The sequence below is a fragment of the Endozoicomonas sp. GU-1 genome (genome assembly GCF_027366395.1).
GTDB lineage: Bacteria > Pseudomonadota > Gammaproteobacteria > Pseudomonadales > Endozoicomonadaceae > Endozoicomonas.
In genome coordinates this window covers 4323465-4554150 of record NZ_CP114771.1, presented here as the reverse complement: position 1 = coordinate 4554150, position 230686 = coordinate 4323465, and the positions used below count along the sequence as shown (strand labels likewise).

The 230686-nt window shown below is 49.6% G+C and carries 181 protein-coding genes, 5 tRNA genes, 3 rRNA genes and 9 pseudogenes (2 of these 198 only partly in view); 73 read left to right on the top strand and 125 right to left on the bottom strand.

What is annotated here, in order from left to right:
* A protein-coding gene (locus O3276_RS18820; RefSeq protein ID WP_269672688.1) for a LysR family transcriptional regulator crosses the window boundary here: on the bottom strand, positions 1-84 show its 5' end (the start). Its footprint begins 816 nt before the window's first position; the window shows 84 of its 900 coding nt (coding positions 1-84); the start codon lies at positions 82-84; the stop codon falls past the left edge of the window.
* A 92-nt stretch (positions 85-176) separates the two neighbouring features.
* On the opposite strand from O3276_RS18820, the gene O3276_RS25885 reads away from it, so the two are divergent.
* From O3276_RS25885 to O3276_RS18780, 9 genes are all read left to right on the top strand, one after another.
* Positions 177-824 (top strand): acyl-CoA dehydrogenase family protein, encoded by a 648-nt coding sequence (locus O3276_RS25885; protein WP_442876535.1) that lies wholly within the window; start codon positions 177-179, stop codon positions 822-824.
* Positions 825-829: 5 nt separating this feature from the next.
* Positions 830-1387 carry an acyl-CoA dehydrogenase family protein gene (locus O3276_RS25880; RefSeq protein ID WP_442876534.1) on the top strand — a complete coding sequence of 186 codons (558 nt, stop codon included), beginning with the start codon at positions 830-832 and terminating at the stop codon, positions 1385-1387.
* A 28-nt stretch (positions 1388-1415) separates the two neighbouring features.
* Entirely contained in the window at positions 1416-2237 is an 822-nt protein-coding gene (locus tag O3276_RS18810; RefSeq protein ID WP_269672687.1) for an SDR family oxidoreductase, read from the top strand.
* Entirely contained in the window at positions 2234-3310 is a 1077-nt protein-coding gene (locus O3276_RS18805) for a phosphotransferase family protein (RefSeq protein WP_269672686.1), read from the top strand. The genes O3276_RS18810 and O3276_RS18805 overlap by 4 nt, the downstream gene beginning before the upstream one ends.
* Before the next feature lie 18 nt (positions 3311-3328).
* A complete protein-coding gene (locus O3276_RS18800; RefSeq protein ID WP_269672685.1) occupies positions 3329-3784 on the top strand; it encodes a phosphoglycerate mutase family protein in 456 nt (151 codons plus the stop codon).
* On the top strand, positions 3721-4041 hold the full coding sequence (locus O3276_RS18795) for a histidine phosphatase family protein (RefSeq protein WP_269672684.1): 321 nt from the start codon (positions 3721-3723) through the stop codon (positions 4039-4041). Before O3276_RS18800 ends, O3276_RS18795 begins: the two co-directional genes overlap by 64 nt.
* Positions 4042-4061: 20 nt before the next feature.
* Positions 4062-4844: an SDR family oxidoreductase gene (locus tag O3276_RS18790; protein ID WP_269672683.1), complete on the top strand. Its 783-nt coding sequence runs from the start codon at positions 4062-4064 to the stop codon at positions 4842-4844.
* 137 nt (positions 4845-4981) lie between these two features.
* The gene (locus tag O3276_RS18785) at positions 4982-5452 is read left to right on the top strand and encodes a NanQ anomerase/TabA/YiaL family protein (RefSeq protein ID WP_269672682.1); all 471 of its coding nucleotides are present in this window, start codon (positions 4982-4984) and stop codon (positions 5450-5452) included.
* A 2-nt stretch (positions 5453-5454) separates the two neighbouring features.
* A complete protein-coding gene (locus O3276_RS18780; RefSeq protein ID WP_269672681.1) occupies positions 5455-5820 on the top strand; it encodes a hypothetical protein in 366 nt (121 codons plus the stop codon).
* 90 nt (positions 5821-5910) lie between these two features.
* Here O3276_RS18780 and O3276_RS18775 read toward each other — a convergent pair whose 3' ends face one another.
* The 4 genes from O3276_RS18775 to O3276_RS18760 form a co-directional block, all read right to left on the bottom strand.
* The gene (locus O3276_RS18775) at positions 5911-6558 is read right to left on the bottom strand and encodes a hypothetical protein (RefSeq protein WP_269672680.1); all 648 of its coding nucleotides are present in this window, start codon (positions 6556-6558) and stop codon (positions 5911-5913) included.
* A 224-nt stretch (positions 6559-6782) separates the two neighbouring features.
* Entirely contained in the window at positions 6783-7475 is a 693-nt protein-coding gene (locus O3276_RS18770; protein WP_269672679.1) for an SDR family oxidoreductase, read from the bottom strand.
* Positions 7476-7589: 114 nt separating this feature from the next.
* Entirely contained in the window at positions 7590-8291 is a 702-nt protein-coding gene (locus tag O3276_RS18765; protein ID WP_269672678.1) for an IclR family transcriptional regulator, read from the bottom strand.
* Positions 8292-8434: 143 nt separating this feature from the next.
* Positions 8435-9394 carry a sulfotransferase domain-containing protein gene (locus O3276_RS18760; RefSeq protein WP_269672677.1) on the bottom strand — a complete coding sequence of 320 codons (960 nt, stop codon included), beginning with the start codon at positions 9392-9394 and terminating at the stop codon, positions 8435-8437.
* Between the two features lie 303 nt (positions 9395-9697).
* Between O3276_RS18760 and tenA the strand changes: the two genes are divergently transcribed.
* The 3 genes and pseudogenes from tenA to O3276_RS18745 all read left to right on the top strand — a co-directional run bounded on the left by tenA (position 9698) and on the right by O3276_RS18745 (position 12260).
* Positions 9698-10393, top strand: a complete 696-nt coding sequence (gene tenA / locus O3276_RS18755) for a thiaminase II (protein ID WP_269672676.1) — start codon at positions 9698-9700, stop codon at positions 10391-10393.
* 68 nt (positions 10394-10461) lie between these two features.
* Positions 10462-10767, top strand: a complete 306-nt coding sequence (locus O3276_RS18750; RefSeq protein ID WP_269672675.1) for a hypothetical protein — start codon at positions 10462-10464, stop codon at positions 10765-10767.
* Between the two features lie 241 nt (positions 10768-11008).
* Positions 11009-12260 (top strand): annotated as a pseudogene (locus tag O3276_RS18745) (ISL3 family transposase).
* Positions 12261-12313: 53 nt separating this feature from the next.
* On the opposite strand, the gene rrf reads toward O3276_RS18745, so the two are convergent.
* The 6 genes from rrf to dacB form a co-directional block, all read right to left on the bottom strand.
* A 5S ribosomal RNA gene (gene rrf / locus O3276_RS18740) occupies positions 12314-12429 on the bottom strand.
* Between the two features lie 141 nt (positions 12430-12570).
* Positions 12571-16016: ribosomal RNA gene (locus O3276_RS18735) — 23S ribosomal RNA — on the bottom strand.
* Between the two features lie 294 nt (positions 16017-16310).
* A tRNA-Ala gene (locus tag O3276_RS18730) sits at positions 16311-16386 on the bottom strand.
* Between the two features lie 41 nt (positions 16387-16427).
* Positions 16428-16504 (bottom strand) — tRNA-Ile (locus O3276_RS18725).
* Between the two features lie 151 nt (positions 16505-16655).
* Positions 16656-18213: ribosomal RNA gene (locus tag O3276_RS18720) — 16S ribosomal RNA — on the bottom strand.
* Together the 16S, 23S and 5S rRNA genes with 2 tRNA genes alongside form the textbook arrangement of a ribosomal RNA operon.
* A 568-nt stretch (positions 18214-18781) precedes the next feature.
* The gene (gene dacB, locus O3276_RS18715; RefSeq protein ID WP_269672674.1) at positions 18782-20191 is read right to left on the bottom strand and encodes a D-alanyl-D-alanine carboxypeptidase/D-alanyl-D-alanine endopeptidase; all 1410 of its coding nucleotides are present in this window, start codon (positions 20189-20191) and stop codon (positions 18782-18784) included.
* Positions 20192-20476: 285 nt separating this feature from the next.
* Between dacB and O3276_RS18710 the strand changes: the two genes are divergently transcribed.
* Positions 20477-22810, top strand: coding sequence for a Lon protease family protein (locus O3276_RS18710; RefSeq protein ID WP_332328137.1), 2334 nt, complete (start codon positions 20477-20479; stop codon positions 22808-22810).
* A 222-nt stretch (positions 22811-23032) separates the two neighbouring features.
* Here the strand turns inward: O3276_RS18710 and O3276_RS18705 are convergent, their stop codons facing one another.
* Complete coding sequence (locus O3276_RS18705) at positions 23033-26641, bottom strand: hypothetical protein (protein WP_269672672.1); 3609 nt, start codon at positions 26639-26641, stop codon at positions 23033-23035.
* A 467-nt stretch (positions 26642-27108) separates the two neighbouring features.
* Between O3276_RS18705 and tcdA the strand changes: the two genes are divergently transcribed.
* Positions 27109-27909, top strand: coding sequence for a tRNA cyclic N6-threonylcarbamoyladenosine(37) synthase TcdA (gene tcdA, locus O3276_RS18700; protein WP_269672671.1), 801 nt, complete (start codon positions 27109-27111; stop codon positions 27907-27909).
* A 39-nt stretch (positions 27910-27948) separates the two neighbouring features.
* On the opposite strand, the gene O3276_RS18695 is transcribed toward tcdA, so the two are convergent.
* From O3276_RS18695 to O3276_RS18685, 3 genes are all read right to left on the bottom strand, one after another.
* Positions 27949-28332: a CesT family type III secretion system chaperone gene (locus tag O3276_RS18695; RefSeq protein ID WP_269672670.1), complete on the bottom strand. Its 384-nt coding sequence runs from the start codon at positions 28330-28332 to the stop codon at positions 27949-27951.
* Positions 28316-29371, bottom strand: a complete 1056-nt coding sequence (locus O3276_RS18690) for a YopT-type cysteine protease domain-containing protein (protein ID WP_269672669.1) — start codon at positions 29369-29371, stop codon at positions 28316-28318. Before O3276_RS18690 ends, O3276_RS18695 begins: the two co-directional genes overlap by 17 nt.
* 124 nt (positions 29372-29495) lie before the next feature.
* On the bottom strand, positions 29496-31238 hold the full coding sequence (locus tag O3276_RS18685; RefSeq protein WP_269672668.1) for a SufS family cysteine desulfurase: 1743 nt from the start codon (positions 31236-31238) through the stop codon (positions 29496-29498).
* Between the two features lie 342 nt (positions 31239-31580).
* Here O3276_RS18685 and ilvG point away from each other — a divergent pair, with 342 nt between their 5' ends.
* Positions 31581-33098, top strand: coding sequence for an acetolactate synthase 2 catalytic subunit (gene ilvG / locus O3276_RS18680; RefSeq protein WP_332328136.1), 1518 nt, complete (start codon positions 31581-31583; stop codon positions 33096-33098).
* Between the two features lie 135 nt (positions 33099-33233).
* On the top strand, positions 33234-33494 hold the full coding sequence (gene ilvM / locus O3276_RS18675) for an acetolactate synthase 2 small subunit (protein WP_269672667.1): 261 nt from the start codon (positions 33234-33236) through the stop codon (positions 33492-33494).
* Positions 33495-33541: 47 nt separating this feature from the next.
* On the opposite strand, the gene O3276_RS18670 is transcribed toward ilvM, so the two are convergent.
* A complete protein-coding gene (locus O3276_RS18670; protein ID WP_269672666.1) occupies positions 33542-34501 on the bottom strand; it encodes a LysR family transcriptional regulator in 960 nt (319 codons plus the stop codon).
* Between the two features lie 366 nt (positions 34502-34867).
* Between O3276_RS18670 and O3276_RS18665 the strand changes: the two genes are divergently transcribed.
* Complete coding sequence (locus O3276_RS18665; RefSeq protein WP_101746581.1) at positions 34868-35332, top strand: hypothetical protein; 465 nt, start codon at positions 34868-34870, stop codon at positions 35330-35332.
* A gap of 338 nt (positions 35333-35670) precedes the next feature.
* On the opposite strand, the gene O3276_RS18660 is transcribed toward O3276_RS18665, so the two are convergent.
* The 3 genes from O3276_RS18660 to O3276_RS18650 all read right to left on the bottom strand — a co-directional run bounded on the left by O3276_RS18660 (position 35671) and on the right by O3276_RS18650 (position 39453).
* Positions 35671-37311 carry a hypothetical protein gene (locus O3276_RS18660; RefSeq protein ID WP_269672665.1) on the bottom strand — a complete coding sequence of 547 codons (1641 nt, stop codon included), beginning with the start codon at positions 37309-37311 and terminating at the stop codon, positions 35671-35673.
* Positions 37312-37336: 25 nt separating this feature from the next.
* The gene (locus O3276_RS18655; RefSeq protein ID WP_269672664.1) at positions 37337-37696 is read right to left on the bottom strand and encodes a hypothetical protein; all 360 of its coding nucleotides are present in this window, start codon (positions 37694-37696) and stop codon (positions 37337-37339) included.
* Between the two features lie 428 nt (positions 37697-38124).
* A complete protein-coding gene (locus O3276_RS18650) occupies positions 38125-39453 on the bottom strand; it encodes a hypothetical protein (protein WP_269672663.1) in 1329 nt (442 codons plus the stop codon).
* Between the two features lie 183 nt (positions 39454-39636).
* Between O3276_RS18650 and O3276_RS18645 the strand changes: the two genes are divergently transcribed.
* The 3 genes from O3276_RS18645 (at position 39637) to pilB (ending at position 45329) form a co-directional block, all read left to right on the top strand.
* Positions 39637-40992, top strand: a complete 1356-nt coding sequence (locus O3276_RS18645; protein ID WP_269672662.1) for an ankyrin repeat domain-containing protein — start codon at positions 39637-39639, stop codon at positions 40990-40992.
* A 400-nt stretch (positions 40993-41392) separates the two neighbouring features.
* A complete protein-coding gene (locus O3276_RS18640; RefSeq protein WP_332328135.1) occupies positions 41393-43345 on the top strand; it encodes a DUF1302 domain-containing protein in 1953 nt (650 codons plus the stop codon).
* A 271-nt stretch (positions 43346-43616) separates the two neighbouring features.
* Positions 43617-45329: a type IV-A pilus assembly ATPase PilB gene (gene pilB / locus O3276_RS18635; protein WP_269676017.1), complete on the top strand. Its 1713-nt coding sequence runs from the start codon at positions 43617-43619 to the stop codon at positions 45327-45329.
* An 89-nt stretch (positions 45330-45418) separates the two neighbouring features.
* Here pilB and putA read toward each other — a convergent pair whose 3' ends face one another.
* Positions 45419-48598, bottom strand: a complete 3180-nt coding sequence (gene putA, locus O3276_RS18630; RefSeq protein WP_269676016.1) for a bifunctional proline dehydrogenase/L-glutamate gamma-semialdehyde dehydrogenase PutA — start codon at positions 48596-48598, stop codon at positions 45419-45421.
* A gap of 403 nt (positions 48599-49001) precedes the next feature.
* Here putA and O3276_RS18625 point away from each other — a divergent pair, with 403 nt between their 5' ends.
* Positions 49002-50324, top strand: a complete 1323-nt coding sequence (locus O3276_RS18625) for a hypothetical protein (RefSeq protein WP_269672660.1) — start codon at positions 49002-49004, stop codon at positions 50322-50324.
* A gap of 73 nt (positions 50325-50397) precedes the next feature.
* Here O3276_RS18625 and O3276_RS18620 read toward each other — a convergent pair whose 3' ends face one another.
* Positions 50398-51450 carry a PLP-dependent cysteine synthase family protein gene (locus O3276_RS18620; RefSeq protein ID WP_269672659.1) on the bottom strand — a complete coding sequence of 351 codons (1053 nt, stop codon included), beginning with the start codon at positions 51448-51450 and terminating at the stop codon, positions 50398-50400.
* 94 nt (positions 51451-51544) lie between these two features.
* Here O3276_RS18620 and O3276_RS18615 point away from each other — a divergent pair, with 94 nt between their 5' ends.
* The 3 genes from O3276_RS18615 (at position 51545) to O3276_RS18605 (ending at position 55961) form a co-directional block, all read left to right on the top strand.
* Entirely contained in the window at positions 51545-52684 is a 1140-nt protein-coding gene (locus O3276_RS18615) for a tRNA nucleotidyltransferase/poly(A) polymerase-related protein (RefSeq protein WP_269672658.1), read from the top strand.
* A 527-nt stretch (positions 52685-53211) separates the two neighbouring features.
* Complete coding sequence (locus O3276_RS18610; RefSeq protein WP_269672657.1) at positions 53212-53418, top strand: hypothetical protein; 207 nt, start codon at positions 53212-53214, stop codon at positions 53416-53418.
* 95 nt (positions 53419-53513) lie between these two features.
* Positions 53514-55961, top strand: coding sequence for a hypothetical protein (locus O3276_RS18605; protein ID WP_269672656.1), 2448 nt, complete (start codon positions 53514-53516; stop codon positions 55959-55961).
* Positions 55962-56052: 91 nt separating this feature from the next.
* Here O3276_RS18605 and O3276_RS18600 read toward each other — a convergent pair whose 3' ends face one another.
* The 3 genes from O3276_RS18600 to tsaD all read right to left on the bottom strand — a co-directional run bounded on the left by O3276_RS18600 (position 56053) and on the right by tsaD (position 58039).
* Complete coding sequence (locus O3276_RS18600) at positions 56053-56451, bottom strand: 2-amino-4-hydroxy-6-hydroxymethyldihydropteridine diphosphokinase (RefSeq protein ID WP_269672655.1); 399 nt, start codon at positions 56449-56451, stop codon at positions 56053-56055.
* A gap of 6 nt (positions 56452-56457) precedes the next feature.
* Positions 56458-56826 (bottom strand): dihydroneopterin aldolase, encoded by a 369-nt coding sequence (gene folB / locus O3276_RS18595; protein ID WP_101746591.1) that lies wholly within the window; start codon positions 56824-56826, stop codon positions 56458-56460.
* A 175-nt stretch (positions 56827-57001) separates the two neighbouring features.
* Positions 57002-58039 carry a tRNA (adenosine(37)-N6)-threonylcarbamoyltransferase complex transferase subunit TsaD gene (gene tsaD, locus O3276_RS18590; protein WP_269672654.1) on the bottom strand — a complete coding sequence of 346 codons (1038 nt, stop codon included), beginning with the start codon at positions 58037-58039 and terminating at the stop codon, positions 57002-57004.
* Between the two features lie 360 nt (positions 58040-58399).
* Between tsaD and rpsU the strand changes: the two genes are divergently transcribed.
* Together rpsU and O3276_RS18580 are read left to right on the top strand one after the other, a co-directional pair.
* A complete protein-coding gene (gene rpsU, locus O3276_RS18585; protein WP_020582360.1) occupies positions 58400-58615 on the top strand; it encodes a 30S ribosomal protein S21 in 216 nt (71 codons plus the stop codon).
* A gap of 104 nt (positions 58616-58719) precedes the next feature.
* Positions 58720-59169: a GatB/YqeY domain-containing protein gene (locus O3276_RS18580; RefSeq protein ID WP_269672653.1), complete on the top strand. Its 450-nt coding sequence runs from the start codon at positions 58720-58722 to the stop codon at positions 59167-59169.
* Positions 59170-59189: 20 nt separating this feature from the next.
* Here the strand turns inward: O3276_RS18580 and O3276_RS18575 are convergent, their stop codons facing one another.
* Positions 59190-59546 (bottom strand): hypothetical protein, encoded by a 357-nt coding sequence (locus tag O3276_RS18575; protein WP_269672652.1) that lies wholly within the window; start codon positions 59544-59546, stop codon positions 59190-59192.
* A 175-nt stretch (positions 59547-59721) separates the two neighbouring features.
* Here O3276_RS18575 and dnaG point away from each other — a divergent pair, with 175 nt between their 5' ends.
* The 3 genes from dnaG to rpoD all read left to right on the top strand — a co-directional run bounded on the left by dnaG (position 59722) and on the right by rpoD (position 63866).
* On the top strand, positions 59722-60495 hold the full coding sequence (dnaG, locus tag O3276_RS25540; protein WP_332328134.1) for a DNA primase: 774 nt from the start codon (positions 59722-59724) through the stop codon (positions 60493-60495).
* 11 nt (positions 60496-60506) lie between these two features.
* A complete protein-coding gene (locus tag O3276_RS25535) occupies positions 60507-61391 on the top strand; it encodes a toprim domain-containing protein (protein ID WP_332328133.1) in 885 nt (294 codons plus the stop codon).
* A gap of 645 nt (positions 61392-62036) precedes the next feature.
* The gene (gene rpoD / locus O3276_RS18565; protein ID WP_269672651.1) at positions 62037-63866 is read left to right on the top strand and encodes an RNA polymerase sigma factor RpoD; all 1830 of its coding nucleotides are present in this window, start codon (positions 62037-62039) and stop codon (positions 63864-63866) included.
* A gap of 85 nt (positions 63867-63951) precedes the next feature.
* Here the strand turns inward: rpoD and O3276_RS18560 are convergent, their stop codons facing one another.
* Both O3276_RS18560 and pnp read right to left on the bottom strand, forming a co-directional pair.
* A complete protein-coding gene (locus tag O3276_RS18560; RefSeq protein WP_269672650.1) occupies positions 63952-67098 on the bottom strand; it encodes a hypothetical protein in 3147 nt (1048 codons plus the stop codon).
* A 207-nt stretch (positions 67099-67305) separates the two neighbouring features.
* Complete coding sequence (pnp, locus tag O3276_RS18555) at positions 67306-69435, bottom strand: polyribonucleotide nucleotidyltransferase (protein WP_269672649.1); 2130 nt, start codon at positions 69433-69435, stop codon at positions 67306-67308.
* A 126-nt stretch (positions 69436-69561) separates the two neighbouring features.
* Between pnp and O3276_RS18550 the strand changes: the two genes are divergently transcribed.
* Positions 69562-69708, top strand: a complete 147-nt coding sequence (locus O3276_RS18550) for a hypothetical protein (RefSeq protein WP_269672648.1) — start codon at positions 69562-69564, stop codon at positions 69706-69708.
* 52 nt (positions 69709-69760) lie between these two features.
* On the opposite strand, the gene rpsO is transcribed toward O3276_RS18550, so the two are convergent.
* The 9 genes and pseudogenes from rpsO to O3276_RS18505 form a co-directional block, all read right to left on the bottom strand.
* Complete coding sequence (gene rpsO / locus O3276_RS18545; RefSeq protein WP_269672646.1) at positions 69761-70030, bottom strand: 30S ribosomal protein S15; 270 nt, start codon at positions 70028-70030, stop codon at positions 69761-69763.
* Positions 70031-70192: 162 nt separating this feature from the next.
* Positions 70193-71269 (bottom strand): tRNA pseudouridine(55) synthase TruB, encoded by a 1077-nt coding sequence (truB, locus tag O3276_RS18540; RefSeq protein ID WP_269672645.1) that lies wholly within the window; start codon positions 71267-71269, stop codon positions 70193-70195.
* 3 nt (positions 71270-71272) lie between these two features.
* Positions 71273-71671: a 30S ribosome-binding factor RbfA gene (gene rbfA, locus O3276_RS18535; protein ID WP_269672644.1), complete on the bottom strand. Its 399-nt coding sequence runs from the start codon at positions 71669-71671 to the stop codon at positions 71273-71275.
* A gap of 153 nt (positions 71672-71824) precedes the next feature.
* A pseudogene (infB, locus tag O3276_RS18530) lies at positions 71825-74403 on the bottom strand (translation initiation factor IF-2).
* A 26-nt stretch (positions 74404-74429) separates the two neighbouring features.
* Positions 74430-75923, bottom strand: coding sequence for a transcription termination factor NusA (gene nusA, locus O3276_RS18525; RefSeq protein WP_269672643.1), 1494 nt, complete (start codon positions 75921-75923; stop codon positions 74430-74432).
* Between the two features lie 253 nt (positions 75924-76176).
* Positions 76177-76635 (bottom strand): ribosome maturation factor RimP, encoded by a 459-nt coding sequence (gene rimP / locus O3276_RS18520; protein WP_101746603.1) that lies wholly within the window; start codon positions 76633-76635, stop codon positions 76177-76179.
* Between the two features lie 132 nt (positions 76636-76767).
* Positions 76768-76844 (bottom strand) — tRNA-Met (locus tag O3276_RS18515).
* 258 nt (positions 76845-77102) lie between these two features.
* A complete protein-coding gene (locus O3276_RS18510; protein ID WP_269672642.1) occupies positions 77103-78008 on the bottom strand; it encodes a CARD domain-containing protein in 906 nt (301 codons plus the stop codon).
* A 469-nt stretch (positions 78009-78477) separates the two neighbouring features.
* Positions 78478-79554: a hypothetical protein gene (locus O3276_RS18505; protein ID WP_269672641.1), complete on the bottom strand. Its 1077-nt coding sequence runs from the start codon at positions 79552-79554 to the stop codon at positions 78478-78480.
* Positions 79555-79660: 106 nt separating this feature from the next.
* Here O3276_RS18505 and O3276_RS18500 point away from each other — a divergent pair, with 106 nt between their 5' ends.
* Positions 79661-82576, top strand: a complete 2916-nt coding sequence (locus O3276_RS18500; RefSeq protein WP_269672640.1) for a UvrD-helicase domain-containing protein — start codon at positions 79661-79663, stop codon at positions 82574-82576.
* A 227-nt stretch (positions 82577-82803) separates the two neighbouring features.
* The gene (locus O3276_RS18495) at positions 82804-84057 is read left to right on the top strand and encodes a glycosyltransferase (protein WP_269672639.1); all 1254 of its coding nucleotides are present in this window, start codon (positions 82804-82806) and stop codon (positions 84055-84057) included.
* Positions 84058-84143: 86 nt separating this feature from the next.
* Here O3276_RS18495 and O3276_RS25875 read toward each other — a convergent pair.
* Positions 84144-84221, bottom strand: a pseudogene (locus O3276_RS25875) (SEC-C metal-binding domain-containing protein); the annotation flags it as partial.
* Between the two features lie 213 nt (positions 84222-84434).
* Positions 84435-85193: pseudogene (locus O3276_RS18490) on the bottom strand (DUF1186 domain-containing protein); the annotation flags it as partial.
* Between the two features lie 498 nt (positions 85194-85691).
* Here O3276_RS18490 and O3276_RS18485 point away from each other — a divergent pair.
* Positions 85692-86099 (top strand): DUF3024 domain-containing protein, encoded by a 408-nt coding sequence (locus O3276_RS18485; RefSeq protein WP_269672637.1) that lies wholly within the window; start codon positions 85692-85694, stop codon positions 86097-86099.
* Positions 86100-86518: 419 nt separating this feature from the next.
* Here O3276_RS18485 and O3276_RS18480 read toward each other — a convergent pair.
* The 7 genes and pseudogenes from O3276_RS18480 to rlmE form a co-directional block, all read right to left on the bottom strand.
* A tRNA-Leu gene (locus O3276_RS18480) sits at positions 86519-86605 on the bottom strand.
* Between the two features lie 71 nt (positions 86606-86676).
* On the bottom strand, positions 86677-87084 hold the full coding sequence (secG, locus tag O3276_RS18475; protein WP_269672636.1) for a preprotein translocase subunit SecG: 408 nt from the start codon (positions 87082-87084) through the stop codon (positions 86677-86679).
* A gap of 2 nt (positions 87085-87086) precedes the next feature.
* Positions 87087-87833 carry a triose-phosphate isomerase gene (tpiA, locus tag O3276_RS18470; RefSeq protein WP_269672635.1) on the bottom strand — a complete coding sequence of 249 codons (747 nt, stop codon included), beginning with the start codon at positions 87831-87833 and terminating at the stop codon, positions 87087-87089.
* Between the two features lie 136 nt (positions 87834-87969).
* Complete coding sequence (gene glmM, locus O3276_RS18465) at positions 87970-89307, bottom strand: phosphoglucosamine mutase (RefSeq protein WP_269672634.1); 1338 nt, start codon at positions 89305-89307, stop codon at positions 87970-87972.
* Positions 89308-89514: 207 nt separating this feature from the next.
* A pseudogene (gene folP / locus O3276_RS18460) lies at positions 89515-90296 on the bottom strand (dihydropteroate synthase).
* 232 nt (positions 90297-90528) lie between these two features.
* Positions 90529-92478 (bottom strand): ATP-dependent zinc metalloprotease FtsH, encoded by a 1950-nt coding sequence (ftsH, locus tag O3276_RS18455; RefSeq protein WP_269672633.1) that lies wholly within the window; start codon positions 92476-92478, stop codon positions 90529-90531.
* Between the two features lie 190 nt (positions 92479-92668).
* Complete coding sequence (gene rlmE, locus O3276_RS18450; protein ID WP_269672632.1) at positions 92669-93289, bottom strand: 23S rRNA (uridine(2552)-2'-O)-methyltransferase RlmE; 621 nt, start codon at positions 93287-93289, stop codon at positions 92669-92671.
* 380 nt (positions 93290-93669) lie between these two features.
* Between rlmE and O3276_RS18445 the strand changes: the two genes are divergently transcribed.
* Complete coding sequence (locus tag O3276_RS18445) at positions 93670-93927, top strand: hypothetical protein (protein WP_269672631.1); 258 nt, start codon at positions 93670-93672, stop codon at positions 93925-93927.
* A 222-nt stretch (positions 93928-94149) separates the two neighbouring features.
* A complete protein-coding gene (locus O3276_RS18440) occupies positions 94150-94461 on the top strand; it encodes a YhbY family RNA-binding protein (RefSeq protein WP_269672630.1) in 312 nt (103 codons plus the stop codon).
* Between the two features lie 50 nt (positions 94462-94511).
* On the opposite strand, the gene O3276_RS18435 is transcribed toward O3276_RS18440, so the two are convergent.
* The 33 genes and pseudogenes from O3276_RS18435 to O3276_RS18275 form a co-directional block, all read right to left on the bottom strand.
* Positions 94512-94766 (bottom strand): PH domain-containing protein, encoded by a 255-nt coding sequence (locus O3276_RS18435; protein WP_269672629.1) that lies wholly within the window; start codon positions 94764-94766, stop codon positions 94512-94514.
* On the bottom strand, positions 94754-94894 hold the full coding sequence (locus O3276_RS18430; protein WP_269672628.1) for a PH domain-containing protein: 141 nt from the start codon (positions 94892-94894) through the stop codon (positions 94754-94756). The genes O3276_RS18435 and O3276_RS18430 overlap by 13 nt, the downstream gene beginning before the upstream one ends.
* A gap of 64 nt (positions 94895-94958) precedes the next feature.
* Complete coding sequence (locus tag O3276_RS18425; protein ID WP_269672627.1) at positions 94959-98471, bottom strand: hypothetical protein; 3513 nt, start codon at positions 98469-98471, stop codon at positions 94959-94961.
* A gap of 537 nt (positions 98472-99008) precedes the next feature.
* Positions 99009-101867 carry a protein kinase domain-containing protein gene (locus O3276_RS18420; protein ID WP_269672626.1) on the bottom strand — a complete coding sequence of 953 codons (2859 nt, stop codon included), beginning with the start codon at positions 101865-101867 and terminating at the stop codon, positions 99009-99011.
* A 359-nt stretch (positions 101868-102226) separates the two neighbouring features.
* Positions 102227-102619, bottom strand: coding sequence for a 50S ribosomal protein L17 (gene rplQ, locus O3276_RS18415; RefSeq protein ID WP_101746623.1), 393 nt, complete (start codon positions 102617-102619; stop codon positions 102227-102229).
* Positions 102620-102687: 68 nt separating this feature from the next.
* A complete protein-coding gene (locus O3276_RS18410; protein WP_209276237.1) occupies positions 102688-103689 on the bottom strand; it encodes a DNA-directed RNA polymerase subunit alpha in 1002 nt (333 codons plus the stop codon).
* 31 nt (positions 103690-103720) lie between these two features.
* Entirely contained in the window at positions 103721-104341 is a 621-nt protein-coding gene (rpsD, locus tag O3276_RS18405) for a 30S ribosomal protein S4 (protein WP_101746625.1), read from the bottom strand.
* 15 nt (positions 104342-104356) lie between these two features.
* Positions 104357-104746: a 30S ribosomal protein S11 gene (gene rpsK / locus O3276_RS18400; RefSeq protein WP_020582394.1), complete on the bottom strand. Its 390-nt coding sequence runs from the start codon at positions 104744-104746 to the stop codon at positions 104357-104359.
* 103 nt (positions 104747-104849) lie between these two features.
* Entirely contained in the window at positions 104850-105206 is a 357-nt protein-coding gene (gene rpsM, locus O3276_RS18395) for a 30S ribosomal protein S13 (protein WP_269672625.1), read from the bottom strand.
* Positions 105207-105731: 525 nt separating this feature from the next.
* Positions 105732-105845: a 50S ribosomal protein L36 gene (gene rpmJ, locus O3276_RS18390; protein WP_081622108.1), complete on the bottom strand. Its 114-nt coding sequence runs from the start codon at positions 105843-105845 to the stop codon at positions 105732-105734.
* A gap of 45 nt (positions 105846-105890) precedes the next feature.
* A pseudogene (secY, locus tag O3276_RS18385) lies at positions 105891-107217 on the bottom strand (preprotein translocase subunit SecY).
* Entirely contained in the window at positions 107218-107652 is a 435-nt protein-coding gene (gene rplO / locus O3276_RS18380) for a 50S ribosomal protein L15 (protein ID WP_101746628.1), read from the bottom strand.
* A 1-nt stretch (position 107653) separates the two neighbouring features.
* Complete coding sequence (gene rpmD, locus O3276_RS18375) at positions 107654-107839, bottom strand: 50S ribosomal protein L30 (RefSeq protein ID WP_209276238.1); 186 nt, start codon at positions 107837-107839, stop codon at positions 107654-107656.
* A 3-nt stretch (positions 107840-107842) separates the two neighbouring features.
* On the bottom strand, positions 107843-108358 hold the full coding sequence (gene rpsE, locus O3276_RS18370; protein ID WP_101746630.1) for a 30S ribosomal protein S5: 516 nt from the start codon (positions 108356-108358) through the stop codon (positions 107843-107845).
* Between the two features lie 12 nt (positions 108359-108370).
* Positions 108371-108721, bottom strand: a complete 351-nt coding sequence (rplR, locus tag O3276_RS18365) for a 50S ribosomal protein L18 (RefSeq protein ID WP_101746631.1) — start codon at positions 108719-108721, stop codon at positions 108371-108373.
* Between the two features lie 14 nt (positions 108722-108735).
* Positions 108736-109269, bottom strand: a complete 534-nt coding sequence (rplF, locus tag O3276_RS18360) for a 50S ribosomal protein L6 (protein ID WP_269672624.1) — start codon at positions 109267-109269, stop codon at positions 108736-108738.
* A 12-nt stretch (positions 109270-109281) separates the two neighbouring features.
* Positions 109282-109674 carry a 30S ribosomal protein S8 gene (gene rpsH / locus O3276_RS18355; protein ID WP_269672623.1) on the bottom strand — a complete coding sequence of 131 codons (393 nt, stop codon included), beginning with the start codon at positions 109672-109674 and terminating at the stop codon, positions 109282-109284.
* 29 nt (positions 109675-109703) lie between these two features.
* The gene (gene rpsN / locus O3276_RS18350) at positions 109704-110009 is read right to left on the bottom strand and encodes a 30S ribosomal protein S14 (RefSeq protein ID WP_101746634.1); all 306 of its coding nucleotides are present in this window, start codon (positions 110007-110009) and stop codon (positions 109704-109706) included.
* Positions 110010-110025: 16 nt separating this feature from the next.
* Positions 110026-110565, bottom strand: a complete 540-nt coding sequence (gene rplE / locus O3276_RS18345) for a 50S ribosomal protein L5 (RefSeq protein WP_269672622.1) — start codon at positions 110563-110565, stop codon at positions 110026-110028.
* Between the two features lie 10 nt (positions 110566-110575).
* Positions 110576-110890 (bottom strand): 50S ribosomal protein L24, encoded by a 315-nt coding sequence (rplX, locus tag O3276_RS18340; RefSeq protein ID WP_101746636.1) that lies wholly within the window; start codon positions 110888-110890, stop codon positions 110576-110578.
* A 12-nt stretch (positions 110891-110902) separates the two neighbouring features.
* Positions 110903-111271: pseudogene (gene rplN, locus O3276_RS18335) on the bottom strand (50S ribosomal protein L14).
* A 127-nt stretch (positions 111272-111398) separates the two neighbouring features.
* Positions 111399-111662, bottom strand: coding sequence for a 30S ribosomal protein S17 (gene rpsQ, locus O3276_RS18330; RefSeq protein WP_269672621.1), 264 nt, complete (start codon positions 111660-111662; stop codon positions 111399-111401).
* Position 111663: 1 nt separating this feature from the next.
* Positions 111664-111855: a 50S ribosomal protein L29 gene (rpmC, locus tag O3276_RS18325; protein WP_020582408.1), complete on the bottom strand. Its 192-nt coding sequence runs from the start codon at positions 111853-111855 to the stop codon at positions 111664-111666.
* A complete protein-coding gene (rplP, locus tag O3276_RS18320) occupies positions 111855-112268 on the bottom strand; it encodes a 50S ribosomal protein L16 (protein ID WP_020582409.1) in 414 nt (137 codons plus the stop codon). Before rplP ends, rpmC begins: the two co-directional genes overlap by 1 nt.
* 11 nt (positions 112269-112279) lie before the next feature.
* Positions 112280-112987: a 30S ribosomal protein S3 gene (rpsC, locus tag O3276_RS18315; RefSeq protein ID WP_101746638.1), complete on the bottom strand. Its 708-nt coding sequence runs from the start codon at positions 112985-112987 to the stop codon at positions 112280-112282.
* A gap of 11 nt (positions 112988-112998) precedes the next feature.
* Positions 112999-113334, bottom strand: a complete 336-nt coding sequence (gene rplV / locus O3276_RS18310) for a 50S ribosomal protein L22 (protein ID WP_066014872.1) — start codon at positions 113332-113334, stop codon at positions 112999-113001.
* A gap of 12 nt (positions 113335-113346) precedes the next feature.
* Complete coding sequence (rpsS, locus tag O3276_RS18305; RefSeq protein ID WP_066014871.1) at positions 113347-113625, bottom strand: 30S ribosomal protein S19; 279 nt, start codon at positions 113623-113625, stop codon at positions 113347-113349.
* A 21-nt stretch (positions 113626-113646) separates the two neighbouring features.
* Positions 113647-114474: a 50S ribosomal protein L2 gene (gene rplB, locus O3276_RS18300; RefSeq protein WP_209276240.1), complete on the bottom strand. Its 828-nt coding sequence runs from the start codon at positions 114472-114474 to the stop codon at positions 113647-113649.
* An 11-nt stretch (positions 114475-114485) separates the two neighbouring features.
* Entirely contained in the window at positions 114486-114782 is a 297-nt protein-coding gene (rplW, locus tag O3276_RS18295) for a 50S ribosomal protein L23 (protein WP_066014869.1), read from the bottom strand.
* On the bottom strand, positions 114779-115381 hold the full coding sequence (gene rplD / locus O3276_RS18290; protein ID WP_269672620.1) for a 50S ribosomal protein L4: 603 nt from the start codon (positions 115379-115381) through the stop codon (positions 114779-114781). Before rplD ends, rplW begins: the two co-directional genes overlap by 4 nt.
* Before the next feature lie 12 nt (positions 115382-115393).
* Complete coding sequence (gene rplC, locus O3276_RS18285; protein WP_269672619.1) at positions 115394-116038, bottom strand: 50S ribosomal protein L3; 645 nt, start codon at positions 116036-116038, stop codon at positions 115394-115396.
* A 101-nt stretch (positions 116039-116139) separates the two neighbouring features.
* Positions 116140-116475, bottom strand: a complete 336-nt coding sequence (gene rpsJ / locus O3276_RS18280) for a 30S ribosomal protein S10 (protein WP_066014867.1) — start codon at positions 116473-116475, stop codon at positions 116140-116142.
* 264 nt (positions 116476-116739) lie between these two features.
* Positions 116740-117672: a hypothetical protein gene (locus tag O3276_RS18275; RefSeq protein WP_269672618.1), complete on the bottom strand. Its 933-nt coding sequence runs from the start codon at positions 117670-117672 to the stop codon at positions 116740-116742.
* 213 nt (positions 117673-117885) lie between these two features.
* Here O3276_RS18275 and mbhE point away from each other — a divergent pair, with 213 nt between their 5' ends.
* From mbhE to mnhG, 7 genes are read left to right on the top strand one after another with little or no spacing between them, the layout of a single operon-like run.
* Entirely contained in the window at positions 117886-120138 is a 2253-nt protein-coding gene (gene mbhE / locus O3276_RS18270) for a hydrogen gas-evolving membrane-bound hydrogenase subunit E (RefSeq protein WP_269672617.1), read from the top strand.
* Positions 120138-120530, top strand: coding sequence for an MnhB domain-containing protein (locus tag O3276_RS18265; protein ID WP_269672616.1), 393 nt, complete (start codon positions 120138-120140; stop codon positions 120528-120530). Before mbhE ends, O3276_RS18265 begins: the two co-directional genes overlap by 1 nt.
* Positions 120530-120883, top strand: a complete 354-nt coding sequence (locus tag O3276_RS18260) for a Na+/H+ antiporter subunit C (RefSeq protein ID WP_209201934.1) — start codon at positions 120530-120532, stop codon at positions 120881-120883. The genes O3276_RS18265 and O3276_RS18260 overlap by 1 nt, the downstream gene beginning before the upstream one ends.
* Positions 120880-122433, top strand: a complete 1554-nt coding sequence (locus tag O3276_RS18255) for a proton-conducting transporter transmembrane domain-containing protein (RefSeq protein WP_269672615.1) — start codon at positions 120880-120882, stop codon at positions 122431-122433. The genes O3276_RS18260 and O3276_RS18255 overlap by 4 nt, the downstream gene beginning before the upstream one ends.
* Positions 122430-122906 (top strand): Na+/H+ antiporter subunit E, encoded by a 477-nt coding sequence (locus O3276_RS18250; RefSeq protein ID WP_269672614.1) that lies wholly within the window; start codon positions 122430-122432, stop codon positions 122904-122906. Before O3276_RS18255 ends, O3276_RS18250 begins: the two co-directional genes overlap by 4 nt.
* Position 122907: 1 nt before the next feature.
* Complete coding sequence (locus O3276_RS18245; protein WP_269676015.1) at positions 122908-123216, top strand: cation:proton antiporter; 309 nt, start codon at positions 122908-122910, stop codon at positions 123214-123216.
* Positions 123213-123518, top strand: coding sequence for a monovalent cation/H(+) antiporter subunit G (mnhG, locus tag O3276_RS18240; RefSeq protein ID WP_101749109.1), 306 nt, complete (start codon positions 123213-123215; stop codon positions 123516-123518). The genes O3276_RS18245 and mnhG overlap by 4 nt, the downstream gene beginning before the upstream one ends.
* A 442-nt stretch (positions 123519-123960) precedes the next feature.
* On the opposite strand, the gene O3276_RS18235 is transcribed toward mnhG, so the two are convergent.
* Positions 123961-124392 carry a transposase gene (locus tag O3276_RS18235; RefSeq protein ID WP_269672613.1) on the bottom strand — a complete coding sequence of 144 codons (432 nt, stop codon included), beginning with the start codon at positions 124390-124392 and terminating at the stop codon, positions 123961-123963.
* Positions 124393-124450: 58 nt separating this feature from the next.
* On the opposite strand from O3276_RS18235, the gene O3276_RS18230 reads away from it, so the two are divergent.
* On the top strand, positions 124451-124726 hold the full coding sequence (locus O3276_RS18230) for a hypothetical protein (protein ID WP_269672612.1): 276 nt from the start codon (positions 124451-124453) through the stop codon (positions 124724-124726).
* Between the two features lie 2 nt (positions 124727-124728).
* On the opposite strand, the gene O3276_RS18225 is transcribed toward O3276_RS18230, so the two are convergent.
* The 4 genes from O3276_RS18225 to O3276_RS18210 all read right to left on the bottom strand — a co-directional run bounded on the left by O3276_RS18225 (position 124729) and on the right by O3276_RS18210 (position 130219).
* On the bottom strand, positions 124729-127506 hold the full coding sequence (locus O3276_RS18225) for an ankyrin repeat domain-containing protein (protein WP_269672611.1): 2778 nt from the start codon (positions 127504-127506) through the stop codon (positions 124729-124731).
* A 1032-nt stretch (positions 127507-128538) separates the two neighbouring features.
* The gene (locus O3276_RS18220; RefSeq protein ID WP_269672610.1) at positions 128539-129312 is read right to left on the bottom strand and encodes a transposase; all 774 of its coding nucleotides are present in this window, start codon (positions 129310-129312) and stop codon (positions 128539-128541) included.
* Positions 129293-129895 (bottom strand): hypothetical protein, encoded by a 603-nt coding sequence (locus O3276_RS18215; protein ID WP_269672609.1) that lies wholly within the window; start codon positions 129893-129895, stop codon positions 129293-129295. Before O3276_RS18215 ends, O3276_RS18220 begins: the two co-directional genes overlap by 20 nt.
* A gap of 102 nt (positions 129896-129997) precedes the next feature.
* Positions 129998-130219, bottom strand: coding sequence for a hypothetical protein (locus O3276_RS18210; protein ID WP_269672608.1), 222 nt, complete (start codon positions 130217-130219; stop codon positions 129998-130000).
* Between the two features lie 1169 nt (positions 130220-131388).
* On the opposite strand from O3276_RS18210, the gene O3276_RS18205 reads away from it, so the two are divergent.
* On the top strand, positions 131389-131997 hold the full coding sequence (locus O3276_RS18205) for an RING finger domain-containing protein (RefSeq protein WP_269672607.1): 609 nt from the start codon (positions 131389-131391) through the stop codon (positions 131995-131997).
* Positions 131998-132255: 258 nt separating this feature from the next.
* On the opposite strand, the gene O3276_RS18200 is transcribed toward O3276_RS18205, so the two are convergent.
* Positions 132256-132405 carry a hypothetical protein gene (locus O3276_RS18200; protein WP_269672606.1) on the bottom strand — a complete coding sequence of 50 codons (150 nt, stop codon included), beginning with the start codon at positions 132403-132405 and terminating at the stop codon, positions 132256-132258.
* A 249-nt stretch (positions 132406-132654) separates the two neighbouring features.
* On the opposite strand from O3276_RS18200, the gene O3276_RS18195 reads away from it, so the two are divergent.
* The 7 genes from O3276_RS18195 to O3276_RS18165 all read left to right on the top strand — a co-directional run bounded on the left by O3276_RS18195 (position 132655) and on the right by O3276_RS18165 (position 144242).
* Complete coding sequence (locus O3276_RS18195) at positions 132655-133050, top strand: hypothetical protein (protein ID WP_269672605.1); 396 nt, start codon at positions 132655-132657, stop codon at positions 133048-133050.
* A gap of 353 nt (positions 133051-133403) precedes the next feature.
* Positions 133404-134498 (top strand): P-loop NTPase family protein, encoded by a 1095-nt coding sequence (locus O3276_RS18190; RefSeq protein WP_269672604.1) that lies wholly within the window; start codon positions 133404-133406, stop codon positions 134496-134498.
* A complete protein-coding gene (locus tag O3276_RS18185) occupies positions 134498-136849 on the top strand; it encodes a glycosyltransferase family protein (protein ID WP_269672603.1) in 2352 nt (783 codons plus the stop codon). The genes O3276_RS18190 and O3276_RS18185 overlap by 1 nt, the downstream gene beginning before the upstream one ends.
* Positions 136846-137757, top strand: a complete 912-nt coding sequence (locus tag O3276_RS18180; RefSeq protein ID WP_269672602.1) for a phytanoyl-CoA dioxygenase family protein — start codon at positions 136846-136848, stop codon at positions 137755-137757. The genes O3276_RS18185 and O3276_RS18180 overlap by 4 nt, the downstream gene beginning before the upstream one ends.
* Before the next feature lie 208 nt (positions 137758-137965).
* Positions 137966-139879 (top strand): F-box/WD40 repeat-containing protein, encoded by a 1914-nt coding sequence (locus tag O3276_RS18175; RefSeq protein WP_269672601.1) that lies wholly within the window; start codon positions 137966-137968, stop codon positions 139877-139879.
* A 147-nt stretch (positions 139880-140026) separates the two neighbouring features.
* Positions 140027-141898: an F-box/WD repeat-containing protein gene (locus O3276_RS18170; protein WP_269672600.1), complete on the top strand. Its 1872-nt coding sequence runs from the start codon at positions 140027-140029 to the stop codon at positions 141896-141898.
* A 529-nt stretch (positions 141899-142427) separates the two neighbouring features.
* Complete coding sequence (locus O3276_RS18165; RefSeq protein WP_269672599.1) at positions 142428-144242, top strand: F-box/WD repeat-containing protein; 1815 nt, start codon at positions 142428-142430, stop codon at positions 144240-144242.
* A gap of 244 nt (positions 144243-144486) precedes the next feature.
* On the opposite strand, the gene O3276_RS18160 is transcribed toward O3276_RS18165, so the two are convergent.
* From O3276_RS18160 to O3276_RS18130, 7 genes and pseudogenes are all read right to left on the bottom strand, one after another.
* Positions 144487-145539, bottom strand: coding sequence for a MalM family protein (locus tag O3276_RS18160; RefSeq protein WP_269672598.1), 1053 nt, complete (start codon positions 145537-145539; stop codon positions 144487-144489).
* 143 nt (positions 145540-145682) lie between these two features.
* Positions 145683-147878 carry a 4-alpha-glucanotransferase gene (malQ, locus tag O3276_RS18155; RefSeq protein WP_269672597.1) on the bottom strand — a complete coding sequence of 732 codons (2196 nt, stop codon included), beginning with the start codon at positions 147876-147878 and terminating at the stop codon, positions 145683-145685.
* A 112-nt stretch (positions 147879-147990) separates the two neighbouring features.
* A complete protein-coding gene (locus O3276_RS18150) occupies positions 147991-149133 on the bottom strand; it encodes an ABC transporter ATP-binding protein (RefSeq protein WP_269672596.1) in 1143 nt (380 codons plus the stop codon).
* A 40-nt stretch (positions 149134-149173) separates the two neighbouring features.
* A complete protein-coding gene (gene malG, locus O3276_RS18145) occupies positions 149174-150064 on the bottom strand; it encodes a maltose ABC transporter permease MalG (RefSeq protein ID WP_269672595.1) in 891 nt (296 codons plus the stop codon).
* A gap of 2 nt (positions 150065-150066) precedes the next feature.
* Positions 150067-151599, bottom strand: a complete 1533-nt coding sequence (gene malF, locus O3276_RS18140) for a maltose ABC transporter permease MalF (protein WP_269672594.1) — start codon at positions 151597-151599, stop codon at positions 150067-150069.
* A 107-nt stretch (positions 151600-151706) separates the two neighbouring features.
* Positions 151707-152761 (bottom strand): annotated as a pseudogene (gene malE / locus O3276_RS18135) (maltose/maltodextrin ABC transporter substrate-binding protein MalE).
* 392 nt (positions 152762-153153) lie between these two features.
* Positions 153154-154134, bottom strand: coding sequence for a LacI family DNA-binding transcriptional regulator (locus tag O3276_RS18130; RefSeq protein WP_269672593.1), 981 nt, complete (start codon positions 154132-154134; stop codon positions 153154-153156).
* 310 nt (positions 154135-154444) lie between these two features.
* On the opposite strand from O3276_RS18130, the gene O3276_RS18125 reads away from it, so the two are divergent.
* The 5 genes from O3276_RS18125 to glgX all read left to right on the top strand — a co-directional run bounded on the left by O3276_RS18125 (position 154445) and on the right by glgX (position 163103).
* Positions 154445-154714, top strand: a complete 270-nt coding sequence (locus tag O3276_RS18125) for a carbohydrate porin (RefSeq protein WP_269672592.1) — start codon at positions 154445-154447, stop codon at positions 154712-154714.
* Between the two features lie 127 nt (positions 154715-154841).
* Positions 154842-156005 (top strand): maltoporin LamB, encoded by a 1164-nt coding sequence (gene lamB, locus O3276_RS18120; RefSeq protein ID WP_332328283.1) that lies wholly within the window; start codon positions 154842-154844, stop codon positions 156003-156005.
* 415 nt (positions 156006-156420) lie between these two features.
* Positions 156421-158631, top strand: coding sequence for a 1,4-alpha-glucan branching protein GlgB (gene glgB / locus O3276_RS18115; protein WP_269672591.1), 2211 nt, complete (start codon positions 156421-156423; stop codon positions 158629-158631).
* A gap of 732 nt (positions 158632-159363) precedes the next feature.
* Entirely contained in the window at positions 159364-160683 is a 1320-nt protein-coding gene (gene ltrA / locus O3276_RS18110) for a group II intron reverse transcriptase/maturase (protein ID WP_269672590.1), read from the top strand.
* A gap of 308 nt (positions 160684-160991) precedes the next feature.
* Positions 160992-163103: a glycogen debranching protein GlgX gene (gene glgX / locus O3276_RS18105; protein WP_269672589.1), complete on the top strand. Its 2112-nt coding sequence runs from the start codon at positions 160992-160994 to the stop codon at positions 163101-163103.
* 52 nt (positions 163104-163155) lie between these two features.
* Here the strand turns inward: glgX and O3276_RS18100 are convergent, their stop codons facing one another.
* Entirely contained in the window at positions 163156-165201 is a 2046-nt protein-coding gene (locus O3276_RS18100) for an alpha-amylase family glycosyl hydrolase (RefSeq protein ID WP_269672588.1), read from the bottom strand.
* 457 nt (positions 165202-165658) lie between these two features.
* Between O3276_RS18100 and O3276_RS18095 the strand changes: the two genes are divergently transcribed.
* On the top strand, positions 165659-168079 hold the full coding sequence (locus tag O3276_RS18095) for a glycogen/starch/alpha-glucan phosphorylase (protein ID WP_269672587.1): 2421 nt from the start codon (positions 165659-165661) through the stop codon (positions 168077-168079).
* A 105-nt stretch (positions 168080-168184) separates the two neighbouring features.
* On the opposite strand, the gene O3276_RS18090 is transcribed toward O3276_RS18095, so the two are convergent.
* Both O3276_RS18090 and O3276_RS18085 read right to left on the bottom strand, forming a co-directional pair.
* Complete coding sequence (locus tag O3276_RS18090; protein WP_269672586.1) at positions 168185-169006, bottom strand: serine protease; 822 nt, start codon at positions 169004-169006, stop codon at positions 168185-168187.
* A gap of 46 nt (positions 169007-169052) precedes the next feature.
* Positions 169053-169760 carry a SapC family protein gene (locus tag O3276_RS18085; protein WP_269672585.1) on the bottom strand — a complete coding sequence of 236 codons (708 nt, stop codon included), beginning with the start codon at positions 169758-169760 and terminating at the stop codon, positions 169053-169055.
* Between the two features lie 286 nt (positions 169761-170046).
* On the opposite strand from O3276_RS18085, the gene O3276_RS18080 reads away from it, so the two are divergent.
* The 4 genes from O3276_RS18080 to O3276_RS18065 all read left to right on the top strand — a co-directional run bounded on the left by O3276_RS18080 (position 170047) and on the right by O3276_RS18065 (position 175546).
* Positions 170047-170709, top strand: coding sequence for a class I SAM-dependent methyltransferase (locus O3276_RS18080; protein ID WP_269672584.1), 663 nt, complete (start codon positions 170047-170049; stop codon positions 170707-170709).
* Positions 170710-171452: 743 nt separating this feature from the next.
* A complete protein-coding gene (locus O3276_RS18075) occupies positions 171453-172664 on the top strand; it encodes a hypothetical protein (RefSeq protein WP_269672583.1) in 1212 nt (403 codons plus the stop codon).
* A gap of 368 nt (positions 172665-173032) precedes the next feature.
* On the top strand, positions 173033-173923 hold the full coding sequence (locus tag O3276_RS18070) for a nucleotide exchange factor GrpE (protein ID WP_269672582.1): 891 nt from the start codon (positions 173033-173035) through the stop codon (positions 173921-173923).
* A 513-nt stretch (positions 173924-174436) separates the two neighbouring features.
* Entirely contained in the window at positions 174437-175546 is a 1110-nt protein-coding gene (locus O3276_RS18065; protein WP_269672581.1) for a hypothetical protein, read from the top strand.
* Between the two features lie 145 nt (positions 175547-175691).
* On the opposite strand, the gene tuf is transcribed toward O3276_RS18065, so the two are convergent.
* From tuf to rpsL, 4 genes are all read right to left on the bottom strand, one after another.
* Positions 175692-176885 carry an elongation factor Tu gene (gene tuf, locus O3276_RS18060; RefSeq protein ID WP_101748084.1) on the bottom strand — a complete coding sequence of 398 codons (1194 nt, stop codon included), beginning with the start codon at positions 176883-176885 and terminating at the stop codon, positions 175692-175694.
* A 156-nt stretch (positions 176886-177041) separates the two neighbouring features.
* Complete coding sequence (fusA, locus tag O3276_RS18055; protein WP_101748083.1) at positions 177042-179144, bottom strand: elongation factor G; 2103 nt, start codon at positions 179142-179144, stop codon at positions 177042-177044.
* 18 nt (positions 179145-179162) lie between these two features.
* Complete coding sequence (rpsG, locus tag O3276_RS18050) at positions 179163-179633, bottom strand: 30S ribosomal protein S7 (protein WP_101748087.1); 471 nt, start codon at positions 179631-179633, stop codon at positions 179163-179165.
* Positions 179634-179782: 149 nt separating this feature from the next.
* On the bottom strand, positions 179783-180157 hold the full coding sequence (gene rpsL, locus O3276_RS18045; RefSeq protein ID WP_101748082.1) for a 30S ribosomal protein S12: 375 nt from the start codon (positions 180155-180157) through the stop codon (positions 179783-179785).
* A 490-nt stretch (positions 180158-180647) separates the two neighbouring features.
* Here rpsL and glpX point away from each other — a divergent pair, with 490 nt between their 5' ends.
* Positions 180648-181658, top strand: a complete 1011-nt coding sequence (gene glpX, locus O3276_RS18040; RefSeq protein ID WP_269672580.1) for a class II fructose-bisphosphatase — start codon at positions 180648-180650, stop codon at positions 181656-181658.
* Between the two features lie 256 nt (positions 181659-181914).
* Here the strand turns inward: glpX and O3276_RS18035 are convergent, their stop codons facing one another.
* Positions 181915-182292 (bottom strand): hypothetical protein, encoded by a 378-nt coding sequence (locus tag O3276_RS18035; protein ID WP_269672579.1) that lies wholly within the window; start codon positions 182290-182292, stop codon positions 181915-181917.
* A 140-nt stretch (positions 182293-182432) separates the two neighbouring features.
* On the opposite strand from O3276_RS18035, the gene O3276_RS18030 reads away from it, so the two are divergent.
* Positions 182433-182696 (top strand): YihD family protein, encoded by a 264-nt coding sequence (locus tag O3276_RS18030; protein WP_269672578.1) that lies wholly within the window; start codon positions 182433-182435, stop codon positions 182694-182696.
* 37 nt (positions 182697-182733) lie between these two features.
* Here the strand turns inward: O3276_RS18030 and O3276_RS18025 are convergent, their stop codons facing one another.
* Complete coding sequence (locus O3276_RS18025; protein WP_269672577.1) at positions 182734-183327, bottom strand: phosphatase domain-containing protein; 594 nt, start codon at positions 183325-183327, stop codon at positions 182734-182736.
* Positions 183328-183556: 229 nt separating this feature from the next.
* Between O3276_RS18025 and O3276_RS18020 the strand changes: the two genes are divergently transcribed.
* Positions 183557-183937 carry a hypothetical protein gene (locus O3276_RS18020; RefSeq protein ID WP_269672576.1) on the top strand — a complete coding sequence of 127 codons (381 nt, stop codon included), beginning with the start codon at positions 183557-183559 and terminating at the stop codon, positions 183935-183937.
* Here O3276_RS18020 and O3276_RS18015 read toward each other — a convergent pair whose 3' ends face one another.
* The 13 genes from O3276_RS18015 to O3276_RS17955 all read right to left on the bottom strand — a co-directional run bounded on the left by O3276_RS18015 (position 183938) and on the right by O3276_RS17955 (position 202811).
* A complete protein-coding gene (locus tag O3276_RS18015) occupies positions 183938-184696 on the bottom strand; it encodes a TlyA family RNA methyltransferase (protein ID WP_269672575.1) in 759 nt (252 codons plus the stop codon). It lies immediately after the preceding gene.
* A 355-nt stretch (positions 184697-185051) separates the two neighbouring features.
* On the bottom strand, positions 185052-186032 hold the full coding sequence (locus tag O3276_RS18010; RefSeq protein ID WP_269672574.1) for a hypothetical protein: 981 nt from the start codon (positions 186030-186032) through the stop codon (positions 185052-185054).
* 277 nt (positions 186033-186309) lie between these two features.
* Positions 186310-190521, bottom strand: a complete 4212-nt coding sequence (rpoC, locus tag O3276_RS18005) for a DNA-directed RNA polymerase subunit beta' (protein WP_269672573.1) — start codon at positions 190519-190521, stop codon at positions 186310-186312.
* A 70-nt stretch (positions 190522-190591) separates the two neighbouring features.
* The gene (gene rpoB, locus O3276_RS18000; RefSeq protein WP_269672572.1) at positions 190592-194668 is read right to left on the bottom strand and encodes a DNA-directed RNA polymerase subunit beta; all 4077 of its coding nucleotides are present in this window, start codon (positions 194666-194668) and stop codon (positions 190592-190594) included.
* An 801-nt stretch (positions 194669-195469) separates the two neighbouring features.
* Complete coding sequence (gene rplL, locus O3276_RS17995) at positions 195470-195844, bottom strand: 50S ribosomal protein L7/L12 (RefSeq protein WP_269676013.1); 375 nt, start codon at positions 195842-195844, stop codon at positions 195470-195472.
* Positions 195845-195937: 93 nt separating this feature from the next.
* Positions 195938-196468: a 50S ribosomal protein L10 gene (gene rplJ, locus O3276_RS17990; protein WP_101748379.1), complete on the bottom strand. Its 531-nt coding sequence runs from the start codon at positions 196466-196468 to the stop codon at positions 195938-195940.
* Positions 196469-196802: 334 nt separating this feature from the next.
* Entirely contained in the window at positions 196803-197498 is a 696-nt protein-coding gene (gene rplA / locus O3276_RS17985; protein ID WP_269672571.1) for a 50S ribosomal protein L1, read from the bottom strand.
* Positions 197498-197932 (bottom strand): 50S ribosomal protein L11, encoded by a 435-nt coding sequence (gene rplK, locus O3276_RS17980; RefSeq protein ID WP_020581778.1) that lies wholly within the window; start codon positions 197930-197932, stop codon positions 197498-197500. The genes rplA and rplK overlap by 1 nt, the downstream gene beginning before the upstream one ends.
* 285 nt (positions 197933-198217) lie before the next feature.
* Positions 198218-198751: a transcription termination/antitermination protein NusG gene (nusG, locus tag O3276_RS17975; RefSeq protein WP_101748382.1), complete on the bottom strand. Its 534-nt coding sequence runs from the start codon at positions 198749-198751 to the stop codon at positions 198218-198220.
* A gap of 12 nt (positions 198752-198763) precedes the next feature.
* Positions 198764-199132 (bottom strand): preprotein translocase subunit SecE, encoded by a 369-nt coding sequence (gene secE / locus O3276_RS17970; RefSeq protein ID WP_269672570.1) that lies wholly within the window; start codon positions 199130-199132, stop codon positions 198764-198766.
* A gap of 89 nt (positions 199133-199221) precedes the next feature.
* Positions 199222-199297 (bottom strand) — tRNA-Trp (locus O3276_RS17965).
* A 660-nt stretch (positions 199298-199957) separates the two neighbouring features.
* Entirely contained in the window at positions 199958-200980 is a 1023-nt protein-coding gene (gene ltrA, locus O3276_RS17960) for a group II intron reverse transcriptase/maturase (protein WP_442876606.1), read from the bottom strand.
* 856 nt (positions 200981-201836) lie between these two features.
* Complete coding sequence (locus O3276_RS17955) at positions 201837-202811, bottom strand: hypothetical protein (RefSeq protein ID WP_269672568.1); 975 nt, start codon at positions 202809-202811, stop codon at positions 201837-201839.
* Between the two features lie 96 nt (positions 202812-202907).
* Between O3276_RS17955 and O3276_RS17950 the strand changes: the two genes are divergently transcribed.
* Positions 202908-203444 carry a hypothetical protein gene (locus O3276_RS17950; protein ID WP_269672567.1) on the top strand — a complete coding sequence of 179 codons (537 nt, stop codon included), beginning with the start codon at positions 202908-202910 and terminating at the stop codon, positions 203442-203444.
* Here O3276_RS17950 and O3276_RS25870 read toward each other — a convergent pair.
* Together O3276_RS25870 and O3276_RS25865 are read right to left on the bottom strand one after the other, a co-directional pair.
* Positions 203409-204073, bottom strand: a pseudogene (locus O3276_RS25870) (transposase). The gene O3276_RS17950 and the pseudogene O3276_RS25870 sit on opposite strands and share 36 nt — an antisense overlap.
* Positions 203989-204660 carry a hypothetical protein gene (locus tag O3276_RS25865; RefSeq protein ID WP_442876533.1) on the bottom strand — a complete coding sequence of 224 codons (672 nt, stop codon included), beginning with the start codon at positions 204658-204660 and terminating at the stop codon, positions 203989-203991. Before O3276_RS25865 ends, O3276_RS25870 begins: the two are co-directional and overlap by 85 nt.
* Before the next feature lie 411 nt (positions 204661-205071).
* Between O3276_RS25865 and O3276_RS17940 the strand changes: the two genes are divergently transcribed.
* The 6 genes from O3276_RS17940 to O3276_RS17915 all read left to right on the top strand — a co-directional run bounded on the left by O3276_RS17940 (position 205072) and on the right by O3276_RS17915 (position 208546).
* On the top strand, positions 205072-205278 hold the full coding sequence (locus O3276_RS17940) for a type II toxin-antitoxin system VapB family antitoxin (protein WP_257263408.1): 207 nt from the start codon (positions 205072-205074) through the stop codon (positions 205276-205278).
* On the top strand, positions 205279-205683 hold the full coding sequence (gene vapC / locus O3276_RS17935; RefSeq protein WP_269672566.1) for a type II toxin-antitoxin system VapC family toxin: 405 nt from the start codon (positions 205279-205281) through the stop codon (positions 205681-205683).
* 486 nt (positions 205684-206169) lie between these two features.
* Positions 206170-206538, top strand: a complete 369-nt coding sequence (locus tag O3276_RS17930) for a hypothetical protein (protein WP_269672565.1) — start codon at positions 206170-206172, stop codon at positions 206536-206538.
* A gap of 489 nt (positions 206539-207027) precedes the next feature.
* Entirely contained in the window at positions 207028-207306 is a 279-nt protein-coding gene (locus O3276_RS17925; RefSeq protein WP_269672564.1) for a hypothetical protein, read from the top strand.
* The gene (locus O3276_RS17920) at positions 207303-207614 is read left to right on the top strand and encodes a CopG family antitoxin (RefSeq protein WP_269672563.1); all 312 of its coding nucleotides are present in this window, start codon (positions 207303-207305) and stop codon (positions 207612-207614) included. Before O3276_RS17925 ends, O3276_RS17920 begins: the two co-directional genes overlap by 4 nt.
* A 449-nt stretch (positions 207615-208063) precedes the next feature.
* Positions 208064-208546, top strand: coding sequence for a hypothetical protein (locus O3276_RS17915; RefSeq protein WP_269672562.1), 483 nt, complete (start codon positions 208064-208066; stop codon positions 208544-208546).
* Between the two features lie 37 nt (positions 208547-208583).
* On the opposite strand, the gene O3276_RS17910 is transcribed toward O3276_RS17915, so the two are convergent.
* The 3 genes from O3276_RS17910 to O3276_RS17900 form a co-directional block, all read right to left on the bottom strand.
* Positions 208584-210182 carry an IS66 family transposase gene (locus O3276_RS17910; RefSeq protein ID WP_269672561.1) on the bottom strand — a complete coding sequence of 533 codons (1599 nt, stop codon included), beginning with the start codon at positions 210180-210182 and terminating at the stop codon, positions 208584-208586.
* Positions 210183-210308: 126 nt separating this feature from the next.
* Complete coding sequence (locus tag O3276_RS17905; protein WP_269672560.1) at positions 210309-210605, bottom strand: hypothetical protein; 297 nt, start codon at positions 210603-210605, stop codon at positions 210309-210311.
* A 90-nt stretch (positions 210606-210695) separates the two neighbouring features.
* On the bottom strand, positions 210696-212585 hold the full coding sequence (locus O3276_RS17900; protein WP_269672559.1) for a serpin family protein: 1890 nt from the start codon (positions 212583-212585) through the stop codon (positions 210696-210698).
* A 368-nt stretch (positions 212586-212953) separates the two neighbouring features.
* Here O3276_RS17900 and O3276_RS17895 point away from each other — a divergent pair, with 368 nt between their 5' ends.
* Positions 212954-213526 (top strand): Uma2 family endonuclease, encoded by a 573-nt coding sequence (locus O3276_RS17895; RefSeq protein WP_269672558.1) that lies wholly within the window; start codon positions 212954-212956, stop codon positions 213524-213526.
* A gap of 154 nt (positions 213527-213680) precedes the next feature.
* Entirely contained in the window at positions 213681-214457 is a 777-nt protein-coding gene (locus tag O3276_RS17890) for an IS5 family transposase (RefSeq protein ID WP_269671653.1), read from the top strand.
* A 131-nt stretch (positions 214458-214588) separates the two neighbouring features.
* Here O3276_RS17890 and O3276_RS17885 read toward each other — a convergent pair whose 3' ends face one another.
* The 7 genes from O3276_RS17885 to O3276_RS17855 form a co-directional block, all read right to left on the bottom strand.
* Complete coding sequence (locus O3276_RS17885) at positions 214589-215383, bottom strand: CPBP family intramembrane glutamic endopeptidase (protein ID WP_269672557.1); 795 nt, start codon at positions 215381-215383, stop codon at positions 214589-214591.
* 224 nt (positions 215384-215607) lie between these two features.
* Positions 215608-215838: a type II toxin-antitoxin system Phd/YefM family antitoxin gene (locus O3276_RS17880; protein WP_269672556.1), complete on the bottom strand. Its 231-nt coding sequence runs from the start codon at positions 215836-215838 to the stop codon at positions 215608-215610.
* A 254-nt stretch (positions 215839-216092) separates the two neighbouring features.
* The gene (locus O3276_RS17875; protein ID WP_269672555.1) at positions 216093-224555 is read right to left on the bottom strand and encodes a calcium-binding protein; all 8463 of its coding nucleotides are present in this window, start codon (positions 224553-224555) and stop codon (positions 216093-216095) included.
* Positions 224494-225891 carry a hypothetical protein gene (locus O3276_RS17870; protein WP_269672554.1) on the bottom strand — a complete coding sequence of 466 codons (1398 nt, stop codon included), beginning with the start codon at positions 225889-225891 and terminating at the stop codon, positions 224494-224496. The genes O3276_RS17875 and O3276_RS17870 overlap by 62 nt, the downstream gene beginning before the upstream one ends.
* 19 nt (positions 225892-225910) lie before the next feature.
* Entirely contained in the window at positions 225911-226579 is a 669-nt protein-coding gene (locus O3276_RS17865; protein ID WP_269672553.1) for a hypothetical protein, read from the bottom strand.
* A 173-nt stretch (positions 226580-226752) separates the two neighbouring features.
* Entirely contained in the window at positions 226753-228513 is a 1761-nt protein-coding gene (locus tag O3276_RS17860) for a calcium-binding protein (RefSeq protein WP_269672552.1), read from the bottom strand.
* A protein-coding gene (locus tag O3276_RS17855) for a calcium-binding protein (protein WP_269672551.1) crosses the window boundary here: on the bottom strand, positions 228470-230686 show its 3' portion. The gene runs 162 nt beyond the window's last position; 2217 of the gene's 2379 nt are visible here — the last part of the coding sequence; the start codon falls outside the window, past its right edge — the gene reads right to left on this strand; its stop codon occupies positions 228470-228472. Before O3276_RS17855 ends, O3276_RS17860 begins: the two co-directional genes overlap by 44 nt.

The window sequence follows — 230686 nt, the reverse complement described above, 5'->3', positions numbered from 1 at the left end:
TCCTGCGGCACCGGTAATTGAGCCGGCAACGGCAATGGCTTCGAGCACTCTCAGAAGATTAAGGTCAAGTCTTGATATATGCATAATATTTATAGTTATTCATCAAAACTATTCATTTGATCGTGATTATCATCTACAGCAGCATAGAGGGCAATAACAATAACAGTGAGGCTTTCATGGATTTTTCCCACTCCGCCAAAGCGCAGGATTTTCTCAAGCGCACTCAGGCATTCATGAACGACAAAGTACTGCCAGCAGAAGAAGCGTATCATCAGGCGTTATCCACCTCCGCAGACCACTCTGAGTGGCAACAACCGGAAATCGTTGAAGAGTTAAAAAGACAGGCTCGCAGTGCAGGGCTCTGGAATATGTTTCTTCCCTGTGATGAATGGGGTGCAGGGCTTACCAATACGGAGTATGCACCTATTGCCGAGGCCACTGGCTGGAGCTTGATGTCACCAGAGGTCTTTAACTGTAATGCGCCGGATACCGGCAATGCTGAAGTGCTCTGGAAATACGGCAGTGAGGAGCAAAAAGAGCAATGGCTTAAACCGTTGCTGGCCGGGGAAATTCGTTCTGCGTTCTGTATGACCGAACCAGAGGTTGCATCAAGCGATGCAACCAATATGGGTGCCACCTGTGTCGTTGAGGGTGATGAGATAGTATTGAATGGTCGTAAGTGGTGGAGCAGCGGGATAGGCCACCCTAACTGCAAGTTCGTTATCTTTATGGGCATTTCCAACCCTGATGCCGATCGACATCACCGTCATGCTATGGTGCTGGTGCCTTTGGCTACGCCTGGTATCAAATCGAGCGCATGTTAAGTGTTATGGGTGACTACGATGCTCCGTTTGGTCATGGTGAAGTGTCGTTTACTGATGTACGGTTACCGCTGTCTGCCTTTATTGGTGGCCCGGGCCGGGGGTTTGAAATTGCCCAGGGACGTCTCGGGCCGGGTCGTATCCATCATTGCATGCGTTTGATTGGCTCTGCAGAAAAAGCACTCAAACTGTTGTGTGAGCGGGGCCTGAGCCGCAAGGCGTTTGGTAAGCCTTTGGTGAAGTTGAATGGCAATCCTGATGTGATTGCCAATGCCCGCATCGGTATTGAACAGGCCCGGTTGCTCACTCTGAAAGCGGCATGGCTCATGGATACAAAAGGCATTATGGGCGCAATGAGTGAAGTGTCCCAGATCAAGGTGGTGGCCCCCAACGTTGCCCAGCAGGTGGTTGATGCGGCTATTCAGATGCACGGCGGTGGTGGTCTTTCCGATGATTTCCCGTTAACCCGTATGCTGGCAATGGCAAGGGTGCTGCGTTTAGCGGATGGGCCAGATGAAGTGCATCGTGGGTTGATTGCCAAATTTGAACTGATGAAGTATCGATAACACGAAAAATAATAAACAGGATCAAGGCATGTCGTCTATAAAAACAATAATTGTGACCGGCGGTGCCAGCGGGCTTGGCCGTGCAACCTGTGAGCGCTTTGCCCGTGCAGGTTATTCGGTTTGTGTCGCTGATATCAATCAGGAGCCAGGCAATAAAACGGTCGAAGCCCTGAAAGCCCTGGGTGCCGATGCCTATTTCACCCGCTGTGATGTCACCAGTGACCAGGATGTAGAAGCCATGATTGCCAGCGCCATGCAGCGCTGGGGCAATATCGGTGTGCTGGTGAATAATGCCGGTGTGGCAGCCGGTGGTCGTATCGAAACGTCCTCCATGGAAGATTGGCAGTGGATCCTGGACATTAACCTGCTGGGTGTTGCCAGAGGTTGTAAAACCATTACGCCACTGTTTAAGCAGCAGCGCTGTGGCCATATTGTCAATATTGCTTCGCTGGCCGGTTTGGTGAATGCGCCGATGATGTCCAGCTATAACGCCACCAAAAGTGCAGTGGTAGGCCTGTCAGAAACCATCAGGATCGAGTTGGAACCTTTTGGTATTCATACGTCAGTGGTTTGCCCGGGATTTTTTCAGACCAACCTTGCCGAGTCTTTTCGATCCGGTGATGCTGAAATGAAAAAGGTGGTGGATAAGCTACTGGCCAGTTCCAACATCACCGCTGAAGATGTGGCCAATGATATCTTCAATGCGGTTCAGAATAAGACATTTTATGTCTTGCCCCATCGCGAGGGGCGCATACTGTGGCGCATCAAGCGTTACCTGCCATCGCTGTTCAAAGCACTGGTGAGCAAAGGATATAAGAAGAATTTAAAAAAACAGGGTGTGAAGCTATGACCACTGAAAGTGCAGGATTTGTTGATCAGCCGGGAACGGTTCGATCCGGAGAGGAGCTGGATAGGGTGGCACTGGATGCCTATCTGAATAGGATGTTTCCTGATATTGCCGGTGAGCTTAAGGTTGAGCAATACCCCGGCGGTGCTTCCAATCTGACTTACCTGATTTCCAAAGGCGAGAAAGAATGGATTCTCAGACGCCCGCCTTTTGGTGTAAAAGCGGCTTCTGCCCATGATATGAGTCGTGAATATCGTGTGATGTCTGCTTTGCAGGATCATTACCCGGTACCCAAAATGGTGGCCTTTTGTGAAGAACAGAGTGTTCTGGGGTGTGATTTCTATTTGATGGAGCGCCTGAATGGCATTATTCCACGCAATAATCTGCCAAAAGGGATGGCGCTATCGGAGCAGGAAGGTCGACAGTTGTGTATCAATGTTCTGCAAAAGTTCAGTGAATTGCACAACATCGATATTGAAAAAGCCGGTCTGAGCAGTCTGGGTAAAGGCTCCGGATACGTGCAACGTCAGGTCGACGGCTGGAGTGGCCGTTATCGTAAGGCGATCACCGACAATGTGCCCGACTTTGAACAAGTGATGAGCTGGCTCGACAGTAAGCAACCTGAAGATGCTGGCACCTGTCTGATTCACAATGACTTCCGGTTCGACAATGTGGTCTTGAACCCGGACAACCCAACTGAAGTTATTGGTGTGCTGGACTGGGAGATGTGCACACTGGGTGACCCATTGATGGATCTGGGTAATAGCCTTGCCTACTGGATCGAAGCGGATGATGAACCACAAATGCAAATGTTCCGCCGTCAGCCAACGAATATTGCGGGTATGCTGACGCGCAAAGAAGTGGTCGATTGGTACTGTGAGCAGAATAATATTGAACTGAAGACGTTTGATTTCTACGAAGTTTACGGCTTATTCCGGCTGGCAGTGATTATGCAGCAGATATACTACCGCTTTCACCATGGCCAGACCAGGGATCAACGTTTTGCCATGTTTCCTATGGCGATAGCGTATCTGGAGCAACGCTGCCTGCGGTTGATCAGCCAGTCATCACTCTAGCCCCGGATAAAAAGAGCAATGGCTACCATTTATTTAACTCGACACGGTCAGGCATCATTTGGGCAGCACGACTATGACTGTCTTTCCCCGCTGGGTGAACGTCAGGCTGTTATTACTGGCGAGTGGTTGGCACAAACACTGGGCAAGTCATTTCAATTGTCAGGCTCCGGCACCTTGCTGCGACAACAGCAGACGCTGGCTGGTATCCATAAAGGGATGTCGAAAAGCGGGTACCGTTCGTTGTGCGCGGATATCACCTTTCCCGGACTGGATGAGCTGGATTCCGCTGACTTGATGCTGGCGGCGAACCCCGATTTTACTGATCGGGCACAAATGGACCTGGCTTTTGCCCGGCGACTAATCCCAAGCAGGCTTTTTTTGACGCCTATCGTGCGGCACTGTTTCGCTGGATGTCTGGTGATTATGACAATGAATACCAGGAGTCCTGGCATACCTTTAAATCCCGGACGATAGAGGTACTTTATCAGTCGACCCGTCAGATGGCACAAAATGATTCCGCTGTGCTGGTCAGCTCAGGTGGCGTGATCTCCGTGATTATACTGCAACTGTTGAACTGCCCGGATACTGAGATGTTTCGTATTAACCGACAGATTCACAATACATCCATTACAGCTATCTCTGAGCGCAACGGTAAGCTGAGCCTGCATGGTTTCAACAATTATTCACACCTTGAAGTAAAAGGTGAAAAAGCGTTGCTCACCCGCATATAAAAACAATAAAGAGACTTCTTATGACAACCAACGAACCCCAAAAAGATCTGTTCAACCTGAAAGGAAAAATCGCCTTGGTGACTGGTGCCAGCCGGGGCATTGGTGAAGCTATTGCCAGACTGCTGGCAGAACAGGGTGCCCATGTGATTGTTTCCAGCCGCAAGTTGGATAGCAGTGAAGCCGTTTGTAGCAGTATTCGTGACAGCGGCGGCTCTGCCGAAGCTATCCCCTGTCATATCGGTGATATGGATCAGATCACCGCCCTGTTTGAGACGATCAAGGCAAAACATGGTCAGCTGGATATTCTGGTCAATAATGCAGCAGCCAACCCTTACTTCGGTCATATTCTTGATACTGATCTGGCGGCCTTTCAAAAGACAGTAGATGTTAATATTCGTGGCTACTTCTTTATGTGCGCAGAGGCCGGAAAAATCATGCGCAAAAATGACGGTGGTAATATTGTTAATGTTGCCTCTGTCAATGGTGTTGTGCCTGGGCATATGCAGGGTATCTACTCGGTTACCAAAGCAGCGGTTATCTCCATGACCAAAGCCTTTGCCAAAGAGTGTGCCGGGCTGAATATCCGGGTAAACGCCTTATTGCCGGGTTTGACCGAAACAAAGTTTGCCTCAGCACTGACGGGCAATCCGGCAATTCTGAAACAGGCATTGACGCATATTCCCATGAATCGCAGCGCCGCACCTGAAGAAATGGCGGGAACTGTTCTTTACCTGGTGTCTGACGCTTCCAGTTACACAACGGGTGCCTGCATAAATGTGGATGGCGGGTATTTAACCGTTTAAATCTTCTGTTTTCTCTCTGGCAGGATAAGTAGCTGGCTCAACTTCTAACAAAACCAGTTTGAGCTGCTTCTCTTTCCTGAGCAGGCACTTTATGATTAGCCTTTCTAACGCTGCCTGTGTAGTAAAAGAGGTATAAAGTGTTTAAAGGCAACCTGTCTGAGCTGAGTAACTATCAGCACCTGCCGACTAAGCTGTTGAATGTCATCGAGCATGTGAAACAGCGCACTTATGATTCTGTCAAAAATGGGCATTATCCTATCGAAGGCGATAAAGTCTTTTTCTTTGTCGTTGATGACAATACCCAACTACTCAGTGAACGACGCTCTGAATGCCATCGTAAATACGTTGACGTACAAATCCTGCTTGCCGGTGAAGAGCGTTACGGTTATAGCCTGCAACCATTCCAAAGTATTGCTGAAGACCTGCTCGACGCCAAAGATATCGCCTTTAGTGAAGATATTATTGAAGAGCAATTTGCCAACCTGAACGAACAGGATTTTATCATCTTCAATGTGGCTCAACCGCACCGTCCATTGGTCGCTATCAATGAGCCAATGCCAGTGCGCAAAGCAATTATTAAAGTGGCCAACGATTGGCTGGAGGCGTAACCGTGAATACACTAAGTTGGAATGACAGCAATATTCCCCACCAAATTACCCTGGAAAATAAAGGTCAACATACGTGTATCGAAATGCGTATTGTCAAAGACATTGAACCGGAAGTGATTCATTTAAGCGTTGACTGGCCACTGGAAATACTGGCTGAAGCCTGGCAGGGCGCGGCAATGCCAGTATCAGAAGCTTATGATGATGGCGATCTTTACTCACAGGTTCGAGTGCTATTTAACCTGGAAAATGGCTGCGTGATCTGGCTGGTAAACCATATCAAAATGCCTTCTGGCAAGAAAATGTCAGCCGATCGTCTGGCATGGGTTCCGGCGATGCATGGCAAAGACGGCAAACTGATTGCGATCTAATCAATCACACTGTAAGTGCGTAAAACCGGGCCAGGTGCCCGGTTTTGTGTTTTTGAACGACGGAAGTTAAACGATAAGAAAGCCATCGATTTATTCCCCGGCAAGTTGAGCAATTAAATATTGGATACACAGTGCAGGGCTGGTCAGCACTTTATGCTGCAATGCTTCAGGTAAACGCTTGACCGCTGGTGCCATCGAAGCTTGCGCCAATACAATAGAGTCGTCCTCACGGCAATGTTGCCCGATATAGTCAGCAATCGTCTGCTGATAACGCTCTGAACAACCATCAAGATAGTGTTGCCAGGCATCGTCAATCACCTGTACCTTAGCCAGTTGTTGAATGTCTGCCTGATACTCCGCCAGCAAATTCATGGTTGGCTCAATCGTTGTTTTTAGGGCAGCAAGCACAGTAATTCCATTGGTCTGGCTGGCCGCCAATGCCATAGGTCGATCGACGCGTATCACCTGTGCACTCCTGGTTTTTGCACTTTCCGCCAGGTGACCAATACTCGAACAGGTACAGATAATCCACTCCGCCCCCTGTTCTTCAAGATTCAGTATGTTCTGTTCGACCTGTTTTGCCAGGGTATCATCCAGGCCAACGCTGCTGGCGTACTGCAATAACTCTGGGGCATTACAGTGGATAACATCAGCGATCTCAGTTAACTGGCTCTCTCGAATACAGGCATCAAATAAGGTTTGATTGGCTGTTAAAGTATGTAAAAACGCAACTTTCACGTTTCAGGGGCTCCTTTAAAAACTGCGATAACCGGGCGGATGTATGAATAAAACTAACGCAAAAGACACGGAAAGTAGAGAGGTAACTGGCTTTTCCTGTCGAAGGTTCCTGATTAATAAAAAGGCCGACATTAACTGTCGGCCTTTTTAGGTCTCCCGTCGTGAAAGCTGTCAACTCAGCAGTGTTAGCTTAAACAGGAAATGGTGCCAGGTTGTGGAGCAGATCACCACTCGACGCTGGAACCATCGAATACACGAAAGCTGCCGGATTCTTCCAGGGTCAGGCTTTCAGTGACCTTGATAATACCGGCAACACTCTGCTCTGCGGGGAACGTGGCATCCTTACCGCCCATATCGGTTTGTACCCAGCCCGGATGAATGGCCAGGGTTTTCACCTGCTGGTTGCGCAGGTTTTGTGCCGCCGATACCAGAATCTGGTTCAAGGCTGCTTTTGATGCACGATAACTGTACATATTGCCGGAGCTATTATCCCCCAGACTGGCAACCCGGGTAGAAATACCGACAATGGTCTTATGTTCACTGGCCGCCACATTGTCCTGCAGCGCCTGAATAAGCAGTGCCGGAGCAACGGTGTTGATGGTGAGCACTTCCAGCCATTTCGCCTGGGTCATCTCACCCAGTGTCGCGCAGTCTGACCCCAGTACACCGGCGTTGAGGATAAGGTGATCGATAGCCTGACCATTCAGGCTGGTAGCCAGGGCATTGATATCTGACTCTTTGGTCACATCCAGCGGTAATACCTGGACAGTAGCGTGCGCAGTCGCCAGTTCATTCAGTGCACTTGCTGACTGTGGTGAACGACAAGTTGCCAATACCTGCCAGCCTTTCGACGCATACTGGCGGACAAACTCCAGACCCAGACCACGATTGGCACCGGTAATCAAAACAACAGACATAAGCAGTTCCTGAGATTCAATGAAACTGTTAAGTGTATGCGCTGATAAGGACAAAAAGGTGGAAGCTGCCAAGAAAGTGCACAAGATTCGACATTATCAAATCAAGTACCTCTACTATTTAGTGGTCAGAAACCGAAGGGCAAAATGCATCAGGCGAGCCCTGGTTAACTCCCCGGCACCGCCGCTGATCCCGGCAACGGCAACAAACTCCCCGTTCAGGTAGAGGGGGATGGCGAGACAGTTTAATCCGGCCTGCGCCTCTTCCAGATCCAGGGCATAGTGATGTTGTGCTACCCACTGGAGTTCCTTTTCCAGCGCCCCGGGGACTTGTCCCAGCAGGCGCAGACGACGCAGTAATTCATGGTCAAACGCGAGAAACACCTTGCCGATCGCCGATGTGGTCAAACCTTCACGTTTGCCACGAGGGCTGCGAATGGTCAGTGAATGGCCGCCTTCAACCGCATCAAGGTAGAGATATTCCTGGGCACCACTGGGCACGGCCAGATAGGCGGTGTTATCTGTGAGCTGTGCCATTTTCATCAGCAAGGCACTGAAATGCCGTCGAATGGCTTCGTCTTTTTGCTCCAGTGGTCTGGACAACTCACGAAATCTCAGCCCCAGGGAATAACCTTGTTTGCTGCGCAAGACATACCCCAGCTCGCTCATGGTCGCCAGCAGGCCATGAACCGTGGTCTTGTTCAGCTCAACCGCCTCACTGACCTGCTGCAGAGTTAATGGCCCGGGATGTTGGGACAGGGCCTCAAGAATGGCGAAACTTCGCTCAACCGATTGAATTCGTTTTGGCTCTTTGTACATCAGAGTTTCCTGATCCTTTTTCAGGCATTGTCCATCGGTGACGCGGAAGGATAAATATGGTCAGCAGTGAACGTCTTACGGGGGAATTATATACGACAAGGTGGGGCATAATCCGCCACCTGTTGTGGCTTTGAAAACAACCCTTACTTTTGTTGAAAACGCAGCAGTGAACCGCCTGCTTTTTGGTTGTGCTCGTTAATCTCATGGGCTGTCAGTCTTTTCCATGCTTTCGTCGTTAACATGTCTGGCGGTAAGGTCAGGTAGGGGCTTTCTTCATTACCGGCCTGTACCTTGGTAACATGGTGATTAGTAAAGTTCTCCCACTCTCTGACTACATGCTGATAAAGCCGGGTATCAAACTGATTGCGCCCGATTAAAATGGACTTAAGGTGTTCTGGCGGAGATTTTTCATCATAGAGCTTATTGCCCGTCACCTGAAAGCGGGCAGAAGCCACTTTTTCCTCACCATACAGACGAGCAACCACTGACGTCACTGAGTCGACAGCTTCTGTCGGTGCTACCAGTAGAAATTCGTCGTTTATTCTTTGGGTGGCTGCACGATAAGTGTCTTCTGTGCATTCACCATCCATATGATCTTTCCCGGCGATCAGCCGGGTTTGTAAATTATCAATCATGATAGAACCGGCATAAGTTTCAACATCCTCTTTGGCAAGGTAACCCCGTTGATAATCAAAATTAATGGAGGACACGGCTCTTGCTACCGGCTCCCGAACTAATGAGATATATCGTCCCTGTAAACCACCTTCCTCTATCAGGCCCGTGGGCATATGGCCACTGATAAATCGGGGTGAATGTTGTGCTTTAAGGTTTTCAAGCACTTCCGGAGAGGGATAACCGCCCATTCCACCGGGCTTGAAAAGATTGGGGAACACCTCTTGCCGCATAACGGAGCAGCGATGATTAAATACGCTGCCTGAATCAGCACTGATGGCTTTCATCAGACAGGCAATGTTGGTGCCCCCGGTTTTCGGCGTATGGATAAAAACAATATCCTCTTGTCCTGCATTTCTTATTTCATCGGAGACATGCACGGGTTTAAGCATGGTAATCGTTGATGAAGCGTAAGACATGTTGGTTTGCATTATTCATTCACCTCGTGTGGCAAGACGCTGCAGCACTGCAAAATTGGCGGTATGGCTCTGAAGAACCGGGAAAGTAAGCGGCTGAACAGCGGATTTCAGATCATCTGATTAGTTTGATCGTATTCACTGCAAAAATGTTCCTTAACTTTTTCATGCTGACACTCTGTTCCATCAGACTTTTACCTCAGTGCTGATTGATTGTGTGTTGCCAGTCAGAGTCACCGACACGGTTAAGGGTATAAATGTGCAACCGGGCAACGTTGAGCTATGATGCGGATCAATAATGATGCCCGGAGTCCAGCTATGAGCTCAGATACCTTGTTCCTTAACGATGAAAACACCCTCTACGGGCGCATGAAAACAGCCTGCCAGGAGGACTGGCATAACTACTGCCATCACCCGTTTGTCCTGGGGATGGCCGACGGATCGCTGCCAATTGCCTCTTTTCGCCACTATCTTCAGCAGGATTATCTGTTCCTGATTCACTTTGCCAGGGCTTACTCACTGGCGGTTTACAAATCGGATAACCTGGAAGATATGCGTTCTGCATCGGAGTCCGTAAGCGGTATCCTGGGCGAAATGACGCTGCATCTGGCCTATTGTCGGGAGTGGGGGCTGACAGAGAAGGATGTAGTCAGCCTGCCGGAAGCCCGGGCCAATATGGCATACACCCGTTATGTGCTGGAGCGGGGAATGGCCGGTGATATTCTTGATCTTTACACGGCGTTATCGCCCTGCGCGGTGGGTTATGCGGAAATCGGGTATCGTTTAAAGAATGATCCGGATACGCTTAAAGAGGGCAACCCTTACTGGGCCTGGATAGAAACTTACGGGGGGGAAGAATTTCTTGGCGGTGCCAGAAAGCAGGTCGAACAGCTGGAGCAGCTGGCCAGGTCCCGTTACAACGCCACCCGAATGGATGCTCTCTGTCAGACTTTCCGGGAAGCGACCCGCCTGGAAATCGGCTTCTGGCAGATGGGTATGGACTGCTCATTCTAACGTCCGTTGGCAGTTCGCCATTCTCTGCTATCCTGAGGTCTCGAACAACAACTCATAAAGGTAAGCTTGTGAATCTTGAATCGAGAGTTGAGAAACTGGAGATGGGGCAGGAAGCACTGGATCACACTTTTCGAGACTTGGTGAAAGTTGTCAGTGCAACCCATGAAGTGGTTGCCCTTGTTCTCAAAGAGCAGCAGGATACCCGCAGAGAACTGAATGAGTTCAAGGGAGAGGTCAATGCTCAGTTCCGACAGATTGATCAGCGCTTTGATCAACAGGACAAACGCTTTGATCAGCAAGATAGACGTTTCGACAAGATTGAAGAAATTCTGATACAGATTATTGGTCGTCTTCCCGATCAGCCTGCTATTTAAATCTGATCTTGTTTCCGGAGCTTTGAGGGTGTCGCTAAAGCCCTCACCACCAAGTCATCCAGCCACTACCGGGTGTGCTGGAAATCGCCGATGACGATATGCACCATTTCCGGCACACAAACAAAAAAGGCTCTTCAGGGATAACTGTGGGTAGAAATCAACAAATTTGAAAAAAAAAGCACCAGCGGCTGATTTCAGGTATGTTTTTATTTGCAGACAAAAACAAGAAGAAACGCCGCTGATGCTGATAAAAACTATCCTCAATAAAGTTCATAAACTCAAGTCATTTGTTTATCAGGATGTAAAACTCGGTCTCTATCAAGGCTCTGAAGTATTCAATGTCATCGTGGTCCCACGCAAGAACGGCCATGCTATTTGCTCAGGATGTCAGCAACCAGCTCCGGGCTATGACCGTCTTGCTGAACGTCGTTTCGAGTTTGTCCCTCTCTGGGGAATCAGGGTTTTTCTGCTCTACAAAATGCGTAGGGTTGAATGCAAGACATGTGGCGTAAAGGTTGAGCAGGTTCCATGGGCTGAAGGCAAGAAGGAACTCACCAAAGTTTACATGCAGTTTCTGGCAAACTGGGCTAGAAAGCTCTCCTGGAAGGAGGTCGCCCGTACTTTCAATACCTCGTGGGAGAAGGTCTTCCATGCTGTTGAGTATGTGGTTGAGTGGGGCAAGAAGCATCGTTCACTTGATAATATCAAGGCCATTGGTGTTGATGAGGTGGCGTATCAGATCGGCCATAAATACTTGACTGTTGTCTACCAATTGATCGCGACTGTACACGGCTACTATGGGTTGGTCAGGAGCGTACCGAAGCTACGATTCGCAGCTTCTTCGCTTTCCTGGGTACACAGCGTAGCCAGCGGTTGGAGTATGTCTGTTCTGATATGTGGCAACCCTACGTAAAAGCGATTGCGGTGTTTGCCAGCCAAGCATTACATATTCTGGATCGCTTTCATATCGTTGCCATGCTGAATAAGGCCATTGATGAAGTCAGGGCCACGGAACACAAACAGCTTCAGGCAGATGGTTATGAACCGGTGCTGAAAAAAACACGCTGGTGTCTGCTCAAGCGAAAAGAGAACCTGACCGAGAAAGAAGAGATCAAGCTGAACACAGTGCTTCAGACAACCTCAAAAGTGTCAGAGCCTATCTTCTCAGAGAAGAGTTCCAAGTGTTCTGGGACTACATTTCACCACACTGGGCAGGAAAATACCTGGACCGGTGGTGTACAAGAGTGATGCGATCAAAGATAGAACCGATGAAGAAAGTTGCTAAAACTGTTCGACGACACAAGCCACTTATCCTGAACTGGTTCAAGGCGAAAAAGGCGTATTCCAGCGGTATCGTTGAGGGTCTGAACACCAAGATAAAACTCACTACGAGAAAATCATACGGTTTCAGAACCTACAGATGTGCGGAAATTGCGTTATATCATGCGCTTGGCAAGTTACCTGAACCGGAAATGACCCACAGATTTTACTGACGAGGCACAAAAAAAAACCCAGTTGATTGTTCAACTGGGCTTTTCTGTTGGGTGCCTGGCGATGACCTACTCTCACATGGGGAGACCCCACACTACCATCGGCGATCGGTCATTTCACTGCTGAGTTCGGGATGGGATCAGGTGGTTCTAACCTTCTATGGTCGCCAGGCTAATTAGATACTAGAGACTACAAACCAGTCTCTAGATGGAATCCTTTAATTAAGCTGTTTTCTTGCTTCACACTCTATGCGTATGGCTTCTTGATACTTGTCTCTTGACACTTGTATCCAGCAAATCGCTTTGGCGTTATATGGTCAAGCCGCACGAGTCATTAGTATTGGTTAGCTCAATGCCTCACAGCACTTACACACCCAACCTATCAACGTCATAGTCTTTAACGGCTCTTTAGTGCCCTCAGGGGCAAGGGAAGTCTCATCTTGAAGGGGGCTTCCCGCTTAGATGCTTTCAGCGGTTATCCCGTCCGAACATAGCTACCGGGCAATGCGTCTGGCGACACAACCCGAACACCAGTGGTCCGTCCACTCCGGTCCTCTCGTACTAGGAGCAGCTCTTCTCAAACTTCCAACGTCCACGGCAGATAGGGACCGAACTGTCTCACGACGTTCTAAACCCAGCTCGCGTACCACTTTAAATGGCGAACAGCCATACCCTTGGGACCGGCTTCAGCCCCAGGATGTGATGAGCCGACATCGAGGTGCCAAACACCGCCGTCGATGTGAACTCTTGGGCGGTATCAGCCTGTTATCCCCGGAGTACCTTTTATCCGTTGAGCGATGGCCCTTCCATGCAGAACCACCGGATCACTAAGACCTACTTTCGTACCTGCTCGAGATGTACCTCTCGCAGTCAAGCGTGCTTGTGCCTTTACACTAACCGTACGATGTCCGACCGTACTTAGCACACCTTCGTGCTCCTCCGTTACTCTTTGGGAGGAGACCGCCCCAGTCAAACTACCCACCACACAATGTCCCCGATCCCGTTTCGGGACCCGGGTTAGAACCTCAATATTGCCAGGGTGGTATTTCAAGGATGGCTCCACGATGACTGGCGTCACCGCTTCAAAGCCTCCCACCTATCCTACACAAGCAACATCAAGATCCACTGTGAAGCTGTAGTAAAGGTTCACGGGGTCTTTCCGTCTAGCCGCGGATACGCTGCATCTTAACAGCGATTTCAATTTCACTGAGTCTCGGGTGGAGACAGCGTGGCCATCGTTACGCCATTCGTGCAGGTCGGAACTTACCCGACAAGGAATTTCGCTACCTTAGGACCGTTATAGTTACGGCCGCCGTTTACCGGGGCTTCGATCAAGAGCTTCTCTCACCACCACATTGCTCTTGCTGACTGCGTTAAATGATTCCGCTCGCTCAGTCATTTACTCTTTTGTAAACTCCTTCGCTCGCTCCATCATTTGCCTTGCAGCAAAAGCAATCTGGAGGTGAGATAACCCCATCAATTAACCTTCCGGCACCGGGCAGGCGTCACACCGTATACGTCCACTTTCGTGTTTGCACAGTGCTGTGTTTTTAATAAACAGTCGCAGCCACCTGGTATCTTCGACCAGCCTCAGCTTACGGAGCAAGTCCGATCACCAAAGCTGGCGCACCTTCTCCCGAAGTTACGGTGCCATTTTGCCTAGTTCCTTCACCCGAGTTCTCTCAAGCGCCTTGGTATTCTCTACCTGACCACCTGTGTCGGTTTGGGGTACGGTCCCTTATGACCTGAAGCTTAGAAGTTTTTCCTGGAAGCATGGCATCAATCACTTCAGTTCCGTAGAACCTCGTCATCAATTCTCGGCCTTGAGGATCCGGATTTGCCTGGATCCCCGGCCTACGATCTTAAACGCAGACAACCAACGCTGCGCTGACCTAGCCTTCTCCGTCACTCCATCGCAGTCAAAAGGGGTACAGGAATATTGACCTGTTTCCCATCGATTACGTCTTTCGACCTCACCTTAGGGGCCGACTCACCCTGCGCCGATTAGCGTTGCGCAGGAACCCTTGGTCTTCCGGCGGGGGAGCTTCTCACTCCCCTTGTCGTTACTCATGTCAGCATTCGCACTTCTGATACCTCCAGCACACCTCCCGATGCACCTTCAACGGCTTACAGAACGCTCCTCTACCGCCTAGAAACTAGTTTCTAGATACTAGTATCAAGAATTTGTGTTACGTTTGATGATGCCTCTAAGCATTTTTCCGACTTCCTGGTATCTGAAATCATAATGCCCATAGTTCGCTTGGCTGATGTATTCCAGATCTTTGGAAAACTCTAACCAAACCCGAACTTCATCACACGAACCCATGGCTATTCGCAAATAGCGCTTAACTTCAGCGGGACTTTCCTGCTTACCCATTCCTTCAACTATATTGGCTACAATGGATTTGCTGGCTCGTCTTAATTGGCTTGCTAATTCAAACTGCTCAATCCTTGGAAAACCAAGACTTAAACGATGAATTTCCAGCGCCAATTGATACGCTTTTTGATAAACACTTAGATTGCGATATGGCATATAACTAATCTTGATACATGTTTCTAGAAACTAGTCTCTAGACCCGTAGCTTCGGTGAACAGTTTGAGCCCCGTTAAATCTTCCGCGCGAGCCGACTCGACCAGTGAGCTATTACGCTTTCTTTAAAGGGTGGCTGCTTCTAAGCCAACCTCCTGGCTGTCTGGGCCTTCTCACATCGTTTCCCACTTAACTGTTACTTTGGGACCTTAGCTGACGGTCTGGGTTGTTTCCCTTTCCACGACGGACGTTAGCACCCGCCGTGTGTCTCCCGTGATTGCACTCATCGGTATTCGGAGTTTGCATGGGGTTGGTAAGTCGGGATGACCCCCTAGCCCAAACAGTGCTCTACCCCCGATGGTGAGACACGAGGCGCTACCTAAATAGCTTTCGAGGAGAACCAGCTATCTCCGGGCTTGATTAGCCTTTCACTCCTATCCACAGGTCATCCGCTAGCTTTTCAACGATAGTCGGTTCGGTCCTCCAGTTGATGTTACTCAACCTTCAACCTGCCCATGGATAGATCGCCCGGTTTCGGGTCTACTCCCAGCGACTGTTGTTCCTAAGAACACGCCCTATTAAGACTCGGTTTCCCTACGGCTCCCCTATGCGGTTAACCTTGCCACTGAAAGTAAGTCGCTGACCCATTATACAAAAGGTACGCAGTCACCCCTCTGCCCTTAAAAAAGAGTAAGTAGGCTCCCACTGCTTGTACGTACACGGATTCAGGTTCTATTTCACTCCCCTCAACGGGGTTCTTTTCGCCTTTCCCTCACGGTACTGGTTCACTATCGGTCAGTCAGGAGTATTTAGCCTTGGAGGATGGTCCCCCCATGTTCAGACAGGATTTCACGTGTCCCGTCCTACTCGATTTCACAATAAATGAGCTTTCGTGTACGGGGCTATCACCCACTATGGCCACACTTTCCAGAGTGTTCCACTAACTCATAAATTGCTTAAGGGCTGGTCCCCGTTCGCTCGCCGCTACTGGGGGAATCTCAATTGATTTCTTTTCCTCCGGGTACTTAGATGTTTCAGTTCCCCGGGTTCGCCTTCCAGACCCTATGTATTCAGGTAAGGAATAACGGCTTATGCCGTTGGGTTTCCCCATTCGGAAATTCCTGGATCACAGCTTGTTTATCAGCTCCCCAAGACTTATCGCAGATTACCACGTCCTTCATCGCCTCTGACTGCCAAGGCATCCACCGTGTACGCTTAGTCACTTGACCATATAACCCGAAACGATTTACTTTCGTAAATCATTAGAGGTCAGTCAATACAACTACCTTATAACGATCAAATGAATTTCTTTCGAAATTCATCGCCATACACATTAGCTATTACCTTTCGGTAATTAACTTGAGAGTGTCTCAGCAAGAATTTTCATTAAACAACCGAAGTTGTCTAAATCAATTCAGCTTAATTTGGATTCCACATTGTTAAAGAACATTCTTTCATTAAGAAAGAACAGCAAAATATGCTTAATGAATCAGTTTTCTGCTGTCTCTTGCAAGACAAGAAATTGGTGGAGCTATGCGGGATCGAACCGCAGACCTCCTGCGTGCAAAGCAGGCGCTCTCCCAGCTGAGCTATAGCCCCCTATTCTTTCCGTTGATCCAGGCTTTCATCTCTTGAAAGCTTGGTGGGTCTGGGCAGATTCGAACTGCCGACCTCACCCTTATCAGGGGTGCGCTCTAACCGACTGAGCTACAGACCCGGCATCTTAATCAAGATAACGGATTCATTAAACACACTTTTAAAGAACTTCACAGCCTCAGAACAGGACTGGCTTAACAATTAATAAAACCGCGCATGCAGTTTTATCATCAAACAATTCGTGTGAACGCTTATGGACGTCGGTCTTCGTTTAAGGAGGTGATCCAGCCCCAGGTTCCCCTAGGGCTACCTTGTTACGACTTCACCCCAGTCATGAATCACTCCGTGGTAATCGTCCTCCTTGCGGTTAGACTAACTACTTCTGGAGCAACCCACTCCCATGGTGTGACGGGCGGTGTGTACAAGGCCCGGGAACGTATTCACCGTGACATTCTGATTCACGATTACTAGCGATTCCGACTTCATGGAGTCGAGTTGCAGACTCCAATCCGGACTACGATGCACTTTCTCAGATTAGCTCCACCTCGCGGCTTGGCAACCGTCTGTATGCACCATTGTAGCACGTGTGTAGCCCTGGCCGTAAGGGCCATGATGACTTGACGTCGTCCCCCACCTTCCTCCGGTTTGTCACCGGCAGTCTCCCCAGAGTGCCCACCATGACGTGCTGGTAACTGAGGACAAGGGTTGCGCTCGTTGCGGGACTTAACCCAACATCTCACGACACGAGCTGACGACAGCCATGCAGCACCTGTCTCTGCGTTCCCGAAGGCACCAATCTATCTCTAGAAAGTTCGCAGGATGTCAAGGCCAGGTAAGGTTCTTCGCGTTGCTTCGAATTAAACCACATGCTCCACCGCTTGTGCGGGCCCCCGTCAATTCATTTGAGTTTTAACCTTGCGGCCGTACTCCCCAGGCGGTCTACTTATCGCGTTAGCTGCGTTACCCGTCGTACAAGACAACCGACAACTAGTAGACATCGTTTACGGCGTGGACTACCAGGGTATCTAATCCTGTTTGCTCCCCACGCTTTCGTACCTCAGCGTCAGTATCAGGCCAGAGTGTCGCCTTCGCCACTGGTGTTCCTTCCTATATCTACGCATTTCACCGCTACACAGGAAATTCCACACTCCTCTCCCGTACTCCAGCCACCCAGTTTTGGATGCAGTTCCCAGGTTGAGCCCGGGGCTTTCACATCCAACTTAGGTGGCCGCCTACGCACGCTTTACGCCCAGTAATTCCGATTAACGCTCGCACCCTCCGTATTACCGCGGCTGCTGGCACGGAGTTAGCCGGTGCTTCTTCTGTGGGTAACGTCACAGCTGAAGGGTATTAACCTTCAACCTTTCCTCCCCACTGAAAGTGCTTTACAACCCTAGGGCCTTCTTCACACACGCGGCATGGCTGCATCAGGCTTTCGCCCATTGTGCAATATTCCCCACTGCTGCCTCCCGTAGGAGTCTGGGCCGTGTCTCAGTCCCAGTGTGGCTGATCATCCTCTCAGACCAGCTACGGATCGTCGCCTTGGTAGGCCTTTACCCCACCAACAAGCTAATCCGACGCAGGCTCATCTGATAGCGAAAGGCTCGCTTCTTATAAAAGAAACGGGTCCCCTCCTTTCCCTCGTAAGGCGTATGCGGTATTAATCCGGATTTCTCCGGGCTATCCCCCACTACCAGGCAGATTCCTACGTGTTACGCACCCGTCCGCCGCTCGTCAGCGAAGTGCAAGCACTTCCTGCTACCGCTCGACTTGCATGTGTTAGGCCTGCCGCCAGCGTTCAATCTGAGCCATGATCAAACTCTTCAGTTTAAATTTTTCATGCGAAAAATTTATATGCTCAATAGAACTTACTGCAAATTAACGAGTATGTTCGCTTAAGCGTCGCATTTAACTATTAGCAAAAGGTATTAACCTTTTGTAACCGATACAATCGCACAAGCGCCCACACGAATTGTCTGATATCTTGTTAAAGAACTGATTAAATCGTGGTGATTTAATCGCTGATCCAGCAGTCAGTGCCGATCAGCAAGGCCGCCTATCTTACCGTGGCGGCTTTCGTTGTCAAGCATTCGTTTTTCAGAAGAAGAAAGAAGCTTTCCAACTCGCTAACGTTGCTCTCAAGCCCTGTCAGCGGAGGCGCATATTACCGCGCCAGTTTGATTTGTCAACCGGCTGTTTTTCATTTAATCTAAACAACCCATTTTCAAACCGCACTTCCCGGTCAGCGACGATGTTTCATTCTGCTGAACTCTGACAATCTTTTGGGAATGCCTTGGGAAGAGCCGCGTATTATAAAGAGAAAACGGACGAAGGCAATACTTCATCCGTTAATTTCCAGAACAATATACGACAACCCTCCAACAAGCTGATGCCTTCTTTATTGTTTGCCCGTCAGTCGCTCAAGAAATGCCCGGTGGAATAGCCTGATTTCATGATGAAAGGCTCTTACCTCTTCATTCGTCGCTGGCTGAACAGGTCTCAGCCCATTCAGCAGTACAGCGAATATCAAAGGTGCGTTATTTTCCGGAAAGGCATAACCCACCATACTGTTTACCCCACTCATATAACCAGTCTTTAGCCAGCGACGTTCATCATCCCGTGAGGCCAGCCAGGGTGCTTTCTCCCCCCAGCTTTTCCAACCGGTTTGCAACACTTCAGTAAAGTCATCAGCACTGAGCATGTTATATCGAGACAACCCTGAACCATCCACCAACCGCCCCCTGGTCAAGTCAACACCCTCTTCCCGTAACATAGCCAGAACCGCCTCTGTGCCTGAAGAGTAAGAGCCCTTTTCACCCTTTACCGACGACCCTATGGTTTTCAGCAGGCTATCAGCGTACAGGTTGTCTGACTTATCCAGCACTCGCTGTAAAAGATCAGGCACCGGCGCAGAACGATGGCTGGCCACAAGCCAGGTAAAATCCCCCTGTGGTTTCTCAACCACAACCCTGCCTTCAAGCCTGATGTTGCTTGCCTGCAAAAAAGACTCAACAAACCTTGCGGCAGCCCGCTCCGGATCACGCACTGAAAATGCCATGCGCATGGGTTTGGCATCAGGGGCAATACACCCTTCCAGGCGGTACTCATGGTTTGATGAAGGCCATACTTCCTGAACGCACCCGTCTGGCTCATGGGCCCGAGGTTTTCTAATCACTATGCGATTATCAACAGAGAGCTGCCAGTGTGGTTCATCGTAAACCATCTTTGACAACTGCCCCTCTGTTCCAGAAGGCACCAGCCAGCCAAAAAAACAGTTACGATCCAGTATCATGGCACTGACCGGCGCGGCATAGCAGATATTATGGTCATCCCAACTTGCACCACCGGCTCTTGGATAACCACTATATATAGAACCATCAAGCCAGATATTGCCGCGTATTACTTTTATACCTTTGTTAATCAGTTTTCCCAGTAGCTCAGAAAGGTCATGTCTGGTCAGTGACGGATCACCTGAAAAGGTTAACACCAGGTCTCCGTCATATTCCTTTCCCTCTGCCAGGGGTTTGTTACCCAGCAAGCGGGTTTGGTACCGATACTCTTCTCCCAACACCCGATAAGCCGAGATAGCCGTGATGGCTTTGACCGTGCTTGCTGGCAGCAAGTTAAAGCGACTGTTCCGGTCAAACAGTACCTTTCCGGTTTCAGCTTCGATAACTTTTATGGAATGAATATGCCCGGGCGGTAATGTGGCGATCAGTCGATCCAGGTCATCATTGATGGACGCAAAACCCTGGTTAATTCCAAAAGCTATAAAGGTAATAGACAGCCATTTTTTCCAGACGTTCATAAAAAAGCTCTGCTGCCTCTGACCGCAATAAAATCACCGTTTAATTTATAGATTCTCAGTTCAACACACTGGTCTCAAGGCCGACAAACCTTTTTAATGAGAGTACTATAGGGCTTGTTGACGTTTCGTTGTGAGCTCAGCGGGACGTGTAGTATGGCTCAAAAAAGTGTCATATATATAACAAAAGCTTCACTCCACTCTTATGGTGTAAGCAATTTGCGGGAAATGGCAAGACTTGTGAAAAAACTCAAACTAACAGCGAATCAGCTTATTGCTAAGCAACCAGTGAAGGATTTGGGTTTCAAGTCCACAGAAGAGCTGGAAAATTACGTCGGCATCCTGGGTCAGGAGCGAGCTACCAGTGCGATTCAGTTTGGTGTCGCCATGCACCGCTCGGGCTATAACATCTATGTCATGGGCGAGTCCGGAACAGGCCGGATGTCCTACCTCCGTAAATACCTTGAAACAGAAGCCAAGCGACAGAGCTCCTCGGATGACTGGGCCTATGTCAATAACTTTGATAACCCCCGTGAGCCGAAAGCCCTGAAGTTACCCGCCGGTCTGGGCAGTGACCTGCAGAAGGACTTTGAGAGTTTTATTGATAAGCTGCTGATGACCTTCCCGGCGGCGTTTGAAAACCCCACTTATCAGCAAAAGAAAAGCGCCATCGAGCGCAGCTTTAATAAGCGTTATGATCAGGCCATTGATCAAATTGAACAGGAAGCGCTGAAACGGGATATCGCCTTGTACCGGGATACCGGTGCCTTGAGCTTCACGCCAATGTCCAGCGGTAAGGCGATGGACGAAACCGAGTTCGCGCAATTGCCGGATAAAAAGCGGGAAAAGTTCAATAACGACATCAGTGAACTGGAAACCAAACTCAATGAGTCTCTGGTGGAACTGCCCCAGTGGAAACGGGAATCCAACGAAAAGCTGCAGGACCTGAATCAGGACACCATTGATCAGGCTCTGGCTCCCCTGATGAAGCCTATGCTGAAAAAATACAGCAAAGAGCAGAATGTTCTGGATTACCTGGAAGCCGTCAAACAGCACCTGCACAGAACGGTAATTGAATACCTGGCGGATGAACGGGCAATGGAGTCCAAAGAAGATGCCAGCAAACGATCAGCATTAGAAGAGCTCTACGCCCCCAACCTGGTGGTCGGCCATAAGAACGATGCCGCTGCGCCGGTTATTTATGAGTCTCACCCCAACTACAAGAACCTCTTTGGCCGCATCGAATACGCCAGTGAGATGGGAGCCCTGGTAACCAACTTCCGTCAGATCTGCCCCGGTTCTCTGCACCAGGCCAATGGCGGTTATCTATTGCTGGAAGCCAACAAGCTGCTGGAAGAACCTTTCGTCTGGGAAGCCCTGAAACGGGCGCTGAAAGAGCGGCAGTTGAAAATTGAATCCCCCTACTCCGAGATGGGGTTGATGAACACCATCACCCTCACCCCGGAAATTATTCCACTGCATGTGAAGGTGATTCTGGTTGGCTCCCGGGATATCTATTACATCCTTCAGCAGCTCGACCCGGATTTCCACGAAATGTTCCGGGTACTGGTGGACTTTGATGACCAGCTGCCACGCTCTCCTGAAACCATTCAGGCGTTTGCCCAGCTGCTGAAAAACCGGGCAGACGATGAAAACTATCCACCACTGTCAGCATCGGCGGTTGCCCGGATGATCGAACAAAGCTCCCGGATGACCGAAAACCAGTCTCAACTGTCGGCAAAAATCGGCGAACTCTTCGACTTGCTGGCCGAGGCTGATTTTATCCGACGCACCGGCAATGGCCGTAAAATCAACCACGAGCACATTGACCGGGCGCTGGATGCCAAGGCTGAGCGGACTGGCCGGGTCAGTAAGCAAATTCTGGATGATATGCTGGAAGGCAGCATTCTGATTGATACTGACGGTGAGCAGATTGGTAAGATCAATGGTTTAACTGTGCTCTCTGTGGGAGATGCCTGTTTTGGCTCTCCCGCCCGGATTACCGCCGCGGTTTATCCCGGCAGCCAGGGTATTGTGGATATTGAGCGGGAGGTCGCCCTGGGTCAGGCCATTCACTCGAAAGGGGTTATGATCCTGACCGGTTATCTTGGCAGCCGTTATGCGCAAAAATTCCCACTGGCGATTTCCGCCAGTCTGGCGATGGAACAATCCTACGGTTATATCGACGGCGACAGTGCATCCATGGCTGAGCTCTGCTGTCTGCTCTCAGCATTGACCAATACTCCGATCAAGCAATGCTATGCCGTCACCGGCTCCATGAACCAGCACGGTGAAGTTCAGGCCATTGGTGGTGTTAACGAGAAAATCGAAGGTTTCTTTGATCTCTGTAATGCCAGGGGTCTGACCGGTGAGCAGGGGGTCATTATCCCTCAGGCGAACGTTCGGAACCTGATGCTGCACAGCAAGGTAGTGGATGCGGTAAAAGCCAAGAAGTTTAATGTTTATGCCGTTTCTCATGTTGAAGAGGCACTTGAGCTGCTGACCGGCCATCGTCCGGGTGTTATGAACAGCAAAGGCAATTATCCAAAGGGCTCCATCAACCAGAAAGTACTGGAACGCCTGAAAGAAATCGCTGATCTGACCAAAGAAAACCAAAGTTAAGCGTACGAACTGATACACGCTCAAGCTAGGAGGCTGACCGAGAATAGACTGCCCTACTGCGGTGGCAGCAAATTGGTCTAAAAAGTCAGAAATTTTTAGCAAATAGAACCACTATTCGCTAAAAATTTCCGACTTTTTATCCTCAATTTTCTGCCATCCTCGCTACGGGCGCTATTCTCGGTCAGCCTCCTAGACAGTTGTCTGGCTTTTTTATTGCAAAATTCATTGCACCTCCCCGGGAGGCTGAAACATTGCCAGCACTAATTTGATCAAGTCCTTCCGCTCAATATCGTCATCACTTTCATTCTGAATTGTCGATAGCAAGTCCTTCACTATTTGCTCAAAATCATCACGGTAAGCGTGGTTATTCAGTTGCGTTTGCACAGTTGCAGTAAGTGTATGCAGGCGTTGATATGCTTCTTGAGGCGAGTCAGGCGGTAAGTCGGGTTTGCCTCCAGAAGAGTGCCGGGCAATAAACTCCCTGGCGTAACTCAGGGACATCAGAGCACAGGTAAGCAAGCCATAAATACGCTCATCAGGGTTTTTGGGATTATTAAAAAGCAGGGTTTCAGGTAATTCAAATACTGCTCCTTTTTGGAATTCCACGGTCAGCAGATCAAGGTAATTAACGAGGAATCCCAGCGTATCGTTCAGTGATCTGGTTTGTTCAGCAAACGACAAATCGCTGAACGTTCTCTCAACACCAGTAGCAGCTAATTGTGTTGCCTTTTCATCGGCCACCCCGGTATCAACACTGATGTGAAGCCCCATTAATTTGGCACCCAGATCACCGTAATTAAGATGAACATTGTAGACTTTTGGTTGCTTGGTCGCCTGACACCCCGGAGTTGCCCAAATGACCATGCTTTGGGGAATGACGGAATCACTGTCGGTGTTGAGTACCTGCAATTTTTCCAGGAATTTTCTGGCAGACTCGTCTGACGTGCATTGAATGTCAATATCAATAAATAATGAGCAGCGGTTCTGCAAAAAGCGTGCGTATGAACCGGTAATCAGGATGGGTGGATCAGCATAAAAACGATTCACTTCCGCAATAATCTCAAATGTTTTCAGCTTTAGCGCATGTAACCGGGGCAGCTGAATGTCGGGGAGCCCCGGTTCGCCGACATTTAACCATTGTTTTGACGAAGGTTGCAGAGCCCCACTGCCAGCAACTGCCGAGGCGGCGGAGCTGTGTTGACTGGCAGAGGTTGCGTATCGGTAAACACCATCACTGTCCCATCTTGCGGGAACGACAGCTTTCAGGTTGTGGAGTATATTTTCCATTAAATTGGCTTCACAGATGCTTTGTTCAAACCAGAAGCCTAAAGCATGGCGCAGAGCGGTTCCTGCTGGAAAACTCTGCAGGCACTCCAGCACTTGCCCCTTATGGATATACCGTCCATTAACAGGCTGTCTCGTGATATGGCAGTGTGACAGGAAGAAGAAATGCAGGCGTGAATTCTGAAATGAACTCCGCAGCAGAGTGAGGGATCGATATACCTGTCCTGCTGACACTCTCTGACGATCAATTGGCAGCTCATGGTACAAAGCCATGAATTGCAAAAGACTTTGCAGTCGATGTTGCTCATCGTCTTTGCTTGATACGTTGTTTAAGATTTGCCAGGCCGTTTGCAGTATCTTCCGGGCTTCATTGGTTTCATGGTATTGCTGAGGGTGTTTCAACCTTTGTATCAGGTACCTGACTTGCCTTGAAGAATTATCCCCGGGTACTTTATTAAAAGCTTCCAATACTTTCTGGTTATCCAGAAGGCTGCCATTCAATTCTCTTGCATTCAACGCCAGCTGGGCATAAAAAATAGCGCGTTCGAGCCACCAGCTACCGCATTCATAGTCCTTGATTACCGCTTGCGGTGTGACTTGCTGATCGTTCAGCAGCAGCCCCATCAGGCAACATTGTGACTTAAAACACGCTATGCCCAGTTTGCCCTCCGGACTGTCGGGAAAATCCTTAATCACCGCGTCCGGTGTCACCTGCTGATTATTCAACAGCAAGCCCCTCAGACAACATTTTTCCTTAAAGCGCGCTATCCCCAGCTTGCCTTCCGGACTCTCCGGAAAAGCATTAACCACCTCAGCCGGTGTGACCGGCTGACCATTCAGCCGCAGATTTCTCAGGCAACATTGTTCCATAAAACGCCCCAGCTCCAGTGTTGCTCTGGCGGCCTGATAATCCTTAACCACCTCATCCGCTGTCACCTGCTGGCCATTCAACAGCCGCCCCTTCAGGCAACATTCCGCTTTGAAGTGCGCTCTCCCCAGTTTGCCTTCCGGACTCTCCGGGAAACCCTTAACCACCTCAGCCGGTGTGACTTGCCGATCATTCACCACCAGCCCTCTCAGGCAGCACTCGGCTTTAAAGTGGGCCAGTTGCAGAGTTGCCCCGACCAACTGAAAACCCTTAACCACCGTATAGGGCGTGATCTGTTGGCCATTCAAGGCAAGGCCCTTCAGGCAACATTGCTCCTTGAAGCACACCAGCTCCAGTGTTGCCCTGATGGCCTGAAAATCTTTCACTACCTCATCCGTTGTGACGCGCCGCCCCTTCAACAGCAGCCCCCTCAGGCAACATTCCGCTTTGAAACGCACTATTCCCAGCCTGCCTTCCGGACTATTCGGGAAACCATTAACCACCGCCTCCGGTGTGACCGGCTGACCATTCAACGCCAGCCCCTTCAGGCAACATTTTTCCCGGAAGTGTGCTAGTCCCAGCCGACCATCCAGACTATCCGGAAAATCCCTGACCACCTCATCCGCTGTGACCTGCTGGCCATTCAATGGCCGCTTCTTCAGGCAGCATTCCTGTTTGAAACGTGCCATCTCCAATGCTGCCCTGGCTTCCTGATAATCCTTGACCACCTCATCCGCTGTGACCGGCTGACCGTTCAAAGACTGACCCAGCAGGCAACATTGCTCCTTCAAACGTATTAGCTCCAGGGTTGCCCCGGCGGCCTGATAACCCTTGGCCACCTCATCCGCCGTGACCAGCTGGCCATTCAACGTCAGGCTCTTCAGCCAACATTGATCCCTGAAGCGTGCCATCCCCAGCAGGCCTTCCGGAGTATCAGGGAAATCCACCTCATCCGGCGTGACCTGCCGATCATTCAACACCAGCCCCCTCAGGCAACATTTTTCCTTAAAGCGTGCTATCCCAAGTTTGCCTTCCGGACTATTCGGGAAACCCTGAACCACCTCATCCGTTGTGACCTCCCGGCCATTCAACGCCACGCCCCTCAGGCAACACTGTTCCTTAAAGTGCGCTAACTCCAGAAATACCCCGACCGCCTGAAAATCCTTAACTACCTCATCTGCAGTGACCTGCTGGCCATTCAACGCCAAGCCATTCAGGCAACAGTCCGCTTTGAAGCGGGCCAGCCCCAGTTTGCCTCTCGGATTATCCGGAAAGTCCTTAACCACCTCATCCGGCAGGATCCTCTGGCCATTCACTAACCCCCCTTTAAGACAACATTCCGCTTTGAAGCGCGCCAGCTCCAAGTTTGCCCCAGCGGCCTGATAATCCTGAATAACCTCGTCCGGTGTGACCTGCCGACCATGCAACGCCAGGCCTCTCAGGCAACATAACTCCTTAAAGCGCGCCAGCTCCAGTATTGCACTGACTGACTGAAGCCCATGAACCACGGCATTCGTTGTGACTTTCTGGCCCTTCAGCGGCAGCCCCCTCAGACAGCATTCCTCTTTGAAACGCACTATCGCTAATTTGTATTTATAGTGTCGATCCGGCTCTCGATTGAATTCTTGAATGACCTCATCCGGGGTCACTTTTCTGTTGTTTAGCAGTTGGTTCTGCAAGCAAAGTTTTTGCAGAAAGAACCCACTTCTGAGGGACGTTGTATCTTTTTCAAAGGCTGAAAGCACATCAGTCGAGGTGATTTGACGTCCATGTAATAATTCTTTTTTCCAAAAGGCATCCTCTATAGATTTGCTACTGCCCCGGATGCTGGCTTTGCTTCTACAGGGCCGATTGTATGAGACTCTTTTACCATTAAATTTGGTTCTACCACGGTCAGAAACCACGCGTGGCCCGGCATGCCGGTCAGCCCGGCGAGCGGACTCTGAACGGTGATGGGTTGCTGATGCTGCTTTCAGAATTAAGCCTCACGCACTTGGACAATAAATACCGCAGTTTGACCTCAAAATAATTATTAGGTTCCATTGATGGCAGGTCATTCAGAGTCAAAGCAAGGCAAAATTTGATTAAAACAATGCCACTTTGGGTTGTATAATCGGCGGCTAATGTTTTATCTCAGTCGTTTCCAATGCCAGCAGCCTCTTCCCCCAGCAACAGCTTCAATGACCGGTTCGGCGGTATTCGCCGCTTGTACGGCAACCGTGCTGTTGACCAGCTTCGTCAATCCCATGTCTGCGTCATCGGTATTGGTGGTGTTGGCTCCTGGGCAGCAGAAGCCCTGGCCAGAACGGCGGTGGGTAACATCACCCTGATCGATCTGGACGACATTTGTATAACCAACACCAATCGCCAATTGCATGCGCTTACGGACACCATTGGCCGCTCAAAAGTTGAGGTGATTGCCGAGCGCATTACCCAGATAAACCCCGAGTGTCAGTGTCAGACCATTGAAGACTTTATTACGGAAGATAATCTTCAGGAACTGATCACCAACGAGTTTGACTATGTGCTGGATGCCATCGACAGCTTCCGGGTTAAGGCGGCGCTGATCGCTCACTGCAAACGTCTCAAAATCAAAATCATCACCACTGGCGGTGCTGGCGGACAGATGGATCCTACCCAGATTCAGATCACCGATCTGACCAAAACCTGGCATGACCCTCTGGCAAGAAAAGTGCGCAACCAGCTTCGTGACCGTCATGGCTTCAGCAAGAATACCAAACGAAAGTTTGGCGTAGACTGTGTGTTTTCCACCGAGCAGGCGGTTTATCCACAGGCTGATGGTACCATCTGCCAGACCAAACCCACCGGTGAAGGCTCAATGAAAATGGACTGTGCCAGTGGTTTTGGCGCGGCCACCGCAGTGACTGCAACCTTTGGTTTTGCTGCGGCTGCGCGAATTATTGAGAAGTTGGCCAAGACTGATTAATCCCGGCTCTTCTGAAAGGAGTACGCAACTAATCAATGATCACTCTCCTATATCGAATGCCAACAGCTCGCTCAGCTGCCCCTCGGCATCCTGGATAAACCGCTCCAGCCAGGATTTCAGTTCCACCGGAGTCAGGCTATCCAGGCAGTGTTGTGACCAGAAAATGATCTTTTCTTCATACTGCCCGATAATATGGGCAGGCCACTCCTTTCCAAACAGGTTGGTCGCGGCCAGTATTTTACTCTCGTCGTTAACTTCCCCAAGCTCACAATACAGCAAAACCCACTTCTCCTCGTGGCAGGAAAGGTAAATATCAAGTTTGCCATCAACCTCCATGATGTAGAGCCCTTCCGGAGTGGGTTCCAGCTCCAGCCCAATAGCCAGCAGAACTTGTTTGACCAGATATTCAAATTGAGCGTTCACTGTCTTCTCCTGAGTGAGCGATATGGCTAACAGCAAAATTCTGATTCATTCTGAGAACAACTCCTCCATATCTTGATTTTGGCCAGAATTGTTCCACAAACCACTGTTTAAAAGCCTGGCCGCCGGAAAACCGGAACTCGCCAAAATTAGGGTCAAAGAAAGTCACACTGCCATTGTCTGGATCAATATGAGCCGCCAGTGCATGACCACATTTACGCCCACGAATACGAACAAGTTTCAAGCCAGACGACCGGTTCCCATGATCAAGGATGGTCTCAGCCAACTTTTGTGGAAAATTATCTGGGTAAACCAATATCTTCTGATCAGAAGTCAGGTATCGGGACCCGGGCCAGGGTCTGCTAATAGCAGAGTTACCGACAACCTCAAAACGGGTCATCCCGTTCATACGCAGCCATTGGTCTGTGTAGAAATTTTGGTCACTTGAACCCGCTTCTTGCAAAGCCCTTATTTTTTCAAAGACTTCCGGATTAATTTCCCCGTTTTTCGGATCATCATGGATTTCATCGAATAGAGAGGTACCCCGAGCGCGATGTTTTAACCAGTCCAAAGACAGGGCCCAGCAACAACCTGATCGCGTCGTTCTGTCCCATATCATATTTTCCAGCCATTTCCCCTTACCCTGAGAAAACACGGACGTCATTTCCCCGCCAGACTTTACGACCGATTTCCGTACCGGAGTAATGCTTCGCCAGATCAGGCAATGAAAGATCTTGCTGCCCAGATTCACAGCCTTCTTGCCAACCGCCTTGATTGGGTAAAATAAGCTAGTGGATGGTTTTCGGGACTGGGCAATAGAACAGAGTCTCGATTCAAGAGAGGGGGGCTCCAGAGGTCGTTGCTGAGCTTTAGCGGCAAATAATCTGGCGACCCTTTCCTTCATCTCACCATTGCCATCCGCAGGGCTGGCAGATAATGAATACTCACCCAGTTTACTGGCTCCAGAAGCCTGGTCACCCATGCTTCCGTTGTCACTGTCCGGGCTACGGGCATTTAAGGGAGAAGAGGGAATAGAATCCATCGATTTTATCCTTCTTTAATTTCAGCTAAATAATGAATCTGATGTCTTTTTCTATATAAATCAGTGGTATTATCGGTCGCCCCGGGTCAGGATTAAGTTCGGTCAAAAATGGACAGAGCCCAGCTTAACGATAGCGATAAGCAACCGCCTGAATCTCCCTGACAATTGCCTTAAGCCCATTGCCCCTGGATGGGCTTAAATGATTAAACAGATCCAACTCACGGAACCACAGGTCAATATCTTCCTGCCCAATCTCTGCCGACGTTTTCCCTGAGAATACCGCCAGAACAATCGCTATCAGCCCCCGGATCACTCTCGCATCGGAGTCAGCAATAAAGTAAAGCCGCATGGTTTCATCGTCATAGTGATGATGCAGCCAGACGCTGCTCTCGCAACCATGAAGTCGGGCATCATCATTTCTCCATTCCCCCGACAGCACAGGCAGCTCTTTGCCCAGCAGCATGATCTGGCGGTAACGTTCCTGCCAGCCTGAAAGCCCATTCAACCGTTCTGTTATCGTGGCAAGGTTCGGAGCCTGCTGACGAAAAATCTCTGGCAGGTCAGTTGTCTCACTGATCATTGTCTGGGTCTGATCACTGTTCATTTCAGGGTGAGCAATATACAACGGTGAATGGTGGAGCTTATCCATGGCATCCACAAAAGCCATGGCTTCATCAATGGTGTTATAGAGGGCAAAAGAAGCTCTGACCGTTCCATTGAGGTCCAGACCCTCCATCAGGGGCATGGCACAATGATGCCCGGTTCTGACAGCAATCCCCTGTTGGTCAAGCATCAGCCCGATGTCCTGATTATGGAGTTCACCGGAGACAAACGACACGACGGGCGCTTTCCACTCTGCCTGACCAATCAGACGGATACCGCTTATCTGGCTTAACCCCTCCTCCACCAGCTGACGCAGCTGATGTTCATGGGCCTGCATGGCGGCAACATCGATATCCGCTAAAAACTCCAGCGCTTTGCCTAAACCAATGGCGCCGGCAATATTGGGGGTTCCTGCCTCAAATTTGAACGGCAGGCGATTAAAGCGGGTGCCGGAAAAACTGACATGCTCAATCATCTCACCACCGCCCTGCCAGGGAGGCATGTTTTCCAACAGCTCCCTTCGCCCGTACAGCACACCGATTCCCGTTGGGCCGTAGACCTTATGGCCGGAAAACACATAAAAGTCGGCCCCCAGCGCCTGAACATCCACTTTCTGATGGGCAACAGCCTGAGAACCGTCCACCAGGACCAGGGCACCGGCCTGATGGGCAAGCTCGATAACCTCTTTAATGGGGGTGATCGTACCAATAGCATTGGAGGTATGGGTCATTGCCACCAGCCTGGTGTTATCCGACAGCAATTGCCGGAACTGTTGCATATCCAGATTGCCAGCATCATCCAGCTCAACCACCCTGATGGTGGCCCCGGTGACGTCAGTCAGCAGTTGCCAGGGAACGATATTGGCATGGTGCTCAAGGCGGCTCAGGATAATCTCATCGCCAGCCTTCAGCTGGCTTCGTCCCCAGCTGCTAGCCACCAGATTGATGGCTTCAGTCGCGCCCCGAGTCCAGATAATCTCTTCTGTAAAACGGGCATTGATAAAGTGGCGGGTGGTTTCTCTGGCAGCTTCAAACCCATGGGTCGTGCAGGCACTCAGGAAGTGCGCTGCCCGATGCACATTGGCATTCTGCTCCCGATAATAGCGGTCTAGCGACTCAATAACCGACACCGGCTTCTGTGTGGTTGCCGCATTGTCCAGGTAGACCAGCGGATGGCCATGCACGGTCTGTGACAACAGGGGAAACTGCTGCCGGAGGTTATCAACATCCAGCACAGTGGGTTGAGTGTCGGCCTGGCCTTTCATAGTGACCTCCATGGTGATCGTGCCTCTGGGTTTCTGGCACTGCAAATAATGCTGTGCTATATAACCTGTACGTTAAACATTTAAAACTGATAAAACCTATGATGCTTTCAGCCCTGAACCAAACAGTCATTCTTAACGTGGTGATTATTATCACCGCGGGTGGCTTTGTGGGCTGAATAAGCAGCTGTCACAAAACCCCCGCACCGAAAGGTCCGGGGTTTTTTTATACCTGATAAAGGAGAAAAGTCATGCTTAACCTGATCGTGCTATCTGTCATTATCGTGCCTGTCATTCTATTTGCAGCGATTACCCTCAACATCTGGCAGTCGGGGGATCATCGATATGAATGGTGCTGAAGCAATTGTCCAAACCCTGGTTCACCACGGTGTTGACACCGTTTTTGGTTACCCCGGCGGCACCATTATGCCGGTGTATGACGCCCTGCTTGACGCCCCTGTTGAGCACCTGCTCTGCCGCCATGAGCAGGGAGCCGGTTTCGCCGCTATTGGCTATGCCCGCTCAAGCCAGCGAACCGGTGTCTGTATTGCCACCTCAGGCCCTGGCGCAACCAACCTGATCACGGCGCTGGCAGATGCCATGATGGACTCTGTCCCCATTGTTGCCATTACCGGCCAGGTACCCACCAGTGCCATGGGTACCGATGCCTTTCAGGAGATGGATATGCTGGGGCTTTCCATGGCCTGCACCAAGCACAGTTTCCTGGTGACAGAGCCGGATCGGCTCTGCCAAACCCTTCACCAGGCATTCACCCTGGCCAATTCCGGACGACCGGGCCCTGTCCTGGTGGATATTCCCAAAGATATACAACAGGCTCCCGCCAGCTGGCAGCCACCGCTGGACCTGGTTGAGAACGGTTTCCACCCTGATCAGGCAGCCCATAACAGTGTTGATCAAGCGCTGCAACTTATGCTCTCAGCATCCCGCCCCATCGCCTATATCGGTGGTGGTGTGAATATGGCTGGTGCTACACCGGCGTTGCGCCATTTTCTGCAAATGACCGGCCTGCCCAGTGTCTGCACATTAAAAGGGCTTGGTACTGTACCGCCAGGCAACGAGGCCTATCTTGGCATGCTGGGGATGCATGGCAACCGGGCGGCGAACACGGCAGTACAACGGTGTGACTTATTGGTTGTTGTGGGTGCCCGTTTCGATGACCGGGTGACTGGCAAACTGGACACGTTTGCCCCTGATGCAAAAGTTATCCACATCGATATAGACCCGGCAGAAGTGCACAAACGCAGAGCGGCACATGTCGTCTTTCATCAGCCCATGCCCTGGGTACTGAAAGAACTGTCCATCGCTTTACCCGTCAACAATTGGCACGGCCACTGCCAGCAACTCAAAGAAGAGCATCAATGGCGATACGACAAACCCGGTGAAGCGATTTATGCGCCCCTGCTGCTCAACCAGCTATCCCGACAGCTGCCGAATAATGCCATTATCAGCTGTGATGTCGGGCAGCATCAAATGTGGGTTGCCCAGCACATGGCTTTTCACCACACCCTTAACCATTTGACCAGTGGCGGTCTGGGCACCATGGGCTTTGGTCTGCCTGCCGCCATCGGCGCTGCCATGGCACGGCCGGATGATACCGTTATTCTGGTATCCGGTGACGGCTCATTTATGATGAATGTGCAAGAGCTGAACACCCTAAAAAGAAGACAGCTGCCGATTAAAATAGTCCTGTTGGATAACCAGAAGCTGGGCATGGTTCGCCAGTGGCAGGCGCTGTTTTATCAGGGCCGTTACAGTGAAACTGATCTTTCCGATAACCCCGACTTTATTTCGCTGGCCAAGGCCTTTTGGTATTGGCGGCAGAACCATCACCCATCGGAATGAGGTAACGTCAGCCCTGGATGAGATGTTGCGTGTGAGTGGCCCATGGTTGCTCCATGTGCGCATTGATGCCATGGAAAACGTATGGCCCCTGGTGCCACCGGGTGCCGCTAACCATGAAATGTTGGAGCAACACTCATGAGCTTCCAGTTATATCTGCAATGCCATCAACAGCCTGATGTCGTGGAGCGGATACTCAGAGTTATCAGACACCGGGGCTTTACTCTGAACACCATGAGCATGACGCCTTCCCGCTGCGGTGGCAGAATTGAGTTATCCATGACTGTTTCCAGCTCGCGACCTGTGCATCTTCTGATTACCCAGGTTGAGAAACTCCACGATGTGCTGGCACTGAGATGCATTGATACAACGTCCAATACTGATGTCGGCAGCTATTGATACCCCCGGCCAGCCTGGCCGGATGAATCATGGCCTTACCGGCGAGTTCAGTGAGTCAGCACATCCACTTCACCATTGATAATGGCCTCCTGTCGTTCCATCTCTTTCAACTTGAGACGGAAGCGATTAATGATGAACTCCCTGAACCAGCGATGTGCCCGGTTATGCTCCCAGTACTCCGGCCACACCACGTAGTAGCTGACTCTGGGAGGTTTACCGGGCAGTGTTTTTATCGTCATATCCCGGGCATAAGTATTGTAACGAGCCGCTCTCTCCATTGTGAGCAGAATATGACAGGTGTCCCTTACCAGCTGCAAACCGATGGGCAGATTGGGTGTTTTCGCAACCACACGGATATTCTCACTGAGGCCTTCCAGATAGTCCCTGATGAAATGAGGACTTCCCATCCACGAAGAGTGGCGAATCACCGGGTACTGCTCAAGGTCTTCAATGGTTATCTCCTGATCAACGAGAGGATGATCCTCATGCACCATGGCACAGATACTATCCTCCATTAATAGCTCGTAACTGAAACCGGCAGGTGGCTTGCCAATATACCCAAGCACCAGATCGACCTGGCCGGCCTCCAGCTTTTTATCCAGCTGCGGGCTGAACTGTAACAGTTCAAAATTAAAATGCGGTGCCTGTTTCCAGAACTGGTGCAGGATTTGTGGCAGGATTTGCTCAAGAACAATATAAGTCCCGGCAATGGTAAAGTTTTTTTCGGTAATCCAGGGGTCAAACTGCTGGTTCTCAAATATGGTGCTGGCTTCCGTCACTACCCGGTTCACGTCGTCTTTCAACGCCAGCGCTTTTTCGGAGAGAAAAATACGGTTGCCCTGCCTGACCAGAATCGGATCATTCAGGGCTTCACGCAACTGAGCCAGGGTCCGGCTCATGGCGGACTGGGTAACATGCATCTGCTTCGCAGCCAGGGAAACACTTTGAGTATCGAGTAACGCCTTGAGGCCCGGCAAAAGGTTCAGGTTAAGTCTGTACAAGTTCATACTTTGGTAACAGGCACCCCAAAGATTGAAAGCACCATCTAAAACAAAAGAGCCGGATCAATCAGCTCAGAGAGAAAAAAACAGCTGACCTGTAAAAGCCCAGGCCAATTTGACCACGAGACTATAGTTATACCACTTTAACTTCATCAGTATTATTCCCTATACATTCATCGCTAATCAGGTACACTGGAAACAGGAATCAGTGTCAGAGGACATTCTCAATCAGGCAAATGGCCATGTCTGAATACACGTTTGAAGTACTGGTCTCATGGCTAATTGAGAACGCCCCCGACTCTGGTGAATCTGGCCTTGGCGCCTGACAAACTACGGGTCAGGCATCCGCTGAAACAGCTTTCAGGAGGGTCTATGAGCCAAAACAAGTACAAAAGTATTCAAGATCTGGTAGATAACTACATTGCCTCTGGCCTTTCTGCCAGAGAGTACGTTGAAGCCCGTGTAGATGCCGGAGATCTTAGTGCTGCCGAAGCCCTGAAACTGCTGTCTATTCTTCGAGAAGCACAGTCTATTACCTTTAAACTGGCCGAAGTCAGTGATGACGAGTTTTCCGGTCTGCACATGGTCCTTGTTCGCAAGGAAGAGGATGAGCTTGCGGATGACGCCTCTCCCCTGTTCAGTATTGAAATCGATGAAAGCCTGAACAGCAATCGTGATGATGTTATTAACCTGTTGCAAAAATTTGCCAAAGAGCTGGCCGTGCTGGCGACACGAGGAGAGCTTGAAGAAGCAGAAGCCATAGATACCATTGATGACAACCCTGAAGACTGGCTGGATCACCCCAATATTCTCCCCGCCAGTGAAACCCGTCACTGATAAGGAAGCGGTCTCACCCTGCCCTCTCAACACTTGAAAGAATAAGCCCGGCAAGTTCCGGGCTTATTTTTTGATGGATAAAAGTGAATAACTATTTCTGGTTATATAGCTTGTTCGTTAGTCATCAACAGATTCATTGATCAAACCATTGAATGACCTGTGGATAACTGACTGCATCGCACTATTTTCAAGCCTCACAAAACTCTGGTTATTTTTTGTACAGCACAGCCAAATTAATCAGCGATTTCCCTGAAAAACTCTGGAACCCGTTTGCTTAAAATAGCTATTGATCTCACAGTAAGGGGTCTTACAGGGTTACGTCCTAATCGCCTTAGCAATCAATCATCCCCGCCGAAACCGCCTCCACCAAAACTGCTGCCACCGTTATCACCTCCATCATAATCACTTCGACTGTGCCCACCTCCACTGTACCCACCTCCACTGTACTCATCTTCACTGTAGCCACCTCCACTGTACCCACCTCCACTGTACCCACCTCCACTGTACCCGCCTCCACTGTGCCCACCTCCACCGGAACTATTTAGGCTGAGACTACTCACACCGAGGCTACCTAAACTGAGCACACCTGAATAGAAATAGGCAACATCATCTGCAACGTCTCCAATGTCTGGGGAAGAAACGACTAATTCAGAGGTGAGATCAACGTTGCCTAATGATAAGTGTGCACTGATATCAAGAGACAGGTTGGCAATACTCCCAACATCAATATCACCTGAAAAGCCGGAAGCGGGTATGGATAAATTTTCTGCACACGTAGACGGAGGAAGATCTACACACAATTCACCAGAATCAGATCCATAAGCCGTATTGAATGTACGTTCCGGAGTGAGAAATAAAGCAACATACAGATACGGCATCCAAAAGCCGTCTACCAGAAAATATCTTTCGGTGGGTTTCATTTGAGTCAAGTCAGAGTAATAACTGCCAAGTTGCTGGTGGAGCAACGGCAATGAGAGACATAATTCTTCCTTTTTCCGTTTCGCATTTTCATGGATTTCGCATAATTTACTTGACACCTCAGAGTTTAACTGGGTCTCGAGATTACAAATAGCCGTGGTTTTTATATTCTTATATTTGTTTTCTAAAGTTTGATTAGCTTTGATTTTACTAATGATTTCAACTATGACGCTTGGTTTCTTAAACGTTTTTTTATGACCATGCCACGACCTGTGTATTTCCTTAAAATATGATTCAATCACTTCTTCGCCCGTTTTTCTCATTTCGTCTGTGGGCGCCACTATCATAGCCTCCATGGCAAGCCGAACAGCTTTATTTAAAGTTTCTTGAAAGTTTGTTATGTTAATATCATTACGACTGCCAATATGTCTGAAAAGATAGTTAGCTTCTTTAAATTCCTGGCGGGCCATTATAAGTTTTTCATCAAATTGCCTGGTTAGCCCTGGGGTTGTGGCAGAGTATTGATTCTGATACTCAGTTTTGTGTAATTCAACAACCCCCTGAATCTGTGACTGACAATTTTCTATAAAATCATTTGCTGATTTCTCAGCAGCTTTATCAAACTGCTGGAAGATTTTCTTTTCAATAAGATTCTTATGAAGTTTTTTGAGCTCAATATGGTATGGATACTTTGCTAAACCTTCCAGGCATAGCTTGCTATGATCTTTATCAAAAGCTGGGTTCAAGGCGAGCTGATAAAAATGATCGGCACTGACAACACAGGACATCACTTTTTCATATAAGCCATCAAAGAACTCCTTACGAATACCGGGGCTTAATTGACTGAATTGCTTAAATGCCTCCAGAGCATCATCAAAGTTGTTAATAGATGCATGCAATTTGCTGAATATTCTTTCGGCTACCTCATCCCGGCCCAGTCCAGCGATATTTACTCTGTAAAAAGCCGCCTTACTATCAACTAATGTTTGGGCCTCATTGCACAGTACAGAAAATGCCTTTTTGAGTATTGCTTTTTCATCATCTTTAACAAGGCTTTCCATTTTTTCATTAAGTAAAAATAGTGAATCAGAACATACCTTCTCTTTGGGTAAACGCTCTACTCTGTTTATCAAATGCTGGATAAGTGCTTTGTGACCTGAAGTTGACAGCATAATTTGTAAATTCACGGTGATAGGTATCAAGCTTGTCATTATTTTTTGTAAGACCTAATCTCAATCGATAAGATTTGCGAAGCAGGTATCGCAAGGGAAATTTGTTAACTACTTCTATTATTTTGGCGCGTCTATGCAGCTCGATACCTTGTGGTGCTGGTGTTAATTCCGATGAATCAATGTTCACAAGGGGGAGCGTAGGGCTGGTCGTTTGCTCTTCTTGCTGTTCTGGATAGCGTGTCGAAAGGCTATTTTCAAACGAAGCGGGTATCATAATAATATCCAACTTGAGAGGTCAGCCAGGCTTGCTCACTGAGTCAAGCAGCTTTACTCAATTATTGTTCATGTAGTAGAGCAGATGTTTCAAACATTTCTGATCGATTAGTCAGGTTGAACTGTGACTTTGCAAGAACGTTCCGTGATTTTTCGTTATTTTCACATTATTTGAAATCTTTGCAGCATTTCTGATGAAAGCTGTCCTTCCAATTGAATGGATCAATGGAAGGACAGCGGCCCCGGAGGTAGCAACGGTACTTAGGGTAGACATTAAGCGTCTACTCCCCTCTTCGGGTAGTTAAAGATGGAACCACGAAGGACACGAAGAGCACAAAGAAGAAATTTTCTTTTCCTTCGTGCTCTTTGTGTCCTTCGCTTTTCCATTCAAAAGCCATTGAAAATGGAGGGGTAAGCTTAATGTCCACCCTAAGAGCGTGTATTGGCAGAGAGAATAGCCTCCACATAAGAAGCGCCATTCTCAGAAAACCCACCCAGCAAATCGGTGATAACCGCTATCAACCGGTTATAGCCATCCTCTCCGGAAGTCTTTAACACCGTTGCCTGCAACGCAGACCTGGTATTCAGTTCAGAATATTCCACCATGGGATCATCAACGTAGTGTTCCGGCATGGTCTGTTCCAGCACCTCGTGAATATCATGAGCTTTCTCATAAGCCTGCCTGGAAATGACCGTAACAATGTGATCATCCTCATAAACTCTGGCAGTTGTTTGTCTCGTTAATGCCTGAATGGTCGGGTGTTGCCGGTTTTTCTCTGCATAAGCCTGACTCATCACCTGGCTTTGAAAGTCTTCAAGGACTGTGTGCCGGTTGGATGCCAGTTGGATCGCCTCTTTCTGCCCTTGTGGGAAACCCACAAGATTCATTAAGCCAACCCACAGGGTTGCCACGGTATTATTGCCCGGTACCGGCATCACATGATACGGGTTGGAAAAATCACTGAGATAGTGGAGCCCCCACCCCATAAAACGCCATCCCCAGTAATCATGCCCCTGACTGAAGGCAAACTCGGAAAGCTGCTTAAAGGACTGGATGCGATACTCCGGATACGTCTGCTTTAAAAAACCACCCAGGGCATAAAGCACCGATGACTCATGGTAAAAGCCCATGTGGAAAGGTGCCTGTGTACCATATTCCAGGTTTGGATTACCAAACGGCTGCTTACCAAACCCATAGATCTTGCCGTAGTCGGTATTGCTGTCGGTAAACAGGCCTATATCCAGCCCGTGATCCGGTTCGTCCGTGGCCGTTGTGACGATATCGATGGCTGAGGCCTTATCCCCCGGTTGCAGCTGAACCAACTGCACAGACACCAGATGATCAAAATTCTTCAAAGTGCTCACTGACTGCGGCTTAATGGGTGGAGACAATCGTTTTTCCCCGGGAAGAAGCTGTAAATACAGAGGCCATTTGGTATTTGGGTTAACACGAATGGCATGGGCAAAGCGGGTACGAATATCGTCTTTGTTGCCCGTCGCCCTGAAGGCCAGATCTTGCGGACGGGGCGCGTAGTGCCATAAATTTTCCTGCATCCACTGCTCCTGCTGGTCCAAAAACGCTGCCAGCGCCTCTTCATTAGCCAGCAGAAAGCTTTCCAGGCTTTCTACTGTCACCGGGGCAGCATCCCGAACCGGCGGCAGTGTCGCCAGCATCTGGTGAGTGACCAGAGTGTGGTTGGACCAGGAAAACGCCTGGGCAGAGATCAGCAAAGACAGCAGAAGACATAAGATACGCATAGGCAGGCTCGGTAAAGTAACGTTTTTATTAAATTTATTGCGCGTATACCATAACGAGAATGACGGGTTGATGGCAATCAGCTACCAACAACACAATACGAAAAAAGTACGGAACTTTAAAACAGTTTTAAGGCCTAATATCTTTGGTGATTGGATATATGGCATTATCTGATCAATCACTGAATGGCTGAACAACCCGCAGTTGCCCGTATGTATTTGACCAACCCCATCTTCCTCTCTGACTCTGTTGACAGGGTTTATGGGGTACATCTAAAACATCATGACCTCAAGCCATTAGCATCCGACGGCAGTGAATTCATTCCGGATAAAACAGGCCTTAAAACCACTCTCAACGGTGTATCCGTTCGGGCGATCTATCACCCCCCTCACCTGTATATGACTAAAACGGGTACTTTAAATTCAGTCATTTATGACGGTGCCAGTATCAATAATCCCTATGAATACCAATTAGCTAAAGATGCTAAAATAATCATTCCTTCAAGCGCTTTTCCCATGTTCAGAAGTGAAATGAAAGATGGGGATAGGCTGGCAATCAGCACCAAATCAATGAAGTACAAATATCAGATTGCTGAAGCCCATCATTCGCCAAAGAAAGAAGTAACAGGGATAGCCGTTCTTGGTTCAGAAGAGCCTGCTAACACGACCGAAATTGAATACCTTAAGTCTCTGGTTGAAAAACATGTTTTAAAGCCCAGAGACACAGCATTCATCCCTACCATGCTGCCCATCAGCACCAGGGAACTGATTTATTTTTTTGATAAAGCCTACCGCTGTAAGGATAAATTATTTGACAGTGATTCCGGGCAGCAAACATTACTGACCATTGTCTCAAAACGCCAGCAGTGGGATGTTTGCTTCAAGCTACTGGAACTGGGGGCCACTCCCGATGCTGGTCATCACGGTGATAGCATGACGCCACTTCACATGGCGGCAAAAGCGGGACAATCCGATCTGCTGGAAGCCCTGTTGCTTCATAACGCCAACCCCAACATGACTACCGGGCCCTGGTCCTACAAGGGCGAGTGCAAGAGGATGACGGCATTAAGGTTTACCCTGCTGTATAAAGGCAAAGATAAAGAAGAGAGCGCAAACGTCAGAAAATCAATGATTCAAACACTGCTGGAAAGCGGTGCCGACCCAATGACCATCGACACGACAGAGTTAGCTGAATTCATTGAACCGTTAGAATTAATGTTTGAGACCTTTCTGGTTGCCCCAACAAATTCAGTAAAACACACCAGACTCCGGCAAAAATACCAACAATATCTGGAAAAATTAGCAGCCGATGCTTCAGATATTCAAAAAAAACTGAGGTCCGATTGCACGTTTGCGCAGCGAAAATCAATGGAGAATCTATTGAGGTTACTGGATAAGCTGTCCAGCAGGGCAGACACAGTGCCAACACTTCAGAACGTATGCCGTGCCGTCATTCGTCCCGAACTGAATTTCCCAATCCGCAGAAGCATCAAGGAACTCGATCTTCCCGGAAAATTCGAAAAATTCATCTCTGACAGATAGTGAATTCTGATGAAAACCATGTACTCGTTGTCGCATCACAGGTGACCACCAGACAGCTCGCTCTGACAGGAAGAAAAACCCTGTAAAACAAGGGGAAAAAGATCAAGAAGGAAATGACCAGACCGGGTATAAATTTCTTGCATACCACTATGCTCTTTAGTACAAATAAACAGGCCGAAACACAGAACAATAAAAATAATACCAAGAGCACTTTCTAAACATCGTCGCATATAGCCAACTGCGGTGCAAAATATGGTCAGGTAGCCGGTGATAGTGGGGACTATTATCAGGTGTTCCAAGGCTGTAAAGGAATCCGGGTTACCAGCGCTACAGCGCCGTTAGAATGCTCCATTGGTGGAAAAAATAACTCTAATAATAAACGGCAAGGACACACCATCTCATGTTGACACCACAAAAACGACTGCAGCTTGCACCTGCAACCGCTGGTTTTGTCTTATCCGGTACACTGCTTTTCGCTGCTCCTGCCCAGGCTTATGAGTTTGAGGCAATGGATGGTGAGGTGCAGGGCACTCTCAATACCACAATTACTCTGGGTGCCAAGTACGATCTTGAAGGCTATGAAACACCAGATGGCTCTGAGAAAAATGAGAACGACGGTGATCGATCTTTTGATAAAGGCTTTGTTAGCAAGGCCCTCAAACTGACTTCTGAGCTGGACTTGAAAAAAGATAACTACGGTTTCTATGGTCGCGCTACGGCTTTTTACGACCATGTACTGATGAATGGCAGCAACAAGTGGGATTCCAATAACGCTAAGGATGTTGCAAAAGGCTTTGACAATGAAGCTGGAACGTTCAACGGCTGGTCCGATGAAGTAAAAGATAATCAGGGTCGGGGGGCTAAGTTACAAAGCGCTTATTTATACGGTGACTGGACATTTGAAGGTGGTCAGAAACTCAGTCTTAAACTGGGTGATCAGACCCATAACTGGGGAGAATCCATTTTCTACGCCGGTGGTTTGAGAGATCTGAACGCCTATGATGTTGCGCTCTCTTCCCTTCCCGGCTCTGATGGTGATCTGAACATTGCCCAGGGCATGCTGATGGCCGATCTCCAGTTCAATGATGAAATGAAACTGTCAGCCTTTGCCCAATATGATTGGGAGCGTTCAATTATGCTGGGGCGTGGTACTTACGGTTCCGGCTCAGATCTGTTTGTTCCGGGCTCTGACTTTGCCTACTATGAACTCTCGGACTTCGGGCTGAAAGGCCAGGATGCTGTATTGGAGCAAGCTGGTATCCTGCAAGCTGGCGACTACGGAAAGGTTGCCAATGTAGGTGGGGTAGAAGCGGCCAAGGATTCTGGCCAGTGGGGAGTGAAGTTTACCTTCTCGCCAGAGGCATTACCTGATACAGAATTTGCTTTATATTACGCAAACTACCATTCAAGCCTTCCGTTCTTTGAAGCTAGAGTTTCTCAAAGTGAAGCAGCACGTGGCATTGGGTTAGTTGGTGGCATTCTCGACCCAATGACAGGTGCATTTGATATTGCAAGTACTTCAGCTGGCGCAATAAGAGACCTTTTGTCTGACGCTAGCGGCGCAGCAACACCAAATAACCTTTCACCACTAGCCCAAGAACTTGCGGGTGGCATTGCAACTCTTAATATGCTTGCCAATGGAGTTGATGCCCAGGTAATTTACCCGGAAGACGTCAAACTCTGGGGTGCCAGCTTTAATACTAAAGTCTGGGGCTACACACAAATTGCCGGTGAAATTACCTATAGAGAAAACGCACCAATCTGGCTTGATCATCCAGACGATATCCTTGGTAGCGCTTCGGCAGCTCTTGGAAATATTTCTCAGGGTCAGGACTTTGAGGTTTCAGAGTCAACCGGAGCTACAGCTGGTACAGATCAGTGGTATCAGAACATTGACAGAGTTCCTATGTGGGATGCCTCCTTATCTGTCATCCAACCATTTGGTGCCGTTCTTGGCACAGATCTGATGTACGTTGTTGCTGAAGCGGCGTTTGAACAGGTAGCTGGCCTGAATGATGAATATTATGGCCGCATCCTGGGCAAGGGTGCTGAATCTGGAATTGATGAGGAAGAACGCCTCGACCGAAACAGCTGGGGCTACAACGTAATGGTTGGTGCCAACTGGAACGATGTCGCAATGCAGGGACTGAACCTTGAGTCCACTTTCCGCTTTACTCATGACGTTAATGGCAACTCACATTTTACTGGTCGCTTTGAAGAAGGTGAGAAAAGGATCAACATGGGCTTGACCGCCAAATACGACGATATGACGGCCAAAGTGACCTGGGGTGGCGATGCTGACAACGTTCTGCGTAAAGGCACCATTACCGGAACAGTTGGTTATACCTTCTAACGCCATTCCCACGGTACCGAGGGTGTTGCGAAACCCTCGGCACCTTGGGAGTGCCTACCCAAACTCGCATTCCATGCAAAATCCCCCATTAAAGCCCGACGATTCCCGGCAAAAACCCGGGCCAATAAAACCCCCCCGTACAAAACCACCCTTAACCATCCGCCATTTATGCTGATATATTACAAAGAGCCTGCTGATGCCCCGTTGCCAGTTCAGCGAAACATCATCAGGCCCTGACAATGAATTCAATATCCAGGGACAGAAACAGGTTATGGCAAACAAACCTCTGACCGGGCTGGCGGCCCGCCTGCTGGCCGATCAATTGATGGAAGAGGCCGACATTCACAACGCTGAAGCCGCTGCTGCCAAGGCCAACAAACCGCTCGCCCGATATCTGCTGGAAAAAAAGCTGGTCAACGGTAATGCCCTGACGCTCGCCACTGCCGAAGAGTTTGGCCTGCCAGTGATCGATCTCAGAGCCTTTGACAAAGAGCATTTTGTCAAAGACGTCGTCGAAGAAAAACTGATGCGGAAGCACAATGTGCTGCCGCTGATCAAGCGGGGCTCACACCTGTTTGCCGCCGTTTCTGATCCGTCCAACCTTCAGGGCCTGGATGAAATCCGCTTTAATACCGGCCTGACCATTCATACGGTCCTGTCAGAGCCCGAAATTCTGGAGAAGATGATTGATACTGCCCTGGATGATACCGGTGGCATGTTTGCCGACGACGATGGGATGGTCGGTCTTGAAGATCTTGAAGTCAGTGCGGTTGATGATTCAGGAGATGATGCCCTGGGAACCTCCGGGGGCGACGGCGAGGATGACACGCCGGTAGTGAAGTTCGTCAATAAAATGCTGCTGTCCGCCATCAAAGGCGGTGCGTCGGATCTGCACTTTGAGCCCTATGAAAGAACCTATCGGGTTCGTTTCAGAACCGACGGTGTGCTCCATGAAGTCAATCGCCCCCCGGTCAGCCTCGGGTCCAGGATTGCTTCACGACTGAAGATCATGTCGGCCATGGATATTTCCGAGCGCAGAAAGCCTCAGGATGGCCGGATAAAAATGAAGCTGTCGAAAAGCAAGGCCATCGACTTTCGGGTCAACACGCTGCCGACGCTCTGGGGTGAGAAAATCGTACTTCGTATCCTCGATCCTTCCAGCGCCAAAATGGGGATTGATGCTCTGGGCTACGAAGAAGAGCAGAAAGAGATGTATATGACCGCCCTGCACCAGCCACAGGGCATGATTCTGGTTACCGGACCCACCGGTTCGGGAAAAACGGTATCGCTCTATACCGGTTTGAATATTCTCAATACCAATGAGCGCAACATTTCCACCGCGGAGGACCCGGTGGAAATTAACCTGGAAGGTATTAACCAGGTTAACGTCAATCCCAAACAGGGTATGGACTTCAGCCAGGCGTTGCGGGCTTTCCTGCGTCAGGATCCGGATATCATCATGGTGGGTGAGATACGGGACCTGGAAACCGCCAACATTGCCATCAAGGCGGCCCAGACCGGCCATATGGTGATGTCCACCCTGCACACCAACAGCGCGGCAGAGACCCTGACCCGTTTGCAGAACATGGGGGTGCCATCATTTAACATCGCAACCTCGGTCAGCCTGATTATTGCCCAGCGTCTGGCACGAAGACTGTGCAGTCAGTGCAAGGTAAAAGTTGACATCCCGAAAGAAACACTGCTGGAAGAGGGCTTTACCGAAGCGCAGGCGGACTCCGCCGAGATTTTTGGCCCTAAAGGCTGTGACAACTGCAAGGGCGGCTATAAAGGTCGTGTGGGTATTTATGAGGTGGTGTCGATCACCCCCGGCATGCAGCAAATCATTATGGCCGAAGGTAACTCCCTGGAAATCTCGGAACAGGCCCAGAAAGAAGGCTTTAACAACCTTCGCCAATCGGGGCTATTAAAGGCGCTGCAAGGGGTTACCAGCCTTGAAGAGGTGAACCGGGTTACACAGGATTAACCAGGCAATGCTGGCTTCTCGCTGCTCCATGGCCCTTGAGGGAGGCATAAAAGCCTTTCGCAACTCCCTCAGAACCTGTGAATAAGTGCTTAAACAGACTCACTTCCCAAAGACAGCAGCGTAGCGTTTCCGCCAACAGCCGTGGTATTGATCGACAACGTCTGTTCGGTTGCAAACCGCTGCAGGTAGTTTGGCCCACCCGCTTTTGGACCGGTGCCAGACAGCCCCTGGCCGCCAAATGGCTGAACACCGACGACAGCGCCAGTCTGGTTCCTGTTGATATAGATATTACCCACCTTGACCCGCTGCTCAATAAACGTCGCCGTCACTTCGTTTCTACTGTGAATTCCCAGGGTAAGGCCATACCCGGTACTGTTGATCTGCTTAATCACCTCAGGTAACGCTTTCGCGTCGTAACGAATCACATGGAGAACAGGGCCGAAGTGCTCCTTCTCCAGCTGGCCAATATGGTCAATTTCAAAGGCAACCGGCGCAACAAAACTGCCCTTAGCGCAATCCGCTGGCAGTTGGCATTCAAACAGCAGTTTGGCTTCTTGTTTCATTCGTTGGATATGTGCCTGTAGTGACTGGCGAGCCTTTTCATCAATCACCGGGCCAATATCGGTAGAATGAAAACTCGGATTACCAATAGACAGCTCCTTCATTGCCCCCTGCAACAGAGCGATCACCCGATCCGCAATATCTTTCTGCACATAAAGTACCCTGAGCGCTGAACAGCGCTGCCCGGCACTGCCAAAGGCGGACAAAAGAACATCATTCACCACCTGCTCAGGCAGTGCGGTGGAATCGACGATCATGGCATTCTGACCACCGGTTTCAGCAATCAGCGGTATCATTGCGCCAGGGCGATTCGCCAGCGTCTGATTGATCAACCGGGCGGTTTCCGTGGAGCCGGTGAAAGCGACACCGGCAATCCGGGCATCAGCCACCAGTTGTCGGCCCACCGTGGCACCCTCGCCGGGCAATAATTGAATCACATCCCCGGGAATTCCCGCTGCCAGCATCAACTCAGCGGCCCTGCCCGCAATCAGGCCGGTCTGCTCAGCAGGTTTGGCAATCACCGTATTCCCGGCAGCAAGCGCTGCGGTAATCTGCCCGAGGAAAATAGCCAGGGGAAAGTTCCAGGGGCTGATACAGAGAAAAACCCCTCGCCCACAAAGCCGCAGCTCGTTAGATTCACCCGTGGGCCCCGGCATCATGATGGACGATGAAAACCGCTCCCGTGCCTGACCTGCGTAATAGCGGCAAAAATCCACCGCCTCCCGCACTTCATCAATGGCATCGTGCACGGTTTTGCCCGCTTCCTGATGGCACAGGGCCACCAGCTCCTCACGATTTTCCTCCAGTAAGTCTGCCAATTTCTCCAGACAGTCTGCCCGCTGTTCTGCGGGTGTGGCATTCCAGCGTTCAAAGGCTGCTTCAGCAATGCCAATGGCTGTATCCGTCTGGGCTTCATCACTCCATCCCAAGTGGCCTGCAATCTGAGAGCGGTCATAAGGGCACGTTATTTCAGAGGTCTCAGTTGACGGTACAAGCTGACCATCAATCCATGGCCCCTGAGTCCATTTATGCCCCATAAAGCTCTGTACTTTTTGCTGAAATGGCTGCCACTGACTGTCAATATCCACATTCACACCCAGTGAGTTTTTCCGTGACTGGCCGTAAATAGCCGGTGGCAACGGGATTTGATCGTTCTGCAAACAAACCCGGCCTGTCAACGTCTCCACCGGATGCTGAACCAGCGCAGCAACCGGGGTTTTCGCATCCACCAGGCGGTGAACAAAGGAGGAATTGGCACCATTCTCAAGTAAACGACGAACCAGATAAGGCAGCAGATCCTTATGACTGCCAACAGGCGCATAAATACGCACCGAACGACGATGGTCAGTCAGGATGAAATTATAGAGCGCATCCCCCATCCCGTGGAGGCGCTGGAACTCAAAATCAGCGGCACCTTCACGTTCTGCCATGGTAAGAATACTGGCAACCGTGTGGGCATTATGACTGGCAAACTGAGGATAGAGTGCCGCCCTGACAGGCTCGGATAACAGAAACCTGGCACACACCAGGTAGGCAACATCTGTCGCTTCCTTGCGGGTATAGACCGGATAACCGCTCAGCCCCTGTTGCTGGCAAAGCTTTACTTCACTGTCCCAGTAAGCTCCCTTTACCAGCCGAACCGGGATGCGGTCTCCCTGCTCATGGGCCAGGGCAGAAAGCCAGCACAACGATGGCAGTGCCCGTTTGCCGTAGGCCTGGATCACCAGACCGAGCCCACCCCAGCCACGGCAATCCGGGTGTCGGTAAACCCGCTCAAACACTTCCAGAAACAGCTCATGACGATCCTGTTCCTCAGCGTCCATATTGATCGCTACATTGCCCACCCTGGCTTCACGCACCAGATCCACCAGCGCAGGTACCAGCTCCCGGAAAACCCGCGCTTTATGGGCCACGTCATAGCGTGGATGAAGCGCAGAGAGCTTGATGGAAATGCCGGCACGGGGGGAGTTGTCGTGATCAGGCTCTGTAGCAACCGCCCTGATCGCCGCCAGGTATTCATCGTGATAACGCCGGGCATCTTCCATGGTCAGGGCAGACTCCCCCAACATATCAAAAGAGTAGGTGTACCCCTTTTCCCGTTGTTTCAGGCCATTCTTTAACGCTTCTGAAATATTACGCCCCAGGACAAAATGACGGCCCATAATCTTCATGGCCTGGTTAACCGCCTGGCGAATAACCGGCTCCCCCATCCGGTTCACCAGCTTGCCAATAACCCCACCGGCAGAACCATCCTCGCCGGCGTCAAGGTTGACCACCTTGCCAGTCAGCAGCAACCCCCAGGTGGAGGCATTGACCAGCAGAGAGTCACTTTGGCTCAGGTGTTTTTTCCAGTCAGCCACACTGAGCTTGTCGCGGATCAGGGCATCGGCAGTGCGATCATCGGGAATGCGCATCAGGGCTTCGGCCAGGCACATCAGCAAAATACCTTCCCGGGTATCCAGGCTGTACTGCAATAACAATGCATCAACCATATGAATGCCATTGTCACTGCTCCTGACCTGCTCAATCATTCTGGTGGCCTGACTGGCTGTCTCAGGGTAATCTCCGGACTGTTCCTCCAGGATCTGCACCAGTTCCTGTAACCAGGAAGCCTCATCCACGCAGTAATGAGGAGAGATCATCGACCAGAGTTCGGCTGGCTTTTGCCGGACAATAGCTTCGTTGAATGCATCTTTCGCCTGGAACATACCCTTCTCCATTGCCTTTCTCCAATTTGGGGCGTGCAGGATGAACAACCAGACTGCAGCCAATGATCCTGACCGGTTATTTAGAATATCTATCGCTCTTCCTGAGTACTTAAATAATATTTACCAGTTCTGCACGTCGATACCAGGTTAACTGCACTCGCATCAGAGACCACACTCCTTAAATGGTCACACGGAATCAATCATGGATGTATTCTCATTTTGTAGACTGATAAAACCCTACGCTAGTTCACCAAAAAGTGTATATCTTTATAAAAAAATAATTACTAATTGATATAGAACCAATAACACTTCCACTTGTCGAATATTGTCGCCATATCGGCAAAATGAGATCTGCATAATTTTTAACCCCCAACTTCTCCATCAATTTAACAAGGATTAAATAATGGCGACCCCATTATCACCATCGGTCACACAACAAATCTACACTCCACCGGCAGCGGGTGGGCTTCAGACCGGACAGCCATCCGGGCCGACTGGCAACTATGGTGGGCATAATGTCGGCACACATAATCCGGCACCTCAACTCCAAGGTTCCGGAACAGGCGCTCCAGCCCAGCCCTATCAGCAGCCCCCCTTCAGCTCTGTTGCACAGCACCCTGCTACCAGTTACATGACACCTCAACCTCCAGCGGGAGCGCCAACTGCCGCAGAAACAGCCCCTGCAACTCCGGAAGAGGCTAAAACTAACGGCGAGCAGAAAGCGGCTGAAGGTGAAAAGAAAGCTGCCGAAGGTGAAAAGAAAGCTGCCGAAGGTGAACAAAAATCAGCTGGCGGTAAAACCCTTCTTGAACGCTTGAATTTGGGTAATTTCTTAAACAATACGAGGAATGCAGGAGGGGCACCTGAATCAAAAACATCAGAGCAAGATGTTGAAAAAGGAAAAACTGCTGAAAAGGAAAAAACGGCTGACTCGGAAAAGAGTGCTGAGCAGAAAGCGCCGGAAAAGGCTCCTGACCAGGGAGCGAAACAATCTGCAGCACCGCCTGCGCCCGCGCCTGCACCCGCTGCCCATCAGCCAGTGAGCAGTCAATCACCCCATACAGGCCATCAACAAGACCCACACCGTTCGGCAATGCCGCCATATACCCCGGCTCCCACACACACACCTGCAACTCCCGGGAATGTGCAGACTCCAGCTTATGGGGCGCATCCTCAGGTACCCGGGTCAACTCAACATACTCAATTTGATAGCCGCTCCGTTCCTCCTGACAGCAAAGAGTCTGCTCCAACACCTCAACGTTCAGTTCTTGAGCAGAGAGTCGACAGCGATATTCAACATATGCGTAGCTTAGTGGGTGAAGTTGCTTCTCATTATGGCCAGCAGGGACCTACAAGGGATCAGCTGGACGACGATGCCCTCAGGGATCTTAGTTACCATCGCGAGCAAGCAGCTATGCACAGTAAGGAAGCAAATAAATGCGAAGCGTACCTTAAATCTTCTTCAAAACCGGAAATACAGAAACAGTTAACTGAAGAATTGCCCAGCCAACAAACGAATGAGGTCAGGACTAGTGAGCAATCCAGAACTCAACAAACGGGCCAACAATCCGGACTGCCTCCCTCACTTCAGGATGCCCTGGGCCAGGAGGTATTTAAAATGGCCAAACAAGGTGCTATTGAAGGTGCTCGTGAAGCCTTAAGAGCTCAAGCCAGGGGATTGGAGAATCAATACGGACCACTCGGGCAGCCAGGTACCGACGTTTAATCTTCTGACGTTTAACTCTCAACGGTCGCATCTGCGGCCGTTTTCTTTTGAAGGCAGCCTGGGAAGGTTGGTATTATTTGCCATACAAAAGGCACAAATCGTCTATCCATGGCTGTATATCCCCAAACTGGGCAGCAACCCAGTCAGGGTTATAACAGGTATCCAGATAACGATCACCCGGATCGCACAACAGGGTAACGATGGATCCTTCCTGACCATCGGACTCCATCTGTGCAGCAATTTGCAAGGCACCGTATAAATTAGTCCCGGTACTCGGGCCAGCCTTGCGACCCAGTATCCTTTCCAGCCAGTGAATGGTTGCAATAGCGGCCACATCAGGCACTCGACGCATGTCGTCAATCACACCAGGAATAAATGATGGTTCGACTCTCGGCCGCCCAATACCCTCTATACGAGAGCCCTGGTCAATCGTCAGGCTTGAGTCGCCACTGGCGTAGTAGTCCATGAACACAGAGTGATCGGGGTCCACAACACATAACCGGGTATTCAGCTTTTGGTATCGAATGTAGCGTCCAATGGTGGCCGATGTTCCTCCGGTTCCCGGGCTCATGACAATCCAGCTGGGCACCGGGTATTTTTCAGCCCGCATCTGTCGAAAAATGGAATCAGCAATATTGTTGTTACCCCGCCAGTCTGTTGCCCTCTCGGCATAAGTAAACTGGTCCATATAGTGTCCATTCAGCTCCCTGGCCAACCGGTGGGATTCGGCATAAATCTCACTGGAGCAATTGACCAGGTGGCACTGACCACCGTAAAACCTGATCTGTTGTATCTTGTGCATGGAGGTCGATCTGGGCATTACGGCGATAAATGGCAAGCCCAGCAGCCGGGCAAAGTAGGCTTCAGAAACGGCTGTACTTCCTGAAGAGGACTCAATAATGGTGGTATTCTCATCAACCCAACCATTACAGATGGCATAAAGAAATAAAGATCGGGCCAGACGGTGCTTGAGGCTGCCCGTCGGGTGCGTGCTTTCGTCTTTCAGATACACCTCGACACCGTTGATTCCCGGTAATTCCAGCCGTATCAGATGTGTATCTGCACTGCGCTGGAAATCCGCCTCAATTTTGCTGATGGCTTCATTAACCCATTGATGACCACTCATAACCTTCCCCCCAAATAAAATTTTAAAAAGAGAAAAAAACACACCATTTTGCTATAAACAATTATTACTTTTATATCTGGAATAGTCCTCGTTTATGCAAGTCTATCGGGTAGGTGGTGCGATCAGAGATCAATTACTGGGTTTGCCTGTCAAGGACAATGACTGGGTTGTCGTTGGTGCAACGCCCGGGCAGATGAAGGATCTGGGTTATCAGCCGGTTGGCCGGGATTTCCCGGTTTTCCTTCACCCGCAAACCAAAGAGGAATACGCACTGGCCCGAACGGAACGCAAAACCGGGCATGGTTATGCGGGTTTCAGCTTTCACACATCCGTTGATATATCCCTGGAGGAAGACTTACTGAGACGGGATTTGACCATTAATGCCATGGCAGAGGACCAGCACGGGAACATTATTGACCCATACGGAGGTCAGGAAGACCTGAAAAACCGTCGACTTCGCCACATATCGCCTGCTTTTCAGGAAGATCCTCTTAGAATCCTCAGGGTTGCCCGATTCGCCGCAAGACTTGCCCCCCTTGGCTTTCAGGTGGCAGAAGAGACGCTGGAATTAATGAGCAACATGGTGAATAACGGCGAAGCATCCCACCTGGTATACGAAAGAGTATGGCAAGAAACTTCCAGAGCCTTGATGGAACCCAGTCCTTCGGTCTACTTTCAAACGCTGGAAAGCTGCGGTGCTCTTCAGGCCGTATTGCCCGAGTTCCGATCCCTGATCCATAACCAGACCTTATTGCACCTCAACATGGCTGCCCGGGACAACAACACTGCACTGATCCGGTTTGGCTGCCTGTTCTCGCCTCTGCTGCCTCAGGCCGAAGCGGAAATAACCAATGGCATACTGACGGTTCAGGGTGTTTCATCCAGATTGCGATTACCTTCAGAATATGCCGATATGGCCCTTCTGGTCACAGAGCACGCCCAGAGCGTTACGTCGGTTATTGACCGCAACGATGCAGAGTCCCTGATGTCCCTGTTTGAAGCCACCGATGCCCTGCGCCGCCCTGAACGCTTTATCAGCCTGATGACGATTCTTTCCTACAGCTTCGCAATAGTTAAATTGAAAAAAAGCCAGATCATTGAACTATTGACTGGCTGTTTATCCATTAAAGCCAGAGATTTGATGACTGAAAACATCACAGGAAAAGCCCTCGGCGAAGCATTAAGACAGAAGCGGCTTCAGCAAATTCAATCAAAAATACTTCTTAACGAATGAAATCAGCGATTAAGGCCCCAACAATCTATGATACAGCGTTATGAGCTATTGATAGTAATTTCAATCTCTTAACGCATTCCAAAACACATTCTGGTTACTGACACTTCATTAATTAGTATTAAACTGGAACAAAACTCCAAATAAAGTGTCCAAATGTTCAGTCAATACTTTATTGATGTAATTAATCATACAAACTGAATAAGGACATAAACCATGGCAAACACAGGTCTAGTTGGAACATCACAGGTAACTACGGCTCACAACCCACCGGTACCGCCGCCTCCACCGGGCGTCAAACCGTCTCCGGTTATTAATGCCCAGCCTGTGGCAACATCCACAACAACCCGGGTAGACAAGCAAACCCAAACGTCGCAGCGGCAGCCACGAACTTTACAGCTGACTGACAGAATTAAACAAGGCATCGCTGCCATAGGTGGCACACCGGCAGGGTCTGCGCAGAAATCTGTCCAGACAGAGCCTGCTCCGGTGAAACCTGCCAAGACGACCCCGGTAGAAAAAAACCGCAGATGGCAAAGTCGCTGAAAACCCAGCGAAAACTGCTGAAAAAACTGCTGAAAAAACTGCTGAAAATCCAGCAAAAACTGCTGATAAGCCAGCGAAAACTGCTGAAAAAACCGCTGAAAAAACCGCTGAGAAAAAATCTGAGAAAACGTCTGAGATTAAAGATCAGCCAATTACTGTCATTCACAAGCCCAGCCTGGGTGAGCGTGTAATTGAGAAGTTGAAAGTCGTGGGCTCATACCTTGCCGCCCCATTTAAGCTCCTCTTTAACGCGGTTAAATTTGTTACCAAACCTCTGCAAGATTACGTGATTATCCCTGCTTACGAAGGGCTACTCTATGTATTCCATCCGGCCAAGTATAATGCCAGAAAGCTGGAGCAGAAAACCGCTGCACAGCAGGCTGAGGATGCTCTCAAGCAGGAAAAAAATCAGGCATTTGACAAGCTCTGCATGAGAGAGGCCAAGCAACGTCACAACACACTTCGCGAGGAAGCGCATTGCGCAAGGCTGGCCGAGCACTACGGTGTTACCGACAAGGAAGTTCAAGACAAGGTAAACTGTCAAAAAGCTCGCGCTGAAGCCAACCACTTGTTCAATAAGCAACTGGCGGATGAGAAGCTGAAGCTGCACAAAGAAAAAGTACTCCACGAAGATCCAAAAACCGGTGAAAAGTACTACTATACCCCGACCCGGACCCTGACGGTGGCTAATGAAAATAGTCGGGCAACCGTGACGGTTAAAGAGAAGACCCCGGGCGGTAAGGTTGTAGATCATTTACTGGATGCTGACCATGCATCAGTAGCCATGAGACTGGGTAACGACCCTGCGCTGGCCACCGCCATGTACAATTACAACAAAGAAATGGCAGCTTACGAACAGTTATTGGCAGCCTTCATCAAGGACGATGCAAAATACCAGAAAGCCAAACAGAAAGCGACGAAGAAAGGTAAAGCACTTGATCAAAAAGCGCCTGTTCACCCTGGCGAGTCTCCCAAACGTCCTGTATTTAAATGCACTGACGAGAACGTGATCGCAGCATTCAAGCTGGTCAGAGAACAATATCACGCCAAGCTTCACGCAGCAGTACAAACGCTTGAAAAAGACGTGGCAACAATGATGGCTGATTTTGATGCGGCCTACCCGAACAACGGGGATACCAAAAAGCTCATCAAAAAAGAGTCGAATCCTGAAGCCTATAAAGCGGAAGTGCAGGCATGGGTTAAACAGTTAGAATCCTCGCTTGGAGAAGTGCGCAAAGATCTGAAGAAGGCAGAAGCAGGCGGACACCAGTCTTCGGTTAAGTCATTAAATGAGCTCATCAGCAATCGGCAAAAGGATATCGATATCAACAAGCGCCACCTGGCAATCTATGCCAAAGAGTGCGAGAAGACCTCGATCCAACAAGAGCTTGAATACCTGAGCCAGATGTGCCCGAACCTTCAGGAACACCGTACACAAGACATTGATGACTGGAAAAACGGTGCACTTGTTCGTGACCCTCAAGATCCTGATTTCGATAAAAGGGTATCAGACAAACGCGACAGGCTGGACATTGGGCGTTTGAAAAACTGGGTTTACAAAGATGCCAAGGGTAACGTCCTGGATATCTTCACCAGAGATGCCGGCGGCAATGTCACTGGTGTCGACAAAACCATGTACGCCCAGGTGAACGATGTGATCATCCCCACGCCTGACAGGAAGCTGACCCTGGCTTACAACGGAAGAGTGTCTGCCCCGGATTACCAGAATCAGGAAGGCATGAAGTGGAGCAAGATGCGCCAGGCTCCATATCAAGGCTATGTTGCCCAGAGAGATGAAAATGGCCAAGTCCTGAAAGACAGTGATGGCAAGGTCAAATGGGAAGAGGCACCTGGCCGACTCAGCAACCACTGGGTGGTTAAGTACAGTGACGTTGATGGCAGGCATGAGGGCTACGATAAGTCCCAAACCATTGTCAAAAACAGCGCACTGGCCAGCCAACCGGAAGCTCCTGTTGTTGAACCCAAAGTTCCTGTTGTTGAACCCGAAGTTCCTGTTGTCATTAAACCCAAAGCTTCTTTTGAACCAACACCGGAACAAGCTGCCAGCCTGGCAGCCGCGATTGGAGAAAAACTCTTCGCTCTGACCGAGGAAAATGTGCATGCTCACAATGAGCTAATGGACGCAAAAAGCCGCAAACCAAGAGCTCCTACAGTCGATGATGATGTCTTCGAATTCTCTGCAAACAGTTCAGAGTCAGAGGCTGACGATGGCAAAAGCCGTGTTGTCATGGCCAGAGAATTTTTCAAGCATATGGAACGAGAACAGAAGATCAGCGAATTAAGGCTGTTCTGTGACCAGAGGCTTGAGCAATTGCAGCGAACAAAGCCAACAGTGAAGGAAACAGCGAAAACAGAGGAAACAGTGGAGCCTGTAAAGCAAGTTAATCCCCAGCGCCAAGGTGAGTTGCTGGAGGAGATTTGCAATGGCTCGCCAGAGGTAGAAAGATTTCTCGCCGACAGTGACTTCGTTGCAACCAAAATAGCTGAGCGTGATGGCCGCCGCCACGGCATTGGTAGTGAACCGCAGTTTGACAATGCTTCTGTACATAGTGACGACGATGATGCTGCTTCCGTATACAGTAACCAAAGGTCCTTGGTTGAGTCATTCATTTTTCCTCAAGCTCAAACACCTGAGGTGCGCATGATAGATCTCGATCAATTACATAGTTTGACCACAGAGGAGGCGATGAAAACTCAACAAGTTCGTAAATAAGCACAGGCTATTTGCCATGTTTTTTTCAGGCTAACCCCTGAATACTCTGGCCGTCTTTTCAAGACGGCCTTTTTTTATGGTAATCAGGTCGTTAACCAAATGACATCATATTCCTGTTTAACAGCTCCGTTACCAGGGGCCGAAACCAGGGTTCTTTAACCTGATTGATCAACTTGTCCATTGCAAGGGCACCAGAACAGTCCAACGCCAGCAAAAGGTCAATATCCGCAGCACAAAGGTGCTGTTCGCGATCCCTGCCCAGTTGCTCTTCAAGCCTCTTGCACCATTGCTGCAATGTCTCAGCACTCATGTCTGACTCAACGCAAACCACCCCGTTAATATAATCGGGAGCCTCAAGACCAACCGCTTTTGTGGTGACCAGCTCACTGACCCTGACCTCACCAAATCGCTGCTCCAGTGCAGCGATCATCTGACGACACTGATACTCAGCGTTAATATTGGAGCCAATACCCAGCACATAGACAGTCACTGCCAGCTATTCCTGTCCCATCATCTGTGTACGGGTTCGCTCACACCAGACAGTAGCAAGCGCATTGGTCAAAGCCTTCGGCTTGCGAATGGTGACAGCCACTTTATCCACCGGATAATGTTCCAGCACCTGAGTGATGATACCGCCAGCCAGTGCCTCAATCAGCTGATACCGGGAGGCCTCACAAAATGCCCTGACCTGTCGGGTAATAGCGTCGTAATCCAGCGCATCCTGCAGGTCGTCACTGGTGAACGCGCGGGTAAAATCAGTCGTCAGTTCCAGGTCCAGCACCAATGGCTGCGGTGCTTCATGCTCAAACTCATAAACACCGATGACCGCCCGGGTTTCAATGGCTTCTATTCGTACTTTATCCATAGGAGTCACACTCACGCTCTTTTAATCATGAAAACAGTGGTGCAGAAAACGAAATCTAAAGAGGTTGTCGCTAAAAAAGGAAATAAACATCAAACCACAAAGACACAGAGGCACAAAGGTGAAGATGGGCGCGACCTGCTCGACAGGTAACATCAGAACCAAAACTTTGTGCCTCCTAGCCAACCGGCTCCAGCTCTTCCATAGGCCAGCGGGGCACAGGCACTACTTCAGGCCCATCGCTCTGACCAGCAAGCAGCCGCTGACAGCCAGCATAAGCGATCATGGCACCATTATCCGTACAGAACTGTGGGCGGGCATAACGCAGTACCGCACCTTCTTTTTCCACCATGGATTCCAGGGCAGCCCGCAGTGACTGATTGGCACTGACGCCTCCGGCAATAATCAGCTGCTGCATACCGGTCTGCTGCAGGGCACGGCGACATTTGATGGTCAGGGTTGCCACCACCGCCTGTTCAAAGGCACGGGCAATATCCGCACGATCCTGATCCGTAGGCTCTTTGGCTATCGCTTCTTTACGGCATTTTGCCACGGTATTAAGGGTATAGGTTTTCAAGCCACTGAAGCTGAAATCCAGTCCCGGGCGATCGGTCATGGGCCGTGGGAAACGAAAACGCCCTTCCTGCCCCTGTTCTGCCAGCCGGGCAATGGCAGGACCGCCGGGGTAATCCAGACCCAGCATCGCGGCCACTTTATCAAAAGCTTCTCCGGCGGCATCGTCAACCGACTCGCCCAGCAGGGTGTAACGACCAATACCAGCCACCTGCACCAGCTGAGTGTGGCCACCGGATACCAGCAGCGCCACAAATGGAAACGCTACGGGTGTTTCTTCCAGCATGGGTGCCAGCAAATGACCTTCCATATGGTGAACCCCCACCGATGGAATGCCCCAGGCCCAGGCCAGTGCCTTGCCAATACAGGCTCCCACCATCAGGGCCCCCACCAGCCCGGGGCCACGGGTGTAGGCGATGGCGTCGATCTGATCTTTACTGATGCCTGCCTGCTCAAGCACCTGGTTAATCAGGGGCAATACTCTCTGGATATGGTCTCTGGAAGCCAGTTCAGGTACCACACCACCGTAATCGATGTGCATATCAATCTGACTGAACAGGGCATCGCTCAGCAGACCTTTCCCGCTGTCATAGAGGGCAATGCCGGTCTCATCGCAGGAAGTTTCTATCCCAAGAACAATCATTCAACCAACCTGTGAAACAATGTGTGCAAAAAAGAGTCAGTGAAATTCCCGAATCCGGGTATTTCATAAAGGGGAAGAATCATACGTTAAGTTGGCGTTTTTTGCATTTTTGCTGAATAAGCTTTAAAATTCGCGCCCTTGAAAAACTGCGACTAATCTGTCTTGTTAATGTGAGTATTAACGTCCTGCTTTGGGTAAAGACTCGTCTTTTCAAAGCACGATACTGGTAATCACAGAGGTGATTTATCGCATTCGCGCAGCATTGGCTGTAATCCAGCCGTGAATTTTTTAGCCTTCAGTCGCACTGACCGGGGCGGATTCATGGTCAACATTTGTTATTAAAAGGAAGGTGATCTCTGCATGCCTGCTGTTAAAGTTAAAGAGAATGAACCGTTTGACGTAGCCCTGCGCCGTTTCAAGCGCTCTTGTGAAAAAGCTGGTATCCTGGCTGAAGTTCGTCGTCGTGAGCACTACGAGAAGCCAACTACCGTTCGCAAGCGCAAGGCCGCTGCTGCTGTTAAGCGTCATCTTAAAAAACTGCAGCGCGAGCAGCGTCGTCGTGAGCGTCTGTATTGATCAACTGACTCTAACGTCGGTTGCTTCAATCCGGTGATTTACGCGTTGACTACCATTAAGCTTTGAACCCACCAACCTTAACGTCAGGTAAAAAGGAACGTGTCATGAGTGATTGCATTGTCAGGGATCAACTGACAGAAGCCATGAAGGATGCCATGCGCAATCGCGACAAACCACGACTGGGTACTATCCGTTTGGCTCTGGCCGAACTGAAGCGAATTGAAGTCGATGAAAAGTCACTAGACGATCAACGTGCCCTGGCAGTACTGGACAAAATGGTAAAGCAGCGTCGCGATGCCATTGTACAGTTCGAGTCTGCCGGGCGCACGGATCTTGCTGATCAGGAAAAGCTGGAACTTGAGGTTCTTGCTGACTTTCTCCCTACCCCACTATCAGAAACTGAAATCATCGAATTGGTCGACCTCGCCATCAACAGCACAGGTGCCTCCTGCATGGCCGACATGGGCAAAGTGATGAGTATTGTTAAACCACAGGCGCAGGGTCGGGCGGACATGTCATCCATCAGCAAAATTATTAAGTCGCGCCTGAGTTAGTATTATTCTCTGGTAGATAGCTATACCTGATAACACCCACTAATGCTGTTAATTTGTGATTGCAAAACAGGCAGCATCTGTTTTGATCCCAATTTCATCCCAACCTCCAATAAGTAGCCAGCAGCTTTAACGGGTAATGATGGGTTCTTTTGCATTACTTTAGCCGTCTTACTAACCGCGGCCCTTGTAATACACCTCATCGCCAGGTTAACGTGTCCGCTATTTACACCTTGCTGGTAAATGTGCTGAGGATCGGAAGTAGCCACTTTACGACACCGAAAGTCTGCTTGAGTAGAAGAACTATCGGGTTGACTACCATTGTACGACAAAGAAGACAAAGAAGACAAAGAAAGAGTACCAGATAATTTCGCCAACATAACGACCTCCTTATCAACTAACTTCCCTATATACCCTTAAACACTAATGCAGTTGGAATATGCCAGCCATTAGACAAAAGTTTTAACCATATCTTATAAATACCGACATTCGCCCCAGTAAATGATAGAATGAGACTTCGAATCAAATTCTTTCCTTGTTTACGAACACTCCACCATGGCCGGACGGATTCCCCAGTATTTTATTGATGACCTCCTTACCCGCATTGATATCGTCGATGTGATCGATCACCGGGTTAAGCTGAAAAAAACCGGTCGCAACTACTCGGCCTGCTGTCCTTTCCATAAAGAAAAGACCCCATCCTTCACGGTGAGCCCTGACAAGCAGTTCTACTACTGCTTTGGCTGCGGAGCCAGTGGCAACGCCGTTGGCTTTGTTATGGACCACGACCACCTGGACTTTCCTGAAGCGGTTGACACACTGGCAGGACAGCTGGGCCTGGAAGTCCCCAGGGAAGAAAACCCGCACCGGCAACGGGGCCCGGACCACAGCGAACTCTACAATTTGCTGGATCGCGCAGTGGACTTCTATAGCCGCCAGCTGAAACAGCATGAGCAATCCCCAAGGGCATCCCACTACCTGAAAAACCGGGGGCTTGATCCACAAATCTGCCAGCACTTTGCCATCGGCTTTGCACCGCCGGGCTGGGACAACCTGAAAAAAGAGCTGGCCACCTCACCAGAAAAAGAGCAACAGCTGATCACCACCGGCATGCTGGTCAAAAATGAAGACCGCAATACGGTGTATGATCGCTTCCGGGAGCGCATCATTTTCCCTATCCGGGATAGCCGGGGTCGCTACATTGCGTTTGGCGGCCGTGTTCTGGGCGATGAAAAACCCAAGTACCTTAACTCGCCGAATCCCCTGTTTTCCACAAAGGCAAAGAGCTTTACGGGCTGTTTGAAGCCCGGCAGGCCAACCGCAAGCTGAGCCGCATCCTGGTGGTTGAAGGGTATATGGATGTGGTGGCACTGGCCCAACAGGGAATCACCAACGCGGTGGCAACCCTTGGCACAGCCACTACCCCTGACCATATGCAGCGACTGTTCAAAGTGGTGCCTGAAGTCATTTTCTGCTTCGATGGCGATGATGCCGGCCGACGGGCGGCATGGCGTGCACTGGAATCGACACTGTCCAACATGCAGGATGGTCGTCAGGCCCGTTTCCTGTTTCTGCCACAGGGCGAAGATCCGGATAGCATGGTTCGCAAGGAAGGCTCCGAAAGCTTTATTGAGCGGATCAAGAGCCAGGCCATCAGCCTGGATAACTTACTGTTCCGGGAACTGGAGTCAGAGCTGGATCTGACCACTATGGACGGTCGTGCCCGTTTGGCCAAACTGGCTCAACCTTATCTTGATAAACTGCCGGAAGGCTTGTTTCGTCAGTTGCTGGTGAAAAAGCTCTCAGACCGGACAGGACTGGATACACACTACCTGGAAGCTCACTTTCAGGAAAGTGCCCGCACCAGAGAGTTATCCACAAGCCGACCAGAGCCGGAAACCCGCAACATCGGCCAGGAAGCACAGGTTCATCATGGTCATTATGAGCCAGCGCCTTTCTACGATGCAGACTACGAAGAAAGACAGTACGCACCAGAAGAGCACCCAAGCTATAACACACCTGAGATTTCACGCAGGCCTTCAACCCGCCATCTGACCAACTCAGCCAGACTGGTGACCTGCGGTTATGCCATAAGACAGTTATTATGCAATCCGGAGTTTGCCCGGGAAGTTTCCGAGCCATTTGACCACCTGAAACTGGAAAACGACAGTGACAGTCAATTACTGATCGACCTGTTAACCATCCTGAAAAAGAGCCGTCACTGAAAGCCAGCACGCTTATTGCCCAATGGTACGGCACAGAAAAAGGACAGCGCCTGCAAGCCCTGGCCGCCCTGGATCACGGCACCACCGCGCACCGGGATGAGTTTCTGGAAACCCTGGCCAGCATTCGCAGGAAAGCAGGATTAAACCATCAGAAGAACCTGTACAAATCACTTATTCAGAGTTTCCAGAACAAAAAGCCGGGACAAATTAACGAAGAACTTCGCCAGCAGTTCCGTCAACATCAGGCAGCGTTCAGAGAGCAGATGACCCAGCAGCAGGCAACCGACAAAACAGTCGGCAACCACCACGAAAAAAATGGGGAAAGTTAATCTTTTTTTTGGTAGGGTCAGACAATTGCAACCGATTCCTCGAATCCATGCATAAAAAAATAACTGCACAACAAAAAATATTAGGTATACTTGAATTTCACTGTGTCCCGTGGAACTGCATTATTGGCCACATTTCTAATTCAAACCCGGTCTGAAAACACCAAGGAAAGGTAACCCGCGTCATGGAATGCATTCCGGTACCTCGTCCAACCAAGTCGGGCCGCTGCCCTGTGGTACTATACCCAGTTTATGAGCTATAATTGCCTGCTTACGTTTTTTTGTCCGGTTCGTCAATATCCGCTGTTAAAGGGTTGATATGTCAGCAAATTCGCAACAACAATCCAGATTAAAAGAGCTTATCGCCCGTGGTAAGGAACAGGGGTACCTGACTTACGCGGAGGTTAATGACCATCTTCCGGAAGATATTTCCGATCCTGATCAGGTGGAAGATATTATCCGCATGATCAATGACATGGGTATCAGCGTCTACGAGACCGCTCCCGACGCCGATACCCTGCTCATGGCTGAAGCCGACACCGATGAAGCTGCCGCCGAAGAAGCAGCCGCAGCGCTTGCCGCCGTCGAACAGGAAGCAGGAAGAACCACTGATCCTGTCCGCATGTACATGCGGGAAATGGGTACCGTAGAGCTGTTAACCCGTGAGGGCGAAATCCAGATTGCCAAGCGCATCGAGGAAGGCTGGCGTGAAGTCATGTCGGCACTGGCTCAATTCCCCGGTTCTGCCCAGATTGTCCTCGATGAGTATGACCGCCTTACCGAAGAAGAAGGCCGCCTCACTGACGTTATCAGTGGCTATATAGATCCCGACGATGATACTGAGATCACCAGTACCGATGATAACGATATCGAAATCGACGATTCACTCGATGACGATGACGACGATGGTGATGATGAAGACAGCGAAGAAGAGGGCGATAGCGGGCTCGACCCGGAAGAGGCCAGAGAGCGCTTCACCCTTCTGAGAGATGCCCTGGAAAAAGCCACCAAGGCTATTGCCACTCATGGCCGTGATAACAGCCAGGCGGCACTTGAAGAACTGGCCGAAGCTTTCATGCCGCTGAAGCTGGTTCCACGCATCTTCGACATGCTGGTGTTCCGAATCCGCAATGCCGTGGAGCGCATCCGTGATAACGAACGCGCGGTCATGCAGCTGTGTGTTCGCAAATCCAAAATGCCCCGCAAGATCTTCCTTAAGGCATTTCCGGGCAACGAAACCAACCTTGGCTGGATCGATGAACTGGCCGCTGGCAGCGGCGGTTACATAGATGCTTTGCAGAACTATCGCGAAGAGATTGTTCGCGCCCAGAAAAAGCTGGCCAATATCGAGAAAGAGTTTGATCTTTCCCTGGTCCAGATAAAAGACATCAACCGTAAAATGTCCCTTGGCGAAGCCCGTGCCCGCCGCGCCAAAAAAGAGATGGTTGAGGCCAACCTTCGCCTGGTTATTTCTATTGCCAAGAAATACACCAACCGAGGCCTGCAGTTCCTTGACCTGATTCAGGAAGGCAACATCGGTCTGATGAAGGCGGTGGACAAGTTCGAATATCGCCGTGGTTACAAGTTTTCGACCTATGCCACCTGGTGGATTCGTCAGGCGATTACCCGATCGATCGCAGATCAGGCTCGCACCATCCGTATTCCGGTTCACATGATTGAAACCATCAACAAGCTGAACCGGATCTCACGACAGATGTTGCAGGAGATGGGCCGGGAACCCACACCGGACGAACTGGCTGTGCGCATGGATATGCCAGAAGACAAGATTCGTAAGGTACTGAAGATCTCCAAAGAGCCTATCTCCATGGAGACACCCATTGGTGATGATGAAGATTCGCACCTGGGTGACTTTATCGAAGATGCCACCATGCAGTCGCCTATCGACCGGGCAACCGGTGAAGGCCTGAAGGAATCTACCCGCATGGTTCTGGCTGGCCTCACCGCTCGTGAAGCCAAGGTACTGAGAATGCGCTTCGGTATCGATATGAATACCGACCACACGCTGGAAGAAGTGGGCAAGCAGTTCGACGTTACCCGTGAGCGTATTCGTCAGATTGAAGCAAAGGCCCTCAGAAAACTGCGTCATCCAACGCGCTCGGATCACCTCCGCAGCTTCCTTGATGAGTAATCATCAACCATAAAAAAAAGCACCACACGGTGCTTTTTTTTATGGCTTGCACCACAAATGCTCAATGAGTGGAATCTACCCACTCTTATGCAGGCTTCAGCAGCGCAAGCAGTTCCTCGACAGCCTCCCTACTCTTAACCTCACACTCATTCACAGGCCGGGTTGTTGATAACCAGTCGTTAACTCTGTGTTCAAAATCATGACGGCAAACATGGTGAGTCAATTTCATTTGCAGATGCTCAGTCAGCACATGAAGACGTTGATATTCTTCCTGAAGCTGGCTAGGTCGGCAGCCAGGTTTTCCTTCAGAGTGCAGGGCAATAAACTGTTTGGCTTTATTCAGGATAAGCAGACAGCTTATCAGCAAACCATAAATACGCTCCCCGGTGTTTTGGGGGTTGTGAAACAGAATGGTTTGAGGCAGGTCGAATGCTGCGCCTTTGTGCAATTGCTCTGTCAGCTGATCAAGGTTATCCGTGAGATATTGCAGCGTATCGTTCAGCAATCTGGTTTCTTCGGCAAACAACAAACACCATACCGGCTTCTCAACGCCAGGAACGAGAACGGGCAATCGTGATGCCTTTCCATCGGTTACTCTGGCGTCAACATAAACCTGAAAACCCATTGCCTTTACCCCCAGATCACCGTCTTTAAGCTCAATACTGTAGGCCTTTGGCAATTTCATCGCCTGACATTCCGGAATAGACCAGATGATGACACTTTGAGGGATGTCTGACTCACTGTCGGTATTCAGTGCCTGCAGCTTGTCAAAAAGGGTTCTGACAGATGCTTCTTGCGTGCAGATAATGTCAATCTCATCAAATGATGAGTGGAGGTTCTGTAAAAAGCGTGCGTATGAACCGGTAACCAGAATGGGAGGGTCGGTATAAGAATTATTGATTTCCTGAATAATCTCCAGCGTTTTCAGCGTTATTGAATTGAAATAAGTATCCCGAAAAGGAAGTGGGCCTCCTTTGTCAAGATGGGCTGAACACCCGTTTTCATCTGTGGAAAAACAGTCAAACCAGGCGTTGTCAGTAAACTGTTCAGGTGATCCGGGGTGCTTTCTACTGACTGCAACAGAAGCCTCAGCTTGACTGACACAAGCTGAACACTCTTGATGACTATCACTACCAAGGACAACAGCATTTTCTCGCTTAAACAGCATATTATCCATTACATTGGCTTCACAGCTGTATTGTTCAAACCAGAAGCCCAGAGCGTGGCGCATCTTGCTTCCTGCAGAAAAACGTTGAAGACACTCCAACACCTGATTCTTATGGACGTATCGTCCATTAACCGACTGCCTTGTGATACAGCAATGCGCCAGGAAGAAGAAATGGATACGAGAACTCTGAAACGAGTTTCTCAGTCCTTTGATGGATTGCAATACCTGCTCTGCTGACACTCTCTGATGATCAATTGACAGCCCATAGTGCATAGCCATGAATTGCAATTGACATTGCAGTCGTTGTTGCTCGTCGTCTTTATGGGATGCGTTGCTTAAGATTTGCCAGGCCTCTTGAAGCATCTCCTGAGCTGCATTGTTTTCATCATAATGCCTGGGTTGTTGCAACTTTTGAATCAGATACCCGGCTTGCTTTACAGCATGATCGCCGGGCACTTCATTAAATACTTCTAACACTTGCCGGTTATCCAGACAGGCACCGTTCAACTCTCTTGCCGTTAATGCCAGCTGTACATAAAAATAAGCCCTTTCCATTAACCAGCCACCGCCTTCATAATCCTTAACCACTGCATCCGCTTCAACCGGCCGACCATTCAACGCCACTCCCCTGAGGCAACATTCCTGTTTGAAGCGCGCCATCCCCAGCCTGCCTTTCGAATTGTCCGGGAAATCCTTAATCACCGTATCCGGTGTAACCGGCTGGCCATTCAACGACAGCCCTCTCAGACAACATTCCTGTTTGAAGCGCGGCAGCTCCAGTGCTGCCTTGGCCTCCTCAAAACCCTTAACTACCTCATCGGGTGTGACCTGCTGCCCCATTAACGGCACGCCGTTCAAGCAACATCGCTCTTTGAAGCGGGTCAAATCCAATGCTGCCCTGGCTGCCTGATAACCCTTAACGACCGCCTCAGGTTTGACCTGCTGGCCTTCCAACAGCAGGCCCTTCAGGCAACATACCTCTTTGAAGCGCGCCTGTTCCAATGTTGCACTGGCAGCCTGATAACCCTTAAACACCACATCCGGTGAGATCCGCTTGCCATTCAATCGCAGGCCTCTCAGGCAACACTCCGATTTAAAGCGGGCCAGCTCCAGTGTTGCCTTGATTGCCTGATAATCCTTAACCACTGCCTCTGATGTGACCGGCCGGCCATTCAATGGCAACCCCCTCAGGCAACATTCCACTTTAAAGCGTCCTATCCCCAGCTTGCCTTGCGGGCTACACGGGAAAGCCTTAATCACTGCATCCGGTGTGACTTGCTGGCCATTCAACGGTAGCCCCCTAAAGCAACATGCCGCCTTAAAGCGCGCCAACTCAAGTGATGCACTGACTGCCTGATAAGCCTCAATCACCGCATCGGGAGTGACTTGCTGGCCATTCAGTGACAGGCCCCTCAGGCAACATTCCGCTTTGAAGCGCGCCAGTGCCATTTTGCCTTCGGGACTACCCGGAAAATCCTTAACCACTGCATCCGGTCTGACCTGGTGACCATTCAATAGCAAACCCCTCAGGCAACAGAGTTGCTTGAAACGGGCCAGTTCCAGTGATGCTTTGGCTGCCTGATAATCTTTTACCACCACATCTGGCGTGACCTGCTGACCATGCAACAGCCGCCCCCTTATACAACATTGCGATTTGAAGCGCGCTATCGCTAATTTGTACTTATTTTGATTTGGCTTTCGGTTGAATTCCTGAATGACCTGATCCGGGAATACTTTTTGATTGTTATAAAGAATGTTCTTTAAGCAAAGCCTCTCAAGGAATAAAGCACTCCTGAGAGACGTTGTATCATTTTTATAAGCCGTGAGCACATCAGCCGGGGTGATGTGACGTCCTTGCAATAGTTTTTTTTGCCAAAAGGCATCCTCAATATCTTTGGCATCATTCAGCGCTGAGGCTGTATCTTTATGAGTCTGATAGACTCTTTTACCGTTAAATCTGTTTCTGGAGCTGTCAGGAGTACCGCTTGAACTGACTTGCCGGTCAACTCTAGCAGGCTTTCGATGGGAGTTGGTTGATGATGCCTTCAGAATAAAGCCCTGCACGCCTGGACTATAAATACCGAAGTTTGACCTCAAGAGGATTATTAGGTTCCACTGCCATGTGGGTTAAACACAGTCAGCTAGTAAAAAAAGCGACTCTCATTTTTCTTGCGGGTCACAGAATAACGCCATCAGGGAGTAGCAGAAAATTTTGATGTGCAACCAGATATTGAGAGACTGGCACTGAGGCCAGCCTCTTTGAAGCGGTGATTATTCAGCCGCTGCCGCCTGCTGTTCTTTAATACGAGCAACTTCTTTCATGCTCAGCTTAATACGACCACGGCTGTCCAGATCCATCACAACCACTTCAAGCTTCTGTCCCATCTTGACGTAGTCAGCAACGTTCTCAACCCGATGATCAGCAATTTGGGAAATATGCACCAGACCATCCTGACCTGGCAGGATATTAACAAAAGCACCAAACTCAACAATGCGAGTGACCGTACCGTGGTAAATCTTGCCGATTTCCGCTTCAGCAGTGACGCCGTAAACACGGTCATAAGCTGCCTGACAGGCTTCCCGGGTCTCACCATAAATTTTAACGGTGCCGTCGTCAGCAATATCAACCGATGCACCGGTATCTTCACAGATAGAACGGATAGTGGCACCACCCTTACCAATAACATCACGAATCTTGTCCTGATCAATCTTCAGGGTCATGGTCATTGGTGCGTTTGGCGACAGTTCACTGCGGGAACGGGCGATGACTTTATTCATCTCGGCCAGGATATGCAGACGCGCATGCAGAGCCTGGTCAAGGGCGATATCCATGATCTCTTCAGTGATACCGGCAATCTTGATGTCCATCTGCAGCGCCGTAACACCGTGGGCCGTTCCGGCCACTTTAAAGTCCATATCACCCAGGTGATCTTCATCCCCCAGAATATCGGTCAGGACTGCAAACTGCTCACCTTCCTTAACCAGACCCATGGCGATACCGGCAACCGGTGCCTTCAGAGGCACACCGGCATCCATCAGCGCCAGGGAAGAGCCACAGACGGAAGCCATGGAGCTGGAACCATTGGATTCGGTAATTTCAGACACCACACGGATGGTATAAGGGAACTCTTCTTCACCGGGCAGTACTGCCTGAATACCACGACGGGCAAGACGACCATGGCCGATTTCACGGCGTCCCGGAGGACCCATACGACCAGCCTCGCCTACAGAGTAGGGAGGGAAGTTGTAATGCAGCATGAACGGGTCACGGCTTTCACCTTCCAGGGCATCGACAAACTGTGCATCACGGGCAGTACCCAGCGTTGTGGTGACGATAGCCTGAGTTTCACCACGGGTGAACAGGGCAGAACCGTGGGTCTTTTTCAGAACGCCAACTTCTACCGAGATCGGGCGAACGGTTTTGGTATCACGACCATCGATACGCGGCTGACCGTTAATAATGTTGCCACGGACGACGGACTTCTCCAGTTTGCTGAAGTAGGTCTGAACATCATCCGCACTGAACTTGCCTTCGTCTTCGCCAACCAGCTCAGCTTCAGCTTCAGCGCGCAGTTCCGCCAGCTTGTTGCTGCGCTCCTGCTTGATGGTGATGCCATAGGCCTCACGAATTTTCTGCTCAAAGCCAGCAGCAACGGCTTCTTTCACTGCCGTTTTTTCTGGCTCTGGCTGCCAGTCCCAGGTTGGCTTACCAGCTTCTGCCGCAAACTCTTTAATGGCAGCAATAACCGCCTGGTACTCCTGCTGGGCAAACAGAACCGCACCCAGCATTTCATCTTCTGTCAGTTCCTGCGCTTCGGACTCAACCATCAGCACAGCGTCGCTGGTACCGGCAACCACCATGTCCAGCTCAGACTTTTTCATCTGCTCGAAAGATGGGTTGAGAAGGTAACCATCGTCTTCAGTGAAACCGACACGGGCAGCACCCACAGGACCGGCAAAGGGAATACCGGAAATCGCCAGGGCCGCAGACGTGGCAATCATGCCCAGAATGTCAGGATCGTTCTTCTTATCCACCGACATTACCGTGATGATCACCTGAACTTCGTTCATGAAACCTTTCGGGAACAGCGGACGGATGGGACGGTCAATCAGACGGGAGGTCAGCGTCTCTTTTTCGCTGGCCTTACCTTCACGCTTCAGGAAGCCGCCGGGAATTTTACCCGCCGCGTACACCTTTTCCTGATAGTGAACGGACAACGGGAAAAAGTCCTGACCATCACGGGCACTTTTAGCGCCCACTACCGTTGCCAGAACCTGCAGCTCACCCATGGTTGCCAGCACGGCACCGGTGGCCTGACGGGCAACCCGTCCAGTTTCCAGGGTCACGGTGTGTTCACCGAACTGGAAAGTCTTTGTCAATGCTTTTGGAGCAATACTCACGTTATTTTCCTTTATTACCAAACGATATCACCCCACCTGCATCCACACTGTCATAGAGATGGATGCAATTCAGAGACCTCTGCATCGAAGTCTCTGAATTGCACCCCATGCAGACAGAGTGCAGGCATGGGTAATTCTTGTCCAAGACTACCAGAGAAAACAGAGCCCGGCAGTCGCAACCCGCAGAGAGATAATGCCCGGGCTGACAACATTCTCAACCCGCAAATAACAAAACACCGCCAGCCACAGATAGTGCAGCTCGCGGTGCCTTGACTGTGGGAGGTGATATCAAGACACCACCACCCAATATGACTGTATCAAACGATTAGCGACGCAGACCCAGAAGCTGGATCAGGCTGCGGTAACGTTCAACATCCTTACGCTTCAGGTAATCCAGCAGGTTACGACGCTGGTTTACCATGCGAATCAGACCACGACGAGAGTGATGATCCTTGTGATTCGCCTTGAAGTGTCCCTGCAGACCTTCGATGTTAGCGGTCAGCAGAGCCACCTGAACTTCAGGAGAACCGGTGTCGCCTTCAGCGCGAGCGAATTTTTTCAGGATTTCAGCTTTCTGTTCAGCAGTCAAAGCCATTGTTCAATCTCCAGATAATATGCAATACAGATAACCGGCGTGACCGTGCATATTTACAGCCAGCCATTTAAACAAGCGACGAATTCTATCACTATGTTGTGAACGCGTCCAAAAAAACTATATAAGCAGTTGGGCAAATGGAATCGCGTATTTCCGGCTGAATCAGCCTTTGACCAGACGCTTGGGGGCGACCAGGCCATCATCGGTAATTTCGCCAATACCCAGGAACACCACGCCTTCAACACCTTCAGCAACGCCATAGATGCGGACATTGCCGGATGTCGGTGCCTGAGGCACCTGGACCGGATTCCCCTGGGAAACATAATAACTGCTGGTTGCACCCAGTTTGACCTGCGGCCAGTCACTGACAGCGCTGTCCTGAGGCAGCAACAGGTCATCAATAACACGATCACCGGCCTTATTGCGGATTTTCGACAACTCCCTCAGGCGCTCTGACTGCGCTTGTTCCAGCTTGTCACGACCCAGCTCTTCCGCCAGTCCGGACAGCTCGGCAAACTCCATACGCTGGTCGACATCCAGGGCCGACTCACGGGCTTCATCCCGCATGGCCGCCAACTCATCCAGGGAGTGCGCCTGATGCTCAGTGTAAGGGCCTGCCTTGAGGCGCTTCAGCTCAGCAACATGACCAAGGCAGCCCAGGGCCTCACCAATATCTTCAATCAACGTGCGGATATAGGTTCCCTTGGTACAATCCACCTCGAAAACACACTCTTCCCCATCAAAGTCCAGCAGCTCCAGACGATGAATGGTAATGGTGCGCGAAGGGCGCTCAATTTCAATCCCTTCCCGGGCGTATTCGTACAATGGCCTGCCATTGTGCTTGAGCGCAGAGAACATGCTGGGCACCTGCTCAACATCACCCCGGAACTGTTGCAGAATGGCCTCTACATCAGAACGGGTAACCGTCACCGGACGCGCTTCGACAATCTCACCCTCACGATCACCCGTGGTGGTTCTCACCCCCATTTTCATGGTGGTGCGGTAGGATTTATCAGAATCCAGCAAATACTGGGAAAACTTGGTGGCCTCCCCCAGACAGATGGGTAAAACGCCCGTCGCCAGCGGATCAAGGCTGCCGGTATGGCCCGCCTTGGCGGCATTAAACAACCGCTTCACCCGCTGGAGCACCTCGTTGGAAGAAGCGCCATAGACTTTATCAACCACAATAATGCCGTCCACCGGACGGCCACGATTAGCGCGTCGACCTCTTCTGGCCATGACTTACTCCTCGGTACCTTCTTCTGAGCCTTTATCCGCTTTAGCGTCTTTGGCAACTGCCTGATCGATCAGCGAGGACAGGTAAGCCCCGCGCCGCAGACTGTTGTCATAGTAAAAGCGGAGTCGCGGGGTAAACCTCAGCTTGATGGCCCTGGCCAGCTGAGAACGCAGAAAACCCGCCGCCTGACTCAATATCTCCAGGGATTGATCAATTGTTTCCTGGTCATCCACCCCAAGAAACGAGACATAAACATCTGCAAAGGCGAGATCCCGGCTCACTTCGACCACACTGACCGTGACCATGCCAAGACGAGGATCTTTCATTTCCAGCTGAATCAGCTGAGCCAGTTCTTTCTGAATCTGGTCGGCTACTCGCTGGGTACGACTGTACTCTTTAGCCATTGAATACTCACTCCGTAAACCACAATACCCAAAAGGCACAAAAGGCACAGAGACACAAAGCAATCCTTCCCTTTGTGACTTTGTGCCTTTGTGGTTAAAAAAGCCTGCAGAGGAAACCGCAGGCTCTGGCGTCTATTTCACACGCATAACGAATTAAAGCGTACGCTGTACTTCAATCGTCTTGTAAACCTCGATCTTGTCACCAGGCTTAACGTCGTTGTAGCTCTTAACGGCGATACCACACTCCATACCGTTACGAACTTCGTTGACATCATCCTTGTAACGACGCAGAGACTCCAGCTCACCTTCGTAGATCACCACGTTATCACGCAGTACGCGGATACGGTCGTTGCGGTACACGGTACCTTCAATAACCATACAGCCAGCCACGGCACCAAACTTCGGTGAACGGAATACTTCACGAACTTCGGCGGTACCCACGATCTGTTCACGGGTATCGGAGCCCAGCATACCGGTCAGCGCTTTCTTAACGTCATCAATGATGTCGTAGATAACACTGTAGTAACGCAGATCCAGCTCTTCGCTCTCTACCACTTTACGGGCAGAAGCATCGGCACGAACGTTAAAGCCAACGATAACGGCGTTGGAAGCCAGGGCCAGGTTGGCGTCAGTTTCGGTAATACCACCAACACCACCAGAGATAACCCTTACTTCAACCTCATCGTTACCCTGCTCTTCCAGAGAAGCGGTCAGCGCCTCCAGGGAGCCTCGTACGTCTGCCTTGAGGACGATGTTGAGCGTCTTCTTATCTTCAGTACCCATTCTGGAGAACATATTCTCCAGTTTGGAAGCCTGCTGACGAGCCAGCTTGACTTCACGGAACTTGCCTTGACGGAACAGGGCGATTTCACGGGCTTTACGCTCATCGCGAACCACCAGCATTTCATCACCGGCATCCGGCGTGCCATCCAGACCCAGAATCTCTACCGGGATAGAAGGACCTGCTTCTTTGATAGGCTGGCCGTTCTCATCCAGCATTGCACGTACACGACCGTACTGCTGACCCACCAGGATATTATCACCCTGATTCAGCTTACCGCCCTGAACCAGAACGGTGGCCACAGGACCACGACCTTTATCCAGTCGGGACTCAACAACAACGCCACGGGCAGGACCTTCATCCGGAGCAGTCAGCTCAAGCACTTCGGCCTGAAGAATAACCGCTTCCAGCAGATCTTCAACACCTTCACCGGTCAGGGCAGATACTGGCATAAACTGCGTATCACCACCCCACTCCTCAGGAATAACGTCACGGGCAGACAGCTCGTTTTCACCCGATCCGGATCTGCTTCCGGCTTATCCATCTTGTTCACGGCAACCACGATAGGTACGCCAGCCGCTTTCGCGTGTTGCACCGCTTCTTCGGTCTGCGGCATGACACCGTCGTCTGCTGCAACAACCAGGATAACGATATCCGTCGCCTTGGCACCACGGGCACGCATAGCGGTAAAGGCCGCGTGTCCGGGCGTATCCAGGAAGGACACCATGCCACGATCCGTTTCTACGTGGTAGGCACCAATGTGCTGGGTAATACCACCGGCTTCGCCAGCCTGAACGCGACTCTTACGAATGTAGTCCAGCAGCGAGGTCTTACCGTGGTCAACGTGACCCATAACGGTCACTACCGGCGCACGGGGCCTGGCTTCGTAAGCAACATCTTCCAGCTGATCATCCACCAGGGTGTCTTCGATGGCGTCTGCCTTGGTCAGCTTGTATTTGTGGCCCATTTCTTCAACCACGATACTGGCAGTATCCTGATCGATAACCTGGTTGATGGTTACCATGGAGCCCATTTTGAACATGGCCTTGATAACGTCCGCCGCTTTGATGGCCATCTTGCTGGCCAGCTCTGCAACCGTGATGGTTTCCGGGATGGAAACTTCACGAACCACCGGCGCTGTTGGCTTGGTAAAGCCGTGAGCTGCCATGGACTCAGGTGCCATGGTACGAGCAAACTTGCGACTGCCACCACGGCGATCATCACGCTCGTTGCGACCACCTTTACCACGGCGCGGCAGATCGTCATTGTCATTACGACGATCTTTGCCCTTGCTGCCACGCTTGTTGCGGGACTTGCGGTCATCTGCCGGCGGCGGTGCATCACCGAAAGAAGGTGCAGCCGAAGGTGCCGGAGCGCCACCGGTGCGCTGACCACGATCACCACCCGGACGCGGGCCACGGTCGCCACCAGAACGCTCACTACCCTGACGAGCACCGCGCTCACCGGAACGGGAGCCACGGTCATCGCTGCGCGCGCTGCGCTCATCTTTCTGGCCACGATCATCTCGGCGTGGGCCGCGATCATCTTTACGCTGACCACGGTCATCCCGACGCTGGCCACGCTCTTCCTGCTTTTCAGGACGGGCCGCCGCTTCATCAGCTTTTGGTGTTTCTTCAGCGGCTTCGCGTTTGACGTAAGTGCGCTTTTTACGCACTTCTACGTTAACCACTTTGTTTTTGCCTGAACTGCCACCAGACACTTTCATGCGGCTGACCGTCTTACGCTTCAGCGTAATCCTGGTCGGTTCAGAACCGGTACCGGCATCACCATGAGTTCGCTTCAGGTGGGCCAGCAGCTGCTGTTTTTCTGCATCGGACACAGACTCTTTGGCGCTGCTTTTGGTGAGACCAGCGTCTTTCATCTGCTGCAACAACCGCTCCACTGGAGCGCCGACCACTGCTGCGAGTTGCTCTACGGTTACATCTGCCATTCACACTTCTCCTCTCAGTGGCCCGCTCAGTTACCCGCTTCTTCAAACCACGGTTTCCGCGCCGTCATGATCAGCTCACCAGCCCGATCTTCATCCATTCCGTCAATATCCAGAAGGTCATCGATCGATTGTTCAGCCAGGTCTTCCATCGTAACGACACCGCGACTGGCCAGCTCATAGGCCAGTTGCTGCTCCATACCTTCCATATTCAGAAGGTCATCAGCAGGCTGGGTACCATCGAGCTTTTCTTCCTGGGCAATGGCCTGAGTCAATAACTGATCCTTGGCCCTTGAGCGCAACTGTTCAACGATATCTTCATCAAAGCCTTCAATGGCCAACATCTCCTCAAGAGGGACGTATGCAATCTCTTCCATGGAGGTAAAACCTTCTGCCACCAGCAGTCCAGCCAGATCATCATCGACATCCAGCTTTTCCCTGAAGGTCTGAACCACACGACCGGCTTCCTGCTGCTGTTTGGCGGCAGCATCCTCTTCGGTCATGACGTTCAGGATCCAGCCCGTCAGCTCACTGGCAAGGCGGACATTCTGGCCACCACGGCCAATAGCCTGAGCCAGATTATCTTCACTGACCGCAATATCCATCGTGCCCTTGTCTTCATCGACAACGATTGAAGCCACTTCGGCCGGCTGCATGGCATTGATCACGTACTGCACCGGGTTGTCATCGTAAAGCACGATATCAACACGCTCATTGCCCAGTTCACCGGAGACCGCCTGAACACGGGCACCACGCATACCAACACAGGCACCGACCGGATCAATCCGGCCATCATTGGTTTTCACGGCAATCTTGGCCCGTGAACCCGGATCTCTGGCAGCACCTTTGATCTCAATTACTTCTTCTGAAATTTCAGGCACTTCAATACGGAACAGCTCAATCAGCATCGCTGGCGCTGTTCTTGACAGCATCAACTGCGGACCACGCCCCTCAGTGGACACTTCATGGAGCAGGGCCCGAACATGGGCGCTCATTCTGAAGTTCTCACGGGGCAATACCTGATCTTTCTTTAAAACCGCCTCAGCGTTATTGCCAAGATCAACAATAATGCTGTCGCGGGTTGTCTTCTTGACGGTACCGGAAATCAGAGTGCCCATTTTGTCACGGTACTGCTCAACCATCTGCAGGCGCTCGGCTTCACGCACCTTCTGGACAATCACCTGCTTGGCTGTCTGAGCGGCAATACGGCCAAAGCCTACCGACTCAACCGGTTCTTCCCAGATACCACCAATTTCAAGAGACTCGTCGTGCTCCTTGCCTTCATCCAGAGTCAGATGCATGCCGGGAAACTCAAAATCCTCGTCAGCGACCACAGTCCAGCGACGGAATGTATCGTATTCCCCATTAGCCCGGTTGATCGCCACCCGGATATCCACTTCGGTTTCGTACCGTTTTTTGGTCGCTGTCGCCAGAGCGGTTTCCAACGCCTCAAAGATGACCTCGGGCGGTACTCCCTTCTCATTGGATACGGACTCTACGACCAACAGAATCTCTTTACTCATGCTCTGCCTCGCCTATGCTGAACCAGTCCATGCCTATGGAGCCTGCCGGACTCACTTCTGACCTGCGGCGAAAAGCCTGATCTGGTCACGATCCATGCTGCTTTTCGTCAAATAGCCCTGCTATTCTCCTCAAATCAGCATGAAAAATGTCTCAAATCAGGCTTTTCTCGCTCTGGTCAGCCAAGTCCGACAGGCTCCTGCCAACACATCCCTGGCTGCTAAACCGGGATATCCGCCCGGCCTGAAGGATAATTCAGTCGAACTGTGGTATCACCTGCGCCTTATCGATGCTTTCGATTGGCAACAGAAGCTCATGGCCATCGGCCTCTATAACGACATCCTGATCTTCAATTCCCTTGATGATGCCCCGATACTTTCTGCGCCCTTCAAAAGGCACCCTCAGGCGTATACTGACCGTATGGCCAGTCATCATCTCGTACTGCTCAAGCCGGAACAGCGGCCTGTCCAATCCCGGAGAAGATACTTCCAGGGTATATTCGTCCGCAATTGGGTCTTCTACATCCATAACGGCACTCACCTGACGGCTGACCTTTTCGCAATCTTCCAGGGTGATGCCATCTTCTGCGTCGATATAGACCCGAAGCAGCGAATTCCGCCCACGGGAAACAAACTCAATACCCCAGAGACGGTAATCAAGCGACTCCACGATCGGCTCGATAAGTGTCTCCAGCTGCGACTGCTTACCTGCCACGACTGAATACCTGCCAAAAAAACAAAAAAAGGGCTATAAAGCCCCATATATTCGCACAATGACCAGAACGGCCATCACACATCAATTACTCGCTACCTAACAAAAAACCCCGCAAAGGGGGTTTTCAGGATTTGGTAGCGGGGGCTGGATTCGAACCAACGACCTTCGGGTTATGAGCCCGACGAGCTACCAGGCTGCTCCACCCCGCATCAAATTGTTCATCAGTATACTTCGGCAAGAGCCAGCTGACAACCTCTCCCCAAGATCAAATACACTGACCCTGAAGCAAAGAATCAGCACTGAATTTGACTCACTAATCGTTACAAAAGCTGGCTACAAAACAGTAATGGTAAAACTCTACACCACAAAAAACCGCTCTATTATCTCCCTTTTCCCAGAGCTGTCAACTTGCCGAAGCACTCCCTGCCATGGATGGAGAATTTTACCGATTCATCAGATGACGCTGATCATGGGTAAAACCGTAGCGGTGCCTGCAATGATGGTTGTTGTGGTACTGAACTTTCCTGAACAGGAAAACTGTCTTTCACATTGGAAAATTTGTTGTTTGTATCATCTTTTGGACCTTTACCGCTTTTCTTCAATAACCCTTGATCATCATGTTCACAGCCTTGTTTTGTTTCACCTCTGTATCTGTAGGCACACTCCCGTCCTGCTGCGGCTGCATACTCTGCATTACGCCTGTCCACAGACGCTAATAGTTGATTACCAGGTGAAGTATTGGATTTAAGACTGCCGGGATGGGTGTCCAGATATTCCTTATTGAGACAATCCTGCAAGAATGGCTGGTGTTGACCGAGAGCTGTACACATTGTTTCCAGAATTTTCTCCTTAGTCAAACCAAAACGGCCAGGGTTTTGGTATTTTTTTTGTATCATCAGAACTAATTTCTCGGCTTTAGGCTTGTACGAACCTCTTGCTCTTAATTCACTCATTTCATCGTCCGTAATAACACCCTCCTGCAATAAGTAGTTCCGGTATTTGCCTGGCAAAAGATTATCTATGAGACGCACTAATTTACCTTTTTGATACCAGTGATCTTCAATTGACGGTTTATCCCGCTCCGAGGTAACTTTTCCTGCCGAAGCAAGGCTGGTTTGAGAAACAAAATCAAAAGTGCCGGAGCCTGAAAAATGAGCAGGGCCAGGTATATTGGAGATAAATGACTCACTATCAGTCTCCCGGGGTAGCACAGCAGGGCCAACCGCTCCTAGCTGGAGAGAAGCCACCTGCCTGCACATCCGGGAGAATGTCCCAGAGGCGTTGTTTTCATCAGGACTATCGGGGCGCTGAGGTCTTGCCGGGTTATTCAAATCGTTCAAATTACAACCGGCATACACATTTACTGAATCCATCGTTTTAACTACTACACATATAAACAACTACTTTAACCGGGTGATTGCCAGCAAAAGGAGGAGGTTGGACAGATCAAAGATATTCCTGCGAATAACCTGTCCACAGGAGCCATCTTCGAATTAGCGAATAAAGCATTAGTCAACAATTGCTACATAAAGTTCCCGACGGGAAACACATAGCATGACCAAATGGTCAGAAACCAATAGCGACAATCCAAAACAGCTTGCTCAAAACGCTCTTCAGAAGGCGGAGTTGGTATTAAGTAGCTAACCATATGAAATCACATATTTCTGACTCCTTGTTCAGGCACTCCCGGCAACCGCTCCTGCGTTGCTCTAGCTCCTGCATCCATGCAGTCGTGCTTCGTTACAACTCCGGTCACATAGCTACGGCTATGCTCCCTCCGTTGTGCCTCGCATAGCACCTGCCCAAGTAGCCAGAAATATGTGATTCCATATGGCCAGCTACTTACTTTATCAGTACACACAAAACCAATAGGGCCATTGCCATCATCCCCAGGGCAACGATTAATCCGGACAAAAGTTCCGAAGCCGAAGGGCTGGCGAAAGAGACGGAGCCATGAAGACCTGTAAAGGCTTCCAGTACCGAAATAAGAAGAAAGAATAAAAACAAAGCGGTTAACAGCTTGATGCTCCAAAGTCCGATCCGGAACTTTCTGAACATAACAACACCGGAATCACTGCCTTTGCCACAAAAGCAAGTGCCATTGAAAAAGCAGGGATGCTTCCCCGGGCTCTCGCACTGCCTTCCCGGCCCCTCTGGCAAGCATCGGCCAGAGCATCCCTCAGGGCAGTCCATTACCTGACCATATACATGGTCACCACAGGACAGGTCACAGTATGGTCGGTGTAGCGGATCATATTGGGAGTGTGCCCCATGCCGGGCTGGGTGATTGGCGTTTTTGGCGCAGTTGGCATAGTAGTCAAGACACAACTGAAAAAAGACCAGATCACTGTCCGGAAAAATGGCTTTACCGCCAACAATCTTACCGTGACCAACTTGCCAGGCTGTCTCTTTCCTGACGGTTTTTTTGGTAGCTTTCCAAGACCGCCTTTTTCTCGCCGCTGCCGGAAATCTTTGCATGATCCTGCCAGTCTGCCCAAAAACAACCAGACCACCCATCGTTTGAGGATAATGGCTGTTAAATGGCGGTCGATGAGCCGGGTAACTGTTCGGCCAGTAGCGCCTGCGAAGCTTATGAGGACGGAATAAAAAAGGATGGAATAAAAAAGGGCGAATAACACTCGGCAGAGGATATATACGACGAGACCTTAATGACCGGTGAACAATCTCATTCTGCCCGGGCAGCTCCCTATTGTTATCCTGCTCACCCTGCCTGGCAGGAAGCGCCAGAGACCGGCCACGCCCTTTATAACGCGCAATTGCAAACCCGGTAAAGCCACCCCGTTTGCCAATAACGGAAAACCCGAAAGAATGGCCCTGCCCTGAACGGTCAATTCCGTCAACCGCATAAAACCCCGACAGGATTTCTGATTTACCACCAACACCAATCGAATTAGACATCGCTGAACATTTGCTGGCCAACGGCCACCCATTCATAATACTGGCATCTACTCATCAGAGCATTCGGAGCTCGCAAAAGCACATCAGGTTTTCTACCCTATTGCCCATGAATATACTTTTATACAACGATCTCAATGCAGATCAGATACCCGGCTTTGCCAAAGTTCGCAAAGCTCTTGAGAACAATAATTTCCAGCAGGCGGATGTGCGCAAGATCGGGGATAACCTTTACCGCGCACGGCTGAACCGTAACGACCGGCTGTTATTCTCCCTGCACCGGTACAACGGCGAGCCCTATTGCCTGATTCTGGAGTATATCCGCAATCACGCCTATGAAAAGTCCCGATTCCTGGAACGGGGCGTAACCATTGATGAGGAAAAAATTCCGCCGATTGTTGCTGCGGAAACTGAGTCCTCACCAGAACTGACTTATCTCAATACCGACCACGACCGCTTTAACCTGCTGGACAAGATAATCTCCTTCGACGGCGAACAGCAGTCCGTTTATCAGCTACCGCCACCCCTGGTAATTATTGGCAGTGCCGGTAGCGGCAAAACCGCCCTGACCCTGGAGAAAATGAAGCAAGCGACGGGCGACGTACTATACGTCAGTCACTCCCCCTTCTTGGTACAAAGCGCCCGTAATCTTTACTACGCTCACCAGTACGATAATGAAGAACAGAATGTGGAATTTCTCTCCTTTCGGGAGTTCCTGGAAAGCATTCGGGTACCCGCCGGTCGGGAAGTAACGCTGAAAGACTTTGAAGGCTGGTTCCAGCGCCATAAGGGCAACAGCAAACAGAAAGACCCTCATAAACTCTTTGAGGAGTTCCGGGGCGTGCTGACCGGCCCTTCTACCGAATCACCCTGGCTCTCCCGTGATGAGTACCTGAAGCTGGGGGTGAAACAATCCATCTTCAGTGAAGAAGAGCGTTCGGGCGTTTACGACCTGTTCGATAAATACCGGCAGTTCCTGAAAAAGGAACAGTTATACGACACTAACATTATCAGCCACCGCTACCTGGCCAGCGCCGAACCCCAATACGACTTTATCGTGGTGGACGAGGTGCAGGACATTACCAACATTCAGCTCTACCTGATACTGAAGACCCTCAGGTATCCGGGCCACTTTATCCTCTGTGGTGACTCCAACCAGATTGTCCACCCGAACTTTTTCTCCTGGTCCAAGGTCAAGACCCTGTTTTTCGAGCAGCAGGGTCTGACCGGTGAGGGTGAGATAATCCGGATACTCCAATCCAATTACCGCAATGCGCCGGTGATCACCCATATTGCCAACCGGATTCTGAAACTGAAGCACGCCCGCTTTGGCTCCATCGACAAAGAGAGCAACTACCTGGTCGACAGCATTGGCGAACACCGGGGACAGTTGCAGCTGCTGGCCAACAGCCAAAAGGTCAAACAGGACCTGGACAGCAAAACCGCCCGCTCCACCCGCTTTGCCGTGCTGGTGATGCACCCGGACCAGAAAGCCGCCGCCCGCCAGTGGTTTAATACGCCGCTGGTCTTCTCCATCCAGGAGGCCAAGGGGCTGGAATACGACAATATCATTCTTTACAACTTTATCAGCGATGAAGAAAAGAGCTTCCGGGATATTGCTGCGGGTGTAGACCCCGCCGCGCTGGAAAAAGAGACACTGGAATACGCCAGGGCGAAAAACAAACAGGACAAATCCCTGGAGGTCTACAAGTTCTATATCAACGCCCTCTACGTTGCCATTACACGGGCGGTGAGCAACCTCTACATTATCGAGGCCAACCAGAAGCATCCGTTAATGCGGCTACTGGACCTGGAACGATTTACCGGTGACCTGCAGATGGATAAGCAGGACTCCAGCCTGGATGAGTGGCAGAAAGAGGCCCGCAAGCTGGAACTGCAGGGCAAGCAGGAACAGGCCGATGAGATCCGCAGCCGGATACTGCAGCAAAAGCCGGTACCCTGGCCGGTACTCGATCGCACCGCCTTCACGGAACTGCAGAAAGAAGCCACAAGCGGCAATAACAAGAAAAAGCAGCTGCTGGCTCTGGAATACGCCCTGATCCACTGGCATCAACCCATGCTCAACCAGTTGCTCACCAGCGGCTTTAAACCCGCCACACAGACGGAAGAAAAAGCGGTCAAACAACTGCACCAGAAGCACTACATGACCTACGACCTGAATAATCCCGGCAGTGTATTGCGCGACACGGAGAAATACGGCATCGACCACCGCACCATCTTCAACCTGACCCCGTTGATGGTCGCCGCCCGCCTTGGCAATGCTGGCCTGGTCAGGGAACTGATGGAACGCGGTGCCAACCCGGATCTGTCTGGCAGCCATGGTCTCAACGCCCTGCAGATGGCACTGGAACAGGCACTGATGGATGAGCGCTATGCCCGCCATAAACTGGCACCGGTCTACAGCAACCTGGAACCGGACAGCCTGTCCATCCAGACCCAAGGCCGCTTGATCAAGCTGGACAAGCGCCTGATGGGACTGTTTGTACTGAACCTGATGTTTGCCATGTTTTATCGCAAACTAGGGGAACTGGCAGGCAGAGGCGAGGGTTTCTCAGCCAAAGACATTACCGAATGGGTGCAAACCCTGCCGGACGAGGTCTTACCGGAACGCCGGAAAAAGCAGAGCTACATCAGCAGTATTCTCTCCGGCAATGAGGTCGATCGGGATGCACCCTATAACCGCAAGTTATTCAAGCGCATCCGTCGAGGCCATTACATTATCAACCCCGGCATGAAACTTCGCCAAGGCGAGGAATGGGTCGCTGTGCACGACCTGTTAAACCCGGAAGACCTGGGTTTCAGACCAGGCTGGATGAACCTGAGCAAAGAGGATCAGCTGATCTTTAAACATCGTTTTGAACAATTCGACCACAACCGCAGGCAAAATCTGACGGCCTATTGTGAGTACATTGGAAAACTGCAAGAACAGGCAGAGAAAGAACTGGAAGAACGCCGGGTGAAGTCCCGGCTGGACATCCAAAGTGAGGAAGTTACCACCGGATAGGTGTTTTAAGTAGCTAACCATATGAAATCATATGGCCAGCTACTTATCGCCTGTGATCTGCTGTACGTTACCCGCACAACCAGAACAGGTTTTGCGGGTAGTGCTCTTTTCTCATTCGAACTTATGGAACTTTTTCTTGACCACACACTCTAAGCTGGTTACTAGTTAGAATTTAACAACTTTAATTCTTTGTGATCAAAGGATTTAATTAGTTAAACGGAGTTTTTATGAATGTTTCTTCCACTCAAGCTTTACCTACAAAAAATTTTATCAAAGAGTTAATACAAAAAGATTCCGAAATAAAGAGCACATACCAGAAATTTACAAGTCAGATGCATGGAGAATTAATACCAAGAAACCACTTTTTTGAATGGGTTGGTAAGAAAACTATCCCTGAGAGGCAGGTACAAATAGTTCACCATTTCAAGAGCCTTGGAAAGTTCAATGATTTTCATGTTTGCGTTCTGACTGATAAACCAATGAAATTTATTGCTGCTGAATCAAAATGTGATGGTATATCCGGGACGGTGGAAATCATCACTGTCGACAAACTGAATGAAGACTTTTATAAAGCATTAAAAGATTCTAATGAACCTGACTGCGATAAGCTCCATAAAGACTTTGTTAACATTACGCAACTACACAACGTAGGACTCGAAAATCAAGCATTACGAAGTGATTATTATCGGCTAGCGCTCCTCTATACATACGGTGGCATTCATAGTGATACAAATATACCTTTAAAGGAACTTGACTCATCGGCAAGTGCATTACAATACCCACTCATTCCACTTAGGGGAAAGAATGGTCTAATAATACGCACTACTGATATTCCAGTTGTTGGATTTAGCGGGACAGTTCCCCTATGGGATAACTCCCTCATCGCCTCCCAAAAAAACAATCAGATTGTTCTTTCCATGATTAAACATATGCTTAATCTAGAGAATAAGCTGAAAGATATACTAATAGAAAGCTCAAATAAAAGTGAGTTTAAAAAGACCCTGTCTTTACACGATGCAATGCGATTATGGCAATGCAAGGAAGAATATTATATCAAAGCATCTATTGAACTTACTAAAAATGCATACAGAATTGCATCTCCTGATATAACTGAAGAAGTTTTAAACTCTCTGGCATCTCAAGTAAAAGATGATTTAGTTCCAGCTTTGAAATCCACAGAACATGCAGTAGCTAAACAACAGGGACTTTTAACTGCCAGGCATTGTATTGTCTCAAGAATGTTAGGGGGCGGTACTGACGCACTAACTCCTATAATGAGAAAAAAGTTAACTAGAGGAAAGTTAATTAGAGAACAATTAAAAGAATTAGAAGACTTCGCTAAATCTTTAAGCTTTCCACTACCAGACGATCAGCCATCTTACGCAAATATTAAGCCATTACAAGATGGGCGTAACCACAAGGGACTTTGCAGCTGGTATGGTCAATCAAACCCTCATTATGTCGATGATAGCAACATGTAAATGGCGGATTCAGTTCAAAAGCATTGAATACCACTGGTATTACACTCCCACGGTCCATCCCGTGGGAAACGACCTTTTCTCACCCATCAGCCGCAACACTTCTTATACTTGCGCCCGCTACCGCAGGGGCAGGGATCATTTCTTCCCACCTTCGGGTGTTGTCTGACCAGCGGCTGTGCAGGCTTTCCGGGAGAGGAAGGTGGAAAGGGCCGTTGCTGACCTGGCAACCGCTGTGCCCCCGCACGCGTGCGAACCGGTGGTTTTCTGGCTGGCCAGGGCCGCATCACACGCTGAACGCCTTCTGGCTCCGCGTTGCTTCCGACAGGTGCTCTTTCAGCGGGCTTCTCCTGCGGCCGCGTGTTGTTAAAGCTGGCCCAACCTTGCAACTCAGCCACACAATCATCAATCAGGGCAGAGCTTTCATAGGATGGAAAGCTAACCTCGCCGGAATGCTCCTGTAACATCTTACTTAACCGCTCCCTGCCCATAAATGAATCGGTCAGCAGTCCCCGGTCAAACACGTCCAAAACAGAAGTTTCCAGCTCGGCGGCTCCGACAATGATGCAGTTAGAGAGTAGCCCGTCCCAGACCGGACTCCGCTCCTGCTCAAGCCCACCACTAAACAGCTGCTGAAAGTAGCTGACCAGTACCTCTCGGGGCAGAAAACCATGGAAAACCAGAATCGTCAGGCAGGTCAAACAGGAAGATCGAACGCAAGGATGGACCGCTGTGTTTTCAATTAACTGCTTCAGTGGCTCCACGTTACATCCGTTATTGGTGTCACTTTCGCTGATGACTTCACCAGCGATCACCGATGCCAGTATTCGCGCCAGGCTCTCACTGACTACATAACCAAGCAGTCGATTGACCGTCCGGGGTTTGGCAGACACTATCCGAAGCATCACCGGCAATGCCTTTGATGCCCGGAATTGAGCCAGCAGGTAAAAGGCAAAAAAGACCAGATCCACACGCTGGCTTTCGGGTATCTCATCCCCCTGCCCGGCAACGCCTTCCAGATAGTCAAGCAGACGCGGAATCAATTCCGTCCGCTGCTCACTGGCCGCCAGCAGGGTTTCCCTGGGCAGCTCACCCATCACATGGTTTGATAACCGGTTGATAACATCGTCAATATTCACGGGCACTCATCCTGTCTCTTGTCGCTATTTTTGTATAAGGATAGCGTTTAAACAGGCTGCGAGGGTTTGTCCCGGAAGAACTTACATATTTCCACTGTTCCTAATACCTATCGCAGGATATTACCGAGTGGATTGCCGGGGTTGACCTTTTTCATCAATTGATTGCCATATCTGAGCAGGAAGCTTTGCCAGTGTACCTTTCAGGTGCTAATGAAGAAGTAATCTCTGCGTGGTTGTGTGCTGGCTTATAAATTCAAGGGCATACGCTTTGACTGTGGCAGTATTGAAGGTTTTATCGAAGCGACCATATTGCTACGATAAGCTTTATGCCCTTCAAAGAACGCTGCCCGCTTCCCGAAAAAAGCAGCTTTTCTTTTCAGGAAGCGGGCAGCGCTCTTGAAAAGAGAACAGGGATATCCTGGCCAATGGCGTAGGAATTTTGGGCTACCTTGGATTGTATGCAATGTATCAGAGCAGTATCTGGCAGCAGAGAGATTTATGAGCAGTTATATGTGGATGCCCGCAACCAAAAGGGCACCCAACCCCAAAGTATCACCCGAGACCAAAGCAGCCCTGAAAGCCAGGGCCGACCAATGGGTAGAGGAATACCTGAAACCGGCAAATGTCCAGCCTCCGCCGGAGAACCCGAGCTTCAACTATCTGGTGGATATCTTTACCAAATGGCATGGCAGTTTTTTCTATTTCTGCGCCACTTACCACTGCCCATCTCCCGATGCCATCAGCCCGTCCTTTGAACGGAAGTTTGCCAGAATGTCCTACAGCGGTAATAACACCTATACGCTGTCTTATATGCGGCACACCGATAAGTGGCACGAAGTCTTTTATGATCAGGATATAGAGCAGTGCTTTGAGCTGATTGCCCATGAGCCCTGTTTTTTGCCCTAGCACATGGTTTCAATGAGTTTGACGTGTACAACCTCCGTTCACCCTGAGCGGAGTCGAAGGGTGCCTGGCACGATCTATTAGAGTCCAAAGTTTCCGCCCTTCGACAGCCTCAGCACGAACGTTGTGGGTATCAACTCATAGCTGAACCAGATGATGAAGGACTGGTATCCGGACACAAACCCTGGAAGCCAAGAAGGTTTACATCCGTAAAACACAGGAAGTCAAAGGAACGAGATGAAGAAAACGAAGATACAAAAAAAGGCCATCTCAGGCCTTTTTTTATGCGACTATTGCCAAGCAATAGTCATAAACCAAAGTACTATTAAGAGGCTATCTTTTTAGCCGCTTTTTTTTGGGAATTTTTTTGGGAAACGACTATGTCAGTCTATTCCTAAATCCCCGTAATCCCTTGATTCTATTGGTGCCGAAGACGAGACTCGAACTCGTACGCCCATACAGGCACTGCCCCCTCAAGACAGCGTGTCTACCAATTCCACCACTTCGGCCTAAGCTGTCGCTCTCGGCGACAGCAAAATTATTTCTGAAAACTCTTTATAAATCAATAAGATTTTAAATCTTACTGAGGGTTTTCAGAGTTGCTGGAGCCGCTGCTCTCAACGGGCTGAGACTCTAACACAGGCGCATCGCTTCCGATAGTGTTTTCTAATGAATCAACCGAAAAAGGCGCATCATTGACCGGCACACTCTGTTCAATCTGAACAGACGGTAAACCAGCATCAGCAACACTATCAGCTTTCTGCCTGGCCATCATCGCCAGACCGATACTGGTGACGAAAAAGATCGTTGCCAGAATAGCGGTTGTACGGCTCAGAAAGTTTGCTGAGCCCTGGCTTCCAAACACCGTTTGCGAAGCCCCCGAGCCAAAACTGGCTCCTGTTTCTGCACCTTTGCCCTGCTGCAGCATGATCATAGCGATCACGCCAACAGCTACCAGCACGTGCACAAGAAGAATAATGGTTTCCATTACTATCCCGCAGCGTGACAAATCACCTTGAAATCAGCAGCTACCAGCGAAGCACCACCGATCAGACCACCATCAACATCAGGCTGGCTCATCAGTTCTGCCGCGTTGTCAGCCTTCATGCTGCCACCATACAGAACACGGGTTCTGTCCGCCATGGACGGATCGTTTTCTGCCAGCAGCGCACGAATTTCAGCATGAACTTCCTGCGCCTGTTCAGGGGTTGCAGTCAGGCCGGTTCCAATAGCCCAAACTGGTTCATAGGCAATTACATAATTAGCCAGACGCTCCGGACCAGCAGCCCGAAGCACAGTATTGATCTGATGAGCCACTACTTTCATAGTGTCACCAGCTTCGCGCTCAGACAGAGTCTCACCAACGCAAAGCACTGGCACCAGACCCTGGTCAACCAGAGCACAGAATTTCGCAGCCACATCGGCATCGGTTTCGCCATACAGGGAACGACGCTCAGAGTGACCAATAAGTACATATTCACAGCCAAGGTCTTTGGCCATCAGAGGAGAGATTTCACCCGTATAGGCTCCTGACAGCTTATCGGAGGCATTTTGCACACCCAATTTAACCGCAGAACCCTTCAGCAAGTCGCGTACCTGCTGAACGTATACGCTAGGTGGAAAAACGAGCACCTCAGCCTTGGTTTCAAGTCCCGAAAGGATTCCATCAACAAGCTCACGGATACTGTCAGAAGAACCATTCATCTTCCAGTTTCCGGCTACCAGTGGCTGACGCATACCGCTTACCTCTTTGATCGCGAGGCCGGAATACTAACCCGAAAGACACCAACATACAATAAGTCAAGCCCTGCGAAGCTATTGAAATCAAGGCAACACAGCTCCAGTGCAGGCCGATACCTGCACCGGGCGTCATTCAGCACATTTCCTGTTCAACCACTTTTGCCAGCTTTTCCGCCTGGGCCTTTACCTGATCGCCGTCTTCACCTTCTACCATCACTCGAATGACTGGCTCAGTTCCTGAAGCTCTGAGAAGCACGCGGCCTTTTCCGGCCATCTCTTCTTCTGCTTTTTTTACCGCCTCAACAATACCTGGAATAGTGTCGGTGTCCCGCTTGTTCTGCACCCGGACATTGATCATGACTTGTGGATAAAGTGTGATCGCAGCCACCATTTCAGACAGTGACTTACCTGCTGTCTGCATGGCTTTTAACACTTTCAATGCCGAGACAATGCCATCACCCGTGGTCGATGCATCACGACAGATAATGTGGCCTGAAGACTCACCGCCGAGCTGCCAGTCATTGGCTATCAGCAGTTCATTGACATAACGGTCACCGACATTGGCCCTGGCAAAGGGAATGCCGGCAGCTTCCAGTGCTTTCTCCATCCCGAGGTTGGTCATCAACGTGCCCACGACACCACCCTTCAAGATCCCCCTGGAATGGCGATCCATGGCAATAATAAACAGCAGCTGGTCGCCATCGACGATCTCACCTTTATCATCCACCATAATGACCCGGTCACCATCACCGTCCAAGGCAATTCCCAGATCCGCACCGGTTTTCCTGACTCTGGCAGCCATGCCTTCCGGGCTGGTAGCACCAGCGTTCTCGTTAATGTTGACGCCATCCGGATGGATGCACATCGGTATCACTTCCGCACCCAGCTCTCGAAAGACCGCAGGACCAACCTGATAGGTTGCACCGTGGCCGGCATCAATCACCATTTTCATGCCACGCAGATCCAGCTGCTGGGAAGTGCTGCCCTTGCAGTACTCAATGTACCGGCCTGCAGCATCATTCATCCGGGTCACTTTACCCAGGCTCTGGGAATCCACTACCTCAATCTCTGACTCAAGCAATGCTTCAATCTTCAGCTCAACCTCATCGGATAGCTTGGTGCCGTCGCCTGCAAAAAACTTTATACCATTGTCGTAAAACGGGTTATGGGAGGCGCTGATCACAATACCCGCCTGCCCATTAAAGGTTCGGGTCAGATAGGCAATGGCCGGGGTTGGCATTGGCCCGGTCAGAACAACATCGATACCGGCAGCAGACAGACCGGCCTCAAGCGCGGACTCAAACATGTAGCCGGAAATGCGGGTATCTTTGCCAATAATGACTTTCCCTTCACCCTGTTCAGCCAGCACACGACCCGCCGCCCAGCCCAGCTTGAGGACAAAATCCGGGGTAATCGGAAAATCCCCCACCTTCCCACGAATTCCGTCGGTACCAAAATATTTGCGAGCCATAGCCGTTTACCAAGAATTTCTGAAAGCAATATCCGGTAATCATCTCACTCATTCAAGTGAACCACCAGTACCATCAGGTTATCTTGAAAACGAAGAGGGTTTAAGGAATAGGCGACATTGATGACTTAATGACAGTGAAGACTACCCACCACTGCAGAAGCTCGATCTCCAGACTGGCAGGCATCATTATTTTTTCAAATGAAAACGTTAAGCTTCGTCAACGGCCTGAAGCAAACGCAGGACATCAACCGTCTCCCTGACATCATGCACACGGATGATATGAGCACCTGCCTGTGCAGCCAGCATGGCTGCAGCGAGACTGCCCGGAAGCCGGTCTTCAGTATCCCGGTCCAGGGTTGCCCCAATAAAGGACTTTCTGGACATACCCGCCAATACCGGCAGACCGGGTTCATGGAAGCGGCGAAAACCCTTCAGCATTTCAAGATCGTACACCGGCGTTTTACCAAACATACCGCCCCCAAAGCCCGGGTCCAGTATCAAGCGCTCCCTGGCAATTCCGGCATTCTCGCAGCGCTCCACACAAGCCATCAAATACTGGCTGACCTCTTAACCACATCACCATAGACCGGTACAACCCCGGGCTCAGGTTGATCAACAAGAGAGTGCATCAGAATAATGGGAACCGTCGTTTCCGCTGCTGCTTCCAGCGCCCCCTCACGGTGCAACGCCCGGACATCATTAATAATCCCCGCGCCCGCTTTTACTGCCTCTTTCATCACCAGAGGAGAGCTGGTATCAATGGAGATAATGACGTTGAAGCGCGACGCCAAACCTTCGATAACCGGCAGAACCCGCTCTAACTCCTGCTCCTGGGCTGGCGCACCGGAAGCACCGGGGCGAGTTGACTCGCCACCAATATCCAGAATATCCGCCCCGTCCTTGATCATCTGCTCGGCAACGTTCAGCCAGTTATCAGCACAGCGGCTCCCTTGATAAAAAGAGTCCGGTGTAACGTTCAAAACCCCCATCACCCTGGGCCTGTTCAGATCCAGCATTTTCCCTGCACAGTTCAACTTGAATTCGTTGCTCATGAATACTCCTCAGATCCCGTTCAGTCATTTTTCTCTGATGGCCAACCAATCACTCTCCCTGAGCGGGTATACCAACCGTGGCCAAAAAACCGATAACCATGGACAAATTGGCAGATACAAAAAAGGGCAGGATAAACCTGCCCTTCATCATCATAGACCTGACTGACGATCAGTGCTCCCCAGCTGGGCCACCAATCGAACCGCCTGAATCTTGTTTATCACCGTCTTCGGCCTTTACTTCAGGCTCATCAGCAGCAGCTTTTACACCGCTGTCATCGTTATCGCCGGAATCCTTGGGAGGGCGGACTTCACGGCCAGCCATGATGTCATCAATCTGATCACTATCAATGGTTTCGTACTGAATCAGCGCCTCAGCCATTTGATCCAGCTTGTCGCGGTTATCGACGAGAATCTGGTTGGCGCGGGAGTAACATTCATCAACAACCCGACGAACTTCCTCATCAATGATCTTCGCCGTTTCACCGGAGACATTCATCCTGGAACCACCGCTGCCGTAGTTTTTACCCAGGAAAACCTCACCCTCATCCTCATCGTAGAGCAGTGGGCCGAGCTTTTCAGAAAGGCCCCACTTGGTCACCATGCTTCTGGCAATCTGGGTAGCACGCTGGATATCATTGGAGGCACCGGTGGTTACCCCATCTTTCCCCAACGTCATCTCTTCTGCGATACGGCCACCAAACAGTGAACATATCTGGCTCAGCAGTGCCTGGCGGCTCTGGCTGTAGCGGTCCTCTTCAGGCAGGAACATGGTCACCCCAAGTGCCCGGCCTCGCGGAATAATACTCACTTTGTAGACTGGATCATGGTCCGGAACCAATCTGCCAACGATGGCATGGCCTGCTTCATGATAAGCTGTATTGCTTTTTTCCTTATCACTCATGACCATGGACTTGCGCTCAGCGCCCATCATGATCTTGTCTTTCGCCAGATCAAACTCTTTCTGGCCAACGGTGCGCTGGTTAGCCCGTGCCGCAAAGAGTGCCGCCTCGTTAACCAGGTTAGCCAGGTCGGCACCGGAGAATCCGGGAGTACCACGGGCAATAACCGAAGGCTGCACATTGTCAGAAACCGGAACCTTGCGCATGTGCACTTTCAGGATCTGCTCACGACCACGGATATCCGGCAAGCCAACTACCACCTGACGGTCAAAACGACCGGGACGCAATAACGCAGGGTCAAGAACATCAGGACGGTTGGTAGCAGCAATTACAATAATACCGTCGTTCGCTTCAAAACCGTCCATCTCAACCAGCAGCTGGTTAAGGGTCTGCTCACGTTCATCGTGACCACCGCCCATACCGGCACCACGGTGACGACCGACCGCATCAATCTCGTCAATAAAGATAATGCACGGTGCCTGCTTCTTGGCCTGCTCAAACATGTCACGAACACGGGAAGCACCAACACCTACAAACATCTCAACAAAGTCAGAACCGGAGATGGTAAAGAACGGAACCTTGGCCTCACCGGCAATCGCTTTGGCGATCAGGGTTTTACCAGTACCCGGAGGACCTACCATCAGAACGCCCCGGGGAATACGACCACCCAGACGCTGGAATTTACCGGGATCCTTCAGGAAGTCGACCAGCTCCTGAACATCTTCCTTGGCTTCTTCAACACCGGCTACATCGGCAAACGTGGTTTTGATCTGATCTTCAGACAGCAGGCGGGCCTTGCTTTTGCCAAAGCTCATCGGGCCACCCCGGCCGCCGCCGCCGCCCTGCATCTGACGCATGAAGAACATAAAGACCGCAAGAATCACCAGAATCGGGAAGCTGGCCACCAATAGCTGTGTCCAGATACTCTGCTTTTCAATAGGTTTGGACTCAACCTGTACCTTGCCCAGCAGGAGTTCATCCATCAGTTTGTTGTCTGGCACAGTGGGCGGCAGATTGGTTTCAAAACGTTCACTGTTGTTTAACATGCCGGTGATGGTAAAACCATCAATAACAACCTTACTGACCTGGCGATTTTCTACCATGCTGATGAAGTCAGAATAGGCAACCTTCTGGGTAGACGACTGCATGCCATCAAAGTTTTTAAAGACGGTCAATAGCACCAAGGCGATTATGACCCAGAGAATCAGATTTTTTGCCATATCATTCAAGGGGCTAACCTCTCTTGAGCGTACTTAAGCCTCAGGTAATCGTTTATATTGAGCACGTTCCCCTGGCTCGCTGTGATTATGTATTAATGCTTATCTGCAACGATACACGATCAGCGGACGGTGTGACAGTGATTGTCTTCTATCATGCTGATTAATGCATCCTATTATTCAACGCCCGGTATTATCCCCTGAAGCCCGAGGCCAGTAGATATACTTCTCTTGAGCGCGCCCTGGAAGCCGTTGGCTTGCGGGTCTGCACTTTGTCAAAGCTGGTTTTCATATCTTTCAGATAGGCATCAAAGCCTTCACCCTGAAACACCTTAACCAGAAACACACCTCCTTTACGCAACACCTGCCTGGACAGATCCAGTGCCAGTTCCACAAGGTACATGGCATTGGGCTGATCAACAGAGAGTGCTCCACTCATATTGGGGGCCATATCGGAAATTACAAGGTCTACCCGGTCCGAACCGATGGTTTCGAGTATTTGTTCCAGCACCGCGTCTTCTGTGAAGTCACCCTGAACAAAGTCAACCCCGGCGATAGGATCCATTGGCAGAATATCAGAAGCAACCACCCGCCCCTGATCACCCGCTAACTCAACTGCTACCTGAGACCAGCCACCGGGTGCCGCACCCAGATCAACCACCCGGATACCCGGGCGAAAGAGTTTATCCTTCTCCTGAATTTCCAGAAGTTTATAACTGGCCCTGGATCGCCAGCCATCTTTTTGCGACTGCTTTACATAGTGGTCATCAAAGTGCTCTTTTAACCAGCGACCACTACTTTTGGATCTCGCCATAATCTTTTTGCAAACTGCCTGTAAATTAAGCCTGGGAGCCTGTCCGAGAATAGCGCCCGTCTAGGCGACCCCATAGCGAGGATGGCAGAAAATTGAGGATAAAAATTTCGTTTTGTGAGGTGAATAGCGGGGCTATTTGCCGAACAAAACGGAATTTTTAGACCAATTTGCTGCCACCGCAGTAGGGCAGTCTATTCTCGGACAGGCTCCTAGACGTTGCCTGAAAAATATTTGGACAACATCAAACCGAAAACCGAAAGGGGTAAAAGTTTACACCTGACAAAAGCTGAGATTTCCATCAGCCGGTAAAGTAAAAGTCATGGTGATAATATCTTATACAGCATGGCGGTGACAGCAGAAGACAATAAAAGATTAAGCGGATGATTAGGGGTTATTACGCACCACAAGCCAACACTTTCCACACACTGGTGCTGATCAAACGCTTTGGCATGTTTATTATTGTGGAGTCAGTAATCACTAACAGCTGTAACACCATCAGCATAATACGTATTGTTCAACCACTGCCGAAGAGACAAGTCACCACTTATACGGGCAGCCTCGAACAGCAGGCACACTTCCCTCAGCAGCCAGAAAGCGATAGCATGCGCCACCAGAAGCTTGCATATGCTGTCGAGTGACTTAAATGCTGCCAGCCTGAGACCCATTCCGCAGTCCACGGCGCTGGACATTAATTCGCTCTCTTCGACACCCAGTCAATGACCGTTAAGCGCTCCATGAACAGTACTTTTCTGTCCCCAACCTGCATTAACGAAAACTTCTCTGGAAAAATACGGTCATACCCATCATCAGATATCGTGTATGACGATTCGTTATTAAAGAAATTATCAGGAATAGCAAACATGAGCTTGAATGCAGCCAGAAAGAAGCATTTCCGTACCATCGGCCACAACCTGAACCCTGTCGTCATTGTGGCAGACAAGGGGCTGACAGATGGCGTGGTTGAAGAAACATTACGCGCACTGAATGACCATGAACTGATCAAGGTGAAATTCGCCATTGGCGACCGGGAAACCCGCCAGCAACTGGTCAGCGAACTGATCAGCGCGACAAACTCTGATCTCATTCAAACGATTGGCAAAATCGCACTGATTTTCAAAGCCGCCGACAAACCCAATCCGGCACTCTCAAACCTGCTGAGAGTCCAGGGCTAAACCGAACAGGCCACGATGGTGGCCTTTATCAACGACTGGCTGGCAAGCAACTACTGCCCTGCCACTTTTGCCGCCAGGAGTGCCTGAAGCTTATAAATATTGGTTTTGCTGTTAAATTCCATCTGCATTGACTCTGGCTGGCCGGAAATCCATAGTTTCAGTTCAGCATCCAGATCAAAATGGCCTACAGACTCAACAGTAAACATAATGATCGACTTATAAGGTATTGAGCGATATTCAACCTTGCGTCCGGTAAGCCCCTGCTTGTCGATCAGAATCAACCGGTGATTGGTCAAAACCACCATATCCCGCACCAGCTTTTATAGGCCAGCTCTATGGACTCCGACGGATTAAGAATGGTTGCCAGATCCTCCATTGCTTCCGTATTGCTCATCTCACCTGCATTGCCCAGTAAGGCATCAAACAGACCCATAGCATTTCTCCTTAATTTTTCACAGGTTATCAGCAAGCATCATATTTAGAAGGTGGAATTGGTATTATTCAGGATTCATCATCGTCAGCAGCTCTTTGACAAAATCCTGCCTCTTCAGCTGGTAATCATTGACGAGCTGAGCTGTCGCCAGCCAGCCGTTAACCCTGCGCTCAAAATCATCACGGCACACATGGCTGGCCAATTTTATTTGAAGATTCCCAGTCAGTACATGAAGGCGTTGTTGTTCCTGTCGAAGCCGGTCATTCCGGCTGTTTGATGTTTCGGGTTCTTCCTCACAGTGCAGGGCGATAAACTGCCGGGCTTTATTCAGGGTAAGCAGTGAGCGTATCAGCAAGCCATAAATACGCTCATGGGCGTTCTGGGGCTTGTTAAAAAGAAGGGTTCGAGGTATGTCAAATACAACCCCTCTTTGCAATTTCCTTGTCAGCGGATCAAGGTTCTCAACAAGGTATGCCAGCGCATCGTTCAATAATCTGGTTTCTTCAATAAACGACAAACACCATACCGGCCGTTCAACGCCAGGAACGTGAACGGCCAGTCGTGCTCCATTCGTATCAATGACTCTGGAGTCCACACTGACTTGCAGCCCCATCGTTTTGATACCCAAATCACCGTATCTAAGATCAATATTGCAGGCCTGTGGCAATTTAATCGCCTGACACCCCGGGACCGGCCTGAAGGTAATGCTTTGTGTGATTTCTGAATCCTCATCGGTGTTCAGTGCCTGCAACTTCTCAAAGAGTATGGTGGCCGATTTTTCTGTCGTACAGATAATGTCAATATCATTAAAAGCAGTGCACAGGTTCTGCAAAAAACGGGCGTATGAACCAGTAATCAGAATGGGGGGATTGGCATAAGAGCGATTGACGTCCTGAATAATTTCCAGTGCTTTTAGCGTCAGCGCATCTAACCGCTGAGCATGCTTGTCCGATACCCCCGGTACCCCTGTTTTTGCCCATTGCTTCCGGGTTTGAGCCACAATGGTGGAAAATAATGCCTGAGCAACCGATGCATTATCTGGTGCATTCCTGAACTCCTTAACCCGAGGATGGGAAAGGTCTTCCTGGCCAGAATTGCCATCGGATACCTCTAACGGTTTTGCTACCCAGCCATAATTGCCAATATCACTTCTGGGGATAACCGGTTGAAACAGCCGCTGATCAGGTATATTGGCTTTGGAGCTGTATTGTTCAAACCAGCAGCCCAACGCATGGCGCTGCTTACTTCCTTCAGGGAAATTATTAAGGCACTCCAACACCTGATCCTTATGGATTTGTCGTCCATCAATAGGCAGTCTCTTACTGTAGCAATGAGCCAGGAAGAAGAAATGCAGGCGTAAATTCTGAAATGAGTGCCTCAGTGTATTGATGGACTGCAATACCTGTTTTGCTGATACGCTCTGATGATTCATTGGCAGCTCATGCTGCATCGCCATGAATTTCAGGATACATTGCACTCGATGCTGCTCATCGTCTTTGACCGATAAGTTGTTTAAGGTTTGACAGGCTTCTTGAAAAATGGCCTGAACCTCGCTGGCTTCATCATAGGGCTGAAATTGTTCCAGCCGTTGAATCAGAAACCTGGTTTGTCTTGAAGAATGATCCCCGGGCACTGTATTAAACGCTGCCAATACTTTCTGGTTATCCAGATAGGAGCCATGCACTATTCTTGCATTCAATGCCAGCTGGGAATAAAAAATAGCCCTTTCCAGCAGCCAACCATCACGGACATAGTCGTTAGCCACCTCATCCGGGTTGACCTGCTGACCATTCAACAACAAGCCCCTGAAGCAGCATTCTGCTTTGAAACGCACAATCCCCAGTTTGCCTTCCGGACTGTCCGGAAACGCCTCAACCACCGTATCCGGTGTCACCGGCCGATCCATTAACGGCAAGCCCCTCAGGCAACATTCCGCTTTGAAGCGCCCTATCCCCAGTTTGCCTTCCGGACTCACCGGAAAATCCTTGATCACCTCAGCCACTGTGACCTGCTGGCCATTGAGCAACATACCCTTCAGGCAACATTCCGCTTTGAAACATGCCAGCGCCAGTTTTGCCCTGATTGCCTGAAAACCCTTGACCACCTCATGCGGTGTGACCTGCTGACCATTCAGTGAGATGCTCCTCAGGCAACACTGGGCTTTGAAGTGCGCTATCGCCAGTTTACTGTCCGAACACTTCGGTAAATCCTTAACCACCATATCCGGTTCGATCCGTCGGTCATTCAACGCCAGGCCCCGCAGGCAACACTCCATTTTGAATCGCGCTAAGGCCAGTTTGCCTTCGGGGCTTGCCGGAAAATCATTAACTACCGCAGCCGCTGTAACCTGCCGACCATTCAGCAACATACCCCTCAGGCAACATTCCGCTTTGAAACGGGCAAGCCCCAGTGCTGCCCTGGCTGCCCGATACTCCTTAACCACCTCATCCGGTGTAACCTGTTGACCATTCAACAGCTTCCCTCTAAAGCAACATTGTCCCTTAAACTGCGCCAGATCAAGTGTCGCTTTAACGGCCTGATAATCCCTGACCACCGCTTCCGGTATAACCCGTTGGCCATTCAACGGCACCCCCCTCAGGCAACATTGCGCTTTGAAACGTGCCAGCGGCAGTGTCGCGTTAATGGCCTGATAATCCTTAACCACCGCATCCGGCGTGACCTGCTGGCCATTCAACAGCAGCCCCCGCTGGCAACATTCTGCTTTGAAGCGTGCCAGCTCCAGCGGGGCTTCGGCGGCCTGATAATCCTTTGCCACCATGTCAGGTGTCACCTGCCGACCATGCAATAGCAAGCTCCTCAGACAACATTCCGCTTTGAAGCGTGCCAGCGACAGTGGTGCCCCGACCACCTGATATTCCTTAACCACCTCATCCGCTGTGACCTGCTGGCCATGCAATGGCAGGCTGTTAAGGCAACATTCTGCTTTAAAGCGCACTATACCCAGTTTGCCTACCGGACCATCCGGGAAATACTTAACCACTTCATCCGGTGTCACCTGCTGACCATTCAGCAACCAGCCCCTTAGACAACATTCTTCTTTAAAGCGCGCTATCCCCAGTTTGCCTTCCGGACTATCCGGGTAATCCTTAACCACTTCCTCCGGTGTGACCTGCCGACCATTCAACGGCAGGCACTTCAGGCAACATTCCGTTTTAAAACGGGCTATCCCCAGTTTGCCTCCCGGACTATCCGGGAAATCCTTAACCACCTCATCCGGTGTAACCTGTCGACCATTCAACAGCAGATACCTAAGGCAACATTCCGACTTGAAGCGTGCCAGCTCCAGTGTTGCCCCGATGGAGTGATAAGCCATGACCACCGAATCCGGGGTGACCGGATGACCATTCAAGTTCAGGCCCAGCAGGCAACATTCCGCCATGAAGCGTGCTATCGCTAATTTGAACTTATGATTTCGATCTGGCTGTCGGGAGAACTCTTCAATGACCTGAATCGGGGTAATGACTCTATTGCCATGCAGAATGTTCTGTAAGCAAAGTTTTTGCAGGAAAAAGCCGCTTCTGATAGAAGATGTATCATTGCCATAGGCTGTAAGCACATCAGCCGAAGTGACTTGTCGTCCTTGTAATGGTTTTTTTTCCCAAAAAGCATCCTCAACATATTTGCCATTATACAGAGCGATGCCTGTGACTCTATGGGAACTAAGGTTTGAGACACTTTTACCGTAAAATGCATTTATGAAGGGGTGAGAAACCCTGTTTGAACAGGCCTGTTGAACAACCCAGTGAGCAGGCGTTGAGTGAGCGTTTGATGCTGTTTTCAGAATAAAATCCTGCACTCATAAATAACGCCATTTGACCTTAAAATTATTATTAGGTTCCATTCAGGATGCGCCAATCCGGAAGATAAACTCAACCCGAAAGGCTAGTAAATGGTTTCAATGAGTTTGACGTGTACAATCTCCGTTCACCCTGAGCGGAGTCGAAGGGTGCTTGGCACGATCTATCAGAGTCCGGAGTTTCCAGCCTTTAGGCCCTATGGGTCCTTCGACAAGCTCAGGACGAACGGAGTGCGGAGACACGACAACCCGTCAAACTCATTGACATCATGCACAATCAGAGCCGGGTATCTGCCACTATGAAACAGAAAAACCTGCCGCGAACTTTTTATGCAAGTAATCCTTGTAGAGCGCAATATTTTCCTCGGACTCCAAAAGTGCTGTCACTTTATACTTCAGATCATTTTGAAAACCTTGAAGTTCATGCTGGTATTGAACGGGAGAAAAGTTCACCAGGCGACTCTCCGCTAATTTTTGAACGGTCAACGAATCCAGTTTCTGCCCTATTAATGGCTTTAAAACCTCAGCATAAGCAGATCGCAGCAAAGCAATATGCTTCATTTTAGTTGCCGATGGCGAATCAATATCCTGACGAATCAGTTTCTCTCCAACGACACTTTCACACACATATTCAGCAAACCAGGTGACAGTGTCCTGCGCCCCTCTGGTATATGCGTCCGGTCTGGTGAGAATAGACAAAAACTCATTCTCTAAAGCAGTAAAATTTTCCACAGGTTCTTTAGCTGCGAGCATATCCAGCAAACTCCTTGCGGCACTGACTTCATCCACGTTTTCCAAATCCGCCATATAAGCTGCCAGTTGTTTGCTTTTACCGGGGTCACCTTCCCTGCCATCTTGAAAATAATGACAGAGGGATGATTTCTTAAACTTTGCCACATCTTTTGACGTAAACTGATATTCTGAAATTCCGGGAGTGGAGGCCAGCAGTGATTCAGCCCAGCCATTGTCTGCTGTTAAAGCATCTGTGACCTGAACACGTGTAACAAAACCTTTGCTTAAAAAATCGCACGCCAGCCGCTTACTTTCTTCATTACCTTTTAACATTTTTTCTGCCAGCGCTTTAGCCTGGGATGAAACTGCCTCCAAATGCATTCGTTGAGTCTTCGTGAAATCAGACTGCCGACGGGGATATAATAAGGAAAAAGGCCTTAAATTGGACTTATGGGTATAGGTGGCTCCAATATTCCAAAGAATAAATATTCCAATCTCTTCCAGTAATCTGATCTGCTCAGAATTGGATGGCAGGCCTTCTATAATACCAGGCAATATCCTACAAAAATCAGCTTTATCTATATCATCCCGATTACTTGCTACCTTTTTCAACCTATCCAAAGGTGCCTTTAGATTTTTAGACAGCTTACTCGAAAGTTCCTTTGCTTTCGTCTCTTGAGAAGCTTTCTCAGCCAGCAGTTTTTTCTCTTTGATTTTAAATTCTTCCAATTTAGACGTTGCAAGCTGTTGATCATTTTCCACTTTTGTCAGCTTTAGTTTATATTGAGAATTTCTATTTTGTGCCTCTATGAGCGCCTGCTCAGCCTCTATACGCGCTGCCAACGCCTCGTTATGCGCTGTATCCGCCTCCCGATTCTGCTCCTCTGCCTTGGCAACCTTTTCTGTCAACCTCCTCAATTCTTTTTCTTGACTGAAAAGGGCTCCTTCCATCTCTTCTACTTCTGCTCTCTGCGCTGCCAGTATACGAGATGTCTGCTCGACATCACCTCGCGCACGTTCTGCCGCAGCTTTATAATAAGCAGTTTGTTGTTCCAGCAATTCGGTTTCTTGCTTCTGTTTTTCCAACTTCAGCTGTTGTACCTGCATTAACTTTTTCAATTTTTGGTTCTGCTCTTCTTCCATCTTTTTGATTGCAATCTGCTGCTCTTGCAACTTCGTCTGCATTTCATATTCTTTCGCTGCTCCTTCTTCTTTTAGTTGTTTAAATTCCTCTTCTGTTATCCCACTTCTTTTAGCTAAACTTTGGCTTTGTTTTATCATCGTTAGTTCATATTTCAATTTTTTAACGCGACTTTTGGTTAACTTCAATTCACTAGCAGCTTCTTCAATGATGTTGTATCCACTGGAAAAAGCGGTCATTTTCCCCAGGCACTCGTCTAAGTCGGGACGAGAGGCGCTAATTGTAGAAACCATCTGAGTTAAGAAACCGGACAGCTGCTGGACGAAATCATTACTGTCTATCCTGAGTTTTGGAAGAAATTCCGCCAGATTCAGTTTTACGTTCTTGCCCTGAGAACTCCGAGACTCTGCAACTTTATATTGATCAGGTTGATCAGAAAACAGATTCAACAAAATAATTCCAAGGGAAAACACCATCGACTTATCTGTAACTTCTGATTTCTGGTATTGGTCAGGCTCAATAAACAACGGTGTCCCCACTAGATTCTGGGGCCTGGGCGTTGATGGATTTTCAAAATCGAATACATGGGCATTGTCAATAAAAAAAATCTGTTTATTAACTTCATCATACATCATGTTGGACGGTTTAAGATCGGGATGAACTAACCCCCCAGCCACGAAAGTCTTGGCACAAATCAACATAGCCACAGCACAGTCAAACTTGTCTTTCAGCGGCCATTTTTTATCAGCAAAATAATTTTGCAAACATTTTCCGGGAATGCGTAGTTGATCCAGATATTGGTAATTATCAAATTTTCCAGCACCTAACGATCCGGGCTGAACCGAATGAAAATTTATTTCACTCCGGGCAACTTCAGTGTTTTTCTGGATCTTCATAACTCTGTTATATTGCTGCCCTTGAGGAACTCCCCAACATCTCCCGGACTTTCGGACTAAATGAGTACTTTCATAGACGTCTCCAAAAGCACCTTTGCCTAAATATCTATTGCTTTTATCGTGAACCTGGATAATGAGAGGATTCTGTCCAGCCCTTTTAAAACCAACCAGTCGATCAAAATAATTACTGAACTTCACTGAACAATGGCAGGAGTGATCTGAGCTGTGATTAAGTACTTTAAGCTGACCATATAATTCTTCAGCCATTCTGGCTTCCGCGCGGGACAATACCCGAACGAACTTAACCTCCCGGGCATGTTGTTGCTTGCCAGCTACTGATTCCGCCTGACGGGGTGGCTGGGTTGCAATGGATGGTGGGTAAAGCATAAATCATTCCTGCAATTAAAAATTTGATTATGAAGATTTGATCCTTAAAAGTTTAAATAGTTCTTTACCGCGGTTAATTAACCTGACGAAAGGTCAAATCAAAGCTCCATAAAGTGATTCATAATACTCAATGTTATTTTCCGTTTGTTTTCACATAAATCACTAACCAGTTGGTAAGCGTTTATAACATCCCGTCTCATCTACTTAAGTAGAATGATCAATGGATAGAAAATATTCGATGGCAGTTGGTTAACTGATTATGAAGGGGAAGATGCCAGGAGGCTGTCCGAGAATAGATTGCCCTGATGCGGTGGCAGGGTAAAAACAAAAAAGCCGGGATAACCCGGCTTTTTTCTGACTTATTCTTCGTCAGCGGACTCTACTGCTGCAACAGCAGGACGATCCAGCAACTCGACATAAGCCATAGGCGCGTTGTCACCATGACGGAATCCGCACTTGATGATACGGATGTAACCGCCTGGACGCTCTTTGAAACGCGGACCCAGATCAGTAAACAGTTTGCCTACCGCAGCCTTGTTACGGAGACGATCGAACGCCAGCCGACGGTTAGCAACGCTGTCTTCCTTAGCCAGGGTGATCAGCGGTTCAGCAACACGGCGCAGCTCTTTCGCTTTTGGCAGTGTTGTCTTGATTACTTCGTGCTCAACCAGGGAAGCAGCCATATTCTTGAACATCGCTTTGCGATGAGAACTGTTCCGGTTAAGCTTGCGGCCACTCTTACGATGACGCATGGCACAAACTTCCTCTTCTTACCAGGAACCGCTTCTGTTTCTGCAACAGTGGCGGCTCCTGGCTGCAATTAAGCAGAAACCTTATCGTCGCTCTTCAAACTGGCAGGTGGCCAGTTATCAAGACGCATACCCAAGCTCAGACCACGGGAGGCCAGAACGTCCTTGATTTCAGTCAGGGACTTCTTACCCAGGTTCGGGGTCTTGAGCAACTCAACTTCAGTGCGCTGGATCAGGTCACCAATGTAGTAGATATTCTCTGCCTTCAGGCAGTTAGCACTACGTACGGTCAGTTCGAGATCATCAACCGGACGGAGAAGAATCGGATCAACCTCGTCTTCTTCCTTCACAGGCTCTGGCTCGGACTCACCTTCCAGATCCACGAATACCGCCAGCTGCTGCTGCAGAATAGTAGCAGCACGACGGATGGCTTCATCAGGATCCAGAGTACCATTGGTTTCCAGATCGATAACCAGCTTGTCGAGGTCAGTACGCTGTTCTACACGAGCACTTTCTACGACATAGGAAACACGGTATACAGGGCTATAGGTGGCATCCAGCTGCAGACGGCCGATAGCGCGAGTTTCCTCTTCATCCTGACGACGGCTGTCGGCTGATTCATACCCACGACCACGAGCAACCTTCAGCTTCATGTTGAGATTACCCTTGTTATTCATGTGGGCAATAACATGATCAGGATTCACGATTTCAACATCGTGGTCCAGCTGGATGTCAGCAGCAGTAACGACACCCTCGCCTTTTTTGCTCAGAGTCAGAGTAACGCTGTCACGGCCAGTCATGCGAATAGCCAGGCCTTTGAGGTTGAGCAGGATTTCAATAACGTCTTCCTGAACACCTTCAATAGCACTGTATTCATGCTGCACGCCATCAATCTCTACCTCAGTCACGGCACAACCGGGCATAGAGGAAAGAAGAATGCGACGCAGGGCATTGCCTAAGGTATGCCCAAAACCACGTTCCAGCGGCTCCAGGGTGACCTTTGCCCGTGTCAGACTGATTTCCTCAACATCAATGTGTCGAGGAGTTAGAAATTCAGTAACCGAATTCTGCATGGATGTTACACCCCACCTAACTGTCTATCCCTTACTTGGAGTACAGCTCGACGATCAAGCTCTCGTTGATGTCGGCCGCCAGATCACTCCGCTCGGGCAGCGTCTTGAAGACACCTTCTTTTTTGCTGGCGTCCACTTCTACCCAGATGGAGAAACCACGTTGGGCAGCCAGTTCAAGCGCTGCATTGATGCGCAGCTGGTTCTTTGCCTTTTCACGGATAGCAACAACGTCACCAGGCTTAACCTGATAAGACGGGATGTTTACAGTCTTGCCATTAACCATGACAGCTTTGTGGCTGACCAGCTGGCGTGCTTCTGCACGGGTAGAACCGAATCCCATGCGGTAAACCACATTATCAAGGCGAGACTCCAGAAGTTGCAACAGGTTTGAACCGGTTGCACCCTTCAGACGGTCAGCTTCCTTGTAGTAGTTACGGAACTGCTTTTCCAGTACACCGTAGATACGACGAACTTTCTGCTTCTCACGAAGCTGAACACCGTAGTCGGAAAGACGACCACGACGCTGGCCATGCTGGCCAGGAGCATTTTCTGCCTTGCACTTTGACTCGAGCGCACGAACACCACTCTTCAGGAAGAGATCAGTGCCTTCACGACGAGACAGTTTGCACTTAGGACCTATATATCTAGCCATTTACCGGTCTCCTGCTTATACACGACGCTTCTTGGGCGGACGACAACCATTGTGTGGGATCGGGGTAACATCAGTGATGTTATTGATCTTGAAACCACAAGCGTTAAGCGCGCGTACAGCGGATTCACGGCCTGGACCAGGCCCTTTAACATTCACGTCCAAATTCTTCAGACCGAACTCAGCGGCGGCACGTCCGGCACGCTCGGCTGCAACCTGCGCAGCGAATGGCGTGCTCTTACGGGAACCACGGAAGCCGGAGCCACCTGCAGTTGCCCAGGAGAGTGCATTACCCTGGCGGTCGGTAATTGTCACGATAGTGTTGTTAAAAGAGGCGTGAATATGGGCGATGCCATCCACAACCGACTTTTTAACTTTCTTACGTGTACGAGTACCTGGCTTTGCCATATCAGAACAAATCCTGTATTTAAAAGTTCGTTATTCTCTGCAACGAAAAGCATTTAATAGAAAAGAACTATACAAAGCGTTTCTTCAGAGAAATGCAACGATCTTATTTACGAATCGGTTTGCGCGGACCCTTACGAGTACGGGCATTGGTCTTCGAGCGCTGACCACGAACCGGCAGACTGCGACGGTGGCGAAGGCCACGGTAGCAACCCAGGTCCATCAGGCGCTTGATGTTCATGCTGATTTCGCGACGCAGGTCACCTTCTACGTTGAGTTTTGCAACTTCAGTACGCAGGGATTCCAGCTGATCTTCGCTTAATTCAGATACTTTGGCAGACGGGTTAACGCCAGTGGCAACACAAAGCTGCTGAGCTGAAGTCTTACCGATACCAAAAATGTAGGTCAACGAGATAACGGCATGTTTGTTATCTGGAATGTTGACGCCAGCAATACGGGCCATTCAATCGTCTCCGTTATTACATTTAACCGTGTAACAGCTATTCAGTTGATCATTCCTGATTACTCAGCAACACCAAATTAAACTGGAACACGTCACCATATTGAAACGCCGGGAAAAACCATTGTTTCAGAAATGGCTGCTTTCATCCTGAAGAAAATACCGAGCCGACGGAGCAATCAAGCAAAGCTAAAACACTCACGCAGCAAAAGGCATTTCCAACAGGTCGAAAGGCGGAAATTGTAATCCCCCTTTCGATAAAACACAACCGCTCATGAACAATTTCATGAGCGGTTGGCTTTGCCTGAGGTCACATTAGACCAGAGTCATGCTATCCGGAGAATCCCTAGGAGGCTGTCCGAGAATAGACTGCCCTACTGCGGTTGCGATAAATTGGTCTAAAAATTCCTGCTTCTTCGTCAAATAGCACCGCTATTCTCCTCAGAATCAGAAATTTTTAGCCTCAATTTCTCGCAATCCTCGCTACGGGCGCTATTCTCGGACAGCCTCCTAGATTCCCAACAATGATTAGCCCTGACGCTGTTTGTGACGTGGCTCCTGACAGATCACACGTACATTACCCTTACGCTTGATGATCTTGCAGTTGCGGCAGATTTTTTTAACCGACGCACGTACTTTCATAACTAACTCCACAACCGTTGCAGAACTATTCTCAATGAGAGTGGCTTAGCGGATCAGACCGCCAGAGCCATAGCCCTTAAGATTGGATTTCTTCAGCAGCGACTCATACTGATGCGACATGAGATGCGACTGCACCTGAGCCATGGTATCCATCACCACGACCACCACGATCAACAGGCTGGTACCTCCGAGATAGAACGGTACGTTAGCCGACACGACCAGGAACTGAGGCAACAGACACACTGCTGTCATATAGAGAGCACCGAACATGGTCAGGCGAGTCAGGACACCATCAATATAACGTGCAGACTGCTCACCCGGACGAATACCGGGGGATGAATGCACCCGACTTCTTCAGGTTATCTGCTACGTCTTTTGGATTAAAGACCAGGGCAGTATAGAAGAAGCAGAAGAAGATGATGCCTGCCGAGAACAGTATGATGTTCAGTGGCTGACCCGGACCCAGCGCCAGAGCGATGTCCTGCAGCCATCCCATGCCTTCACCCTGGCCGAACCACTGCGCGATAGACGCAGGGAACAGCAGCAGGCTGGAAGCGAAAATAGCTGGAATAACGCCGGCCATATTCACCTTCAATGGCAGATGGCTGCTCTGGGCCGCAAACACCTTGCGTCCTTGTTGACGCTTGGCATAGTTTACGGTTATCCGGCGCTGACCCCGTTCGATAAAGACTACAAATGCAATGATCGCAATTGCCAGAAGGGCAACGGCGAGCAACATCAGGATGTTGATATCACCCTGACGTGCGGACTCGAAAGACCGCACAATCGCACTTGGAAGACCAGCGACAATACCTGCAAAAATGAGAATCGAAATACCATTGCCGATTCCCCGTTCAGTCACCTGTTCGCCCAGCCACATCATAAAGACGGCACCGGTGACGAACGTGACCACAGCAACAATGTAGAAGCTGAGGTCAGTGCTGAAGGCAACACCCTGATTGGCCAGACCGACAGTCATGCCAGTACCCTGGACCAGGGCAAGGGCAACGGTCAGGTAGCGGGTGTACTGGCTGATCTTGCGACGTCCGGACTCACCTTCCTTCTTGAGCTGCTCCAACTGCGGGCTCACCACGCTCATCAACTGAACGATAATGGACGCCGAAATATAAGGCATGATACCCAGGGCCAGTACCGACATTCTCTCCAGCGCACCGCCGGAGAACATGTTGAACAGACCCAGAATGGTGCCTTCATTTTGTTGAAACATCCGAGCCAGCGCATCAGGGTTGATGCCCGGCACAGGGATGTGCGCACCGATCCTGTAAACCAGGATCGCCAGAAACACGAACTTAACGCGAGACCACAGCTCGTTTAAGCCGCTTTGATTCCCAACAGGTAATGTCTTAGCCATTTAGTCCTCGATCTTACCACCGGCAGCTTCAATCGCAGCACGGGCGCCTTTGGTAACAGCCAGACCTTTGATGGTGACTGCTTTAGCCAATTCGCCAGACAGTACCACTTTGGCGCGCTGGATGCTACCGCTGACCAGGTCAGCCGCTTTCAGCGCTGCCAGATCGATCACGTCTGCTTCAACCTTGTTCAGTTCGTGCAGACGAATCTCAGCAGTAAAACGCGCTTTGCGTGAAGTAAAGCCAAACTTTGGCAGACGACGCTGCAGTGGCTGCTGACCGCCTTCGAAGCCTGGCTTGACAGAACCACCGGAACGGGACTTCTGACCCTTGTGGCCACGGCCACAGGTCTTGCCCAGGCCGGAGCCGATGCCACGACCTACGCGCTTACCCTCTTTGCGGCTACCTTCAGCCGGGCTCAGAGTATTCAAACGCATGTTATTCTCCTTCTACCCGGACAAGGTAGGATACCTTGTTGATCATGCCACGAACTGAAGGAGTGTCTTCCACTTCAACAGTGTGGTTGATACGACGCAGGCCCAGACCCCGTACGCAAGCCTTGTGGCTTTCGAGGCGACCGTTAGTGCTCTTCACGAGCGTCACTTTGATCATCTTCTCAGCCATGACTTACCCCAGGATATCCTCAACCGACTTGCCACGCTTGGCAGCAACGCCTTCAGGAGAACGCATGTCGCGCAGACCGTTAAAAGTAGCACGAACCACGTTCACCGGATTGGTAGAACCGTAGCACTTGGCCAGTACGTTGTGTACGCCAGCCACTTCAAGAACGGCACGCATTGCACCACCGGCGATAACACCGGTACCAGCAGATGCTGGCTGCATGTAAACCTTGGAAGCACCGTGACGGGCTTTAACCGGGTACTGCAGGGTGTCACCGTTCAGGTCAACATGAATCATGTTGCGACGGGCAGCTTCCATAGCTTTCTGGATAGCGATTGGCACTTCACGGGCTTTACCGCGACCAAAACCAACCTTACCCTTGCCATCACCAACGACAGTCAGCGCTGTGAAGCCAAAGATACGGCCACCTTTCACCACTTTGGCGACACGGTTAACCTGTACCAGCTTCTCAATCAAGCCTTCGTCGTTGTTAGGCTTACGCTCATCTCTTTCTCTTGCCATGACGTTCTACCCTTAGAATTCCAGTCCGCCTTCACGGGCTGCATCGGCAAGCGCCTTGACACGACCGTGATATTTGAAACCAGAGCGGTCAAACGCCACCTTGGTCACACCCGCCGCCTTGGCACGCTCAGCAACCAGGGCACCAACTTTCTTGGCCGCTTCTACGTTACCGGTAGCGTCGCCACGCAGTTCTTTTTCAACAGTGGAGGCAGATGCCAGCACTTTGTCGCCGTCAGCGGCGATAACCTGCGCATAGATGTGGCGAGGCGTACGATGAATGCTCAGACGAATGGCACCCAGCTCACGCATCTTAACCCTTGCACGAAGGGCACGACGCAGGCGAGAAGATTTCTTGTCCATCATGATCTCACCCTACCTTACTTTTTCTTGGCTTCTTTGCGACGAACGCGTTCGTCAGCATAGCGAACACCCTTGCCTTTATAAGGCTCAGGACGACGGAATTCACGAATTTCCGCAGCAACCTGTCCAACCAGCTGCTTGTCGATACCGCGAACCAGAATTTCAGTCTGGGTCGGAGTTTCACAAGTCACGCCTTGTGGCAGTTCGTATTCAACCGGATGGGAGAAGCCCAGGTTCAAAGTCAGGCTATTACCTTTGGCCGCTGCACGATAACCAACACCAACCAGCTGCAGCTTCTTCTCGAAGCCAGCGGTAACGCCGGTTACCATGTTGTTAACCAGGGCACGGGTAGTGCCGGCCAGAGCACGAGAGTGCTTGGCACCATCACGTGGAGCAAACGTCAGAACGTTTTCTTCCTGTCCAACTTCGACATTGTTGTGAACAACAAGTTCCAGTTGACCCTTGGAACCTTTGATCACCAGGATCTGGCCATTGCGCTTGATCTCTACACCAGCAGGGACAGCAACAGGGCTTTTGGCTACTCGAGACATAATACCCCTCCCTTAGAACACAGTGCAGAGAATTTCGCCACCAACACCGGCTGCACGGGCAGCGCGATCGGTCATAACACCTTTGTTGGTGGAAACGATAGCGATACCCAGACCGCCGTTCACTTTAGGCAGCGCTTCCTTGCCAGCGTAGGCACGCAGGCCAGGACGGCTGGTACGCTTCAGGCTTTCAATAACTGGCTTGCCTTCGAAATACTTCAGTTCGATGGCCAGTTCAGCCTTGGCTTCGCCAGCGACTTTGTAGTCAGCGATGAAACCTTCGTCTTTCAAAACCCGGGCTACAGCAACCTTGATTTTGGAGGACGGCATGGTGACAGAGGCGTGCTCTGCCATCTGGGCATTACGGATACGAGTTAGCATATCTGCTAACGGGTCCTGCATACTCATTATCTATATCTCCCGAAGATGAAATGCGCTTACCAGCTGGCTTTAACCAGACCTGGAACATCACCACGCATCGCTGCTTCACGCAGCTTGATACGGCTCAGGCCGAACTTGCGCAGTACGCCGTGTGGACGGCCAGTGATGCGGCAGCGGTTACGCAGACGCGCCTTGCTGGCATTGCGAGGCTGTTTCTGCAGAGCTACCAGGGCATCCCAACGCTCATCTTCAGTGCTGTTAGGATTGTTAATCACAGCTTTCAGCTGTGCACGCTTTTCAGCATACTTGGCAACGGTGCGCTGACGCTTCAGTTCCCGCTGCTTCATGGATACTTTTGCCATAAAACTCGTACCTGTATCAGTTACGGAATGGGAAGTTGAAAGCCTTCAGCAGAGCACGGCCTTCATCGTCATTCTTGGCGGTAGTGGTCAGAGTGATGTCCAGACCGCGCAGAGTGTCGATTTTGTCGTAATCAACTTCAGGGAAGATGATCTGCTCTTTAACACCCATGCTGTAGTTACCACGACCGTCGAAAGACTTGGGGCTCAGACCACGGAAGTCACGGACACGTGGCAGAGCGATGTCAACCAGACGCTCCAGGAACTCATACATGCGCTCACGACGCAGAGTCACCTTAACACCGATTGGCCAGCCTTCACGGACTTTAAAGCCAGCGACAGATTTGCGGGCCTTGGTCACAACAGCTTTCTGACCGGCGATTTTTTCCAGGTCAGCAACCGCGTGCTCGATGACTTTCTTGTCACCAATCGCTTCACCGACACCCATGTTCAGGGTGATTTTGGTGATGCGTGGCACTTCATGAACGTTTTTCACACCCAGCTCTTCTTTGAGCATGGGCAGAATTTCTTCACGATATTTGGTTTTAAAATTTGCCATCACTCTCCCCTTACGCGTCAACAGGCTTGCCGTTAGACTTAAATACGCGCTGCTTTTTGCCATCTTCGATAGCAAAGCCAACACGATCAGCCTTGTTGGTTTCAGGGTTCAGAATCGCAACGTTAGAAGCTTCGATAGCCGCTTCTTTTTCTACGATTCCACCAGGAGTGCCCAGCATCGGGTTAGGCTTCTGATGTTTCTTGATCATATTGATGCCAGAAACAACCAGCTTGCCGTCAGCACGAACGGTTTGCACTTTACCGCGCTTACCTTTGTCCTTGCCGGCAATTACGATGACTTCGTCATCACGACGGATCTTTTTCATTACCTGCTCCCGTTACAGTACTTCTGGGGCCAGTGAGATGATCTTCATGAACTGCTCACCGCGCAGCTCACGAGTCACTGGTCCAAAGATACGGGTACCGATTGGCTGCAGGTTGGCGTTCAGAAGAACGGCTGCATTGCCATCGAATTTGATCAGGGAACCGTCTGGACGACGAACACCTTTTTTGGTACGCACGACAACAGCGTTCATCACCTGGCCTTTTTTGACCTTACCGCGAGGAATCGCTTCCTTCACGGATACTTTGATGATGTCGCCAATGCCAGCGTAGCGGCGGTGGGATCCACCCAGCACCTTGATACACTGAACTCAACGGGCGCCGCTGTTATCAGCGACTTCGAGTTGACTTTCTGTCTGGATCATTGCTTATTCTCCAAGCCCAAACTGCAGACGGGTACTCGCCGGCTTTCACAAAAACAACCGTTCCGACAGAACTTTTAAGAGCCTGTCGGAACGGCCATTAGTCACTCAAGCCCAAAGCACCGTAGCCTTAGATCTGAGTAGCACGCTCGTCAATGGATACAAGCGTAAACGTCTTGCTCTTTGACAGAGGACGCGTCTCTTTGATGGTAACAACGTCGCCCATACGGCAGTCGTTGTTTTCATCATGAGCGTGCAACTTGGTGGACCGCTTCACGATTTTACCCAGAAGCGGATGTTTTACCCGGCGCTCGATGAGAACAGTGATGGTTTTATCCATCTTGTCGCTCACGACCTTACCGGTCAGGGTACGGACCTTCTTGTCTTCAGCCATCTTATGCTCCTGCCTTTTGGTTCAGGATGGTTTTCACACGAGCGATGTCGCGCTTAACCTGCTTCAGCAGATGGCTCTGACCCAGCTGGCCAGTAGCTTTCTGCATACGGAAGTTAAACTGATCCCGCAGCAGAGAGAGCAGCTCAGTATTGAGCTCCTCTACAGACTTTTCACGCAGTTCAGCAGCTTTCATCACATTACGCTCCGCTTAACGAAGGCAGTTTCCAGCGGCAGCTTGGCTGCTGCAAGAGCGAAGGCTTCACGAGCCAGCTCTTCGGACACACCTTCCATCTCATAGAGAACGCGGCCTGGTTGAATCTGGCACACCCAGTATTCCACGTTACCCTTACCTTTACCCTGACGCACCTCAAGAGGCTTACCGGTGATCGGCTTGTCAGGGAAGACGCGGATCCAGATTTTACCGCCACGTTTAATGTGACGGGTCATGGCACGACGAGCCGCCTCAATCTGGCGAGCTGTTATACGTCCACGACCGATTGCTTTCAATGCGTATTCGCCGAAGCTAACCTTGGAGCCGCGGAGTGCCAGACCACGATTGCGGCCTTTTTGCTGCTTACGAAATTTCGTACGCTTAGGCTGTAACATTTCCGCGCTCCTTAACTCTTAGCCTGACGCTTCTTAGGGCGACGAGCTGGCTGTTCTTTATCTTTGGAAGGCTCAACAGTAGGTGCCATGCCACCGATAACCTCACCCTTAAAGATCCAGACCTTGACACCCAGAATACCGTAAGTGGTCAGTGCTTCATAATGTGCATAATCGATGTCAGCACGCAGGGTGTGCAGAGGCACACGACCTTCGCGGTACCATTCAGTACGCGCGATTTCAGCACCGCCAAGACGGCCACTCAGTTGAACCTTGATACCCTTGGCACCCAGACGCATGGCGTTCTGGACAGAGCGCTTCATGGCACGACGGAACATCACACGACGCTCCAGCTGGCCAGCGATGCTCTGAGCGACCAGCATGGCGTTCAGTTCAGGCTTGCGGATTTCTTCAATGTTGATGTGCACAGGCACGCCCATCATTTTGGACACCGCCTGACGCAGCTTCTCAACGTCTTCACCCTTCTTGCCAATCACGATACCCGGACGGGCAGTGTGAATGGTCACGCGGGCGCTTTGCGCTGGACGCTGGATTTCAACATGGCTTACAGAAGCGTTTTTCAGCTTCTCTTCAATGAAACTGCGCACCGCCAGGTCAGCATTCAGTTTGTCAGCGTAATCGCTGCCATCTGCAAACCAGACTGAACGGTGGGGCTTAACGATGCCCAGGCGAATTCCATTAGGATGTACTTTCTGACCCATCTGACCGCTCCTTAGACCTCTGCAACCTTAACCGTAATATGGCAAGACCGCTTCAGAATGCGATCAGCACGACCCTTGGCACGTGGGCGAATGCGCTTCATCGTCATGCCTTCGTCAACGAAGACAGTAGAGACTTTCAGCTCATCGATGTCCATGCCGTCATTGTGCTCAGCGTTTGCAATAGCAGACTCAAGCACTTTCTTAACCAGAACTGCAGCTTTTTTCGGGCTGTAGCTCAGGAGATCCAGGGCTTCGCCAACTGCCTTGCCGCGGATCTGGTCAGCGACCAGACGCGCTTTCTGGGCAGAAATGCGAGCGCCTTTATGCATAGCAGCAACTTCTTTCATTTCTATACCCTCTTAGCGCTTCTTGGCCTTCTTGTCTGCTGCGTGACCGCGATAAGTACGGGTTGCAGCAAACTCACCCAGCTTGTGGCCAACCATATCTTCGGTAACGAAGACAGGAACGTGCTGACGACCGTTGTGCACAGCCAGAGTCAGACCAACCATGGTTGGGATAATCATGGAGCGGCGAGACCAGGTCTTGATCGGACGCTTGTTGCCGCTTTCAGCCGCTTCTTCGACTTTCTTCAGCAGGTGAAGGTCGATAAATGGGCCTTTTTTCAATGAACGTGGCACTATCGTATCCTCTCTCTAGGCTTACTTCGCGCTGCGACGACGTACGATCATTTTGTCCGTACGCTTGTTGGAACGAGTCTTGCGACCCTTGGTCGGGATACCCCATGGCGTCACAGGATGACGACCACCGGAAGTACGACCTTCACCACCACCATGTGGGTGATCTACCGGGTTCATGGCAACACCACGAACGGTCGGACGCACACCACGCCAGCGCTTAGCACCCGCTTTACCCAGAGAGCGCAGGTTGTGCTCACTGTTAGAGACTTCGCCCAGAGTGGCGCGACAGTCAGCCAATACTTTACGCATTTCACCGGAACGCAGACGCAGGGTAACGTAAGCACCGTCACGAGCGACCAGCTGGGCAGAAGCACCAGCACTGCGAATCATCTGAGCGCCTTTACCAGGCTTCATTTCTACACAGTGTACGATGGAACCCTGTGGAATATTGCGCAGAGGCAGAGTATTACCAGCTTTGATCGGGGCATCGACACCGGAGAACAGCTCATCACCGGCTTTCACACCTTTAGGTGCGATAATGTAACGACGCTCACCATCCATGTATTTCAACAGGGCGATGTGCGCAGTACGGTTTGGATCGTATTCCAGACGCTCAACAACAGCTGGAATGCCGTCCTTGTTGCGACGAAAGTCTACGATACGATAGTGCTGCTTGTGGCCACCCCCGCGATGACGGGTAGTGATACGACCAGCATTGTTGCGACCACCAGTTTTGCCTTTCTTTTCCACCAGGGGCGCGTAAGGGCGACCCTTGTGGAGGTCAGGGTTAACTACCTTGACAACGAAGCGGCGACCTGGAGAAGTCGGCTTGCATTTGATTACTGCCATTCTCTAGCTCCTTATTCCGCGTCCGCGAAGTCAATTTCCTGACCTTGCTCCAGGCTGACGTACGCCTTTTTCCAGTCTGAGCGCTGGCCCATACCGAAACGAGTACGCTTGGTCTTGCCCTTAACAACGGCAGTCCTGACAGCTTTAACGCTGACTTCAAACAGCTGCTCAACAGCTTTTTTGATTTCGAGCTTGGTTGCGTCCTTGGCTACCTTGAAGACGTACTGGTTATGCTCTTCAGCAACGACAGTGGCCTTCTCGGAAATGTGCGGACCAAGCAGAACTTTAAAAATACGTTCCTGGTTCATCCCAGCATCTCCTCGAACTTCTTGATGGCAGACACGGTCATCACGACTTTCTCGTGAGCAACCAGGCTAACCGGATCAATACCCTGAACGTCACGAACATCCACATGAGGAATGTTGCGAGCGGCCAGATAAATGTTCTGATCCACTTCATCAGCAACGATCAACGCGCCGTTAGCGTTCAGTTCATTCAGCTTGGCTACAACCAGTTTCGTCTTTGGTGATTCAACAGCGAACTGCTCAACCACAATAAGACGCTCTTGACGAACCAGCTCGGACAAGATAGAACGCAGCGCTGCGCGATACATCTTTTTGTTCAGCTTTTGAGCATGATTCTGTGGTTTGGCAGCAAATGTCTTGCCGCCCCCGCGCCACAGTGGGCTGCGGATAGTACCGGCGCGTGCACGACCGGAACCTTTCTGACGCCAGGGCTTACGACCACCGCCACTTACGTCGCTGCGGTTTTTCTGAGCTCTGGTGCCTTGACGCGCACCGGCCATGAATGCAACAACCGCCTGGTGAACCAGGGTTTCGTTGAATTCAGTGCCAAAAGTCACGTCTGAGACCTGAACGGCATCTGCACCGTTTACCTTCAGTTCCATCGTCTAATCCCCTCAGGCGTGAGCACGTGCTTTAACTGCTGGACGAACAATAACGTCAGCACCGGTTGCACCGGGTACTGCGCCTTTGACCAGCAGCAGGTTACGCTCGCTATCAACGCGAACGAGTTCCAGGGACTGTACGGTCACGTTTTCCGCGCCCATATGTCCAGCCATTTTCTTGCCTTTGAAGACACGACCAGGAGTCTGACACTGGCCGATAGAGCCAGGTGCACGGTGAGACAGAGAGTTACCGTGAGTCGCGTCCTGCATACGGAAGTTCCAGCGCTTGATAGCACCCTGGAAGCCCTTACCCTTGGACTGACCGGTAACGTCTACTTTCTGACCTTGCTCAAACAGGTCTACACCGATAACGTCGCCCGCTTTATATTCAGCGTCAGCGTCGATACGGAATTCCCAGAGACCAGAACCAGCTTCAACGCCTGCTTTGGCGAAGTGGCCAGCTTCCGGCTTGCTCAGACGGCTGCTTTTCTTGCTTCCGGAAGTTACCTGAATTGCAGTATATCCGTCGGTTTCCAGGGTTTTCACCTGGGTAACGCGGTTTGGATCTACCTCAATTACGGTAACCGGTATGGAAACACCGTCTTCGGTGAAAACACGGGTCATACCGCGTTTCTTGCCGACTAATCCAATAGTCATTTCAACCTCTCTCGTGTACGGGGCTATTACCCACTATGGCCGCTCACTTCAGAGCTGTTACACAAAAGTGTGCACACTTTGATGGAGAGCCCATGGCCTCATTAACCGAGACTGATCTGCACTTCGACACCGGCTGCCAGATCCAGTTTCATCAGTGCGTCTACAGTTTTTTCGGTGGGCTCGATAATGTCGAGAAGACGCTTATGGGTACGGATTTCATACTGGTCACGAGCGTCCTTGTTGACGTGTGGAGAAATCAGTACGGTAAAGCGTTCTTTTCGTGTTGGCAGAGGGATTGGACCACGAACCTGCGCACCAGTTCTTTTTGCAGTATCAACAATTTCCTGCGTAGACTGGTCAATCAGGCGATGGTCAAAAGCCTTCAGGCGAATACGAATTTGCTGCGCCTGTGAGGACTGCTTTGATTGTTGGCTCATTTTGTTCTAACCATGGCATCTATAAAGAACAAAGTCTGATGAACTATGTCACCTAGACAAAAGGACGCAAAATTCTACTAACCACAAAACTTGCTGTCAACACAAGCTTCCAAACAAGTTTTTGTTATATGGAAGAGCAGAGGGTCATTTTATCAGGCGGGCATGATACATGGTCGGTGGGGATTGATTGAATAGGGACTATCTGAAGGCAGGCTGGGTACAGTTCACAATCCATTACTCTGAAATTGTTATTTTTCTAAAAGATCAAGCATTTGTCCCCCACGGATTTTTAATGATTCTGACTGCCAACTGACTTTCTGTGTCTGAAAAAGCCGCCAGAGCTTTTCGTTTTATTACACCGCAGAGCCCTTGAGAGATTTGTCTTGATCTCAAATTTTTTACTGCTTCCGAAAAGTCACAAACCTTATCATAAGTTTCGTCGCTTACCTCTCCGTCTGACACATCGCCTACGGTCTCTGCTGCATTCTTGAGAAATGCCGCATACTGCTCGTCATCACTCCTGACTGAATCAACAAATTCAGTCAATGACTGCTCTTTAAACTTACCATGGTTCGGCAAATGCAACATTTGATCCCCACCGATGGAAAGCGCTACATGGGAGTTACCGTAAAAGAGAATAATATCACCGGGTTCTGGCACAGCATCCTGCAAAGGTAACGATTTCTGCATGCCAAAAAGCTCAATAATTTTCTTGTTATAATCCATGTCGCTGCCCATGGCATCGTTATTTTTCAACCATTTTACCAGTGCATCCTCAGGCAACACTCCACTTTTCATCCCTGCCTGTAAAACCCCCTCCCAACAATTAAGCCTGGATTGCTCATCGAGAGGTGTACCACGCTTCACCAGCTCCTCCATACCATTTTTGGCACCATCAACATTCAGCGCCGGTGCCCCCCAATGATACCGACCAACCATCTTATTGGCAGCCTCCACTACTTTAGCTCCCGGCGTATTGGCAAAGTCAGATTGTACTTTTATCTTATTATTAATAGCCGTTGATGAAATCTCATAGCTTGACAAGAACTTCGCGGAAGACTTAACCCCAGACCCCAAACGGGGCTTTACATCATGATGGGTAACTACTTTGCGCTGATCCTCTGTCTTCCCAACCTTCCTGGCCTCCGCTTCGCCACAATTATTTTGAACCACTCCCTGATTGTCGTTAATCTTCATAAACTTATCATCCCTGATCATTATTCATTCATTGTATCTTTATAATCATAGTTAAAAGCTATTAACAAAGAACAGACCACTCCAATACCCCCCTGCAAACACAGCCTTTATAGGTGACATAACTTTTGTCTATATAGTAAAGCGAAAGTGCCATTATAATGTCCCACCTTAATCACGGCTTTCTCATCCAAACGATATTTACGGCCTTATTTCATGCAAAATCCAACACTTAAACTCTGGTTGGCGTTCTGCGCACTGCTGCCGCTGGGGATTTTTCTGCTGATCAGCGCCAGCTATCAACCACCGGAGTCTCTGCTGCATTGGCCCTGGATTCCGTCACTGGGTATTGATTTTTCACTCCGCCTTGATGGCCTCAGCGTCCTGTTTGCCAGTTTAATCAGTGGCGTCGGGTTTCTGGTTCAGCTCTACGCCATCGCTTATATGAAACCCTATAAAGGCCGCAGTGGGTTTCACCTCTATCTGACCCTGTTTATGCTGGCCATGCTGGGTCTGGTGCTGGCCGATAACCTGCTGTTGCTGTTCGTATTCTGGGAATTAACCACCCTCACCTCCTATCTGCTGATTGGCTTTAACCACGAACAGGAAAAATCCCGCAAGAACGCCCTGCAAGCCATGCTGGTCACCGGCAGCGGCGGTCTGGCACTGTTGGCGGGCCTGATTATGCTGGGTGAAATGGCGGGCACCTACAGCCTCAGCGCCATCATCACCCAGGGTGCTTCGCTGTCTCAGCACGCCTGGTTTACACCATCCCTGTTGCTTGTTTTGCTGGGGGCATTCACCAAATCGGCGCAGTTTCCCTTTCATTTCTGGTTGCCCGGTGCCATGGCCGCACCAACCCCCGTCAGTGCCTATCTGCATTCGTCCACCATGGTCAAAGCCGGTGTTTACCTGCTGGCACGACTGCTGCCGGTGTACGGAGACAGCACGTTATGGTTCACGCTGCTGTGCAGTGCCGGTGCCTTTACTGCCCTGTGGTGCGCCTTACAGGCTTACCGTCAGACCGACTTAAAGCTGATGCTTGCCTTCAGCACCAATGTCATTCTTGGCCAGCTGGTGATGCTGATCGGCATCGGCAGTAGCTATGCCATCACTGCCGCGTTACTGTTGATTGCCGCGCACTCCTTTTATAAGGCCGGACTGTTTATGGTGGTCGGCAATATCGATAAGGCCACCGGCACCCGGGAATACCATGAACTGGCGGGCCTGCGTGCGGTGCTGGCCATCAGCTTTACCGCCGCTTTGGTGACCGCTGCGTCCAAGGCGGGTCTGCCACCGTCGTTTGGTTTCCTGTCCAAGGAATATCTCTATAAAGCAGGGCTGGAATTTGGCTGGGTACTTTCCGGCTCCATGCTGTTGGCCAATGCCATTATGGTGGCGCTGGCATTGCTGATCGTCATCAAACCCTTTTTACGACCTCATCATGCCAAGGCCGCACCGATGAAAGCCGTTGAGCATAATCAGCTGTTGTGGTTGCCCCCCATCGTTCTGGCACTGTTGTCGATCATTGTGCCGCTGGCTCTGTTGAACTGGTATCAGGGTCTGGTAATTGATCCCGCTGCCACGGTGATGCTGGCTACCCCGAAAACGGTGAAGCTCTGGGAAGGGTTAAACCTGCCACTGCTGCTAAGTGCACTCACGTTGTTACTGGGTATCTTGCTCTATGTTGGCTATCCACGCCTGAAGCCCCGGCTCGACCAGCTTATGTCCGGGCTGCCCTCCGGCCCTGCGGTTTATCAGTCCCTGCTGGATGGGGTGGTCAAGCTGGCAAACTGGCAAACCCGGCTGCTACAGCATGGTCAGCTCACCCAATACAGCCTGCAGTTTTTCCTGGTGCTACTGGCCTTTCTCGGCACCGTACTCTGGCAAATACACCCCCTGCCACCGATTGATTGGGATTTGAAGTACTACGATATTCTGCTGGCACTGTTTCTGGTCATCGCCGCGGTGGTGGTGGTCAAGGCCCGCACCCTGCTGTTGGCGGTGACCGCACTGGGCACCATTGGCTTTCTGACCACACTGGTTTTCCTGGTGTACAGCGCCCCGGATGTGGCCAAAACGCAGCTGCTGGTAGAGACCCTGTTGGTGGTCTTTATCGCCATCGTGTTACGCCATCTATCGGCTGCCAACACGGTTCCCCGGCATTCAGCGGTTCGCCGCCTGGTACACGCCGGCGTTGCCGCAGGCATCGGGATCAGCATCTCCCTGGCTCTGTGGATTATTACCGCCGAACCCATGAATCAGGCAATCTCCGAGTTCTATGCCCAAACCAGTGTCAGCGGTGGCCGAGGGCGCAATATCGTCAACGTTATCCTGGTGGATTTCCGGGCGTTTGACACCCTTGGCGAAGCCGTCGTGGTGGTGATTGCCGGATTGGCAACCGTCGCGGTACTGGCTGGCAAACGAATTAACCAGATGGTCTCTGAAACCCCCAAGGAGCACCGTTAATGTCATCGATTATCTTTCGTACCAGCGCCCATATCGTCACGGTGCTGATGCTGGTGTTTTCTGTTTACCTGCTGTTGCGTGGCCATAACAATCCCGGCGGCGGGTTTATTGCCGGCCTGATTGCCGTCATTGCCTTTGCCCTGTTAATGCTGGCCGAAACCCCGGCCTATGTGCGTGAGCGCCTGGTCTATTCACCGGCCACCTTTGCCGGTTCTGGTGTGGCCATAGCATTGTTCGCCGGTCTGCTGCCACTGTTTTTCGGGCAGCCTTTTCTCTCTGGCCTGTGGCTGGGCAAAGTCGGCAGCCCACTGTTATTTGACGTTGGCGTATACCTCGCTGTCATCGGATCGGTACTGATGATCCTGCTGAATGTTGAAGAGGAGTTAAGTTGATGGAGTTTCTCTGGTGTCTGGTCGTCGGCCTGATGACTGCCTGCGGCGTTTTCCTGATGCTGGAGCGTCATATCGTGCGCTTTCTGTTCGGTATGATCCTGGTCAGTAACGCCATCAACCTGGCCATTTTTGTCGCTGGCCGGTTAACCCGGGGCAATCCACCACTGATTGCCAGTGATGCCCTGCTCCCGGCCGCCGGTTACGCCAACCCGCTGCCACAGGCGCTGATTCTGACCGCCATTGTGATCGGTTTCGGTCTGTTATTGTTCACCTTACTACTGGCCTACCGCGCCATTAAAGAATTTGGCACCGCTGATATGGACAAAATGCAACATGCGGAGACAGAGCAATGACCCATTGGCTACTGGTTATGCCTGTTTTTATTCCACTGCTGACCGCTACCGCCTGCGCTTTCAGCTTTCGCGCCCGCACCCTGTCATCGATGATCAGCTGGTCCGGAGCCCTCGCCAACCTGTGTATCGCCCTGTTGCTGGTCCAGCAGGTCATTTTCCAGGGCCTGCAGGTAACCGCCTTTGGTGACTGGCAAGCCCCCTTCGGCATTGTCTTTGTCGCCGACCTGCTATCGGCCAGCATGGTGCTGATTACTGCCATTATCGGTGTCGCGATTGTGCTCTACAGCACCACCGATTTGCGCAGCAAACCGTTCTATGGGATCTATCACAGTTTGATTCATGCGCTGCTGGCCGGTGTGATGGGCAGCTTTTTAACCGGCGACATTTTCAATCTCTATGTGTTTTTTGAGGTCATGCTCATTACCTCATTTGGCCTGATGGTACTGAATGCCAATAAACAGCAGGTGGATGCGGCGGTTAAATACGTGGTGCTCAACCTGATCTCCACCATGGTTTTCCTGTTGGCCATCGGGCTGCTGTATGGCGCTACCGGCACCTTGAATATGGCCGACCTGCACGCCAAAGTTCCGTTACTGCCGGACACCACCATGATGCTGATTTCCGGGTTGTTTCTCTTTGGCTTTGCCATCAAGGCATCGGCGTTCCCGGTCTTCTCCTGGCTGCCAGCGTCCTATCATCATCTGCCCAGCGCCATCGTTGCCCTGTACGCCGCACTGCTGACCAAAGTGGGGGTTTATGCGTTGCTCCGCGTCTTCACCATTGTGTTTGACCTGGTCGATAGCGGCTACCAGCCATTGCTGATGGTGATTGCCGGCCTGACCATGCTCACCGGCGTGCTTGGTGCAGCCAGTCAATTCCATATTAAACGTATTCTGTCGTTTCATATTATCAGTCAGATTGGCTATATGTTGATGGGACTGGCCATCTATACACCGCTGGCCATCACGGGCGCGATTTTCTACATCATCCACCACATTATTGTTAAGGCCAATTTGTTCCTGATCGGCGGCTTCCTGCAGCGCAGACAGGGCAGTGATAACCTGCGTGAGCTGGGTGGCGCTTATCGAAGCATGCCGTGGCTGGCCCTGTTGTTTCTGATTCCGGCGTTCTCTCTGGCGGGCTTTCCACCACTGTCCGGCTTCTGGGGCAAATTTCTGGTGATCAAGGCAAGCCTGCAAACTGACGCCTATCTGTTGGCGGCCACCGCCCTGTTTGTTGGCCTGATGACCATTTACTCAATGACCAAAATCTGGGCCGAAGCGTTCTGGAAACCGCTGCCGGATAATGCCGCTGCACCGATCCCCCTGACCCGGCGGGAAAACTGCCTGTATATCGTCCCTATTGTGGCACTGGCCGTATTGACCATTCTGATTGGTTTGCTGGTCGAACCCATTTATCAGCTGGCAGAAACCTCTGCGACCAACCTGCTCAAGCCACAGCCTTATATTGATGCCGTGCTTGGCAGCGACAGCACGGCTTATTCAGCGCATCTCTCCGTACCAGGAGCCGCTGGAGGAACGCAACCATGAACCTGTTTTTGTTAAACATCCTGTTAGCGTTTGGCTGGATGCTGCTGAACGGCGACTATGGCAGCACCGATTTTACCATTGGTTTTGTGGTCGGTTTTTTTGCCCTGTTGCTGACCGAACCCTTTCACAATAAACCCCACTACGGCCGCAAGTTCCTGGCAGCCCTGAAGCTGCTGGCGGTGTTCCTGTACAAACTGCTCACCAGTAGCCTGCAAGTGGTGTGGGACGTCATCACCCCGACCCACCTGAGCCATCCGGCCATTATCAAAGTGCCGCTGGCGGTTGAATCTGACATGGAGATTATGTTGCTGGCCAATATGGTGTCGCTAACGCCGGGCTCACTGACGCTGGATGTCAGTGAAGATCGCCGGTATTTGATCGTACATGCCATGTTCAGCAAGAACGAACAATCGGTGATCGACGATATCAAAACATCATTGGAGCGTCGTATTCTGGAGGTGACCCGTGACTGACATGATGGCTTTTGCCACTCATTTCGCCTTTGTCGGTTTGTTAGCCAGCCTGGCTCTGGCATTTATCCGGCTGTGCAAAGGCCCTTCGCTGGCGGACCGGGTGATCGCCCTGGATCTCATCGCCTTTATCACCATCGGCTTTATTGGTGTATTCACCATTTACAGCAACGCCACTGCATTTATGGATATTGCCATCACCCTGGCCCTGGTGGCGTTTCTCAGCACCATTGCCTTTGCCCGCTTTATTATGCGCGTGCCACTGAGTCAGTCTCGCGGAGACTCAGGCTTAAGTTCAGGAGAAAAATCATGATGGATTGGGTCGTCGCCAGCTGTTTAATTGTCGGGGTACTGTTCAGCTTTTTCTCTGCGCTGGGTATTTTACGGATGCCGGATGCTTACATTCGCATGCACTCATCCACCAAAGCGGGCACCATCGGGGTTGGTTTAATTATGGTGGCTGTGGCCCTGCACTTTCAGGGGGTTTCCATCAGTTCCCGGGCCGTCGGGATTATCGCCTTCATTCTGATGACCGCCCCCGTGGCAGCACATCTGATGGGTAAATCGCTGTTGATGAATAATTACCAGATGTGGCGTGGTCATCAGCAGGATTAACTCTTCCCTTCTGAAGCAGGCCTGAAACTTCGGGCCTTTTTTCACTTAAGGAATTGGTCCGAAATAATTCCGACATTTCTGAGCCTCGAAACTCCGTTCGTCCTGAGCCTGTCGAAGAGCGTGTACTCCGGCCTCGATTATCGTGCCAGTCACCCTTCGACTCCGCTTGGATGAACGGAGACCGAGTTTAAAATGTCGGGATTATTTAAGGACAATTCCTAACCCGAATATTTCATAAACGCTGTTACAGCTCGAATGATTTATTTTTTTGAACAAACATAGCCTGTCAGATCGTAGCAGCGTATTTCTCTGCGGTGATATTGCGTCCCGCCATGGCTTTTTGTCAAAAAACATACCGATTTACCTGATACCAGGCGCACTGAACCCTCAACCGCTTTCAGTTGATTCAATAAAACGCCTGCCAACTTAAAAGTTGTGTCTCTTATCCCGGTTTGAGGACTGGCATAGCAGCAAAAGCCTCTGTCACTCGTTGCAGCAACACTTTCATTGGGTTGCTGCTGGGCAGATGTAACTTAACACGGTCTTTATACTCCACCACCTTAACGGCAATTTTGAACAGCTTGGCGATCACTGTTGAAGGCTGAGCCCTCTGCATCTCTGTATCCTTCAATACAGTGGTTCTCATTTCGTAATGCAGAACATACGCGGCACAGGCGTAGTACATACGCAATGCATTCGCCCGAAAGCCCATATCCGATGTCCGATCACAGGACAGATCATTTTTCAGGTGTTTGATGTAGTTTTCATCCTGTCCTCTGGGACAATAGAACAGCTCATAAACGCACCGGGCCGAGGCATTCTTGAGTTCCACAAAAAAAAGAATTTTTATCAAGAAGATTGTCGTTTTAATCAAAAGTCAGGTACGGAACCAATTTTTACCAGTCAGTAACCGTTTATCTGGAATGCAAGCAATGGCAACCACTAACATCTGGCAGCAGTTCAAGGCGCGCAATCCTGAAGGGGTGCGGGTCGTGGCTACCATTACCGCTAATAATGGCAATGGCACCAGTGAGGTGGGGCTACGGGATGGTTCGGTTATTACGGTTAAGGGTGAATCTGTGGGTGTTGGCCAAGACAAGTTTATACGGTATGGAGAGATAAAAGGTGCTGCGCCGAATTCGGTGCAGTATGAGGTGGATGAAAGACGATCAAATCAGGAATCAAGAGCCTACTCCGGTTTCCCTTAATTTTAAGTCGCAAAACTATAGGTGGGAGTGTTTCTACTTTTCTGTTTGCCTAATTCTTCTTTCAGTATTTGCACAATTCGCTTACATTTCGGATTCGATTTCATTGCGGCAAGATCCAAGGGCGTATCTCCTTCAGCCGTCTTAGCAGAGAGGTCCGTACCATTTTTGATCAATAATTCCACACATTTATCATTACCACATTCAGCAGCAATATGGAGTGGGGTTTCGCCATTTTTTGTTCGAGCATTTATATTTACACCAACATCAGCCAAAGCAGTAAGAGCTGGAAGAGTGGTCTCAAGCAGCTGAAGTATCTTTACCGCAATCGATATTTTAGATTCATCGTTTTTTTGTCTGGCATCATCAATTACAATATATGCCTGTTTTAGATTTTCATATGCAGCTTTCAGGCTTTCAGTAACATCAGTCTTTTTGCTGAGCAAGACCTCCAAACATTCATTATTACCATGTTGCGCAGCAATATGTAGGGGAGTCTTACCAACTTTTTTTTCTATCGAATTGACATTAGCTCCAGCATTAACCAAGTGTTGCAAACATTCTTTTTGATTTCCCTCAGCAGCAAGGTGCAAAGGCGTATAGCCTTTCTCATTAGTGGCGTTGACATCAGCCCCTCTGTGAGTCAGGTTTTTTATAGCGTCACAAAAATCACGGGATTTGTAAATTAAATCCATCACAGCTGCAAATTTGCCATCATTGATAGCAGTCTTGATCATTGAAGTAGCTAAACTCATAATTCTTATTATTTCCATAGCTCTGCCTCGTCCCTCACCAATCAAAGATTTAACGGAGCATGCAGAGCCGTTTTGAGTAGCAAGATGAAGGGGTGTATCACCGTTCCCGAGGTTGGTGTTGACATTAATTCCTTTTTCAATCAAATTGCGTACAGTCACATCATCCTCATTATTGAGTGCTTCTATTAAACTATCGCAATCCTTCGGTGACATATTATGGGGGGCGTTTTGGTTAGGCTCTGGGTTTTTATATTTTTCTAATATTTTATACAGTTCAGTTGGCTGCTTCGGTTCAGAAGAACTCCTCTGAGCAAGAAAGTCGGGATCGGGATATAACCATGAGTATCCTGTTTCAGCAACTGCTTCACCAAATTTGAAACCATAATATAATGCTGTAACACCCCCTATAATTCCTGCTACTGGAGGTAATGCTACAGCCATAGATGTAGAAGCAGTAACCGCAGGTACCAAAGCTTGAAAAATACCGCCCGAGAAAACACACGACAAAAATCCCGCCGGACCTGCTGTAAGGGAACCGAACCTTGTTTTATATTTATCAATGGCGCTCTTATTAGCTTTCCAAACATGCATTTTTCTTTTTTGCTCTTCAATTTCTTTTATTTCCGATTCTGATTCTTCTAATTTCATGGTTGCGGATGCTATGATTAGTAGTTGAGCACTTGTATATGGGGAGCTAATACAAGTTTCGATCGCTTCCTTATACCTTGATAAATTCCTTAGTCTTTCAACATCTCTCCTAACCATTGCCTGATTTTCTTTGCCAAGATATTCTTCTTCCATAGTTGCCGTAGGGTAGTGTGCATTAAAGAAATCTTGAACCCATGATTTGTTTTTTGCTTCTTTCAGACATCCATTTGTATTCAACTCACGCTCCACCATATAAGCCAGATACGCATAATGGGAGGATACGGGGAAAATATTGTACGGTTTTACATGTTCAACATTATTGGAAACGATGTCTTTAATCTCTGGTACGCCACGATCTTTACTTTTCTTTTGATCAAATTTATTTACCCAAACGTAAACATCATTGGGTTGACTCTTGGCAAACTTCTCAAGTCTATCGTATATATCTTCGCTAATACTGCCTTCTAAATATCCTTTATCCAATACTGCAATAGCAGTGCTGGATTTAACGAGAAGCTTTTCTATCAACTCAAGTATTTTTTCCGAACCTTCCTTAGATTCACCGTAACCAGGAGTATCCATAAGGCTGAAAGAACATTCGTCATCTTTTCTCACATCACGCAAGGCAGTAAACTCAACTTCGACAACTGGAATTGAACTTTGTTGAAAGAACTCCTCAATATTAAATTCAATTTTGTTACTTTCTTTGCTCAGCTTTTCGAGCATTCTGAACACATAGTTTAGTTCGAGTAAACATTTCTGAATTTCATCCTCTTTGTGATAGCGTGATTTAAATTTGTAATCAGGCTTTACAATCTCCTCTAAAACCTGCTCTAATTCAATGTTTTTCTGTAGCTTTAATAATTCACGGTTCTTCTTTAGGGGTTTATTTTTTTTATCAAGGCCTGTAGCCATTTCTTCACGCAGTGTGGACAATAAATTGTTAAGGGTGTCTGTTTTATCCCCAAGTTTCAATACTGGATGTGCATTGCCAGGCGTATGACGAATCAGAGTGGGGAGAGCCGTCATGGCAGAGTCGCGATAGGGTAGATTTTCCATACCAACAATTGCATTAATTGTTGTAGATTTGCCAGAGTTGAACGCACCAAATACAGAAAGTACAAATTCATCTTTCTTTAGTTTATGTTGCTCAGTTTTAAGTACTTCAATATTGTTTTCTATCTTTCTGATAGTATCATCAAGAATAGGGGGGCGGTGTGTACTTCCCCGCTCTTTTTGAAAATCATTTTTTACCTCTTCAAGTAATTCTGTAAAACGGTCTTGATTTTTTTTCAGGCAACCTTCCAGATTATTCCTCACTTGTTGAAACGCATGCTTACTCAGAGTGAAACTAAGTTGTTTTTGGGTAGATCTCCACATAGTCAGGAACACTCAGTATGACTAGCTACAGTTGAAAAAGTGGAATCATGCTGGCCGACAGGCTCCAGCACAAGCCCCATTTTATTAAGAGCTTCCAGATCTCTCTTTTGATAGGCATCCTCTAATAATGGTTTTTCGTTTCGGAACAAGGACATGTTTGGCCCACACTCACAATGCCTTTTACTCAGGCTATCTGTTTCACCAGACTTCAGGTTTTCGCATATACAGTCCAAGTGAGCCTGTGAATGCACTGTACAATTTGTTGTGACCAATGAGCGCCCACCAAATTGAGATTGGCTCGAAACTTCTTCACGACAGAAAGTGCATTGCTGCTGATATGTTGAACTTGTCACACTGCTGTTAGGTCTCATTGAGTTGCTCCATTTTTGTAAACAAAATTGTCACTCAATTAATTAACTTGATGATTACTTAATTCTAAAAAATATAAGCATTGACTCAGGATTAAGTTGTGTTTTTTCTTATCAAATTATCAAAGAACCTTTCTGAATTCGTATCATAAATGCTAACATCCTGAACATTACCGGTAGATGATAGTAGTGTATTTGGACTTTGCTTTTTTAAATAGTTCATTTCTGGAAGTGAATTGAGGTGCAAAAATAGACAAATTTTATTTAAGTAAATAATAATATTTTGAATCATTAATAAAGCCTTATAAATATTATTGAAATAATTAAACAATAACAAAATACCAAAAATACTGGTAGAACTGTTCTTGTCCTATCGAAATAGCTGCAATTTTTTCAATATCGAAGGGCTGGCTGGACGTTGAGAATGAAGACACCGGCAGGATCTCTATCCCACACGGCAGAGCGGTAAGAGCAATCAAAGCCCCTGTGAAAAACTAAGCACGGCTCTCCTTTTCCGCAGCCACTCCCGACGATTACACGACAATATCTATAGCAGGTGCATAGACTGACTCATAATATTCACAAAAAAAGATAATCTTCAGCGACTTTAGCTGGAGAAAAACCTCTATTTCTAACCCTGAAAAACCCTGGCTATCTTCTGATGTTATGAAGTATCAAATTCTAGTTTCTGGGCTTTGGATCCATGGGCAATTGCTTTAAACAAAGCATCCCAACTATCAATCATCAAGGTAAGAAATAAGCTGGTTATTTTTTTCCATAGTCGTTTTCGTGTTGGCTTCGCTGGTTTATTTAATGCTTTTTGAAATCGTGGACAAGCCAATTCCTGGATTTGATCCACAAGAAAAGCCAGGAATGTAAGGTAGGCGAAATTCGTAGCCAGGTGAGATTCGCCATGACCATAGCTGTGCTCAAGTTGATAGCCTTGGTTTTTCAGGGTGTTAAATGTTTGGTTCTCAATATGCCATCTACAACGACCTCCTCTCATGACAGATTCAACTGTCTTTTTGGTTAATTCAATATCCGTTACCCAGCACCAAACATGCGAATTACCTGCTTTATCAATTTCAATATAATCCAGGACATTAACCTGCTCTGCATCATCCTGAAGATTCAGGGTCACATTGTTTGCATAGCGAAATCGGTGAGTTGTATTTTTCTCTTTATCAACGATGGTATGGTGCTCAACTTCGCCCTGATCATAAAGCTCATTCATGACCTCAATAAGCGACTCATGGTTACCATCTTTTGCGACGATAATATAGTGCCAGCCATACTTCTTGATCAGAGCAATGGTGGGGTTATCAGCGTATAAGCCGTCAAGTAGAATGACCAGCTTTATTTGCGGATGGTCGTGTTTTACCTGGGCCAGAAAACGTCGGATAGCAGCTTTTTCACAATCATTTTTTTTTCGTGCCATCTTGTTTGCAAATGGCTTCTGGTGCTAAAGGAAGCACAGTTTTCTGGTTTGGGTGGACAATACATCCACCCAAAATATTGTGATAATAAGCTTCATTCTTTTTACCTTCATTCATGATGCAACAGTCATCACAACGACAGGTTCCTGAATAAAAAAGACCGGTGCCATCAACAGGAAGGAGATAATGGTCTTTTAGCTTGCCGCATTTAAATTCGAAACCTTTCAGGGCGCCATTACGCTGAACAATATTGAGCAGTTTCTTGAAGGGTGTCTTATGCTCGGCAGGATCTATAGGGTCAACAACTTCTCTCATTCTTTTATCAGAAGGTACAATGCCATCTTTAATATGATAAAGTTTTTCGAGATTATGGCAGCATACTTCGTCGAGTCTTTCCTCATCGAATGCTAACAGCGAATCACACTTTTGATGCATCATGGCAAAAGCAGATTTCGGAAAATTGGCAAATGGAATGATGCACTTATTGGGACGGTGATCAGGTATTTTTTCAAAGCATTCAGAAACGGTTTTTATAAGATAAGTAGCACTGAATTGCCTGACTTTTTTCTGTATGGCAGTACCCATAATTGATCCGACGACGATGATTTAGTAAAGACCAATTTTAGTCGATAAATTGTGCGGGAGAGATTTTATCGTCACCTCTGTACGTCATGCGGCAGTGGGGCTTCAGGATTCATCGGGAATTGCTGCCTTTTCCGAGAGCCGTTCATGCCGCCTAAATAATCTATACCATGCCCCCTCATAAAGCGACTTGGCATCCGAAGCAACCGCCACCGTCTCCCTGACCTTCTTATCCGTCAGATCCAACAGCCGTAACTTCTCCCCCACCTTGGCAATCGCATCTATACGACGATAATACTCAGCGTGAGTTTCAGCGTAAATTGCCAATCCTTTCAACTTAGGCAGCGCATCACTGAGATGAATTCCATGAGGGTCAACGATATCAGCATAGAAAACTCAACATTGTACCTGCTGAGGTAAACAGTCAGAAGCGGATAAGAAAAAAAGAAAAAATTTCAATATTTGGTTTGCATGCGACACAACTCGTCGCAGGGCTGTTTTATGATGGGATTCTGAGACGGGAAAGCGTTGCCGAATGGCGATGAAGGAGAAGCTGGGGTCATATATGGTCCGCCCCGCATTGCAAGGAAAAGTTTTTCATCATGACTAAAGAGTAATGCTTCCATATATCCGGCCTTTGGGGTGAGGCCTCAATGCCTCTGGCCCTGATGGAATCCGCTCACTCCCACCTCATCAGGTCTTCGGCCTCGGAAGCTGGGGTCAGGTCTTTCTTTGTGCATAACTTTTGTGGTTTACAGAGTTAAAAAGAAGATATTTGCAGAATGTAAGGCCTGCCCATCCCTCCTGGGAGCCTGACCCCTGATTTTCTGACCCTGATTTTTGTTAAAACGGTTCGATCGTTCAGAAACGGCTGAAAATTCCCGGAAGGTAACTGGCTGTCTTATTTGTTAAAACTTTTTTCAAAAGCTCTGGTCAAATAACAAAAGTTTATCGGAATCAAAATTGTGGGAAACGCTCTACCAACAATATCCGGTTTTGTTTCACCCACATCTGCTGATATAGCTGAATGCCACGCAGCTATGGCTGACTGCCAGGTAGCACCACAGCTTGGCATCGAGATTAAGCAGCTACAGGCGGATTTACAACGGTTTGTATCGGGTTATAAGGACTTTTTAACTCTGGCCACGGTGCCTGAATCCAGTGCAATACCACCGGAAGTCCAACCTTTTATCAATGAACTACTGCCCCTTGAAAAACAAGGCATAGTTGGTCAGTCCACTTAAGTAGCTAACCATATGAAATCATATATTTCTGACTCCTTGTGCCGGCACTCTACTTCGTTACAACTCCGGTCACATAGCTACGGCTATGCTCCCTCCGTTGTGCCTCGTATAGTACCAGCCCAAGTAGCCAGAAATATTCGATTCCATATGGCCAGCTACTTAAAGCACTGGATGTGGAATTCTCGATGGGTGCCCAGATACTCATGTTTTATCTCATTATTAACCAATGAACAGAGATAGAGTTTATTTTCGATGAATGTTGCGGATGTATGTCAAATCTGTTTCGAGTCTTTTAATGAAAATGATAATGAAGATCTTCGATGTGATGATAAAGTAGTTCTCCCGTGTCATAAGACTCATGTCTTTGGAAGAAAATGCATTGCTCAATGGTTTGACCGATCTAAGAAATGTCCTATTTGTAGGTCTGAAGTGCCGTCATTTATCCTTGAGAGTATGCCTCCTACTCGTTCATTGCATGAACGGATAATCAGAAAAGTTTCTCAAATTGCTACTGATGTTTTTATTTGTGCTGCTAGCTCTGCTATTACTGCGGCAACCTTTATTGGTGCCGTCGGCATTATTAACCTTGCCATTGGTTTGGCTGAGACTGATGATGTTGAGTCTTCCCTGGCTACTGGTGTAAGTACAGCCATTGCAACCGGTTCTGTTTTTGGAGCGGCAAATAGCCTGGCTGACTTAAAACTTTTCGCGTTTACGGGTGCAGCAATTGGCTTTGCCGGTTGTCCTATAGCTTTTGCAAGTAATGGCTACCTTTCTGCTTCTCATTTTGCTGGTTTTGCTGCTGGTGCATACGTTGGCGGAGTTTGGTCCTATATTAGTAATACTCATCTGGATCCATAAGGCTCCTGGAATATTGATCTTCAATTCACGCAAACCCCTCACCAGGCTGAGCTTGTTGCAAAAGTAGCGAGAAAAGCACAGCACTTTTTCGACAGCCTTTTTAAGCCGGAGGTATGTTCAGGTATAGGCTCAAAATCAGGGTCAGACTGGTCATGACCCTGATTTTTGTTAGAACGGTTCGATCGTTCAGAAACGGCTGAAAATTCCCGGAAGGCAACTGGCTGTCTTATTTGTTAAAACTTTTTTCAAAAGCTCTGGTCAAATAAAAAAGTTTATAGGAATCAAAATTGTGGGAAACGCTCTACCAACAATATCGGGTTTTGTTTCACCCATATCTGCTGATATAGCTGACTCCCACGCATCTACGGCTGACTGCCAAGCTGACTGCCAAATAGCATCAACATCCACTCGTTCTGTCATTCGAGCCGGGCATAGCACCCCTTATTGCCAGCGGTTTGAGGCGGATAATTCACACGAAACCGAGCTTTTCTCTCCACTACCCACCCGTGACATCGCACTTCCGGTTGATAGCCACAGGCCTGCCAGCCATGGCCTGGAACCTGCCACCCCTGAGAGGCTAACCAGGGCCCTTATGGGTGCAAGGGACTGTTTCTGCACCGAAAGCAACAAGCCAGGATTCCGGTTCCACCCTTCACTGTGGTTGACACAACCCTGGTCGCCAAGCTGGAGCAACAGCCTTTCCCCGCACAATGCCTGTTGCCTTTTCTGCCAGATATACACCATTGGAGCCACGAATCACGCAGCCTGGAACAATTGCGCAGGATCGTTACCGAACTCCCCCATCCGCAACAGGCACAATGGCTCAAGGGATTATCCGGATTTATTGCCAGTGAAGATTTCTATCAACATGTGAAAAATATCAGTACTGCCGGGGACATTCGTCATCTCTACCTCGCGCTTGGGCAACCATCCGGCGAAGCCTGCATCGTCCGAAGTTCCGGTGTGGATGAAGACCGCTTCGCCGATGCCCAGGCCGGTCGAGATGACATTTTCCTCGCTTGTTTCAGTTTTTTTTGCTTTCCCTGTCTCTGATGATTTCAGCAGCACTGACTTAATAAACAAGATTCAAGTACTGGAATTTTCCAACAGCCCCGAGCCAGCAAGAAATAGATGGCTGTTTTGTGTTTTCGTGGTTGCTCAAACTTGAGCACAAATCCAAGACAATGAACTTTCTCTTGATTAGATGGTCTTAAAAATCACTGGGCAGCGACTGTCCACTTAACAAAAGAGACATTGATCAAACCAAATTCTTATGGCCGCCATAGTCGGTCCTGATAATTTGTGATCTGATTTTTCAGTCACCCTGCACAATGAAAATTCCACATTGCTCAGGTCATTATTGCCTGACTTGGGAGTTCTCAAGGCAAAAATGATTAATACCTTAAATGATGAACTCACTACCCGCTTTACCCGGCTCTTCTTCAGCAGCAATTACGGAAGAAGACATACACAAGACTGACCATTGCCAGGATCCTGTCAATACGCCAGAGGGCAAGGTTTACGTTAAATGTCACATCGGACAACAGCACCGTTTCGATTTCACCTCAACCGGTGACATTTCACTGACCCAGCGGGATATTCAACACCTGTCAGCCCATCTGCCCGGATTTAAGCCACAGCCCGGGAATGGTGACCAGCCCCTGGTGACCGTGGAACACGTCCAGACCAACAGCCGCCCGGTCATCGTGCAACGTGAAGGATACGTTCAGGTTATGGCTCCCGATAACGACATCATGCCGGACACCCTGCCACACCTTCTTTACGGGGCCTGTCGGGTTGAGTGGTTACGAAGAAAACTGTTCCCGGTCCATGCGGCCTGTATCGGCCATGCCTCGGGCTGTTACCTGCTTGCCGGTGCCTCTGGCTCTGGCAAAACCACACTGGTACTGAAGCATGCCCTGCAGCATCTCAAACTGCCAGAACGAAAAATCATCTCGGCAGACAAAACCCTCGTCAGGTTTACCGATGACGGGCAACTCAAAGCCGTTGCGGGCACCAAGACCATTTCGGTGCGTAACCATGATATGCCCAAATGGGAGCCCGTGGTCAGTGCCGGAGTTGCTGAGTCAGGAAAATCTGAACAGCCCCTCACCAGTGTTGGCGACCGGACGCATTTTCAGCTGCCTTCGGATTACTACAGTGACCCGGAATCGGAAGTCCCGATACGGGACATTGTGCTGGTCAAGTTAACCGACGATTTCATGGAAAAAACCCTGCCCCCTGAAAGCGCAAGACATCAGCTGTTTAACCTGTTCCTCGACAAGCAGCGCGAGGATATTCTGATTGGTGATCATGATGCCGTTCTTGATGGAACCGTTCCTCGCGAGGTCAAAGACTACCTGGCGCAGAAGCTCAGTGATTATCTTCGCGAGGACGGGCGGCAGACACGACAGATCAGCGGCCCACTGCAGGACGTTTACCAATCCATCATGCCCACGCTGTCCATGGAGGTGCTGCCAACGGACAAAAAAAAAAGATAGTGATTGGCATCTGTGGCATTGGCAACGGCCATCTGAACCGTCAGTTGCCCTGCCTCAATTACCTCAGGGACAGAGATCATCAGATCGTCCTGTTCACTTACGGGCAGGCGCTGGAGTATTTCCACAACCATCAGAAGGAGTATCCGGGGGTTCGCGTATGTGAGGTGAACAATCCCTACATTGCCGGCTGTCTGACCGGGCTGGATTTTGAGGCCACCAGTAAGCTGCCACAAAACAACCGCATGAACTTCAACCAGATCAACTTCCGGGCCATGGCAGTAGCGAACCAACAACTGGGTACTCCGGATCTGGTGATCAGTGATTACGAGCAGGTGTCCGCCCAGTATGCCTACAGCAAGCAGGCTCCGCTGATCACCAGCGACCAGCAAAGCAAGTTTTTAACCGGCAGCTTCATACCTGATCTGGCGGGTACGTCATTTCGGGATGAACGGGAGCGGCTGTCACTTTTCTTTCCCCGTGCCGACAAGCGTTTGGCAACCTCCTTCTTCAACGTTCAACCTGGCGCGCAAGAGCAACAGCGCAGGGATACTGCCAATGTCACCCTGCTGCCACCGGTGATTCGTCCGGAAATCATTGCTGCCAGAGAACAAGGCCATGGCACAACGGCCTCGTTACTGATGTACATTACTGCCCAGTCGTGGACCTCTCTGCCTATTGATCAATGGCTACAGACCGTCCAGGAGAGTGTACCAGACGACATCACAGTACATATATTTTTACCCATACAGTGTCTGCTTCCTGCTGATAGTGCGTGTTGTCGGTTTTATCACCATGGCGACGCCCAATTTGTTTCATTACTTGCTGCTTGCACCGGGGTGATCTCCACCGCAGGACACACACTGCTGTCAGAAGCCATGTACCTGAACAAGCCCGTCTATGCCATACCCCTGGAAAATCTGTATGAACAGCAGATCAATGCCAAAGTGATTGGCGACAACCAGTTTGGAATAAACTCGGGGGAGCTGAGTGCAGAAAAACTGAAAACGTTTATTGCCAACCTGGCTTTTTATTCCGACAACATCAGCAAAGATAACACCGTGCTTTTGCGGGGCAATGGCAAAGACCAGGTTATCCAAATCGTTGAGCAAACGCTGCAGGAAAACCAGCGCCCTGTTCAGGAGCCCTCCCCCTGCCAGGAGATCACATTTTCCAGCACGGATTCAGGGGCAGAAAAAAAGATACTGTTTAATGCAGAACCCTTCGGTTTTGGCCCTTCTGCTGCCATCGGGGAAATATTTCCTTACGTGCGCAAACAGGCCAGACACCTCGCTTATATCGGCGAAAAGCACACCCTCGATATTCAGTCCAAGTACCCCTATAACCGAATCATTGACTGCACCGGACAGGGCTCTGCCACCGACCGCAAAGAAAAGTACCTCCGCCACCTGCGTGAATACGATCTGTTTATCACCGCCTGTGATCTGGAGGTTGCCGGGTGGGCCAAAGAAGCAGGCCTTGAGGTCATCGTATATGATCCACTGTCCTGGTACTGGAAAGAGGTGTCTCCAGCCATTACCCATGCCGACCTCTATCTGGTACAGAACTTTCTCACCGTGCAGGAGCGGTTACAGGAAAACAGAAATAAACTGCCGGAAACCATCGTCGTACCTTCCATTGTATCCGGCCTGCAGCGCCTTCAGGATCAGCACCCCCAAACCAATACGGCCAGTCTGTTGCTGGTCAATACCGGTGGGCTGATGAATCCCCTGGTGACTTCTTCCATCATGGTGAACTACGCAAAAATCATCATGAACTGCATCAACCAGACCCTTGGCTGTCACTACGACCAGCTCCAATTTCTGGGCAGCCGCACCCTGGCAGAAGCCACAGGGGACCAGTTTGAGGTCCAGACACTGACACCTGATCAAGTGCAGGATGTTTTGCAGCAATCAACAGTGGCCCTGATGACCCCGGGACTTGGCAACATATTTGAGGCGGCCGCCCTGGGGAAAAAAATTATCTGGCTGCCTCCGGCCAATGACAGCCAGGGCCAGCAGTTAACACTGCTCAAGCGAAATCACATGGTGGATGCCAGCATTGACTGGCATGACATCTTTCCCGGGACCGCGCCCATTGACTACTTCAAACGTCAGGAAGAGGTTATGGCATCCATCACTCATCTTATCGAAAGGTTAACGACGGAACCCGGAGCAATCACAACACTCAGCCATCTCATGGCTACTGCTCACCAGCAATTGTCCCATACCGACGAGTCATCATTGAGTGAACTTGACCGACGATTTTCCCATGGCGGAGGGAAAGTCATTGCTGATCAGATTCTGCCAAGACTACATAAACAAAACACCCTGAAGGAGGAGGAAAAACAATGAACCCACTGGCACGCCCCAATTGCAGTAACAATACCTTTAAAGAGATCAGTTATACCGATCATAAAGTGTACGATGGACAGCGGGCTGACCCGAAAGTCATCAAAGAAGCCTTTGTGGAGCATGGTTACATCGTTGCCGGGAATGTTTCCACTGAAGCGGATCGTAACAGTGCCGTCAGCCTGTTGCAGCGTCAGATCAAGCATCATCCGGAAGCCAGCATCAATGGTTTTTTTGAACTGTACCATGATGATGCCCTGGCCCAGCTGAGGCAGAACCCAACCATGGTCAAGCTGTTTGAAACCCTTTGGGATAATAAAAAACTATGGGTGGTATTTGACCGATGCATTTATATGCGGCCAGAAACAGACCATAACAGCTTCCTCCCCCTTCATGTGGATCAAAACCCTCATACCCAGCCCGGTTTCAGTGCGGTTCAAGGCTTACTGGCGCTCAGGGATTGTGATCAAACCACCGGCATGCTGGGTATTATCCCCGGCTCCCATCATGACTTCGGGCAATATAAATCGTGGTCAGATAAAAAGCAGGGCTGGATTGAATATCAGGGCGAGGATATACAAGACCGTTGGCAGGCACTCCGGGCTGTGCAATTGAAAGAAGGGGAGATGGTGGTTTGGGATTCTCGCCTGACCCACTCACGATTTAATCCAGACCCGGACTGCACCGACAGCAGGCGCGACCGTATGCTGGCGATGATCAGCTTTCTGCCCGCCTCTGCCGATGAGGCGCTAAGGGAAAAAAGGGTCCACGCCCTGGAAAGTGGCGAAGGCCAATACAATCATGAGGCAGGATTGCGGAAAACGGCAGGTTCTCAGATTGAATCATTACGGGTGAACCGGGAAAACCTGACGGATACAGGCAGGAAAATCTATGGCGTCGAACCTTGGTGAGCCTCCCATTAAACTCTTATGATTCCGGGCAGAAACAGGCTATTCCACCTCCTGCAGGCCCCAGCGGTTTATCTGAGTTAATTAATCAAAGGGCAATCAGGCTGCCCGTGAACTTCCTGACCTTTGGCCTGTCCATTAAAACCGTGAGTCAATGGTTGCGATGTGTCTCGCAGTGCCGGTAATAACTCATTAAGAATGGAGTAAGTCAATGAGCGACCCTCTGTTTCCAAGGGCTGCCGACGCTTCGATTGCACCGAATTGGCCTGTAAATGAGCCTGCTAAAACCACACCCCCCAGCTCCGCTATTGCGCTCCCGGCAGCGAGCCCGCAAACACAGTTTCCGCAACAACAGCCGTTGTGGCAAAGGAGGATTACTGAACTTCCTCACGAACTTTTGGCCATAATTTTTGACCACCTTGAATTCGATGATATCCGCCATGTAAATGCAACCTGCCTGGCATTTCGGGATGTGGTCAAAGAATGCAAATACATTCAGCAACTGTCTTATTTTGCCCGGCTTCCCCGACGTTTCCGGGAACAGTTCCAGCAACATGTCTTTGGGCAGAAAAAATCCTGGTGCTTTCATCCATTTGCCACTCCGGCATCACGCAACAACAGAGGGATATCGTTCAGGGACAGGATAATAAAGAACCTCCCGCAGATGTCCGCCCTATTATGCCTCGACACCCTGGGGAGGATGGAATCACGTCCGGCTTATCGTATGGTCAAGCGATTAAAAGTTACGATCCCTCAGCGTGCAGCATGGCATTCACAGCCACAGGCCGGTGTCGTACTTGGGGTTCACTTCAGCCCGTCCTGTCGCCATCTGTTGTTTTATGGCCGTTGCCTGAATGACTCCCGGGTTCTGGCCAGGGATGACCAGGGGCAATGGGCAGAAGAGCACCTGTATTGGTCCGATAACAGCCGCTCCCGGGTGGTTTCCGGGGCAAATTTCAGTCCTTGTGAAAATCGCCTGTTTACCTGGAACGGTATGAATCGCGCGAGTATGTTGCAACCTGCCCACAACCGCTGGGACGAGAACGACAAGCTAATGTTGTCGGGTCATGCGGTCGTGTTCAGCCCCTCGGGGGAATATATGGCGGCCTACAAGCAAGATCCTTTCATCGTCTGTCACATGGACAACAATAATAATAAATGGCGAAAAGTGGAGATTAACGGCCTCTCCGGAGAGTTGACTAAACTCGTCCTGTTTAGTTCATCGGAGCGATATCTGGCACTCCTCTGGTCGCATCTACCATCATGTGCGAATGAAATAACGATGCTATCTCTGAATGATTGCAGCGCTAAAGACTGGAAATCACAGAGGTTGAAAAAATGTAAAGATGATTATGTTACTCAGGCCCAATTTAGCCCGGTCACGGATCAGTTTCTGGTGGGTTTTGAAAAACATCATGGCATTCCCGGGCGGGTCTCAATGTACAGCCTGGAACCATCGGGAGAATGGGAAGAGACGATGATCTTCCCATACTTTTGTCCGGTTTTCTTCAGTTCTACCGGTCAATATCTGTTCAATAAGGCCTCATTCACGGGCTTCGTGCGGCTTGGCATGCGGCAAGATATGCAGCAAGACAGGGTCAGAGACCATGATGTGCTGCTATGGCGCATACCGGAAAATTTGTCTGCCGGGCCGCTGGACGATGGTCGCTTGCTACAGCAAGATGCCGTATCAAGAGCGATTCTTGATTCAGAAATAGGGCTCAGACACAATTCTCTGGTGAAAGTGGCGCGGTTCAGTCCGTCTGACAACCACTTATTGGTCAGCTGCGAGTCGGGTACAGTCTACATCTGGGGGAAGAGCCAGACTGGACAATGGGCAATTGAAGCCATCACCGGAGAATGTGCCCCAATCACCGTACCCTGGTTTAGCCCGTCCGGCCTTCATGTGCTGACCTGGAACCCTTCAATGGTAGGAATCCTCGGGCGCAACGGTCAACAGCACTGGTCACTCAAAGGGGGTATCAAGCAAGACGGTATTCTGAAAGCCTACTTCAATCCACTATCAGAGCATGAGGTGATGGTCCTGAGCCAAACTCAGAATGGCGACGTTACCAATATCCATTTACAAGTCTGGGAAATAAGAGATGCTGGTACACCGGATTGAAGACAAATGCGGTATGTATTACCACGCAGAGCCTGGAAATAAGAAGACACCGGAGCCTGCTGGATGTCAAACAACCTGTCTTAGACATTAAGGAATTCATGGTTGTGAAGGTTCTCGCAGTGCCGGTAATAAGAATGGAGTAAGTCAATGAGCGACCCTCTGTCTCCAAGGGCTGTCGGCGTACCGGATTGGCCTGCCAATGAGCCTGCTAAAACGACACCCCCCAGCTCCCCACGCGCTATCGAACTCCCGGCGGCAAGCCCGCAGACACAGTTTCCGCAACAACAGCCGTTGTGGCAAAGAACGATTACTGAACTCCCCCGCGAACTTTTGGCCATAATTTTTGACCACCTTGAATTTGATGACATCCGGCAAGTTAATGCAACCTGCCTGGCTTTCCGGGACGTGGTGAAAGAATACAAATATATTCAGGAACTGTCTTATTTTGCCCGACTTCCGCAACGCTTCCGTGAACAGTACCGGCAAACAGCCCCGTGGCAGAAAAAATCCCATTGCTTTCATCCATTTGCCACTCCAGCATCACGCAACAACAGAGGGACATCGTTCAGGGACAGGATAATAAAGAACCTCCCGCAGATGTCCGCACTACTATGCCTTGACACCTTGCGGAGGATGGAATCATGCCCGGCTTACCGCCTGGTGCCGCGACACAGAGTCACTCTCCCGCAGCGTAATCCAAGTGAACGATATAGCCGGATCGAAGCCAGGATTGATTTTTGCCTCAGCCAGTCCAGTCGTCATCTGTTGTTTTATGGCCGTTTTTTGCATGACTCCCGAATTCTGACCAGGGATGACCGGGGTCAATGGGCAGAAGAGCACGTCAATTGGTCCGGTAACAGCGGCAGCCGGGTGATTACCGCGGCAAATTTCAGTGCTTGCACGAATCGCCTGTTAACCCGCAGCCGTGAGGGTTATGTAAATACCTTACGGTCTGCTAACAGCGGTTGGGAAGAAGTCGGCAAGAAAATTTTGCCGAACCAGAAGGTCCAATTCAGCCCTTCCGGGAAATATATGGTGACCTGTAATGAGGACCATCAGGTACGCCTCTGGTGCATGGACGAAAATAATAATGATTGGCTGAAAATGAAGGTTTCCGGCCTCTCCCCCGAAAGGTTGACTGGTGAAGTTCAGTTCAGTCCATCGGAGCGGTATCTGTCACTGCACACGCGGGATAAAAGAACCATTTTATCTCTGGATGATTGTGGAGTCTGGTCAGCACAGCATTCAATATTATTTAGAGGAGAGGGTTTCGGTTGGAGTTATGACCGCTTCAGCCCAGTGGCAGATCAGCTTCTGGTGTGTATTGATCGCAAACCCTACAAACCCTACAATCCCGGACGGGTTGCCATTCACAGCCCGGATCCATCGGGGAAATGGCAAGAGACGGTGATCTTCCCGACATACTTTCCGCTGAAATTCAGCTCTACCGGTAAATACCTGTTCGCTATATCTGATAAAATTGGTGGTCCGACGCCTTGCGAGGATTTGCTGCTATGGCACAGACCGGAAAATTGGTCTGACTGGTCGCTGAACCCGTGTCTTTCGCCGGAGTTGAGTTCCGCGTCAAGGCTTGAATCAGCCATAAGGCTCAAACATGATGGCGCAGTGCGTCAGGCACGATTCAGCCCGTCTGACAGTCACTTGCTGACCACCAGCTATATTGGTGGGGTCGGCACAATCTGTATCTGGGAGAAGAGCCAGGCAGGGACATGGTCAATTCAAACCATCACCAGGAAGTACTCCCCAATCATCACCGGCTTTAGCCTGTCGGGCCTTCATGCGCTGATTCACACCTCTCACATGGTAGGAATCCTGGGGCTCAACGATCAAAAGCACTGGTCACTCAAGGGGGAGATCGAGCAAGACGGTATCATCAATGCACGCTTCAATCCCATGTCAGAGCATGAAGTGCTGGTCTTGAGCTATACCGGGGAAGGCGATATGACCAATTTCACTCTACAAGTTTGGGAAATAAGAGATGCTGATACGTCGGATTGAAGACAATGGCCTGCTGTTTTGAACTTGTTCCCACGGTCCTGACGGTGTTGCGAAAAGCCTTAAAAAGAAGTGAACCACAAAGACACAGAGGCACAAAGAAAGCCATTTTGTTTGCTGAGCGTAGCTCAGGCAAGCCCAGAAAAACTTTGTGTCTTTGTGCCTTTGTGGTTCAAGGCTTTTTTAACTTTTGCAACACCCTCTCCTCCGTGGGAATGCATACCAAACCTCACCACAAAGACAAAATCCCGATTAAACCACCACGATTCCGCGCAATAAGAGTTTGTTTCACAGTTGGCAAATCCGGTATCGCAGAACGTGGGAACGATGAGATACCGCAGCCTGCACAATGTGAAACAACCTGTTTCTGCCCCGGAACTTCCTGCCCTCAGGGCTGTCCATTAACATAATGAATCGGTAGTGCAGGTTCGCGCAGTGCCGGTAATAACTCATTAAGAGTGGAGTAAGTCAATGAGCGACCCTCTGTTTCCGGGGACTGTCGGCACTTCGATTGCACCGGATTGGCCTGTAAATGAGCCAGCTAAAACGCCCCCCCCCCAGCTCCGCTATTGCGCTCCCGGAGGCAAGCCCGCAGCCACAGTTTCCACAACAATTTCCGCAACAACAGCCTTTGTGGCAAAGAAGGATTACTGAATTCCCCCCTGAACTTTTGGTCATGATTTTTGACTACCTTGAATTCGATGACATCCCGCAAGTTAATGCAACCTGCCAGACTTTCCGGAAAGTGGTGAAGGAACACAAATATATTCAGGAACTGTCTTATTTTGCCCGACTTCCGCAACGCTTCCGAGAACAGTACCGGAAAATCGCCCCGTGGCAGAAAAAATCCCGGCACTCTCATCCATTTGCCATTCGTGAATCACGCAACAACAGAGGGACATCGTTCAGGGACAGGATAATAAAGGACCTCCCGCAGATGTCCGCACTACTATGCCTTGGCACCCTGAGGAGGATGGAATCATGCCCGGCTTACCGCCTGGTTCCGCGACACAAAGTCACTCTCCCGCAGCGTGATCCAGGTGAACCATATAATCAGACCGAAGCTATTCTTGATTTTTGCCTCAGCCCGTCCAGTCGTCATCTGTTGTTTTATGGTCGTTATTTGCATGACCACCGAATTCTGACCAGGGATGACCGGGGACAATGGGCAGAAGAGCACGTCAATTGGCCCGATAACAGCGGCAGCCGGGTGATTACCGGGGCAAATTTCAGTGCTTGCACGAACCGCCTGTTGACCCGCTGCAGTGAGGGTTATGTGAATACCTTACGGTCTGCTAACCGCTGTTGGGAGGAAGTCGGCAAGGAAACTTCGTCGATCCATAAGGTCCAATTCAGCCCTTCCGGGAAATATATGGTGACCTGTAATGAGGACGATCAGGTACTCCTCTGGTGCATGGACGAAAATAATAATAATTGGCTGAAAATGAAGGTTTCCGGCCTCTCCCCCGAAGGGTTTATTGGTACAGTTCAGTTCAGCCCATCGGAGCGGTATCTGTCATTGCACACGCTGAATAAAAGAACCATTTTATCTCTGGATGATTGTGGAGTCTGGTCAGCACAGCATTCAATATTAATAGCAGAGGATTGTAGTTATGCCCGCTTCAGTCCAGTGGCAGATCAGCTTCTGGTGTGCATTGATCGCAAACCCTGCAGTCCCGGACGGGTTGCCATTCACAGCCCGGATCCATCGGGGAAATGGCAAGAGACGGTGATCTTCCCGACATTCTTTCCGCTGCAATTCAGCTCTAGCGGTCAATACCTGTTCGCTATATCTGATGCAATTCGTGGTCCGATGCCTTGCGAGGATTTGCTGCTATGGCACAGACCGGAAAATTGGTCTGACTGGTCGCTGAACCCGCGTCTCTCGCCGGAGTCGAGTTCCGCGTCAAGGCTTGAATCAGCAATAAGGCTCAAACACGATGGCGCAGTGTATCAGGCGCGATTCAGCCCGTCTGACAGTCACTTGCTGACCACCAGCTATACCAACTGGAGAGGGACCGGTACAATTTGTATCTGGGAGAAGAGCCAGGCAGGGACATGGTCAATTCAAACCATCATCAGGGAGCACACCCCAGCCACAACCGACTTTAGCCTGTCGGGTCTTCATGCGCTGACTCGTCACTCTTCAATGGTAGGAATCCTGGGGCTCAACGATCAAAAGCACTGGTCACTCAAGGGGAAGATCGAGCAAGACGGTATCATAAAAGCATGCTTCAATCCCATGTCAGAGCATGAAGTGGTGGTCTTGAGCCGTACCGGGGAAGGTGATATGACCAATTACACTCTACAAGTTTGGGAAATAAGAAATGCTGATACGCAGGATTGAAGACAATGGCCTACTGTTTTGAACTCGTTCCCAAGGTTCTGAGGATGTTGCAAAAAGTATAAAAGCCTTGAACCACAAAGACACGAAGACACTAAGAAAGCCTTTTTGATTGCCGAGCGTAGCCCCGGCAAGCCCAGAAAAAACTTTGTGTCTTTGTGCCTTTGTGGTTCCCTTCTTTTCAGGCCTTAAGCATCACCCTCTCCTCCCCGGGAACGAGAAAACGAGTTGGTAGCTCGAATCACTGTCAGAACAGCGCATCTATATGGCTGAGCAGCATTCTGGACTGATCAATCACCCTCAGGGCAGCCCGGGTTTCACCTTGTTGCAAATGCATTATTAACTGCTGCTGATAAGCATGGGACAAACGTTTATAGATTTCCTGCGAGTCTGAAGCGGTGCTTTCAATGGCATTACCTGCGGATTCACGTCTATAAAGCGCAGAAAATGCCTCCTGCAGATCAGCATGCATCTGACCCGCACTCTCCCGCAGCGCCAAAGCCTCCTGAACCTTGCCATCGGCCAGCAACTGAAAAACGGTCTCTCGATACTCTTTACTTAAAGCAATAGTCTCGAAACCAACAGCTGCCTCAGCCTCCCTTCCTGTAGGAACCGGCGGTGTATAAGCAGGCCCTGGCGCAGAACCGGCACTATACGCTTCGGTCAGTGACATGGCTTCCAGGGTAATAACCCCATGATCACTGGCCGTCGCCAGCACATCCTTGGTAGCCGGTGGCATAAAGCCCCGGGCCTTTGCATACTCCTTCTCCATATCAACAACCTGAAGCTTATGGTTGCGACCATCATCACTCATATAAACGACAATGTATTCAACTGGCGTCAGCAGCGGGTCACGATTGTCTACCACAAAGCTGTGATAAAAATACTCCTGACCAAGCAGGCCCGGCTTCTGGTAATCCAAAGCCGTAACAGGCACGGTTTTAACCACCTGGTAATGCTTATCGAGCAGTTGTACTTCCGGCATAAACGCCGAAGCTTCCCGGCCAAATTTCCCACGTTTTATCTGACTGCTGATTTTCAACCGGTAGGCACCATATCCGGGTAGCTGCCAGCCTATCACTGCAGAATTGCTGTTAATCGTTTTCAGCGTTGCAGACTGTTCCGTCAGCCCAATGGTCTGCTGAATGGCTTCGTCGTATATCCGCAGTGGTTGATAATTCAGGGTCGGTAAAGAGTGGTAAACAGCCACAGGCTCTTTAGTCGTCGGGGCTATCGCAGAATCATGGGTTGCACAGCCAGCCAGTAAGCCAAGTGCCAGGCAGAGCGCTGTTTTTTTCATCGGACTACTCAACGGGATAAATCAATTGCCTGCAATTCTATCGATATTCATCAGAGCGCGAGTCTGTAAACGATTACAGACTCAGGCCTAGGAGCCTGTTGTCGGCTCCTGAAACCGACACACAGGTTACCGATGGTCAGACGCTATTTCGCCTTACGACAGCCACTCAGGTTGGCAAAGAACTGCTGATTCTCTTCGCTGGCCAGCATTGCAGAAATGCTCTGAGGCAGACGACGACGCCAGTTTGGATATTCACTGCTGGTACCGGGTACATTCACCGGAGAGTCGATCATCATGACATCTTCCAGCTGGAATCCGGTGATTTGCGAAGCCGACAAAGCCAGGTAATAGCTGAATTTCTCCATGATGGTACGACTGAATGCCGGTGCCGTGTTTGCCTCAAGGTCAACGCCTTCTGGTAATTCACCGAGGTCAGCCAGGGTATTCAGCACTGCCTTGCGGGTCTGTTCACGGGCATCGTGGTCAGCGCCGGCACGTTCTTCAGAGAAAAAGCCCAGGGATTCCATCAGGTCGATGTCTTTGCCATCCCACCAGCCTTTCATGGTAGGTGTGTCATGGCATACCAGCATCGCCAGGGCTTTTTCACGGTACTTGTCGGGTGCCGTATAACGATCCTTATCCTGCTGGAAGATCCCCATCACACTGCCGTACATTCTTGCCGGAGGCAGACTGTCGGTGATTTCCTGTGGTACCACACCCAGGTCTTCACCAAACACCAGACACTGTTGGCGATGACTTTCCAGTTTGATAATACCCAGCAAATCCTGCAGCGGATAATGGACGTAACAGCCATAACGGGCACCTTTGTTGTCTGTGTTGCCGTTCGGGCACCACCAGAGACGGAACAGCCCCATGGCATGATCAATACGCAACGCACCGCAGTTACGCATATTGTTCCGGATCAGCTCAACGAAAGGCTGATAACGTTCCTCTTTCAAGACCACCGGGTTGAACGGTGGCAGACCCCAATCCTGACCCATAGGCCCCAAACCATCGGGCGGCGCACCGGTGCTGGCTTCGAGAACAAATAAATTACGATCCGTCCAGACATCGGCACCGTTGCTGTCTACACCCACCGCCAGGTCACGGTAAAGGCCAACCATCATACCGGCGTTTTTGGCTTTTTCCTGGGCTGCGTGCAGCTGTTCATCCATCTGCCACTGCAGGTATTTAAAGAACGTAATCCGTGCCTGATTGGTCTTGGCAAAAGCCCTGACCTCTTTACTGTCTGGCGTCTGGTACGCTTCTGGCCAGCAGCGCCATCCCCAGCTATTAATATCGGTTTTCCGGAAATGCTCATACAGTGCTTCATACAGGGCAAACTGATCTAACCGCGCGCCCCTTGACTGACAGAAAGCCGTGAACGCCTGATCCCGGTCTGTTCCCTTGCCCAGATGCTGTTCGGCAAACTCATTAAACAACAGTTCCAACACCGACATTTTAAATGGTGCAACCTTGTCGTATTCCACAAGGTCGGTGCTGCGCAATTCATCAATCAATCCCTGATGTTGCGCAACCATCTCCCGGGCTGATGCACTGCCTGTGTACTCCGCCACTTGTTCAGGATCAATGTACAGCACATTATCAAACAGACGGGTCGATGGGCTGTAAGGCGAACAGTGCAGCGGATTGGACGGGTACAGGGCATGCACCGGATTCAGGCCAACAAAATCAGCCCCCTGCTCACCCATACCTGCAGCCAGCGCACCCAGGTCAGTCAGATCACCCATCCCCCAGTTACGTTCAGAGCGAACGGTATACAACTGAATACCGGAACCCCAGATTTTAGCGCCCTGTTTCATGGCTTCCGGTTCATAACAAACGTCCGGCACCACAATCAATCCGGCTTCTGCCGTGAACGCTTTCCCCTGAACCGCCATCGTGTGATAACCCAGTGGCAGGTATTCAGGTATTGAAACCTCAAGGGCAATATACTCTTTGCGCTCCAGCTTCACGGTTTCGGACACAACAGCCGTAGTCAGATCGGCATGATGGGTAACCTGGTCACCGTTTTCCAGAGTTATCTGCACTTCAACAGACGATGGACGTTTACTCCTGGAGCAACGCAGTACGAAAGAGAAGCTTTGTCCCTGATGTACAACCGTCACTGGTGATAAAGGAGATTGCCACAGCTTTAACTGTTCAGTGGCTATCGCCTGTTTCAGCGCCGCATTACTGCTAACGTCAAAACCCATGGCAGCCAGCAGGGGAGTTTTGTTCTCAGTGTTAATAGCTACCGGAGTACCATCCCAGTCCTTATAGCCGCTGGCCATGCCACACAGGTCACCCAGACTGTCGATTAATTGGTGGTCAAGCATTGAGTTTCTTCATAAGTAGACCGGCAACCTGGAAGGTTGCCGGAGATTGCACAAAATTTGTCGTATGGAACGCAGGTTGTTCCAACGGTCTTCCAATCAGCTGTCAGCAATATCAGTCAAATACTGGCGACCTGGTCCGTGCAAACGCGACACCACTGGCATCAAACAGATGACAGTTTTCCGCCGGAACACCCACATGGAATTCGGCACCGCACTCACGACGCAGGGAGTCTTCCACCCGGGCAATAAACGCTTCGTGAATATCCGGATGGTTCAGGTAGATAAATGACTCATTACCCAGGCGTTCAATGGTTTCAATCGTGCCGGTAATGCAGTTTTCTGCACCATCCGCCTCTTCATGATTGAGCACGTCCTGTGGCCGAATACCCAGCGTTACCTTGTCGCCAGACTTGGCATTGCGGGTGTCGTTGCAAACACGCAACTCAGAACCACATTCCAGCTTGATTCTAGTCTCTTTCTGACCGGGCTCCACTATCGTGGCACGGAAGAAATTCATCTTCGGCGACCCGATAAAGCTGGCCACAAACAGGTTGCACGGGTTGTGATAAAGTTCCAGCGGTGCCCCCACCTGCTCCAGATTGCTTTCAGCACCGTCTGCCAGCGGGCTGAGTACCACGATACGATCGGCCAGCGTCATGGCCTCGACCTGGTCGTGGGTTACATAGATAGCCGTTGTCTTCAGCTTATTATGCAGACGGGACAACTCCTGACGCATCTGTACCCGCAGGGAAACATCCAGGTTGGACAGCGGCTCATCAAACAGAAACAGCCTCGGCTCCTGCACAATGGAGCGACCAATCGCCACCCGCTGGCGCTGACCACCGGACATTGCCTTTGGCTTACGATCCAACAGCTTTTCCAGCTGCAAAATTCTGGCCGCTTCATCCACACGACGATTGATCTCGGCCTTGTCCGCTTTTGCCAGCTTCAGGCCAAACTCCATATTTTCCCGCACCGTCATGTGGGGATAGAGGGCATAAGACTGGAACACCATACCAACACGACGCTCGTTGGGCGGCATATCGTTGGATCGCTCACCGTCCAGCTCTAACAAACCGCCAGAGATATCTTCCAGGCCACAGATCATCCGCAACAACGTGGACTTACCGCAACCGGAAGGGCCAACGAAGGCGACAAATTCACCATCGTCAATGTGCAGATTGATGTTCTTCAGAACAAATGTCTTGCCACCGTCGTAGCTTTTGTCCAGTTGGGTCAGCTTTACTTCAGCCATTGTCTTTCTCTTGTCTAAGCCTTTATAAACGGTAAATCCGTTAACCTTTCACACCGCCAGCCGTCAGACCATTGACCAGATAACGCTGGGCCATCAGGAAGACGACAGTAATGGGCATGCCAGTCAAAATTGCGGCAGCGGCAAAATCACCCCAGAGGTAGTTCTGGGCATAGAGGAACTGTTTCATACCCACGGCCAGGGTCAGCTGGTCAACGCCCTGGAGCAGGACAGAGGCAATCGGGTACTCACCAATCACCCCAATAAACGACAGTACAAATACAACCGCCAGAATAGGTACAGACAGTGGCAGCAAAATATGCCTGAATGCCTGCCAGGGGGTGGCACCGTCGATATAGGCCGACTCTTCCAGGGCCACATCAATACTTTCGAAATAGCCTTTAATCAGCCAGATGTGCATGGTGATACCGCCCAGGTAGGACATCACCAGGGCACTGTGAGTATTCAAACCCAGCCATGGCACCACACCGCCCAACTTATTAAAGAAGGCATGGAAAGCCACCAGGGCCAGCACCGCCGGGAACATCTGCAGAATCATCATGCTGGTGAGCAAGTGGTTCTTGAAACGGAAACGCAGCCGGGCAAACGCATAAGCACCGGTGGTGGACAGCATCAGGATCAGCACCGAGGTGGTAAAGCTCACTTTCAGGGAGTTCCACAGCCAGGTCAGTACCGGGAAAGTGGGCTTAATCACCGTGCCATCGGCAGTGGTGTACTCAAAACCCAACACCATTGCCCAGTGTTCCAGGCTGGGGTTATCCGGAATCAAACTGCCGGTCGCGAAGTTACCGGTCCGGAATGACACCGAAATAATCATCAAAAATGGAAACATCACCAGACAGAGCAGCAGAATCATCACGATCCGGGCTGCCCATACCCGATATTGCAGGTTTCGTGGTTGTACCATCGCCATGATCAATACTCCTGTGAACTGCGGGTGGCCCTGAGGTTAACCCAGGAGATAAATCCGACGATCAGGAAGATCATCGTGGCAATAGCAGACGCCAGACCAAAGTCCTGACCCGCGACAAATGCCGTACGGAAGGTGAAGTTCACCAGCAAATCCGTGAAGCCTGCCTCCGTTGTCGTTCCGGCCATCATCGGGCCGCCCGCTGTCAACAGGTCAATCAGCACGAAGTTATTGAAGTTAAAGGCAAAGCTGGCAATCAGAATCGGTGCCAGCGGTTTGGCAATATTGGGCAGTGTTATATACAACAGGTTATGGATCGGGTTGGCACCATCAATGGCAGACGCTTCATAGAGATCGTCCGGAATCGCTTTCAACAGACCCATACAGACGATCATCATATAGGGGTAACCCAGCCAGGTGTTGACGATCAGAATCATGGTTCTGGCAAAAGTCGGGTCAGTCATCCACTCAGGACTGATGCCAAACAGCCCTTCCAGGATCATATTGATCTCACCGAAGTTCTGGTTAAACAAGCCCTTGAAAATCAGAATGGAAATAAACGCTGGCACGGCATAGGGAAGGATCAGCAGCACCCGGTAAATCGCCCGCTCTTTCAGTGGTTCCCACTGCATCAGGTTAGCCAGCAACAGACCAATCACCAGACAGAACAGAACACTGCCCGCAGAAAAGACAACGGTCCAGACAAAAATCTTGAAAAACGGCTCACGAATACCTTTGTCATTGACCATACGTTCGTAGTTTTCTCCCCCCACATACACAGAGAAACCGGGGGCAACCCGCTCACCACTGTCGGTCACATAGAACCCCGTGGTCATATCCGGGCGTATGACGTTACCGGTGTTTATCTCAACCAGGCTGTCGTTTTCCTCTTCCCGATACTGCGGTGCCATGGCAGAAAACTCACGCAGGGACGACATCACCAGGCGAGTATCGTCTGTCAGGGTAATAGCCACTGATCCCAGCGCCGAGCGTTGCTGGACCACCTCCCGCATGGACAGTTTGTTACCCTCTGCATCAGCTCCAGAGCGAGCATTAACCTCTACCGGATCACCATTCAGTACGAAAGCGTCGGAGGTATACATACTGTTTTTGTCGTTTTTATCAGTCAGCTGTAACTGAAACTGATCGTTTTGCTGAAAAAGCGCCAGTGTGTAGGTGTGTTCACCGTTTTTTACCTGCTTGTTCAGGTGAATCTCTTTGACCCGCTCAAGACTCAGAATATTGGCAGAGCCGTAATTGGTGAACGAAATGCTAAAGGTGTACACCAGCGGAAAAACGATAAACATCATAATGCCCAGCAAACATGGGTACACGTAGCGATAGCTGTAACCACGCTTGCTGGTAAAAATCCATGTGCCCAGGCTGCCCAGAACCAGCAGGGTTAATGGGAAAAGCACTTCACCCTGGAAATAGAGCAGGGCAATGACATAAAGCAGGGCTAGATCAATCAGGGCAACAAGCGCCCACTTTGGCCCGTTGCCAGACAACAATGATCTGACATTGGCGGGAATGGTCATGGTGTTTGTCTCTCCGGGAGGGTTTTGAGCCGATCGTCAAAACGACGATCGGCAGATGTAACGGGTCACGTCAATGTAAGCCTGCGCTACACCCCGTTTCGCAGTTTTTAGTTAGCAATCAGCTTGGCAGCGTTGTTCAGTGCCACTTCAACGGTTTCCTGACCGGTGGTGATATTGGTCAGGGCAGTCTGGGTAGCCGACCAGAACTTGCCCATTTCCGGCACGTTAGGCATCAACAGACCATTCATGACGTTCTGGTAAGTGGCTTCGATGCGTGGGTCCGCCGCCAGCTTCTTCATGTACGCCTTGTGAGCAACGGCACCCAGTGGCTTGTCGTTGTTCAGCGTGGTCAGACCTTCTTCGGTGAGGACATAGTTCTCGATGAACTCTTTAGCCAAACCCTGGTTTGGCGAAGCGTTGTTCAGAGCAGCAGCCCAGACGCCTACAAACGCACGGGATGGACTACCGTCGATAGAAGGCAGTGGCGCAACACCGTAGTTGATCTTGCTCTTTTCCAGGTTGGCCCAGGCCCATGGACCGGTGATCATCATCGCCACTTCACCCTTGTTGAAGCTGGCTTCCATCACACCGTAATCAACGCCCCGTGGCATCACGCCCGCGTCGATGATTTTCGCCAGCATCTTGCCACCTTTGATGGCACCGGCACTGTTTACACCGATATCAGAAACGTCATAGCCAGCAGGTACTTCCTTGAAGACATAACCACCGTTGGAGGCCAGCATCGGCGTAGTGAAGTAAGGCTGAACCTGATCCCACATGATGGTGGTGATATCTTCTTATCCAGCTCTTTTTTCAGTGCGAACATCTCTTCATAAGAGGCAGGTGCCGTTTTGATGATGTCCTTGTTGTAAATCAAGCCGATGGCTTCCATGGCTACCGGATAGCCGTAAACGTTGCCATTGTGCGACGTGGCCTGCCAGCCTTTGGCTTCGATATCCGCCTTGACACTGTCAGAAGGCTTAACAGGTGCCAGCAGACCGGATTCAGCCCACTCACCGAAACGATCGTGTGCCCACATCACAATATCCGGACCTTTGCCGGTAGCAGCAGCCTGCTGGAAACGGTCGGTCAGATTCTCGGGAATCTCAACCTTTACCTTAACGCCCAGCTCTTCTTCAAAACGCTTACCTACCACTTCCATACCGTTATAGGCTTTATCACCACCAATCCACACAACCAGCTCGTCGTCAGAGAACGCCATGGCTGTGTTGGCCCCCATGGAGATAGCCAGCGCAGAAGCAATCGCTGCAGCAACCGTTTTTTTCATCATCATCTCTACCTACTTCGGTATTTCCCTGAAGTCCTCAGGGTGATCATTGAAATTTTTAGCCTATTGTCGTTTAGATTGGAGTGAGCACTAGCATTCAAATTCGCACTGTCGAGACAAGAGACCTGAGAAACGGTCGGTATCATCAATGAATTGGTATCTGAAAGAAATCGTAAAACGTTTACAGAATGCCCACTTTCTGGGGTAATCCGTGAGCATTTGATACAAATCAACCTATTTTGTGCATTTTCAGGAAAATACCGGGCTCACGTCATAACACAGGAGGTCTGCCCTTTACGGACAAACACATCCAGCCAGCACCCACGAGGCTCACAGGATTTGATTGCCTCCATCACCAGCTCTGCCCCCTGAACGGCAATGCTGTCTATATCCTGTCGTACAGTAGTCAGCGAATGATAGCGATCATCATCAATGCCATCGTAACCCACCACCTGAACATCATCCGGTACCCGCTTACCGGTATCCGCCAGTGCCATGGAAATACCTGTGGCGACAATGTCAGAAAAGGCAACAAAGGCATCGGGCTTAATCCCCGATTCCAGCAAACCACGTATACGACGATAGCTGTCTAATGCTGGTAGACCGGTATCTACTGAAATTTCTATGGCTTCCGAGGGAATAAGCCCCGCTTCCAGCATCGCCCTGCGATAGCCCTGGTAACGCATGCACGAAACCGCATGATCACTGTGCAGGCAGACATAATAAATAGTACGACAGCCATTCCCGAGCAAGTGTGTGGTTGCCAGAAAACCACCCTGTTCATCATTGGAAGCGACCCAGAAATGTCCCTGCCGCACATCACCAATACTCACGTAAGGGGCTTCCTGCTCCTGAACCTTTTGATAGCGGGGATCTTCATGGTGCAACCCAATGCCAACAAAGGCTTTGGCCGACGTCATCAGCTCACCCTCCGGAGAAAACTTCACCCGCTTGACCCAATACCCCTGCCGCTCCAGCTCAATCTTCAGCGCTTCATACACTTTTAATGCAAACGGCGATATGGTTCCCAGATCCAGCCCCAGCACAACCCCCACCACAAAGGCATTCTGCCCGTGCAACTGCCGGGCCATATAATTGGGTTGATAGTTCAGCTCATGGGCCGCGTCCAATACCTTCTTGCGGGTACTTTCGGAAACGTATTTTCCGCCATTGAGCACCCGACTGACGGTGGCAATGGATAATCCTGCCAGCGCCGCCACCTGAAGAATGGTTGATTGCCCAGACACCTGATTCCTTCCCCAAGGGATTTATCCCTATATCAAATAACTGACATTGATTCGAAATATCACCAACCTTGGTAATATATTTTGTTTGCAGTGTTCACAAAAAGACACAGATCAATATTCAGCCAACTTCTTCTAAAAACCTTTTCATATTGCTCTTCACCCCACTAATGCCAAAGAATCCCACAGCCTAAAAAACGTCAACACGTTGTAACGCCTGCTGACAGAGTCTGGACGATTAATTTCGTTTCAGAGGGGGACTGCAGCATGCGAGATGGCGAACACACGACAACACATGTGAAGGAATTTGGTTGTGACCAAAGCAAGACTTCTGCCACTGGCTGGTGCTATTTCAGCTATCGTATTTTCTGCTGCTGCTTCTGCGGCGACTGTGGATTTCCATGGTGTGGTTCGTTCCGGCGTTGGCCTTTCTGCAGGCGGCGGGGATCAAGAAGCATTCCAGGCCAAGGGAGCTGCCTCAAAGTTCCGTCTGGGCAACGAAACCGAAACTTACGGTGAAATCAAGCTGGGTTCTGAACTGTTCAACAACGGTGAACAAGGCTATGTTGTGCTTAAGGGTTGAAAGCGATTTATTGGGATAATCGTATGAATTAAATAGCTTACTGGAGTGCAAGAAGGGCATGAAAATGAGCATTTTAGACTCTTAACAGCCTAATAGTGTTGTTTTTAATGACCAGAACCAACAGCTAATTGGTACCATATTATCTTCAACCTTTAAGCACAACATAGCCGGTGAACAATCTTTTTACCTCGACAGCAACATGGCATTTAGTGTTGATCAGGCTAAAGACTGGGAAGAAAAGAGTCCTGCATTCCGTGAGTTCAACGTTCAGGCCAAAGGTGTTTTAGGCTTTGCTCCTGAAGCTACACTGTGGGCTGGTAAGCGTTTCTACAAACGCCAGGATGTTCACCTTTCAGACTTTTACTACTGGAACGTTTCCGGTCCGGGTGCAGGTGTAGAGAATATTGATGTTGGCTTTGCTAACTTCAGCGCCGCATGGATTAAGAGCAGCACTTCTTTTGAATACTACAAAACCAATGACAATGCACTTAAGCGTGAAAATGCACAAAAGTTCGACCTTGATCAAAACATTATTGATCTGCGTCTGGAAAATATTTCCACTAACACCAATGGTACGTTAACGGTTGGCCTTGACTATGCATTTGGCAACCCTACAGGTTCATTTGCCGGTGGCTTTGCAGCTGATGGTTATGATAATGAAGGTAAGGCAAAGTCGAAAGCATTGGCAGCTGTTAAAGAGTCAGAAATGGACGACAGCGGCTACATGGTCACTCTGGAACATACCCAGAGCAATTTCTTCGGTGGCTTTAACAAATTTGTTGTGCAGTACGCTACAGATGCGATGACAGCCAGTGGTATGGGAACCAATGGCCAGGGTGTTTCAGAGCTTGCAACCGACAATCTTGATGGCCAGGATTTCTACCGGATTATGGATCATGGTTACGTAACTCTTGGTGATAATGTAGAAATGCAATACATCGCGAGCTACAACAATCTGTCATTTAAAGACAGCAATAAAGACGACCAGACTTGGATCAGTGTTGGAGCCCGTCCGATTTACTTCTGGAACGACATCATGAGTACTGCTCTGGAAGTCGGATATGATCAGGTTGAAAATGCTTTTGACAATGGTGACGACTCTAAATTGGCCAAAGTAACCATCGCCCAACAGTGGTCTGCTGGCCGTGGCTACTGGGCTCGTCCTGTTATTCGTGTATTCGGTACCTACGCCAAGTGGAACGACGAATCCAAGGGGCAGATTGGTGGCGCTGCATTTGCAGACGACACTGACGGCTTCACCTTCGGTGTTCAGGCAGAAACCTGGTGGTAAGTTGTTCACTGCACAGCCAGCGCAACCCCCTTCCAGTGCTTAGCATGGGAAGGCTCCGCCAGCCCTACTCCATGGCTGGCCTTCCTGATGCCTGTTAACTATGACATCAGGCAAAATTTCCACCTCCTGTGATTGTGTCTTTATTTGACGGGGCGCTGCCCCGTCTTTTTACTTCTCTGCTGCGCCAACCCTATCCTTACAATACATACCCAATTTCCGTTTACCCTGAGCTTTTCAAAGGTGGTGGTGTCAGACTTTGACATGCCCAATCTCAACAAAATCCGGAGCTAAAAACAGGGAAGTTATCTCTGGATAACCATCCCGCCTCCTGTAAAACGTTTACAACTTCCCACCATCTCATTTCATGGCAATAATGCCCGCGCAAAAAAAACCACCTCTTTCGCAGTGATTTGAAATGCCCAAAAAAAAGTTAATGGATGCGGAACTGCCACCGGTAACCCAAAGCCTGAGCCAGGTGATGCATGCCTCGCCTTTTTCCATCCTGGGAATACACCCCGGGCAGTCCGGTAGTGGTCTGACCATCCGCGCCTGGCACCCCGATGCCGAGTGCATCGAGGTTGTGCAGGAAAGCACGGGCAAATCACTGGGCAGAATGAACCGACTGGCCAATGGTCTTTTTGAGCTGAGCTTTCCCCAACGGAAAAAAGTCTTTTACTATCTGCTCAACATCACCCTAAAGGATGGGACAGAAGAACTCCGCTTTGATCCCTACCAGTTTGGTGAGTACACCCTTTGTCAGCGGGATATCGACCCGCTCCATCTGTACCGGCACCTGGGTGCTCTGAAAGTGGAGCATGCCATTACCCGTCAGCGCAGTGTTTCAGGCGTGTTGTTCAAGGTCTATGCCCCCCATGCCCGTTCCGTCAGCGTGATCGGTGATTTCAACCAGTGGGATGGTCGCTGCCACCCCATGGCCAGTGCTGACGACGGTATCTGGCGGCTGTTTGTCCCGGGCGTTGCCGAAGGTGCCCTGTATAAATATGAGCTGCACGATCAGAATGGTCAGCTGCTGCCGGAAAAAACCGACCCCTTTGGCCATAAAGTGGAACAGTGGCCGGGCCTCGCCTCCATTGTACAAACGGAAAGTACCTTTACCTGGTCCGACAGCCAATGGCTGAACAAACGTCAGCTGAACCATAACAAGCCCATGTCGGTTTATGAAGTCCATCTGGGCTCATGGAAAAAATCGAACGACGGTGGTTTTAAAAATTACCGGGAGCTGGCCGACGAACTGATCCCGTATATCCAAAAAACGGGCTTTACCCATATCGAATTACTGCCCATTGCCGAGCACCCACTCTACGAATCCTGGGGCTATCAGCCGGTTGGGTTGTTTGCCCCCACCAGCCGCTATGGTACACCGGACGACTTCCGCTACCTGGTTGACCAATGCCACCAGCACAATATTGGTGTGATTCTGGATTGGGTTCCCGCCCACTTTCCACAGGATGAACACGGCCTGTTCCGTTTTGACGGAACCGTTATTTATGAATATGAAGACCCGCAACGGGGCTGGCATCCGGACTGGAAGTCCTGCATCTACAATTACGGTTCGCCATGGGTACAGGATTTTCTGATCAGTAATGCCCTGTACTGGCTGGATGAGTTTCATATTGATGGCCTGAGGGTGGATGCCGTGGCCTCCATGCTCTACCTGGACTACTCCAGAAAACAGGGCGAGTGGACACCCAACCATCTGGGCGGCAATGAACACCTTGAGGCCGTCGCCTTTTTGCAGCGCCTGAACACTGAAGTTCACCGACTGCATCCACACTGCATGATGATCGCCGAGGAGTCCACCAGCTGGCCCTGCGTATCACGCCCCGGACACCCACAGAGCCTCGGCTTTGATTACAAATGGAATATGGGCTGGATGCACGACACTCTGGCCTATATGAAGCGGGACCCGATTTATCGTCAGCATCACCACCATGAAATGACCTTCAGTATGGTGTACGCCTATAACGAGAACTTTGTGCTCTCCCTCTCCCACGATGAAGTGGTTCATGGCAAGGGCACGATCCTCAGCCGTATGCCGGGCGATGACTGGCAGCGCTTTGCCAACCTTCGGGCCTATTACGGGTTTATGTTCGGGCACCCCGGTAAAAAGCTGATGTTTATGGGCTCCGAGTTTGGTGTGACCAACGAGTGGAACCCGGCAGAAAGCCTGAACTGGAACCTGTTGGAGCAGGGCCCTTACCACCAGGGCATGCTGGCGATGATCAGTGAGCTGAATACGCTGTATCAGGGTTACCCGGCACTGCATGAGCTTGATTTTGATCGTGACGGTTTTCGCTGGCTGATACTGGACGACCATGGTCAAAGTGTTTTTGCCTTTTACCGAACAGACAGCGCAGGTAAAACCATTGTCGTTATCAGCAATATGACACCATTCGTAAGGCATGATTACACCATTGGCGTTCCGGCCAGTGGACAATGGCAGGAAATCTTTAACAGCGATGAGCAGCGCTTTGGTGGCAGCCATATTGTCAACAATACCGTCTCAACCCGATCAGGAGAGTGGCATAACCACCCCCAAAGCATCAGCCTGACTTTGCCGCCACTGGCGACTATTATGCTGACCGTTGACTGGGCGGCTGACTGAGTGTATTGCAAAAACCTTGTCAATCTACGGAATCCTCGTTCACACTGAGCGTCCTTCGACTCCGCTCAGGATGCACGGACGAAGGGTGCTTGGCGCGATCTATCAGAGTCCGGAGTTTCCGCCCTTCTCGCGACAGGCTAAGCCTGAGAATGTGGGAGGTTCTATGAACTGAAATCATTCGTTGAAATCCAGTGGGTTCGACTCCCACCCGGTAGAGACTAACCATCAGCCGGAAGTGAGTTTTGCATAGTCAGGGGTAATCCTGGTTGTGAAGCGTAAACAGCGGGTACTAAAGCCGCGGGATTGAGCTCCGAAATGGACACCTTGTTGGAGGCTTCATTCTGAAGGGTATGGGGTCAGCACTGAAATGTCGAATTGGTGAGACATAATCAGTCCGACCGGAGTCCGAGACCGGGGCAAAGGTACAGGATGGATTTCTCAGGAACCTGCGAGATCCAGTGCTGACCTGAGTTAACTGGCCATTGGTTCTATGGCTGAACAGAACCCAGTGTCGTCAGGCTTCGCTTCAGGCCTGATGAGACAAAACATGAAGCAACACTCAGGAGTCTGGAAGCGAATCCATAAGTGACCGGATAGTAGGTGCTGGAAGTCTTAGTGTCCCATAGTACTGATGACAACGGGGAACTCTGCTCAGGAGGACCCGGACGAGGAAAGGGGACATCATAGTTATTGAACCGTTTGTGGGAAACACAAGAGGTACATTGAAACCTTATGTTTGTGTCAACGAAACAGAGACGGATAGCCAAACTGGCCAGAGACAACCAAGCCATGGCTTTCACCTCGCTAAATCAATACATGGACTACAACTGGCTTTTACAGGCCTATCAACTGACCCGCAAGGATGGTGCGACAGGCGTAGATAATCAAACGGCCGAGATGTATGAGCGACAGCTGGAGAGTAATCTCCTTAATCTGCTGGATCGACTGAAATCCGGTCAATATCGGGCCCCTGCGTTACGACGCGTTTATATTCCAAAAGGGAAAGGTCAGAAACGATCTTTGGGCATACCGACCTTCGAGGACAAGGTTGCCCAGAGAGCGGTGGCGATGTTATTGGAGCCTATTTACGAGCAAGATTTCTATAACTGCTCGTTTGGGTTCCGCAAAGGCAAGTCAGCGCATCATGCCTTACAAAGTCTACGTAGCCACATAATGCGAGATGGAGGTCAGTGGGTACTGGATGTGGACATCCAAAAGTATTTCGATACGATTGACCACAACCAATTAAGGCAGTTTCTTGCCAGAAGAGTAATTGATGGTGTGGTACGAAAACTGATCGATAAATGGCTGAAGGTCGGTATACTTGAGTCAGGGCAGCTCTGCTACCCGACAATGGGAACCCCTCAGGGTGGTGTTATTTCACCACTGCTAGCCAATATCTACCTGCACTATGTACTGGATGACTGGTTTATTCAAACTGTACAGCCAAGAATTCAGGGAAGGTGTAGTCTGACCCGCTATGCCGATGATTTTGTCATGGTGTTTCAAAACCCTGACGATTGTCGTCGAATAGAGAGGGTACTGCCTGAGCGTTTTAGCGTATATGGCTTGACACTGCACCCGGAAAAGACGCAAAGAATTGACTTTCGGGTTCAGCACCGGAGAGAAAATAAGCGTTGTGGACTTCCGATCAGCTTTGACTTCCTTGGGTTCACACATTACTGGGGTAAAACCCGGAAAGGTGGGTTTGCAATATTCCGGAAAACAGCCAAAGGGCTAGTAGCCAAAGCGCTGAAGTCATTCAATGAATATTGTCGTAAGCATAAACATGACTCATTGAAAGAACAGTACGACAAATTGAACCGGAAATTACGGGGACACTTTGCGTACTTCGGCATAACGGGAAACTACAAAGCCCTGAAAGCAGTACACCGTCGTGTACAAAGAATCTGGCATAAGTGGCTGGGCCGCCGATCACGGACAAGTTATATTCCGTGGGAACAATTCTCCCAGTTCCTGAAACGCTTCCCCCTGACACCGCCAAGAATCCTGCATCAGTACTACCATGGGCATCAATTAGTGAACCAGTAACTATGAGGAACCGGATGCCTTAATTGGGCTCGTCCGGATCTGTGAGGGTTGAGGTCGGTAACGACCTCTTCTACTCGGAGACGGGCTCAGGACGAACGGAGTGCGGAGGCACGACAACCAGTCAAACTCATTGAAACCATGTACTAGAATAGTCGGTATTGCTGTTTGCCTTGTTTTCCAGCAAGTCAATTTTTTATAAAAGTCTGTAATCGTTTACATCACCGTCGTGCTTTTCTGTCCGTGCCTGAAAACTAATAATACACGCTGTTTTTTTGATCACGCTATATAGAATAGAGCATCAACACGTTATGGATACGCCGTCTGCCACCCAGACCTATTCCGCCTTTCCCGGAAAAACCACCCCACAGGGTGCCACCTTGGTCAATGCTGATCTTGTGGCAGTGCCAGGCAATCAGTCGACAGGGGTTAATTTTTCTGTGTATGCCCCGCAAGCAGAACAACTGTTTTTATCGTTATTTGATGCACGGGGGAATGAAGAACAACTGAAAATGTTTCCTTCCGCTGAGGGCATCTGGCACCTTTATATTGAAGGTATTATCGAAGGTCAGCACTATGGCTTCCGGGCAGACGGTTACTGGTCGCCCAATACAACGCCGCGCTTTAACAAGAACAAACTGCTGATGGATCCCTATGCCCGGGAAATCAGTGGTGATGTGCAATGGTGTCAGGACATTTTTGACTATATTTCAGACGACAATGATCAATGGCTCTTCAACGAGCAGGACAGCGCCACCAAAATGCCCCGCAGTGTTGTGCGTGATGCTACCTTTGACTGGCAAGGCGTAACCCATCCACACACTCCGGACCAGCAGAGCATTTATTACGAAACCCACCTCAAGGGATTCACCAAAACCCACCCGGATATTCCGGAGGATATTCGTGGTACCTATCTGGGCATGTGCCACCCCATTACCATTGAATATCTGAAAAATCTTGGCATTACTGCCGTTGAACTGCTGCCGGTTACCTACAGTACCAGTGAAGAGCGACTCACTCACCTTGGGTTATCCAATTACTGGGGTTACAACCCGCTGTGCATGATGGCACCGCACACGCCTTATGCCATTTCCGACCCGGTTATCGAGATGAAAACCATGGTACGGGAGCTGCACCGTGCTGGCATTGAAGTGATTATGGATGTGGTGTTCAACCATACCTGCGAAGGTGGCCATGGTGGTCCATTCCTGAGCATGCGTGGTCTGGCTGAAACCGACTACTACCATATGAACAAACACGACGGTGACATTTCCTCGGAGAATTACAGTGGTTGCGGCAACACCATCAACTTCGACAGCCACCAGACTCTGCGCCTGACTATGGATGCACTGCGTCACTGGGTAGTGGAGTATCAGATCGACGGTTTCCGTTTTGACCTGGCCCCCACCATGGCTCGTCAGCACCGTAATTACAGTAAAGATGCACCTTTCTTTTATGCCGTGAGCCAGGACCCGATCCTGAGCCAGGTAAAAATGATTGCCGAGCCCTGGGATATTGGGCCGGACGGTTATCACATGACCGACTTCCCCTCTGACTGGCAGTCCTGGAATGATCGTTACCGCGATACCTGCCGGAAGTTCTGGAAAGGCAGCAAAGGGGTACAAACTGAAATGGCCTGGCGTTTTTCCGGTTCAGAAGACCTGTTCAGCGAACAAAGTTATCTTGCCACCGTCAACTATATCTGCAGTCACGATGGCTTTAACTTAATGGATCTGGTTTCTTACAATCAGCGCCATAATCTTGCCAATGGTGAAGATGGGCGGGATGGTGACGAGCACAATTACTCCTGGAATCACGGTGAAGAAGGCGTCACTGACAACCCGGACATCAATAAAGCCCGCCTGCGCAGCCGGAAGAATCTGGTGGGCATGTTAATGCTGGCCAAAGGCTCACCCATGCTGTTAGCCGGTGATGAGTTCAGCAACTCTCAGGATGGTAATAATAATGCCTATTGTCAGGACTCCCCCATCGCCTGGCTACACTGGGACTGGTTGCACAACACCGACTCTGACGGTGCACAAATGCACGATTTTACCCGACAAATGATGCATTTTCGTCGCAATGAACCGCTGTTGACCGATGATCTGGGCCACATAGAATACCAGTTACATTCCCCGAAGGGTGACGTCGTTGACCCTCTTCATTTCAGTGAGCGCCACTGTTACACCCTGACGGTTAAAATTCATGACCCGAATGATGCTGAAAAAGGTGCTATCTGGGTCATCATGAACGCTGGCAAACATGTAGGCAGAGTGTTGATCCCTGAAACCGGTCAATTCAAACACCGGATGGTGGTGGTGAATACTGACAAAGAGTCTTCTTTTATTCACGAACCGTCTGTTGATCAGTGCAGCTATGAAGTTCAGCCGCACAGCCTGATCATGCTTAAAGAGATGAATTAACAGGCAGGTCGGCAACTCCGAAGATGGGTTGCCGACCGGTTAATCTACGCAATTACTGTGCACAGCGGGAAACCATCACCTGATCAATCTCACCACTGTCTTTGAACGTTAAGCTCCATACATAGCGTCCCGCCTCCGGTATCATCACCGAGGTATCGGTACCATACCCACCGTTTTTCCCGGCAGCAGCCTGCCCCGGCTTTTGTGACAGATCAGCAGCCGTGTATTGCGGGCTCCAGCTGGCTGTGGCGTACTGGAAGCGATAGCTGCCTTTGCGCTCATTGGTGACGGTTTGATACACGCCGTTGCCTTTATATTGAAAAGCCCGGGCTGGCTTGTGCATCCAGTTAGAGTCCGGAAAGCTGCCCACGACAAACAGCGTGTCTTGTGCCGGGCCTGCTTCATTCACTGTTGGGTTATTGCACTGGGCCAGGAAACCTTCGCCGGTCATCGAGCTGGCATCTCGTTTGTTGACTTTTGGTCCGGCTGCAACAGGCCTGGCAATGCGCAGAAATCGTGATTCAAACCCTTTCATGCGAATGGAATATTCATTGTTTTTCGGGAAAAACACCTCTCCCGTGAGCAGATCCACCAGCCTCCCTTCGGAACCGGCTTCCGCTGTGGTCAGAGCTACCATCTGGAAAGCGCTGTCGGTACTGACCATATAAAGCAGGGCATCATCACCGCTTTGTTTGTGGTCGATATAGATCTCTTTTTCTGCACAGAGGTTGATGCGTTCACCTTTAGACAACGCTGGGTGCTTATCCCGCAGCACCATCAATGATGACACATAGTCTTTAAGATCACGCTGCTGTTGATTCAACTCAGCGGTTACCCCGTCAATTTTGGCACTGGTACGCCCCGAGTGGTCATCACACATACCACGAATGGCGCAGTTATTATCCGGCTGCTTTTCAGCAAAGTCTGGCGTTTCATCACCAATTTCATCGCCGTAATACAGCGTGATTGGTCCGGTATAAGCAGCCATAAACGACATAGCTGCTTTATGGCGCAGCCAGTATTCCCCATCGTCCGGATTGGCAATGCCGCCACGCTGCAGAAGATCACCAAAACGTAACACATCGTGGTTGCCCAGCATCAGATTTGGTTGCGCATGCGCCGGATAGAGTGAGTGCAGGTTCATGCCTTCATCCAACCAGTTACCGCCTTTGCCACCAATGCCGTTTTCATTCACTGCAAACGTTTCCACAAGGCGATAACGCATGGGGAAGTCAAACGCTGAACAGAGGGCCGGGGCTTCCTGACTGCCGTATCCCTCCTGCTGGATAGCATTTTCCTCTTTCCAGATCTCCGCCACCATGTAGCCCAATGGATTGACAGTTTCACCCTTGTGGTTATGGTAAGTCACTGACTGAGAAGCTTCATCCACAGCTTTGCGGATTTCTGTCCAGGCTTCGGTGGGCACCTGGTAGGCCTGATCCAGACGCCAGCCGTCTATTTTCAGCTCCTTCACCCACCAGGTGGCCACCTCCCGGTAAAATGGCAGACTCTCGGGATAGTCAACAGGATTGTGACTGCCAGAAGGCAGCAAACCAGATGGCGATGGCACGACACCGGACTGCTTATGATGGCCGAATACACCGTCAAAAAATACATACAGCCCTTTGGCATGGGCTTTTTCCACCAGCTCTTTCGCCTGTGCCAGGCTCCCGAAGCGTGGGTCAATGGCAAAATAATCCGTGGCAAAATAGCCAGTCGCATCCAGCCGGTCATCCCAGTGTGATTGGCCTGCAACGGGTTTCGAATTGAAGACTGGTGTCATCCAGATGGCATTCATACCCAGTGACTTGATGTAGTCCAGCGAATCAATTATGCCCTGCAAATCCCCCTGGTGATGACTGGTACCGTAGCCGGTGCCGTGACCGGTTCCCTTTTCTCCATCCACAAAGCTTTCGACCATAATCTGGTAAATTTTCAGGTCGTTGGCTTTTGCCCGGGTGCTGGCGCTGCAGTCATAGGCCGGTGTCAGGCTGGTGCTGGCCTTAGACGCTGTATCAGGTGACTGACTGGCACAGCCAGTCAGCAGTAAGGCAGAAAGCGCAGAGATGGCCACAGCCAATGCTTTTGGCTTCGTCATTGGGTCCTCCGATTGGTCACATTACATTGCTGAAAAGAGGATGGGGTAAGCTTAATGTCCACCCTAAGCAGAGTTGTATAACGACACAGGTCATGCGCCGCCCGCCATTATCGCTTTTAGCAGCCCCGATGCATTGATTTAAAGCATTTTTATTTTCTATTCAAAATAGTTGTAATCGTTTTCAGAGGTTTACAACAATGCGCAAAAGGTGAAATTAATTTACTTGACGCCTGTTTTTCACTTTGTCACATTGATGTTTACTTATTAAACAACAACACATGGTTGGTAGTGTGCAATCCCATCTTTTAAAACATTTCAATCAGCACAAAGACTGAAAGCGTTTACAAAACAACAAACCATCTTTTTCCATTACACTAGGATTCTTTTGCAAAGCCGCTGAAACAGATCATCAGCGAAAAAGCCAACCTGATAGCGCAACAAGAGTGATACGCATCACATGGATCAGAAAGCATTTACCATAGAGCTTGAAAAACACCTGCGTCGTGAACTGGGCACTACCCCGAAGCAAGCCACACATCGCGACTGGTGGCAGGCCCTCTCTCTGGTACTCCGTGACATTAATCTGGACCAGCTTCAGGAAAGTAGCCTGAGCGTCACCAAAGAGACAAAACCGCAACGTCATGTCTGCTACCTCTCCATGGAATTTCTGATGGGACGCCTGCTGGGTGATGCCCTGATGAACCTTGGACTTTACGAAACCGCAGCCACCCTGCTGCAATCCCACGGCGTACGCATTTCTGATGTTCTGGATCAGGAGCGGGACATGTCCCTGGGCAACGGTGGCCTGGGTCGTCTGGCCGCCTGCTTTATGGATTCTCTGGCCAACCAGCATATTCCAGCCACCGGGTACGGCATCAACTACCGCTATGGTCTGTTTCGTCAGATCTTTGTGGATGGTTACCAGAAAGAGAAGCCAGATGTCTGGCGTGAATTTGGCAGCCCGTGGGAAACCTGTCGTCCATCCGAGACCGTGGAGATTGGCCTGTTCGGTCATATGGAAATGGACAGCGATGGCAATAACCACTGGGTGCCTGGCAAGAAGCTTTTCGGTGTGCCCTGGGACATCACCATTCCATCCTTTGGCGGAAACTATGTAAACCGTCTCCGTCTCTGGGAAAGCCTGGTGGGTGCCTATCCTATCGATCTGGATAAATACAACCAGGGTGAGTATCTGGAAGCCTGCCGTAACCTGGTGGATGGCGATACCATTTCCGGTGTCTTGTACCCTGAAGACTCAACACCTCAGGGTAAAGATCTGCGACTGATCCAGCAGTACTTCTTCACGGCCTGTTCCCTCAAAGACATTATCCGCCAGTATAAGCAGCGTGGCCTGCCATTAAGCAGTCTGGCCAAACACTACGCGCTGCAATTGAACGACACCCATCCGGCTATCGCCATTCCGGAATTAATGCGCCTGCTGATGGACGAAGAAGGCATGGTCTGGAATCAGGCCTGGGCCATCACTCAGGAAATGTGCCACTACACCAATCACACCCTGTTGCCAGAGGCCCTGGAGAAATGGTCTGCCTCCCTGCTGGACCGTGTTCTTCCAAGACACTTGCAAATCATTGAGATGATCAACTACGTCTTCCTGAACGGAGAGGCTAAAGAACAATGGGGCGACAATGTCGAGATCATCAAGAAAGTCAGCATCTTCGAAGAGCTGGACAACGGCGATCGTATGATCCGCATGGCCAACCTGTCGGTGATTGGCAGTCGTCGGGTTAATGGTGTTGCCGCGCTGCACAGTGGGCTGGTTAAAGCCAATCTGTTCCCCGAGTTTGACGCCCTGTATCCCGGCAAGCTGGTCAACGTCACCAACGGTGTAACCCCAAGACGCTGGCTGGCTCACTGTAACCCGGGCCTGGCACGACTGCTGGATCGAAATATCGGCAAAGAGTGGCGTACTGACCTGGACCAGCTGGAAAAACTGACACCACTGTCGGAATCTCCTGATTTTCTCGATGCCTTTGCCAATGTCCGTTTCAAAAACAAGGAGCGACTGGCGCGGTTGATTGAGAAGGAGTGCAAGGTCACCGTTAACCCCAATGCGCTGTTCGATGTTCAGATTAAGCGACTGCACGAGTACAAGCGTCAGCAGTTAAACCTGTTGCACATCATCAGCCTGTATCACGAAATGCTTGATAACCCGGATGCCGAACATACCCCACGGGTCTTTATTTTTGGCGCTAAAGCCGCACCAGGTTATGTAATGGCCAAACAGATTATTCTGGCCATCAACAAGGTCGCCCAGGTTATTAACAACGATCGTCGTTTGGATGACTGCCTGAAAGTGGTATTCCTGCCGGATTACCGCGTCACCCTGGCGGAACAGATCATTCCTGCCGCCGATCTTTCCGAGCAGATCTCCACTGCCGGTTTTGAAGCCTCCGGTACCGGCAATATGAAGCTGGGCCTGAATGGTGCACTGACCATTGGGACACTGGATGGAGCCAACGTGGAAATTGCTGAAGCGGTGGGCGATGAGAACATCTTTATCTTCGGAAAAACCGTCGATGAGATTGCCGAACTGCAGCAGCAGGGTTACAACCCATACCATTATTATGAGAGTAATCCGGTACTGAAGCGGGCCATTGACGCCCTGATGAATGGTTCCTTCTGCCAGCACAAGCCCGACCTGCTGAAACCCGTTGCGGAAGATCTGATGCATCGTGACCAGTTTATGGCTCTGGCTGACTTTGACAGCTATCGCGAAGCTCAGCAGAAAGTATCCGACACTTTCCGTAAGCCAAGGCTCTGGTGGCGCAAGGCGGTGCTGAATACTGCACGCCTGGGTCGATTCTCTTCGGACCGGTCTATTGCTGACTATGCTGAGAAGGTTTGGAATAGTAAATAATCAGGTGGTTTTGGCAGCTTACTGAGCGTGAGCTGCCGCTAATTATTCTTGTTAACCTGTTCCCAAACCACTGACTTTCTGCGCTCCAACGTGACGGTACTGAGCTCAAATATCTGGCACTGTCTTCCTTACCCAACCCAACAGTTCAACGATGTTGGTATAGACTCCCGGGTAACCCGGCTCAGCACAGCCATAGCCCCAACTTACGACACCCAACTGGTACCAGGTACCCTGGTGGTTATAAACCATGGGACCACCACTATCGCCCTGACAGGAGTCTTTGCCTCCTTCATCAAAGCCAGCGCACAGCATATTTTTGGTAATAGCACCGTCATAATGTTGCCCGGAGTTGCAAAGCTCTCTCTCCACATAGGGCACCTGAACCACATGTAGCGTGTCTGGTTGTCCTTTCTCATACCCCAGGGTTCCCCAGCCCATCACCTCAAATACTGAACCTTTATTAATGTTTGCAAAGTGTTCTTCAGAAATCAGACGAACAGGTTCAATACCCTCAACGTCCTGCTCTAATTCAATAATGGCAATATCGCTATCGATGGTTTCATCGTTATAGTCTGGATGTATATAAAGCCTTGCCACCCGGTAGAAGCGGCCAGTGTCCGGTTCACTGAGTTTATGCCCCCCCAACCAGACGGAAATAAATTCGGCATAATCCTGAATATCTTCGACGCAATGGGCAGCCGTCAGGACATACTTGCCACCAATGTAAGCCCCGCCACAAAAATGCACCTCTCTCAATACTCTTAATGACGCCATATAAGGACGGGAAAATGGAGAAAGCTCATTACCACCAACAATTTTTATTCCTGAATAGTTACTCGCCTTTTCAGGATGCGCACTGACGCTTACAGCAAATACTAAAACTAATTGACTTAATGCCAACACGGCCATCTGTAGGAGTTTTTTCACTATTGAAGTCCCTTTCAATGTTAAAATCACAAATAGGTCATGGATATTACAGTTGTATTTTCTGTCGTTTAACAAGACGGTTTAATGCACCCAGAGAGTGTAAGTGTGCATAGGTCCACGCCAGCCAACCGGAATCAAACCAGCTTTTCACTTTTTCTTCGGGAATGGAATTCAGTTTTTTCTCATCAATAACTAATAACCCTTCGAGCCTTAGGGGCTTATCCTTCTCCAGGAGAATTTGGAGATTGAACGGAGATAACAGATCAAGCGCTTTTAATTCATGACAATAATCAAGGGTATTCTTGTACTGCTGATCATAGTTATTAAGAAATTGAATAATGTTATTCAATGTTTCTGTATTTTCACCGTCATCACTGAAAAGCGCTTCACCTTCCTCACCAGCAAACTGACTGGCTTTCTGATCAAAGCAAACCGAGCCTTCATCGGTCAGGGCGAAAGGATAACGGCGGATAAAAGCAGGAATATAGCTGTCACTCCAGCTGCCCGCCTCACCCAGGTGCTTATGCCCTGCATCCATCAGCGAAAGCAGGGCAAGGGGGAAAAAGTTGCCCTGCTCATCCTTACTGAAGAGCACTGGCATATCACGGCTGGCTTCAAAAAACTCGATACCGGTCAGTGGTACAGAGTTTACCTCTTCGGTGAAAGAGTAGTCGTCAGATGCCTTGAACTTAAGGGTCTTATGCACTTCCCGGTTGAGAAATGCCGGCTCATTGTAAAACAGTAATGTTGCCATAATCAGGGGGCCGCCTCTCTTGTTTTGTCTGGGTATAAAACCACTTCTAAAAATAGTTATTTTGACATTTTTAAGCTGACCTGAGCTTAAAATTTTTACATAGCACATTGAAGGTATCAACGAATAAAATGTTATATGATTGTTAAGGGTAAGTGATTGCTGCATAAGAATGATGACAATGAATAAAAACCACTCATTTTCAGGCTTCATTCCTGACTTAATAGTCAGTAATAACAACCATATCTTTGATTTATTTTTTCTCAGGAATTAAACGGAGTCCCCACCAATGTCCACTGAAACCCTGCAACTCAATGATACGCTCTATCAATATATTTATAACGTTGGTCTACGTGAGCACCCGGCATTAAAAGAGCTCCGGGAATTGACCAGCCACCATCGCTACCGAATGATGCAAATTTCTGCCGAGCAAGGGCAGCTTATGGCCATGCTGGCAAAACTATCCAATGCCCGCAGAACCATAGAAATTGGTGTTTTCACCGGTTACAGTGCGCTCTCTGTTGCCCTGGCACTGCCCGATGATGGGGAGCTGATTGCCTGTGATATCAGCAGTGAGTATACCAACATAGCCAAACCCTTCTGGGAAAAAGCCGGTGTCTCTGAGCGGATCAAACTTCACCTGGCTCCGGCGTCTGAAACCCTGGATCAACTGATCAGGAAAGGTGAACTGGATCAGTTTGATATGGCCTTTATTGATGCGGATAAAACGGGGTATGACGTTTATTACGAACAATGCCTGCAGCTGGTTCGCCCTGGTGGGCTGATTCTTATCGATAATGTGCTGTGGAGCGGGAGAGTAGCTGATGCAGAAGCAAGTGATGAAGACACTGCTGCCCTGAAAGCATTAAACCGGAAAATTCACGACGATGATCGTGTGGATATGATGATACTGCCTGTTTCCGATGGGCTTACCATTGCCATCAAGCGTTAAGAATAATGAGCACAGAGAGTTAATCGTTCCCACACCGCAGAGGCTGTCGCGAAAGTCTTTTTAATCTGTCTTTTGCGACAACCTCTCCAGCCTGGGAACGAGACAATTTTATTTGGGGTTCTTTTCCATTCTCACTGACTCCTCATAACTTGGAGGCGGTTCATCAAAAGTCTGTGTACCCGGAGGGGATAGCCGATAGTCTAAAGAATCATACGCAGGAGGAGCTGACGGCATTGGAAAATAGTCATCTCCCTCAGGATCAGCAGGAGGAAATGATGGTGTTGGGAATGCCACAAGCTCCCTTAGAAGACTCAGCAGGATCATCATGAGAGGCATATCGTCACAAATTTTTCCTTCAGGCTGCTGAGTATTTAGACCGTCTTCTTTCTTTAAAACCCACTTTTACCACCAAAATAACGTAATCATTTGATTTTGAAGCATATATTCTATTCGAATATATGGTTGGCACGATTTTTAATCGTTTAAAATCAAAATGTTACCAAGGGGTGGTGAAGGTCGGTTAAAAAATCAACAATCACTGTTTTATTAAGCTCCTCTGCCTGCTACAGAAAACCCAAAAAGCCAAGAGTTAGCATTACTAATCGACTGGTTAGTGCTTTAAGAAAAAAAAATCATTTAATATTTTTTCAATTGGTCAGAAACTGATAGAAGTATTTTATCAACTCCCTGCCAAAAATTGTATACACCATCCAAATACCAGCAATTAACACAAGGAGTGACCTATGCTTGACGGAATTTCTCAATCAGAAAAAATGAAGCACCTGACTAAAGAAGTACCAGCTCAGCAAGGGGACGATAGAGCTGTCGGGTCCAAAAGCCAAACAGGCTCAGATAAACCACTCTCTCACAGGTCAGTCTTAACTGCTCGAAAAAGACCGGCAAATTTTACAGATGGCTCTCTACAGCCCAGTAAAATCGCGAAAAGAACATTAGAAGCAGAGGTTATACCAGTCAAATATGAGCAGCTACTTGCTGAGCAATCTCCAGAATTCAAGGCGTCCGAAAAACTCCCGCTAATGACAACTGCTACGCCCGATCAAATAGCATCTAACAAAACGGAGTCACCATTTAAAGCTGATGATATTACTGTTAATGATTCAGAGTTTCAGCAACCACCTGGAAAAATAAAAAAACTTACCATGGCGATTAAAATCTTTTCTAAAAGCTTTAAGACAATATCTGATTACAATAATCCAGAGACTGACCGGAGTACCCGGGTAGAATCAATACGTAACCGGGTTTTCACCGGAACCACTGCCGTTTTAAGCATACTAACCGGAGCAATAATCTTAAAAGGTTTTTTACATTATGTGGATTCCTGGCGTGAGTCGGAAATCGAAGGTTGCGAGTACACAATTGGTTTTATTTATGCTTTCGGTTCACTTCTGACTTATGGGGCTTTTGGTATTGGTTGGCTACTTACCGAGGGAATCTCTCGCCTCGTGACTTCAACCGTGGCAGCCTCGGTGGATACCCGTGAAAAATTAGCCGAAATGATTACCTTTACGTCACCAAAAGAGCGGTTTTTAAAAAAATATCAAAGAATGGAGGAGTCTCTCACCGCATTGCGAATCAAGCTTATCGATGCAGAGCTTGCCAAAAAGTTAAGAGATAGCGTACACAGAGAATCAGATATTGAGGCCAAAGAGCACGCTAGGCAGGAGACTGCCATTTTGAATCCGGACATTGACAAAGAGAAATGGCATGATTCTTTACAGCGCTATTTCGTCAGGGAGTGGTATGAGTTCTATTGGGAGGATATTAAGAATCTGAAGGATGACATCCGTAAAACCGAAGATTGGCTTAACAGGGCTGCCAAACAGAAAGAACTGCTCGCTAATGAACAGCGGGAACTGGAAGAACTGTATGATGACGTTGCTCCACCGATTGTCGGGAAGTTGGAGCTGAAACCGCTTAAATTGATTCGTGTTTAATTCCACTAGAGGTGACTTATCCGGCTGGGGGTTACCGTCACTTACCATCCGGTTAGTTATTTGTGGAAAACAAAATGGTTAAATTGCAACGTTTTTTAACAATGAACCCGTTGGTAAGGCTCTATTGAGTTCGTAGCATAACTTGCACGAGCCATTTTAATACAAACAATTAACACAAGGATTGTCCAATGAATTGCATAGCCGCATCTGAATTTGCGATACCCCTAACTGTGGATTTGACCGATCCGCATGGTAACGATAAACCTGTTACAGAAAGCCACGAAAACCCGGGGCAACCAATCCACCACAGGGCCATATCGCCGATCAATCATCCTGAACCCCGGGAGCCCGAAAACCTCAGGTTATTGATGGAACCTCTGCCCGGGCAAACAACTGGATTTCACCAGATGCAGCCGCTTATAGCTGATGAGATTACCATTGATAATCCGGAATTTAAGCGGCCACCCGGAAAAATAAAAAAGCTGGCCCTGGCAATAAAAATCTTTTCTAAAAGCTTTAAAACAATGTCTTGTTTCAATAATCCAGAGACTGACAGGAGTGCACGGGTAGAAAAAATACGTAACCGGGTTTTCACCGGAACCGCGGCAGTGCTAGACATACTGACCGGGGCAATTATTTTAAAAGGATTTATAGACCTTATAGGTTCTTGTCGTCAACGTGGAGAGTCAGACACTATACTCCTGGATTTTCTTCTTTTGGCTATCGCCATAACCGTAATGTTTGGGACTTTTGGTATTGGTTGGCTGCTCTCCCAGGGAATCTCTCACCTGGTGACTTCAATCGTGGCAGCGTCGGTGGATACCCGTGAAAAATTAGCCGAGATGACCGGCTTTACATCACCAGAAGAGAGATTTTTAAACAAATATCAAAGAACGCAGGAGTCTCTCACCGTATTGAAAACCAAGCTTATTGATGCTGAGCTGTCCCGTACTTTAGGACATTGTCAATCCAGTGAAGCAGAGCGTGAAGCCAGAGAGCAGGCCAAACTTGATACCCAAGCTTTGAATCCAGGTACTGCCAAGGATAAATGGTATGATTCTTTACAGCGTTATTACCTGAGAGAGTGGGCTGAGTTCTATAATTACAGTAGTAAGGAACTAAAGGAGGAAATCCGTAAAACCGAAGATTGGCTTAACAGGGCAGCAAAAGAGAAAGAACGGCTCTGTAATGAACAGGAACTACAAAAACTGAATGTTGTGGTTGCTGACGAAAACCGGGCTCACCGGGCTCCTATGTAATTCGAAGGTAATGGGCTGTGTGTACTGTTAGAACTGTAGACGTCAGCCCTTTAAAAATGGCGTGTGAAGAGCGCCTTCTTCTCTTGGGCATACCACATTTCAGAAGAACCTTAAACATTTCATTCTACAGCTAGCCCACAAGTACCGGCCAGGGGTTAGCGATGCTTCTTAGGGTAGACATTAAGGCCAAGTTGTTGTGAAACAAGGGCTGTAGAGCAGGTATGTAATCAAGTATTGCGATTCTACTTCATTGCACATACCCATACAGCCCAGAGAGCTCGTTTCTGAATTCTTATACGGGAGGTCAGAAACACCCCTACAGCCTTTACCAATAAAGGGCTTCGCTTAATGTCTACCCTAAGAGCGATGCTTACCGGCTGGTTAGTGCTTTATTGAATAAAAAATCATTTAATATTTTCAATTGATGAGAAAGAGACGGAAATGTTTTATCAATTCCCTGCCAGAATTTCCAGGCAATCTCTAAATACCCGCAATTAAGACAAGGAGTGTCCCATGATTAACACAACGGCTACATTATTGGGATCTGCGCCCCCCTCAACTCAAGCAAAAAAAGCGACAGAGCAGCCAGGGGACGATAAAGCTGTCGAGTCCAACAGCCATAAAAGGCCAGATCAGTCACTCTCTCAAAGGGCAGTCTCTTTAACTGAGCCATCACCAGAACTCAAAGCATCCGAAAAACTCAAGCTAACGGCAACTACGTCATCAAAACAAACAGCCATTGACCAGATGCATTCACCAATGAAGGCTGATATTACCATTAATGATCCGGAGTTCAGGCAACCACCCGGTAAAATAACAAAGCTTGCCCTGGCGATTAAAATCTTTTCGAAAAGCTTTAAAACAATGTCTGATTTCAATAATCCAGAGACTGATCGGAGTGCCCGGGTGGAAACCATACGTAGCCGGGTTTTCACCGTGTCCACTAAATTGTTGGACATACTAACCGGGGCAATAATCCTGAAAGGGTTTATAGATTATTTGGGTTCCCATGAGAGTCTTGGATCTTCAGTCAATTTTCTTGGACTGCTTATTATTGATCTTATCGCCACAATCGTATTTTTTGGGGCTTTTGGTATTGGCTGGCTGCTCTCCCAGGGAATTTCTCGCCTGTTGACGTCAACCGTGGCAGCATCGGTGGATACCCGTGAAAAATTAGCCGAAATGACCGCCTTTACGTCACCAGAAGAGAGGTTTTTAAAAAAATATCAACGAACGGAGGAGTCTCTGTGCGTACTGCAAACCAAGCTTATTGATGCAAAGCTGGCCAGAACGTTAAGAAATTGTGACAGAGGAAACGCAGAGATTAAGGCCGAAGAGCGTGCCAGAAAGGAGATTGCAAAGTTGAATCCTGGCGCTAAAAAAGAGACATGGTTTGAATCTAAACAGCGCGAACACCTGAGAGATTGGTATGAGTTTTACGCGTTCAAAATTGAGGAACTGGAGCAAGAAATCAGTAAAACCAAAGATTGGCTTGACCGGGCCGCAAAACAGAAAGCACTGCTCACTAAAGAACAGCGGGAACTGGAGGAACTGTATGATGACGTTGCTCCACCGATTGTCGGCAAATTGAAGCTGGAACCGCTTAAATTGATTCGTGTTTAATTCCCGGTTAAATCATGGGCGAGCAGCTTCTTTCCTGCCCTTTGAACTTCTGGCAACACCTGTTTTTCCAGCCCCAAAACGAGAAACCCCGGCCTAAGCCGGGGTTTCTATGGAGTACGGGAATAAATTTTCCAAAGAAAATTTATTACTCCATGATTTTGGCAACAACGCCAGCACCAACAGTACGGCCACCTTCACGGATCGCGAAGCGCAGACCTTCTTCCATCGCTACCGGGTTGATCAGGGTAGCAATGAAGTTGATGTTGTCACCAGGCATGACCATTTCAACGCCTTCGTTCAGTTCTACAGCACCGGTTACGTCAGTAGTACGGAAGTAGAACTGTGGACGGTAGCCCTTGAAGAATGGCGTGTGACGACCACCTTCTTCTTTGGACAGGATGTACACTTCAGCTTCGAACTTGGTGTGCGGAGTAACAGTACCTGGCTTGATCAGACACTGACCACGCTCAACGTCTTCACGCTTGGTACCACGCAGCAGGGCACCGATGTTCTCACCTGCACGACCTTCGTCCAGCAGCTTACGGAACATTTCAACACCAGTAACGGTAGTCTTGGTAGTCTCTTTGATACCAATGATTTCTACTTCGTTACCAACGTTGATGATACCACGCTCAACACGGCCAGTTACTACAGTACCACGACCAGCGATAGAGAATACGTCTTCGATAGGCATCAGGAATGGCTGATCGATCGCACGCTCTGGCTCTGGGATGTACTCGTCCAGAGTTTCAACCAGCTTACGTACAGCAGAAGTACCCATTTCGTTGGTGTCTTCGCCGTTCAGGGCCATCAGGGCAGAACCGATGATGATTGGCGTGTCGTCGCCTGGGAAGTCGTAGGTGTCCAGAAGTTCACGAACTTCCATCTCTACCAGTTCCAGCAGCTCTTCGTCGTCAACCATGTCGGCTTTGTTCAGGAATACCACGATGTATGGTACACCTACCTGACGAGACAGCAGGATGTGCTCACGAGTCTGTGGCATGGGGCCATCAGCAGCAGAACATACCAGGATAGCGCCGTCCATCTGAGCAGCACCGGTGATCATGTTCTTAACGTAGTCAGCGTGTCCTGGGCAGTCTACGTGCGCGTAGTGACGGTTTGGAGAGTCGTACTCTACGTGTGCAGTAGAGATGGTGATACCACGCTCACGCTCTTCTGGAGCGTTGTCGATCTGGTCGAATGCACGCATGGTGCCGCCCCAGGTCTCAGCACATACGCGAGTCAGTGCTGCAGTCAGGGTGGTTTTACCGTGGTCAACGTGACCGATGGTGCCGACGTTTACGTGCGGCTTCGAGCGTTCAAATTTTTCCTTAGCCATGTCTCTTAACCTTTAGCTATAGATAGTTCGAGGGTAGCAATATCAAGCAGGGCATTCTAACAGCCATTGTCACCGGAAAGAATTTCTCATGTTAAAAAAACATAAAAAAAAACGGTTATTCCCGGGAAGCCGACGGTCAGAACCCCTTAGTTAATATCAACCCTGGTTTTTGATGACCGCTTCAGCAATGCTGGCGGGCGCTTCGGCATACTCATGAAATTCCATGGAGTATGTTGCACGCCCCTGAGTTGCTGAACGCAGATCGGTAGCGTAGCCGAACATTTCACCCAGCGGCACCTGAGCATTAATCACCTTGCCAGAAGGTGTATCTTCCATCCCCTGAACAATACCGCGACGACGGTTCAGGTCGCCCATAACGTCACCCATGTAGTCTTCTGGTGTTACCACCTCGACCTTCATCATAGGCTCCATCAGGACCGGCTTGGCCTGAGGCGCGTATTTCTTCAGAGCCTGCGAAGCAGCGATTTTAAACGCCATTTCGTTAGAGTCAACATCGTGGAAGGAACCATCGTACAGACGAGCTTTCAGACCCAGCAGCGGGTAGCCGGCGATAACGCCGTTCTTCATCTGTTCTTCGATACCTTTCTGGATAGCCGGGATGTATTCCTTCGGAATCACACCACCCACGATTTCGTTGATGAATTCCAGACCTTCTTCACCGTCGGAAGCAGGCGAGAATTCAACAACAACGTGACCGTACTGACCGCGACCACCAGACTGCTTGGCAAACTTGTGGTTAGCGTCAACAGAGCCTTTCAGCTTCTCACGGTAGGCAACCTGTGGCTTACCAATATTGGCTTCTACCTTGAACTCGCGACGCATACGGTCAACGATGATGTCCAGGTGCAGCTCACCCATACCGGAGATGATGGTCTGGCCACTCTCTTCGTCAGTGTGTACGCGGAAAGATGGATCTTCCTGAGCCAGTTTGCCCAGAGCGATACCCATTTTTTCCTGGTCAGCCTTGGTCTTTGGCTCAACCGCAACGGAGATTACCGGCTCAGGGAACTCCATGCGCTCCAGAGTGATCACGCTGTCCATGGCACACAGAGTGTCACCGGTGGTGACATCTTTCATGCCGATCAGCGCGACGATGTCACCAGCGACACACTCTTTCAGCTCTTCACGGTTGTTAGCGTGCATCTGAACCATTCGGCCAACACGCTCTTTCTTGCTCTTGACCGGGTTATAAACTGAATCACCGGAGCTCAGAACACCGGAGTAGTTACGGATAAAGGTCAGAGTACCCACGAATGGGTCAGTGGCAATCTTGAACGCCAGGGCAGCAAAAGGAGCGCTGTCGTCAGCTTCACGAGTAGCAACCGTGCCTTCTGCGTCGTCCAGGATACCTTCGATCGCCTTGACTTCTTTTGGCGAAGGCATCAGCTCGATAACGGCATCCAGAACAGCCTGTACACCCTTGTTCTTGAAGGCAGAGCCGCCGAACACAGGGATGATTTCATTGGCCAGAGTACGGGCACGGATACCGGCCTTGATCTCTTCTTCTGACAGATCACCCTCTTCGAGGTATTTTTCCATCAGTTCTTCAGTGGCTTCAGCGGCAGCTTCGACCATGTACTCACGCATTTCTGCGCACAGCTCTTCCATGTCGGCAGGAATGTCTTCGTAAGTGAAGCTCATGCCCTGGTCTTCTTCGTTCCAGATGATGGACTTCATCTTCACGAGGTCAACCACGCCCTTGAACTCGTCTTCGGCACCGATGGTCATCTGCATGGGGACAGCGTTGGCATTCAGACGGTCACGCAGCTGGCTGATCACCATTTCGAAATCAGCACCGGTACGGTCCATCTTGTTGACGAAGACCATGCGGGGTACTTCGTACTTGTCAGCCTGACGCCATACGGTTTCAGTCTGAGGCTGAACACCGGAAGAGCCACACAGCACGACGACAGCACCGTCGAGTACACGCAGGGAACGCTCTACCTCGATGGTAAAGTCAACGTGTCCTGGTGTGTCGATGATGTTGATACGGTGCTCATCAAACTGAGCATCCATACCACGCCAGAAACAGGTAGTAGCAGCAGAGGTAATGGTGATACCACGCTCCTGCTCCTGCTCCATCCAGTCCATGGTGGCAGCACCATCATGAACTTCACCGATTTTATGGCTCAGACCGGTGTAAAACAAAACACGTTCTGTGGTCGTTGTCTTACCCGCGTCAACATGGGCACAGATACCAATGTTGCGATAGCGGTTGATCGGGGTTTTACGGGCCACGACTCAATCCTCTGATACTTAGAAACGGTAGTGGGAGAATGCCTTGTTGGCTTCAGCCATACGATGCACGTCTTCACGCTTCTTAACGGCAGCACCCTTGCTTTCGGCAGCGTCCAGCAGCTCTCCAGCCAGGCGGAGTTTCATGGACTTTTCACCACGCTTGCGCGCAGCGTCTACCAGCCAGCGCATGGCCAGGGCAGTACGACGGGCAGGGCGAACTTCAACGGGTACCTGATAAGTGGCACCACCAACACGGCGAGACTTAACCTCTACCATAGGAGCGATGGTTTCCAGAGCTTTTTCGAACAGCTCCAGAGGCTCCTTATTGGTACGCTCCAGAACGATGTCCAGGGCACCATATACGATCTTTTCAGCGACAGATTTCTTACCGCTGACCATCACGTGGTTGATGAATTTAGTGAGTGTTTTGTTGCCAAACTTAGGATCTGGCAGCACGTCGCGCTTAGCGACTACGCGTCTTCTTGGCATTGATAAGCCCTCTACGTCGGTCTTCAGGTAATCCAGGATCAATCATTGACTTTTTCGATACAAAAAAGCAGTGACCTGGCCTTACTCTCATCAACCTGATATTAAAAAAATTCTTACCCGGCTTGACACTGGTTTCTTACAACCAGTTTTTAGCCTTTAGGTCTCTTGGTACCGTACTTGGAACGGCCCTTCTTACGGTCGTTAACACCCTGGGTATCCAGGCTACCGCGAACGGTGTGGTAACGAACACCTGGCAAGTCCTTTACACGACCGCCACGGATCAGAACAACACTGTGCTCTTGCAGGTTGTGACCTTCACCACCAATGTAGGAAGTCACTTCAAAGCCGTTGGTCAAACGCACACGACATACTTTACGCAGCGCAGAGTTAGGCTTTTTAGGGGTAGTAGTATAAACACGGGTACAAACCCCGCGACGCTGAGGACAGGCCTGCAGCGCAGGCACGTCCGTCTTTCTAACCTTACGCTTCCGGGGCTTGCGCACCAGCTGGTTAATTGTTGCCATTCAGCAAACTCCAATCTCTATTCGAGAACCGTTTCTAAGTGTTGAGTCTGAACCGTCAGAGGAAAGAGCAGTCCAAACTCCTGCTTTAAACAGCAAAAGCCGGCAGAAACCGGCTTATACAACCCGGTCCACGACTAACTCACAAGAAGCGAACCACGGGCAAAATAAAGCGCAGAAATTTTACGGATCGACAAAAGCAACGTCAAGTAGGGGATTCAGCCATATAAAGCGAGAAATATCCCATAGTCTGGCACAGAAGCGTGTTTAACAGGGGATTCTTACTGTTTTAAGGAAGGCTAACCAAAGACAGGGAGGATAATTTACGGGCAAAAAGTTAGCCAGAAAAAAAAGATAACCCAATGATTTATATATTCTTTAATAAATCCCCCTGATCCGGCAATCACTTTCCCGAACAAATGATAAGCGCTGCCAGAGCATTACCAGATATGCTAAAGTCGCCACCCCACACACCTTCAAAGTTTAAAACTCAATGAAACGCGAACTGGCAATCGAATTTTCACGGGTCACCGAAGCCGCCGCCCTGGCAGGGTATAAATGGCTGGGACGAGGCGATAAAAATGCCGCTGACGGTGCAGCCGTCGAAGCCATGCGCACCATGCTGAATAAAGTCGATATGCACGGCGAGATTGTGATCGGTGAAGGAGAAATCGACGAAGCGCCCATGCTGTATATTGGTGAAAAAGTCGGCACCGGCAACGGTGAAAGCATTGATATTGCGGTTGACCCGATTGAAGGCACCCGCATGACAGCCATGGGCCAGAACAACGCCATCGCCGTCCTGGCCGCCGGTGAAAAAGGCTCCTTTTTGAAAGCGCCGGACATGTATATGGAGAAGCTGGTCTGTGGACCGGGTGCCAAAGGCGTGATCGACCTGAATCTGGGACTGCGTGAGAATATCCGGAATGTCGCCCGCGCCCTGCACAAACCCATTGAGAGTCTGGTGGTCATCACCCTCGCCAAACCACGTCATGATGCCGCCATTGCCATGATGCAGAGCATGGGTGTTCGCGTCTTTGCCATTCCCGACGGGGACGTTGCTGCTTCCATCCTTACCTGCATGCCCGACAGCGAAGTTGACCTGATGTACTGCGTGGGCGGAGCACCGGAAGGCGTGGTTTCAGCAGCCGTTATCCGGGCACTGGGTGGCGATATGCACGGCCGTCTGGTAACCCGTGACAAAGCCAAGGGGGAAACGCCGGAAAACATTGAAGCGGGCCGACAGGAAGCGGAACGCTGCCGGGAAATGGGAGTAGAGCCGGGTAAAGTACTGCGCCTGGATGATATGGCCAGTTCCGATAACGTCGTCTTTTCAGCCACCGGCATTACCAAGGGTGATTTGCTCCAGGGCATTATGCGCACCGGCAATATCGCCACTACCGAAACCCTGGTGGTTCGCGGTAAATCCCGAACCATCCGCCGCATCCAGTCCACTCACTATCTGGATCGCAAGGATGATGATATCAAGAACATCATTCTTTAATCCACCGGGAGGTTGTCCGGGAATAACGCCCGTTTAGTGCAGAAAAGCGTTAATACCCGCACACCCCGTTCATCCTGAGTGCTGAGCTTGTCGAAGTATCGAAGGATAGTGCCACCGAACTTCGATACTTCGACAAGCTCAGCACTCAGTCCGAACAGAGTCAGGCAATGAAAATAGGGAAGTTATTTCCAGACAACTCCTTAGCTGCACTGAATAAGCCGGTAACGGATATTAAACAGCACATTGCGAACACCATCTATGAATCCACTACACATTGATCTTCAGACATACCAAGCAACTCACAAGGGGAGTCGCAATTCGGGTTTATAACACCCGTGTCCCTGAACTCTACCAAGCAGGCAGTATGAAAAGCAGCCTCTTGATGGATAGCCCTAAAGCTGTAGGCCACAGTGGCCACATTCACCGCCAGCATAAGCTTTGTGCGCCTTGATGGGCTCCAGCCCTCCAGAGCGCATTGCGCCAGACCCAGAATACTACCAAAGGTCCCGGTAGCGAACGTCACTGTATAACTCTGCCATTTTGGCTGAGAGAAGCCGAAAAGCGAGCTTTCATTGGTGGTCATCGTTTTAAGGCCAAACATGGCAAGATGTGCTGCTACATCCCCAACATTCATAGATAATAATTCCGTTTTGCTTAAAAGGATTGTTCGATAGACTGCTGTCAGACACTTGGAATTAATGAAAAGTTCCAGATGATTCGTGCTCTTGCCACACCGGCGAAGCATCTCCAAACCTTCACCTTGAGTACTAAAATATGAGCAGTCACAGAATTAACGAATTGATCGAGCTCCTCTCCCCACAGTGGCAAAAACAGGATCACCTGAACCTGGTACAGATTATTGAAGCCCTGGCCACAGAAGCTGGCCACAAAGGACCCCTAAACGATGTAACGGATGACCTGCTGATCTATCATCTAAAAATGAAAGGCGAGGCTCCGGATGCGATGATTCCGGGCCTCGCCAAGGATGTTGAGGTCGATTTTAAGGAAGCACTTCTCAAGGCCCGTGGCTGTAAATAACCAGGGAAACGTTTCCTTCCCGCCGACTATTGAGAGGTCAGTGCTGCACACCTGAAGACAGAGTCTTCAGAACAGCCTTGAGGGTATTATCATTAGCTTTCAAAGAGCCACCCAGGTAGGCAAATTCCAGCAGTGACTGGTCAGGTTTCCAGCCGTGAGAAAGGCGGTAGATAACACCCACCACACCACCACGCTGGGTGCCTCCGACGCAGTGCACATACACCGGAGCAGGATGGGCACTCAATTGTTCCGCAATATGCCGGATTTGGCTCTGGTCAAGGCTGGCATTCTTGTCAAAGGATAAATCAACCACTTTAATACCCTCACTTTCCAGCCATTCACGCTCTTTATCAGCCGAGGTGATGGCAAAAACGGTTTTTATGCCAAGATTGGCAAGACTGTGGGCACCATCAGCACTCTCCAGTTCACCTCCCCGGTAGAAGTGATCGTCATAACGAATCAGCCAGGTTTTCAGGCCATCTCTCTTACCAAGCACCTCATAACTCTGATGGTTCCATTCATCAGCTGTTGGCGGCAGGACTCCACGAAAACCGGATTCATAGGCCGTGACTCTGTTCTGTCCCCAGTCACAAGCTTCCTCATGGTCGGCAAGGGCACCAGGTGAAAACATATTGAGCACCACGAAAAACAGGGAAGGGAACCAGAACCGGCAAAGTTTGACAAAGTACATTGCACTAACCTCAATCATTGCTTGACAGGGTGTGGTTAAAACTAGCACAACGTTGTTTTTTTTCTAATTGGCTGATTGCCTGAAAACCAAATCCTTTCAACCACAAAGCCATCTCCTTTTTTCCCGGTCCTGCCGATGCAAACAGTCTGAAAAGGCCTCAGAAAGCGCCATGACCACAGCACTCAACAGAATGACCGGCTCCATTTTAGCGTTGACCATTTCGGCATCAGCCGCAGTGAGCAGGGCACAGCCATCAGAGTCCTGGTATCAGCAAGTCTGGTGTGAAGGAATGGATGGTAAAGTGGAGCACCGACTGAAAGACGGCCGTCGTATTGACTGCCTTACGGATCAATACGCCATTGAGGTGGAATTTGCCCGAAAGTGGCCGGAGGCAATCGGTCAGTCATTAAACTACAGCATGCTGACCGGGAAACAAGCGGGGATTGTTCTGATTCTCAAAACAGCAGAGGACCAGTCACACTGGCAGCGGCTGAAGACCGTTATCAAACACTACACACTTCCTATAAAAGCATGGAAGCTGGGCCCATGATCAATGGCGCTGAGCCCAGATAAAAAATTCACGATTGCCATCACCACCGGTAATCGGGCTGTCGAAGTAACCTCTCACCTGTAAACCAAGCTCAATGCAGCAGGCTTTGATAGATTGCTCAACCTCTGGATACAACCGGGAATCCCTGACAATCCCTCCCTTACCCAGTCCGCCGGGCCCCACCTCAAACTGGGGTTTAACCAGGCTCAGCAGCTGCCCTCCCGGTTTTAGCAGAGGCACCAGCGATGGTAAAATTCGGGTTTGGGAAATAAACGACACATCCATAACCGCAAGATCAAATCCCTGTTGCTGATCCGTATGGTTAAGGAGTGCAGCTGGCAATGCACGGGCATTCATCCCTTCCAGACAGACCACCCTGGGATCCTGACGCAGCGACTCGACCAGCTGGCCATGACCCACCTCAACCCCTATGACCCTGGACGCCCCGGCCTGTAATGCACAATCCGTAAACCCACCGGTAGACTGGCCAACATCAATCACGGTTGCACCGGTCAGGGATATACCAGACACCGCCAGTGCTCCGGCCAGTTTCATTCCGCCCCGGGAGACAAATTGATCGGCTTCATCCTGACAGATATCAATCTCAACCCAGTCAGGGTATTTCTGACCCGCTTTGCCCGGTGTTTCCCAGCCTCCTGACTGCCGGACTTTCACCCTGCCTTCACTGATTAATCGCTGGGCCCGACTTCGGGAAGACACTTTACCCTGATCCACAAGAATAAGATCGAGTCTGCGCATAAATAAACTTTAAATAGAAACGACAACGGATTCGACATTATACACCAGTCGCTAGTCAGTTCAGGTATTGCGAAGGCCATACTCACAGAAGGGATTTAACTGAAACCTGTCAGGAAAATAAGCACAATCACGGATACTGGAAGAATTAAGTAATTGGCCAAATGGAATCGTATATTTCTGGCTAAGTGGGCAGTTGCTATGCAAGGCGCAACGTAGGGAGCATAGCCGTAGCTATGTGACCGGAGTTGCAACGCCGCACGACTGCATGGATGCAGGAGCTAGAGCAACGCAGGAGCAGTTGCCGGGAGTGACTGACAACTTAGTCAGAAATATATGATTTCATTTGGTTAACTACTTAACGAAGGCGCCCTTCATCCGCATCTTTACGGGCCGCTTTCCACTGATAAAGGGCCAAACTGGCCACTTTATCGATTTTATGCATCACTTCTTGTGCCCTGCCTTCATCCGCTATGGTCCACGGAGCCGTTATCCCGTGAAGAATATCAACCTGCACTTTTTGAGACACAGGCCGCCCTCGTTTACCCTGAGAACCCGCTTTGCCTGACTCAAGAAAAGCGTCTGCCAATTGTTCATAATCCGCTCGACGCGTCCGACGTATTTCAGTGCACGGGTTGTGAAAAGTCTCCCCCAGAATCTTATTGACAATTTTACCCACATCTTCTCCAGCTGAACTCACTCCTGATAACTCATGCAGCAAAGTAAGAAAGATGCGAGGTCTTATCACACAGGCAATCTGCAAGGCTTCTCTCAGGCTGACATCATCCGGCAGACCTTGCTCTGTCGCTTTCTTCTTTCTGGATGCCTCTTGATTCAATCGATTAACCGCAGCCATTGTCCTCTCTGCTGTCAAGGCATCCACCCTGGCATTCAAATCTGAAAAGTTCATCAGCAGATCATCAAGGACTTTCATTAGTGCGACAATGTCGTGTTTTGAGCATCGGCCATCTCCTGATAGCCCGGGCAAAGTGGGCGGAGGATCACTAGACGTCACACCAGGATTACTTTCTTCCCTCATTGGGCCACGGTAGTAAAGTGCCCCCGCCGCAAACCCACCCCCAAGGTAACAAATCGCAGGAAGGGAAATCATACCGGTGTAGAGACCAATACCGGCGATCACCCCCACCCCTCCCAATCGTTCACACCAGGTTTTATGCTCCCGGTAAGTGTTGCCAACAACCGGCAACAGCTTTTTGGTCACAGGCACACAGACATCCCACACCCAGGCTCTTGCCCTCTGTAAACGGCCTCCCTCCCCTGCAGGACCGGGCTGAATCAGATTCCGTGAACCAGCTGTTTTGACAGCTAACGCTTCCACACCTCAATCCCCTGAAAACCTTAGTGCTGGATGAGTCCAACCATTATTGGAATAACCGACACAAACCGGGTATTTAGAGTGCTAAGAGGAAACACCAGTTCCCCTGTATAACTACACACACCGTCAAGTATGCGTAAAATATCCGTTAGGTGACTCAGAAAGCTGATCAGCAATAAAGTCACCAGTACATTTATTGTTATTTTTCAACAGACAAAAAAAAGCCACCGGTCAGGTGGCTTTTTTGGATGTTAAAGGCAGGCCTTTAACGGATCAGCAATTAAACTTCACCGAAGTTCAAAGCATCAGACAGTGCCTGCTCGACTTCAGAAGCCGAGATCTTGGCCGGAGTCTCAAACTCAACTTCTTCACGTCCCTTACGACGCTCAGCGTGGTAAGTGAGGCCGGTACCTGCCGGGATCAGACGACCAACGACCACGTTCTCCTTCAGGCCACGCAGGTAATCGCGCTTGCCGGTTACCGCCGCTTCGGTCAGGACACGGGTAGTCTCCTGGAAGGAAGCCGCAGAGATGAAGGATTCTGTTGCCAGAGATGCCTTGGTAATACCCAGCAGCACGCGCTCGAACTTGGCCGGGAAGCCGTTTTCACGGTTAACACGGTCATTCTCTTCCAGCAGGCGTGTGTACTCCAGCTGGTCACCACGGATAAAGGTGGAGTCACCGGTATCGGTGATTTCTACCTTACGCAGCATCTGACGCAGAATGGTCTCAATGTGCTTATCGTTAATCTTTACACCCTGCAGACGGTAGACGTCCTGGATTTCGTTAACGATGTAGCGAGCCAGTTCACCAACACCCAGCAGACGCAATACGTCGTGTGGATTGGTCGGGCCGTCGGAGATAACTTCACCGCGGGTTACCTGCTCACCCTCAAACACGTTGAGGTGACGCCATTTTGGAATCAGCTCTTCATAAGGATCAGTACCGTCAGTCGGTGTAATCACCAGACGCTTCTTACCTTTGGTTTCCTTACCGAAGCCGATGGTTCCGGAGATTTCCGCCAGGATCGAGTGCTCTTTTGGCTTACGGGCCTCAAAGAGGTCAGCAACCCTTGGCAGACCACCGGTGATGTCCCGGTTACCGGAAGACTGCTGAGGAATACGGGCAAGTACCGCACCCACTTCCACCGTGGCACCATCCACCAGGTTGACCAGGGCGTTCGCTGGCAGGAAGTACTGGGCAGGAACGTCAGTACCTGGCAGCTTCAGCTCGTTACCATTGGCGTCTTTCAGCTGAATGGCTGGACGAATATCCTTACCGGCGGACGGACGATCCTTCGGATCCATCACTTCCATATTGGACAGACCGGTCAGTTCGTCTGTCTGCGTCTTCACGGTGATGTTTTCATCCATACCCTGGAATTCAACAATACCGGCGGTTTCCGTGATGATCGGGTGAGTGTGTGGATCCCACTTGGCCACGGTCTGACCCGCTTCCACCAGGTCGCCATCCTGCACCGAAATCATTGCACCGTAAGGCAGCTTGTAACGCTCACGCTCACGGCCAAATTCGTCAGCAATGGCCAGCTGTCCGGAACGGCTGACCGCTACCAGAGTACCGTCCTTACGTTCAACCGACTTCAGGTTCAGCAGACGGATAGAACCTTTGTTCTTCACCGTTACGCTGTCGGCCGCTGCGTTTCTCGATGCCGCACCACCGATGTGGAAGGTACGCATCGTCAACTGTGTGCCCGGCTCACCGATGGACTGGGCAGCGATAACCCCCACAGCCTCACCTTTGTTCACCAGGTGACCACGACCCAGGTCACGGCCATAACACTTGGAGCAGATACCGTGACGGGTTTCACAGGTAATCGGGGAGCGTACGCGCATCTCGTCAACATTCATGGTTTCGAGACGCTTCACCCACATTTCATCAATCAGGGTGCCGGCAGGTACGGCAATTTCACTGTCGCTGCCTGGCTTGAGTACGTCTTCTGCCACCACACGGCCCAGAATGCGCTCACCCAAAGGCTCTACGATATCACCGCCTTCAATGTGCGGCGTCATCAGCAGGCCGTCGTTGGTGCCACAGTCGTCTTCAGTGACCACCAGATCCTGGGCAACGTCAACCAGACGACGGGTCAGGTAACCGGAGTTCGCTGTTTTCAGCGCAGTATCCGCCAGACCCTTACGAGCACCGTGGGTGGAGATGAAGTACTGGAGTACGTTCAGACCTTCACGGAAGTTCGCGGTAATCGGCGTTTCGATGATGGAGCCGTCTGGCTTGGCCATCAGACCACGCATACCCGCCAGCTGACGAATCTGTGCCGCACTACCCCGCGCTCCGGAGTCCGCCATCATGTAGACGCTGTTGAAGGATTCCTGCTCTTCTTCCTCGCCCTGCTTGTTGATCACCGTGTCGGACTTCAGGTTGTCCATCATCCGCTTGGCCAGCATTTCGTTGGCACGGGACCAGATGTCGATAACCTTGTTGTACTTCTCGCCGGCAGTCACCAGACCAGAAGCAAACTGGTTTTCGATCTCCTTAACTTCTTCGTTGGCGTCATCGATGATGCGCGCCTTCTCAGGAGGAATAACGAAATCGTTAACACCGATGGAAGTACCGGAAATCGTTGCGTACTGGAAGCCCAGATACATCATCTGGTCAGCAAAGATAACGGTTTCCTTCAGACCCACCCGACGGTAACAGGCATTCAACAGGCCGGAGATCGCCTTCTTCTTCATGGCCTGGTTAACCAGGGCAAAAGGCAGGCCCTGAGGAACGATATCCCACAGGATCATTCGACCAACGGTGGTATCCGCCAGGAATTTGTTTTCGTGCTCAACCCCTTCACCGTCCCGGTATTTCTCATGGACACGCACCTTGATGCGGGCATGCAGGTCAACCGCCTTGGTGCGGTACGCTCGCATCACTTCGTCGATATCCACGAAGGCCATGCCTTCACCCTTGGCATTGATACGCTCACGGGTGATGTAGTACAGACCCAGTACCACGTCCTGGGAAGGTACGATGATCGGCTCACCGTTGGCGGGTGCCAGGATGTTGTTGGTGGACATCATCAGGGCACGGGCTTCCAGCTGGGCTTCCAGCGTCAGCGGTACGTGCACCGCCATCTGGTCACCGTCGAAGTCGGCGTTATAGGCAGCACACACCAGTGGGTGCAGCTGAATCGCCTTACCTTCGATCAGTACCGGTTCGAACGCCTGAATACCCAGACGGTGCAGGGTTGGCGCACGGTTCAGCATGACCGGGTGTTCGCGGATGACGTCTGCCAGAACGTCCCACACCTCAGGGGTTTCCCGCTCAACCATCTTCTTGGCGGCTTTAATGGTGGTAGCCAGACCTTTGGCTTCCAGCTTACCGAAGATAAATGGCTTGAACAGTTCCAGCGCCATCTTCTTGGGCAGACCACACTGATGCAGACGCAGGGTAGGACCTACGGTAATAACCGAACGACCAGAGTAGTCTACACGCTTACCCAGCAGGTTCTGACGGAAACGACCCTGCTTACCCTTGATCATGTCAGCCAGGGACTTCAGAGGACGCTTGTTAGAACCGGTGATGGCACGACCACGACGGCCGTTGTCCAGCAGCGCGTCAACGGACTCCTGCAGCATCCGCTTTTCGTTACGGACGATGATGTCCGGCGCGTTCAGATCCAGCAGACGCTTCAGACGGTTGTTACGGTTGATCACCCGGCGATACAGATCGTTCAGGTCAGACGTGGCGAAACGGCCACCGTCCAGCGGCACCAGCGGACGCAGGTCTGGCGGCAGAACCGGCAGAACGGTCAGGATCATCCACTCAGGGTTGTTGCCAGAGTGATGGAACGCTTCCAGCAGCTTCAGACGCTTGCTCAGCTTCTTCAGCTTGGTTTCAGAGTTGGTCTGTGGAATCTCTTCACGCAGCGTGTTGACTTCGTCTTCGATGTCGATATCCGCCAGCAGACCTTTGATCGCTTCGGCACCCATGCGGGCATCAAAGTCATCACCAAACTCTTCCAGTGCTTCGTAGTATTGCTCATCCGACAGCAGCTGGTTTTTCTCCAGCGTGGTCATGCCCGGATCAACAACAACGTAAGATTCAAAGTACAGTACCCGCTCGATATCACGCAGGGTCATGTCCAGCAACAGACCGATACGGGATGGCAGGGATTTCAGGAACCAGATGTGGGCCACCGGGCTGGCCAGCTCAATATGACCCATGCGCTCACGACGCACCTTGGCCAGGGCAACCTCAACACCACACTTCTCACAGATAACACCACGGTGCTTCAGTCGCTTGTACTTGCCACAGAGGCACTCGTAGTCTTTGACCGGGCCAAAAATCTTGGCACAGAACAGACCGTCACGCTCAGGCTTGAACGTACGGTAATTGATGGTTTCCGGCTTTTTCACTTCGCCGTATGACCAGGACCGGATCATGTCCGGTGAAGCCAGCGCAATCCGAATAGCGTCGAATTCGTCCGTCTGGCCCTGTGTCTTGAGCAGATTCAATAAGTCTTTCAAGATCGTATCTCCTCGCGGTGCAAGGTGCCTGCTGTTCTATCAGAAAGCAGGCACCCTGGCCACACGTTCGTTATTCGGTTTCCAGTTCGATGTCGATGCCCAGTGAGCGGATTTCCTTCAACAGTACGTTGAAGGATTCCGGCATACCGGCTTCCATTCTGTGGTCGCCATCCACGATGTTTTTGTACATCTTGGTACGGCCAGTGACGTCATCGGACTTCACAGTCAGCATTTCCTGCAGAGTGTAGGCCGCACCGTAAGCTTCCAGTGCCCAGACCTCCATCTCCCCGAAACGCTGGCCACCGAATTGTGCCTTACCACCCAGAGGCTGCTGGGTAACCAGAGAGTAAGAACCAGTAGAACGAGCGTGCATCTTGTCGTCTACCAAGTGGTTCAGCTTGAGCATGTACATGTAGCCAACGGTGACCGGACGCTCAAAGGATTCGCCGGTACGACCGTCAAACAGCTTGACCTGACCACTGTCGTTCATGTCCGCCAGGCGCAGCAGGCGCTTGATCTCGGTCTCCTTGGCACCGTCGAATACCGCCGTTGCCATTGGGACACCGCCACGCAGGTTGCGGGCCAGTTCCAGTACTTCGGCATCGCTGAAGGCGTTAACCTCCACCGGGCTGGAACCAGGAATACCGTTGTAAACCTCGTCCAGGAACTTGCGCAGTTCCGCCATGCTCTGCTGAGCTTCCAGCATGCGGTTGATCTTGACGCCAAGGCCCTTGGCCGCAGCACCCAGGTGAGTCTCCAGCACCTGACCAACGTTCATTCGCGATGGTACACCCAGAGGGTTCAGTACGATATCAACCGGATTACCCTCTTCATCGTGCGGCATGTCTTCTACCGGCATGATGATGGAGATAACACCCTTGTTACCGTGACGACCCGCCATCTTGTCACCAGGCTGGATACGACGCTTGATGGCCAGGTAGACCTTGACAATCTTCAGGACGCCAGGAGCCATGTCATCGCCAGTCTGGAGCTTCTTCTTCTTGTCTTCGAAGCGCTCATCCAGCTGGGCACGACGCTCTTTCAGCTGTTCTCTGGACAGATCCAGCATCTCATTGAGTGCCTCGTCTTCCATGGACAGTTTGAACCACTGCTCGTGCTCCAGGCCATCCAGATAGCTGTCGCTGATCCGGTCACCCTTGCCAAGACCCGGTGCGCGAACCACTGGCTGATCACGCAGGGCACCGCGCAGACGGGCGAAGGTGTCATGCTCAACCACACGGAACTCTTCATTCAGGTCCTTGCGGTATTCATCCAGCTGCGCCTTTTCAATAGAAAGTGCACGGGAGTCCTTCTCTACGCCATCACGGGTAAAGACCTGAACGTCAATAACGGTACCTTTGACACTGGTCGGTACACGCAGAGAGGTATCCTTAACATCGGATGCCTTCTCACCGAAGATGGCACGCAGCAGTTTCTCTTCTGGCGTCAGCTGGGTTTCACCTTTTGGCGTCACCTTACCGACCAGAATGTCACCCGCGCCTACTTCTGCACCGACATAAACGATACCGGCTTCATCCAGCTTGTTCAGGGCAGACTCACCAACGTTGGGAATATCGCCAGTGATCTCTTCGGAACCCAGCTTGGTGTCACGGGCCACACAGGTCAGTTCCTGGATGTGGATGGTGGTAAAGCGGTCTTCCTGAACGACACGCTCAGAGATGAGGATGGAGTCCTCAAAGTTGTAACCGTTCCAGGGCATGAACGCGACGCGCATGTTCTGACCCAGCGCCAGTTCACCCATGTCCACAGACGGACCATCTGCCATGATGTCGCCACGGGCAATCTGATCGCCCGCCTTCACCAGGGAACGCTGGTTAATACAGGTGTTCTGGTTAGAACGGGTGTATTTGGTCAGGTTGTAGATATCAACACCGGCCTCACCTGGCTGCACTTCATCATCGTTCACACGCACCACGATACGGGCTGCGTCAACGGTATCGATCACACCGCCACGACGGGCAACCACACAGACACCGGAGTCAGAAGCCACGTTGCGCTCCATACCGGTACCCACCAGAGGCTTCTCTGCTCTCAGGGTTGGTACGGCCTGACGTTGCATGTTCGATCCCATCAAGGCACGGTTGGCGTCGTCGTGCTCAAGGAATGGAATCAGAGAGGCCGCAACCGATACCATCTGCTTGGTGGATACGTCCATGTACTGGACTTTATCCGGGCTCATCAGGGTGGCTTCACCACGGTAACGAACAACAACCAGCTCTTCCGTCAGTTGTCGTTTTTCGTCCATGGCCGCAGAAGCCTGGGCAATAACGTATTCACCTTCTTCGATAGCAGACAGGTAATCCACATCCTCAGTGACCTGACCATCAACAACGCGACGATATGGCGCTTCCAGGAAGCCATAGTCGTTGGTACGGGCATAGGTTGCCAGCGAGTTGATCAGACCGATGTTTGGACCTTCAGGCGTCTCAATCGGACAGACACGACCGTAGTGAGTCGCGTGTACGTCACGCACCTCAAAGCCGGCACGCTCACGGGTCAGACCGCCCGGGCCCAACGCAGATACACGACGCTTGTGCGTAATCTCGGACAGCGGGTTGTTCTGGTCCATAAACTGGGACAGCTGGCTGGAACCGAAGAACTCCTTGATCGCCGCCGCTACCGGTTTGGCATTGATCAGATCCTGAGGCATCAGGCCTTCGGATTCCGCCAGGCTCAGACGTTCCTTAACGGCACGCTCAACACGTACCAGACCGACACGGAACTGGTTCTCAGCCATTTCACCCACGGAACGTACACGACGGTTACCTAGGTGATCGATATCGTCGCAGATCCCTTTACCATTGCGGATATCAACGAGGATGCGCAGAACATCAATGATGTCGGAGTTATCCAGAACACCGGAACCGGTATCTTCATCACGTCCCAGACGACGGTTGAACTTCATTCGACCAACGGCAGACAGGTCATAACGCTCGGTGGAGAAGAACAGGTTCTGGAACAGGGCTTCCGCAGCATCCTGCGTTGGCGGCTCGCCAGGGCGCATCATGCGGTAGATTTCAACGAGCGCTTCCAGACGGTTGGTGGTGGTATCTGCACGCAGGGTGTCAGACATGAACGGACCACACTCCAGCTCATTGATGTACAGCGTTTCTACGGTTTTGATACCGGCAGACAGCAGTTTTTCATAAACGTCAGGGGTAATTTCAGTGTTGCACTCAACAATGATTTCACCGGTCGATTTGTGAATAACCGTCTTTGCCAGAACACGGCCATAGATGTAATCTACCGGCGCTTCCAGGTTCTTGATGTTGGCTTTCTGCAGGTCGCGGAGGTGTCGTGCAGTGACTCGGCGGCCCTGTTCGACAATCACATTACCGTCGTTATCGTAGATATCAAAGCTGGCCGCCTCGCCTCTCAGACGATCGGCAACAAACTCGGTGCTGACATTTTCAGCGCCAATATTGAATTCAACAAAATCAAAGAAATTATCAAGAATTTCTTCATTGGAAAGCCCGATGGCTCTCAGCAGGATGGTGGCAGGCAGCTTACGACGACGGTCGATACGGACATACAGCAGATCCTTTGGATCAAACTCAAAGTCCAGCCATGAACCACGGTAAGGAATAACACGGGCAGAATACAGCAGCTTACCGGAGGAGTGTGTCTTACCCCGGTCATTATCAAAGAATACGCCCGGAGAGCGATGCAGCTGGGATACGATAACACGCTCTGTACCGTTGATAACAAAGGTACCGTTATCGGTCATGAGCGGAATTTCGCCCATGTACACTTCCTGCTCTTTGATATCCTTGATTGCCTTGTTAGCGGAGTCTTTATCGTAGATAATCAGGCGCACCTTGACCCGCAGAGGTACTGCGTAAGTGACACCCCTGAGCTGGCATTCCTTGACATCAAACGCAGGAGCACCCAGTCTGTAGCTAACATATTCAAGGGCGGCATTGCCGGAATAACTTACGATTGGAAAGACAGATTTGAAGGCTGCGTGCAGCCCGATATCTTCTCTGGCTGCCGGTTCTTTATCTGACTGCAACAGCTTGTGATATGAATCAAGCTGAATCGCCAGCAGATACGGCACATTCATGACACTCGGCAGCTTGCCGAAGTCCTTGCGGATGCGTTTTTTCTCTGTATACGAGTATGCCATCAGCGTTCCCCAGCTTGGTTACCTGTTTTTGACTTCAGGCGGCGTCGCCTGGCCATAGTAGGTTAGTTCGAGAGCGGGTGGCTCCCTGTCAAAACCAATAAATTTTCAACTTTTATGGTCATCTACTGACCTGTATCACAGACACCCCTGAGGTGTTGCAGATACTCTTAATGCCGTTACAGACACTGTGCATCGTTGTCGACACTTCATGTCGTGATAGACATCAACCGTTGTATGAGCTTTAGCGCCTGAACAGAAAGCAACCTGATACTATTGTTCAGATTTACTACCCTGCTTTCACGGCAATACCGCTTACATCGCACAAGGCAACGGAAGCGGTATTCAAATCTGCCCAATGGATTATTGGGCAGCTTATATAATGTCAGGCTGGGCAAAACGGTCAGCGCATGAATTCTCTACAGCAATCTACCATCATCTCACAGCTTGATCTGAAGTGGTACTGCAATTACCGGAAAACCCCTGTATTTAAACGTTTTACACCATCACAAAAAGCCTTCTCCAGATTGATCAGTTTCTGTGACGACTTTTCCAGATCCATACCTCTGCCACAACGATCTGCCAAAACAGCAATACCCCGATCAACATCACGAAGAATCCCGTTCAGCCATAAAGACTGAAAAGAATGGGAAGTTTCATGATATAGAACAGGATCTACGTGCAAATACAGTTACTCAGACGATATAGCTCATACAACGGAAAAAAGGCCGGCACCCTCGCGGGCACCAGCCACCTGAATCTATTATGCAACAGACCCGGGATTATGCAATGCTTTTGTAGAAATTACTTGATTTCTACTTTAGCACCAGCTTCTTCCAGCTGCTTCTTCAGCTCTTCAGCTTCTTCTTTAGAAGCGCCTTCTTTCAGAGGAGCTGGAGCGCCGTCTACAACAGCCTTGGCTTCTTTCAGACCCAGGCCAGTAGCAGCACGTACTACCTTGATGACGTTAACTTTCTTCTCGCCAGCGTCAGTCAGGATTACGTCGAACTCAGTTTTTTCTTCAGCAGCGGCAGCAGCTTCAGCAGGAGCAGCAGCAACAGCAGCAACAGCAGCAGCAGAAACGCCGAACTTTTCTTCCATAGCGGAAACCAGTTCAACAACGTCCATTACAGACATTTCAGCGATTGCATTCAGGATATCTTCTTTGGACAGAGCCATCTCTATATCTCCAAAAATCTTGGTTGGGGCAAACAAACAGCCAGCCCCGGAATTTGTTTAAGCAAAAAAGCAAGAAAACCAATCCGGCAAGGATTAAGCGGCTTTCTTCTTCTCGTCGGCAACAGCTGCCACAACACGGGTAATGCTTGCAGGAATCTCGTTCAGAGTTCTTGCCAGCTTGGTTACCGGTGCGATCATTACGCTCATCAGCATTGCGCGAGCCTGATCCAGAGTAGGCATCTTGGCCAGAACATCGATCTGTTCTGCGCCCAGCAACTGTCCGGAAATAGACAGGGCTTTGATATCCAGCTCTTTGTTCTCTTTGGCAAAATCCTTCATCAGACGCGCGGCGGCACCCGGATCTTCCATAGAGAAAGCAAGCACAGTAGGGCCTACCAGAACTTCCTGCAGGCACTGAAGCTCAGTACCTTCTACAGCGCGCTTGGCCAGGGTGTTACGAACTACCTTCAGGTAGACGCCACCTTCACGAGCCTGCTTACGCAGAGCAGTCATTTGACTAACAGTAAGACCACGGTAGTCCGCGATTACAGCCGACAGAGCGCTTTGTGCAGCCTCGCTGACTTCGGCCACAATAGCCTTCTTGTCTTCGAGTCCTAACGCCATGGGCTTTACTCCAAACTTATGTAGTTTCACTTATGATTTATTCGAGATAAATCATTAAGCGCTTACAATACGGTGATGGGTGTATACCGTTTTGGATAAAACGCATACTCACCGTCTACGCAGGACATTAAGTCCTCCGCCTATAACCCTTTCCGAAGAAAGGCCCCTGAAAAAACAGGCACGGCGCTGGACACCTGCGATCTTTGACGACCCCCGCCATGAAAGCAGGGACCCCAAAGAGGGTTGCGACTGGCTTGCACCAGCCAGAAATCTGACAATCCAGATTTCTGTAATTCTTTCTATCGCTTACGCAGACAGGCTTTAGCAGACAGTCTTAAGCGGAAAGAGAAGACATGTCGATAGTCAGACCCGGACCCATGGTAGAGGACAGGGTAACTTTCTTCATGTAAACGCCTTTGCTGGAAGAAGGCTTCAGCTTCTTCAGATCAACCAGCAGAGCTTCAACGTTCTGCTTCAGGGCAGCTGCGTCAAAGTCGATCTTACCAACGCCAGCGTGGATGATACCGTTCTTGTCAGTACGAAAACGAACCTGACCAGCCTTGGCGTTCTTAACCGCTTCAGCAACGTTAGGTGTTACAGTACCAACCTTAGGGTTAGGCATCAGGCCGCGTGGACCCAGAATCTGGCCCAGCTGACCAACAACGCGCATCGCATCAGGAGAGGCGATCACTACGTCGAAGTCCATTTGACCCGCTTTAACCTGCTCAGCCAGGTCTTCCATACCAACCACTTCAGCTCCCGCTTCTTTAGCGGCTTCAGCGTTAGCACCCTGGGTGAACACAGCGACGCGAACGTCTTTACCGGTACCGTTAGGCAGTACGGTAGAACCACGAACTACCTGGTCAGATTTACGAGGATCCACACCCAGGTTGACAGAAACTTCGATCGTTTCCTTGAACTTGACGCTGGAGATCTCTTTCAGCAGGCTGGCGGCTTCTTCAAAGCCGTAAGACTTGGTAGAGTCGATCTTTTCAGCAATCAGCTTGGCACGCTTTGACATCTTAGCCATTACTCAACACCCTCCACGATCAGACCCATGGAACGAGCTGAACCAGCAATGGTACGTACCGCTGCGTCTTCGTCAGCAGCTGTCAGATCAGGCTCTTTGATCTTGGCAACTTCAAGCAGTTGCTCGCGAGTCACAGTACCGACCTTCTCGGTATTTGGACGGCCAGAACCCTTCTTCAGCTTCAGAGTCTTCATCAGCAGAACAGAAGCAGGCGGAGTCTTGGTTTCGAAAGTGAAACTGCGATCACTGTATACAGTAATAACAACAGGAATCGGCATGCCAGCATCCATTTTCTGGGTGCTTGCGTTGAACGCCTTACAGAATTCCATGATGTTTACACCGTGCTGACCCAGAGCAGGACCAACAGGTGGGGATGGGTTCGCCTGTCCAGCAGGCACTTGAAGCTTAATATAAGCTTGTACTTTCTTGGCCATTGTTAACCTCTACGTGGGTCACTGCCTCATTTGACGCTCTATCCCAGACTCCTTTACAAGAAATCCCGAAAAAACATCAAATTCCACGGCTACCCGTTTACAAAGCGCGGTAGTTTACAGAAATCATCCCGAAAGCACCAGCGCAAAAACACGTAAGATAATTGCAATTTACACAATTATCGTTTTCCGCCCGAACAATAAGGGAGGATGCAAGCCCAACCCCCAAAAACACAAAACCCCGCCACCAGAGCTGGCAAACGGGGTTATGGTATCAATTCGATCAGCTTACACTTTTTCAACCTGGCCAAACTCAAGCTCGACCGGCGTTGAGCGACCAAAAATCATTACCGCCACCTGGAGACGACTCTTCTCGTAGTTAACGCCTTCCACCACGCCATTAAAGTCGGCAAAAGGACCTTCGATAACACGAACCATCTCACCCGGCTCAAACAGAGTCTTGGGCCTTGGAGCCTCAGCACCTTCGTGCACACGACGAAGAATCGCATCCGCTTCTTTTTCAGTGATCGGCGCAGGCTTGTCGGCGGTACCACCGATAAAGCCCATAACCCGCGGCGTATCTTTAATCAGATGCCACGAGTCTTCGTTCATTTCCATCTGGACTAACACATAGCCCGGAAAGAATTTTCTTTCACTCTTGCGCTTCTGGCCGTTTTTAATCTCTACCACTTCCTCGGTAGGCACCAGAATTTCGCCAAAATACTCTTCCATACCAAGACGCTTGATACGCTCATTCAGAGAGCGCAACACCTGCTTCTCGTATCCAGAGTAGGCATGAACCACATACCATCGTTTCGCCATGTCCTGTCCCTATCAAATCAGGCTGCTGATCATCCAGCCTAGCAGAGAATCGAGCCCCCACAAAATAAGGCCCATCACTAACACGACAGCAACCACCACCAAAGTAGTTTGCACCGTCTCCTGACGAGTAGGCCAGACAACCTTGCGAATCTCGGTTTTGGCATCCTTCAGCAACGTCCAGAAGGCACCACCCTTTACCGTCTGCAGAGCAACAAACCCGGCAACCGCCGCGATTACCAGCAGACCGACAACCCTGAGAAGGAGCGACTCAGCAGAGAAGTAATAATTACCGTAAACACCAACAGCGACCAGAACCGCCACAAGGCCCCATTTGAGACCATCCAGACGACCCGGAGTCGCAATTTCAGAATTTCCACTCATCAGCTTGATTTTCTCTATCCAGGCTTTCTTGAAAAGATCTTTAAAAAGACCTCTGAGAACAAGCACCCCAGGAGCTTGATCATTGGAAATGGCAGGCCAGGAGGGAATCGAACCCCCAACCCCCGGTTTTGGAGACCGGTGCTCTACCAATTGAACTACTGGCCTAAATCACTATCACTCTGGATTGCAGTGCCGGTGAATTATAATCATCATTAACCGACCTGAAAAGCATTTCGGCTTATCGAGCACAAAAACAATCAGCGCCCGAGATAAAGAGATACACATCTCTCAAAAAAACATTTCAACGAACACCTGAAAAGGGAAGAAAAGATGCAAACCCTTTTCATTTCAATATCTTACCACATCAACGGGTCTTTTCAAGCCCCTTTAATCTCCCCACTCATGCCGCATGAGGATACATAAAAATCATGCAAACACAAAATATACGACAAATCGCTAGTAGTACGTTCAAGGTCTCGAACCGCCACATATAAAACAGGAATCGACAGAAAAAAGCAAGAACAGAGGAAAGAAAAGTTGGCAGTGGGCAGAAAAAGAAAAAAGAAAAAAGAAAAAGCGTAAGCAACCTTCTTTTTCTGCCCACTGCCCACTACCCACCAGCAATTCCCGACAACCATACGCCTTAAGTCGTATAACATTGTATTATCCAAGCATAATATTTACGGATGAAATACCCCACTCCGTATGAAAACAGAGTTCCTGATTACTTTGTAGACACACCGAACACTGAAAACAATCGGGTAAGGGCTGGTCTTTCTCCAGCCCTCCCCACAGCACCCGGCATGCGGGTCCGCACCGGGCGGTTCAACGATGATGGTGAAACCTGATCCATAAGTCTTTCAATGAAACAAGCCCAATTTTCGCGAGGTAATTGTTATTCAGTGCCTGTTGTACCGCATAAGTTTTACTCAGACGGTAATACCCTTTGCTGCTGGCTGCGATCTTGGCGGCGTTCACTTTATCAACGCCTAACCTGACCAGATGCTTAAAACGGGTTTTCGGCTTGCGCCATTGCTTCAGAAAACAGCAACGGATTCGCCGACGTATCCATTGATCCAGCAGGGGAATTGGTCGGTAATATTCCGATAACCGGAAATACCCCATCCAACCCCGGATATATTGCGCCAATTTGCGTAACCGATGTTGCATTGAGACACCCCAGCGACGACTGGTCAACTTGAGTATCCGGTATTTGAATCGGTCCAGACACTTCTGGGCCCAGCGAACTTTCTTCCCTGTGAAGGTGAAACTCAGGAATTCGCTTTCTGTTGCTTTCACAACTTTACTTTTCCGGGAGTTAATCTTCAGTTTCAATTTGCGTTCAATGAATTGGGTAATGCTGTGCATCACCCGATCCCCTGCACGCTGACTTTTGACGAGAATCACAAAATCATCACAGTATCTTGCAAAGCAATGACCCCGATATTCAAGCTCCTTGTCGAGTTCGTCGAGGACCACATTAGACAGCAAGGGTGATAAAGGCCCACCCTGTGGCATGCCAACCCTGGTCGGGTAGACATTGCCCTCAATCATGACTCCGGAGCGCAGGTAGCGACCAATCAGTTTCAGAAGGCGTTTGTCGCGGACCTTACGGGAGACCCTCGACATCAAAACGTCGTGATTAACCGTATCAAAGAATTTACTCAGATCAACGTCAACGGCGTAATGTAGCCCCCCGTTGATCAACTGCTTAACCTGACGAACTCCGTCGTGTGCTGACCGTCCCGGTCGGTAGCCAAAGCTGTTTGGGGAAAATCCCGGGTCAAAGACAGGCGTCAGCACCTGCACAATGGCCTGCTGTATGACCCTGTCGATCACGGTTGGGATTCCCAGAAGCGTTCACCGCCGTCCGGCTTTTCTATTACATGCCGGCGCACGGGTGACGGCTGATAGGTTCCGTCCAATAAGGCTTGACGCACTGAAGGCCAATGCTGTTTGGCAAAGTCTGGATAAGCTTCAATGGTGACTCCATCGATACCCGGAGCACCCTTGTTGCTTCTGACCTGTTTCCATGCGCTTGCCAGATTAGCCGGTTCAAGTACGCAATTTAGTAGATCATGGTTCAAAGCTGGTCAAAGATTCTGTCGCCAGGTACGGTGAGTCGCCGGACGGCTGCATCGCCCTGAGGGAATCAGTCTCCTCTTTGTCATCGATGTTCGGCCCTTCGCTGACGACTTCCCGTCCATTAATGACTTTTGTCGTACAGCTACTATGGCCTCTGCTGACTTCTGTCCAATCACCACGCGGAGTTGCCTCTGCTGGCGCTATTGGTTGCCATCGGGTTTGCTCGAACAGGATGATGAGTCACTGTTCGCCGAGCCTGTTGTAACCAGTGGCTGAGAACTGGGAACTTACCAATCGCATGTTGAACAGATCTCCCCGGATAAGAACATGGACTTTCAGTGCACAACCGCCGCATTTACCGTGTCTCACGAACCAGAGGGCTTTGTGATCCTTGGCTCACTCGCCCAGAGACTCAGCCTTGTATGCGATTTCTGTACGTCGGCTCGCACCTTTGCACTCAGACTGCCTCCGCACAGCCCCTCGCGGGACTGCACTTGCCTTAAGCTAGTGGTTGTCATCAGCAGGCGTCTTTACCGCCAGTCAGATGTAGGTTCTCCCACAGGGGACTTTCACCCCATCAGTTCATGCCCATGCCGGGCGTACCAAGAATATTGAGAGGCTAAGTTGTATCCACCATAAGCGTTTTCAGGCTGATACTCTTACCCACAGTTATTGCTGTTAACAGTTCCGTCCATGAGTCGATAATAAACCAGTCAAACAGCCCCCTTATCCCATGCCAGAGCGATTTTTTTGATTTCGATACCGACAACGCTTTTTGGAAAAGAGGGCAGGCAAGCTGCTCTATCTGATCAATGAGAAAAGCGGTAAATGTCAAGCTGGCAAAGTTTGTCGCCAGATGCATCTCTCCGTGCCCGTAATTGTGTTCCAGGTTGTACCCTTGTGTTTTCAGTGTGTTAAACGTTTCGTTCTCAATTTTCCACTTGGCGCGTGCTCCTCGCATGACTTTGGTCACGTTTTCAAGGGTAATGTAAATATCAGTAACCCAGGTGTTGGTGTATTTCTTTCCTTTGGGACTGATTTCTACGTACTCAAGGTAGTTGACCAATATCTCTTTATGAGACTTATTGATGGGAACTCCATTGACAAACCGGAACCAGTGTCGATAGCCATCTTCGTCGGTATACCCATGGCGAACAACTTTGTTCGCTATGTCCAGCTCATCCACTGCTTCATAAAGTGATAGGTGACTGGTGTCCTTCGCAACCATGATGAAGCTGTAGTTATAGGATTTAACCAGCTTTATCGTGGGTCCATCGGAGTATAAATCGTCAAAGTTGAGCACCAGTTTCAGGTGCGGGTGCTCTCTGGCAATGTTCGCCAGAAGTCTTTTGAGAGCTGTTTGCTCACAGTCGTTTTTTGAGGCATCTACCTGCTGAATGATGGGTTCCGGCATCAAAGGTAGTACTTCCTTCTTACCCGGTTTAACCAGACAGCAAGCCAGCAACTGATGGTAGTACTGGGGATTTTTGCTATCCGGTTTTTTCACACAGCACTCAGGGCAATGGATGGTTCCAGAAGCAAAATGCCCTGTTCCACCGTAAGCGTCCAAACGGGGGGCAGACTCCAATGGCACTGACTTAAGGCCTCAGCCCTTGATAATTCAAGGCTTACTCGGAAAGAAGCGACTATAAAAAGTCACAAACCTAAATATTTCCCTTCCGAGCAAACCATGAACAAGTGTAGCCAAGAGTTTCTGTCCCTCGCAGATGAATGCCTTCACCAATTTGCACAGACTGAAAGTGATGAATTTTCATCAATCCTTACCTCTGATGACCTTAACTCTTTTCAGAATTGTTACCCCGGCTACAGGGTAAGGGACTTTCCACCCATCAAAACATTAACCTTGTTCATGCGACAGGTGGCCAGTGACACCAAGTCATGTCGCCACGCCCTCATTGATGAAGCGAGAGACCAGGTCGTCAGGGGCAACAAGAAGAAAGTGCCCAACACTGACACCAGCGCATATTGCAAAGCGAGGCAACGGTTGAGTGAAGCATCCGTAAGAGGTTTGCTGCGCATATCTGGCAATAGCCTTGATCACGCCTCACCAGAATCATGGCTATGGCATCAACGTCGTGTACTGCTTACTGATGGTTCAACATTGTTGATGCCTGACACCGAGAAAAATCAGAAAGAATATCCTCAACCTGGCACTCAAAAAAAGGCCTCGTCAGTAAAATCTGTGGGTCATTTCCGGTTCAGGTAACTTGCCAAGCGCATGATATAACGCAATTTCCGCACATCTGTAGGTTCTGAAACCGTATGATTTTCTCGTAGTGAGTTTTATCTTGGTGTTCAGACCCTCAACGATACCGCTGGAATACGCCTTTTTCGCCTTGAACCAGTTCAGGATAAGTGGCTTGTGTCGTCGAACAGTTTTAGCAACTTTCTTCATCGGTTCTATCTTTGATCGCATCACTCTTGTACACCACCGGTCCAGGTATTTTCCTGCCCAGTGTGGTGAAATGTAGTCCCAGAACACTTGGAACTCTTCTCTGAGAAGATAGGCTCTGACACTTTTGAGGTTGTCTGAAGCACTGTGTTCAGCTTGATCTCTTCTTTCTCGGTCAGGTTCTCTTTTCGCTTGAGCAGACACCAGCGTGTTTTTTTCAGCACCGGTTCATAACCATCTGCCTGAAGCTGTTTGTGTTCCGTGGCCCTGACTTCATCAATGGCCTTATTCAGCATGGCAACGATATGAAAGCGATCCAGAATATGTAATGCTTGGCTGGCAAACACCGCAATCGCTTTTACGTAGGGTTGCCACATATCAGAACAGACATACTCCAACCGCTGGCTACGCTGTGTACCCAGGAAAGCGAAGAAGCTGCGAATCGTAGCTTCGGTACGCTCCTGACCAACCCATAGTAGCCGTGTACAGTCGCGATCAATTGGTAGACAACAGTCAAGTATTTATGGCCGATCTGATACGCCACCTCATCAACACCAATGGCCTTGATATTATCAAGTGAACGATGCTTCTTGCCCCACTCAACCACATACTCAACAGCATGGAAGACCTTCTCCCACGAGGTATTGAAAGTACGGGCGACCTCCTTCCAGGAGAGCTTTCTAGCCCAGTTTGCCAGAAACTGCATGTAAACTTTGGTGAGTTCCTTCTTGCCTTCAGCCCATGGAACCTGCTCAACCTTTACGCCACATGTCTTGCATTCAACCCTACGCATTTTGTAGAGCAGAAAAACCCTGATTCCCCAGAGAGGGACAAACTCGAAACGACGTTCAGCAAGACGGTCATAGCCCGGAGCTGGTTGCTGACATCCTGAGCAAATAGCATGGCCGTTCTTGCGTGGGGCCACGATGACATTGAATACTTCAGAGCCTTGATAGAGACCGAGTTTTACATCCTGATAAACAAATGACTTGAGTTTATGAACTTTATTGAGGATAGTTTTTATCAGCATCAGCGGCGTTTCTTCTTGTTTTTGTCTGCAAATAAAAACATACCTGAAATCAGCCGCTGGTGCTTTTTTTTTTCAAATTTGTTGATTTCTACCCACAGTTATCCCTGAAGAGCCAATACTTTTATATTATAATTGTGTGCCTTATGTACATACAAAATGGTTAATAGATCACGTTTTGTCAATAATCATACGGAGGAATCCGGGGTCTTGATTCTTGACGCTCAGCTGGTAAATGAGTTTACCGGCCATGTTGTCAAACGGGTATCTGGGTGAGGATGATATTGTGCGGTATGAGGATACGTATGGGCGGGCGTGATGAGTTATGGGTTGCGAGTTGTGAGGGAGATAGTTGCTTGCTATTTTTTGGCGGACTACTATAAGCACACCATTATTATCTAAAAAGGTGTATTTATGCCCTCGAATGCAAGAACTAATATCGTCATTGATCAAGATTTGATGCGTGAAGCCCTTGAGCTTTCCGGCCTTGGCTCGCGGCGTGAGCTTGTGAACTATGCCTTACAGGAGCTGGTTCGCAGGGAAAAGCAGAAACAAATCCTGTCGTTAAAAGGGAAGGTCGCCTGGGTGGGGAATCTTGATGATATGAGAGAAACCCGCTGAATGGATATTATGGTTGATACCAGCGTTTGGGTTGATTTTTTCAATGATGATGATAACCCGCAGGTGCACTATCTTGTGAAGTTGTTACAAGATGGTCGGGTTGCCACCTGCCCGGTGATACTTATGGAAGTACTGCAGGGGATTCGGGCAGACAAGACATGCAAAAAAACGGAAAGTTACCTTTCTTCGCTGTCCAGTTACTCGATATCAGATCAGCTGTTTATTGATTCTGCCATGCTGTATAGAAAGGCCAGAAAGAAAGGTATTACTATTCGTAAAAGTATGGATTGTCTCATTGCTGTCACCGCGATTCATTATACTCTCCCTCTCTTACACAGAGATCGTGATTTTGATGCTATTGAAAAGTACTCAAAACTGATTTGTATCAACGCGAGTCAGCATTAAGTTCGACCTTGAGCTAGAAAAACCGGGGTCATATATCAGGGCTTACGCATGAGTATTCTCATTCGCATTTAACAATCCAGTTTCAACCACCTAATTGCTTCAATCACCTGAAATATAGGTTTATAGTTGCCCAATTTTACGACACCCGATGCTTAATCCTGCCCCTCTCATGATTTTCCTCACTGACCTTAAGGACCCTCGTACTCGAATCAATGGGTGCGAACACAAATGGGTGAAAGTCTGATATTGACTGGTAATTTCATACAATATTATTCTTCTGCACAGGAAACGGGATGATATTCTTTGAACCAACCTCTGTAATCTTGGCGCAGTACGTCACTGCCAGCAGCTTCCATCCATTGTCAGCAATTCCCGATAAATTGATTACCATCAATGATATCAAGGGTTAGAGGGAAAGTAGCTATTCCTGCAATCGCAGACTTTTAGTATTTTATTTGGCATATATACTATTTCTGTCGTGTTATTGTGCCTCTATCAAAGAATAAAGCGCTTGCTGAAAAATTGATCTCGCTGGTCTCGAAAGAAGCGGCAAAGATTCCGGATTTTCGACCAAAAAACAACCATGCGAAAATCTCTCTGCATGATGCCGTCATGTGCGGTCTTGCTGTCATGCATCTGAAATATCCATCGTTGCTTAAGTTTGACCAGGACTGCCTGAATGATGCTGATAAGCTCCATAACCTGAAATCCCTTTATGGTGTTGAGCAAGTTCCCAGTGATTCGCGCCTTCGTGAACTGCTTGACCCCATTGAGGCCCGCTATTTTCGGAAGTTTTTTACCATTTTGTTTGCCTATGTTCAGCGCTCCAGTGCTGAATATGGGACAGCCAGTTAAGATTGTTGAACTGACCAAACGGTTGCTTTCCCTTTCCGGCCTTTCTATTCTGGATGAAGTATCTTGAAAGCCGTTGTCCGTGTTCCGCTGTCCGTTAAAGGGCATTGCCCATCAGAGGATTCAACTGGCGATTCAGACACAGCCTGAGAATCTCCCGGCTGGCGCCGCCACTACCGAGAAGTGCCGAAACAAAACAGCTGGTATCAAGTACAATGGTTTTCATGAATTTGATAACAGCACATATGCTATCTCAGGGTATTTGTTAATGTCAGCGCTAACCTGCTTTAAAGCCTACGATATTCGTGGCCGCATGCCTGATGAATTGAAGAGAAAAACCGATGTCAGGCCTTGATTCTTGACACCACTTAACCCTGTTCTATTTTTGCAGCTTTTTTTCTGGGGCATTGAGGATAAGGTTGAGGATGTACTGAATCTGGGCTAATAGATAATATTTGATGACAAAGTGCACACATTCTCTATACTGACCCTATGAAATGCTTTAACTGGAACGCTGAGAAGAATCAGCAGCTGATTGATCAACGCGGTAAATCCTTTGAAGAAATTATCTTTCATATTCAAAACGGCGACCTTCTGGATGATATTGCCCATCCTAACGAGGTTGACTACCCGCACCAGCGGGTGTTTGTTGTTAACGTGATGGGCTACGCCTGGCTGGTGCCCTACGTGGAGAATGAAAAGGAGCTCTTTCTGAAGACCCTGATACCAAGCCGAAAATTTACCCGAGATTACCTGGAAGGTGATTCATGACAAAAAAAAATACGTTGGATCAAGAGGAGCAGTCGCTACTTGATGCTCTGGAAGCAGGAGACTATCAGTCCACGCTGTCCCCAGAACGCAAAGCAGAACTGGAGAGTTTTGCTGCAGAGACTTTTAAAAAGGATAAGCGCATCAATATCCGTATTTCACGACGCGATTTACTGGCCATTCAGTCCCGGGCCCAGCGTGAAGGTATTCCTTATCAGACGTTGGTTTCCAGTATTATCCATAAGTATCTTTCTGGTTCTCTGATGGAGGTAAAACCAAGGTCGAAACCTGGATCAGGTATTGATTCTTGACGCTGCATAATCCTGCCCTACTTTTACAGCTCCTTGATTATAAGCTGAGGGCATAAGAAGTGAGCAGGCCGTTGAGAGTCGAGTTATTGAAAAACTCCGGATGAACGGTCAGCACATGAGTCCGTCAGTCAAACCGATGGTGAGTATCGCAAGGAATTATAAACGTTCTTGAGTGACCAGGAACTTTCGTACTTTATGGCGCGGATGTCACAAAGAGTATTTAAGTACCAACGCTTCAATTTAAGTGAATTTTTTATATCGGAACCACAGTGACATTCAATTGTCCACAGGTTACCAATTCTGTATTTCCCTGCATGGACGATAAAAAATGAAAGCATCTATAGGTTAAGTCGTCCGACTTAAAACTATCGTTCCAGATAGGGTCATGCAGAGTGTTACATTTGGCCTGAAAATTATTACTACTGTTAGTCGATTTTTTTGCTATGACAATGGATATTCAAGTTTATTATGGGGGTCAGCATGCTATTTTCGGACTTACCAAGCTGATTAATGAAAATATTTCTAATGAAAATCAAGCCGTTTATGAAGAGATCAAGTTAGGGACTAGCCTGTTACTTTTAGGCCTCCTTCCAAATGAGGAGCAATGGCTTAGAACTCTTGATAAGAGGCTTGTATGCATTGTGCCCGGTATAATGTCACTGCTTGGTGCAGGTATAACCGTATATCTATCCCCTGATTGTGACACTTCATATATTACAAAAGGTTTTTTTGATGGCGCAAAGGACGGCTTGATTTATTACTCGGCATCATCTTGCATCATGAATAAAATAAACACGGTAGCAATCGAAACAATTTTCGTAATTTCTCAAAAACTGCTGCAAAGCCCACAAGATAGAATCTGGGAAGCTTTTTCAATCAAACTCTCCAGCCTCGGGAACTGCCTAACTCCATTTAACCTGTCTGTCAGATAGTCCCAGAATGAAAGACCATACAGGCGACACGTTTTCTTCAGACTGGCAAGGTGTTGCGACTTTGCCGTCCTGCTTCGCTCCGCGTGCCGCCGCTAATCTTACGACGCTTGACGTATTCTCGTATCAGGCTTTCACTCAGGTTGTTATGTAACGGAAGGCTTGGGTCTTCCAGTACCAGCAACAGCTCTTTTTCTATGACAGCAAGGCCTGAGAGCGCTTGCTGGAGAGCCCTGCAATTTGTGCGTGTCTGGATTAGGGCTAAAAAGCCTAGTCGTCCCTTCATGGCGTTCTCTTTGGAAGGCTCAGCCTTGAAGGCTTTCAGATCATCATAAATCGCCCAGAGCCATGTCCGGCACCATTTCTGGGCACTGGCTTGTTGCTCATTGACAGGATGAACCTTGTACAGCAACCGCTCTGCATGTACCCAGCACTGGGCGTGTTTGAACACATTGAACTGTTGTGCGCCATCGCTGAAGGTTGTCAGATGCCCTAAGCCATGTTCTATCAAACTGGCATAGATCAAGGCTTCACTGGCTTGTTGCAGGCGTTTTTTGCCTGTCAGGCCATGCTCTTTCATGCAGGCCTTCCAGGCTTCATAACTCAGGAAAGTCACTCCAACGTATGGCTGGAGTACACGCAGCCACTTTTGGGGATATTTGAGTGTCCTCAGGTAGTCCAGGGCATTCCCTGTCATCGCGTACGTCCGAAAAGGCCGGTGCAGAAGGCTTAGAAAATTCTCCCGGCTTTTGCTACCTGTGGTGGCATACCAGGCAAACGACTCATTACAGATGATGGTGCAGTAACCATTTTGTCCTTGATGCCTTGCCCCTGTGTCGTCTGTCTGAATGTAGCTTGAGCAACGAAGGCCTGCGACCAGGATCTCATCCTTCTCACTTTGAAACTGCTCATTCCCTTTAGTGATCAGGTTGCTCAGTTCCCCCGGCGAGATGGAGAGGCCAATATCCCAGAGCCATTCCAGCAGCTGCGGTTGGGTAACACCACAACCGAAATACTGGTGAAGAATGTAGGCTTGCAATGTCGGGCCATAATGGTGCCCGTGCAAATTCGCTGGAGGCTTGGCAGTGACTGTTTTCCCGTCTGGTGTTATCCATTGGTCAAGCAGATATTCGACACTGGTTGGCTTGATCACCAGATCTTGTACATAGAATGGGGTAGTGCCGTTCCAGGTAGATCCCGGAGGAACACCACAGGCCGGGACACATATGCTCTTTTCAGGAGGTGGCTTTGTGGGTTGCTTGCGCTGATTACGAGTACTTTCATCCGGTTTGCTGACCTTATGTTTTGGGACATCATCCGGGTCAGCTTCATCACCTTGACCGGTTGCCGGTGGAGTACCGGGAGGGCCGTCTGAGTCATCAGGGGGCTTGGTATTTGGTTTGATGTCAGGCTTGGGAGGCAGCTTTTTAAGACGGCGGATTTCAGCCTCAAGGGCTTCAACTTTCTCCTGTAGCTGAGTGATCTGCTCTTGCTGCTGAACGCCTTGTGCCTGCAGCCTGGCAATCAACTCCTTCTGGAGAACGTTCTCTTTCTGGGACAGAGCCAATGCTTTCTGGGACAAAGCCAGCGACTCCTTGAGCAATGTGTTGTGCTGCTGGAGCTGAGCAAGATAATCCAAGACTTTTTGGCCTGGATGGTCATGCTGGACATTGGTTGCAGGAAAAGGAAAATTCATGGTGTAAAAGGATAGGCCAGAGACGTGTATTTTGCTTTATGTCAGCACTTTCTGAGAACTTACCAATTTTCAAATAAGTACATCGTTAAATATATTTCTTATTATGGTAAGTGTAACACTATCCCTTTTTCCAACTGGTGTTCCAATGAACTCTAAACGATGTAAATAAAATGCAGAATCATCTCCAAACTTAGTAATCAAATGACCATCAGGAAAAGAGCACTTGGACCAAATTGATTGCCTGGAACCACCATCCCCTGAACTAACCTCTTCATACTTTAAAATATATTTTTCTCCCATATCATCTGAAACTATGTACTGTTCTTTAGCTGGGGGTAAGTTTGTAGATAAACCGGAATTATACATTGAATCTCTCCACTAACTCATATAAGTGATCGACCAGTATAGACAATATCCGTGTCATCAGTCTATTCATTTATTGCCAAACGGGTTGAACTATTCCGATATTTTTGGGTAGTCAGGGAATAGCTTATTTACCAGGATATCTCTTGACTTAAACATTGCGTCTACATAGATTCTGGGTTTGTAACCAGAATTGGAAAAGTCATGAACACCTCCACAATATTGATATTCTTTTCCAATAATTTCAATTAATTTTTCTTTAATTTTTTCTGCTTCTTCCAGGTCGTTAACCATAATATCGATACCGATATCATTCCATATGACTTCTTTGATAGGAATATCATTGAGTTTTTCTTGTAAGGCCATTAGTAATTGACTCTCTTTTTCTTCTTTTGTCAGCTTGTCAAAAGACTGTGACTGCTCAACATTTGGTGGTAAAAAGTCATTTCCTGGAAGCTCTTTATTGGTTTTAATAGGCTGTGGAGATGTCTCTGTCATATTTCCAACCAAATTTGGGGCAGTTACAAAAGACTGCGTGGATGGGGAAGAATCTTTTTTAACTGGATTTTTATTTTTCTCCGCTGCCAGTTTTATCAAATATTTCATCAACTGTGGTTTCAACGCTTCAAATCCTTCGAAGCACATACCATGAAACTCCTCTTTACACATAATGCAATAATCGGTAAGTTTCTTTCTTTTCTTTTTATGAGAAAAGCTATTCGAGCTGGCACCAGCAGAAATTTCTGCTTCACCCGAAGCAACCAGAAAATCACCATTTTTGACCGCTGCTCCAAGCACACGATTGCCTTGCTTATCGACAATAAAAACCAGCCCGGGGCTATCAAAATCAAATTCAATAGCATTGCTCTCGGAGCCCACGGACCTGGTGGTTATTGCTGTCGTAGTAGCAACTGAAACACGAGCACCTTCCTCATCTATTTTGGCCACGATTGTTTGCTTTGTACTGAGAGAGTCAGGTGTCGGTCCGCCTAATTTCTTTAATTTGTCAGGCGTTATTTTTATACCCCGGAAAGAACCAATCTGATCCAACAGATCGCTGTTCGTACTGTTTATTTTCATTACAGGGAACGTCAGCTTAACTTCTCTGGGTGTGCGGTTAATTGATTTGTCAATCAGATGATCGATGGTCTCTTTAGTAATACTGCCAATGGCGTCAGGTGAATCTTGAAGCGGTGCTATCGCCACCAGGTAAAGCTCATTCTCTCCTTGCTTGAATGGTTTGGCAATGGCTTCAAATTTTCGGCTACGCTCATCAGAGTAACCTATCTGATCCTTTATACTCATCATTTTGACGTTAATTGTGGACCCGTCTGCACACCTGAATGGACGAGACTCAGTGTTACCTGGATTAAACGCATGAGCCCATTTTGCCTTGAGTGACACGACATTGTTTATGGTAGTGTCAATCGAATCCCGAAGGGGATGATTTGCCAGCAATCCAGGAATTTCACCCCCGGTAACTTGTTCGACGTATTGATCCGTCACATCAGCTATGTTTTTATTGCCATCAGAGGTTAGCAGCTCTGCTTTATAGTGCTCAATGAGATTATCAACAAAACCCTTGTCGTGGCCCGGATTATGTGCGGATGCCATGAAGTTCAATATAGAAAGCATCTGGTCCTTTCGGAAAGGATGCTTTCTGCTGAGACGCCCCAGTTCATTATGGATTGCCGAATCAAGCTGTGGTGTCAGCTCTCCTTGAGGTATGTCGAGGATCATTTCCTTATCGTTGTTATCCATGGTTGCCAGTAACATACCCAGTGACGCGGCCAGGCTTGAATCGGACAAAGCAGTGCTGGACTGACCTGCAGGTTTTAATATTTCAAACGCCAGATCACGAATACATGCGCTAACTATTTTTTTAGCTCGATCCTGGTATTCTCGCTGGTTGCAGGTTGTTGTTTCAATCGATGCACGCGTAGGAACAGTTGGTATTGGGGGTAAGCCGACTGAGTTGAACATTTTGCTACTCCTGACTCTGTTAATGTTAATAACATCCGCAAGGCAAGTAATTTTTTATCAGTTCGCTATTGAGGTCTCCTTCCACCACATAGAAGACTCCATCTTTATTTACTCCAATGGCGCTAAAATCTACAACGCTAACAAGACTAGTTTAATCACTTTTCCGACGATTGCTCGGCATCCTGATGTTTGTCGTACGCAATAGGTCGTCGGTCATTACCAACTATTCGTGCTTTCGTTTTCAGGTCATGGGCCGTCGAAAATTCACTCTACCTCCTTTTCTGCCCACTTTCTTTTTCTGAAAACTGCCAACTACTCCCCGATGTGTATTATTCTGTAAGGATCATAAACAGAACGGAAAGAAGCGAATGGCTCAGGCCGAGCAGTTACAATTGATGACACCGGAAGCCTATCTGGCGTTTGAACAGCAGGCAGACCAGCGGCATGAATACGTTAACGGGCTGATCGTCGCCATGGCCGGTGCCAGCCGCAGGCGCAATCTGCTTACCCTGGCGTTTGCCTCCCTGCTGCGTGCTCACCTGCAGGGCAGCCCCTGTAGAGCTTACTCCAGTGATATGAAAGTGAATGCCAGCCATAAAGGGAATGATGTTTTTTATTATCCGGATGTGATGGTGGCCTGTAACGATTCTGACCAGAACGCCTATGTTGAAGATCAGCCAACCTTGATTGCCGAAGTGCTATCCCCCACCACCGAGGCAAGAGACCGGATGGAAAAGCTTGCAGCCTACACCGCCATCAAGGGGTTGAAGGAGTATGTACTGATCCATCAGGATAAGATTGCCGTGGATCTCTACCAGAGTACCGACAGCGGCTGGGAGATCATCCGCCTGAAGCAGGAGACCGATACCTTGCAGCTTCATTCCATCGGGTTTTCAGTTACGCTTCGGGAGCTGTATGAGGATGTGGTGGGGGTTCTTTAAGTGATAGTCATCAGTGGGCAGATAAAGGCTGCTGATCCACTTTTCTTTGAATTTTTCTCAGAGACTGTTGTAAAAGTTACTGACCATTAACTCAGGATAAAAAACTCAACGTCGTCTATAACTACAGTATCTGATTAGTTTAAGGAGGATAATTATGTATCCATCCGACCTGACCAATGACGAGTGGGCAATCCTCAAGCCTCTATTCCCTGACCCTGGCTATGATACTCCAAAAAATGGGCGACCACGCGACTGGAGTTATCGTCTGATATTGAATGCCATATTCTATCTCACTAAAACAGGCTGTCAGTGGCGAATGCTGCCTTCTGACTTTCCACCATGGAGTACTGTCTACACCTATTTTCGAATCTGGAAACAAGATGGCACATGGAAGAAGGTGCATGATGCTCTTCGTGACCAGGTGCGAATTCAGGCGGGCAAAGAGCCACAACCAACAGCAGCAAGCATTGACTCCCAATCCGTGAAAACCTCGGTAAAAGGGGGGGATCGAGGCTATGATGGCGGGAAGAAAATAAAAGGCAGAAAACGTCATATAGCTGTTGATACTCTTGGCCTGATTCTGGTGGTATGGGTACACGCAGCCGCATTTAGTGATAGTTTTGCAGGTCAATTCATACTGGCTCACCTTAAGAAATACTTTAAAAACATCCGGAAAGTCTGGGCTGATTGTGGCTACCGGGGTTACCTTGAAGAGTGGTTTTATCGCTTCAAACCCAAAAGGGAACTTGAAATCACAAAACGCCCACGGGGAAAGTTTGTCGTTCAAGCCAGGCGCTGGGTTGTGGAGAGAACCTTTGGCTGGTTTGAAGGATCCAGACGTTTATCTAAAGACTATGAACAGCTGCCAAGGAGTTCAGAAGCCTTCGTTTATATATGCATGATTCGCATAATGCTACGAAGGTTTAAGTAGTTTTAAAACAGCCTCTCAGCCATCATCGCTTCTGGTTGCTTTCATTAATCGTTGCATTGAGACACTCAACAGCAGGTTATCGATGAAACGGTTGATCTTATTGCAGCCAAACCATCTCATTACAGGATTTATTATTTTTCAATATGCGACACAGCCAATTTCATGGAGTTGATACCTGCCAGGCTGGATCGTTTGATCACTCTGCCACTTCTTAGTTTTAGACAGTTTTCAGATTTAATTGAATTACTATTGATTTTGGTTTGTTTTACAGCATGCTTACGATCATTTAATGTTAACTTCATTTGTTTTAATCTTGTTTCATTTCTATTCAAGGTTAGTTTCATTTGTTCTAATCTATCTCTGTTTTTTGTATAACAGTGTAGTTTAACCGTAATGAGATTGTGAGCTGCATGAGCAATAGTTGCTGATAATAAACCATGGCTTTTATATATATTGTTAAATTTAAAACCCGCTATAGTGGCCATAAATATATGGGTAAAAGATGGTTTTGGAGTGCAAAGATGTGCAACTCCAAATAGAAAAGCACTGATGATCTCCGGGATATACCCTGTACCAAAAGGTAGGTTTAATTTTATAAGTCGTGGGCAAACAACCCTGAATAATGCCTCTTCAATGAAGGCATTTTTGAATATTTCCTTTGTAGACATTTTTTCAATATAACCTTCTTCAAAGGGGTTAAAATCTGTTCGTCCTGTTAACTTACTCTCCACCATTAATACAGGCCTTGCTAATAATAACTCCAGGGGTGTTTGAGCTAGTCCCAAACCCGTCCCCAAGAAAATTCTTTTAACTTGATCTTGTAATACTTCTACGGATCGACTGCCAGCAAAAGCTTTAACGGATGAATTTACCGCTGGTGCCAATGAAGATATTAAAGGCGATAAATTTGACGATATAAAGTCCATAAAAGACCACCACATGTGTTTGGATCATGAGGATAGACCATTAAAAACAGATTTTTCTCAATTCGGGTTAAAACTATTGACGGTAGCAGGTATTACCAAACGCTTGTCACCAACAGGCTCTCTCTCAAATTACGATCACCCTGTTGGATGATTTGCTTTGCCTGTTTGCTGAGTTTGTCGTGTTGCACGAGCATCCCAGATAAAGGCACAGGTACCCAATAAAATCATTGCCGGTTTTCCCAGGGTTTATCCAACGGATCGATAATATCGTTGGCAATGGCATTTTCACCCACTTCCTTCAGGTTTTTTCTTGAATACTTCTTTAACGCATCGAGGGCGCAGATGGTCGCCAGTGTTTGACCATTAGAAGTCACGATAAAGGGTTGGCCTTGCTGGGCTTTTTTCAGGTAATCAAGCAGGTTAGCTCTCAGTTCACTGATATTGACCTGCTCCACTCTTTATTCCTTGTACAAAACTTGGTACAAGCTAGTTCAGCCGGTGTAGTGGCACTGTCCAAAATGGATCGGCCTGCTGTTCAAAAGTGACCACCCCTACTGCTGATGGCACACCGTGCTGCAATGTGTCCATTCAGAAAGGATTTGTAACAGCAAGTTTAACCCGCTGTAACCTGCTCGTACCCCAAAACCAAAAAGGCAGCACCAGTTACCCAGTGCTGCCTTCATTTCATCGTGAATATAAGGTGTAAACCTTAACTCACGGTCGTCTGCCAACTGGCAGCAATCACCGGAGTAACCTGATCGCGAACGTTTTGTGGCAGCTGAGCTTCACCAGCTGGCGGTGCATCAAACCCAGCCATGGCATTGACCAGATTCTCCACCTTGTTGGCCAGCAACACAGCATCGCCCGTGCGGATTTTATCCAACTTTTGGGCATCATTGCTGTACCAGTCCTGTACCGTAATCTGATCATCAGAACCGATAACATCAATCAGCAGATGGTCACCGGAGCGGGTAAACCAGAGGTTTTCTTCTTCAATGCCCAACAGCTGCAGTACATCCTGATCCACTGCTGAATTGGACAGGTTATTAATCGTGTCAGCACCACCACCTGTTGTGAAATGGTAGGTATCATTTCCATCACCCCCCATCAGGTAGTCATTGCCACCGTTGCCATGAAGATGATCATCTCCGGCGCCACCACCCAGCATTTCAGCATCGGAAGAGCCAAGAATGATCTGATCACCAGCCTGGCCGTTCAGAATCGTGGCATAACCCCGTTCGTCCGGAACGTTCTGGTAGTCCGGTGAACCATTGGTATCAGGGTTAGTGCCACCAAAAGCACCGAATATCTGATCTGCGGTAATCTGGCCGCCACTGGCAAACCGAATGGTATCCACTACGTTATCACCACCCAGGAACCAGTCTTTCAGCGTAACCGTATCAGTCCCACCCTGAATATTGAGAATCAGGTCAGTACCATAACGGCTGAGGCCTGAGGCTACCTGGTTAAAGCTGATACCTTCAAACAACAGCGTATCATTACCACCGCCAGCATTGTCGATAACGTCCTGACCATCTCCAGCTGTAAATACATAGGTATCGTTACCACGTCCACCTTTCAAAGTATCATTACCAGCCTGTCCATTCAGGATATCGTGACCATTTCCACCCTCCAGAAGATCATCACCGCCATCCCCGGATAGCTGATCATCGCCATTAAATCCACGGATGTGATCAACGTTGGTTGTACCCGCTAACGATGCGTCATCACCGGCTGTGCCATCAACCTCATTATGACTGTTTTCAGAAGGGGTTGGAATGGCCAGACCAAAGGCAGCAAAAATCCGGGCTGCCGTGATCTGACCACCAGTAGCAAACGTGAAGCTGTCGATCAGATGTTCACCGCCCAGGAAGAATTTCTTGAGGGTGATCTGATCCGGGCCACCATTCACCTTGAGAATCAGGTCATCGCCCATTTTGGACAGGCCAGAGGCTACCTGGTTAAAGGTGATACCATTTACAAAGTGCACTTTGTCGGTACCAGCACCCGTGTTATCCACCACATCCTGTCCACTGGAGAAGTGATAGATATCATCTCCCTGACCGCCAATCAGATGATCGTTGCCAGCTCCGCCAATCAATGTGTCATTACCGGCACCGCCCAGCAGCACTTCATTGGCAGCGGTCCCTGTGATGACATCGTCACCGCCCAGTCCTGGCTCGGTTGGCTCTCCGGTCTCTCCACCCTGGTTACCCCCACCGGAGCTGCCACCAGAGTTATCAACCGATTCACCACCATTACCGTTGCCAGTCTCACCTCCGCTGCCATCACCACCGCCCGGGAGAGCCGTTAGTAACGACGCAAAGCTTGAAGCCGGGATAGCATAGCCACCGTCAGAAGGTTGCACATAGCTGATGGCTTTCTCACCACCAAGGAAGTGATCTTTCACCCGCAGCTGTTGCTTCAGATCATTATCCAGAAGCATGACCAGATCATTGCCATCTTTGTGGAAGCTGATCCGGTCTCGGCTGATACCGCCATTGAAAAGCACCCAGTCAGTACCACCACCCGTGGCATCAATGGTATCTACACCGTCTCCGGCCTGATAATAGTAGTGGTCATCACCGACACCACCATTCAGGGTGTCGTTGCCATCTTCGCCGTTTAGAACGTCATTTCCAGCACCGCCGGCAAGGACATCATCACCAGACCCCTGACCAGAACCATTACCACCCATCAGGCGATCGTTTCCATCACTACCTTCCAGCCGGTCATTGCCGGACATTCCGAACAGGGTGTCATCACCACCTTCACCCAGAACCTTATCATTGTTTGCACTACCAACCAGACGCTCACCGTCGTTAGTACCTTTCACCACTGAAGCAAAGTCCGGATCACTGCCCCCGGCAACCAGCTGATTGATCTTGTTGGTGGTGATCATAAAGCCACCATCTGGCTGTACACCATCCAGTGCCCAGTCACCGCCAAGGAAGTGGTTCTTTATGCGGATGGACTGACCTGTCTGATCTTTCATGGCAATCAGCAGGTCATCCCCATCACGGCTGAAGTCCAAAGACTCCGGGGTTGCACCACCCTGAAGCAACAACAGTCCTTGTCCGCCACGGTTATCAATAACATCCGCGCCATCACCCACAGCCCAGACGTAAGTGTCCCGACCCGCGCCGCCTATCAAGGTGTCGTTGCCGCCCTCTCCACGAAGCTGGTCATTACCATCACCGCCGATCAACCTGTCATCACCGGCACCAGCATCCATGTAGTCATTGTCAGCACCGCCTTCCATGTGGTCATTGCCTTCACCGCCGAACAACTGGTCTGCGCCAGACTGCCCGAGCAGGGTATCGTCACCACTACCGCCAGAGAGGGAGTCACTTCCCATACCACCTTCCAGGTGATCGGTGCCTTCTTTGCCTTGCAGGTTATCGTTGCCCTCACCACCGAATAAACGATCATCGCCGCTTTCACCGTCCAGGTAATCATCACCGGCATCGCCATGAATCACATCATTACCGGCACGTCCCCAGACTTTATCGTCTCCGGCACCGGCATGGATTTCATCATGATGATCACGGTAGCCAATCATGGTCTGATCGCTACCGTCAGTTCCATAAGTTACTACCTGCTCTTCAAGGTCGGCATCGGATAAGATGGTGCCATCGGCAAACTCAAAACTATTGATTTTGAAGTGCTCGGTAGGCTCCCGGAACCAATTCTCAATGGTGATCTGGTCACTGCCGTTACTGTGGCTGATGACCATATGATCCCCTCGACGGGCATAGGAAAGATCAATGGCGGCAATGCCTTCACCAAAACGAAGCACATCAAAAGAGGCGTCATAATTGCTATAAGCTTCGCCCAGGCGCCGTTCAATCATCCGGTCAGCACCGTCACCCAGATTGAAAAGGTACTCATCATCGCCTGAGCCACCATGCAGGGTGTCATCACCCCAGTCACCGTTCAGCGTGTCGTTGCCGCTGTCCCCAAAGAGCTGGTCATTGCCACCACCGCCACTGAGGTCATCATTCTGGTCACCACCGAAAAGTTGATCGCTACCGTCCTCGCCTAACAGGGTATCGACACCTTCACCACCTTCCAGGCGGTCATCGTCGTCCCCGCCTTCCAGACGGTCATCGCCCTGACCACCCAACAGAACATCCCGGCCGGTCTCACCGTAAAGCGTATCGGATCCGTGACCACCATCAATCTGATCATGGCCTCCCTGACCATGAACCACATCATCACCACTCAGTGCCGTGATCATGTCATTCTCAGCGTGAGCCAGAATCTGATCATTGGCTTCAGTGCCTTTGACCGACTGAACCAGAATGTCGTCTGTATTCCAGCGGGTGCCATTGGCAAATGTAATGACATTAATGGCACCAAGGCTGACAACACCCGCCTGGTCGGTAAAGTGATTGAGGATACGAACACTGTCATTACTGTCTGCATGGCGGCTAATGACCAGATCATCGCCCTGTCGACGAAGTAACACATCATCGTCGTTCAGGTCTTCAAAGATCAGGGTATCGATGCTCGCACTGTCTTCAATAACGTCACTGCCATCGGCGGCTGCAAAATGATAGGTGTCATCGCCAACGCCCCCGAAGAGCTGATCATCACCCAGCCCTCCGGTCAGATCATCATGCCCATCACCACCATAGAGTGTATCCTGCCCGGCACCACCATCCAGGGTATCATTTCCTGCATAGCCATCAAGGCGATCATTGCCAGCCAATGAATGAATCTCATTATCCTGCTTATTGGCTTGGATAACATCGTTTCCTTCAGTTCCAAGCATCGTCTTCATTATGATTTGATCTACTGAGAAAAACTCTGAACTCCCATCAGTTTTTTCAATAGTTAAGCCACTTCGAGGTAAGTCTTCACTGAAAAAAGATTTGAACGTAATGTGATCATCAGATCGACCTTTGAAGGATAATTGAAGGTCTGAGCCGATCCGACGGAAGATAGCGTTACTGAATTCATTCAAATCGGCCAAAACAAGGGTGGTTGCATCTGCGAAATCATCATAAACAGTATCTTGGCCATCCCCTGCTGCGAATGCATAGTGGTCACTTCCCTCTCCTCCCGATAGTTCATCATTTCCAGCGCCACCGTTCAGAACATCGTCACCGTTTCCACCAATTATCTGGTCATTCCCACCACGGCCCTCTATATAATCGTTTCCACTCAGGCCTCTCAGAATGTCAGCCCCTGTAGCACTTCCGATGATATAACTTTTACCATCCGTACCAGTATATTGATCTCTTCCATAACTGACATCAGCGAGATCTCCGAGTAACAAACGACGGAACACAACTGCATTTTCCACATTTATTAGTCGATCGGCCAAAAGCTTTTCATCAAGGTTTATATCTGACCTGAACTCATTGTAGATCTGGGCAAGGGCCGCGCCTTCATCAAGTGAAGCACTGCTTTTTCCTGCCCGAATTAATGATGCCTGTAATACACCGGCATTACTGACCTCAAGACGATTACTGGAAATTGAATAATGAGCACCTTCAAAAGCGTCAGAAAAAACGGTCTGCAAAAGAAAGCGGCTGGCATAGTGATGAGTGAGCGCATCAAATCGCTCAGCCAAATAATCGACCTCAAGTCCAACAATCTGGGGGCTTTTACCATCAGTAAACTGTTGCTCAATGACACCTTTGAACTCAGAAACCCCGGAAAAGCTTTCAAGAACCCATAACTTTTCAGTTGTAGACAACGACAAAGTAAGCTCGTGGCCTGCATTCTGACGCAGTGCACTAAGGCCGGACCAGTCGGCAAGGAGCATCTCAAACCCCTGATACACAGTATAAGCATCAGAGCTCGCAAGTGACTGGACTTTATTAAGCAACTGTTGATCACTTGCATAAACGGTTTGTAGATCTCTAACACTGCCAAACCCTCTCAAGAGCGGCAATGAAATACCTCGAGCTAACAAACTCTGCAAAACAGTCTGATCAAGAGTATGAGAACCAGTATCCTTCGTAATGAAGTTATTAATTTGCAAATCAAATGCTGCTGCATAAACAGATTCGTTATTTCGTATAGCTGACCCTTCAGCAATAATTCGATTTCCACTACTTGGCCTGTCAACGGTTTCATGCACCAGATCAATACTGTCAATACCCAGCTGCGCCAGAGTAGAGAGCTCTTCCTCCTGACTTAACCCATCCTGATTAGCATCCTTCCAGACTCGGACCTGACTAAATAGCTCATCATCTGCATTAAAAATATCGTCATTATTACTATCTCCAGTTTCTTTGAGTGCCTGAAAGCCATTCTGAGTAGCATTTCCAAATAGCTCAGAAATACTATCTATACTGCCATTGTCATTCAGATCGCGTACTAACAAGCCATCCTGAGCATTAATCCAGCCAACCCGTTCTGCGATACCATCATCATCAAGATCAAAAAATACGTTGGAGTCAGATACCGAAGAGGTTGCTATATCACCACTGTCGTCAAGATCCAGGGCTAGTGGATCAATACGACGTATTCTTGTTCGATCAGGATCAAGCTCCGGTGGGAGGAACATGGCACTATTGCCCCCCAAATAGATACCGGACATACCATTACGAAACCCGGAGTAAGTGAACCGTTTAAACCCGCCAGACCTTAGAGAGTTGCCCCACATCGCAGCACTGCCAGCAGTTTCAAAAACAGTGAGAGTTCCTATCCCACTTAACTCATAGGTAAAGCCTCCATCCTGACTTCTGTACCAGTTACTAGTCCCGCCCCAGGAATTGCCTGAACTGCTGCTTCCAAGCCAATTCCCCCCAGTCAGAATGTGCCCTTTATGGACTACAACACTCAAACCATCTCTATCAACAACCACATCGCCATCAGACGTTCCAATCGTTTCAAAACCATCGCCCCCTGTATGTGTAACGGCAGGTGAATAAAGATCCAGGCCTAATTGATTATTAGTAAAGTTATTGATAGTAAGAAAGTCCTCACCATCCCGAACCGTCAGAGTTGAGCCATCAAGCTGATAAATGAATGAGTGGTTGTAATCCCGGTAAGTATTTTCAGGATCACTGGCCAAACGGTAGCCTCCTGTTAACCTCCGGTTCTTAAAATGAACAACGCCAACACCATCAGAATCCTCAATAACATCCCCACCATAGGCCACGAATGTGTCAAACCCTGTTCCTCCATCAAGAAGGTCTATGTCATTATCCTCACCCGCATCGAGATAGTCGTCCCCTTCTCCGCCCAAAAGAGTGTCTTTGCCTTCTTGCCCGAACAGGGAATCGTTGCCTGCTCCTCCGTCAACTCTGTCAGCACCCTGGCCAGCTGCAATTGCATCATTGCCTGACCTGCCGTAAATCTCGTCATCTCCATATTGTTCCTGCGAGGCGTCGTGATCCCCCCAAATCTTGTCATCCCCACTTCCACCATCAAGCAGGTCATCACCTCCACCACCAATGATCTTGTCATCACCGGCACCACCATAGAGCTGGTCATCTCCTGTAACACTCAGCAGTGGGTCATCGCCCCAGAGTCTATCGTCGCCGAGGCCGCCTTGAACGTAATCATTACCACCACCGGCGACAACTTCATCATTGCCATCGCCAGCAAAAATGGCATCATTTCCATGCAACGCTTCTGGTATATTTACAAAGCCTGACTGTAACGAACCTCTGTAATGCTCAACTCCCCGCTGGTCTCCATGGAGAACATCATCCCCGGTACCGCCCAACATAATATCACTGCCAGCTCCACCAATGATCAGATCATCACCAGTACCACCATCAATAATGTCGTTATAGCTCTGGGTAAGGCTAATAGACTCTTGAAGGCGATGTTCTGCTGATACTGCAACCTGACCATCTTTCATATCAAAAATATAACCATCACCAGTGATGATATCCTGCCCATCGCCACCACTGATCACGTCGTTCCCTGAACCACCGGCAATCGAGTCATTCCCATTGCCACCGCTCAGGTCATCATTGCCACCCGCTCCACTCAGGTAATCATTTCCATCACCGCCATCCAGCGAGTCTTTTGCATCATCGCCAGCATCTTTACTGTCAACACTTCCCCCAAAGAGAAAATCGTTACCCTGACCACCGGTAAGAATATCCTCACCCGCATCACCAATCAGAAGATCACGCCCTCCACGGCCATCGATAAAATCATCGCCGCCATGCCCCCTGAGGTAATTATTCATATCACCATCAGGTACGGTTGCTTCATTACCCAATAAGTGATCATTAAAGCTAGAGCCTTCAAACAGCAGAGTTGTTGAGGAGACAGCAGCAATCACACTGGCATCATAATGAATTTCCCGTTGGTTAACCCAGCTCTGGTCGATATCCCGCCCTTCAGAATCCTTTATGCCTTTCGTTAAGGCTCTCTGCTCTTGACTCCAGTGAATGAGCAGTTGTTGGCCGTCCTGATTTATCAAGCGGTTACCAATATTGAGCGCATCATCCCCCTGAAAAGGGACTACTGCACCCTCATAGCCATAAAAGGACAGGCCATATACATTCACCGCCTCATTACTTTTCGCAGAATAAATGAGTGGCTCAATTGAGGTTATCGTTGCAGGAGCGCTCTTCAAACTGGCAGCCGTTGAAGGTGTCCTATCCGGTGTTAAAACTGAATTCCAACCCTCCAGATTAATAATGGAGCCATTGGCAGTCATCAATACCAGATCCTGACCTGCCAGACGGACCAGACGATTGCCATTTTTATCGGTATAAGTTGATGCTTCAGCATTTGCTGCGTATAAATTTTTCAGCTGCTGGCCGCTAATCAGGATGCGAGAGTTTCCCTGAGTGTCGGCAATGGTGTCAAAACCCACGCCGTCGTTGGTAAGGTCAAAAATGTAGGTATCATTACCCCGTCCACCTTCCAGCCGGTCATTCCCTTTACCCCCCTGAAGCACATCGTCACCATCCAGGCCATAAATCCGGTCATCCTTATCACCGCCGGTCAGTAGCGCTTTGCCATCATCCCCATGGCTGCCAAAAATCACCTGTTTGGCGTCGTTTTTCTCCGTGGCTTCATCCCCAAACACCACCATAGGCAGCTCTGAATCGTTAAAGTGATCGGTATAATGCACATCGCCATCACCAACGGCATTGCCCACTTCAATATCTTCAGCATTGCGCTCATACCAACCCGAGCAACGCCAGGCGGTCGGCAATAAAGCGTTCGCTGTATCGGGTGCCATCCGCATTCTGATAATCAGAATCGCCGGTTGCAAAAATGCCTTCTGCATATCCTTCAGGAGGTATTACCATAAACGAACTGAGTTCAAGAAGGCTGTAAAGGTAGGCTTTACCCGCGAGATCACCATAAGTGGTGGTAATGCTTCCAACGGTTTCTCCACCCAAAGGGGTCGGTATAAGAGTCAGCTGCTGCATCAGGCCGGTTTTATTCAATCTCTTATAGATTGCTTCTGCATGATTCGTAGTCGTAAACTCTGCGTATTCACCCCCCAACACTTTTGCTAAATGGGCCATCACCGTATTCAGGGATTGTGCTGGTGTATCACCCTCAGGCTCTCCGGTTTCTCCTTTATGGTGTTCAACCTGGGCGTTACTGGCAGAAAACAGAATCCGGTTTACCTCATCCCAGCCCAGCTCTGGATTAGTGGCTTCAAACAACCGCGCCACCGATAATGCATTCACCAGATGCACCATACTGTGATTACCAAACTGAAAAGTGCTGCCCTGGGACTCAATAAACAGCCCATGTCGTAAACCTTTACGTTGGAACAGGCTCAAGTCTTCCCCCACCTCACCGGCGGTGACCTGCCAGCCGGGAATGGAAAAATAGTTGGTAATCCGGTTATCACCTTGAGCCAGTGCAGCATCCAGACCCGCCATACCGGCACCATTAAAAGTAATCGTCTGATCCGCGAGAGCACCCAATGAAGACGCCGCATGTAGCGCAAGATTCCCTCCAAGGGAGTGCCCGGTAATGTTGACGGTTTCAGCCCCCTCTACAGGCTTTCCATTCTTATCCAGCAATCCGAGTTTTTTTAGAAAGGCCGTGCGGTCGAAATCTTGACTGGCACTTCCCAGAATACCCAGAAAATCAGCAGACTTTTCAAACCCATTCTCGCGAAGTTTGCCCTGTAGCCATTCTGGTGTTAGTGCTCCTGCCAGCCACTCCCCCAGCCCGGACAGCCCCAGTGCCAGATTGATATCCTGAAAAAGATCCCCAACATCCACATTGCCGTAAGTACCGGTAGCCTCTGTGCCCCGAAAGGCGATGGTCTTTTTATCGTTATTCTGGGTATCCACAAAGACGACAGCGTCAAATCCGGAGGATTGGTCAAACTCATAGCCACCCTTTGGAATGCGGTAGCGTTTTTGAAAGGCTTCAAATTGTTCTTGGGTGAAGCCTCGATCCAAGAAATCAACTTCAGCGTTATTTGTAATTCGATACAGCGAGTTATCTGCGCCATCAGTCTCCAGAAACAAGGGATCTCTTTTAAAGTCGATATATGCAGCATCCGCCATTAGAGCATTTTGGTAAGCGGTTTCGATGGTCTTATTCATTTCTTATTCCTTATTAGACTCATTGATACTTCGTAGGCTTGAGCACACCGTACTCTCGGTTAATAAAATATTTGCCGTCACAGTAGATTGATGTGCCATAAGCAATGGGATGGTTAAGAGAAGGGCTTAGCTTATAAAAGATTAACGACGCAATTTTTCTATTTTCTCGTCGATCTAAAACCTTTTCTTCCCACCGATAAATAGACGCATTTCTCTCATGATCCAAATAACGCCTTTCTGCATCAATCACCTTCCAATACCGGCTCTCAGGCTGATCAATCTTCTTGACCGCCACGCAGTACTCCCTCCCAAAGGGGCGTTTATCGGAGGTTTGTAGTTCAATCTGCCATTGAAAGGCACGGCTGCAACTCGGATCATCCTTGGGTGCTTTATAGAGCCGGAAATATCCCGTTCCCTCCAAATCGCTGTGTTTATGCTCTTTTGGCTTATACACTTCCACGTACTCAAAACCAGAGGACGAGATTTCTGTGTAATTCGATTCCGGTGTTGGGTCGCTGGGGTTATCGTAAAAATATCCATCCACATACACTGGCTCATCGTAGGCGTACCATTCACCAGCATCTTTTTCGCACAGAGCTTCCAGCTCGCTCAAACCGGGGGTAAAACAGCCCTGAATCAAGACTAACGGTATGATCACCACTGCTATTTTATAAATCTTGTTTTCCACCCTTTACTCCCAGTCAGTTCATACACTTCAGGAATACGTGAATCATCTTTCACGAATACTTTCTTGTTTAAATCTCAACAACGGACTCAAAAAATACTCAATCAGTCGTCTTTGTCCGGTTTTGATCTCTACCGCCACACTCATTCCCGGAGCCAGGTTCACCTTTCGGTTTTCTACCTGGAAATCAGGGTCAGGTCTTTCATTTTGCATAATACTTGTCGTTTATACGATAAAAAAGATATTTGCACGATGAAAGACCTGACCCCAGCTTTTTCAAGGGAATCGTCACCGCTATCACCGGAAAGCAAGTCATTTCCAAAACCACCCTGAAGACGATCCTGGCCATCACCACCACTGATAACGTCATCACCGCCATAACCCAGCACACGGTCGTTGCCATCGAGAGCAGTCACCTGATTCACCAGGTTGTTACCCTCAATCACATCATCTAATCCCGTGCCCTCCAGTGTTTTGAGGTTAATCGCTGCTTTATCGAGAACCTGTGTGACGTTTTCAGGACCAACCAGCGTAAGACCACTCTTTGGCAAATCATTGTCAAAGAAATACTTGAGCGTCACTTTGTCTTCAGTACTGTCACGGAAAGTCAAAGTCAGGTCATCATCCACACGGCGGAAAGTAATCAGGTCAAGATCAAGGCCAGCCAGTAATAGGCGAGTCTGATCCTGATAGTTATCCCGAATCTCATCTTTTCCATCGCCTTGGGCAAAGTAATAATCATCAGCCCCATGGTCGCCGCTCAGGATGTCGTCACCCATACCGCCTGTCAGCGAGTCGTTACCATAGCCACCGTAGAGACGGTCATTACCTGTCCCACCGGTTAACTGATCATCATCTCGGCCGCCATCAAGGTAATCATTTCCTTCACCACCGGCCAGCTGGTCATTTCCTGAATCACCATAGAGATGATCATCACCACTACCACCATCAAGAGAGTCATTGCCACTCCCGCCGTACAGTTGGTCTACACCTTCATCGCCGACCAGTTGATCGTCACCATTTTCACCATAAAGGCGATCAGCACCGCTGGCACCCACCAAAGCATCCTGCCCATCACCGCCATAAACGGTATCGTTACCTGCTCCAGCATCAACAGAATCATGGCCACTCTGGGCGCGGATCACATCATCTCCAGCCAGACCAGAAAGTGTATCGTCCGAACCATAACCCCAAATCTCATCATTACTTTCCGTAGGAACAATCACTTTGCCCTTGATGGTTTCGATATCCCATTGGGTACCATCTGAAAACTCAATGGTGTCTACGGCATAGTTCGTGGCAGCATCGCTGTTGAAGTAGTTATTGACTTGAATAGATTGACTATCGCCGTCTATAGTGATCAGCAGATGCTGTCCATGACGGTGAACCGAGGTGTGTTCTGGTAATATACCGTCACCCAGGAGAATACGATCGGTGTCACTCCCACTTCGGTTCTCGGTAATAATGTCCTGCCCATCCCCCTTGGCAATTACATAGGTGTCATTACCGGCACCGCCCAGGAGCTGATCATTCCCAGAGCCGCCAATGAGTCGATCATCACCACTGTAACCATAGAGCGCATCATTGCCCTGTAAGCCCGTCAGTTCATCGCTGCTGTTGTCATAGCCACGAATCACATCGTTCTGCTCAGAGCCCTTAAGAACCACCGCCTTAACATCATCAATGCTCCAGGCAGTGCCATCCGCAAACTCGATCAGCTGCAAGACATATTCACTGGTAGCATGATTTTTGAAATAGCGCTCAACCCGAATGCTATCGGTTTCTGATGTTTTCAGAATCAGATCATCATTTTCACGGATGACATCAACCGCTTCAGCGGTGATGGTTTCATCAAACCGGATACGGTCAACCCTGCTGTTGCCATTGTCGTAGTTATGAATCACATCCATGCCCGGCACTGAACAGATAAGTATCATTGCCAAGGCCACCATTCAGCTCATCATTACCTTCACCACCGATCAACTTATCATTGCCAGCATCACCGGAGAGCGTGTCGTTTCCGGCGTCACCGGCAATCACATCGTCACCGTTAAAACCGTACATCTGGTCATCGCCAGCTTTACCGGACAGGTTATCAGTCTGACCCGTACCAAAAATCAGGTCATTATCTTCTGTGGCTTCTGATACCAGCGAGGCAAGAATATCCGCCTGACTGAGCACAGAGCCATCCGCCAGCTCTACCGATTCAATCGCCCCTTCTTTTAACGTGCCATCAAAATCAAAGTAGTTATCCAGTTGTATTTCATCACCGGTATATTGACCTTCACTATCTTTCAGTTTGATCCACACCGTGGTCAGGTTACGGCTGAACTCAAGGTTCTCCCGGTTCACACCTTCACGGAAGACAATCTTGTCGCTGCCAGCGCTGTCATAGATGCGGTCTTTGCCGTCGCCTTTATCAAAGAAATAACTATCATCACCAGAACCGCCAAACAGCCGGTCATCGCCGCCTTTACCGTAAAGCACCTCGTTGCCATTGCCGGTGGTCAAGTAATCATTGCCAGCGGTACCAACTGCGTTTTTGCTATCCAGCAAGGCCGCCAACACCGGCGAAGTAACGGATAAGCGGTTCAGGGAATCTTCAACAGCGCGGGAGAGTTCCGGAGAATAGCTGCCCAGCTTGCGAGCTATATTTGCCAGCTCAACAATAGTGTCGTCACTGGTGCCCAGCAGCCCGGTCAGGTGTTCTTCAAACCCCGTCCAATCTGGCACAAAGCTTTCACTGCTTTCATCGTACTTCAGGGTAATGGCATCAAAGGCATTTTTGTAATGACTCTGAGCCAGCAGCTGCGATTCAACAAAGGAAGCAAACCGGTTGAATTGCTCAATCAATACCGGTGCTGCACGACCATGTGGGTTCGGGTCTTTCTCACCCCAGCACCAGGTGCCGACATAGGGTGTGCCGGTCAGCTTCTCCAGTGTTTCCAGCTGGCGGGCATCCATCACATGCCCGTAAACTTTGGTCGGGTCACGGCTGTAAGGGTCAACATCACTGACACCGGCCCATTGATAAATGATCGGCTCCAGCAGTTTCTGCCGCTCTCCCGCATCTTCAGTATTCACGTACTGGTTCACTAATGCCTGCAGGGTTTTATCCGCAGCCATGGCCACCTGCAAATCCGGCAACTCCCCAAAACCGACAGCGTTGGGCAGAGCCTTGACTTCATCACTTAACTCAACATCACCCACATATCGGGTTCGGGCTAGGTCAATCTTGAACCATACGTCAGTCGCCTTTCCCTCACTGCCATCAGTCCTGGTAAAACTGCCGGTTTCACGGTGCTCATTACCAGAAGAGTCGGTGGTCTTACCGGTAGCATATTCGGTATTGATGGCGGCAACACCAACATCAGCCATGGAAAGCAGTTCACCACTGTCTACCACCCCATTACTGTCGGTATCTTTCCAGACTTGAAGTTTCGACCAGGCTTCATCGGATTGATTCAGGACACCGTCACCGTTGCTGTCAAGATCCTTCAAGGCTTCAAATCCATTAGCCGCCTTCTCACCATTGGTGAGCGTAGTCTGGTTGCCAAAGAGTTCTGCGCCACTGGAAATCTGTCCGTCAGCATTTCTATCGAAGACCAGAAGGCCATCGTTTTTACCTACCCAGCCAGTCTTTTCAGCCAGAAGATTGCCATCATGATCAAAATAAACGCCTTCTGACTTATTGAGGGTTTCGACACCATCGCCGTCTAAGTCGAGGATAATAGGTGAGGTCAGGTTTTCGGCATTATTGAAAGAAGGCATATCTGATAGATCGCCATTTAGGGATGATATAAGATCACGAATTCCGTTATATGACCAGTCAAAAAGTTCAAAGACTGGATCAAGAAGTCTATTCTCATTGATGTAATCCATTATATCATCGTATTTTTCAAAAATTGGATCAAGCAAACCATATTTTGAGACAAGATTATTGGTTTCTTCTAATATAAAATCTAATAAATGGCCTGTTCCATAACCAATCGCATTATTTTTCAACTCTAGCCTTTTCAGATAGTCATCATAGCTTTTTGATTTGCTTCTTAAAGAATCAAAAACTTTATCCATGCCAGACTTTCCTAGCGACTTTTCGATAAGAAAACC

Bases quoted from the DNA above. Each gene is read 5' to 3' on its own strand.
- O3276_RS25885 (WP_442876535.1), top strand. From the start codon at position 177: ATGGATTTTTCCCACTCCGCCAAAGCGCAGGATTTTCTCAAGCGCACT.
- O3276_RS25880 (WP_442876534.1), top strand. From the start codon at position 830: ATGGGTGACTACGATGCTCCGTTTGGTCATGGTGAAGTGTCGTTTACT.
- O3276_RS18810 (WP_269672687.1), top strand. From the start codon at position 1,416: ATGTCGTCTATAAAAACAATAATTGTGACCGGCGGTGCCAGCGGGCTT.
- O3276_RS18805 (WP_269672686.1), top strand. From the start codon at position 2,234: ATGACCACTGAAAGTGCAGGATTTGTTGATCAGCCGGGAACGGTTCGA.
- O3276_RS18800 (WP_269672685.1), top strand. From the start codon at position 3,329: ATGGCTACCATTTATTTAACTCGACACGGTCAGGCATCATTTGGGCAG.
- O3276_RS18795 (WP_269672684.1), top strand. From the start codon at position 3,721: ATGTCTGGTGATTATGACAATGAATACCAGGAGTCCTGGCATACCTTT.
- O3276_RS18790 (WP_269672683.1), top strand. From the start codon at position 4,062: ATGACAACCAACGAACCCCAAAAAGATCTGTTCAACCTGAAAGGAAAA.
- O3276_RS18770 (WP_269672679.1), bottom strand. From the start codon at position 7,475: ATGTCTGTTGTTTTGATTACCGGTGCCAATCGTGGTCTGGGTCTGGAG.
- O3276_RS18765 (WP_269672678.1), bottom strand. From the start codon at position 8,291: ATGTACAAAGAGCCAAAACGAATTCAATCGGTTGAGCGAAGTTTCGCC.
- O3276_RS18760 (WP_269672677.1), bottom strand. From the start codon at position 9,394: ATGCAAACCAACATGTCTTACGCTTCATCAACGATTACCATGCTTAAA.
- tenA (WP_269672676.1), top strand. From the start codon at position 9,698: ATGAGCTCAGATACCTTGTTCCTTAACGATGAAAACACCCTCTACGGG.
- dacB (WP_269672674.1), bottom strand. From the start codon at position 20,191: ATGAACGTCTGGAAAAAATGGCTGTCTATTACCTTTATAGCTTTTGGA.
- tcdA (WP_269672671.1), top strand. From the start codon at position 27,109: ATGCCAGCAGCCTCTTCCCCCAGCAACAGCTTCAATGACCGGTTCGGC.
- O3276_RS18690 (WP_269672669.1), bottom strand. From the start codon at position 29,371: ATGGATTCTATTCCCTCTTCTCCCTTAAATGCCCGTAGCCCGGACAGT.
- O3276_RS18685 (WP_269672668.1), bottom strand. From the start codon at position 31,238: ATGAAAGGCCAGGCCGACACTCAACCCACTGTGCTGGATGTTGATAAC.
- ilvG (WP_332328136.1), top strand. From the start codon at position 31,581: ATGAATGGTGCTGAAGCAATTGTCCAAACCCTGGTTCACCACGGTGTT.
- ilvM (WP_269672667.1), top strand. From the start codon at position 33,234: ATGAGCTTCCAGTTATATCTGCAATGCCATCAACAGCCTGATGTCGTG.
- O3276_RS18670 (WP_269672666.1), bottom strand. From the start codon at position 34,501: ATGAACTTGTACAGACTTAACCTGAACCTTTTGCCGGGCCTCAAGGCG.
- O3276_RS18665 (WP_101746581.1), top strand. From the start codon at position 34,868: ATGAGCCAAAACAAGTACAAAAGTATTCAAGATCTGGTAGATAACTAC.
- O3276_RS18660 (WP_269672665.1), bottom strand. From the start codon at position 37,311: ATGGAAAGCCTTGTTAAAGATGATGAAAAAGCAATACTCAAAAAGGCA.
- O3276_RS18655 (WP_269672664.1), bottom strand. From the start codon at position 37,696: ATGATACCCGCTTCGTTTGAAAATAGCCTTTCGACACGCTATCCAGAA.
- O3276_RS18650 (WP_269672663.1), bottom strand. From the start codon at position 39,453: ATGCGTATCTTATGTCTTCTGCTGTCTTTGCTGATCTCTGCCCAGGCG.
- O3276_RS18645 (WP_269672662.1), top strand. From the start codon at position 39,637: ATGGCTGAACAACCCGCAGTTGCCCGTATGTATTTGACCAACCCCATC.
- O3276_RS18640 (WP_332328135.1), top strand. From the start codon at position 41,393: ATGTTGACACCACAAAAACGACTGCAGCTTGCACCTGCAACCGCTGGT.
- pilB (WP_269676017.1), top strand. From the start codon at position 43,617: ATGGCAAACAAACCTCTGACCGGGCTGGCGGCCCGCCTGCTGGCCGAT.
- putA (WP_269676016.1), bottom strand. From the start codon at position 48,598: ATGTTCCAGGCGAAAGATGCATTCAACGAAGCTATTGTCCGGCAAAAG.
- O3276_RS18625 (WP_269672660.1), top strand. From the start codon at position 49,002: ATGGCGACCCCATTATCACCATCGGTCACACAACAAATCTACACTCCA.
- O3276_RS18620 (WP_269672659.1), bottom strand. From the start codon at position 51,450: ATGAGTGGTCATCAATGGGTTAATGAAGCCATCAGCAAAATTGAGGCG.
- O3276_RS18615 (WP_269672658.1), top strand. From the start codon at position 51,545: ATGCAAGTCTATCGGGTAGGTGGTGCGATCAGAGATCAATTACTGGGT.
- O3276_RS18610 (WP_269672657.1), top strand. From the start codon at position 53,212: ATGGCAAAGTCGCTGAAAACCCAGCGAAAACTGCTGAAAAAACTGCTG.
- folB (WP_101746591.1), bottom strand. From the start codon at position 56,826: ATGGATAAAGTACGAATAGAAGCCATTGAAACCCGGGCGGTCATCGGT.
- tsaD (WP_269672654.1), bottom strand. From the start codon at position 58,039: ATGATTGTTCTTGGGATAGAAACTTCCTGCGATGAGACCGGCATTGCC.
- rpsU (WP_020582360.1), top strand. From the start codon at position 58,400: ATGCCTGCTGTTAAAGTTAAAGAGAATGAACCGTTTGACGTAGCCCTG.
- O3276_RS18580 (WP_269672653.1), top strand. From the start codon at position 58,720: ATGAGTGATTGCATTGTCAGGGATCAACTGACAGAAGCCATGAAGGAT.
- O3276_RS18575 (WP_269672652.1), bottom strand. From the start codon at position 59,546: ATGTTGGCGAAATTATCTGGTACTCTTTCTTTGTCTTCTTTGTCTTCT.
- dnaG (WP_332328134.1), top strand. From the start codon at position 59,722: ATGGCCGGACGGATTCCCCAGTATTTTATTGATGACCTCCTTACCCGC.
- rpoD (WP_269672651.1), top strand. From the start codon at position 62,037: ATGTCAGCAAATTCGCAACAACAATCCAGATTAAAAGAGCTTATCGCC.
- O3276_RS18550 (WP_269672648.1), top strand. From the start codon at position 69,562: ATGGGTAATTCTTGTCCAAGACTACCAGAGAAAACAGAGCCCGGCAGT.
- rpsO (WP_269672646.1), bottom strand. From the start codon at position 70,030: ATGGCTTTGACTGCTGAACAGAAAGCTGAAATCCTGAAAAAATTCGCT.
- truB (WP_269672645.1), bottom strand. From the start codon at position 71,269: ATGGCCAGAAGAGGTCGACGCGCTAATCGTGGCCGTCCGGTGGACGGC.
- rbfA (WP_269672644.1), bottom strand. From the start codon at position 71,671: ATGGCTAAAGAGTACAGTCGTACCCAGCGAGTAGCCGACCAGATTCAG.
- nusA (WP_269672643.1), bottom strand. From the start codon at position 75,923: ATGAGTAAAGAGATTCTGTTGGTCGTAGAGTCCGTATCCAATGAGAAG.
- O3276_RS18510 (WP_269672642.1), bottom strand. From the start codon at position 78,008: ATGGATTCAGTAAATGTGTATGCCGGTTGTAATTTGAACGATTTGAAT.
- O3276_RS18505 (WP_269672641.1), bottom strand. From the start codon at position 79,554: ATGTCTAATTCGATTGGTGTTGGTGGTAAATCAGAAATCCTGTCGGGG.
- O3276_RS18500 (WP_269672640.1), top strand. From the start codon at position 79,661: ATGAATATACTTTTATACAACGATCTCAATGCAGATCAGATACCCGGC.
- O3276_RS18495 (WP_269672639.1), top strand. From the start codon at position 82,804: ATGAATGTTTCTTCCACTCAAGCTTTACCTACAAAAAATTTTATCAAA.
- O3276_RS18485 (WP_269672637.1), top strand. From the start codon at position 85,692: ATGAGCAGTTATATGTGGATGCCCGCAACCAAAAGGGCACCCAACCCC.
- secG (WP_269672636.1), bottom strand. From the start codon at position 87,084: ATGGAAACCATTATTCTTCTTGTGCACGTGCTGGTAGCTGTTGGCGTG.
- tpiA (WP_269672635.1), bottom strand. From the start codon at position 87,833: ATGCGTCAGCCACTGGTAGCCGGAAACTGGAAGATGAATGGTTCTTCT.
- glmM (WP_269672634.1), bottom strand. From the start codon at position 89,307: ATGGCTCGCAAATATTTTGGTACCGACGGAATTCGTGGGAAGGTGGGG.
- ftsH (WP_269672633.1), bottom strand. From the start codon at position 92,478: ATGGCAAAAAATCTGATTCTCTGGGTCATAATCGCCTTGGTGCTATTG.
- rlmE (WP_269672632.1), bottom strand. From the start codon at position 93,289: ATGGCGAGATCCAAAAGTAGTGGTCGCTGGTTAAAAGAGCACTTTGAT.
- O3276_RS18445 (WP_269672631.1), top strand. From the start codon at position 93,670: ATGATTAGGGGTTATTACGCACCACAAGCCAACACTTTCCACACACTG.
- O3276_RS18440 (WP_269672630.1), top strand. From the start codon at position 94,150: ATGAGCTTGAATGCAGCCAGAAAGAAGCATTTCCGTACCATCGGCCAC.
- O3276_RS18435 (WP_269672629.1), bottom strand. From the start codon at position 94,766: ATGGTGGTTTTGACCAATCACCGGTTGATTCTGATCGACAAGCAGGGG.
- O3276_RS18430 (WP_269672628.1), bottom strand. From the start codon at position 94,894: ATGGGTCTGTTTGATGCCTTACTGGGCAATGCAGGTGAGATGAGCAAT.
- O3276_RS18420 (WP_269672626.1), bottom strand. From the start codon at position 101,867: ATGCTTTACCCACCATCCATTGCAACCCAGCCACCCCGTCAGGCGGAA.
- rplQ (WP_101746623.1), bottom strand. From the start codon at position 102,619: ATGCGTCATCGTAAGAGTGGCCGCAAGCTTAACCGGAACAGTTCTCAT.
- O3276_RS18410 (WP_209276237.1), bottom strand. From the start codon at position 103,689: ATGCAGAATTCGGTTACTGAATTTCTAACTCCTCGACACATTGATGTT.
- rpsD (WP_101746625.1), bottom strand. From the start codon at position 104,341: ATGGCTAGATATATAGGTCCTAAGTGCAAACTGTCTCGTCGTGAAGGC.
- rpsK (WP_020582394.1), bottom strand. From the start codon at position 104,746: ATGGCAAAGCCAGGTACTCGTACACGTAAGAAAGTTAAAAAGTCGGTT.
- rpsM (WP_269672625.1), bottom strand. From the start codon at position 105,206: ATGGCCCGTATTGCTGGCGTCAACATTCCAGATAACAAACATGCCGTT.
- rpmJ (WP_081622108.1), bottom strand. From the start codon at position 105,845: ATGAAAGTACGTGCGTCGGTTAAAAAAATCTGCCGCAACTGCAAGATC.
- rplO (WP_101746628.1), bottom strand. From the start codon at position 107,652: ATGCGTTTGAATACTCTGAGCCCGGCTGAAGGTAGCCGCAAAGAGGGT.
- rpmD (WP_209276238.1), bottom strand. From the start codon at position 107,839: ATGGCTGAGAAGATGATCAAAGTGACGCTCGTGAAGAGCACTAACGGT.
- rpsE (WP_101746630.1), bottom strand. From the start codon at position 108,358: ATGGCAAGAGAAAGAGATGAGCGTAAGCCTAACAACGACGAAGGCTTG.
- rplR (WP_101746631.1), bottom strand. From the start codon at position 108,721: ATGATGGACAAGAAATCTTCTCGCCTGCGTCGTGCCCTTCGTGCAAGG.
- rplF (WP_269672624.1), bottom strand. From the start codon at position 109,269: ATGTCTCGAGTAGCCAAAAGCCCTGTTGCTGTCCCTGCTGGTGTAGAG.
- rpsH (WP_269672623.1), bottom strand. From the start codon at position 109,674: ATGAGTATGCAGGACCCGTTAGCAGATATGCTAACTCGTATCCGTAAT.
- rpsN (WP_101746634.1), bottom strand. From the start codon at position 110,009: ATGGCAAAAGTATCCATGAAGCAGCGGGAACTGAAGCGTCAGCGCACC.
- rplE (WP_269672622.1), bottom strand. From the start codon at position 110,565: ATGGCAAATTTTAAAACCAAATATCGTGAAGAAATTCTGCCCATGCTC.
- rplX (WP_101746636.1), bottom strand. From the start codon at position 110,890: ATGAAAAAGATCCGTCGTGATGACGAAGTCATCGTAATTGCCGGCAAG.
- rpsQ (WP_269672621.1), bottom strand. From the start codon at position 111,662: ATGGCTGAAGACAAGAAGGTCCGTACCCTGACCGGTAAGGTCGTGAGC.
- rpmC (WP_020582408.1), bottom strand. From the start codon at position 111,855: ATGAAAGCTGCTGAACTGCGTGAAAAGTCTGTAGAGGAGCTCAATACT.
- rplP (WP_020582409.1), bottom strand. From the start codon at position 112,268: ATGTTACAGCCTAAGCGTACGAAATTTCGTAAGCAGCAAAAAGGCCGC.
- rpsC (WP_101746638.1), bottom strand. From the start codon at position 112,987: ATGGGTCAGAAAGTACATCCTAATGGAATTCGCCTGGGCATCGTTAAG.
- rplV (WP_066014872.1), bottom strand. From the start codon at position 113,334: ATGAAAGAAGTTGCTGCTATGCATAAAGGCGCTCGCATTTCTGCCCAG.
- rplB (WP_209276240.1), bottom strand. From the start codon at position 114,474: ATGGCAGTAATCAAATGCAAGCCGACTTCTCCAGGTCGCCGCTTCGTT.
- rplW (WP_066014869.1), bottom strand. From the start codon at position 114,782: ATGAACCAGGAACGTATTTTTAAAGTTCTGCTTGGTCCGCACATTTCC.
- rplD (WP_269672620.1), bottom strand. From the start codon at position 115,381: ATGGAACTGAAGGTAAACGGTGCAGATGCCGTTCAGGTCTCAGACGTG.
- rplC (WP_269672619.1), bottom strand. From the start codon at position 116,038: ATGACTATTGGATTAGTCGGCAAGAAACGCGGTATGACCCGTGTTTTC.
- rpsJ (WP_066014867.1), bottom strand. From the start codon at position 116,475: ATGAGCCAACAATCAAAGCAGTCCTCACAGGCGCAGCAAATTCGTATT.
- O3276_RS18275 (WP_269672618.1), bottom strand. From the start codon at position 117,672: ATGAAGATTAACGACAATCAGGGAGTGGTTCAAAATAATTGTGGCGAA.
- mbhE (WP_269672617.1), top strand. From the start codon at position 117,886: ATGCAAAATCCAACACTTAAACTCTGGTTGGCGTTCTGCGCACTGCTG.
- O3276_RS18265 (WP_269672616.1), top strand. From the start codon at position 120,138: ATGTCATCGATTATCTTTCGTACCAGCGCCCATATCGTCACGGTGCTG.
- O3276_RS18260 (WP_209201934.1), top strand. From the start codon at position 120,530: ATGGAGTTTCTCTGGTGTCTGGTCGTCGGCCTGATGACTGCCTGCGGC.
- O3276_RS18255 (WP_269672615.1), top strand. From the start codon at position 120,880: ATGACCCATTGGCTACTGGTTATGCCTGTTTTTATTCCACTGCTGACC.
- O3276_RS18250 (WP_269672614.1), top strand. From the start codon at position 122,430: ATGAACCTGTTTTTGTTAAACATCCTGTTAGCGTTTGGCTGGATGCTG.
- O3276_RS18245 (WP_269676015.1), top strand. From the start codon at position 122,908: ATGATGGCTTTTGCCACTCATTTCGCCTTTGTCGGTTTGTTAGCCAGC.
- mnhG (WP_101749109.1), top strand. From the start codon at position 123,213: ATGATGGATTGGGTCGTCGCCAGCTGTTTAATTGTCGGGGTACTGTTC.
- O3276_RS18230 (WP_269672612.1), top strand. From the start codon at position 124,451: ATGGCAACCACTAACATCTGGCAGCAGTTCAAGGCGCGCAATCCTGAA.
- O3276_RS18225 (WP_269672611.1), bottom strand. From the start codon at position 127,506: ATGTGGAGATCTACCCAAAAACAACTTAGTTTCACTCTGAGTAAGCAT.
- O3276_RS18220 (WP_269672610.1), bottom strand. From the start codon at position 129,312: ATGGCACGAAAAAAAAATGATTGTGAAAAAGCTGCTATCCGACGTTTT.
- O3276_RS18215 (WP_269672609.1), bottom strand. From the start codon at position 129,895: ATGGGTACTGCCATACAGAAAAAAGTCAGGCAATTCAGTGCTACTTAT.
- O3276_RS18205 (WP_269672607.1), top strand. From the start codon at position 131,389: ATGAATGTTGCGGATGTATGTCAAATCTGTTTCGAGTCTTTTAATGAA.
- O3276_RS18190 (WP_269672604.1), top strand. From the start codon at position 133,404: ATGATGAACTCACTACCCGCTTTACCCGGCTCTTCTTCAGCAGCAATT.
- O3276_RS18180 (WP_269672602.1), top strand. From the start codon at position 136,846: ATGAACCCACTGGCACGCCCCAATTGCAGTAACAATACCTTTAAAGAG.
- O3276_RS18175 (WP_269672601.1), top strand. From the start codon at position 137,966: ATGAGCGACCCTCTGTTTCCAAGGGCTGCCGACGCTTCGATTGCACCG.
- O3276_RS18170 (WP_269672600.1), top strand. From the start codon at position 140,027: ATGAGCGACCCTCTGTCTCCAAGGGCTGTCGGCGTACCGGATTGGCCT.
- O3276_RS18165 (WP_269672599.1), top strand. From the start codon at position 142,428: ATGAGCCAGCTAAAACGCCCCCCCCCCAGCTCCGCTATTGCGCTCCCG.
- O3276_RS18160 (WP_269672598.1), bottom strand. From the start codon at position 145,539: ATGAAAAAAACAGCGCTCTGCCTGGCACTTGGCTTACTGGCTGGCTGT.
- malQ (WP_269672597.1), bottom strand. From the start codon at position 147,878: ATGCTTGACCACCAATTAATCGACAGTCTGGGTGACCTGTGTGGCATG.
- O3276_RS18150 (WP_269672596.1), bottom strand. From the start codon at position 149,133: ATGGCTGAAGTAAAGCTGACCCAACTGGACAAAAGCTACGACGGTGGC.
- malG (WP_269672595.1), bottom strand. From the start codon at position 150,064: ATGGCGATGGTACAACCACGAAACCTGCAATATCGGGTATGGGCAGCC.
- malF (WP_269672594.1), bottom strand. From the start codon at position 151,599: ATGACCATTCCCGCCAATGTCAGATCATTGTTGTCTGGCAACGGGCCA.
- glgB (WP_269672591.1), top strand. From the start codon at position 156,421: ATGCCCAAAAAAAAGTTAATGGATGCGGAACTGCCACCGGTAACCCAA.
- ltrA (WP_269672590.1), top strand. From the start codon at position 159,364: ATGTTTGTGTCAACGAAACAGAGACGGATAGCCAAACTGGCCAGAGAC.
- glgX (WP_269672589.1), top strand. From the start codon at position 160,992: ATGGATACGCCGTCTGCCACCCAGACCTATTCCGCCTTTCCCGGAAAA.
- O3276_RS18100 (WP_269672588.1), bottom strand. From the start codon at position 165,201: ATGACGAAGCCAAAAGCATTGGCTGTGGCCATCTCTGCGCTTTCTGCC.
- O3276_RS18095 (WP_269672587.1), top strand. From the start codon at position 165,659: ATGGATCAGAAAGCATTTACCATAGAGCTTGAAAAACACCTGCGTCGT.
- O3276_RS18085 (WP_269672585.1), bottom strand. From the start codon at position 169,760: ATGGCAACATTACTGTTTTACAATGAGCCGGCATTTCTCAACCGGGAA.
- O3276_RS18080 (WP_269672584.1), top strand. From the start codon at position 170,047: ATGTCCACTGAAACCCTGCAACTCAATGATACGCTCTATCAATATATT.
- O3276_RS18075 (WP_269672583.1), top strand. From the start codon at position 171,453: ATGCTTGACGGAATTTCTCAATCAGAAAAAATGAAGCACCTGACTAAA.
- O3276_RS18070 (WP_269672582.1), top strand. From the start codon at position 173,033: ATGGAACCTCTGCCCGGGCAAACAACTGGATTTCACCAGATGCAGCCG.
- O3276_RS18065 (WP_269672581.1), top strand. From the start codon at position 174,437: ATGATTAACACAACGGCTACATTATTGGGATCTGCGCCCCCCTCAACT.
- tuf (WP_101748084.1), bottom strand. From the start codon at position 176,885: ATGGCTAAGGAAAAATTTGAACGCTCGAAGCCGCACGTAAACGTCGGC.
- rpsG (WP_101748087.1), bottom strand. From the start codon at position 179,633: ATGCCAAGAAGACGCGTAGTCGCTAAGCGCGACGTGCTGCCAGATCCT.
- rpsL (WP_101748082.1), bottom strand. From the start codon at position 180,157: ATGGCAACAATTAACCAGCTGGTGCGCAAGCCCCGGAAGCGTAAGGTT.
- glpX (WP_269672580.1), top strand. From the start codon at position 180,648: ATGAAACGCGAACTGGCAATCGAATTTTCACGGGTCACCGAAGCCGCC.
- O3276_RS18035 (WP_269672579.1), bottom strand. From the start codon at position 182,292: ATGAATGTTGGGGATGTAGCAGCACATCTTGCCATGTTTGGCCTTAAA.
- O3276_RS18030 (WP_269672578.1), top strand. From the start codon at position 182,433: ATGAGCAGTCACAGAATTAACGAATTGATCGAGCTCCTCTCCCCACAG.
- O3276_RS18025 (WP_269672577.1), bottom strand. From the start codon at position 183,327: ATGTTTTCACCTGGTGCCCTTGCCGACCATGAGGAAGCTTGTGACTGG.
- O3276_RS18020 (WP_269672576.1), top strand. From the start codon at position 183,557: ATGACCACAGCACTCAACAGAATGACCGGCTCCATTTTAGCGTTGACC.
- O3276_RS18015 (WP_269672575.1), bottom strand. From the start codon at position 184,696: ATGCGCAGACTCGATCTTATTCTTGTGGATCAGGGTAAAGTGTCTTCC.
- rpoB (WP_269672572.1), bottom strand. From the start codon at position 194,668: ATGGCATACTCGTATACAGAGAAAAAACGCATCCGCAAGGACTTCGGC.
- rplL (WP_269676013.1), bottom strand. From the start codon at position 195,844: ATGGCTCTGTCCAAAGAAGATATCCTGAATGCAATCGCTGAAATGTCT.
- rplJ (WP_101748379.1), bottom strand. From the start codon at position 196,468: ATGGCGTTAGGACTCGAAGACAAGAAGGCTATTGTGGCCGAAGTCAGC.
- rplA (WP_269672571.1), bottom strand. From the start codon at position 197,498: ATGGCTAAGATGTCAAAGCGTGCCAAGCTGATTGCTGAAAAGATCGAC.
- rplK (WP_020581778.1), bottom strand. From the start codon at position 197,932: ATGGCCAAGAAAGTACAAGCTTATATTAAGCTTCAAGTGCCTGCTGGA.
- nusG (WP_101748382.1), bottom strand. From the start codon at position 198,751: ATGGCGAAACGATGGTATGTGGTTCATGCCTACTCTGGATACGAGAAG.
- secE (WP_269672570.1), bottom strand. From the start codon at position 199,132: ATGAGTGGAAATTCTGAAATTGCGACTCCGGGTCGTCTGGATGGTCTC.
- O3276_RS17950 (WP_269672567.1), top strand. From the start codon at position 202,908: ATGAACAAGTGTAGCCAAGAGTTTCTGTCCCTCGCAGATGAATGCCTT.
- O3276_RS25865 (WP_442876533.1), bottom strand. From the start codon at position 204,660: ATGCTGATAAAAACTATCCTCAATAAAGTTCATAAACTCAAGTCATTT.
- O3276_RS17940 (WP_257263408.1), top strand. From the start codon at position 205,072: ATGCCCTCGAATGCAAGAACTAATATCGTCATTGATCAAGATTTGATG.
- vapC (WP_269672566.1), top strand. From the start codon at position 205,279: ATGGATATTATGGTTGATACCAGCGTTTGGGTTGATTTTTTCAATGAT.
- O3276_RS17925 (WP_269672564.1), top strand. From the start codon at position 207,028: ATGAAATGCTTTAACTGGAACGCTGAGAAGAATCAGCAGCTGATTGAT.
- O3276_RS17920 (WP_269672563.1), top strand. From the start codon at position 207,303: ATGACAAAAAAAAATACGTTGGATCAAGAGGAGCAGTCGCTACTTGAT.
- O3276_RS17915 (WP_269672562.1), top strand. From the start codon at position 208,064: ATGGATATTCAAGTTTATTATGGGGGTCAGCATGCTATTTTCGGACTT.
- O3276_RS17905 (WP_269672560.1), bottom strand. From the start codon at position 210,605: ATGTATAATTCCGGTTTATCTACAAACTTACCCCCAGCTAAAGAACAG.
- O3276_RS17900 (WP_269672559.1), bottom strand. From the start codon at position 212,585: ATGTTCAACTCAGTCGGCTTACCCCCAATACCAACTGTTCCTACGCGT.
- O3276_RS17895 (WP_269672558.1), top strand. From the start codon at position 212,954: ATGGCTCAGGCCGAGCAGTTACAATTGATGACACCGGAAGCCTATCTG.
- O3276_RS17890 (WP_269671653.1), top strand. From the start codon at position 213,681: ATGTATCCATCCGACCTGACCAATGACGAGTGGGCAATCCTCAAGCCT.
- O3276_RS17885 (WP_269672557.1), bottom strand. From the start codon at position 215,383: ATGGACTTTATATCGTCAAATTTATCGCCTTTAATATCTTCATTGGCA.
- O3276_RS17875 (WP_269672555.1), bottom strand. From the start codon at position 224,555: ATGGCACCCGATACAGCGAACGCTTTATTGCCGACCGCCTGGCGTTGC.
- O3276_RS17870 (WP_269672554.1), bottom strand. From the start codon at position 225,891: ATGAATAAGACCATCGAAACCGCTTACCAAAATGCTCTAATGGCGGAT.
- O3276_RS17860 (WP_269672552.1), bottom strand. From the start codon at position 228,513: ATGATACTTATCTGTTCAGTGCCGGGCATGGATGTGATTCATAACTAC.